The organism is Aliiroseovarius subalbicans, assembly GCF_022678625.1.
In the GTDB taxonomy this organism is placed as follows: Bacteria; Pseudomonadota; Alphaproteobacteria; order Rhodobacterales; family Rhodobacteraceae; genus Aliiroseovarius_A; species Aliiroseovarius_A subalbicans.
In genome coordinates, this window is record NZ_JALBYQ010000001.1 from 678,937 (window position 1) to 905,659 (window position 226,723).

The following is a 226,723-nucleotide window of genomic DNA, read 5'->3' on the forward strand; positions in this document are numbered from 1 at the left end:
CGGCCCCCCTTGGTATGCACATGGGCGCACGATTTCTCGAGGCTGCTGATATCCGGTCGCCTCAGGCCAGTCCGTGCGCTTGCGTCCCTTCCGACAGCGCGCGCGGACCACTTTTATACAGGAGAACCCAATGCTCATCGTTCCAGAACGCGAAATCGCGAACCTTATGACACGTGAGGCAGCGTTTGACGCTGTGGAGGGTGTTTTTGCCGCCATGGCGTCAAAGGACGCGTACAATTTCCCGGTTATTCGTGAGGCAATTGGTCATGAGGATGCACTCTACGGATTCAAAGGTGGGTTTGACAAAGCCGGAATGGCACTTGGCCTGAAGGCGGGTGGCTATTGGCCCAACAATCTTGAAAAGCGCGGGTTAATCAATCACCAGTCCACAGTTTTCCTGTTTGATCCGGACACCGGCATGGTTAAGGCGATGGTTGGCGGCAATCTGCTGACAGCATTGCGCACAGCGGCGGCATCTTCCGTTTCGATCAAGCATCTGGCGCGAAAGGACGCGAAGGTCATGGGCATGGTGGGGGCAGGCCATCAGGCTACTTTCCAGTTGCGCGCCGCACTTGAACAGCGCCAATTCGAAAAAGTCATCGGCTGGAACTACCATCCGGAAATGCTGCCCAATATCGAAAAAATCGCAAACGAAGCCGGTGTGCCGTTCGAGGCCGTCGAGTTGGAGGGCATGACTGAGGCCGACGTCGTCATCTCGATCACCTCCACCTTTGCGCCAACCATCATGGCGAAACATATCGCACCCGGAACACATATTGCCTGCATGGGGACTGATACCAAAGGCAAGCAAGAGGTCGAAGCGGCCCTTCTTGCGCACACAACGGTATTCACGGACGAAGTCGCCCAGTCCATCAGTATCGGCGAGGCGCAGCATGCGGTCGGTTCCGGATTGATTGCCGCGACCGATGTCCATGAGTTGGGCGCGGTCATCAATGGCACGCACGCGGGCCGGACCTCTGACGATGAAATCACATTGTTTGATGGGACCGGCGTTGGCCTTCAGGATCTCGCAGTTGCCGCAAGTGTCGTCGACCTGGCAGTTAAACAAGGGGTTGCCTTGGACGTCGATTTCTAAGGCCATTCCCGGCCTCATATGATCCGATCGACGTTGAGACCCTGGTTGGGCGTCGATATGGTCTTGGAATGTCCCGGGAAAGTCCATTTAACGGCGGTTTTGGGTTAGGGAAACACTCGGGGCCCAAGCCAGCAGGCGCGTGATGGAAGGCGAAGCTGTGCTCCTCAAGACGTTCACCGGACTCGATTGTTTTGTTGGTAAGCGCATTTGCCATGAATAAATGGGACGCCTGATCTTCCACAACGACCAACCCGGAACGGCCATTGTGGTGGCAACCGCGGCGACGATGCGCTGCATCTGGCAGGCAAAAGGCCTGAACCATCCGTGTCGTCGGCGTGGGTGCAGGTGCTGCTGAAATTTCATGTCATACGATGCTTCGGAAAATGGGCATTCCTGCTGCGAATACGGTGCTTTTTGACAAAGACGGTGTATTGCATCCCAGGCGCTCAGATCTCTGCCCCGAGCAAATGGAATTGCCAATGATTTTGCCCGACCCCTTCAAATAGCCCACGCATCCTCCGCCTCTAAGTTGAAGTCCTGCAACAGAACGACCGTTGAATGTGTATGAACACTCGACACATTGCCCTACCGGAAGGTATGACGGAATGGGAACAAGGGACAGCGTATCATTATGACCAAAATGCTCATACTGAATGGGCCGAACCTGAACCTTCTGGGTCAGCGTCAGCCGGAAATCTATGGCACCACCACCCTAGCCGATATCGAAGATATGTGTCGCGCCAAGGCCGAGGCTTTAGGCGTCACGCTCACTTTTCTGCAGTCGAACGCCGAAGGCGCGCTGATCGATGCGATCCACGGCGCGCGTGGTGTTGAAAACGGGATAATCCTGAACGCCGGTGCCTACACGCACACCTCGGTGGCGCTGATGGATGCAATCGCTTCAGCCGAACTGCCTGTGGTCGAGCTGCACCTGTCCAATATTCACGCCCGGGAAGCTTTCCGCCACAAGAGCTTCATCGCGCCGGTCGCTGTAGGGCAGATCTGCGGCTTCGGCCCGGCCGGTTACCCGTTGGCGATCGACGCGCTCATGGCGCACCTGGGTCGTCTCGGGACGCCCTGATGCTGGATTTCCTCAAGTCTGTCTATGAAAGCGAAAACCTGGAAACGCTGTGGAACCTGCATTGTGACCACATGGCGCAATTCGGTTTTGATCGTCTGATCTATGGTTATACCCGTTTCATCACACCACAGCAGATCCATGGGCCGAAAGATGACAGCCTGTTTCTGCACAACGTGGACCCGGAACATTTCCGCGCCTTCATCGAAAGCGAGTTGTATCACAATGCCCCGATGCTACGCTGGGCGCGCCACAACACCGGTGCGCAAAGCTGGTCCTGGGTAAACACGATCCGGCACGATCTGACCCCAGAGGAACAAAGCGTTTTGCGCCTGAACAAGTCGCATGGGGTAAACGCGGGATACACCATCAGTTTCGCCGATGCCTCGTCGCGCGCGCGCGGCCTAATCAGTTTGGTGGCCCGCGAGGGGCTGACCCAAGCCGACGTTGATGCCCTGTGGAACACGCATGGTCGGGCATTCGAGGCGATGAACAACGTGGTTCACCTCAAGATTATCTCCCTGCCCCACCATGAACACATGCCACGCCTATCCGAGCGTCAGCGCGAGGTGTTGGAGTGGGTTGCCGATGGTAAGACGAACCAGGATATCGCCACCATTCTGGGCGTGAAAACCGCGACGATCGAAAAACACCTGCGCCTTGTTCGTGAAAAATTGGGTGTTGAAACGACCGCTCAAGCTGTGCTGAAAGCGTCGTTCCAAAACCAGATCTTTACCATTTAGGCCAAAATTCTGCGCGGGCGATCATGGCGCTCCGGTATGGGAAACCTGACTTTCTAATATAACAAAATTCCGGCACGCTGGGGTTGTTCCGTGAGTGGTGGCATTAGCCTGGGAACATGGGCCGGGTTCCCTGCGATTTCAGGGGTCATCCGGCCTGCCGGGCAACCGGTCGCTGGTGTGAAGGGCGTGTATTGGCCTTAAGCACCAGCAATTCCCTTCCTGTCGGGCAGGCACATTTGTCCCGTGTCTGTCCGGTTCAAGAAACGGCGCCTTGCATCCCCGCCGGCGCCGTTTCACTTTAAAGAAGAGTGCAACCCCCTGTTACAAAAAGAAAAAGGCGCCCGAATGGACGCCTTTCCTTTTGGCCGGGAACGTGGTCCCTGCCCCCTTGTTACAGGCCTTAGCTGCCAGCGACAGCAGCGGCGACTTCAGCTGCGAAGTCTTCTTCTTTCTTCTCGATGCCTTCGCCCACTTCCATCCGAATGAAACCGGTGATGGTGGCGCCAACCTCTTTCGCGGCGGCCTCGACCGTCAAGTCGGGGTTGATCACGAAAGCCTGACCCAGAAGCGTGACTTCGGAAAGGAACTTCTTCATCCGGCCCTTGATCATGTTCTCGATGATGTTCTCAGGCTTGCCGCTTTCACGGGCCTGTTCGGTCAGGATCGAACGCTCTTTCTCAACCACGGCCGGGTCCAGGTCTGCTTCGCCCAGCGATGCGGGGCTCGCAGCAGCGATGTGCATCGCAACCTGCTTACCGAAGGCTTCGTCGCCGCCGGTCATTGCGACCAGAACACCGATTTTGCCCATGCCGTTGGTGGCCGCGTTGTGCACATAGGTCACGACACTGTCACCTTCGATCGACGCCATACGGCGCAGCGACATGTTTTCGCCGATGGTGGCGATTTTGTCGGTCAGAACGGCTTCGACGGTCGAACCGGCCAAAGCGGCGGCCTTGAGGGCTTCAACGTCCGAAACGCTCAGAGCCGCAGTGGCGATTCCGCCAACCATGTCCTGGAAATCGGCATTCTTGGCGACGAAATCGGTTTCCGAGTTCACCTCAACCGCGACGCCCTTGCCACCGTCAACGGCGACGGCAACCAAGCCTTCAGCGGCGATGCGGCCGGATTTCTTGGCGGCTTTCGCCAGACCTTTGGTGCGCAGCCAGTCAACGGCGGCTTCCATGTCGCCGTCGTTTTCGACCAGGGCTTTCTTGGCATCCATCATGCCAACGCCGGTGGATTCGCGCAGTTCTTTCACGAGTGCAGCTGTGATTGCCATATCGGCTCTCCTTGCAAAAATCTGTGTGTCCGGGGGCAGGCGCCCTGCCCGCACCCCGAGATCAGTCTGTGACGCGAGGCTTACGCTTCGGCGGGAGCCTCCGCAGGTGCTTCGGCGGCAGCTTCTTCGGCTGGGGCTTCGACAGCCTCTTCCGTCATCGCTTCGTCCATCTCACCCAGGTCGATGCCAGCAGCACCCATCTGAGCGGTCATGCCGTCCAGCGCCGCGCGGGCAGCCAGGTCGCAGTACAGCGCGATGGCGCGGGCCGCGTCGTCGTTGCCCGGGATGATGTAGTCGATGCCGTCGGGCGAGCAGTTGGTGTCAACCACGGCGACAACCGGGATGCCCAGCTTTTTCGCTTCGGCGATGGCCAGGTCTTCCTTGTTCACGTCGATGACGAACAGAAGGTCCGGCGTGCCGCCCATTTCGGCGATACCGCCCAGCGATGCCTGCAGTTTCGCGTGCTCACGCTCCATGCCCAGACGCTCTTTCTTGGTCAGGCCTTCGGCGCCGGTTTCCAGCGCGTCGTCGTATTGCTTCAGACGGTTGATCGACTGGGAAACGGTTTTCCAGTTGGTCAGCGTGCCACCCAACCAGCGGTGGTTCATGTAATACTGAGCCGACTTCTCAGCCGCATCAGCGATCGGGCCAGCGGCCTGACGCTTGGTGCCGACGAACAGCACGCGGCCGCCCTTGGCAACGGTTTCGCGGATCACGTTCAGCGCGGCGTCCAGCATGGGGACGGTCTGCGTCAGGTCCATGATGTGGATGCCGTTGCGCTGGCCATAGATGAACTCGCCCATACGGGGGTTCCAGCGTTGCGTTTGGTGACCAAAGTGAACGCCAGCTTCCAGCAGCTGACGCAGAGTGAATTCGGGGAGCGCCATGTCCAAGTATCCTTTTCCGGTTTAGGCCTCGGCGGGGTGCTAGGACAAATGTCCAACCGGCGGACCATTACGGGATTTCTCCCCGTAAGGCCCATGCCCCACCTGTGAAGTGCGCGCCGTTTATCCCCCTTTCGCCCCCTTTGCAACCCCCTGCCACGCCTGTAACAAGGCGGGGATGGAAAAGACACATGATATCCTGTGCATCGGCTCGGTCCTGTGGGACGTGATCGGACGCACACCGCATTCAATGCGCGTGGGGTCCGACGAGCCTGGGCGCATCACCCGCCTGCCCGGTGGTGTGGCGATGAACATTGCCATGACCCTGCGCCGGTTCGATCTGACCCCTGCCCTGTTAACGGCCGTCGGCGATGACCATGACGGGATTGACCTGCTGGCGCGTTGCGGGCGGATGGGCATGGTGACCGAGCACGTGCATGTCACCGACCGGCCCACCGACGTTTATATGGCGATCGAAGGCCCTGAAGGGCTGATTGCCGCCGTGGCCGATGCCCATTCGCTGGAGGCAGCGGGCGACGCCATTCTTGAACCGTTGGAAAACGGTATGCTGGGCTCGGCCCAGGTGCCCTATCGCGGTATGATCGCGCTGGATGGCAACCTGACCGTGGATCTGCTGTCGGATATCGCCCAGCGGCCCAGCTTTGCCGCCGCCGATCTGCGTGTGGCCCCGGCCAGCCCCGGCAAGGCGCGCCGCCTGCGCCCGCTCATGAGCCATCCGGGCGCGACGCTTTATGTGAACCGCGAAGAGGCAGGATACCTGACAGGGACCACACCCGACAGCGCCGAGGCGGGCGCAGCCGCCTTGCTTGAGGCCGGCGCGACCCGGGTACTGGTCACGGATGGTGGCGCCAACGGCGCCGACGGCCATGCGGGCCGTGTGATCACCGCGCCCTGCCCCAAGGTCGATGTTGCGCGCATCACCGGCGCGGGTGATACCTTCATGGCGGCGCATATCACCGCGGAAATTCGTGGCAAGACCGCCGAACAAGCACTTGCTTTCGCACTGGAAACTGCCGCACGCTATGTGGCCGGAGAAGACGCATGATCCCATTGACCCTGTCGCCTGAGGTCGCCAAGGCACAGGCCGACGGCACGCCGATTGTGGCGCTGGAAAGCACCATCATCACCCACGGCATGCCCTGGCCGCAGAACGTCGAAACCGCGCGCATGGTTGAAGCCGTGGTGCGTGACGGTGGTGCCGTGCCCGCGACCATCGCGGTGATCGACGGCGCGCTGCATATTGGTCTGACCGACGCCCAGCTGGATGTGTTGGGGCAGGCCAAAGGGGTGGCAAAGCTCAGCCGCGCCGACATGGCGGCCTGCATCGCCACCGGCGGCACCGGGGCGACCACGGTGGCCGCCACCATGATCGCCGCGCATCTGGCCGGGATCGAAGTGTTCGCCACGGGCGGCATCGGCGGCGTGCATCGCGGGGCCGAGACCAGTTTCGACATCTCTGCCGACCTGGCCGAACTGGCGCAGACAGCTGTGACAGTGGTGGCTGCAGGCGCAAAGGCGATCCTGGACATACCCAAGACGCTGGAGGTTCTGGAAACATCAGGCGTGCCGGTTATCACATTCGGCCAAAAGGATTTTCCGGCGTTCTGGTCTCGCTCATCGGGTTTGGACAGCCCGTTGTCGATGGACAACCCGGCCGACATTGCCCGCGCGCATCGGACCCGAAATGCGATGGGGCTTCCGGGTGGTCAATTGGTGGCCAATCCAATCCCGGCCAAGGCGGAAATCCCCCACGCTGACCTGGCCCCGGTGATCGAAACCGCGCTGGCCGCCGCCAAGGCACAGGGTATCGCCGCCAAGCAAGTTACGCCCTTCCTGCTCGATCACATCTTTCACGCCACCGAAGGCGCGTCGCTCACCGCCAACATCGCACTTGTGAAGAACAACGCAGCGCTGGCGGTGCGCATTGCCACGGCGCTGACCGGGCTTCGCGAAGGTTGATTCCGGCCAAGGCCTGTCGATTGCTCTCTTCCCGACCCAAGGATGCACGCGCTGCACGGTCGCGGTCAGAGTTACCGCATCCTGTTGGAATGGGTTACGGACGCAGTCGCTGGATCGACGTTAAACGCCCCGAATGACAGGCGTTTGCACCTTGTGAGCCGGGACGAGAGACCCTACATTCGCGCGGTAGACCAGGGAAAATTTTCGCAACATGGATGACCACGACCACGACCACCATCGCCGACGTTTCCGGCCCTTTTCCGGCCTCAGGAATAATTTCCTGGCCGGGCTCGTTATCGTGGTCCCCGTTGCGATCACCATGTGGATGATCTGGACCTTTGTCGGCTGGATCGACAGTTGGGTTCTGCCCTTTGTCCCCTCGGCCTATCACCCCGACGCCCTGATCAACCGGTATTTCGGCGATTCTGACTGGTTCCTGTGGTTGTTCGGCACGGAAGAGGTGCATGTGAACGTGCGCGGGGTCGGTGTGGTGCTGTTCCTGATGTTCACCGTTCTTGTCGGCTGGATCACAAAAGGCCTGATCGGGCGCAGTTTCCTAGCCTGGGGCGAAGGGCTTGTGGATCGGATGCCAGTGGTGCGCTCGCTCTATAACGGCATTAAGCAGATCGCCGAAACGGTGTTTTCGACCTCAACAGAAGCGAAATTCGACAAGGCCTGCTTGGTGGAATACCCGCGCAAGGGGATTTGGGCGATCGCTTTCATCTCGACCACTGCCAAGGGCGAGATTGACGAAAAGATCCCGGTGGATGAGCCGATCATCTCGGTCTTTCTTCCCACAACGCCGAACCCGACATCGGGGTTTCTTTTGTTCGTGCCGCGCCATTCCGTGATCGAACTGGAGATGAGCGTCGAGGATGCCGCCAAGCTGGTGATCAGCGCCGGACTGGTCTATCCGAACGCGAAAGACCCGTCGGAACCATCTGAAATCACGCCAAAATGATTGGGGCCGGTCTGACCGGTTTTGCCACCGGGTTTTCCCTGATCCTGGCCATCGGGGCCCAGAACGCCTTTGTGCTGCGCCAGGGGCTGCTGCGTCAACACGTGTTCTGGCTGTGCCTGTTTTGCGCGGGCTCCGACGCGCTTTTGATCGCCGCCGGCGTGGCAGGCTTCTCTGCCCTGGTTTCCGCCTGGCCAGCGCTTCCCCAGGTGATGAGCCTGGCGGGTGCGGCGTTCCTGATCGTTTATGGCCTGCTCAGATTTCGCGAGGCTTGGCAGGGAAGCTATGCGATGGAGTTGGATGGGCAATCCCGATCCCTGGGCAAGACGATTGCCATTGCGGCGGCGTTCACATGGCTAAACCCACATGTCTATCTGGACACACTGGGTCTGATCGGTGCAATCTCGACAGGGTTTGAGGGCGCAGCCCTGAAATGGGTCTTCGGCGCCGGGGCGGTGATTGCCTCGTTCACCTTCTTTTTCGGCCTTGGCTATGGCGCGCGACTGTTGGCGCCGGTCATGCAAAGCCCCCGCGCTTGGCGGGTACTGGATGTGATCATCGGTGTCGTGATGTGGGCCATTGCGACAAAACTGCTCACATCCGCGTTTTCCGGGGCGTGAGCGTATTCCCACAGCTCTGAACGTGCTAGGCCAAGCGTATAAAATAAGGGGAATCACACATGAAAAAAGTATCTGCAATCGTTCTGGCATCTCTGATCGCAACACCCGGTTTTGCGGGTGCGCTGGTCGACCCGATCGTCGAGGCTGATGTCATCGTCGAAGAAGCCTCCGGCAGCTCGTCCGCGGGTCTTCTGATCCCGCTGCTTCTGCTCATCATCATCGGTGCGGCGTTCTTGGGTGGTGATGACCCTATTCCCGAGACCATGTGAAAACACTTCAAAGTCTGGTAAAAACTATGGCGCGCGGAAGACATCCCGCGCGCTTGCTGATTCAGTGGCGCGGGAACGCAGGCCATTGCGAAAAAGCTGCTCCGTTCCGCGATTTCCGAGGCGCGAGTGTTTTCCCGTCGATCTGATCCTTCTCGGCCAGGCGCACAGGTTTAAACCTGACTCTGATCCAAGCTTTCAAACGGCGCGCGGAGCAGCTTGCGCGCCGTTTTCCTTTGCCGGAGCCTATAGTGCGGTCCAACCACCATCGACGCTGATCGTCGTACCGGTGATCTGCGCGGCGGCGTCCGAACACAGAAACACCGTGGTGCCGCCCAGTTGTTCAACCGTTGCAAATTCCTTTGAAGGCTGACGCGCCAGAAGCACATCACGCACCACTTCGTCACGCCCCTTGCCGTATTCCTTCATGGTGGCGGGGATCTGCGCCTCGACCAGCGGGGTCAGCACATATCCGGGGCAAATGGCGTTTGCCGTGATCTGCTCTTCCGCCGTTTCCAACGCGGTGGTCTTGGTCAGGCCGACAACCCCGTGCTTTGCAGCAATATAGGCGGATTTGAACGGGCTGGCGGTCAACCCGTGCGCGCTGGCAATGTTCACGACCCTGCCCCAGCCGGCCTGACGCATCATGGGAAGCGCGGCAGCTGTGGTGTGAAAGGCCGACGACATGTTGATGGCGATGATTGCATCCCACTTGTCGATCGGAAATTCGTCAATCGGCGCCACGTGCTGGATGCCCGCGTTGTTCACCAGGATATCACAGCGTCCGGCCTGTTCGATCAAGGCGCGGCATTCGTTACCTTTCGACATGTCGGCCTGAATATAGCGCGCGGTGACGCCGTGATCGGCGCTGATCTGCGCGGCCAGCGCGTGGTCTTCGTCGCGATCGGTGAACGAGTTCAGCACGACATCGGCGCCTGCCTTGGCCAGTTCGATCGCGACCCCCAGCCCAATGCCGGAATTCGACCCGGTTATGACGGCGGTTTTTCCCTTCAGCGACATGGCGCGCTCCTTCCAGATATTCGTTTGGCGCATACCATAGAGGGTTGCGCCCTGGGGGCCACCGGAAACGACACCCTGGCCGGCTTGCTGCAAGCCTAACGACATTGGTGCGGGATAACCGTTTCGTCGGGAATACGAGTTTTGTGCTGAGGCCAAAAAAAACGCCCGCACAAGGCGGGCGCTAAGTCATTGAGGCAGGTTTCATACAGGCAAGAAACCTATCGAGCAGTGAGTTCTTTATAAGCGGTCCCGCGCCTCTCGCCAAGCTAAAAGTTTGAAAACGTTAAACGGCATGTCTAGGCTAACATGCAGACAAACAAGGCATGTGAAGGATTGTTGCCCAAATGCGATCAGTGAATTTCCCGAAACTGCGCCCGTGGGGCGGCGCGTTGGCAATCATTCTGGCGGGGGCGACTGCACAGGCAGAACCCCAGCATGGCATAGCTATGTATGGCGACCCCGCCCTGCCCCCAGATTTCGTGGCTCTGCCGCATGTGAACCCGGATGCGCCCAAGGGCGGCAAGATCGTATTCGCCGAATCCGGCAGCTTCGATTCGCTGCATCCGGTGATCCGCAAAGGCGGCGCGCCCTGGCAATTGCGCTTCATGCTGTTTGAAAGCCTGATGGGCCGCTCCTATGACGAACCCTTCACGCTTTACGGCCTGCTGGCCGAATCGGTCGAGACGGGCCCGAATCGCGAATGGGTCGAGTTCACCCTGCGTGAAGAGGCGAAGTTTTCCGACGGCAGCCCCGTCACGATCGAGGACGTGATGTGGTCTTATGAGACGCTCGGCACCAAGGGCCATGCCCGGTATCAGGGCGCCTGGGGCAAGGTCGAGACGATGGAACAGACCGGGCCGCGCTCCGTGCGCTTCACCTTCAACACGGTGGATTTCGAGCTGCCGCTGATCATGGGCCTGCGCCCGATCCTGAAAAAGGCGCAGTGGGAGGGCAAAGATTTCGAAGCCTCGGGCATCGATGTGCTGCCCATCGGCTCTTCCCCCTACACGATTGGTGACTTTGAGCCCGGCCGGTATCTTGAGCTGACCCGCAACCCCGACTACTGGGGCAAGGACGTGCCGTTCATGCAAGGGCAGGCCAATTTCGACACCATCCGGTTCGATTACTACGGTGACGGCGATGTTGTGTTCGAAGCGTTCAAGGCGGGCGAGGCATCGACCCACCGCGAAGGCAACGCGGCGAAATGGGCGACGCAGTTCAACTTCCCTGCCGTCGAAAAAGGGGATGTGGTTTTGTCCACGATCCCGCACCAGCGCCCGACCGGTATCACCGGTTTCGTAATGAACACGCGGCGCGACGTGTTCAATGACATCCGCGTGCGCGATGCAATGATGCATGCGTTCAATTTTGAGTTCATCAATCAGACGCTGAACGGCGGCACCCAGCCGCGGATCGAAAGCTTTTACGACAATTCGGTTCTGGGCATGGAGGCGGGCGCGCCGGCCACGGGACGGGTCGCAGAATTCCTGCAACCCTTCGCCGCGGATCTGCCCGACGAGGTGATGGCGGGCTATGCCCTGCCCGTCTCGGACGGGTCCGAGCGCAACCGCGCCAACATCGGCCGCGCGATGGAGCTGATGGAGGCCGCCGGCTGGACCATTCAGGACGGTAAGATGAAGAACGCAGCCGGTGAGCTGTTCACCTTCGAGATCGTGCTGTCGCTGTCGGCCACGGAAACCCGCCAGATCGTCGACATCTATACGGCCGCACTGGACCGGATTGGCATCCAGCCCACCATCACCACAGTGGACAGCGCGCAGTACAAGGAACGCACCAAGGCGTTCGATTTCGACATGGCCTATTACCGCCGCGGCCTCAGCCTGTCGCCCGGCAATGAACAGCGGCTCTATTGGGGCAGCGAACAGGCCAACGAGGAAGGCAGCCGCAACTGGATGGGCGTTCAAAGCCCGGCCATCGACGGGATGATCGAACAGATGCTGACCGCCGACAGTCAGGACGATTTCCGAGCCGCGACCAAGGCGCTGGACCGGATCCTGAGCTCCAGCCGTTTCGTCATTCCGATCTGGTATTCCAACATCTCGCGGATCGCGCATTCGAAAGACATTCATTTCCCCGAACGTCTGCCGATGTATGGCGATTGGCTGGGGTTCCAGCCCGAGGTCTGGTGGCACGAAGAATAATCCGGACCTGACAGGCGAAAGACTTGCGCCCCCGGTTGCCAGCGGCTTAGATCGCGCCCAGGCAACCGGGGGTTTTTCATGGGTCTGTTTGAACGCTATCTGTCCGTCTGGGTCGGGTTGTGCATCGTTGCGGGGGTGCTAATGGGCAATGCCTTGCCGGGGCTCTTTGCCACCATCGCGGGGCTGGAATTTGCCCGTGTGAACCTGGTGGTTGCGGTGCTGATCTGGGTCATGATCTATCCGATGATGGTGCAGATCGACTTCACCTCGATCAAGGACATTGGTCGGCGCCCCAAGGGCCTGGTGCTGACACTGGTGATCAACTGGCTAATCAAGCCGTTCACCATGGCCGCCCTGGGCTGGCTGTTCTTTCGGGTGCTTTTCGCGGGCTTTGTCGATCCTGAGACGGCGGGCGAATACATCGCTGGCATGATCCTTTTGGGCGTGGCCCCTTGCACCGCCATGGTCTTCGTCTGGAGCCAGCTGACCAAGGGGGATCCGAATTACACGCTGGTCCAGGTCAGCGTGAATGACGTGATCATGGTCTTCGCCTTCGCGCCGATCGCGGCCTTTCTGCTGGGCGTCTCGGACGTGGTGGTGCCGTGGCAGACACTGCTCTTGTCCGTGGTGCTTTACGTGGCCCTGCCGCTGCTTGCAGGGATCCTGACCCGTCGCGCCCTGGGCGACACGGCCCATGTCGAAGGCTTTTTGGCCCGGGTGAAGCCGTGGTCCGTGGTGGGCCTTCTGGCCACCGTGGTGCTGCTGTTTGGCTTTCAGGCGCAAACCATTCTGGCGCAGCCGCTGGCCATCGTGCTGATCGCGATCCCGCTTCTGATCCAGACCTACGGCATCTTCGCCATTGCCTATACGGCCGCCAAAGCGATGCGCCTGCCGCACAACATCGCGGCCCCGGCCTGCATGATCGGCACGTCAAATTTCTTTGAACTGGCAGTGGCGGTCGCGATTTCGCTGTTTGGTCTCCACTCCGGTGCCGCCCTTGCCACGGTGGTCGGCGTGCTGGTCGAGGTGCCGGTGATGCTGTCGTTGGTCGCCTTCGCCAACCGCACCCGACACTGGTTCCCTTCTGTGTGACCGCTGAGCGACACGGGCAAACATAGTTGACCCAGGGATAGCCATCCAAATCTGATCAACCTAACGTCGCGTCAATTGGAGCAATTTTTCCAGAGGTGGAATATGAAGAAGTTATTTTTGACAACTGCGTTGTGCGTGATCAGCGCAAGTGCCGCACAGGCGCAATCGATGTTTGACGGGTCGATGCAAATCGCCGTCGGTGGCGTCGATTTGGAATTTGATCAGTACAATCTGAATGGCGGCTTTGTTGTTCATTCATCGGACCAATTCATCGTTCAGCTTGATGCCGGGGTGTCCACAGGCAACACCGATGAATACAATCTGGGTGTGCACTTGGGCTATCGCCTGTCCGACCAGACCACACTTGCGCTCTATGCAAACTACAACCGATGGGACGGCGTGGACTACAACATGGTGGGCCTCGAAGCACAGCATCAGGCTGGTGACGTGGAATTGAACGGCTTTATCGGCTACGAAACCGGATTTGGGAGCGAGTACATCTACAGCAAATTCGATGCGACATGGTCCCTCGGAGGTGCCTCAGGCTCCAGTGGGCTGGACCTGACTGCTGGATTTGCGACCTACACCTCTGTCGGAAGTTCGACGGACCCTATGGTGTTTGCTGAACTCGACTACGATTTCGGCAACAACCTCTCAGGCCAAGTCGGGGTCGGGTACGCTGACAACGATCCTTATCTGCGCCTTGGGCTCACCTATGACTTTGGCAATGGTCGCACCTTCCAGGCCCGCGACTATGAAAACCTGTTCATGACCTGGTAAGCGACGTCAGGGGAATTTTGGAAAGGCGCCCCAAGCGGGCGCCTTTTTCTTTGGGGATTGTCGCGCTTGAAAAATGCGTGAAACCGTCACTGCGCGGTCATCATGACAACCCGTTTTTGGCTGATGCCACCGCCAGACCATTGCAGGGCCCCGACCATCTCGGCGCCATTGTCCCCCAACGACCAGGCAATCAGCCGGTAGGTGAAGGTGATCTCGGTGCCCTCCGTAGAGCTTGAGGTGCCAGTTCCGACGATCCGCGGCAGGTTTGCAACCGGGCAATCCACCACATAAGCAAAATCCTCGCTGCTGATGGCCGACAGGCCCTTGTGCGCGTCCCATTGCCAATCCGGTTCGTCCGCCCCGACCAAGGACAACTGCACCGCATTGGGCGGTTCTCCCATGATCAGGTCATCGCCCACGGCATAGATCGTGACCGGCATCGTGTTCTGGACCTCCAACGGAATGACCTTGTCGCCGCCCGTCATGATGGCATTGCCTATGCTCAGCGTATAGGCACCGACCAGATCGTCGTTGGTGATCTGGGCTTTGCACAGATCCGCCTGCGCCATCGCAGGTGACGCGGCCGCGGCCGATGCCAAAACCAGGTTGTGAAATCGCATGGCTTTCCCTTTCAAGGTCGCGTCCCCACACAGGTGACGTGATACAAGCTTAGGGTCAATTCATCCGCCAGGCAAATCCCGTGCCATCGGCACAATCGGTTACACCAGCGACGTGACCCACAGGATCGTCGCGTCCTCGTCGCTGGTCGACACCACGTTGTGTCCCATTGATGCGTCGTAATAGGCGCTGTCTCCGCGCCGCATCTCGACCGGTTCATAGAATTCGGTGATCAGCCGGATCGCGCCCGTCAGCACATACAGGAATTCTTCGCCGTCATGGCGCACCCAGCCGTCGAATTCGTCGAATGACCGCGCGCGCACGCGGGCGCGGTAGGGCAGCATCGCCTTTTTGGTCAGGGCACCTGCCAGCATTTCATGTTCATAGGTCGTGGTCGCATGGGCGGCCCCTTCGCCCGATTTCGTCACTGCCATCCGGCCCGACACCTGCGCGGCTTTGGGCGCGGTAAACAGCTGCGGCACCGAGATTTCCAGCCCCACGGCCAGCTTTTTCAGCGCCTCATAGGTGGGCGACATCTGACCGTTTTCGATCTTCGACAGGGTAGAGCGGGCCAGCCCGGCTTGGTTTGCGGCCTGCTCCAGCGTCCAGCCGCGCGACTTGCGCAGGTCGCGCACTCGTTCACCCAGGTTCAGGGGCTGCGGATCGGGCGCCTCGTCCCCGCTTTCACGGGCCAGGCGGATCAGGCTGGGTTCGGTTGGTTTGGCCATCGGTTTGTCCATGCCGCCCATATAGGTTGGCGCGCCCCCCTATTGCAACAGCGCCCGTGGGGCGGCACAAAGCCCCATGCTGTCCGTTTTCGACCAGGGCGCCTTTGCGCCACCGCCTGACCGCTTCAACATGGCCGCCCATGTGCTGACCCACGCAGATGACATGGGCGACAAGATCGCGCTGTCGATCCTGGGTGGCGGTGGGGAGGATTGGAGCTTTACCCGGTTGGCCTGCGCGGTGCGCGGCATTGCTGGCGGGCTTCTTGCGCGCGGGTTTGTCCCCGGTGACCGCGTGCTCATGCGGCTGGGCAACAACGTGGATTTTCCGCTGGCCTTTCTGGGTTCGATTGCCGCCGGGCTGGTGCCGGTGCCCACCTCGTCGCAACTGACCGAGGCCGAGATCACGCGCATGACGGCCATCATCGCGCCCGCGCTGATCATCGGCGGCGTGGGGATCGCGCTGCCCGCCCCCCTACCCTGCGACGTGCTGACAAGCGGCGCGCTGCACGGCATGGCGGACCACCCGCCCGCGCCTTACGCAATGGGCGATCCCGACCGACCGGCCTATGTGATTTTCACCTCTGGCACCTCGGGCAACCCGCGCGCCGTGACCCATGCGCACCGGGCGATCTGGGCGCGCCAGATGATGCATCAGGGCTGGTACGGCCTGACGCAGAGCGACCGGTTGATGCATGCGGGCGCGTTCAACTGGACCTATACGCTGGGCACCGGGTTGATGGACCCTTGGAGCGTCGGGGCCACCGCGTTGATCCCCGCCCCCGGCACGCCGCCCCCCGCCCTGCCCGGTCTGATCGCCGATCACAAGGCGACGATTTTCGCCGCCGCCCCGGGTGTCTTTCGCCAGATGATGAAAGCCGCCCTGCCCGATTTCCCAACGCTGCGCCACGCGCTTTCGGCGGGGGAAAAGCTGCCCGCCGCCACGCGCGCGCACTGGGAACAGGCCACCGGCACACCGGTTCACGAAGCCTTCGGCATGTCGGAATGCTCGACCTTCGTCTCGGGCGCACCGGATCACCCTGCGCCCGCAGGCACTCTGGGTTACCCCCAACCCGGTCGCCGTGTCGCGGTTCTGGGGGACGACGGACCGGTGGACATCGGCGAACCCGGCACGCTTGCGGTGTCCCAGCGTGACCCGGGCCTGATGCTGGGCTATCACGGTGCCGAGGCAGAGACCCGCGCACGGTTTCGCGGCGAATGGTTCCTGACCGGGGACAGCGTCAGCATGGGCGACGACGGCGCGATCACCTATTTAGGGCGGGGCGATGACATGATGAACGCAGGCGGCTTTCGCGTGTCGCCGATCGAGGTCGAGGCGGCGATGACCCATCATCCCGGTGTGCTTGAGGCCGCCTGTGCCGAGGTGCAGGTGAAGGCCGACGCCAGCGTGATCGCCTGTTTCTATGTGCCCGAACAGGCCCCGGTGGACGCCGCCGCCCTGACCACCCACGCCCATGCCACGCTGGCGCATTACAAATGCCCACGCCTGTTTGTCCCGGTTGACGCCCTGCCGCGGGGCGCCAACAACAAGCTTTTGCGCCGGGCGTTGCGCGACCAATACGAGGCGGCGCTTTCCCCCGCCGCCAATCCCGGCTAGAGCAGGACCAAAGGAGCCGCGCGATGATCCCACTGCATATCTTTTCCGACCCGATCTGCCCCTGGTGCTATATCGGCAAGGCGCGGCTGGACCGCGCGCTTGAAGCACGTCCCGGACATCAGTTCGACATCCAGTGGCATCCGTTCCAATTGAACCCCGACATGCCAGCGGATGGCATGGACCGGCGCGCATACCTGGAAGCCAAGTTCAGCGGTCAGGATGGCGCGGTTCAGGCCTACATGCCTGTGGTGCAGGAGGCCGAGGCGGCCGGGCTGAAGATCGATTTCGAGGCGATCAAACGCACGCCCAACACGCTGAACGCGCACCGGCTGATCCATTGGGCCAGCCTGGAGCATCGCCAGACCTTCGTCGTCGCCAAGCTGTTCAAAGCCTATTTCAACGAAGGGCGCGACATCGGGGATGTCGAGGTTCTGGCCGATATCGCCAGCGAGGCCGAGATGGATCGCGACGTGACCGCCCGGCTGTTGGACAGCGACGCCGACGCGGACGACATCCGTGCGCGCGACGCTGACGCGCGCGAAAAGGGCGTGCGGGCGGTGCCCACGTTTCTGATCGCCGGGCAGCACGTGGTGCCAGGCGCGCAGCCGACCGATCTGTGGCTTCAGGTGATCGACGACATCGCCGCGCAGACCAACGCGACCTGATGCGGCTCACCGCGCCAAGCAAGCCGCTGGGTCTGGTCGAGTTCATCGCGCTGATGGCGGCGATGTTCGCGATACTGGCGTTTTCGATCGACAGCCTGTTGCCCGCCCTGCCCCCGATCGGCGCCGAGATGAGCCCGCAGGACCTGAACCGCGCGCAACTGGTGGTCGGGGTCTTTGTGCTGGGTATGGGGGTCGGACAATTGTTCATGGGCCCGGCGTCGGATCGGTTCGGGCGCCGCCCGGTCGTCCTGTTCGGCATTACGCTTTATATCCTGGCAGCCCTGGCCGCGCTCAGGGCCGACAGCCTGACCACGCTGTTGATCTGGCGTTTCGTGCAGGGGTTCGGCGGCTCGGCCCCGCGCACCGTGGGCGTGGCGATCACGCGCGACCTGTATTCCGGGCGGATGATGGCGCGGGTGTCGTCTTTCACCTTCATGGTCTTCGTCATGGTGCCCGCAATCGCGCCCTATATTGGCCAGCAGGTGATCCGTGCCTGGGACTGGCGCGCGATGTTTGTGGTCTATGTCTTCGTTGGCTTCGCCGTCGGCGCCTGGTTCCTGTCGCGCCAGCCCGAGACGCTGGCCGACGACAAGCGCAAACCCTTTACCTTGGCGCGGTTTCTGCGCGGGGTGCGCGAAGTTTTGGGCCACCGCCGCGTGGTGATCCACATCGGTGTGCTCACGCTCGGCTTTAGCCTTCTGATGGCCTATATCAGCTCGGCCCAACCCATTTTTGTCGATGCTTTGGGCGCGGGTGAACAATTCCCGGTCTATTTCGCCGCCATGACCGTCGTGTCCTCCCCCGCCGCGCTTTTGAATGCGCGGCTGGTGATGCGGTTGGGCATGACGCGGCTGGTCAGCCTGACCTATGCGGTGCAGGCGGTGGTGGCCTCAACTCTGGCCATCGTCTGGTGGGCCGGTCTGGTGCCCGACGCCTGGGGCTTGTGGGTCTTTTTCGCCTGGTCCTGTACCGTGTTCATCATGAATGGCTTCAATTTCGGCAATCTGAACGCGCTTGCGATGGAGCCTTTGGGCCATGTCGCTGGCACCGCCTCGGCCCTGATCGGGGCAATCTCGACGATGCTCTCGGTGGTCATTGCCGTGCCAATTGGGCTGGCGTTCAACGGCACGCCACTGCCGATGATCGGCTCGGCGGCAGTGCTGTCGATCCTGGCCTGGTTGGGGATGAAATGGGCGGGGCCTGACGAAAGTTAAGCCGCTGCCTTCGACCGCTCCAACATGCGCGTGCGCAACATGCCCGCGCTGCCAATCTGGATGAAATAGGCGATCATCACAGGCAGGATGAACGTCGGCCCGTAGGTGTCGATCGAAAACACCGCCAGGATCAGCGCCAGCGTGATGTAACGCGTGGCGATATGCCAATAGACCGCGCGCCCCTCGGCGTCATTGTCCGTTAGATAGCGCGCGGCGGTGAAGGCCACGGCGTAGAAGGCGGTGGTCGCGACGATGGCGCGCAACAGCGCCTCAACCGGGACGGTGAACAGCAGCTGCGAGGTGGTCAGGCTAAACAAGTAGAACACGATTCCGAACATCGTCGCCTTCGAGATCAGCGGTTGGTGCTTTTCAGTAAACGCCATCACGCCGGGCAGGAAAGCGCGTGCCAGACGGCTGAGCAGAAACGGGATCACGATCAGGATCACGAAGGGCGCGAAGGGCTTGATCTCTCGTCCCGTGGACACCGGGCCGTCGCCCAGAACGGGTGCCGGGAACCAGCCGCTAGCCAGGTCGAAATACAGTCCAAAGATCAACGTGATGGGCAACAACAGCGCCAGGTTTAGCATGAAGATGATGAAGCCCAGCTTCGGGTTCGCGCCGGAGGTCTTGATCCACATCATCACCATGCCGCCACCGGGCAACAGCGCCAGCAGCAGCAGCGCGCCGGCAATGCCGATGTCGCCCGAGAGATAGCCGATCAGCAGCGCGGCAGCGGTCACCAGCAGGTAATTGATCCACAGGTTGGCAAAGATCGAGTGTTTTTGCTTTTTCACCAGCGCCATGTCGGACAACTGAAACTTGAACAGCGACGGCGTGACCAGAAATATGCCCGCGACCACGCAGACCAGCGAGGAAAAGGCGAAACCGCCCGTCAGGTAACCGGTGCCAAGGCCCAGCACGATGGCCGCGACGACAAGGAGGATCTGTTGCATGGGGCGTTCCCTTCGGGGTGAGGTTCGCCTTCATATATTCCAATTGCGGAATATATCAAGTTTTCTTTGCCCGTCGCTTTTCATCCCGCACCTTGATCGCCAGATCTTGCGCAATGGAAAAGGCGCCCTTGATCTTGTCCGAGGTCCGGCGCCAGTCGCGCCGCACCACGATCTTGTTGTCGCGCACCTTGGCCAAGCCATTCTGAGCATTGATGAATTCCACAAGCCCGGCGGGCGAGGCGAACTTGTCGCGGTGGAACTGGATCGTGGCACCCTTCGGGCCCCCGTCAAGTTTCGCGATCCCTGCCCGCTTGCACATCGCCTTGATGCGCACGATCAAAAGCAGCGTGTTGACCTCTTTCGGCAGCTTGCCGAAGCGGTCGATCAGCTCGGCGGCAAAGCCTTCCAGCTCGACCTTGGAGGTCAGACCGGACAGGCGGCGATAAAGGCCCAGCCGCACGTCCAGATCGGGCACATAGGTATCGGGGATCAGAACCGGCACGCCCAGATTGATCGTCGGTGCCCAGGTCTCGTCCGCCTCGGTCAGCCCCTCCAGCTCACCGGTGCGGATCTTGGCAATCGCCTCCTCCAGCATCTGCTGATACAGCTCATAGCCCACTTCGCGCATCTGGCCGGACTGCTCTTCGCCCAGAAGATTGCCGGCGCCGCGAATGTCCAGATCCTGGCTGGCCAGGGTGAAGCCCGCGCCCAACGTGTCCAGGGACCCCAGCACGCGCAGGCGCTTTTCGGCGGTCGGCGTCAGTTTTAGGCGTGGTTTCGTGGTCAGATAGGCATAGGCACGGGTTTTCGAACGCCCCACCCGGCCCCGGATCTGGTAAAGCTGCGCCAGCCCGAACATGTCGGCGCGGTGCACGATCATCGTGTTGGCGGTCGGGATATCCAGCCCGCTTTCCACAATCGTTGTGGCCAGCAGAACGTCGTATTTGCCGTCGTAAAACGCGTTCATCCGGGCGTCCAGCTCGCCCGCTGCCATCTGGCCATGCGCAACCACGTGGCTGACTTCGGGCACATGGGTTTCCAGAAAATCCACGATCTCTGGCAGGTCCTTGATGCGCGGCACGACGAAAAAGCTCTGCCCGCCACGGTAATGTTCGCGCAAAAGCGCTTCGCGGATCGTGACGCTGTCAAACTCGGACACGTAGGTGCGGATCGACAGCCGATCCACTGGCGGCGTGCCGATGATCGACAGGTCCCGCACCCCCGACAGTGACATCTGCAGCGTGCGCGGAATGGGCGTCGCGGTCAGCGTCAGAACATGCACGTCCGAGCGCATTTCCTTCAGCCGTTCCTTGTGCCCGACCCCGAAGCGTTGTTCTTCGTCCACGATCATCAGGCCCAGATTGTCAAACCGCACGCCTTTGGCCAGAAGCGCGTGGGTGCCGATAACGATATCCATCGTGCCGCGTGACATGCCTTCGCGGGTCAATTGCGCCTCGCGCTGGCCGACAAAACGCGACAGCTGTCCGACCTGGATCGGGAAGCCGCGGAAGCGTTCGCTGAAACTTTTGTAGTGCTGACGGGCCAGCAGCGTGGTGGGCGCGATCACCGCCACCTGTTGTCCGGCCATCGCAGCGACGAAGGCCGCGCGCATCGCGACCTCGGTCTTGCCAAAGCCCACGTCGCCACAAACCAGGCGGTCCATCGGCTGGCCGCTGGCGATGTCCTCGATCACGTCGGAAATCGCGCCCAGCTGGTCCTCGGTTTCCTGATACGGGAACCGGGCGCTAAACTCCTCCCAGGCGTGGTGTGGCGCCTCCAGCACCGGCGCCTTGCGCAGCGCGCGTTCGGCGGCCAGGCGGATCAGCTTTTCGGCCACCTCGCGGATGCGTTCCTTGAGCTTGGCCTTCTTGGCCTGCCAGGCCCCGCCGCCCAACTTGTCAAGCAGCCCGCTTTCGTGGCCGAACTTCGACAGAAGCTCGATGTTTTCCACCGGCAGGAACAGCCGGTCGCCGCCGGCATATTCCAGCGCGATGCATTCATGCGGCGCGCCCATCGCGGTGATGGTTTCCAGGCCGTTGTATTTGCCCACGCCATGTTCGACATGCACAATCAGGTCACCGGGGCTAAGGCTTTGGGTCTCGGTCAGGAAGTTCTCGGCGCGTTTCTTGCGGCTGGGCGCGCGGATCAGGCGATCGCCCAACACGTCCTGCTCGGAAATCACGGTCAGTGCCTGCGTTTCAAACCCGTGCTCCAGCGGCCAGACGGTCAGATAAACACCGCCCTGCGCCTCGGGCACATCGCGGAAATCGGCAATCGGGGCGGTGGCGGTCAGGCCTTCGTCGGCCAAAAGCCCCTGCAGTCGTTCGCGTGCGCCTTCCGAGTAGCTGGCGACAACCACGGGGCCATCGCCACGCCGGGCCTTAACATGTTCGGAAAGGGCATTGAAAAGGTTTACCTTTTCCATCTGTCGTTCGGGTGCGAAATTGCGCCCGATGCGACCGCCGCCGTCCAGAACGCCCGGCCCGGTGGCTTGCGGCAGGGCGGACAACTGCACCACGCGGCGGCTGGCAACGCAAGCGTTCCACGCATCATCGTTCAGATACAGAAGCTCAGGCGGACAGGGTTTGTAGACGCTGTCCATCCGGTTTTTCGACGACATCGCGGCGCGACGGGTCTCGTATTGGTCCTCGATCCCCTCCCACCGTGCCAAGCGTGTAGGCGTCAGCTGATCGTCCAGCACGATCGGCGCTTCGGGCAGGTAATCGAACAGCGTTTCCAACCTGTCGTGGAAGAACGGTAGCCAATGTTCCACGCCCTGGTGCTTGCGGCCTGCCGAGACCGCTTCATAGAGCGGATCATCGGACCCGGCGGCGCCAAATTCGATGCGGTAATTCTGCCGAAACCGGGTGATCGCGGCCTCGTCCAGGATAACTTCGCTGACTGGGGCCAGTTCGACCACCGACAGGTTTTCGGTGGTGCGTTGAGTGATCGGATCAAACCGACGCGCGCCGTCCAGCACATCGCCAAACAGGTCCAGCCGCACCGGACCGGTGTCGCCGGGGGGAAAGATATCGATGATGCCGCCGCGCACGGCAAAATCGCCCGGCTCCATCACCGTGGGACTTTGGCTAAAGCCCATGCGCACCAGAAACGCCTTTAGCGCGTCGACGTCGATGCGCCGGTCCACCTCGGCCACGAAGGCGCTGTCCTTCAGAACTGCGCGGGCCGGAAGGCGCTGGGTGGCGGCGTTCAGCGTGGTCAGAAGTAGAAATTTGCCAGTAAGCCCCTGCGCCAACCCGGCCAGTGTGGCCATCCGCGTGGCAGACACGTCGGGGTTTGGTGATACGCGATCGAACGGCAGGCAATCCCAGCCCGGCAGCGTGATCACCGGCATGTCAGGGGCAAAGAATGCCAACGCCGCCTGCATTGCCGCCAGCCGCTTGTCATCCCGCGCGACATGGATCACCGGCCCCCCCGCGCGGGCTTGTTCTGCCAGCAAAAGCTGTGCGTCAAAGCCCTCGGGGGCGCCTGACAGGGTAACGTGCAGTGTCATCGTGATTATCCGCCCAGAGCGCCCAGCGACAGGTTCTGATACATGCCCCACATGGAGGTCGTGAAGATTGAGATCATACCGACGATCTGGGTGTGGATACGGTGGCGGTTAAGGCGCTTTTGCAACGCCACGCCTTGCAGATGGGTGTCACGAATGACTCGGGCGGCGTTCAACGACAGAATGCCAACGATGGTCATGGGAAAGGCCAGCAGAAACACCGCCTGGGCGAACTCGACCCAGTACCAGAAGCCTAGAAGCGCCAGGGTGGTCAGGATCGCGCAGACAATCCCTAAAAGCCAAAGTCCGGACACCCCGGCGATATAGAGCAAGCGGTCGGCGTTGATGCGCACCATGTCCTCCATGTCGGTGGCTGCCTGGCCCCCGTGGCGCGCAGCGCGCTGGATCATGTCGAACGGCACGCCCAGCACCCAATGGCTGGTCGTGGACCAGGCAACGGCAAGCGCGATCCAATACCACAGATTGGAAAAAGACCGCATGTCGATCAGTTCAAAGAGGGTTTGGTACCAGTCCACCAGAGTCAGCCCTTGGTTGTGCCGCGCGACATTAACCCCGGGCGTCCGGCTTTGCCAGCCCTTGAGATGCGTCGCGTGACATGGCAAGCACGGGGAAACCGCTTGAAGAGGATCCAGCATGAGACGCACCGTCGCCCCCTTCCCCGCAACGCGCCTGCGCCGGGGGCGTGTCAGCCCCGCCATTCGCGACCTGGTACGCGAAAACGCGCTGTCGGTCGGGGATCTGATCTGGCCGATTTTCGTGATGGATGGCGAGGATGCTGAAACACCCGTGCCGTCCATGCCGGGCGTATCGCGCATGAGCGTGGACCGGGTGGTGGTGGCCGCGCGCAAGGCCGCCGATCTGGGCATCCCGGCGATCTGCATCTTTCCCTATACCGACCCGGCGCTGAAGACCGAGCTGTGCGAGGAAGCCTGGAACCCCGACAACCTGTCCAATCGCACCATTCGCGCGGTCAAGGCGGCGGTGCCCGAGATTGCAGTGATGACCGACGTGGCGCTGGACCCCTACAACGCCAACGGCCATGACGGCATCGTGCGGGATGGCGAGATCGTGAACGACGAAACCGTCCAGGCGCTGGTGCGCATGGCGCTGGCGCAGGCCGACGCAGGGGCGGACATTCTGGGCCCGTCCGACATGATGGATGGCCGCATTGGCGCGATGCGCAAGGCGCTGGAGGACAGCGGCCACGCCAATGTCGCGATCATGTCCTACACGGCGAAATATGCCTCGTCCTTCTATGGCCCGTTTCGCGACGCGGTCGGCGCTTCGGGCGCGTTGAAGGGCGACAAGAAAACATACCAGATGGATCCGGCCAATTCCGACGAGGCGATGCGCCTGGTCGAACGCGACCTGCTTGAAGGCGCGGACATGGTGATGGTGAAACCGGGCATGCCGTATCTGGACATCTGCCGCCGGGTGAAGGACGAGTTTGGCGTGCCCACCTTTGCCTACCAGGTCAGCGGCGAATACGCGATGTTGATGGGGGCGGCGCAGAACGGCTGGGTCGATGGCGACGGGGTGATGATGGAAAGCCTGCTGGCGTTCAAACGCGCCGGGTGTGATGGCATCCTGACCTATTTCGCCCCTCGCGTGGCCGAGCTTCTGGCAAAATAAGCCCTATCGGGTTGCGCCCCCTTCGGGGTCGCGGGAGGCCGCTTCGCGGCGAGTTTGAGCCTCCGGCGGGGGTTTTCACGGAAAGAGGAAAGTTCAGCTACCGCGGATGAAGGCGATCAGCTGGGCGGTGGATTTGTCCTTGTCCGCAGCACTTTCGCGGCCCGAAACCACGGGTTCCAGCGCCACGGCAAGCTCTTTGCCCAGTTCGACGCCCCATTGGTCATAAGAATTGAGGCCGAGCACTACCCCCTCGACGAACACCCGGTGTTCATAAAGCGCGATGATGCGGCCCAGGGTGGCGGGGTCGAGTTTGGGATAGATCAGTGTGGTTGAGGGGCGGTTTCCGGGAAACACCCGGTGGCGCGCCTGGCGCTCCAACTCGTCGCCTGTCAGACCCTTGGTGTGCATCAACGCGCGTGCCGCGTCCAGCGTGCGGCCTTTCATCAAGGCTTCGGATTGCGCCAGGCAATTGGCCAGCAGCAGGGTGTGTTGGTGCGCCAAATCGGGTTCATGACCCTGTGCAGCGACCAGGAAATCGCACGGCACCACGCCGGTTCCCTGATGGATCAGCTGATAGAAGGCATGTTGACCGTTGGTGCCAGGTTCGCCCCAAACCACAGGGCCAGAGGGATGCTCCAGATCGCGCCCGTCCATCGCCACGCCTTTGCCGTTCGATTCCATTTCCAGCTGTTGGAAATAGGCCGGAAGGCGTGACAGGCGTTGATCATAGGGCAGCACCGCGCGGGTCGGATAACCGCAGATCTGGTGGTGCCAGAGCCCGACCAGCGCCAGCATGAGAGGCAGGTTGTCCCGGCCTTCGGCGGTCTGGAAATGGCGGTCCATCTCATGCGCGCCGGCCAGGAAGGCGCGGAAGTTTTCCGGGCCGATGGCCAGCATCAGCGACAGCCCGATCGGCCCCCAGAGCGAATAGCGCCCTCCGACCCAGTCTTCGAAGCCGAACACGCGGTCGGGTGGAATGTTCCACTCGGCAGCCTTTTCGCTGTTCGACGACAGCGCCACGAAATGCCCGCCCGCCATGTCAGCCCCCACGCCCGCGGCCAGCCAGTCACGCGCGGTGGCCGCGTTGGTCATGGTCTCGATGGTGGTGAAGGTCTTGGAGGCAATAATCACCAGGGTCGAGCCGGGGTTGAGCCCCCTCAGCGTGTCATGGATATGCGCGCCGTCGACGTTTGAGACGAAATGGCAGCGCGGCCCGTCGTGGAACGGCGCCAGCGCAAGACAGGCCATCGCCGGGCCAAGGTCCGAGCCACCGATGCCGATGTTCACCACGTCGGTATAGCGCCCGCCACCGGGGGCGTGGATCGCGCCGCTGCGCAGGCCGTCGGCGAAATCCGCCATCCGCTCCAGCGTGGCATGCACCTCGGGCAACACGTCCAGCCCGTCGACCGTGACCGGCCCCGGACCGGGGTGGCGCAGGGCCGTGTGCAGCACCGCGCGGCCCTCGGTTTCGTTGATCTTCGCACCGGCAAACATCGCGTCGCGCTTTTGCGCCACGCCGGTTTCATCAGCCAAATGCAGCAAAAGCCCAACCGCCGTGTTGTCCAGGTTGGTTTTTGACCAATCCAGAAGCATGCCGCAGGCGCGGGTGGAAAAGTCCCCGGCCCGGTTCGCGTCGAACAGTGCTTCGATGCGCCGGGCGGCCACGTCTTCCTGATGGGATTTCAACCGTGCCCAGGTTGCGTTGGTCATGTTTAAACCGCCCAATGTACGGTGAGGTCCCGCAAAAAGGCAGCGATCGGCGCATCGTGCGCGCGCGCGCCTTGGGCTTGCTCCAATGCGGTGCGTTTGTCTGGGCCGAAAATCAGCAAATGCTTCGACAGAGCGCCGTTCAGCACCGGTTCGCTTAACGTCACGCGCGGCTCTGGCGCGCCCGGCGCGCGCATCGCAACCAACGGCGGTGCATTTGGAGACAACGCCGCATCCAGCTTGTCGGCGCCGGGAAAGATCGAGGCTGTGTGTTTGTCCGTGCCCATGCCCAGAAGCACAACGCTGAGCGGCGTGATGGCGCGAATGCCACCTTCCAGCGCGCCCAAACCTTCCTCAGGTGTGTCTGTCGCGGTGTAGAGCGGCACCAAATTGGCCGCCGCCGCCCGGCCCTGAAACAGCCGTTCGCGCAAAAGCCGTGTGTTGGACCGCTCGTGGTCTGCGGGCAGCCAGCGTTCGTCCGTCAACACGACATCGACCCGCGCCCAGTCCAGATCGACAGCGCAGAGCGCATCGAAAACTGGCCCCGGCGTGGTGCCACCAGGCACGGCCAGGGCGGCGCGGTCTTCGTGGTGAAGTGCGCCCACCAGTTCTTCGGCCAACACATCAACGAGATCCAGCACCAAGGCTTCCCGATCCGGGTATTCAACGAAATTCATTTGCGAAGATCCCTCCAACGACGTCCATCACGATGCAGAAGGATAAGCGCGTCTTCCGGCCCCGTCGAGCCTGGATCATAGGGGTGCGGCCGATCTTCGCGCCGGGTCCAGCTGTCGATGATCGGATCGGTCCAGGCCCAGGCGGCCTCGACCTCATCACCGCGCATGAACAGGGTCTGGTTGCCGCGGATCACGTCCATGATCAGGCGTTCATAGGCGTCGGGAACGTCCGCGACCTCTTCGCCCAGAGCCTCGGCAAAGGTCATGTCCAGCGGCACGTCGATCAGGCGCATGCCCCCCGGCCCCGGTTCCTTGATCGTCACCCGCAGGTCCATGCCTTCGTTGGGTTGCAGGCGGATCGAAAGCTCATTGGCGCTTTGTCCGGTGTCGCTTTCGAAGATCGAATGCGGCGGTTCCTTGAAACGTACGACGATCTCGCTCATCCGGGCCTTCATCTTCTTGCCGGTGCGCAGATAGAAATCGGTGCCGTTCCAGCGCCAGTTGGCGATGTGAACGCGCATGGCGATGAAGCTTTCCGTCAGGCTGTCGGGGTTTTCCGCATCCTCAAGATACGAGGCGCTGTCGTCCCCCGCCTTGTATTGCCCGCGCACGATGTCGTCGGGGTGCACCGGGTCAAGCGCCCGGATCACTTTCAGTTTCTCGTCACGCACCGCGTCCGGGTCGAACTTCGACGGCGGCTCCATCGCGGTAAGGCACAAAAGTTGCATCAGGTGGTTCTGCACCATGTCGCGCATCGCGCCGGATTTGTCATAATATGCGCCGCGCCCGTCCACGCCCACGGTTTCGGCCACGGTGATCTGGATGTGATCGACGTATTGCGCGTTCCACAGCGGTTCAAACAGCATGTTGCCAAAGCGCACGGCCATCAGGTTCTGAACCGTTTCTTTGCCCAGGTAATGATCGATGCGATAGATCTGATCTTCATTGAAATGCTTGGCCAGGGTGGCGTTCAGGTCGCGCGCCGTGTCCAGGTTGTGACCAAAGGGTTTTTCCACCACGATGCGCGCATCTGGCCCGGCGATCTTATGCTTGTGAAGACGATTCGCTAAGTCTCCAAACAGGCTGGGCCCGACCGAAAAGTAAAACGCCTGTACCACGTCGGGGCGCACCTTTGCGGCCAGCTCTTTCCACCCGCCTGTCCCCAGGGCATCGACCGGGACATAGCTCAGGCACTCCAAAAAGGCGTCCAGCGCTTTCGCCTCGCATTTTCGTTTCGAGACGAACTCACGCACCGCGTCCTCCACGAAGGTACGAAATTCGGCGTCGTCCATGTTGGATCTGGCCGCCCCAATGATGCGTGCGCTTTCAGGCATCTGACCGTCATAGAAACGTCGGTACAAGCCGGGCAGAATCTTGCGTCGGGCCAGATCGCCAGTGGCGCCGAAAATGACCAGATCAAAGGGATCGACAGGAATGACGCGCGCGACCATGTGGGCCTCCGGATGCATTGTGTTTCGTATTGCGTTAGCGCTAACGTCGCCCTTTTATCGACCACGTCTCGACAAGTCTACCACTCATGTTGGCCATCACAACCACGTCAGGGTCGGGTTCGGGGGTTTTCGCAGGCAACAGGCTGGGTTAGGTCAGAGGGACCAAAGGCGAACAGGTGAAACATGGATCAACGGGTCGAGACGGCAAACGTCGGGAAATTTCTGAACCCTGAGGTGACGGCAGACGGATCAAAACGCGCGCATGTGGCGCTTTCGCAGCCAAGCACGCTGTGGTTCAACACCGGTACCCTGTGCAACATCACTTGTGTGAATTGTTACATCGAAAGCTCTCCGGTGAATGACCGGCTGGCCTATATCACCGCAGCTGAGGTCGAGACCTATTTGGATCAGATCGCGGAAAGGGATTGGCCGATCGAAGAAATCGGATTTACCGGCGGGGAGCCCTTCATGAACCCCGAGATGATCGCGATGACACGGGCCGCCCTGAAGCGGGGCTTCAGGGTTCTGATCCTTACCAACGCTATGCGGCCGATGATGCGCAAAACCGTGCGCGCGGGACTTGAGCGATTGAACCGGGACTATCCCGGCCAGATGATTCTGCGTGTATCACTGGACCATTGGTGCGCGGCGCAGCACGATGACATTCGCGGCAAGGGCTCGTTTTCGAAGACCCTGGAGGGCATGGCCTGGTTGCGTGACACGGGCATCCAGATGGCTGTGGCTGGGCGGGCACTTTGGCATGAAAGCGACGCTGAGGCGCGGGCGGCCTATGCCGGTTTGTTTGCCGAAAATAACTTCAAGATCGACGCACAAGATCCCGGCTCAACGGTTCTTTTCCCCGAAATGGATGAAGGCATTGAGGTTCCCGAGATCACCACAGCTTGCTGGGACATTCTGGGAAAATCACCACGGGACGTGATGTGCGCCAGCTCGCGCATGGTGGTGAAACGCAAGGGCGCCGATCACCCGACAGTGCTGGCCTGCACGCTATTGCCTTATGCGGACGGGTTCGACATGGGGCCCACGTTGCAGGACGCCGAGGCCGACGTGTCCCTTAATCACCCTCATTGCGCCAAGTTCTGTGTGCTGGGCGGTGCCAGCTGCTCGGCGTGACGCTCAGACCATCACACACAGCAGTTCGAACATGATCGACGCGCCAAGATAGGCCGTGGCGCCAGAGGCATCGAAGGGTGGCGAGACCTCAACAAGGTCCGCGCCGATGATGTTGAGCCCTTTCAGCTCCCGCACCACCTGCAGCGCCTGGAAGGAATTCGGGCCACCGACCTCGGGCGTGCCGGTGCCCGGCGCAAAAGCCGGATCGACGAAATCGATGTCATAGGACACATAGGTGTCGCCCTGCCCGGCGATGTCGCGTGCCTCGGCCATCACGTCCTTGACGCCGCGGGCGTGAAATTCCTCGATCGCGATGACCCGGATGCCGACGCTTTCGGCAAAATCCCGGTCCTCGTTGTCGTAGGCCGTGCCGCGAATGCCGATCATGCAGACACGGGTCGGATCCAGCAGCCCCTCCTCCACCGCGCGGCGAAAGGGGGTGCCGTGGGTGAACATCGTGCCGTCGAAATAGCTGTGAAACAGGTCCGTGTGGCTGTCGAAATGCACCATGCCGACAGGGCCATCGGCGGCCAGGCTGCGCAAGATCGGCAGCGTGCACAGATGATCCCCGCCCCCGGTCAGCGGCCGGATCCCTGCCGCACCCACCCGGTCATAGAACGCTTTCATGCGGTCAAGGCTGTCCATCACATCCGCCGGGTTCGGCGCCACGTCGCCCAGATCGGCACAGCGCGCACGCTCGAACGGGCGGATGCCGGTTGCGCCGTTCTGCGCCCGGATCATGGTGGACATGTCGCGCAACTGACGCGGGCCGTGGCGTGGGCCGGGCCGGTTCGTGGTGCCACCGTCCCAAGGCGCGCCAATCAGGCCGATCTGCACCTCGCCAAAGTGGGGATGGTCGAAATCCACATGCGGCAGGCGCATGAACGTGGGCACACCGGCAAAGCGCGGCAGGTCAAAGCCGGAAACGGGGGTAAAGAATGTATCTGTCATGGCCGCATCATGCGTCCAGTTCGGCATCCCAGTAAAGGAAATCCATCCAACTGTCGTGCAAATGTCCCGGCGGGAACTTGCGGCCCATGTTACGCAGCTCCTCGGCGCCCGGTTGGCGCGGCGGTTTGCGCAAGGAAAGCCCCGAGCGATGTAAGGGCCGCGCGGCTTTGCGCAAATTGCACGGCGAACAGGCCGCGACCACGTTTTCCCAGCTGGTCACCCCGCCGGCGGCGCGCGGCACCACGTGATCAAAGGTCAGATCCCCGCGCGATCCGCAGTATTGGCAGCGAAATTCATCCCTCAGAAACAAATTAAAGCGCGTGAAGGCCACGCGCTTTTGAGGTTTGACATAATCTTTCAGGACAACGACCGAGGGGATCCTGATTTCCAGCGACGGGCTTCTGACCACTTCGTCATATTCCGCGATGATGTTCACCCGCTCCAACACCGCCGCCTTGACCGCCTCCTGCCAGGGCCACAGCGACAGCGGGTAATAAGACAAGGGCCGGTAATCCGCGTTCAGAACCAGCGCCGGGTTTTGCCTGCCCCCGCTGGGGGCGCGCACGAATTCCGTTCTGAAATCACCGTCCATACAAACATGCCCCTCACCCTGGCCGCTCACAGCACAGGGCGGGAGCCCGCCCCGTCGTGATGGGGTGAACTATATATGGGATAGGCAATCTGACAAGCCCCATGATCTGGGGCTTGTCTGGTGGGGTTATTCGTCTTCGAGCAGACCCAGTTTTTGCGCCATGAACGACAGGGCCACGGATAGCCCGTCGTTGGCGATCCCATGCCCCGTGCCTTGCATGATATGGCCGTAGGTCTCAAAACCCGCTGCTTCAAGCGCCTCACCGGCTTCGTGGAAATGGCCCGGCGGCACCATGTCGTCCTGATCGCCGTGGATCAGCATGACGGGCAGTTTCGATACCACGGAATCGGCAAACGTGTCGGGCTCCAACAGGCGACCGGAAAAGGCGACAAGACCGGCAATCGGCTCATCCCGACGCGGCAGTACGCGCAACGCCATCATCGTGCCCTGGGAAAAGCCCACCACGATCAACTGGGCGGGTTCGATCCCTTCCTGTTCCAGGATTTGATCGATGAAGGCGTCGATGTCCTGAGCTGCCTGAGCCGCCCCGCGCGCGCTGTCTTCCTCGCTTGAGCCATCGATCCACGGGATCGGGAACCACTGGAACCCCATCGGGTTGCCCGCGCATTTCTCGGGCGCGTCCGGGGCAATGAACACGGTGTCGGGCATGTGCGGCGCCAAGGGGTCGGCCAGACCCAGCAGGTCATTGCCATCAGCCCCATAGCCATGCAGGAAAATCACCACCGAATTTGTGGTGCCCGAGGCGGCCGGGCGGCGTTTGAAATCCAGAATGCGCGTCATTTACCTTATTCCTTCCCTGTTCTTCGCCACCCGGTAATAGGCCCAGAGCAGCCGGGCTGCAACGCCCCTCCAGGGGGACCAGGCTGCGGCCATCTCGCGCAGGGTGCGTTCCGTCGGGCGCTCGGGAAGGTCGAACAGGATGCGCGCAGCCTCTTGCAAGGCCAGATCGCCCGGCGCGAAGACATCGGCGCGGCCCAGGCATTGCATCGCATAGACCTCGGCGGTCCAGGGCCCGATGCCGGTGATTGCGGTGAGGGTTCGGATCACCTGATCGTCAGGGACATGGCGCAAGGCGTCATAATCCACATCTGCCACCGCCAGCGCCCGGGCATAGCGCACCTTGGGCCGCGACAGGCCAACGCCACGCAACTCGTCCTCGCTGGCCGCGCGCACCCGGGCCGGATCGGTCATCCCAGCGTCTACCACCCGCGCCCAGATCGCCGCCGCTGAGGCGGTCGAAACCTGCTGCGCCACGATCGCGTCCAGAAGGGCCGCAAAACCGTCCGGCTTGCGACGCAGCGGCAAAGGACCGGTCTGCGCCAGCGCATCGGCAAAGCGCGTGTCCTGCGCGGCCAGCCACGCGGCGCCTTCGGCCACGCAGGCGTCTGTTTCGATGATCCGTCCCACCATGGCGCGACCATAGGGCGTGCAGGCCGCACTTGCCACCTGTGACCACCTGTGCCTTTCCCCTCCGGCGTAGGCGTGCATAAATGCGGCCATGAGTGACTCGCATCTTCCCACAGGCGCCTGGCCTGACTTGCAACCCGGTTGGGTCTGGCTGTGTGGCGCCGGTCCCGGTGATCCGGGCCTGTTGACCTTGCATGCACTGAACGGGCTGAAACAGGCCGACGTGATCGTTTATGACGCGTTGGTTCAAAAACCCATCCTGGACTGGGCGCGGCCGGATGCCGAGCTGATCTATGCGGGCAAGCGCGGCGGCAAACCCTCGGCGTTGCAAAAGGACATATCCTTGCACTTGGTCGAGCTGGCCAAGGCCGGACGTCGGGTGCTTCGACTGAAGGGCGGGGACCCCTTCGTGTTCGGGCGCGGTGGGGAAGAGGCGCAGACGCTGGTACAACACGGCGTGCCGATCCGCATTATCCCGGGCATATCGGCGGGCATTGGCGGGCTGGCTTACGCGGGCATCCCGGTCACGCATCGCGACGTGAACCAGGCCGTGACCTTCGTCACCGGCCATGACCAAAGCGGGCAGACGCCCGCCTCGCTGGACTGGGGCGCGATTGCGCGTGGCAGCCAGGTGATCGTGATTTACATGGGCATGAAGCATATCGCGCGGATTTCGGAGGCGTTGCTAGAGGCCGGGCGTGACCCATCCGAACCGGTCGCGGTGGTCGCAAACGCCACTACGCCACGCCAACAGGTGCTGGAAACCACGCTGGGACGCTGCGCGGCGGACATCGCGGCCTCGGATTTCACGCCGCCCGCGATCATCTGCGTTGGACGCGCCGCCCTGCTGCGTCAGGCGCTGGACTGGCAGGCACTGGCCGATGGCGCGGCGCCGCGTGACGTAGACCCGCTGGAGCGCGGTAAACCGGCCGAGGAACGCTGAGCGCCGCTGCCGTTTCCTTAACGCGGTAATTTGTCTCTTTCCAATTCACTTGACCCGCGATACCCAAACGCCATGACAGAGAACGCGATTTCCCCCGAGGCCGACGCCAAAGCCAAACGCAACGTGACCATTCTGGTGCTGGCGCAGGCCATTCTGGGCAGCCAGATGCCGATGATCTTCACCATCGGGGGCCTGGCTGGGCAATCGCTGGCCACGAACGCCTGCTGGGCGACGCTGCCGATTTCGTTGATCGTGATGGGCTCGATGATCTGGGCCACGCCGATGAGTGCGGTGATGCAGAAATTCGGCCGCCGCACCGGGTTCTTTCTTGGCACCACCGGCGGCACGATCGGCGCGGTGATCTGCGCCTATGCGCTGACCCAGTCCAGTTTCCCGCTGTTTCTACTGGGGTCGTTCTTTACCGGGATCTACATGTCGGCGCAGGGGTTTTACCGCTTTGCCGCCGCCGATACGGCGTCCGAGTCGTTTCGGCCCAAGGCGATTTCCTATGTGATGGCGGGCGGGCTGGCGTCGGCCGTGATTGGCCCGCAGCTGGTCAATGCCACCAACGAAGCCACCGTGGTGCCCTTCCTGGGTGCCTATGTGACGGTGATCGCGATCAACGTGGTTGGATCGCTGCTGTTTCTGTTTCTGGATATTCCCACCCCTGAAGCCCCGCATGAGGACGCCCCCAAGGGACGTTCGCGCATGGAACTTCTGCGCGATCCCATCATCGCGGTCGCGATCATCTGTGCGATGGTGTCCTATGCGTTGATGAACCTGGTGATGACCTCGACCCCGCTGGCGGTGGTTGGCTGCGGGTTTGAACAGGACATGGCGGGGAATATTGTGACCGCGCACGTGCTGGCGATGTATATTCCCAGCTTTTTCACCGGCCACCTGATTGCCCGGTTCGGCACCCGAAAGGTCATTGCCACGGGTCTGGCCATCCTGGGTCTGGCCGGGCTGGTCGCGCTTCAGGGTGTGGCGCTGGAAAACTTCTTTGTCGCGCTGGTGCTGTTGGGCGTGGGTTGGAACTTTGGTTTCATCGGCGCCACGACCATGCTGGCCGGCGCCCACAGGGTCGAGGAACGTGGTCGGGTTCAGGGGCTCAACGACATGATCGTGTTCGGCTGCGTCACGCTGGCCTCGCTGGCGTCGGGCGGGTTGATGAACTGCTCTGGCGGATCGGCCCAGGAAGGCTGGAGCGCGGTGAACCTGGCGATGGTGCCGTTCCTGGCCTTGGCGGGCGCCGCGCTGATCTGGCTGATCATGCGCCCGTCGGATGAGGCTTATTAAGCCGCAACGCGGCAGCTATCGCGTATGGCAAAGTTTTTCCCGCGCTATGGTCCCGTGCGTGCCTTACGTCCGCCGCGCCGCCCTTTGGGCAGGTTCATTTCCGTAAGCGCGTCGCGCAGGACTTGAGTCATCGGGTGGTCGGGATGTATCCCACCGTAGTGGTCCAGCAGTGCGCGAATGCGGTCGGGTTGCGGCGTGTCGTGGTCGTCAAACAACGCCCAGTCCAGAAAGATCGAGCGGCATTCGCCGATGTGAATGCCGTCGATGTTATAACTCTCGCGGATCAGCCCGCGCGGATCAAAGCCTTTGATGCTCACCCTGTCACTCCTGTTTCGGGGGCCGCGCCAGCACCGCTTCGATCGCTGCCGTCGCCGCGTCCCCGCGCGCTTTCACCATCTCGATCAGGGCGGGTTCACTGTCCGCCCCGGTTTCACGCAGGATTAGCTCAAGACCACCCTGCCCCACTTTTTGTAGGTCCAATGGTCCGTCTGTCAGCAGCTTCGCCGCCGCCTGCATGCGCCACATCAGATCATGGCTGTCTGTCAGGGCTGTCGCCTCTGCGTCAGTAAACCAACCGATTGCGACACCTTGTGCGATCTGATCGGCCGGGCGGCGCGGGGTTTCAGGCGCGATCAGCGCGGCGGCCTGGGCCACCAGTTCGACGTCCTGGATGTGTCCCGGACCCAGCTTGGCCTCAAGTGCGCCCGCACCGGCGCCTTTCGCTTCGGCGATCCGGCTGCGCATGTCGATGACATCGCCTACCACTTGGGCCGGGTCCCGCGGGCTGGCCAGGATGCCTTTACGGACCTCTTCGAAGGTCTCTCCCACCGCCATATTGCCCGCCACGGGCCGCGCGCGGGTCAGGGCCAGGTGTTCCCAGGTCCAGGCCTCGTCACGCTGATAGGCGGTGAAGCTGTCGACCGAGGTCGCGACCGGGCCCGAGCGTCCCGAGGGGCGCAGACGCATGTCGAGCTCGTAAAGCATGCCTTCTGTCATCTGCGCGGTGATCGCGGTGATGAAGGCCTGGGTCAGGCGCGCGTAATAGGTCCGCGTGGCCAGCGGACGGCGCCCTTCTGACATCTCGACCCCATCAGGGTCATAGATCACGATAACGTCCAGATCGGACGTCGCCGACAGCGATCCGGCCCCCAGTGACCCCATGCCGATCACCACCGCACCCTTGCCGGGCTGGTCGCCGTGTTTGGCGGCGAAATTGTCCACCACGCAGGGCCAGAGCGCGGCCAGAACCGCGCCAGCTAGGTCGGAATACTGCGCCGAGGCTTCGCGTGCGTGGGTCAGCCCACGCAGGAAATGCACGCCGATACGGAAATGCCATTCCTTCATCCAGCGCCGCGCGGTCTCCAGCTGCGCCTCATAATCGCCGGCCTGTTTCAGACGCGCGCTCAGGTCCGCCAGCAGCGCCTTGTCCCCCGGCCAATCCGAGAAAAAACCGCCGCCGATCACCGCATCCATCACCTGAGAATTGCGCCCCAGATAGACAGCAAGCGCGGGCGCGGTGGCGGCAATGTCGACGATCAGGTCGACAAGATGCGGGTTGGCCTCGAACAGCGAAAACAGCTGCACCCCGGCGGGCAGACCCTTGAGAAAAGCGTCGAATTGCAACAACGCATCATGGGGTCGCGCGGCCGCGGCCAACCGGGCCAGAAGGTCGGGTTTCAACCGGTTGAATATCTCACGCGCGCGAGGCGAGCGCATCGCCTGATAGCTGACCCAGCGGGCGATGATCTCTTCTGCGTCCGCGCCCAGGTCCGGCGCGTCCTTTTCTTCCGCATCCGGGGCAAAGAAGCCTTCGATCAACTCGTGCACCTCGGCCAGCGCATCGTGGATGCTGGCGTTCAACACGCCCACATCCGCGTCGCCCATCATGCAGGCCAGGCGCTGGAACTCGTCTTCAGAGGTGGGCAGCTTGTGGGTTTGCTGGTCACGCACCATTTGCACCCGGTGCTCAACCTCGCGGTGGAATCGGTAGTGGCGCGTCAGGGTTTCGGCGACCTCGCCGGGAACCCAATCCTTGTCGGCCAAAGCGGCCAGCCCCGGCACGGTCTGACAGGATCGTAGATCGGGATCGCGCCCACCGGCGATGATCTGACGCGTCTGGGTGAAGAACTCGATCTCACGAATGCCGCCGCGCCCCAATTTCATGTCATGCCCCGGCAGGGTAATGTCACCATGCAGACCTTTGTGTTCGCGGATGCGCAGGCGCATGTCGTGGGCGTCCTGGATGGCGGCAAAATCCAGATGCTTGCGCCAGATGAACGGGCTGAGGCGCTTGAGATAGGCCTCACCGGCCGCGATATCGCCGCCGCAAGGCCGCGCCTTGATGTGCGCAGCCCGTTCCCAGGTGCGGCCCAGGCTTTCGTAATACCGCTCCGCGGCGTCCATCGACACACAAACCGGGGTTACTGCGGGGTCCGGGCGCAGGCGCAGGTCGGTGCGGAACACGTAACCATCTGCCGTCAGCTCAGACAACATCGCCGACATGCGGCGGGTCGCGCGGATGTGGCTGGAGCGTGCTTCGTGAAAATCGTCATTGTCGAATTTGCTGTCGTCAAACAGCATGATCAAGTCGATGTCCGAGCTGTAGTTCAGCTCATGCCCGCCCATCTTGCCCATCGCGAGCGCCACCATGCCACCGGCGGTGGCGATGTCGTCCTCGCCCATTCCCGGCAGCTTGCCGCGCCGAATCTCCTGCCCGACCTGGAATTTCATTGCCGTGTCGGTGGCCAGATCGGCGAAATCCGTGAGCGTGCCGGTGACCTGTTCCAGGCACCAGACCCCGGCCAGATCGGCCAGACCCGCGAACAAGGCAATGCGCCGCTTGGCAACGCGCAGCGAGGTGCGCAGGGCGCTGTCGCTGTCACCACCGACTTGCATCGCTGAGGTGACAGCCGCTTCGGGCGTCCCGGTCAGGGCTTCCCGAAGCCACTCCGGGTCCTTCTCCATCAGCCCCTTCAAGTACGGGCTGCATCCTGCGGTGCCGCGCAGAAGCTCCACCAGTTCTGGCGCGAGATCGCCGAATTGACGGGCAATTTCGTCCCCCGGATCGGTGTCGAAGGCAATGGGTGTGCGGGTGATCTGGGCGGCAAATGTCATGGCGCGAAAATGCGCCTGTGACGGCGGGTCGTCAACAGGCGAAAATGCCGCTTAGACCGGCGCCGGGGCGGCGGTGCTGCTGTCTTGGCTGAAGGTATTCAGCCAGGCACCGTCGCGCTGTTCCCAGATTGACGAGACATACATCCCTTCGCCCTGCCCCGCTCCGATACGGACAAACTGCGCGTGATAGGACAAAAGCACGCGCCCCACACCCAGCGGCACAAACCGCGCTTGTGAAAGAGCGAAGCGGGTCACGGTCGGACCGCCGGACAGCTGCCCCGCATGTTCGGCCCGGTCGGAAAACCCGGTGGCGTAAACACCCAGAAACTCCGGCGCCAAAAGCGCGCTGTCGGCCTTGGCATCGCCGTCCACCAGCGCCTGCCAGACGCGGGTTTCCAGGGCCAGGAAGAACGCCAGATCGGTCATGGGGTCAGCTTGCATGTTCGGCTGTCGACCGTAAAGTGCCGACATGAGCAAATCCTTGAAACGCGTGCGCGCAGCACTGGAGGCCGCAGGCGACCCGGTGAATATCCGCGAAATGGCCGAAGGCACCCGCTCGGCGGCGCAGGCTGCGGCGGCGGTCGGCTGCGCGCTGGATCAGATCGCCAAGTCGATCATCTTTCGCAGCCAAGACAAAGGCCACGCCGTTCTGTTCCTGACCGCAGGCGGCAACCAGGTGGATGTGGAAAAAGCTAGCAAACTGGCGGGCACGGCGCTGGGGCGGGCCGATGCCGCACTGATCCGCGCGCAAACGGGGTTTGCCATTGGCGGCGTCGCGCCGATCGGCCACCTCAACCCCATTCGTGCTTTCATGGACCCGCGATTGATGGCGTTCGACGTGGTCTGGGCCGCCGCTGGCACACCCCGGCATGTCTTTGCGATCACGCCGGACGAGGTGCAGCGGCTGTCCGGCGCCACGCTGGCCGAATTCTGCTAGGCTTGCACCAATTGCGTCAACAGGCGCAGAAACTCGACCTGATCCTTTTTAGACAAGGCCGACAGGAACCCTGCGTTTGAGGCTTTCACGATCTCAAACAGACGCGGCATAAGCGCCTGTCCCTCCCCGGTCAGAACCACAAGATGCGCCCGGCGCGAGGTCTTGTCTGCCTGACGTTCCACCAGCCCGCGCGCCTCAAGCGCATCAAGGACCCGCGTCACGGTATAGTTCTTCAACCGCACCCGCTTGCCGATCTCAGTCTGGTTCACGCCGTCCCCTTCTGCCAGTGTCATCATCACGATGAACTGATCCTGGGTCAGGTCCAGATCCGCCAAATGCCCACGCAGCTGTTCGCCCAGGCGATTTGACAGCACCTGGATCATCCATCCAGCAGACCCGGTGCGGGTTTCATTGGCTTGGGCGGAAAGTGTGGTCGTCTTTGTCATGGCTGCCTGATACCATGCTACATTTGCAGTTGCAACTATTGGTATTTGTGTTATTTGCATTTGCAATAGTATGTATTGCACCAAAGGAGTCACTCCCATGACACGTTATCACCCGCTTCTCGTGGCGCTGCACTGGATCGTCGCCGCCCTGATCATCGGCGCCCTCATCATGGGCGGCACGCAATTGGCCGAAATGCCCAACAGCGACCCTGGCAAGATCGCCGGGCTACGCGCACACATGACCGTCGGAATGGTCATCGGCGGGCTTCTGATCCTCCGCCTGATCACCCGCTTCTCCACCGCCAAGCCGCCCCACGCGGATGCGGGCAACGCGGTTTTGAACCTGGGAGGCCGGGTTGCACATTGGGCGCTCTATGGACTTGCGCTGCTGATGGTTGCCAGCGGCATGGGCATTTCGCTCTCCGCCGGTCTGCCAGATATCGTCTTTGGTGGTGCCGACACGCCCCTGCCCGCTGATTTCAGCGCCTATCCGCCCCGTGCGGCGCATGGCATTGTGTCGAAACTGCTGGCGTTGACCATTCTGGCCCACGTGGCCGGTTGGGCTTATCACCAATTCATCCGCCGCGACGGGCTCATCCGCCGCATGTGGTTCGGCAAGCGTGAGGGATGACATGACCCGCAAGTTTGTCGACTTCATCAATGAAATCGCCGGCATCTTGTATGTCGGCGGGATCCTGTCGCACATTGTCATCGGCGCGGTGATTGGCGCGCCGGATGCAGGCACTGCGGCGACAGTGTATCAATACAAGCTGACCAGCGCCTATATCCTGATCCTACCCGGACTGGGGCTGAAGATCCTGTGTGACCTTCTGCTGTATTTCGTCTGGCAGGAACGGGCGATGTGGATGAAGGTCAAGCTGGTGCTGATCGCGTTCCTCAGCATCAACGCCTTCGTCTTCCTGGTGCCGATGATGCCCGAGCTTCTGGCATTGGCCCAAGCAACCCCGGCGGATGGTCCGGTCAGCGATGCGTTCCATGCGCTGGAAGGCAAAGAGGCTCTGGTGGGCATGTCGAATGCCCTGCCACTGGCGCTGGAGATCATCCTGGGCGCGTTCAAACCCCGGCTTTTTGGCGAACGACGCCGAAAAGACGCCGCACAGGCCTGAAGAGCTCAAACGCCGCGCCCCAAAGCGCGGCGTTTTTTATGACGCTATGACAACCACTTAAGTAAATAATGTAAAAACTTTTCACATTATGGCTTGCAGATCTCTCTCCGCCCCCCATCTGTTCAATGTGAAAGACATTCACATCACAACAGAAACCAAACACCGGAGACCAACATGAGCACCGCAGCCCAAGTCGAAATGACCCCCCAGACCCCTACCGGCTGGTTTTCCCGGGCCGAGGCATGGCTGGACGCCCGCGGCAAAGGCGCGTGGATCGCGACCATGGTCGTCGGCTTCATCCTGTTCTGGCCCGTCGGCCTTGCCCTTCTTGCCTATATGATCTGGAGCAAACGCATGTTTTCGAAATCCTGCCGCCATCACGCCCATCACTCTGACGCCAACGCCCGCATGTCGCGGCGCCACGGCTTCCGCAGCTCGGGCAACACCGCGTTCGACGCCTACAAGGCCGAAACGCTGCAACGCCTGATGGACGAACAAGACCAGTTCGAAGCCTTCCTGGAGCGCCTGCGCGCCGCCAAGGACAAGTCGGAGTTTGACGACTTCATGGAAGACCGCGCAAAGGCCGCGAAAGCTGCCCCGGCCAAGGACGGTGACGCCGAAGACATCGTCGAAGCCTGATCCGCAACCCATCCCGCGCGGCCCCCTTCCCCGGGGGCCGTTGCTTTGGAGGACCTGATGACCCATATGAGCGACATGACTGACCAACGCGCCCTCTGGGGCCTGCCCGACCCGGATATGCAGGCCGAATTCTATGCCGATGTGCCAGCAAAGCGCCTGATCGCCTGGCTGCTGGACACGCTTGTCATCGCGCTGATCACAGCAATCATCGTGCCGTTCACGGCCTTCACCGCGCTGTTCTTCCTTCCACTTCTGTTCCTGGTGGTCGGCTTCATCTACCGCGTGGTCAGCCTGGCCAACCGGTCCGCCACGCCGGGCATGCGTATGGCGGCGATCGAATTTCGCACCCATCGCGGCGAACGGTTCGACCTGTCGATGGCGGTGCTGCACACGCTGGGCTATTCGCTGTCGATGTCCTTCGTGTTCCCGCAGATGATTTCGATCATCCTGATGCTGACCAGTGCGCGGCGCCAGGGTCTGAGCGACATGGTTTTGGGCACCGCCGCCGTTAACCGCAACGCGGGCGGCTGAGCGCGCCCATTTACCCTGAGACCAAGCAGGGCTTGGCGGATGGTCAATGGCTTGTTAACGTCAGGGGGACCAGGACGACATCAACGAGTTTCATGCGCCATACGCTTCCTCTTGCCCCGCAATTCTATGTGACGGCCCCGCAACCCTGCCCGTATCTTGAAGGGCGGATGGAGCGTAAGCTGTTCACGGCCCTTCAGGGCGAACATGCCGCGACGCTGAATGACACCCTGTCGAAACAGGGCTTTCGCCGTTCACAAAACGTGCTTTACCGCCCGTCCTGCGCGGAATGCAACGCCTGCTTGTCGGCGCGCATCCGGGTCGCGGATTTCACCCTGTCGAAAAGCCAGCGCCGCGCGCTGAAGCGTAATGCAGACCTGCGCCGCCGCACCCGGTCCCCCTGGGCGACGGAGGAGCAATACGACCTCTTCCGAACCTATCTGGATGACCGCCACGCCGATGGCGGTATGGCCGACATGGATGTGTTCGAATTTGCCGCGATGATCGAGGAAACACCGATCAAGTCGCGGGTGATCGAGTATTCCACCGGCACGGGCGAAGACGGCGACCTGACTGCCGTGTGCCTGACAGACGTGTTGGATGACGGGCTGTCGATGGTCTATTCCTTTTACGACCCAGCGCGCCGCGCCACCTCGCTTGGCACCTATGTGATCCTGGATCATATCCGGCTCGCTCAAGATGCTGGCCTGCCCTATGTCTATCTGGGCTACTGGGTTCAGGGGTCGCCCAAGATGGACTACAAGGCGCGGTTTTCCGCGTTGGAGATCTATCGCGGCGGGGAATGGCACGACATTGGCGATCCGACCGACCACGCGGTCGAGGCACATCCGCTGTCCACCGACCCGATCGCCGAACAGGTTGCGCGCATCACCCTACCGGATGCGGCAAGCTGAGCGGATCTGCCTGCACGTTCTGCTACGGCACCACATCCACACGCACGCGCACAAGGTCACGATCCAGCCCGGACTGACCGGTGTTGAGCCGGGTGAAATACAGGTGCATTGATGCGCCTGTGGTCTCGAAATTGCGCGATGGGCTGTCTGCGTCGATCAGTGTTGGGTACATATAGACCGGAACGTTCGGATCGCTCACCCGCCAGGGCAAACGGACCTCAAGCAACGGTTTGCGGTGTTCCCAGGTCACAAGGTCATCGGAAAACGCATAGTAGAACCCAAACAGGTTCGGTTCCCGCCTTGGGTCGCTGCTGGTGCCGACCAAAACGAATTTTTTCAAGACCGTGTTCCAGGTAATGCTTTCATACATCTGGGCGATTTCAGGAAGGCTGATGGGGTCACATTGCGCCAGAAAGGTCGAGGCCTCCGTGTCCCGAAAGGGATCAATGAACTGCCCATCAAAACCCAGCACGGACCTGAACCGCCATGCGCGTGGGTCGTCAAGCTGGTCAGTGCGGATCAGACAGACATGCTGCGCCCCATCCGGCGGCACTTGCGCTTTGACATACGCATAATATTGGCCGTCGTGCGCGATGATGTTGCTGGGGCTGAACACCCCGAAAATGCCTGCGTCGGGCTGATACCGATGCGGAATCGAGGCCACCAGATGGTCAGGCGGAGTGATGGGACGGGTGAACGTCGCCCCGCCATCCGTCGATCGGGTGTAGGTGACGCTGTTGTACCAACACTTGAAATAGTCTCGGGATGTGCAGGCCGCCTGCCCCACCGCATTGCCCTGAAATTCGTTGTGCACCAGGGCGTGTACAGTTTTGCCATCCTCGCTATAGACCGCGCCGATCCATTCCTTGAAGGCAAAGCGCGCCGGGTCGGGATCTTGGGTTGAGCGCATGATCACGTCGCATGGCACCGAAAGGCGCGACAGGTCAGGTCCGCTCATCCTACGGGTTTCGGTGTGGCTGATAATCAGGTGCACGACGTCATCTGCATCCCTGAAGGCCCGCACGGGAAGATCAGCAAAATGCCCGGGGCCGCAGCTGTCCTTGGACCAGTCGAACACAGTTTCGACCTCACCCACCACCCGCAGGTGCGGACCATCCCCTTCGGGGGAAACAAGGCGGGGCGGATGCTGGTCAGGATGGGATACTTGCACCGTGACAAGAATTGCTGCCATCGCCAAAAGAAGTTTTTTCAAATCTAAGCCTCCGATTGCGACGATGCTGAGCCCATGGCTTGAAATCAAGCATACCACGGGTCCGGGAGATCCTGACACGGCCAGCTAATTTTGCACTAATTACGTCAAACAGGGTTGCGTTGGGAATAAAGTTACAAATTTCGCCACCCTGCGACATTATATTCACGAAAATCCATGCTGCGGCTGCATTTTCGCGTTGACGCCCCCTGCCCCCAACCATAAGGTCGCCCGCATGTATGAAGGAGCCTTCGGGATGCACAGCATTCTAGTAGTCGTGGACGATTGGCGCATGGGCCGGTAACGGTTTCCCAGAGGATACCCCATGCGCCCCCGATGACCTCGGGGGCTTTTTTGTGAATAAGACGCGTGGAACGGAGAATAAGATGACACGTCAGATGACCGGAGCGAAAATGGTGGTTCAGGCCCTGAAGGATCAGGGTGTGGACACGGTATTCGGATATCCGGGGGGCGCAGTCCTTCCGATCTATGACGAGATTTTCCAGCAAAATGACATTCGTCACATCCTGGTGCGTCACGAACAGGGCGCGGTGCACGCGGCCGAGGGCTATGCCCGGTCGACCGGCAAGCCTGGCGTGGCGCTGGTGACCTCGGGGCCTGGCGCCACCAACGCGGTGACCGGGTTGACCGATGCGTTGCTGGATTCGATACCGATCGTGGTGCTGTCGGGCCAGGTTCCGACCTTCATGATCGGCACCGACGGGTTTCAAGAGGCCGACACGGTCGGCATCACCCGCCCCTGCACCAAACACAACTGGCTGGTGCGAGAGACTGACAAGCTGGCCGATACGATCCACCAGGCGTTTCACGTCTCGACCTCGGGCCGTCCGGGGCCGACGCTGGTCGACATCCCGAAGGATGTGCAATTCGCCAACGGCACCTATGTGCCGCCGACCAAAGCCGCCACTGCGCATTACGCGCCACAGATGAAAGGCGACATGGAGGCGATCACCGACCTGGCCGAGCTGATCGAAACCGCGAAAAAGCCCGTGTTCTATACCGGTGGTGGCGTGATCAACTCCGGCCCCGCCGCCAGCCAACTTCTGCGCGAACTGGTCGAGGCCACCGGCTTTCCGATCACCTCGACCTTGATGGGACTGGGCGCCTACCCGGCGTCGGGCGACAAGTGGATCGGCATGCTGGGCATGCACGGGCTCTATGAGGCCAACATGGCAATGCACGATTGCGATCTGATGATCTGCGTCGGCGCCCGCTTTGATGACCGCATCACCGGACGGCTGGACGCATTCAGCCCCGGATCGACCAAGGTGCATATCGACATCGACCCCTCATCGGTGAACAAGGTGGTGCCCGTCGACCTGCCGATCATCGGCGACGTGGGCCATGTGTTGGAGGACCTCTTGCGCATTTGGAAAACGCGTGGACGCAAGACCGACAAGGCATCGGTGTCGGCCTGGTGGGACGAGATCAAGACATGGCAGGCGCGCGATTGTCTGGCCTATCAGGGGGACGACAAGGTGATCCAGCCGCAATATGCGATGGAACGGCTTGAGGCGCTGACCAAGGACAAGGACCGCTATGTCACCACCGAAGTGGGCCAGCACCAGATGTGGGCGGCGCAATTCCTGGGCTTCGAAGACCCCGGCCGTTGGATGACGTCAGGCGGGCTGGGCACGATGGGCTATGGCCTGCCGGCCAGCGTGGGCGTGCAGATGGCGCATCCCGACAGCCTGGTGGTGAATGTTGCGGGCGATGCGTCGTGGCTGATGAACATGCAGGAAATGGGCACCGCGGTGCAATTCCGCCTGCCGGTGAAACAGTTTATCCTGAACAACGAACGCCTGGGCATGGTGCGCCAGTGGCAGGAGCTTCTGCATGGCGAGCGCTATAGCCATTCCTGGTCGGAAAGCCTGCCGGACTTCGTGAAGCTGGCCGAAGCGTTCGGCTGCAAGGGCCGGGTCGTGTCCGACCCTGCCGAACTGGACGACGCCATTCAGGAAATGCTGGAGTATGACGGTCCGTTCATCCTGGACGTGCTGGTTGAGAAACACGCCAACTGCTTCCCGATGATCCCGTCGGGGGAACCGCACAACAACATGCTGATGGGTGAGGCCGACACGCAAGGCGCGATCGGCTCATCCGGCGCGACGTTGGTATAAGGAGGGTCTGCAAATGTCTGCTTTGAACCTAAAAAAGGGCTCTTCCCGCAAGTCGGCCTATGACCTTCGTGATCCCAATTCCGAAGTGATCGAAACCCACACCATCGCCTGCGTGGTGGACAACGAAGCCGGTGTTCTGGCCCGTGTGATCGGGCTGTTCTCGGGTCGTGGCTACAACATCGACAGCCTGACCGTGGCCGAGATTGACCATTTGGGTCACCGCTCGCGCATCACCATCGTCACCACCGGCACGCCCGCCGTGATCGAACAGATCAAGGCGCAGCTGGGGCGGATCGTGCCGGTGCACGAGGTGCACGACCTGACGGTCGAAGGGCGCACGGTGGAACGGGAACTGGCGCTGTTCAAAGTTGCCGGCACCGGCGACAAGCGGGTGGAAGCGCTGCGCCTGGCGGACATTTTCCGCGCCAATGTAGTCGATTCGACACTGGAAAGCTTCGTGTTCGAAATTACCGGCACGCCGGAGAAAATCGAAGCCTTTGCCGAACTGATGCGCCCCTTGGGTTTGGTCGAAGTCGCTCGCACCGGCGTCGCTGCCCTTTCGCGTGGTGAAAGCTGACGCGTGGCGTGCCGGTTAGCCCGGCGCGCGCATTTCCAACCCGGCAGGTTTCGCCAGCCCTGGTATCTGTTGCGAGAGTAAGGCTCAGGCCACCACGCGCAGTTGGCGGGCTTCAACCTCGCCATGATAGGCAGCCAGAACAGCCTTGGGGTCCGCGTGGGTGCGTCCCGGCTGCACCATCTGAATGACTACAACATAACGCACCTTGTCACGCATCTCAGAGGCGAAGGTGATCTGGTCCCCACATCCCAGCCCGGCCCTGTCCGGCGCCGCAATCTCGGGACCAATGAAGGCCAATGGGCCTTGATCTTCACACCACACCAACCCGACTTTCTTGTCAGGGTTGTACCAAAGAACAATTCCGATCACGCCACGTCTCCATTCTGCTCGTGGGTCGATTTTAGATGGGTTACGCTGCGGCAACAAAAGCTTTTTCAGCGCCGATCCGGTGCCAGTTCGCGTCAAAGCAGGACTAAACTGACGCCATTGCGCGTCAATTCGCGATTTCTCAGGGTATACTCGTGAAAAAACCGAACGTTGCATCGCGACGCATTCTCAACACCTCTGATTGATTCGACTCGGTGCCGCCAGCGTCAGCACAGAAAAAGGGGTGCCCGAAGACACCCCAGTTTCGCTGATAAGGCTCATTTTTACGTACCGCCCGGTATTCTGCCTGCGGCCTTATCCGCGTCAGGGGCGAGCGCACCCGCCCCGTGCGAGAGTGGGAGGGCGCAAAGTCCGCCCCACCCTGTTCGTTTAGCTACACCCGGACGTCCCGCCGCAGGTGTTGCATTTCATGCAGGTGCCGTTGCGCACCAGCGTGTAGTTGCCGCATTCGCCGCAGGGGTCACCTTCGTAGCCCTGCATCTTGGCCTTGGTGCGTGCGTCCAGCCCGTTGCTGCTGACGGTTCCCGTGGAGATCTCGGTTTCCGACACCACCGTCGTGGTCGCCATCATCTCGGCCGTTTCAGGCACCAGCGTCTGTAGCGCGCCAACCGGGTCGGACGCGTCCAGCGCCACTGCGCCCACATCCATGCCGCCCTGCAACACCACCAGTTCCTGCGGCAGTCGCTTGCGCAAGTAGCCGGTCGAGCTGATCTGTTTCAGCACTTCCAGCGACTTCGACGCAGCGGTTTCGGTCATTTCCGAGATGTTCGACACGCCTTCGTCCTGCCCGGCACCCAGATCGTCAAAGGCCGCGCCTTCAGGTTTCACATGGGCCAGGTCGGTGCGGTCCAGATAGCTGACCGCAAGTTCACGGAAGATATAGTCAAGGATCGACGTTGCATTTTTGATGCTGTCGTTGCCTTGAACCATGCCGGCCGGTTCGAACTTGGTGAAGGTGAAGGCGTCGACAAACTCCTCAAGCGGCACGCCATACTGAAGCCCGACGGACACGGCGATGGCGAAGTTGTTCATCATCGCCCGGAAACCCGCGCCTTCCTTGTGCATGTCGATGAAGATCTCGCCCAGTTGGCCACCTTCGTATTCGCCAGTGCGCAGATAGACCTTGTGACCGCCGACGATCGCCTTTTGGGTATAACCCTTACGGCGCTCCGGCAGTTTCTCACGACCGCGCGCAACTTCCTTGATGACCACCTTTTCGATGATCTTCTCGGCCAGGGTCACCGCCTTTTCATGCGGCGTTCCGGTGGCCAGGATCTCTTCGGCTTCCTCGTCGTCTTCGACCAGGGCGGCGGCCAGCGGCTGGCTCAGCTTGGAGCCGTCGCGATACAGCGCGTTCGCCTTGATCCCCATCTGCCAGCTGCGCTCATACGCGGCCTGGCAATCTTCGATTGACGCGTCATTCGGCATGTTGATCGTCTTAGAGATCGCACCGGATATGAAGCTCTGTGCGGCCGCCATCATGTCGATATGGCTGTTGACGGACAGGAACCGCGTGCCCTTCTTGCCGCAGGGATTGGCGCAGTCGAAGATGTGGTAATGTTCTTCGCGCAGGAACGGCGCACCCTCCAACGTCATCGAGCCCAGAACGTGGTCGTTCGCCGCGTCGATGTCCTGACGGGTGAAGCCCAGGTGGCGCAGCAGGTTGAACTCGGGATCGTTCAGCTTGTCAGCCGGAATGCCCAGCACGTTGGTGCAGAATTCTTCCCCCAGGGTCCACTGGTTGAACACGAACCGGATGTCGAAGGCCGAAGGCAGCGCCGCTTCGATCTTGTCGATCTCATTCTGGCCAAAGCCATGGCCGATCAGCGTGGTGTGGTTGATGGCGGGCGCGTTGCCCATGGTGCCATGCCCCACCGCATAGGCGATGACCTCTTCGATCTGGGCGGAGTTGTAGCCCAGTTTCTCAAGCGCGGCCGGGACCGAGCGGTTGATGATCTTGAAATACCCACCACCGGCCAGCTTCTTGAACTTCACCAGGGCAAAGTCCGGCTCGATGCCCGTCGTGTCGCAATCCATCACCAGACCGATCGTGCCGGTGGGGGCGATCACGCTGACCTGCGCGTTGCGGTAGCCATTCTTCTCACCAAGCGCCAAGGCCTCGTCCCAGGCGCCCATGGCCAGATCGACCAGCTTGGGGTCGGGGCAATGGGCATGGTCCAAGGCGACCGGCTTGATGTCCAGCGCGTCATAGCCATCCGTCGCGCCATAGGCAGCGGTGCGGTGGTTGCGAATGACGCGCAGCATGTGGTCTTTGTTGCGCTCGTGGCTCGGGAACGCCCCCAGCTCACCGGCCATTTCGGCCGAAGTCGCATAGGACACACCCGTCATGATCGCGGTCAGGGCACCGGCAAGGGCGCGGCCCTCATCGCTGTCATACCCCAGCCCCATGTTCATCAAGAGCCCGCCGATGTTGGCATAGCCAAGACCCAGGGTGCGGAAGTCATACGACAGCTGCGCGATTTCCTTTGACGGGAACTGCGCCATCATCACGCTGATTTCCAGCGTCACGGTCCACAGACGGGTGGCGTGCATGTAATCTTCGGCCTGGAATTCACCATCCTTCAGAAAGGTCAGCAGGTTCAACGAGGCCAGGTTGCAGGCGGTGTCGTCCAGGAACATGTATTCCGAACACGGGTTCGAGCCGCGGATCTCACCATCTTCCGGGCAGGTGTGCCAGGCGTTGACCGTGTCGTGATACTGGATGCCGGGATCGGCACAGGACCAGGCGGCGTGGCCGATCTGTTCCCACAGGTCGCGCGCTTTGATGGTCTTGGCGACGCTGCCATCGGTGCGGCGGATCAGCTCCCAATCCGCGTCGTCCTTAACGGCCTTCAGGTAAGCATCGGTGACGCGGACCGAGTTGTTCGAGTTCTGGCCCGACACGGTGGCATAGGCCTCGCTATCCCAGTCGGTGTCATAGGTCGGGAATTCGATCGAGGCATAGCCCTGCTTGGCATAATCCAGCACGCGCTTCACGTAAGCCTCGGGGATCGCAACCTTTTTCGCGGCACGAATGGCGCCTTTCAGCGTGTCGTTCACCTTGGGGTCAGTGGCATCCGCTTCGGCGCCATCCCAGGCGCGGATCGCGGCGAAAATCTCGTTCAGATGCGCTTCGTGCATCTTCGACCCGGCCACCAGGCTCGCGACCTTCTGCTCTTCCTTGACCTTCCAGTTGATGTATTCTTCCACATCCGGGTGGTCAGCATCGACGATGACCATCTTGGCCGCGCGGCGCGTGGTGCCGCCCGACTTGATCGCGCCGGCTGCCCGGTCCCCGATTTTAAGGAAGCCCATCAAGCCCGACGATTTGCCGCCGCCCGACAGTTTTTCGTCTGCAGCGCGCAGGGACGAAAAGTTCGTGCCGGTCCCAGAGCCGTATTTGAACAGGCGGGCTTCGCGTACCCACAGGTCCATGATGCCGCCGTCTCCGACCAGATCGTCACCCACGGATTGGATGAAACAGGCATGCGGCTGCGGATGCTCATAGGCCGAGGTTGAACGAGTCAGCTCACCAGTGATGTGGTCGACATAATAATGCCCCTGCCCCGGACCATCGATGCCGTACGCCCAGTGCAGACCGGTGTTGAACCACTGCGGGCTGTTGGGCGCGGCGCGTTGGCTGGCCAGCATGTGGCGCATTTCGTCAAAATAGGCGCGTGCGTCGTCCTCGGAGGTGAAATAGCCACCTTTCCAACCCCAGTAGCACCAGGCGCCTGCCAGACGGTCGAACACCTGCTTGGCGGAGGTTTCACCTCCAAAGCGCTCCTCTTCCGGCAGCGCCTCCAGCGCGGCCTCATCAGGCACCGAGCGCCACAGGAAATCCGGAACGCCGTCTTCCTTAACCGTCTTCAGGGCCGCGGGCACGCCGGCCTTGCGGAAATATTTTTGCGCGATGACGTCCGAGGCAACCTGGCTCCAGCCAGACGGGATTTCGCAATTGTCGAGCTTGAAGACGATCGTGCCGTCGGGGTTGCGGATTTCCGACATGGTCGTCGTGAAATCCAGCTCTGCATATGCGTCCTTGCCTGCCTTGGTAAACTTGCGTTCAATCTTCATTGTGCCCCATCAGTCCTTCGTGCGCTACGGCGGCCACGTCGTTGCGCGGTCCCACCTTCTCAAAAATGTCACGCCGATCTTAAACCTGAGAGGTCAAAAAAGCCCCGCCCCGGAGACACGGCAACCCGTTCCACCGGTGAACTGCACGCCCTGGTGCAGACCTTTGTGCTTTTCTATCCCTCCCGATCCCCTGCCACTATATGTTGTGGCTGCCCGACCGGCCCGCACAAACTGGCGTAGATACCCATAACAGGTCAACGCTTAAATTTGAGATATCCACCGGTTTTTTTCGTTGACCGGACGGGCAGTTTCTGTGCCGCGCGGTTAACCAATTGATTCATCCACAGCCAGGATATCTGATTTTCGCAATGTCCCGGCAGGCTTACGTGCAGCGCCTCAGAAATTGCCTGAACCGCCCTGTGGACAAGTGCTAACGCAAGGGAGGGCAATAACCTTTGACGGGATAATCAATCATGTATTCGCCTCATGCGGGCAAACTATCGAGTCATGAAAAGAAAGTGGTCGGGACGGCAAGATTCGAACTTGCGACCTACGGTACCCAAAACCGTCGCGCTACCAGGCTGCGCTACGCCCCGAACTGCGCCTGAATACGCAAGCAATGGCGCGAAGGAAAGCCCTAATCGGTCGTGTCACAGGCCCAAAGCGCCAAACTTTGATCGAAGGCTGGGTGGCGCAGCTCGCTCCCCACTGAAATTCGCATCGCAGCCGCCAAACCGCCCTTGATCTCCAAAACCGCCAGGATTCCGTCGCCGCCATCAATTGGGGTTAGATCGCCCGGGATCGCATTTTCATGCACATGTGCCACCTCCCCTTCGGGGGTGACGAACAACATGTCGAGCGGGATCAGTGTATTTTTCATCCAGAACGCGGGCTTGCCAGGGGTGTCATAGACAAACAGCATGCCCTGGCTGGCCGCCAGGCTGTCGCGGTGCATCAAACCGCGCGCGCGTTCACGTTCACTGTCCGCCAGTTCCACGGAAAAGCGCGCGCTGCCCCACGCGCCGCGCAGGTCCAGACGGTCAGGGGCACAATCAGCGGCGGTGGCAGGTCCGGCGCCAAGCGCCAGCAGCAAGACCGCCGCGCGGATCATGCGTCGTCGCTGTCGATAATGGCATCCCACGACGTGACAAGAACCGCCATCCGGCCGCGTTGACCGTCGCTGGAGCGCAGGCAGATCGCCTCGCCCGGCTGCAAATCGGCCAGTCCTGAGCGGCGCAGCACTTCGACGTGGATGAACACATCTTCCGGGTTGCCAAACACGTTGGCGAATCCAAAACCCTTGGCTTTGTCGAACCATTTCACGCGCGCCGGTTCCATTGGCCCGGCATCGCTCAGATCAACCGGCACCATTTCGGCATCGTCAGCGGCATCAACCGCGCCCTCGGGCGGATCTATCGCCAGCACCTCGGTGGCCTGCATACCGCGTTCGGTTTCTTGAACTTCGATCTCGATCCCGGCACCATCGGCGACCGAGCTCTGCCCGAAATTGCGCAGCACATTTGCATGCAAAAGAATATCCGGCCCGCCGCTTTCTGCGACCACGAATCCGAATCCCTTTGTCGGGTCAAACCATTTGACTTGACCGCGCAGAACCATGCTTGCCTGCGAGCTTTCTTCCTGTGTCATTCAAACACCCCAGTGTTCGCATCCCCAACCGCGTTTGTGTGCCAGAACACTGGTCTGTGCAAGGAGAAAACGCCTATCCTTTTCGGCAGGTTACCACTCACGCAACGTGAAATTCACGGGTTCAGCCGGTCGATGCGCCACTCTCCATCGGTCGAATCGCGGTGCCAGCGAAAGCGATCATGCAGCCGAAAAGCGCCGTCGGCCCAGAACTCGATTTCGACCGGGCGAATGCGATATCCACCCCAAAACGGTGGGCGATTGGGGTTGGGGCCGTGCTCGGCAGTGACCTGCGCCACCTTCGCCATCAACGCACCGCGTGATGACAAGGGCGTGCTTTGATGCGAGGCCCAAGCACCCAAGCGACTTTTCAACGAACGCGAGGCAAAATACTCATCTGCCGCCGCCCCCTCTTCTCGGGAAACAGTGCCGCGAACCCGGATTTGTCGCCGCAGGCTTTTCCAATGCATCACGAAGGCGGCCTTGCCGGCCTGTTCGATCTCCTGCGCTTTGGCCGACCCATAGTTGGTGTAGAACACGAAGGCATCGTCCTCGATGTCCTTCAACAGCACCATGCGCGCGTTTGGAAGCCCATCTGAATCCACCGTCGAAAGCGCCATCGCATTTGCGTCGTTGACCTCGGCCGCCTCGGCCTCGGCCAGCCACACACGGGCCAACTCGAACGGATCGTGCCCCGCGAATTTTCCAGATCTCTCGGACATCGCGCCCTCCTTCCCAACAGGTGCAATCACGCCGCCCAGGCGCCTTGTCAGACTTGAAGGCAGGGCGGCAATCGCCTAAACGGGTCTAACGCACAACCAGGGGACGGGGAACAGCGAATGTCGAACGGATTGATGACAGGCAAGCGAGGTCTGATCATGGGCCTGGCGAATGACAAGTCGATCGCCTGGGGCATTGCCCAGGCTTGCGCCGATGCGGGCGCGGAACTTGCGTTTTCCTATCAGGGTGAAGCGCTGAAAAAGCGGGTCGGTCCGCTGGCCGCGCAGCTGGGCAGCAACATCGTCCTGCCCTGTGACGTCGCCGATGATGCTTCGGTAGACGCGCTGTTTGCTGAGCTTGAGAAAACCTGGGGCAAGCTGGATTTCATCGTCCACGCCATCGGCTTTTCCGACAAGAGCGAGCTGCGCGGGCGATATGTCGACACCAGCGCCGAAAATTTCCGCATGACGATGGATATCTCTGTCTATTCCTTCACCTCGATCGCACGCCGCGCGGCGGCGATGATGCCTGATGGCGGATCGATGCTGACCCTGACTTATTACGGCGCCGAGCAGGTCATGCCGCATTACAACGTGATGGGCGTGGCCAAGGCAGCCCTTGAGGCGTCCGTACGTTATCTGGCCGAGGATCTGGGCAAGGACGGCATTCGCGTGAACTCGATTTCCGCCGGACCGATCAAGACCCTGGCCGCCTCGGGCATTGGTGATTTCCGCTATATCCTGAAGTGGAACGAGCTGAATTCGCCACTGCGCCGCAACGTGACAATCGGCGACGTGGGCAAATCCGCATTGTACCTGCTGTCGGACCTGGGATCCGGCGTGACCGGCGAAACCCACCATGTCGACGCAGGCTATCACGTGGTCGGCATGAAGGCGGTGGACGCCCCCGACATTGATGTTGTGACCGGAAGGAAAGATTGATGAGCGACCACCAGCTTCCCCATGAAAAAGGCTTTCACGTCAGCTGGGATCAGCTGCACCGGGACGCGCGGGCCCTGGCTTGGCGGCTTGATGGCAAAGGCCCGGACAATGGCGCCTGGCGCTCGATTGTGGCGATCACTCGGGGCGGTATGGCCCCTGCGATGATCATTGCGCGGGAGCTGGACATCCGCGTGGTCGATACGGTCAGCATTAAAAGCTATGACCACCAGGCCCAGAGCGAGGCAAACGTGCTGAAAGCACCGGACCCCGAGCTTGTTGGTGACGGCACCGGGGTTCTGATCATCGACGATCTGGTGGACAGCGGTCGCACGCTGGAAAAGGTGCGCGAGCTGATGCCAAAGGCGCATTTCGCCACTGTTTATGCCAAGCCCAAGGGCGAACCGATGACGGACACCTTCGTCACAGGGGTGAGCCAGGACACCTGGATCTTCTTCCCCTGGGACATGGCGTTGCAATATGTCGAGCCATATCGCGGCACAGATTAAGACCCCGCCGCAAGGCACTGAAAAGAAAAGGCCCTGTCAGATCGACAGGGCCTTTTCTTTATTCTGCAGCCTCGGGATTTTCCGGGGCGACGCTGGCGGCGTCATCGGGTTTTGCCTTGGGTTTGCGCGACCGGCTGGCGCGTTTTTTCGGCGCGTTTTCCGGGGTCTCGACCAGGCCGGTGTCGACGGGGCTTTCCACCATGTCCGGTTGCGGCGCAGCCGCCTGATCCGTTTCGCGCCGTTCAGCGTTGCGTGCCTCGCGGGCCTCGCGGGCTTCGCGCTCGCGTTCCTGCCGCTGGCGGTTCTGCTCGTCGGCAGCGGCGCGGCGCGCGTCTGCGTCACGCTGCGCCTCGCCCTGCAGGCGGGTATAATGTTCGGCGTGTTGCTGAAAATTCTCGGCCGCGACGCGGTCATTCGACAATTGCGCATCGCGCGCCAGCTGACTGTATTTGTCGATGATCTGCTGCGGGGTGCCACGCACCTTGCCCTCGGGGCCAGAGCTGTCGAACACCCGGTTGAGGTTGTTTCCGGGGTTGTTGTTGCTGCGGTTGCGGTTGGACTTCCCGCGCGAACGTGATCTCGAAGATTTCATAAGGACTTGCTTTCGGCCTTCGTGGCTCTGACCGGACCCGGCGCATCTGCGCGGAAATGGTCCGACATTTTGGGCATATCGGCGACGGGGGTTTGAGAACACAAGCCCGTTGCCTGTGTCTGAGTAACCATGCCCACGCCGCCAAGACAAGTGGGATTTGCAATTTTTCCCATAAATGGCGCGGTTTCGGCGGATTTCCTGCGGTTTTTCCTGCGTTTCGGCGGGTTTGCACCAGTCTGACGTGAATTTCTTTACGGGGCGTTACCGACCACGACCCGGTCCCGTCCATCCAGATCAGGCAGGATGCGGGTGTTTTCAAAGCCCGCGGCGGTGAACAGCGCGGCGACCGCATCGCCTTGATCCGGGCCGATTTCAACCATCAAGCGCCCGCCCGGCACCAGATGCGCCTGCGCGCCTGCGCTGATGATGCGATAAGCGTCCAGCCCGTCGCCCCCGGGCGTCAGCGCCATCGTGGGTTCCCAGTCGCGCACCTCGGGCGCCAGCCCAGCCATGTCGCCCTCCGCAATATAGGGCGGGTTTGACACGATCAGGTCAAAGGGCCCACCTTCGACCGCGTCGAACCAACTCCCTTCGCGCAGCACAGCGGGGCCGTCCAACCTGAGCGCGGTGCGGTTCTGCTTCGCGACTTCTAACGCCTTGGGTGACAGGTCGGTGCCCAACCCCCAGGCTCCCGGCATTTCCTTCAACAAGGTCAAGAGGATGCAGCCCGACCCGGTGCCCAGATCCAACACAGTGTCAAAAGGTTCGGCCAGCGCGGCCTCGATCAGGATTTCGGTATCCGGGCGGGGATCCAGCACTGCGGGAGTGACGATGAAGCGGCGGCCGTAAAAGTCGCGGTAGCCGACGATCTGTGCCACCGGCTGGCGGGTAAGCCGCGCTTGGATGTGCTCGCGAAAGCGCGCTTCCTCGCCGGGGCCAAGCGCGTCATGCAGATGCAGGGTCAGCCGGCCGGGGTCAATCCCCATTGCCATCGCCAGCAAACGGCGCGCGTCGCGGGCTGGGTCGTCGACCCCTGCCCCGCGCAGATCGCGAACCGCCTGCGCCAGCGCCTCGGATCCGGTCATCCCTCCATGTCCGCCAGCTGCGCCGCCTGATCTTCCGAGGTCAGCGCGTCTATGATCTCGTCAAGATCGCCCTGCATCACCTGATCCAGCTTATAAAGCGTGAGACCAATGCGGTGATCCGTCATGCGGCCCTGGGGAAAATTGTAGGTGCGAATGCGTTCCGAGCGATCGCCCGAGCCCACCTGGCTTTTCCGATCCGCCGCGCGTTCGTCGTCAACCCGCTGGCGTTCCAGGTCGAACAGGCGGGTTTTCAGCACCTGCATTGCAATCTCACGGTTGCGGTGCTGCGATTTCTCGCTGGAAACGACAATGATTCCGGTCGGAATGTGGGTGATGCGCACGGCGGAATCCGTCGTGTTCACGTGCTGGCCACCAGCGCCTGAGGCGCGCATTGTATCGATGCGGATATCCTGCGCGTCGATCTGGATATCGACGTCTTCAGCTTCGGGCAGCACCGCAACGGTCGCCGCCGACGTGTGAATGCGCCCGCCCGATTCCGTTTCCGGCACCCGCTGGACCCGGTGCACGCCGCTTTCGTATTTTAACCGCGCAAAGACTCCGTCGCCCTTCACATGGGCGGTCACATCCTTGATGCCGCCCAGCTCGGTCAGTGTCTGTTCCATGATCTCGAATTTCCAGCCACGCGCTTCGGCGTATCGTTGATACATGCGCAACAGGTCTGCCGCGAACAGCGCGGCCTCATCCCCTCCGGTTCCGGGGCGGATTTCAATCATCGCGGGGCGCGCGTCGGCGGCGTCTTTCGGCAACAGCGCCAGCCGCATCGCCTGTTCGACCACGGGCAGGCGGTCACGCAGGCCCGGCAGTTCTTCCTCCGCCAGCTCCTTCATCTCGGGGTCGGCCAGCAGCGCCTCGGCCTCCTCCAGATCGGACAAAAGCTGACGAAAGCTTGCGATTTCTTCGACCACCGGCTTCAGCTCGGCATATTCGCGCCCTACGGCCGCAATTTCATCGCCAGACAGCCCTTCGGCCATCCGGGCCTCAAGAAATTGAAAACGCTGGGTGATCGCGTCAAGTTTATCCATCGGAACCATGACCCCGTGTCCCCCATCGTCGGGAATTGGTCAAGGGGCGGGTTTGGTGGTATAATGTGCCCATGTGGAGAATAGCATTGATAGCGGCCCTCCTCGCAGGGCCAACATGGGCTGATGTGACCGCGCCGGATGGGCGCGTGATCGACTGTTATTGCACGGATACTCAAGGTGATCGGGTCGAATTGGGAGAGGTCATCTGCCTTTTCGTGAACGATCGCGCGTTTCTGGCGCGCTGTGAGATGAGCCTGACCAACCCGATGTGGCGCGACACCGGCGAAGGCTGCGTGTCATCGTCCTTGGTCGACCGCCTCAAGGCGTTGCAGCCAGTCATCCAACCGGGCTGAATTCACGCCCGTGTCTGAGCTGCCAAAGCGCAGCCGCGCGTAAAGCGCGATCTGCCCCTCCGTTAGCTGCATCGTAGTGTAATCTGGAAAACCCCAGAGTTTCGAGCGCGTGATCAAGGTCAGGTGTCCGGTTGTGGCGCTGCCCGCCAGGATCTGCGTGCGTGGTGTGGCCTGCGCGATCTCAGCCAGATGGCGGAAGGTATCGGCATCGCCCGCGATCACCTCGATTCGCCCTCCCTCAAACCGTGCAGGGGCCAGCGGAACGTCACCATGCCAGCGCGCGGGGTCACTGGGCGCCAGGCGCACCCCGAGCGCGAAGAGAACAACAAGAAGGACGGGCAGCAACAACAGGTAAGTCATTGCCTTTCCATAGGGTCGGGCGCGCGTCGTGACCATCGTTCCGCTGCGTCAGCGTCGGGTCCAGCACCACAGGCACAGGATTTCCATCGCCACATGGGCACCCGCAATCGCGGTGGCCCCGGTGGTGTCAAACGGCGGTGAAACCTCGACAATATCGCCGCCAACCAGGTTGATCCCCGCCAGATCGCGCAAGATGATCGATGCCTGCGCCGAGGTTAGCCCGCCCCAGACCGGGGTGCCAGTGCCGGGCGCAAAGGCCGGGTCCAGCCCGTCGATGTCGAAGGTCAGATAGGTCTTGTTGTCGCCCAGGATCGACTTGATCTTTTTTGCGGTTTCAACCGGACCACGTTCATGCACCTCACGCGCGTCAATGATATTCACGCCCAGCGTGTCGTCATTGTGGGTGCGAATGCCGACCTGAACCGAGGTTGCCGGGTCAATCAGCCCTTCTTTCACCGCCTTGTAGAACATCGTGCCGTGATCGACGCGGGTCATGTCATCATCAGGCCAGGTGTCGGTGTGGGCATCAAACTGAAGCAGGCTGAGCGGCCCGTGCTTCTTCACATACGCGCGCAGGATCGGGAAGGTGATATAGTGATCGCCGCCCAGGGTCAGTGTCGCGGCCCCCTGATCCAGAATGCCCGTGAAATGCGCCTCAAGCGCTGCCGGGAACTGGTCGATATGGGCATAGTCAAAGGCCAGATCGCCGTAGTCTGCGATGGCAAATTCAGACAGCGGATCAAAGCCCCAGCCATAGGGCGCATCGGGCGATTGCAGCGCCGAGGCTTCGCGGATCGCGCGCGGTCCCAGCCGGGTACCGGGGCGGTTGGTCACCGCCTGATCGAACGGAATACCGGTCACAGCCAGGTCGACGCCGGTCAGGTCCTTGGTCAGGGTGCGGCGCAGGAACGAGGTCACGCCACCGAAGGTGTTTTCAAACGACAGACCCTTGAAGCCATCGCGCGTGAACGCCGTGTCCACCTCTTTGCTTGCGTCTTCCAGTCCCATCGCTCGGCCTCTCTGTTATTTGGTCCGTCCTTGATCTCAGAATTTGATCAAATTCGCAAGGGGCGGGTTACAAAGGCTGCGCGGTTTCAACCAGACGGGCAAAGAAACTCGCCCCAATCGGTGCGGCGTCGTCGTTGAAATCGTATTTCGGATTGTGCAGCCCGGCCCCCGGGCCGATGCCCAGGAAGAAATACGCACCGGGGCGTTCTTCCAGCATATAGGCGAAATCCTCGGCGCCCATTTCCGGGTCACGCTCCAGATCAACCTGCCCGGCCACGTCCAGGGCCGCCTTTGCCGCCATGTCGACGCCGGATTGATGGTTCACCGTGGCGGGGTAGCCCCGCTCATACTCGATTTCGGCGGTCACATCGAAAGACGCGGCCTGACCTTCGATGATTGCGCGAATGCGCCGTTCGGCCATGTCGCGCACCTCGGGTTTGAAACTGCGCACGGTGCCCTGAATCCAGGCGCTGTCCGCGATCACGTTCTCGGCCGATCCCCCGTGGATCTGCGTCACCGACACGACCAGTTGATCGACCGCATGCACATTGCGGCTGACCACGGTCTGCAAGGCCATCGCCAGCCCCGCCGCCGCAATCACCGGGTCGCGGGTCTCTTGCGGGTAGGCGCCGTGACCACCCTGCCCTTTCAGCGTGACGGTGAAGGTATCGACTGCGGCCAAAAGCGGCCCGGTGCGGGCGAAGAACTGACCGAACTCCTGATCCGGCACGTTGTGGATGCCGTAAACTTGGTCGACGCCAAAGCGGTCCATCATGCCTTCGTCGCACATCACCTTGGCGCCGCCGCCGTTTTCCTCGGCCGGTTGGAAGATCAGCGCGACCTTGCCGGCAAAGCGCCGCGTTTCCGCCAGGTATTTCGCGGCCCCCAATAGCATCGTGGTATGCCCGTCATGTCCACAAGCATGCATGCGCCCTTCAACCGTGGACGCATAGTCCAGGCCGGTCTCTTCCGGCATTGGCAGCGCGTCCATGTCGGCGCGCAGACCGATCGTGCCGCCGTCGCCCTGCCCGTTGATGATCGCGACCACACCCGAGACACCGATTTGTTCGTGGATCTCATCGACGCCAAACTCTTTCAGCCGGTCGACCACATAGGCGGCGGTTTCATGACACTCCAATCCCAGCTCGGGGTGCATATGCATCCAGCGGCGCCATGTCGTCATGTCCTCGGCGTAGTCGGCGATGCGGTTGATGATCGGCATGGGTTGCTCCTGTCTGAACGCGTGCTATGCCGGGAAGAGTTCACCGAAATGGGGCCAAAGCGCAATGAGCAATTCCGACGACCTGGTTCACGACCCGCATGGCGGCATGGCGCGACTTTTGGAAATCATGCGCCGGTTGCGGGATCCGGATACCGGCTGCCCCTGGGATATCGAACAAACCTTCGCCACCATCGCGCCCTATACAATCGAAGAAGCCTATGAGGTCGCCGACGCCATCGAGCGCGAGGCTTGGGGCGAGCTGAAGGGCGAGCTGGGCGATCTTCTGTTTCAGTCGGTGTTCCACGCCCAGATGGCCGAAGAGGCCGGGATGTTCACCTTTGATGAGGTGGCCGACACGATGTCGGACAAGATGGTGGCGCGTCACCCTCATGTGTTTGGCGATGAAAGCCGGGACAAATCCGCCGATCAGCAGACCGTGGATTGGGAAACCATCAAGGCCGCTGAACGCGCCGCGCGGGCCGAAAAGGGCGTGCTGGAGGGCGTCGCGGTGGGCCTTCCAGCGCTTTTACGGGCGGGCAAGCTGCAAAAACGCGCCGCGCGGGTGGGCTTCGACTGGCCCGACACCGGCCCGGTGCTCGACAAGGTGCATGAAGAGATGACCGAGCTGGTCGAGGCGCGCGACAGCCTGGGGCATGAAGAGATTCGCGAAGAATTCGGCGATCTTTTGTTTGTCATGGCGAACCTGGCGCGGCACCTGGGCATCGAGCCCGAAGAGGCGCTGAGGCACGCAAATGCCAAGTTCGAACGTCGGTTTGCCGGCATCGAGACGCGGTTGGCCGCACAGGGGCGCACACCCGATCAATCGACGTTGGAGGAGATGGACGCGCTGTGGAACGCGGTGAAACGGGATGAAAAAGGTAGCTGACTTTTTTAATCAGGTATTGACCTGAGCGAAAGACTCGGGCTTATACGTTGCAAACGCAACGGAGAGACCGATGAACCGCGCCCTGCCCCTGTCCGCCCTACTCACCCTGTCGATCGCCCTGCCCGCGCTCGCTGACGAAGTAAACGTCTATTCCTATCGACAGCCCGAACTGATCCAGCCGCTGATGGACGCCTTCACCAAAGAAACCGGCATTGATGTGAACGTGGCCTTCCTGTCGAAAGGCGTGATCGAACGCCTGACCGCCGAGGGGCGCCGCACCCCCGCGGATCTGGTTCTAACCACCGACATTTCCCGCCTTGCCGCCGTTGTGGCCGCGGGGCTGACCCAGCCGGTCGAAAGCGACGTGCTGGCTGCAAACGTGCCGGATGCCTACCGCGATCCCGGCAATGAATGGTTCGGACTGACCTCTCGTGCCCGCGTTGTCTATGCGTCGCGCGACCGGGTCGCCGAAGGCGAGGTGACAAGCTACGAAGACTTGGCAGACCCGAAGTGGAAAGGGCGCATCTGCACCCGGTCGGGCACCCATGCCTATACGCTGGCCTTGGTCGCAGCGTTCCTGCACCACAATGGCGAAGAGGCCACCCGCGCCTGGCTGGAGGGTGTAAAAGAAAACCTGGCGCGCAAGCCCCAGGGCAACGACCGCGCGCAGGTCAAGGCGATCTGGGCGGGTGAATGCGACCTGTCGCTGGGCAACACCTACTACATGGGCGCGATGCTGGCGGATGAGGAGCAAAAGGACTGGGCCGAAAGCGTTCGAATCCTGTTCCCCGTTTTCGAAGGCAGCGGCACCCATGTGAACCTGTCGGGCATGGCGCTGACCAAACACGCGCCGCACAAGGAAGACGCCATCAAGCTGATGGAATTCCTGACCTCGGTCGACGCGCAGCAGATCTATGCCGAGAAAGTGTTCGAATACCCGATCGCACCGGGCGCAACGGCTGATCCGCTGGTGGCCAGCTGGGGCAGCTTCACGCCGGACGGGATGAACCTGATGGATGTGGCGGCCCAGAGACCGGCCGCGCTTAAACTGATCGAGGCTGTCGATTTCGACGGCTAGAGCGGCAGTTTCTCTGTGAATTCAACGCCCGAAAAGGCGCGGATCTGATCCAGGTCCGCGTCATAGCGCGCGCGTAACGTCGCGGCTTGCGCCACGGAAAAAGCCGCGAAGGGCTTGTCTGCCTTCGTGTCCGCGAACTCTGCCCGAGCCGCTTCAACCGTGGCACGCGCAGCCTCCTCGCCCGCACGCCACCGCGCCTGCAGCGCGTGCAGCGCGGCGTCTGACAGGCTGGCATTCACCGCCTTAGCTGGGTCTCTCATCGCGCTGGTGTCAAGCTCCGGGACGAACAGCTTGGCCAAAGCAACCTCGGTGCGCGGTCTGCCATAAGGCAACACAATCAGGCGACGCGGGGTCAACACATCGCGGATCAGGCGCACAATCTCGGGCCAACCACCCTGAAACCCAGCCATCCCCGGTGCGATCTCATCGAAATCGCGCACCTTGTTTTCCTCAGCCCGCTTGCGATAGGCCGACACGAACAGGCTGTCATAAGGGCGCAGCAGGAACAGCAGATTGCCCACCGAACGCCCCTCCAGCACATCGCGCAGAAAGCTCAGACGCCCCTCGGCGTGGGGATAGAACTTCCCCGCATAGAACGGCGTCATTCGCCCGATGATGTTTTCCTCGGACAAGATCAGCGGACGATCTCCGGTAGCGTGTTTGGCCAGGTTTCCCTGCGCTTTCATCGCACGCCAATTGCGTTCCTTCGCGGAATGGCGCGGGGCGGGCAACCATAGCTTCAGCGCTCCGCCCTCAGCCCCGTCGCGCCCGGCATAGGCCAAATCAAACCCCTGCGACCGGATTTCTGTCGCGTTCAAGTCAAGAAACATCTGCACCGCGCTGGAGCCGGTGCGGTGTGCGCCCGCGTGAATGTGAACCTCGGCCATGCTCGCCTCTCGTTTTGCGCGCATCCTAGCGCCGGGCGCGCGGCTTGACCATCACGACGTGCCGCCGCAGACCTCCTTGATCAACGCGGCATGGGCAAGGGTGATGCGATAGCCCATCTCGATCGCTTCGGCGCCGCGATGCAGCTCCAAAATGGTGAGATCGGTGAAGGCCATGTTCAACAGCACATGTGGCGGCTCTCCGGCCAGACGTGACCGCCGGATCTGGTCCGTCATCACATCAATTGCAGCCGTCAACACGTCGAAATAATTCGGTTTTCCCGGCGCACCCTTCGCTTCAGGGTTCAGGTTCAGCGCCTTTTGCCACTCCACCGGCAGCTTCGATGCCGCCCAGGCCTCGGCGCTGGTGGCAGGTTTGGGTTGCCAGATGCGCCCATGCGGCTTGGCATCCGGATTCACGGCAATTGTGATCTCCGACCCCAAGGCCCGCGCGGTGGACACCGGCACCGGGTTGGTCAACCCGCCATCCAACAGCCAATGTCCCTGATGACGGATCGGGCTCATCACACCTGGAATACCCGCCGATCCGCGCACGGCGGCATAGGTCGGCCCGTCCTGGAACCACAACTCGCGCCCGGTCTCCATGTCAGTGGCCACGGCGGCGAAGGGCCGGGGCAGATCTTCAATTCGATCAGGAATACCCAAGGTTTTCAGAAGGTTTTCGATTTCACGCGCATCTACAAGCCCGCCCGATCCCAGACGAATATCCATCAGGCCGACGAATTTTGCCGGCGTCAGGGCACGCACCCAATCCTCCAACGCGTCCAGTTTGTCGGCGGCCCAAGCCACGCCCACAAGTGCGCCCATCGAACAGCCCGCGACCAATGCAGGCTTCACGCCCAATTCGTCCAACGCGCGCAGAACGCCGATGTGGCACCAGCCCCGCGCGCCGCCCGATCCCAGCGCCAGGCCGATGCAGGGCGCGCTCATGCCGCTGCCCGACGTGCAAGCGCAAGCGACAACAGCCGCGCGACGCCGTCGCTCATCGGCAGCTTTGCGTCGAACACATCGTCCAGCGGCACCCAACGTGCGTCCGCCGCGTCATCACCCGCCACTGGCTCCCCGGTGCCATAGGCGCAGGCGACCGCGATCAGCGTATAATGATGCGTGACCCGCCCGTCGTCGCGCCGGATCACCTCGGTTTCACCCAGAACCGGGCCAGCGGTGGCGCTGACCCCGGTTTCTTCGGCCAATTCGCGAATGACGGCGCGGGCGATGGTTTCGCCCGGCTCCACCCGGCCGCCGGGAAAACCCCACAGACCCCGATCCGGTGCTTTGCCACGCTGCACCATCAAGACCGCGTCGCCGCGCAGGACCACGGCCAGTGCGGCAAGCTCCGGCCCGCCACTCATTGCGCCGCCACCGAAGTCGCGGGCAGCATGTCCTTGAGGTAATGCCCGGTGTGGCTTTCAGCCACGCCTGCGACCTCCTCAGGCGTTCCCACGGCCACGATGCGCCCGCCGCCATCACCGCCCTCGGGGCCAATGTCGATGATATGGTCGGCGGTTTTCACCACGTCTAGATTGTGTTCAATCACCACGACTGTGTTGCCTTGATCAACCAATTCATGAAGCACTTCCAACAACTTGCGGACGTCTTCGAAGTGAAGACCGGTGGTTGGTTCATCCAGAATATACAGCGTGCGCCCGGTGGACCGCTTGCTGAGCTCTTTTGATAGTTTCACCCGCTGCGCCTCGCCCCCCGACAGGGTCGTGGCCTGCTGACCGACCTTGATATAGCTCAGCCCAACCCGCATCAGCGCGTCCATCTTTTCGCGGATCGACGGCACCGCCTTGAAGAAATCCTGTGCTTCCTCGACGGTCATATCCAGCACGTCGGCGATTGATTTACCCTTGAACTGTATCTCCAACGTCTCACGGTTATAGCGCGCGCCTTTGCAGGTTTCGCATTCGACATAAACATCCGGCAGGAAATGCATTTCGATCTTGATGACACCGTCGCCCTGACACGCTTCGCACCGCCCGCCCTTCACGTTGAAGCTGAAGCGTCCGGGCTTGTAACCACGCGCCTTGCTTTCCGGCAGGCCGGCGAACCAGTCCCGAATCGGCGTGAAGGCCCCGGTGTAAGTCGCTGGATTTGAACGAGGAGTTCGTCCAATTGGGCGTTGGTCAATGTCGATCACCTTGTCCAGATGCTCCAGCCCCTTGATGGTTTCACAGGGCGCAGGTGTCTGGCGTGCACCATTCAGACGCATCGAGGCGGTCTTGAACAGCGTTTCAATCGTCAGCGTTGACTTGCCGCCCCCGCTGACCCCGGTGACACAGACGAATTTCGCCAGCGGAAAATCGGCGGAAACTTCTTTAAGGTTGTTCCCTGTCGCTTTGATAATGCTTACCTTTTTCTTATTTCCCTTACGCCGCTCTGTGGGCACCGCGATCTCACGTGATCCGGTCAGATATTGCCCGGTGATCGAGTGCGGGTTGGCGCAGAGGTCCGCGACCGAGCCCTGCCCAACGATTTCGCCGCCATGCACACCGGCGCCTGGGCCGATGTCGAAGACATAATCCGCCTCGCGGATCGCTTCTTCGTCGTGCTCCACGACAATCACCGTGTTGCCCTGGTCACGCAGGTTCTTCAGCGTTTCCAACAGTCGCCCGTTGTCGCGCTGGTGCAGCCCGATCGAGGGCTCGTCCAGCACGTAAAGCACCCCGGTCAACCCGCTGCCGATCTGGCTGGCCAATCGGATGCGTTGGCTTTCCCCGCCCGACAGCGTGCCGGAATTGCGCGACAGGGACAGGTATTCCAACCCGACGTTGTTCAAGAACCCCAGCCGTTCGCGGATTTCCTTCAGGATCGCGCGGGCGATCTCGTTTTTCTGCGGGCTCAGCTGTTCCGGCACCGTCTTGCACCAATCGAACGCCTCGCGGATCGACATTTCGACCACCTGGCCCGCGTGCAGAAGCTGGTCTTGCCCGCCATCGGCGGGACCGATCTTCACCGCCAGCGCTTCGTCCCGCAGGCGATAGCCGCCGCAGGCGCCGCAAGGGCGGTTGTTCTGATACCGCTCGAATTCCTCGCGGATCCAATTCGAATCCGTCTCGCGGTAGCGCCGTTCCATGTTCGGAATGACCCCTTCAAAGGGGCGTGTGACCTCATAGACCCGCCCGCCTTCGTCAAAGCGGAACTTGATCTCTTCCTTACCCGAACCATAGAGAAACAGCTGCTGCACCGCTTTCGGCAGGTCCTTCCACGGCGTGTTCTTGTCGAAATCGTAATGACGGGCAATCGATTCAATCGTTTGCAGGAAATAGGGCGATTTGCCCTTGCGCCAGGGCGCCAATGCGCCGTCATAGACCTTCAGCGTGGCATCGGGCACAACAAGGCGTTCGTCAAAGAACAGTTCCTTGCCCAGCCCGTCACATTCCGGGCAAGCGCCAAACGGCGCGTTGAAGGAAAACAGCCGCGGTTCGATTTCCGGAATGGTGAAGCCCGACACCGGACAGGCGAAGCGTTCGGAAAATGTGTGCCGTTCCGGCTCGCCATCCTCGGGCTTGGGCGCGGTTTCCAGAATGGCGATGCCGTCGGCCAGATCCAGCGCGGTGCGGAAACTGTCGGCCAGACGGGTCTCCATCCCTTCGCGCACAATGATCCGGTCGACCACAACGTCGATGTCGTGACGCAGTTTCTTGTCCAGCTTCGGCGCGTCCTCAAGGTCGTAAAACCCGCCATCGACCTTCACGCGCTGAAATCCCTTTTTCTGCAAGTCCAGGAATTCCTTTCGGTATTCGCCTTTGCGGTCGCGCACGATCGGGGCCAGAAGGTAGGCGCGCGTGCCCTCCTCCATCGTCATCACGCGGTCAACCATGTCCTGCACCTGCTGCGCCTCGATCGGTTTGCCGGTGGCGGGGGAATAGGGCGTGCCTGCGCGCGCGAACAGAAGCCGCAGATAGTCATAGATCTCGGTCACAGTGCCGACGGTTGAGCGCGGGTTCTTCGATGTCGTCTTTTGCTCGATGGAGATCGCCGGGCTGAGGCCCGAAATGTGATCCACATCGGGTTTTTCCATCATATCAAGGAATTGACGCGCATATGCGGACAAAGATTCCACATAGCGCCGCTGCCCTTCGGCGTAAATGGTATCGAAGGCGAGCGAGGATTTGCCCGAGCCGGACAGGCCGGTGATCACGACCAGCTGATCACGCGGAATGTCCACGTCGATGTTTTTCAGATTATGCTCGCGCGCGCCGCGCACTTCGATGTTCTTCAGCTCGGCCATGGGGCACCCCTTAATCAGCCCTTAACAGATAGGTGATCTTTGTCGTTTCGCCAATCGAAAAATGAGAACAAAGGCGGAACCCTTGCGCGGAACACGCGCAGATTTTGCCGGTTTTCCGCGCAACCGGCCCCGAACTGGACCCGAGGCGTCATGATCCCCTATGGTTCAAGGGCAGCCGCACCGTTTTCTGGCTGCAAAATCATTGAAAAGGGAGATTCTCATGCCAGCATCGCTGACATTTCACGAAACCCAATCATTCAGCTTTCCAGAACCTGACTTTGGCGGCGGCAGTGCCATGAGTGTTTGCCAAACACCCGAAGGTGACCCGTTTTTGGCATTTCTGACGCAAACGCCCGGCGCTGATACCTTGTATCTTCTTGATATGTGCGAAGGGCGCATTCACCTGCAACACCCGACACCGCCTCAGCGTCACTCGATCGGTGGCATGGGCTTCAACCCGCTTGATGGGCTTTTGTATTGCGGCAGCGGTGACGAAGACCGGGAAACGGTCATCGCCATCGACCCCTTGAGTGGCACGGTCCAACGTGAGGTTGACCTGGCAGTAACGACAAATGTCTTCCTGCCCGGCGCGTTTGCAACCAACGGGTTTTTCATGGCACGCGGCGCACACGATACGCTTGAATTGATGGGGATGAACGGGGTCAAACTTGGTGAACGAACCTATCCCGGTCGGGTGATCCGTGGGTTAACGGCCTCTCCGTTCAGCTGGACGTTTCTGGATGCCACGAACAACGAGATCGTGGTGATTGATCCGTTCGGAAACGTGATTGCAACGGCCCCGGCACCGGGCGCGCCTCCGGCCTTTTCATCGGACGTTCAAAACGGGGGCCACGCACTGGCCTTTGACATGGTCAATCATCCTTACACCGGTGCGCAATTGTGCATTCCAAGCGAGGACCTGCCGGAATGGGCGGTGGATGAGAATGGATATTACACCCACACGCCATATCATCAGGACACCCCCTGGAGCCCAACGCCCTGGCAGTTTCGTCATCGGATTTTCGTCGCCAACCAGACCAGTAACACGATTTACGGCGGATATTTGACTGCCTCGCCCCCATGACGTGATTGTTGGGGACTCAGTCAATCGCTGCTAAGGTCGACGAAACCAAAATGACCACGTGCGGGAGAATTTCGATGCTTAAGGTTTTGTTGGCAGCGGTGCTTTGCATAGGGACGACTGTGGCTGCATGGTCTCAGGATCAAAGCCGGGCCATTCTGGTGCTGGATGCGTCCGGGTCGATGTGGGGCCAGATTGACGGGCGCGCAAAGATCACGATCGCGCAGGAGGTGATCGGCGATCTGCTGACCACCCTGCCGCCTGAACAGGAACTGGGCCTCACCGCCTATGGCCATCGACGCAAGGGCGATTGCACGGACATCGAAACATTGTTGGACCCCGGCACCGACCGCGGCGCCATTGCGGCGGCGGTGAACGCGATCAAACCCAAGGGCAAGACGCCCCTGTCTGCCGCCGTGATCCAGGCTGCCGAGGCGCTCAAATACACCGAAGAGGCGGCGACCGTGATCCTGGTCTCGGACGGGATCGAGACCTGCGAACTGGACCCGTGTGAAGTCGGACGCCGTTTGGAAGAGGCCGGGATCGGCTTTACCGCTCATGTGATCGGCTTTGACGTGTCGGACCCAGCGGCCCTTGCGCAGCTGCAATGCCTGGCCGAGGAAACCGGCGGCTCATTCCGCACCGCCAGTAACGCCGACGAACTGTCGGACGCGCTGGAGATCATGGCCGAACCGGAGCGCGAGCCGATGCCGGTCGAGGTCACGTTCATCGCGCGTGATGGCGACGGAGGTGTGGCGATCACGGACGGTATCGTCTGGAATATCGGCACCGATGCGGCGGGCAGCCTGACCGAAAACGACGACACCGCCCAACCTGTTCTGTCGATGATGCCCGGCACCGGGCGCGCGAGCGTGCTGCGTCTGTCGGACGAAGCCAGTGCGGAAGCCATGTTTACCGTCGATACTGCGGCGATGACGGTCACGCTGGTCCTGCCCGTATTTGTCCCCGCCGCCACGGTGATGGCGCCTGACACCGCCCCTGCCGGGTCTCTGGTGTCAGTGCAGTGGACCGGACCGGATGAGGACAACGACTACCTTGCAAGTGCCGACGCGGACATGAGTGGCAGTTATTGGCACCATTACGAATACTCCAGGAACAGCGAAAACGGCGCGGTTCTGGTGCGCATGCCGCCCGAGCCGGGCAGCTATGAAATCCGCTATGTCCGTCGCGCCGGGGGCAACAAGGTGCTGGCGCGACGGGTGATCGAGGTCACGCCGCTGTCGATCAGTTTTGACATTCCCGCTCAGGCCGAGATCGGCACGCATGTGCCAGTCGGGTGGACCGGACCGAATTACAAAAATGATTTCCTGTCTGTCGCAAACCCGGCCAAGGGTGACGACTCCTATGTCAACTACAGCTACACCCGGGACGGCAGCCCCTTGTTGCTGGAAATGCCGCCGGAACCGGGCATTTACGAAATCCGCTATGTGATGAACGCGTCGAACCACGTTGCCGCACGCACCACGATTGAGGTCGTGGATGCCATCACCTCTGTCACCGGTCCGCAAAGCGCGCCGGTGGGGTCCGAGGCACAGATCACCTGGAAAGGACCGGGGCTGAAAAACGACTATGTCGCGGTGGCGCGGGTTGAGGATGGCGATGGAAAATACTTCAACTACTCCTACGTGCGCGATGGCAACCCACTGGACCTGACCATGCCCGCACAACCCGGCCAGTATGAGCTGCGATATGTCATGAGCCAGGATCGCACGGTTCTGGCGCGCAGTCCGATTGAAGTAACAGACACCATTGCCACGCTTGACGCCCCGGCCACAGCCCATGCGGGGGAAGAACTGGTCGTCAACTGGACCGGTCCGGCGTATGCCAACGACTATATTGATGTGGCTGCCACCGGTGAAAAGGCGGGGAAATACGAGGCCTATACCTATACGCGTGAAGGGTCGCCGCTGCGGTTGCAGATGCCGACTGAGCCGGGGGAATATGAGCTGCGCTATGTCATGACGCCATCCGAGCGTCGGATCCTCACGCGCCACAAAGTGCAGGTCACCGCTGTGGACGCAGACCTGAAGGCCCCTGACACGGCCCCTGCGGCCAGTGAGCTATCCGTCACCTGGACCGGCCCCGCCTACAAGAACGACTATATTGCCGTGGCGAAACTTGAAGACGGCGACAACACCTATGAGGCCTACGAATATACCCGTGAAGGCAGCCCGCTGATGCTGCAAATGCCGACTGAGCCGGGGGAATATGAGCTGCGCTATATCACCCAAGGAACCGAGCGAAAGGCATTGGCGCGCCGGGCCATCACCGTGGCGCCGGTCACCGCGACGCTCACAGCCCCTGACAATGCCCAAGCCGGCAGTGATCTTGTGGTGGAATGGATCGGCCCAGGTTACCGCAACGACTACATCGCAATTGCGCAAGCGGGCGCGAAGGTCAGCGAGTATGAGGAATACACCTATACCCGGGACGGCAGTCCGCTGCGCGTCGACGTGCCCGGTAACCCCGGCGCTTATGAGCTGCGCTATATCGTGCAGGGCACCGATCGAGGCGTGATTGCCACGCGGCCACTGCAGGTGGATCCGGTGGGCGCCACGCTTGAAGCGTCCGGCACTGCCGCGCCCGGATCAAACCTTGTGGTCACCTGGAGCGGGCCGGATTACCCGAACGACTACATCGCGATCTCGCTGGTGGGCGACAAGGGCTATGAAACCTATGCCCGCACCTCGGATGGGTCGCCTTTGATCGTCAAGGTGCCGGATCGCGCCGGCGCCTATGAGGTTCGCTATGTCATGAACCAGGACCGTAGCATTGTGGCCCGCCAGCCTCTGATTGTGGAGTAAATCCGACTTGGGGTTGATATATTCGCCTGATTGAATATATCTGCCGCAACCCCGGGTAACCGGAGACCACAATCGGCCTTTGCGGCCCTGCATGACAAGGATCAGAACCATGCTGAATTTCATGATGGGCCGCGCGGCCCGTGTGCAACCCGCCAACCGCCTGACCCCGCAGGACGCGGTGACAAAAGCCGCCGCCGGAGAGATTACCGTGATCGACGTGCGCGACCACAACGAGGTCGCCAATTCAGGTAAAGCCGAAGGCGCCGTGCACATCCCGCTTGCGGTTCTGAATTTCCAGGCCGACCCGAAGGGTCCGGACTTCAACAAGCTGCTCGCAGCGGACAAGCCGATCGCGGTCTATTGCGCGTCGGGGGGGCGCTCGGGAATGGCTGCTCAGGTTTTGTCGAACCTGGGCTACGATGAAGTGCACAACATCGGTGGCCTGGGCCACTGGCAGATGGCAGGCGGCAAGATCACCCGCTGATCCCTGCCCGTACCAACGCAAAAACCCCGCAATCTCTTGCGGGGTTTTTTTGTTGTATAACGGATTCTTGTCGTCACATGTGAATGACCCGATCGAAGGCATCCAGGACGGATTCGTGCATGCTTTCGCTGATCGTCGGATGCGGGAAAACCGTGTGCATCAGGTCTTCCTCGGTGGTCTCCAACTGGCGCCCGATGACGTATCCCTGGATCATCTCGGTCACCTCAGCACCGACCATATGCGCGCCCAAAAGCTCGCCCGTCTTTGCGTCAAAAATGGTTTTCACCATGCCCTCGGCCTCACCCAAGGCGATTGCCTTGCCGTTGCCGATGAACGGGAAGCGGCCGACCTTGATTTCGTATCCCAGCTCCTTCGCCTTGGCTTCGGTGTAGCCGACGCTGGCAACCTGCGGGTGGCAATAAGTGCAGCCCGCGATGCTTTCGGGTTTCACCGGATGGGCGTGTAGCCCGGCGATCAGCTCGGCCACCATCACGCCTTCATGGCTGGCCTTGTGCGCAAGCCAAGGCGCACCCGCGATGTCGCCGATGGCATACAGCCCTTCAACCCCGGTGCGGCAGAATTCATCCGTCACCACATGGGTGCGGTCGATCTTCACGCCCAGGGCTTCCAGGCCCAGATCCTCGACATTGCCGACGATCCCGACCGCGGAAATCACCGTGTCGAAATCGTGTTTCTCGACCTTGCCGCCGGTTTCGATATGCGCGGTCACCTTGCCCTTCGCGCGGTCCAGCTGCTTGACCATGGCCTTTTCCATGATCGTCATGCCCTGTTTCACGAACGCCTTTTTGGCAAAGGCCGAGATCTCGGCGTCTTCCACCGGCAGCACGCGATCCATCACCTCGACCACCGTAACATCGGCGCCCAACGTGTTGAAGAAACTGGCAAATTCGATGCCGATCGCGCCCGACCCGATGACCAGAAGCTTCTTCGGCATGCGCGGCGGGTTCAGCGCGTGCTTGTAGGTCCAGACCAGGTCCCCGTCGGCCTCCAGCCCCGGAAGTTCCCGCGCCCGCGCGCCGGTGGCCAGCACGATGTTCTTGGCAACCAGCTCTTCGGTCCCCTTGTCGGTGGTCACGCTGACTTTGCCCTTGGCAGGGATCGTCGCGGCGCCCATGAACACGGTGACCTTGTTCTTCTTCATCAGGTGGCCGATGCCGCCCGACAGCTGCGCGGCCACCCCGCGCGACCGTTTCACGACCGCAGGCAGGTCATAGCCGATCTTCTCGGCCGACAACCCGAATTCGGCAGCACGGTGCATCAGGTGAAACACTTCGGCCGAGCGCAACAGCGCCTTGGTCGGGATGCAACCCCAGTTCAAACAGATACCGCCCAGGTGCTCACGCTCGACGATGGCCACCTTCTGACCCAGCTGCGCGGCCCGGATTGCCGCGACATAGCCACCGGGGCCAGCCCCGATCACGATGGTATCAAAAGAATTGCCAGACATGCGCGCCTCCGCTTTTTCAAGATAGTTTGGCATTAAACTATTTTTTCGGTCACATCAATGACCCAAGGGAAATCCCGCCATGTGCGCAGCGAATGGCTCCCCCTCCAGGGGCAAACACATGTTCCGAGAGGTATGGAACACCCGTACCGGGCGCCAAATCAAGCATAAAGCATGCGCGACGCGCATTCCGCCGGATCACAAGCGCCCAAGGTCAGGCCGCCGACAATTCCTGCAACACGGCGCCATATCCGCCCCCCGCGACGAAAGCCGCCTCGGGGGCTGTGGTGTCGCGGGCCAGAGCCTCATTGCGATACGGGAAGCGGCCAAAGCGGCGGATCACCTCGCGATGCACTTTCGCATGCAGCAAGTTGGACGCACCGGACGCCGGCATCCGCGTCAGCATCAACCGCACGCAGCGATCCTGATCGCACAGGCTTTCGCTGTGCATCATCGGCAGGTAAAAGAACTGCCGCGCGGGCTCGTCGATCTTCATGTCCCAGCCCTTGTTCACCGCGCATTTCGCGGCCTCAAGGGCGGCCTTGTCCGAGGCAAACGCCCGGCCCTCGCCGCGAAACATGTTGCGCGGAAACTGGTCCATCAGGATGATATAGGCCAACACGCCGCTGGGATGGGTCAGCCACAGGCTGTAGGCGCCATCGCAGGCCTCCTTCCAGCTGTCCAGGAACCGGTCACGGACCATCTGGTCCAGCGTCTCGCCCCCTGCATACCATCCGTCCGGTCCGACCTCGTCCAGCCAGAAATTCAGTACGTCCTCAGGTTTGCACATTGGACCCTCCTCGCCCGCAATGTCCCCGAAAAAACCGTTACAAAAGTTTCACATATTCGCAAGCGTTTTTATGATCATTGCGCAGAGGATGTGGTTTCCGTGTCAATCTCGTCCTGTTGCGTGTCGATATAAACCTCCTGCGCCATGTCCACAGCCACCGGCGAGGCCGAGGGCGACACGGTGACAAAAGCGCCGGTTTCCTCCACTGCAGGGGCGGCACGCTGGGTCGAGCGCCACAGGCCATAGCCCAGAAGACCCAGCAGCAGCAGCCCCATATAGGCAAAGAAGCCCATCGGCCCCATCGCGCCCATCGCCCAGCCTGTCACAACAGGTCCGGCAATCGCGCCCATGCCGTTCAGAAACACCAGCCCCGAAGATGCGGCCGCCATGTCCTCCAGCTCCAGAAAGTCATTCACATAGGCCAGCAAAAGCGCATAAAGCGGGTTGGTCATGCCACCGATCAAGAAGCCCGCCAGAAGCAGGATCGAAAAGGACTGGTTCCACAGGATCGGCAGCAGCGATGCCAGGGCCGCGATGCCGGTCACGGCCAGGATCAACTGGCGCCGGTCTATCCGATCCGATATCCAACCGATCGGATATTGCAACACCAGCCCGCCGATATAGATCATCGACACGAAGACCGAAATCTCGCGCACGCTCAGCCCGATCTCGGTCCCGAACACGGCAGCCATGCCGAACTGTGCCGAGAACACACCGCCCAGCACGATGATGCCGACGCAGCCCAACGGCGACAGGCGGTACAAATCGCCCAGGCTCATCGGTTTGGTGGTGTCGAAGGCGGGCGTGGGGCTGACCGACAGCAAAATTGGCGCAAAGGCGATCGACACCAGGACCGAGGGGATGACGAACAGGACAAAGCCGGATGGGTCACCCAGGTTGAGCAGCGCCTGCGCGATGATGATGCCCGCCATCTGCACGATCAGATACAGCGACAGCGCTTTGCCCCTGTTTTCGTTCGAGGCTGCGTTGTTCAGCCAGCTTTCGGCGGTCACGTAGACGCCCGAGAAACAAAAGCCGATGATCACCCGCAACCCAGTCCAGGCCCAGGGATCCGCCAGTGACGGATAGAGGATCAATACGGCCGAGATGAACGAGCCGAGAGCCGCGAAGACCCGCACATGCCCGACCCGCCGGATCATCAGGGGGGCCAGGCGCGACCCACCCAGGAAACCCGCGAAATAGCCCGACATGACAACGGACATCTCGAAGGTCGAAAACCCCTCAAGCCCGCCGCGAATGCCCAGAAGCGTGCCCTGCACGCCGTTGCCGACCATAAGCAGCATCATGCCCAGAAGAAGGGCCCAGGAATGGGTAAGAACTTGGATCATGAGGGCACTCCGCGCGGTTCAGAGACCCACGCTAGCACATGGCGCGCGCGCGAAACGCTCAATCGCGACCACAAGGGGTCGTGTTTCGTCACCCGACCCGCGGCCGGGTGCCCATCAAGAAACATGCATGCGCGGCACGCGCATTCCGCTGGATCACGCCCCGTTGGGAAGCAAAAGCGAACTGTCTCCATAGGAAAAAAAGCGATAGCCCTGCGCGATCGCATGGTCATAAACGTCGCCCATCCGCTCGACCCCCATCAGGGCAGACACCAGCATCATCAGCGTGGATTTCGGCAGGTGAAAATTGGTCATCAGCCCGTCTGCGATGTCGAAGGTAAACCCCGGCGTGATGAAGATGTCGGTTTCTCCGGTCCAGGCTGCGATCTGACCGGGCCCGCGGGCTGCGCTTTCAATCAGGCGCAGCGCGGTGGTGCCCACCGGAATCACCCGTCCCCCGGCCGCTTTCGTCGCGTTGATCTCCTCGGCGGCGCGCGTGCTTACCCGGCCCCATTCGGCGTGCATCTTGTGCGCGGACACGTCATCGACCTTTACCGGCAGAAAAGTTCCTGCGCCCACATGCAGCGTCACGCGGGTCATCTCGACCCCCTTCGCGGCAAGCGCATCCAGAAGCGCCTGGTCGAAATGCAGCGATGCGGTCGGCGCGGCCACTGCCCCGCTGTGCGCGGCAAAGACGGTCTGGTAGTCCTCGTGGTCCTGCGCATCGGCCGCGCGTTTGGCGGCAATATAGGGTGGCAACGGCATCTGCCCCGCCACGGACAGGGCGTCATCAAATGCCGCCCCCTCAAGGTTGAAGGCCAGAACCGCCTGCCCGTCCGACTTCGCGGTCAGCTTTGCGCTCAGATCAGGCGAGAAGACGATCTCTTCGCCCTCTTTCACCTTGCGCAGTGGTTTCACCAGCGCCTGCCATTGCCCGTCGGTGTCGGGTGACAACAGCGTAACCTCGATCTTCGCCACCCCTTCCCCGACAGCACCTGGCCGGGTGCGCGTGCCAAACAGCCGCGCGGGAATCACTTTTGTGTCGTTCAGCACCAATCGATCACCGGGACGCAACCAATCGGTCAGGTCCGTCACCTGTCCGTCAGTCATGGCCTCTGGTGTTGCCACCAGAAGCCGCGCGGCAGTACGCGGCCGCGCGGGGCGGGTCGCGATCAGCGCATCGGGCAGATCGAAGTCGAAGTCACTCAGTTTCATGGCAGATCAGTCTTGCGGCTTGGGCGGTTGGCGGCGGAAGATATCGCGAAACATGCCCGGTGTCAGGATGGAAAGCGGGTTAACCCCTACTTTCGGGTCCCCGGGCGACCCTTTAAGGGTAAAATTGAACCCAACCAACCCCTCGCCTCGACGGGTAAAAGCTTGGCCAATCGAATTCACGATATAGAACGGCGACAGGACCCCCTGCATGTCCATGTTCGAATTTCGAAGGTCATAGTAGCCGTCCAGCGATATGCCCAGCGAATGACCAATGGCCGAGGATCGATACAGCGTGACAAGGGTTGGGGTCAGACGAAACCGGGCATCGACCGTGCCAAAGGCAAGTCCGTCGCCGTCGAGTTGCTCCAGGAGGCCAACAACCGAAATCGCCGACAGAAGCTCGGCCATCGCGGGTGCGCCGACCACGCGGGTATCGGTGATTTTCAGATCGCCCTCATAGATACCTTCGCCTTCGCGCGGGGTCAGGATCAACTCAAGATTGCCGCCCCGCGCCGTGTCGAAGACGCCCGCACCGCGCAGCACCGCACCCGCGTCTTTGCTCGTAATGCGAAAGGCCGAGCCTGCGGGTTGTGGCGCTAACGCGCCGCGAATGGCCGCGCCACCTTTGACCAAAGCCGTGAACTTGCCGTTCAAGCCACCGCGCCGGTTGAACTCCCCGTCAAAGCTGGTCAACACGATGCCTTCCGAGATGGTCAGGCGATCCAACGTCAGATTGATCGGCGCATCACCCCCCCCGCCGCCATCGCCCGAGCTGAACTCAGCCCGGCGCATGTCGGCGCTGCCACCCGACACGACGATGCCCGCGTTTTGGTCTTTGCCACGTCCAACAAAGGCCACTGGCGCGTCCAGCCAACCTCCCACGCGCACGCGATCGAAACTGGCGCGATCCAGCTGTCCCTCGGGGGTCAGTGCGACTTTGCCCGTTGCGCTCAGTCCCGGGGCGTCGAACGCAATCCTGTCGATGCGTGCGACCTCACCCAGCACGCCTTCGACCTCAAGACTACCGGTGAGATTTGCCGGTTTCGACCAGCCAAGCGCCGAGGCTGACAGCTGCAAGCGGTTCAGATCCGACTGCAACCGAAACGCAGGCGCACCGGATTTGGGAAGGTCCAGCGTAATCCGACCGATGCCTTTCCCCGCAACGGTGCCGTCGGGCAGGCCGATGTTAAATTCGTCCAGAAAAGTCTGGCTTAGCTCGACCCACCCATCCAGCTGTGACCGGTCTTCCGCCTTTGCACCCATTCCCATGCGCCAACTGCCGCCTGCCGCGACACTGCCCACACGCCCGTCGCCGCTGATCTCGATCCCATCGTGGGTGACGTGCACCTTGGCGCTGGGCGCAACAAGCACCCGGTCCGGGATCAGCTTGTCCGAGCGCAGGTCATGCAGCTCGGCCACCACATCGAAACGGATGTCCTTCGGATCCATCTGTTCCTGCATTTCAATGTTCAACCGCCCGGTCGCCACCGCCTGACCCGTCGCCAAGTCGGGGCCAAAATCACCATCCTTGAATATTTCGAACGGTTTGGCGTCCAGCACGGACAACACGCCCCGCACCGGCCCCGACACCGCCAGCCGGGCCACGGCCGGGGTCGGTTTCGCGGGCATGTGCGGTATGGTGAAACTCGTGCCGGCCACCGCCACCCGGTCGCCAGAGGGTGCGGTCAGATATCCGCCCTCGGCCACCGCGGTGAAGGTCTGATCCTCGATCGACAGGTATCCCGACATGTCTTCGATCAGCACCATCGCCTTGACCGGGCGCACGGTCGCCCCCTGCAGTGCTGCGCCGACCGAGATATGCGGCGCCTGATCCGGGACCATGCGAAACGCCACATGGGCGTCATGCGCCGTGCCTGCAATCACGTTTTCGGCCACCCAGGTCCGAGGTTTCGGCGACAATGTGGTGGGCCAAAGCGCCAGCACCTGATCGCGTTGGAGTCGATCTGCGGTGGCGTCCAGAGCCAGCCACCAGCCGTCGCGGTCGGCGCTGATTTCCCCACTGCCACGAAAGGTGGTGTCCCGGTGGCGGGCCACCAATTGACCAATATCAACGGTGAAGGGATCCAGCCTCAGCCGGAAATCCACAGCACCCTGCTTCAGCTCCACCGGCGTTTCGAACCAACCGCGCGGGTTCAGCTGAGCGCGGGTGATGGTGAACTGCCCCAGCAGGCTGCCGGGCCACCCGTTGGCATAGTCGCGCAGATAGGCATGGCCTTCGCCGCGCGCCATGCCCAGCTCGGAGGTCACCGAAATCTCGGTAAAATCGACCCGGTCGGCGATCGGGTCATAGTCAAGATAGACTTTGCCGCCATCGAATTTTACCGGCCTTGCCCCGGGCGCAGGCGACAGGGCGCCGGTGCCGATTTCCAGCGTTCCGACCAGGTCCGACAGATTGCCCTCGGCGTCGATTGCCGTGCGCAATGCGCCGGAAATCGGTGCATCCACCACCGCCAGGAAGGCCAGCACCGGGGATTGCGCGGCGATGTCAGCGGCAGCGGCGTTGCGAAAGGTGGCACCCAGCGACGCTTCGGATGAGCCCTTGGCCGAGCGGAACCCCAACACGGTTTCCGCCAATTCTTCGGTCTGGTTGAACACATCGAAAGACACGGTAATGTCCACCACCTTGTCGGTCTGTTCCAGTTGCAGGCGTCCGTCCGTGACCTGCCACAACCGGCCCGAACGCGCGTCCTCAAGCGTGATGGTCAGCTGATCGGCGTCGATACTGTCGGCCTTGGACAGCGGTCCGTCGGTGAACACACCATCAATCGCGTCCAGCACCGAGGCCAAATCTCCCGAGGCACCGCCGGCCTGACCGAAACTCAGGTCGAACTCCCCGTTCGCGCGCCGCCGCAGAGTGACCTGTGCGCCGGACAGATAAAGCTTCGAGGGCTCCAACCGGCCACGAAGCAGCGGTCCCGGCTTGATCCCGCCCTCGACCCCGTTGAGCTGCGCCACCTCAAGGCCAGTGTTGTCACGGATGCCGACATTGACGAAACGCACGTTTGGACGCCCTTTCGGGGTCACGCCCAGCTCGACCCGCTCCAACGAAATCGACGCATGACCCAGCCGAGCATTCAGCTGGTCTTCCACCCGGTCACGCACCCAATCGGGCGTCGTGATCACCCGACCGGTCAGTGACATCGAGCTGAGCACCAGAAACAACGCCATCAGGGCGATTGACAGCAGCATCCAGAAGCCCAGATGCCAATGCAGCCGACGAATACGGCGCTTCGGTTTTGGTGGGGGCGTGTCGCTCATGGTCGCTTTGGCGAAATCCTTCGTGGCATTCGCTTCCATTGTCGCGCGAACGCTTCTAAAACGAAAGCCTTATGACCAAGTTGGAGGGAAGGAAAGCCATGAGCGCCCAATTGCCCGAACCCGGCAGCATCGCGCCGGATTTCACCCTGCCCCAGGATGGCGGCGACGATGTTACTCTGTCCGCGTTGCGTCCGGACCGGGTTGTTCTGTTTTTCTATCCCAAGGACAACACGCCCGGCTGCACCACCGAGGCACTGGAATTCACGGCAACCGCTCAGACCTTCGCCGACGCCGGTGTTCAGGTGTTCGGGATCTCCAAAGACAGCCTGAAAAAACACGAAAACTTCCGCGCCAAACATGCGCTGGGTGTTCCTTTGTTGTCGGATGCCGACGGGGACGTGTGCGAACGGTATGGCGTCTGGGGCGAAAAGCAGAACTATGGCCGCACATATATGGGCATCAGCCGCACCACCGTGCTGATCGACTCCGACGGCACCGTGCTGCGTGTCTGGCCGAAAGTGCGCGTGAAGGGCCATGTGGACGACGTGCTGGCCGCGGTGCAGGCATTGTGAACCTGTCTCTGGCCCAGATGGCGGTCGAAGTGCTGAGCACTGCCGATGGACGCGCCAAGACCGCCCTGTCACACAAACACGCCGCCGCCTGGTTCGCTGCGCGTGAGGCCGGGACGCCGCTTGAGATCGGCGCGGCCACGCCACCGGATTTCCCCGCGCGCCCGGACCGGCCCGAACTCCTGGACCCGCGCGACGTGCCCAAACGCAAGCCCGGCAGCCCGGACGGACGCCGCGCGCTGTTGCATGCGGTGGCGCATATCGAACTGAACGCGGTCGACTTGCATTGGGACATCATCGCCCGATTTTCGGATGTAAAAATGCCGTTGGGATTCTATGACGACTGGGTCAAAGCCGCGGACGAAGAAAGCAAGCATTTCAACCTAGTATGCGACTGCCTTGAAGCACAAGACAGCCAGTATGGCGCTTTGCCTGCCCATGCGGGCATGTGGCGCGCGGCTTCGGACACGGCCGATGACATCATGGGGCGTCTGGCGGTTGTTCCAATGGTGCTAGAAGCGCGCGGGCTCGACGTGACACCCGGCATGATCGAGGTGTTCCGCAAGGCTGGGGACAGGGGCACGATCGAAGCCCTTGAAGTCATTTACAGCGAAGAGGTCGGCCATGTTGCCTATGGCTCGAAATGGTTCCATTTCCTATGCGGGCGCCACGAGTTGGATCCCAAGGACACGTTCCACGCCCTGGTGCGCAAATACTTCCACGGCCCGCTCAAACCGCCTTTCAACGAAGAAAAACGCGCCGAGGCCGGATTGCCGCCGGATTTCTACTGGCCGTTGGCCGATCGGTTACCCCCTTCGCGCACAAGCTGAGCAATCGGCGGGAAACCGCGTGTCGCAGCCCCCCAAGCTAATGGAATCGCCCGAAAATCGTTGCGTGAACCTCCCTTGCGCGCTAAGGAACCCCGTGCGTACGCGGGGGGATGCGGCTGCGCACGAGAATGGGATGACTGTACGCGCAAGAACGCGGCAACTGGGTGACAGGGCTTGCTGACAAGACTGACTTACAAAATCAATCATGCGTTGGAGCGGGTTTTCCCCGAACAGCGTCTGTTTCTGCGCTCTGAAGATGGCACGCGGTTCATCCGCCTGACGCCTCTTGCGCAATGCCTGGGCTGGACCGGATCGGCGGCTTTCGTGGCCTGGTCGATCATTGCGACCGCCGTATTGCTGATGGATTCAATCGGGTCTGGCAACTTCCGCGATCAGGCGGCGCGCGATCAACGTCTTTACGAAGAACGGCTGCAAATTCTGTCCACCCAACGCGATGCCCGCGCCTCTGAGGCGCTGGCCGCGCAAGCCCGCTTCAACTTGGCGCTGGCGCAGATTTCCGACATGCAGAGCGAACTTTTGTCCTCTGAGGATCGACGCAAGGAGCTGGAGACCGGCATCGGCGTGATCCAGTCCACTCTGCGCCGGACCATGGGCGAACGTGACGAGGCACGCAGAAGCGTCGAAGCGATGTTGGCTGCAGCCAAGGACGAAGCCAATGGCGGACAGGTCATCGCAACAGGCGATGCAACCGCAACACTGGATTTCCTGACCGCCGCGTTGGAAAGCACCGCCGCGGAACGTGACCTGATGGCCGCCAGCGCCGTCCAGGCCGAGACGTTCGCCCAGGACATGATCTATGAGCAGCGCCTGCGGGACGAGCGAAACGATCAGATTTTCCAACAACTTGAGGACGCCGTCACCGTGTCCTTGGAGCCGTTGGACAAAATGTTCCGTGCCTCGGGTGTGCCAGTGAACACGATCCTGGACCAGGTTCGTCGCGGCTATTCCGGCCAAGGTGGTCCGCTGACTCCGCTGGCCCTGTCGACCAAGGGCGGCGAGCCCGACCCCGACAGCCTGCGCGCCAACGCGATCCTGACTGAGCTGGATCGCATGAACCTTTACCGCATCGCGGCGCAGAGGATGCCATTCGCCCAACCGGTGAAATCGGCGTTCCGCTTCACCAGTGGCTTTGGCATGCGCTGGGGGCGGATGCACAATGGCACCGACTTCGCCGCGCCGATCGGCACGCCAGTCTATGCCACGGCCGATGGCGTAGTGATCTCGGCCGACTGGTCTTCGGGCTATGGACGTCTGATCAAGATCCAGCATGAGTTCGGGATCGAGACGCGCTATGCGCATCTTTCAGCCATGAGTGTGCGAAAAGGCGAAAGGGTATCGCGTGGGCAGAGAATTGGTGATATGGGAAACTCTGGTCGCTCAACCGGTCCCCATCTTCACTATGAAGTGCGTGTGGGCGGTAAGGCAGTCAATCCGATGATCTATATCAAGGCAGCGAACGATGTTTTCTAAAAGCAGGATCAACGAGCCGGGCCCGAAGGCCGGTGAGAACGAAGCAAAACCGGCAGCCCCCGAGGCTCCGGCAAAGCCGGCAGTTCCGACTGCCAAGGGGGCCACGCCCCCTCCCCCAGCACCAAAGGCAAAACCGCCCGCCTCCTCCCTGTCCTCGGACCTGGTGATCAAGGGCAACCTCAAGTCCACCGGTGACATCCTGGTCGAAGGCACAGTAGAAGGCGACATTCGCGCCCACACCCTGACCGTTGGCGAAGGCGCCACGGTGAAGGGCGAAGTGACCGCCGATGACGTCGTGATCAACGGTCGCATTATCGGTCGTCTCCGCGGGCTAAAGGTCCGCCTGACCTCGACCGCACGGGTTGAAGGCGATATCATCCACAAAACAATCGCGATCGAAAGCGGTGCGCATTTCGAAGGCTCGGTGCAGCGTCAGGACGATCCGCTGACCCCCGGCGCGAAGCCCGCCGCAAAAGCCAAGGAATAAGATCCCCACAGCGGGACCGCAAAAGGCCGTCCAACTGGGCGGCCTTTTTTTGTCCGGGTCTCTCTGGTCAGTCTTCGAAGCTCATCGACCGGCGATACAAGTGCCAGGTCGCGTGTCCCAGCACCGGCAACACCACGAACAGGCCCAGAAAAAACGGCGCCATGCCCAAAAGCGTCAGGGCTGAGATAAAAAGCCCCCAGGCCACCATTGGCACCAGGTTCTGCAAGACCAGTTGAAAGCTGTGGATCATTGCCGAGATGAAATCCATCTCGCGATCCAGCAACATCGGCAGGCTCATCACAGTCAGTGAAAACAGCACGAACGAGATGATCGCACCAACTGCCGTGCCCACCGCCAGCATAGTCAGGCCCTTCTGCGTCAGGATCGTGTCCTGCCAGTTGCTTAGAATGTTCGTCATCGGCTCCAGCCCCATGAACAGGGCAAAGATCATGTGAGCGAGGAACATCCAGAACAGAAAGATGATGACCATCACCGCCGCCACGCTGGGCGTTTGGCGGTCTTTCTGGCGCACGACCACACCAAGAACGGCGGCCCAATCCAGTGGCGCACCCTCCTCCAGCCGGCGGCTGACCTCATACAGGCCGACGCCGAAAAAGGGAGCCAACAGCGGGAAACCGGCTGCCAAAGGAATGATCCAGTAACTCTGGTCCAACACGTCGAGCTCCAGAAAAATCAGGATCCCGCCCAGCACATAGAAAAAGGAAAAGAATAGCCCGAACATTGGCGCGCGCCTAAAATCGCGAAACCCCGCGCCCAAGGCCGCAGACAAATCCGAAAAGCCCACTCTGGCGATCGCTGGCGGCCCGGATGCCGCAAGTTCTGTTGCGTCGGTCATGTAACCTCCCTGCACGTTTGTTTTTTCACGCGTTAAGAGAGTGTTGCGGCTGAGTGTCGCGGCGTCAAGGCGCGCGCGCAAGATTATTGCCCGCAAGCCGCTGCGGCTGGACGCCCATCAGGATCATGCATGCGCGGCACGCGCATTCCGCTGGATCAGGTGACGGCTCGGATCAGTCTTCGCCCTGGGCATCCGCGCGGCTTTTGCCCGCCACGTTCATCGCCAGCGTCGCCGCCATGAAGCCATCCAAATCGCCATCCAGAACCCCCGACGTATCGGCGGTCTCATGGTTCGTGCGCAGGTCTTTCACCATCTGGTAGGGCTGCAGAACATAAGACCGGATCTGCGTGCCCCAGGCCGCGTCGCCCTTGGCCTCGTGCATCGCGTTGACCTCGGCGTTCCGCCGGTCCAGCTCCATCTGGTACAGACGCGATTTCAGCGCCTTCATGGCGATGTCGCGGTTCTGGTGCTGGGATTTCTCTGAACTTGTGACCACGATCCCCGTCGGGTGGTGGGTGATGCGCACGGCCGAATCTGTCGTGTTCACGTGCTGCCCACCCGCGCCCGACGACCGGTAGGTGTCGATGCGAATATCGGCAGGGTTCACTTCGATCTCGATGTTGTCGTCGATCACCGGATAGGCACCGACTGCGGCAAAGGACGTCTCACGCGTGCCCTTGCCGAAGGGCGAAATGCGCACCAGGCGATGCGTGCCGCTTTCCGACTTCAGCCAGCCATAGGCGTTGTGACCTTTGACCTGATAGGTAACGGATTTGATCCCGGCCTCGGTGCCGGCGGTCTCTTCCTGCAGCTCGACGGAAAATCCGCGCTTTTCGGCCCAACGCACATACATGCGCGCCAGCATCGAGGCCCAGTCGCAGGCTTCCGTGCCGCCCGCGCCGGACTTGATTTCCAGAAAGGCGTCGTTGGCGTCGGTTTCGCCGCTCAACAGCGCCTCAAGCTCGGCGGCGGCGGCTTTCTTGACCAGAACGGCCAGCGTCGCCTCGGCGTCGGAAACGACCTCGTCGTCCTCTTCCATCTCGCCCAATTCGATCAGCTCGACAGAATCCGACAGGTCCTGCGCCATCGCCTTGTAGGCGGTCACGCTGTCCAGCAGCGTCTGGCGTTCGCGCATCAGTTTCTGCGCGCGGGCCGGATCGTTCCACAGATCCGGATCCTCGGTCATGGCGTTGAATTCTTCCATCCGGTGTTCGGCCGTGTCCCAACCGATCCGCTGGCGCAGAAGCGCCAGGGATTTCTCGATTGCCTCGACGTTGTTCTGAGCCTCTGCCCGCATGGGTGTATTCCCTGTTCACAATCCTGATGCGTGCAATAGCAAGCGCCAGCGTCAGGAGCAACACCGGCGACGCGCCGGGGCGGCAGCCCTCAGACCCGCATCGAGCGGCCTTCGTGGAACACCTGCACCTTCGACGGATCCGCCGTCAGACGCACGGTCTGGCCGCGCAAGTCGGCGTGGATGCCGGGCAGCTTGGCGATCAGCGGCTCACGGCCATGTTCGGCCATGAAGTACAACAGCGTCACCTCGCCCAGGGCCTCGACGATGTTCACCGTTCCATCCATCAGCGCCTCGCCGTCGGCCAGGACGAAATCTTCGGGCCGCACACCGACATTCACCCGCTTGCCCAGGTCGGCATCCGTGGACGGCATATCGGCCACTGCGGTGCCTTCGTCATCCAGCTTTATCACCGTCGTCTTACCGGTCTTGACGATCTCACCGGGCAGCAGGTTCATTGACGGGCTGCCGATGAACTGGGCCACGAATTCATTGTCTGGACGTTCATAAAGGTCCAGCGGGCTGCCGACCTGGGCGATGCCCTTGTTGGCCAGAACCACGATCTTATCGGCCAGAGTCATCGCTTCGACCTGGTCGTGGGTGACATAGATCATCGTGCTTTCCGGCATCGCCTCTTTCAGCTGCGCGATCTCAAGCCGGGTGGCAACGCGCAAGGCCGCATCGAGGTTCGAGAGCGGTTCATCGAACAAATACACCTTGGGGTCGCGCACGATAGCGCGGCCGATCGCAACACGCTGACGTTGCCCTCCCGACAGCGCTTTGGGCAGGCGGTCCAGGTAGTCGTCCAGCAGCAGGATCTTCGCCGCCTTGTGCACCGCCGCGTCGATTTCTTCTTTCGACTTCTTGGCGATCTTCAGGGCAAAGGCCATGTTGTCATAGACCGTCATGTGCGGATAAAGCGCGTAGGACTGGAACACCATCGCGATGCCGCGCTGGCTGGGGGGCACGTCGTTCATCACCACACCGTCGATTTCCAGACTGCCCGCGGTGATCTTTTCCAGCCCCGCGATCATGCGCAGAAGCGTGGACTTGCCACAGCCGGAGGGGCCGACGAAGACGATCAGCTCGCCGGTCTTGATGTCCAGGTCGATGCCCTTTAGCACCTCGACACTGCCGCCATAGGTCTTGCCGACATCCGTCAGTTTCAATTCTGCCATCTCTTTCCCTCCCTCAGGCGCGTCGCAGCAGACAGGGCTGCCAATGCGCCAGATGTATCTTGCCGCTCGCGTCGGCATGTGCGCCGTTCAACTCGGCGCCAATTGCTTGCCAGTCCCCTTTCGGGGCGTCGATCACCGCGTTTCCTTCGCCCATGTTGAAGGCACAGAAAATCACGTCGTCGCCATGTGACCGCAGGAAGGACAGAACATCGCCCTCGACCCGCATGTCCGTCATTTCACCGCGTGCCAGCGCCGGTTGGGCGTGGCGAAAAGCGATCGCGCGGCGGTAGTGATGCACCAGCGCCGCCGGGTCTGCCTCGGCGGCCTCAACCGCGCGGCCCAAGTGGTCGCCTGAAACCGGAAGCCAAGGGCGCGCAGCGGTGGAAAAGCCGCCGTTCTGGTTCGACTTTTCCCACACCATTGGGGTGCGGCAACCATCACGTCCCTTGAATTCGGGCCAGAACTCGATGCCATACGGGTCCTGCAGGTCGGCGAAGGCCACTTCGGCCTCGGGCAGGCCCAGCTCTTCGCCCTGATACAGGCAGGCCGAGCCGCGCAGGCACATCATCAGCGTGGTGAACATGCGCGCCGCCGGGTCGGTCAGATTCCAGCGCGAGACATGGCGTTGCACGTCGTGGTTGGAATAGGCCCAGCAGGCCCAGCCGTCCGCCGCCACCTCGGCCACCCGCGCCATCACCTCGGCAACGTATCCCGCGACGGGCTGAGCGCCTGACAGCATCTCGAACGCATAACACATCTGCATCAGATCATTGCCGGCGGTGTATTCGCCCATGATCTCAAGCCCACGTTGGGCCTCGCCCACCTCGCCCACCGCCGCCGCGTTGAAGGGCTGCATCACCGCCCGCAGTTTGCGCAGGAACTCCAGGGTTTCCGGGCGGTTCTTATCGTATTTGTGGTCCTGGTGGTTATAGGGGTTCACCGCAGGTGCGATAGTTGAATTGCGATCCTCGGGCGCCAGGGCCGGGTTGTCGCGCAGCTGGGCGTCGTGGGTGTAGAAGTTGATCGTATCCAGCCGGAAGCCATCGACCCCGCGATTGAGCCAGAACCGCGCGACATCCAACAGCGCCTGTTGCACCTCGGCGTCGTGGAAATTCAGGTCAGGCTGTTCGACAAGGAAATTGTGCATGTAATACTGCTGCCGCCGCGTGTCCCACTGCCAGCCCGAGCCGCCGAAGATCGACAGCCAGTTTGTGGGCGGCGTGCCGTCGGGCTTTGCATCGGCCCAGACATACCAATTCGACTTCGCATTCTCCCGGCTGGCGCGGCTTTCGGCAAACCACGGGTGCTGGTCCGAGGTGTGTGACAGCACCAGGTCGATCATCACCTTCACGCCAAGCGCATGGGCAGTCTCGATCACCGCATCGAAATCAGCCAGTGATCCGAACATCGGATCTACATCGCAATAATCCGACACGTCATAGCCGAAATCTTTCATCGGTGAGGTGAAGAAGGGTGAGATCCAGATCGCATCAACGCCAAGCGAGGCGACGTAAGGCAACCGGCGCACGATGCCCAAAAGGTCACCGATTCCGTCCCCGTTCGCATCCTGGAAGCTGCGCGGATAGATCTGATAGATCACCGCGCCGCGCCACCAGTCGGGGTCTTTGGCCAGATGGGTCATGGACCCTATGCCCGTGCTTGCGTTCATGTGTCTCTCTTACTTGACCGAACCGGCGAGCAGGCCGCGCACCAGGTATTTCTGCATTGCAAAGAAGACTCCCAGCGGCACCGCGATCGACACGAAGGCTGCCGTGGCCAGGATTTCCCAATTGCCACCACGGGTGCCCAGAAGCTCGACAATCTGGTTCGTCATCACCGTGGTTTCCCCGGTGGCGTCGATCAGGAACACCTTGGCGACCAAGAGATCGTTCCAGGTCCACAGGAATTGGAAAATCGCGAAACTGGCCAGAGCCGGAAAGCTGAGCGGCAGGATGATCTTGGTGAACACCTGGAAATCCGTGGCGCCGTCGACGCGGGCGTTTTCGATGATGTCGCGAGGCAAGCCGACCATGTAGTTGCGCAAAAGATAGATCGCGAGCGGTAGCCCGAAGCCGGTATGCGCCATCCACACACCCAGGTATCCTTTGCCGATACCGATGCCGTTGTGAAACTTCAAAAGCGGAATCAACGCCAGTTGCAGCGGCACGACCAAAAGACCCACCACCATGGCAATCAAAAGCGCCCTGCCCCGGAAATCCATCCACGCCAGCGCGTAAGCGGCAAAGGCCGCCACGACGATGGGGATGATCGTGGCCGGGATCGTCACGGTCAGCGTGTTGAAAAACGCCTTGGCCATCTTGTCGTTACCAGACCCGGAAAACAGAACCCGTCCATAGTTCTCGGTTGTGAACTCGGGCGGAGACACGGCGGTCACGAAAACCCGCGTGCCGCGTGATCCCTCGAACGGTTCCGTGTTTTCCATCCGGTAATTTCCCGCCGCGTCCACAGTCACCGTGCCGCCTTTTCGCAGCTCGGCGGTGTCGCCCGGCACGAAGCTGTCGATCTCTTTCGAAGAGATACCCCAAACCGAAATCTCACCGCCCTTGCCTTCGGCAAACAGGTTGCCCTCGATCACATAAAGCGCGCCCTCTTGCACCTGGGTGTCGGGGGCCGCGCTGCGCAGGGTGTAGTTCTGTTCGCTGGGGAACATCGACTTCCACCACCCCGAGGCAGAAATTTGATCCCCGGTGCGGAACGAGGACACGAAAAGGCCCAACGTCGGAAACAGCCACAAAAAGACCAGCGCGACGACCGAAAGGTTCACGGCCCAGGTCAGGGTGGATTTGGTGCCTGCAATGTTATCCATGAGGAGCTCCTGTGCGGTCGCGGGTCATCAGCGCATCTCCTTGCGGGCGTTGTGAACATTCCAGACCAAGATCGGCAGAACCAGCAGCATGATCACCATGGCGGATGCCGAGCCCACACCCCAGTCATTGGCGCGGAACAGCTTGTCGAACATGTAATTTGCCAGAACCTGTGTTTCCCATTGCCCGTTGGTCATCGCGAACACGATGTCGAACACTTTCAAAACGACCAGCGTGATCGTGGTCCAGACCACGACGATGGTGCCTGAAATCTGCGGCAGCTTGATCTTGAAGAAGATTTGGAACGGATTGGCGCCATCCACGATGGCCGCTTCGATGGTTTCTTCGGGAATGCCACGCAGGGCGGCGGACAGGATCACCATCGCAAAGCCGGTTTGGATCCAGACCAGGACGACCATAAGGAAAAAGTTGTTCCAGAACGGGATGGTCAGCCAGGTCATCGGTTCATCCCCCCCCAGCGCGACATAGATCGCGTTCAGAACGCCTATCTGCTCCTGCCCCATGGGGCGGGCGTCATAGACGAGCTTCCAAATCACGGCGGCGCCAACGAACGAAATCGCCATCGGCATGAAGATCAGGGATTTGGCCAGATTACCCCACTTGATCCGGTCGGTAAGCTGGGCGGCCAGAAGGCCAAAAACGGTCGAGGCGGCGGGCACGATCAACAACCAGAACAGGTTGTTACGCACGGCTTCCCAGAACTTCGGCTCAATGGCCAATTGCTTGTAATTATCAAGGCCTACGAAGGTGTAGCCGCCACCAGCCACCCGCTCGGTCAGGCTGAGCCGTAAGGTTTCTACGACCGGATAGGCCAGGTAAAGGCCAAGCGCCAGAAGCGCGGGAAACAGAAACAGCCATGGGCGAACAAGGTTGGCGCGATTGATGTTGCGACCAATATTCGGTCCACGCGCAGGGAACAGGACTTTGTCCAGAAACTGGTTGGAGAAGTAGAAATACCCAATACAGCCACTAACGCCGACAATGATTGTGATCAGGCCTTGCAATGCGGGGTGCATATCCCTCTCCCTGTTCTGTCGTTTTTTGTGAGAAGCCCGGAGCAATTCCGGGCGTCTCATTTTTTTTAACCGATCAGACGGCGCTTATTTAGCGGCGTCCCAGCTGTCCTGGATCTCACCAGCGACGGCAGCGGCGTCTTTCCCACCAGCATAGTCCACCATGCCGGTCCAGAACGAACCCTGACCAACTGCGGCGGGCATCAGGTCGGATGCGTCAAACCGGAAGGTCGTGGCGTTCAGCAAGATCTCGTTCATCTTGCCAAGCGTCGGATCGCTGAACTTCGACGTGTCGACACCCTTGTGCGGCGTCAGGAAGCCCTTCAGCCCCATCCAAGTCTCATGCGCCTCGGTCGTCTGGAGATAGGCAATCAGGTCATGTGCCGCCTGGTTCTCGTTGGTGATGGCCCACACGGTGCCAGCACCCAGAACGGGCTTGCCCAAATCCTTGCCTTCATATGCCGGGAAGTAGAAGAAGTCCGCATCTTCACCCACGACGGTGCCTTCGGGGAAGAAGGCCGGGATGAAGCTGGCCATCCGGTGCATGTAGCATTGCGGCGGCGAGGAGAAGAGGCCCTTGGGGCTGTCGCGGAAGTCGGTCGAGGCCACGGCCCCGGCGCCACCAGCAACATAAGCATCGTTGCGCGCAAACGCACCGAATTCTTCAATTGCGGCAACAACTTTCGGGTCGTCAAACTTCATCTCGTTGGACACCCAGGCGTCATAATCGGCGGGCGTTTGGGTGCGCAGCATAAGGTCCTCGACCCAGTCGGTCGCGGGCCAGCCTGTTGCGCCACCGGACCCCAGGCCGATGCACCATGGCGTGCCGCCATCAGCGACGATCTGATCGCTCAGCGCTTTCAGTTCTTCCATCGTGTTCGGGATGTCATATCCCGCATCTTCGAAGTTTTCCGGCACGTACCAGACCAGTGATTTCAAATCGACCTTGTAGGAGAAGGCGTAGAGGTGATCGGCCCCGTCAGCCCCGGCATAGGTGCCCAGATCAACCCAAGACTGCCCGGCGGCATAGTTTTCACGGATCCAGTCGTCCGTGCCCTCAGCCAGCGGTGTTAGCAGGCCACGACTGGCCAGGCCAGCGGCAAGGCCGGGCTGCGGAAACACGGCGATGTTCGGCGCCGAACCGGCTTCGACATCAACCATGATCTGTTGCTCAAAGCTGTCAGACCCGACATAGCGCACGTCGTGGCCCGACGCAGCGGCAAAGCCCGCCAGAACCTTTTCGGCGTTTTCCTGGTCCGGGCCAAGCCACGGGCCAAACACGGTTACCTGCTCAGCCGAAGCCATCCCAGCGGTCAATGCAAGAGCAGCCGCGCCGGTCAAAAGAACATGTTTCATTGTATCCTCCCAGATGCGCGCCGAAACTGGCGCTTGAAACGATCCCACTTTGCGCAATCCTGTGAAGAAGTGCCCAAAGCGCTTTGGATACCAAAAGAGTTTACCAGAAAAACTTCCCTGTCAATGATTCAACGCAAACACACTGGTTTGTCGCATCGGGACTGTTTTCAAGAGGTATGCGCAAAGTTCCTTTTGACGTTGACGATCCGCTTGGCTACGCTCAATAGGATCCAAACCGCTTTGGGAACCTCCGATGAACCTGAAACAGCTTTCGGAACTCCTGCATCTGTCGCAGACCACCGTCAGCCGGGCGCTGAACGGGTATCCAGAGGTGAGCGAGGCCACCCGCAAACGGGTTCAGGCCGCAGCCCAGGCACATGGATACGCCCCCAACATGCGCGCGCGCAGCCTGGCGACCGGGCGTGCGATGTCGATCGGCCATGTCATCCCAGTCAGTTCGAAACATGAGATGGTGAACCCGGTGTTCGCCGATTTCATCGCCGGCGCGGGCGAGACTTATTCGCGCAACGGCTATGACATGGTGCTGTCTGTGGTGTCTGATGATGGGGAAGAAGCCGCCTATCGCGCCTTCAAGATGAAGGGCAGCGTCGATGGCATCATCGTTCATGCACCCCGGCTGGGCGATCCGCGCATTCACCTTCTGAACGAGATTGGCCTGCCCTTTGTCGTGCATGGCCGCGCCTCGGACGCACAGGAGCCCTATGCCTGGGTTGATGTGAACAACACCCACGCGTTTGAACGCGCCACACGGTTTTTGCTGGACTTGGGGCACCGGCGCATCGCGCTGGTGAACGGGCTTGAGACGATGGATTTCGCAATCCGGCGGCGTCATGGTTTTGAGGCTGCGCTGGCGGAACGCGGGCTCAGCGCCGACCTCGCGCTGATCTCCTCGGACGAAATGACCGAGGCTTACGGTCACGACACCGCCCGCGCGCTGCTGGCGCGTCCCGACCCGCCCACGGCCTTTCTGGTGTCCTCGATGATTACCGCCATCGGCGTGCGCCGCGCGATCGAGGAGTTGGGGCTGGTGATGGGGCGCGACGTCTCGGTCATCACCCATGATGATGAGCTGAGTTACTTTCGAAACGGCGGCGACACGCGGCTTTATACCGCCACCCGGTCCTCAGTGCGTGAGGCGGGCAAGCGGTCGGCGGAAATGCTGCTCGACATGATCCACAACCAGACCGGGCCACAAGAGTTGTTGCTTGAGGCCGAGTTGACTTTGGGCCAATCCACCGGCCCTACATCCAAGGAAACCTGACATGTTACCCACCCGCAAAGATTTCCCGCAGGATTTCCTGTTCGGGGTCGCCACCTCGGCCTATCAGATCGAAGGCCACAGCTTTGGCGGTGCGGGGCCAACCCATTGGGACAGTTTCGCCGCCACGCCCGGGAATGTCGACAAGGCGGACAACGGCGCTGTGGGGTGTGACCATTACCACCGGTTGGTCGAGGATCTGGACCTGATCGCGGGCGGGAATTTCGACGTCTACCGGTTTTCGACAAGCTGGGCGCGGGTGCTGCCCGAGGGGCGTGGCGCGGTTAACCAAGACGGCTTGGATTTCTATGACCGGCTGGTTGACGGATTGCTGGAGCGTGGTGTGAAGCCGGCGGCGACGCTGTATCACTGGGAACTGCCTTCGGCGCTGGCGGATCTGGGCGGCTGGCGCAATCGTGACATCGCCAATTGGTTTGCCGATTACACGCGCGTGATCATGGAGCGGATCGGCGACCGCGTTTGGTCTGCCGCGCCGATCAACGAACCCTGGTGCGTCAGCTGGCTCAGCCATTTCGAAGGCCACCACGCCCCCGGCCTGCGCGACATCCGCGCCACCGCACGCGCGATGCACCATGTGCTTTTGTCCCACGGACGCGCGATCGAGGTGATGCGCGATCTTGGCATGTCCAATCTGGGGGCGGTGTGCAATTTCGAATATGTCGAACCAGCAGATAACAGTGCCGAAACGGCGCGCGCTGTGGCGACGTATGACGCGATCTACAACCGCTTCTTCCTGGGCGGCATTTTCAAAGGCGAATACCCGCAAGAGGTCTTGGAGGGGCTGGCCCCGCATCTGCCCACAGGCTGGCAGGACGATTTCGCCACCATCACCCAGCCGGTCGACTGGTGCGGGTTGAACTACTATACCCGAAAGATCATCGGCCCGGCCGACACGCCCTGGCCGTCGCTTGAGGAACGCCCTGGCCCCCTGCCCAAGACGGAAATGGGCTGGGAGATCTATCCCGACGGGCTGGAGTATTTCCTCAAACGCACCGCACGTGATTTCACCGGTGATCTGCCGCTTTACGTCACTGAAAACGGCATGGCAGCGCCCGATCGGCTGGAGAATGGCGCTGTGCAGGATGACGACCGGATCGACTATATCAACCGCCACCTTGGTGCGGTGCAACGCGCGGTTCAGGCGGGGGTTCCGGTCAAGGGTTATTACAGCTGGTCTTTGATGGACAATTTCGAATGGGCGCTGGGCTATGACAAACGCTTTGGCCTTGTGCATGTCGATTTTGACAGTCTTGAACGCACGCCCAAAGCCTCCTACCACGCCTTCAGAAAGGCCCTGACCCGATGACACGCGCGCCCAATACGCACAGCCTTCTGGCCGATATCGGCGGCACCAACACGCGCGTGGCGCTGGCCCAGGGCACGACGCTGCTGCCCGACACGATCCGCCGCTTCCGAAACAAGGACTTTCCCGGCCTGGAAAGCGTTCTGCGCCGGTATCTGGACGAAGAGGGGAATCCCGATTGCGCCGGGGTTTGCGTGGCCGTGGCGGGGCCGGTGCGCGACGGTGTGGCCGAGATGACCAACCTGAGCTGGATCATCACCAAGGACGCGCTGGCGCGGGCGGCACAGGCGGAAACCGTGGCGATCCTGAACGACCTTCAGGCGCAAGGCCACGCGCTGGGCCACCTGTCTGGCGACAGCCTGCGCCCGGTGGTGCGCGGGGGTGACCCAACCCCGCACGCAGCCATGCTGGTGATCGGCGTGGGCACCGGGTTCAACTGCGCGCCTGTGTATCAGACCGGCGCGGGCCGTCTTGTGCCGCCATCCGAGGCTGGTCATGCCAACATGCCAATCCGCACCGCCGACGAACTGGCACTGCTCCACTTTGTCGAAACCGCGCACGGCTTTCCGGCGGTTGAAGACGTGCTGTCGGGCCGCGGTCTGGAACGCATTCACCTGTGGCTGTCGACCCGCGCAGGTGACCCGGTTGAAAAAGGCGCTGCTGAAATCATGGCTGCGGCCGAGGCCGAAGACCCCCTGGCATTGGAAACCCTGCGCTTTTTCGTGCGAATCCTTGGCACGGTCACTGGCAACCTGTCGCTGATCCACCTGCCCTTCGGCGGCGTGTTCCTTGTCGGCGGTGTGGCCCGTGCCGTTGCCCCCTGGCTTGAGCGGTTCGACTTCGCTCACGGCATGTCCGACAAGGGGCGTTTTGCGGGCTTCATGCAGAATTTCCCGGTCACCGTAATCGAAGACGATTATGCCGCCCTGACCGGTTGTGGCCACCATCTCGCGCATATTCTGCCGGGTTGAGGGGGCGGGGCCGCTTAGGCCGATCTTCACGCCCCCTGCGCAAAACCGGTGTGACCGGTCCTTACGAGCCATTTGTCACGTCATGTGTGGCACGGGGAGAAGAGGAAGCGTCATACAGGGCTGGTCAAAGACTGAACCCCTCTCATACCTCGTGAAACTCGTCGTACCGGGCCGCTTATGAACGACGGCATTCACGCCCTTTCATGCTCGACCGGGAAAGTACCAAAGTTTGTTTCCAAGTCCGGGACTTGGGGTTTCTGGACCTTGGCACACAGGCGCACTAGGGTCGTGCGGGTCACGACGAAGGGGGCAACACATGGGATGGATCGAACTGATCGCGGCTTTCGCCGCGTTTTTCCTGTCGCATTCTGTGCCGGTGCGCCCCGCGGTGAAACGCCGGCTGGTGGCGCAGATCGGCGCGCGGGGTTTCACGCTGGCCTATTCGGCACTGTCTTTGGCGGTGTTGAGCTGGCTGATTGTCGCGGCAAGCCGGGCGCCGTTCGTGGCCCTGTGGGATTGGGCACCTTGGCACAACCACGTGCTTCTGGGGGCTATGGCCCTTGCAGTCTGGATTGCAGCGATGGCCGTCGGGCGACCGAACTCGCTGTCCTTCGGTGGGGCACAGAACGCGCGGTTCGACCCGCTACAGCCCGGCATCATCGGATGGATGCGCCACCCGCTTCTGGCCGCACTTTTCCTGTGGGCGGCGGCGCATATGCTGCCTAATGGAAACCTGGCGCATGTGATCCTGTTTGGCACTTTCGCCGGGTTTTCCCTGTTGGGCATGCGGATCATCGACAGGCGCCAGCGCCGGGTGTTGGGCGCTGAACGCTGGCAACAGCTTTCAGCCACCCACCGCTCTTTTTCGATCACGCAAGGCGGGATGATCCGCAGCCTTGTCGCGGTCACCCTTTACCTGCTCTTGCTGTGGCTGCATGGCCCGGTGATCGGGGTGTCACCGCTGGTTTAACCCAGCAGCGCCTCGATCCGGTCCAGCGTGGCGACGTTAACCGCAACGCCCTCGGTTTGGGCCACGGCCCGTTTCGCCCCGCGTCCGTCGCCGGGCAGATGGGCACCGTCCTGTGCGTGGATTGCCGCCACCAGTGCGGCCATGCGGTCGGCAAAGTCACCGCCCGAGGTCGCAGCTGGGTCAATCGCCAGGAAGAACTGCCCAGTGCGCGGTGGTCCGCCCTTGGTGCCGGAGAACGGCGAGGCATCCTTGCCCAACGTCGCCCCGGTCATCGCAGCGGCCATCATTTCAACCATCAGCGCGACGCCGACGCCCTTATAGCCGCCCGACGGCGCCATCGATCCTTTCAGCCCGACCTCGGGATCCGTGGTCGGGTTGCCCTCGGCATCCAGCGCCCAGCCGACCGGGATCGGGCGTCCCTCACGGGCATGTTTCATCACCTCGCTTTTGGCGATCGTGCTGGCGCTTTGGTCGATCAGCACGGCGGGCTGACCATCGGCCCCGGGGGCGGCGATGGAAAACGGGTTGGTGCCGACAACCGGCGTGGCCCCGCCCGAGGGCGCGATTGAGGCGGGCGCGTTGGTGAACCCGATCCCCATCAGCCCGGCCGCGGCCAAGCGATGGGTGTGATAGCCCAACACACCGCAATTGTACGAATTGCGGATCGACAGCGCGGCCACGCCCTGTTCGCGCGCCAGCGGCACCAGCGCGTCAAAGCCCATATCGATGGCGGGATGGGCAAAACCGCTGTCCGCATCAACACAGATCACGCCGGGCTTGGGCCGGGTCAGAACCGGCTGCGCCTTGCCATCCACTTTGCCGCATTGCACATGCTCGGCATAGATCGGGATATAAGCCAAACCGTGCGAGGCAACCCCGTCCGCTTCTGTCGCGGCGGTGGCCTGCGCCAATGCCCGGGCGTTTTCGGGGGTGGTTCCGGCGGCTTCAAGGGCGCGCTGGGACAGGTCTTCGATCTCGGCCAGAGTCAGGGTGCGAGTTTGCATCAGATTTCCTTAGTCATTGTCGGACAGGTCGGTGCCCGCGCCCAACCGGCGCGAGGCTTCGGTGGCGGGCGCGTAGGTGCGGTGGGCAAAACGGCCAAGCGTGTCCCAATCGCCCGCGTCGATCTCGGCGCGGGTGCCGGAGGTGTCCGGGCAGGTTACGCTGGAGCGTGTGATCACCACATCGACGGTTTCGGCATCGGGGTTGCCTGAGATGTCCAGCCCCTGCCCGTCCGTCGTGGCCATAACCCCGTCGAAGGTCAGGCTGAACGCCGTGTCCCCCTGACGCGCAGCCTGGGCCAGGAAAGGCAAAAGCAGCAGCGGTTGCGCCACCGCGCGCATCGTGAGCGGCGCGTCCGGCAAAAGGGTGACGGCATCACAAAAGCTTGCCCCGGCAAGCAGTGGGCACATGGGCGCATCGCCTGCGCCCCAATCGTCCAGCGACCGGGGCGCGCGAGCGTCCATGTCGACCGGATCAAGCCTAGTCAGGAGCGCGGCCAGCGCTGCCCCCCCAGGCTGCGATTGTGCACACAGCCAGCGCGTGGCGCGCCCGGCTTCTTCTGCCATGCCCCAGCTGTAACCAGCGCCCCGCGCGGCCTTCTTCGCCATTGCCTCAACTTCGTTCAAAGACAGGATCATGCCGGCGCCTCCGTCTGGTCATAGACCCAGAGGTCCGCGTTGTCGTCCGTCAGCCCGTCCGGATAGGGCGCGCCGGCATACATGCAGATGCGCACCCAGCGGTCCGAGCGCGGATCAAACCGGGTGGCGCCAAAGAACGACAGCTTGCAGCGCAGCATGTCGATCGGCAGCACCTCGGCGCTGATCGTGTTGTCACGAATCTCGCCATACGGCGCGTGGGCCGAGATCTGCACCCGCCGCACCATGTGGCGATGCTCGGGGTGTTTCAGCAGAAACGCAGCCACCGGCGTGGTGCCGTCCCAGCCAGCCAATGCCTGCGCCAAGGCGGCAGCATCGCGTCCGGGCGCCAGAGGTTGCTCATATGCGGCAATCGGTTCGTCAAAGCGCTCGCCCAAACGCGGTTCCAGCTTTTCCTCGGACACATACCAGGCGCGGGCCTGCGCCTCGTGGGCCTGCCAGTCAAGCGCCAGGGCCCAGCCATAGGTGCCCTGCAGCAGGTCCAAGAGCGTGGCGACCGGCATCGCACCGTCAATCCGCGCGGCATCCGCATTAGCATCCGCCATGCAGGCCCCCAGCCCGTCGACCAGATCGCCGTATGGTTCCAGCATGAACGAGGCAAGGCATTCCTGCCCCTCGTCGCTGAGCGTCTGTTCCGCCCAGAGAAACAGCCGGTTCCAGGGCTGATCGCCTGCCATGTCGCGCGCCTCCATTTCGGCCAGAAGTGCGCTCAGGTCTGCGGCCAAGGCGGCGTTGCGCTCGATTTGGATCGGGTGCTGCGACGGATCCGTTTGCGCCTGCGCCCGCATCTCGGCCAGCAGCCCGCGCACCTGGGCCACTGCCTTGGCTGTGGCGGTCGGAAGACTGCGCACCCGCGCAATCGCCTCTTCCCGCGCCATGATCCAATTGTTGAACAAAACCGGGTGGTTGACCAGGTAAGGCGCCATGCCCAGCCCGGTGGAATTGCCGATGCCCAACTGGCGGGCCAGGGTCGGATCCAGCCTGACCGCTGCGTCACCGCCGCGCGCGCGCGCCATGTGTTCGACCAGGTCACGCACAAAGGCACGGGTCAGGAACACCGACAGCATTTCCACCTGGAACGGCGCTTGTGTCTCTTCGCGCCCCGCCAGCGCCTCACGGTCCGCAGCACCCAGCTTGCCGGAACCGTAAACGGCGGTGGTGCGCATCAGGTATCCGACCTCATCAATACGTGCGGGATCGGGCTGATGCCCAGCCGCCAGCGCCTCGACAAAATGCGCCCAGAGCCGCACCGAGCGGTTGGCGCGCGACACCGAGATTTCGCGCGCGGTGACGCGCCCGGCCTCTTGCAGCGGGACGTTCGCCCTCAGCCGGGCGATGTCATCGGCATCCGGCACACCGTCAAACAAGGTGAAGGTCGCGTCCCAGGCCTGGGCAATCACCCGGTCCGAGCGTTGATCGGCGGGCAGGTCATGGGCAAAGGCGACCAGCGAATAGGTGCGATCAGGCCCTTTGGCGGAATAGACTGCATGGCCCACGCCGTGCGCGTCGATGTTGAAAACAGGCCGGGAAAAAGTCCAATTTTCGCGCGCCATGCGACGGGTCAGTTGGCGCATGAAGCTCAGCCGGCATTGGTGCAGCGACCCCAGCCGGTGCAGGCGCATGACGCGGGCCGGATCGCGGCGGGGGATCGCGCCCGCGCTCATCCCGTGACCTCGGGCGTGAAGCTGTCGGCATAGAACCGGTGCCAATTGCCCCCGATGATGCCCGCGACCTCATTCGCGCTCATCCCCACCTTGGTCAGACCCTCTTCGAGGTTGCCAAAGTCGCGATTGTCACGAAACCAGTCCGGCATCGGTGGGAAACCAGGTGCCGCCGCCGAGCCTTCGCCATAGTCGATTTTCTTGGTCCACCGTCCCACGCGCATCCACTCCACCACGCTGTCGGGCTGATCCTGACACAGATCGCTGCCGATGCCCAAATGTTCCGCCCCATACAGCGCGGCGGCATCGGCGATCATCTGGCAAAACCCTTCCAGCGTGCAGGCGGATTTGTCCTTCAGGTGGTGCGGATAGAGCGAAAAGCCCAACATGCCGCCCTTGTCGGTCACCGCGCGGATCACTTCATCGCGCTTGTTGCGCAGGGCGGGCGCCCAGGCGTGCGGGTTGGCATGGGTGATCGCGATCGGACGGCGCGACATCTCGGCCGCTTCGATCGTTGAACGGTCGGCGGAATGGCTCATGTCGATGACCATGCCGACGCGGTTCATTTCAGCGATGACCTCGCGCCCCATCCGGGTGATGCCGGGATCCTCGGCCTCGTAACAGCCCGTCGCCAGCAGCGACTGGTTGTTGTAACTCAACTGCATGAAACGCGCGCCCAGATCATGCAGCACTTCGACCAGCCCGATGTCGTCCTCGATCGGGCTGGGGTTTTGAAACCCGAAAAAGATCGCGGTACGGTTTGTTGCGCGGGCAAGCGCCACGTCCGAGGCCCACCGCCCCTTCAGGATCAGGTCGGGGTATTGCTCAAACCAGCGGTTCCATTGCTCGATGTTCAACACCGTTTCGCGAAAGTTTTCGTGATAGGCGATGGTCACATGCACCGCGTCCACCCCGCCCGCACGCATTTCGCGGAAGATCTTTTCCGACCAATTGGCGTATTGCAGATTGTCGATGCGCATCAGACCGGCGTCCCGGCGCTGATATAGGCGGTCTTGACCACGGTATAGAACTCGGCCGCTGTGCGCCCCTGTTCACGCGGGCCATAGGAACTGTCGCCGCGCCCGCCGAACGGCACGTGATAATCCGTGCCCGCGGTGGGCAGGTTCACTGTCACCACTCCGGTGCGCGCATTGCGGCGGAAATCCGTGGCGCGCGCCAGGTTTTGCGTCACGATGCCCGAGGTCAGGCCGAAATTGGTGTCGTTCACAACGCTCAGAGCTTCGTCATAGCTGTCGACCTTGATCACGCTGGTCAGCGGCGCGAACATCTCTTCGCGGTTGATGCGCATGTCGTTGGTTGTGTTCAGAAACACGCCCGGCGACATATAGAAGCCTTCGTGCGGCATGTTCAGGCGCGCGCCGCCGCAGGCAAGCTCGGCGCCTTCTTCGCGACCCAGATCGGCATAGGCCAGGTTCTCGTCCAGCTGCTGCTGGTTGACCACCGGGCCCATCTGCACGCCGTCCTCAAGCGCGTGACCGACCTTCATCGCCTGCGCACCGGCCACCAGTTTTTCGACAAACGCGTCGTGAATGCCCGCATGCACTACAAGACGCGAGGACGCGGTGCATTTCTGCCCGCTGCCCCCGAAGGCGCCGCCAAGCGCCAGTGACACGGCCAGGTCCAGATCGGCGTCATCCATCACCGCCAGGGCGTTTTTCGACCCCATCTCCATCTGCACCCGCGTTAGGTTCTGGATCGCGGCCGAGGCAATGCCCTTGCCCACCGGCACCGAACCGGTGAAGGAAATCGCGTCCACCATCGGGCTTTCGACAAGCTGCTGCCCGATCGTGCCGCCCGAGCCCATCACCAGCGAAAACAGACCCTTGGGAATGTCCTGACGGTCGATGATCTCGGCCAGTGCCACCGCCGAGGCCGGGGTCAGGTTGGCGGGTTTCCACACCACCGCGTTGCCATAACACAGCGCCGGTGCGATCTTCCACGAGGCGGTGGCGGTGGGGAAATTCCACGGGCTGATGATCGCCACGGTGCCGACCGGTTCGCGGCGCACGTCGATTTCCACCCCCGGGCGCACGCTGTCGGCGTTTTCGCCCAGCTGGCGCAGGCATTCGGCGGCGTAATAGGTGAAGAACTGCCCGGCGCGGAACACCTCGCCTCTGCCCTCGGCCAGCGGTTTGCCTTCCTCGCGGCTCAGAAGCGTTCCCAGCTCTTCGGCCCGCGCCATCAGCTCATTGCCGATCGCCATCAGAACCGCCTGCTTGCGCTCCATCCCATAGGCGGCCCATTCCGCCTGCGCCACCCGCGCGCGTTCCAGCGTTTCGGTCAATTGATCCGAACTCGCCTGTGTGAACAACCCGATCACTTCGGTCAGGTCGGACGGGTTACGGTTTTCGATCGCGCTGTCGCCAGCGATCCAGGTGCCAGCAATCAGGTTCAGCTTCGTGTCGGTCATGGGGGCTCCACAGGTTTGGCTTTGTGTTTGGCATTTGCAAACAGCATGGACACGGGACACACAGTCAGTCAAATTGAAACTTGTGAACCCAACTTCAGGATTTCTGAAAGATGAACCTCAAGATCGATATGCTGCGCTGCTTTGCCACCGTGGCCGAGACCGGAACCCTGGCGGACGCCGCCCACAGGCTGGGGCGCACGCCGTCGGCCTTGTCGATGACCCTGAAACAGCTTGAGGCGCATCTGGGCGGGCGGCTGTTTGAAACCGACCGCAAGACAAGGCTGACGCCGCTCGGGCAATATGTCGAAGAACAGGCGCTGAATGCGCTCGGCGCGTTCGACGGCGCGGTATCAGCGATCGAGGCTTTCGCGCGGGCGCCCGGTGGTCTGCTCCGGGTCGCCGCCGTGCCCTCGGTCGCGGGGCTGGTCCTGCCAGGGGCGGTGGCACAGGTGACCCGCGCCCACCCCGGTCTGCGGGTTGATTTGAGCGACATGGACAGCGCCGGCGTGTTGCGCGCGCTGATGCAGGGCCAGGTGGAGCTTGGCATAGCCTCGCCCCCCGGCCCCACACGCGGGGTGCAGAGCGAAACGCTGTTTGCCGATGATTTCGGGCTGGTCTGCGCGCCGGACCATAGGCTGGCGCAGCAGACAGACGACCCCGACCTGGCCCAACTGAGCGCCCACGGACTGATCTCGAATCCGCTCAGCGCCGCCATCGAGGATCCACGCGTTCAGACGGCGTTGTCCCACAGCCGTATAACAGCGCAGAACACGCTGTCGCTGCTGGCGATGGTGAAAACTGGCGACTGGGTGACGATCCTGCCCCGATCCGTCATTCGCATTGACCCCGCAGGCCTGATGTTTCGCCCGATCCGCGACGTAACCGCCAAGCGACAGGTCGACCTTTTGACCCGCAGCGACGCACGCGACAGCACCCACTTGACGGCGTTCACACAGATCCTGAAGGACATGGACTGGCAGGGGTTATAGCATCTTTGGGGCAAGTGGCGGAGAGACAGGGATTCGAACCCTGGAGACAGTTTCCTGCCTACACACTTTCCAGGCGTGCGCCTTCGACCACTCGGCCACCTCTCCGTGCCGCGCTATGTAGACCCGGTCGGGGGGTGGGTGCAAGAGGGCGCGAAAAAAATCCGCGCCCTTTCTTTTGTGGCCCTCATTGCAGGCCGTGATCAATCGACGCCGCAGACCGGGGCCGGCGTGCGTTTCAGCGCGTCCAACCCGTGTTGCGACGGAATGCTGGGGTTGACCGGCTCGCCGCTCCAATGGCCGAAATTGCGCATCGCTTGTGTCGATCCCGGTCCCCATTTGCCGTCAATCGCGCCGTCATAACAGCCAACCCGCGCCAATTCGCGCTGCATTGCGGCGGCGATCGAGGCATCAGCCTTTGGCACCACCGGCACAGGGGCGGGTTTCACGGCCCCGGTGACATAGTCCTGAAGGGCCGCTTTCGACCCGGACCCGAAGGCGCCATCAATCGCGCCTTGGTAATACCCTGCGTCCCTCAGGTGCATTTGCAGCCATTGCGAGGCCGCGCGCGACACATCGTTCAAGCTGTCCACCGCCATGCCCGGATCTGCGCGATAGAGCGTGAGGAACGTATCGACATAGCCCGACCGGTTGGAAAACTGATCCATCAGCATCAACGCGCGATAATAACCCTCAAGATACCCGCCCCGCCCGGCGTCCATATAATGCGACAAGGCAATGTCGGGATCTTTCGGCACGCCGATGCCGTTCTCATACATCTCGCCCAGCGTCGATTTCGACGGGGCATAGCCCTGCGCGGCTGCCTGACGCAGCAGCGCGATCGGGCGCTCGGCGCTTGTATTCCAGGTGGCTACGGGCTGAGAGAAGACCTCGCCCAGAAGTTTCAGCGCCTCGTTGTGCAGTTGCGTGGGTGTCTGTGCCGATTGGGGCGCGGGCGCAACCGGCGCCTGTGCGGGGGCCGATGTGGGATCCGGCGTGGCCGCCTGCCCGTTCAACCCTTTCAACAGCTCCTGCGCGATGATCACGAAGGTGCCGTTCGGAAACTTGTCGACATAGGCCTGAAGCAGCACCGGGTTGCCGCTGTCCCTCACCGCGTCCCAAAAGGCCAGGTCCAGCGCCGGATCAGGGGCGGATGCTGGCGCGGGAGCTTGGGACGTGTCAGGCGCCGTGTCCGCACTGCTGTCATCTGCAAGCGGCACCGGTTCATCCTCTGGCGGTTTGCATTCCATATTCGGGCCGCAGCCGCCCGTGTCCACGCCCATCACCGGGCTACCGTCGTCCTCCAACACCACCGCGTCATCGTCGGCGACGATCAGGCTGTCATCCGGCGGCAGGCATTCCAGCATGCCGTCGCCACAGGTATGCGCATCCGGTGCCAACCCGGCTTCGGTCAAAGCGGCCTCGCAATCGTCCGACAGCTTCTGCAGTTCGGCATCGCTGTAGGTCCGACCGTCCAGCCCCCCGGTCGCCCCCATGAAGGCCTCGCCCCAACTCAGACAAGATTGCGGCTGCGGATCGGGGCCCACATTGGCGCAGATGTCGTCGTAGTAAAGCGCGTAATTCTCATATTCCGCGCCCATGCCGTCGTATTTCGCGGCCAGATCGCAGGGGCTGATCCACTCCTCGGCCAAACCCGGGCTGGCCAGCACCAAGCCAAGGGCACTGCTTGCAAGAATGCGGTGAAAACCTGTTGTCATGTTCCGTGTCCTTCCCGGCGTTCAGTCGTCGCCACCGGCGTCGCCGCCATCATCTGTGCCGCTGAACCAGCCGCCTTCACTGTCGTCATCCTGCCCGTTCCAGGTCTCGCTGTGCGAGGTGCCACCCCGGCCCCCGCGCACCATCCACAGACCGATCGCCGCGCCCATCAAGGCGATGACCCAACCCAAGGCCGGATCCAGCACCGAGCCAATACCCCAGCCGATCAATCCGCCGCCGATGACATAGATCGCTTGCTTCATTTCGTGTCCTTCTTCCAGTCCGCCGTCTGGTCGGGAAACACCCTCCTTAACCTCACCCTCACGTCAGGTGCCAACACCGTTCCTGCGGCACCGTTACTGAGGATAGAGATCCGGACAGGTTGAATCCTGCATCGCAAAACAGAAAGTCACCCTTACCTTTCCCGCTCAGTAGGAAAAGTATACCATCCAGACACACATGCCCCCATGCGACACGTTTACGGCGCGGGGTTCTTGCGGGTGGCGCCCAATGAAAAGCCAAGCGGCAACCAGGCCTTGTCCGGCCATCCATACAGGCCATCTCCGCGCGACGTGAGCATCTGAAACATACGCCAGGGTATCGCGTCATGTTCGTTGAGGAAATCCAACCGCATCCCCGCCCCGATCAGTGCATTCAGGATATCCGCCATCGTATGGTCCCACCAATACTCATGGCTCGCCTCCAACGCCGGGAAATCACCGGTATAGTCGCTGGGCGCGTCATCCACGAACGGGGTGCGCTGGAAATACGGCACGAAATAGTTGGGCAAGGCCCCCTCCCCGGTCGTTTCATCATCGAACACCAATGCGCTGGGATGCCCCTCGGCCAGATAAAGCTTTCCACCGGGGTGCAGCAGCCCGGCCACGACAGCGGCCCAGCTCTTGATGTCAGGCAACCAGCCGATCGCACCCCAGGTCACAAACACGAGGTCGAACGGGCCATATCCTGCCAAGGCGGTGGGCGCGTCAAACAGGTCGGCCTCGACAAAGGACGCACGATCCTCAAGACCCAGTTCGCGCGCCAGTTCCCTTGCCGCCTGGATCGCGTCACCGGAGAAATCCAGCCCCACAACCTCGGCGCCCTGCTGCGCCAGGATCAGACTGTCGCGACCAAAATGACACTGCAAATGCGCGATTTTTAGCCCCCGCACATCGCCAATCTCGCCTTGTTCGATCGGGTGCAACCGCCCCCGCCCCTCGCGCAACGGCGTCATGTCATAGGCATCAGCCTTCAGATGAAGCGCCACCCGCTCGTTCCAACTCGCAAGGTTCGCCGCGCGCCAATCGTCCGGAAGGTTGTCCATCTCTATCCTCTTTCTGCAAATACCCCCGCCGGCGGCTTGGAAATCCGAGCGAAGCGAGGCCACGCCCAACCGGCCACGCCCCGCCAGGGGCACGCGCCGGGCGGGAGCGCTAGGCCTGCAAAAGCACGTTGAACCGTCGGTTCAGACGGCCCTTCTTTTCCACCTTGCCCAGGGTCACCCGGCCGATCTCGCCGGTGCGTTTCACATGGGTGCCACCGCAAGGCTGCAGATCGACTTGGTCGTCGCCCGCGCCGATGCGCACAAGCCGCACCCGGCCTGCGCCCGAGGGCGGCATCACCGACATCGTCTTGACCAGACCGGGGTTCGCGGCCAACTCTGCGTCGGAGATCCAATCCTCGCTCACCTCAAGATCACGCGCGATCAGGGCGTTCAGCGCATCCTCCAGCGCCTGCTTGTCCTCGGGCGGCTCCTCCATCACGAAGTCCAGCCGGCCCTTCACTGCACTGATCTGACCACCGGTAACCGGAAGCGGCACCACGACAGACAGAAGGTGCAGCGCCGTATGCACCCGCATGAAGCGGTTGCGCTGGTCCCAGTCCAGCACCTGTGTGACCTCGGTGCCGACCGGTGGCAGGTTGGACCCCTCGGCGGGGACCAGAACGATCTCATCGCCCGCGCCCTTCACGCTTGTCGCCACGGCCAATTCACCACCATCCCAGCGCAGCGCGCCGGCGTCACCAGGCTGCCCGCCGCCGGTGGGATAAAAGATCGAGGCATCCAGCACCAAGCCGCCCCGATCGGTGTGCGACAGCACCACGCCGCGAGCCTCGCGCAGATAGGCGTCATCTCGAAAAAGCGGCTTAGTCATTGGCATCTCCTGTGTCCGTGTCGGTCTCGGCATGCATGTCACTGACGGACAAGGCCTCGGGCGCGGCTTGCATTGTCGGCGTGATCGGTGCGGTTAACTGCGTTTGGGCTGCGGCGGCCGTGCCCGCCAGCGCTTCGGGGTTGCGCAACCAGATGTCGCGCTGGGCAAACGGCACCTCAATGCCCTCTTCGCCAAAGCGGCGGGCGATCTCGTGGTTCATGTCGCTTTTCACCGACAGGATGAAATTCACGTCGCGCAGGATGGCGCGGATCTCAAAATCCAGACTGTCGGCGCCGAAGCCCTGGAAATAGACGTTGGGCGCCGGGTTCACCGTGACCATCGGATGCGCCTCGGCCACGTCTCTCAAGATTGCCTCGACCTGTTTGGTGTCGCTGCCATAGGCCACGCCCACGGGCACGATCACCCGGCCAATGGAATTGCCGCGGGTGTAGTTCGTCACCACGCCGGAAATCAAATCACTGTTGGGCAGGATCACGTCCGACCGGTCGAAGGTCTCGATCCGGGTCGAGCGCACAGAGATATCGCGCACATATCCCATCTGCCCGCCGACCTCGATCCAGTCGCCCTCGGAAATCGGCCGTTCGATCAGCAGGATGATGCCCGAAACGAAGTTTGACACGATGTTTTGCAGGCCAAAGCCGATACCCACGGACAGCGCACCGGCCACGATCGCCAGCGACGACATGTCGATGCCCGCACTGGTGATCGCCACGATCACCGCCAGGAAAATTCCGACATATCCGATGCCCGAGGACACCGCGTTCTGCGCGCCCTTGTCCATCTTCGTGCGCGGCAGGATCGAGGATTTCAGCATTCCCTGCACCACCCGCGTCGCGACAAGGCCGATGGCAAAGACGATCAGCAACGTCAGCAGCGTGCGCGGCGTGACCTGCGCCTCACCCAAGGCGAACCCCTGCCCCAGCGTGGTCCACAGCTCGGTCAGATCAGTCCAGCGCGCGCCCCAGATCAGCGCCAGGAACGGCAGCGCCGCGATTCCTACCACCAGGCTGGCCAGGGTCGGGATCAGCGCCTGTTCGGCAGCCGCGGTATCCTTGCGGGTGAACAGCGCATAGAGGTTGGTAAACAACAGGTGCAGCACTTCCAGCAGCGCCAGAAGCGCCAGCGTCTGTGCGGTGGGAAACAGGATCGTGCCCGCCAAGGTGGTGTATCCGATGGCGGCGGCCAGCGGGCCGATGTATCCGATCACCACGACCAAGCGGCCCAGCACTTTCATCAAGCCAGTGCGGAAACTGCCCTGCCCGTCCTCGTCCACGTCCAGAAGCGCGCTCAGCCGGATCAGCCGGCCGATGCGGATCAGCAGAAACCCCGCGCCCAGAAGCAGCGGGAAGTTCAGCACCGCCAGCGTGGTATCGTCATATGTCTCGTAACTCGCGATCCGCTCAAGGCCATAAGACAGGCCAAACAGCAGCCCCAGAAGGGCGGCGCCATAGCGCCCCTCGGTCCGGGCGCGCAAACTGCCCAACGGCAGCGCGGCGCCCACGCCGTCGCCCATGCCGAACACTCTTGTGCCCAGCCACAGGGCTGCGAAAAAGAACAGGCCCATGAGCATCAGATTGTCAGCCAGGATCTGGCCGCGCAGGCCAAGCACGCCCGCGTTGTGAAGGCCCTGCACCAACAAATAGACACCCAGAAGCGGCGCCACGATCTGACCCAGCGAGGTCAGAAAACCCCACACGCCCTTGGCCGAGCCCTTGGCGCGGCTGCGCACGTTCAGGCCAAAGCGCATGACCCAGGCCCGCCCACGGGTGATCAGCACCAGCCCGATAACCGCCATGAGCAAAGTCAGCGGCAATTCGCGGCGCAGTTCGGCGCGCTGTGTTTCGCTGCCCCACGATGAGGTCACCTCGCCCCACGCGCGTTGCACCGTGACCTGGTAATCCGCGATTGCGCGCGGCCACAGGGTGGGGTTCACCGGGGTTGGTCCCAGCTTGAACAGCTGGTCAGCCTGGCGCGCGCGCATCAGGCTGTCGATCTCGCTGACCAGAAGGTCGGCGCGTGAATGCGCCTCAATCGCTGTGCGCACAGGCAGCTGCGCCTGGTTCAGAAGCTCGGTCAGCTCATCGCGCCGCTGGGTCAGAACCGCAGGTTCCGTCGCGCCGTCCTCGGGCGCCGGGCCCAGGGTGGCAATTTGCGTTTTCAGCGTGTTGATGCGGATCGCGTTTTCCGACCGGGCGGCGGTGAAGGCATCACGCCAGTCAACCAATTCACCGCGCAAGTCCTGCATCACCACATCCGAGGCGCGGCCAACTTCCAGCGCGTCCTCGACCCGCAGCGCCAGACGCTCCCAGGTGTCGTAATCCGGCGTGCCGTCCGTCAGAACAGTCACTTTGGACGCATCACCCGTTGTGACGTCTTGCGCCTGGCCGGTGGCCGGCAAGGCCAACACCAGGGTCAGGCAAAGGAGGCGCAGAAGCTGTCGCATTACTCTTCGAACACCTCGGGCAACAGCGCGGGGCCCGCGTCCAGCCAGGACGGCACCGGCAGGTTCTTGTCCTTCAGGAAGGTCGGGTTGAACAGTTTCGACTGATACCGCGTGCCGTAATCGCACAGCACCGTGACGATTCTATGCCCCGGCCCCATCTCATGCCCCATGCGAATGGCACCGGCCACGTTGATGCCGGACGATCCGCCCAGGCACAGACCTTCGTGCGCGAGCAGATCAAACACGATCGGCAGCGCCTCCTCGTCGGGCACCTGCCAGGCCATGTCGGGGGTGAAACCCTCAAGGTTCGCGGTGATGCGCACCTGACCGATGCCCTCGGCAATTGACCCGCCCTCCATCGCGATGTTCCCGGTGGTGTAGTAGCTGTAAAGCCCCGCGCCCATCGGGTCAGCGATGCCAATCTTCACGCCCTTGGGTTGCAGCGCCATGCCGACACCTGCCAGCGTCCCGCCCGAGCCCACGGCGCAGACGAAGCCATCCACCTTGCCGCCGGTCTGCTGCCAGATTTCCGGCCCGGTGGTTTCGATATGCGACTGGCGGTTGGCCACGTTGTCGAACTGGTTGGCCCAGATCGCACCGTTGGGTTCGGTCTTGGCCAGCTCGGCCGCCAGACGGCCCGAGTAGCGCACGAAATTGTTCGGGTTGCGGTAAGGGGCTGCGGGCACCTGGACCAGTTCAGCCCCGGCCAGGCGCAGCATATCCTTCTTTTCCTCGGACTGGGTTTCCGGGATCACGATCACCGTCTTGAACCCCATCGAGGCGCCGACCAGCGCCAACCCGATGCCGGTGTTGCCCGCAGTGCCTTCGACGATGGTGCCGCCGGGCTTCAGATCCCCCCGCGCGATGGCATCCTTGATGATGTAAAGCGCCGCGCGGTCCTTCACCGACTGACCCGGGTTCATGAACTCGGCCTTGCCATAGATGTCACAGCCGGTCGCCTCCGAGGCGGCCTTCAGCCGGATCAGCGGCGTGTTGCCCACCGAGGCCGCAAGGTCCTGTTTCACGTCCATCTTTTCACCCTTCCGCGCGTTGTCGATAGGCAAAGGAATAGGCCTCTGGCGGGGCGACTTCAACCACGGCGGCGCAGCCGGTCGCGGTTTTGCCCAAGCCACAGCGCAGAAAGGACCAATGGTCCGCATCCCGCCTCGCCGCTGGTCACAAGTTCCATCAGGCGATCAAAGCTGATGACATGGGACCGGATATCTTCCTGTTCGTGGTCCACACCACCCAGCCCCGCCGCGCTGTCGGGCAGGTCGGCAAGGCCGACATAGGAATACAGAAATTCGCTGACCGCGCCCGGAGACGGGTAATAATCGGCAATATGCTCAAGCGCTTGCATCTCAAGCCCGGCCTCCTCCAACCCTTCGCGTCGGGCGGCGTCCTGCGGGCTCTCGCCGGCGTCGATGCGCCCGGCAATGGGCTCCAAAACCCAAGGGTGCGGGTCGCCGCGCAGATGCGGGCCGACGCGAAACTGTTCGATCACAAGAACCCGGTCGCGCACAGGATCGTAAGGCAGCACCGTCACCGCGTCGCCGCCCAGAAACCCCGCGCGGTTCACACTGGCGCTCATCGCGCCGTTGAAGCGGCGAAACGACAGGTCGTGTTCTTCAAGCGTGAAGAAATTGGAATAAGGCCGGCGCGCGTCTGTCACCGCGACATCCCCGTCCCCTAGTGCGCTGCGCAAGGTGGTGGGGGCGGCACTGGCCTCAGCCCGCGCGCGGCTGGCGGCGCGGGTGCGGATCATGGAAAACCGGCGTGCGACCTCCTCGGCCGGCACCTGGCCGAAATAGGACATGACCTCATCAGCCGCATGCAGCGTCATTGCGCCCCAGTCGCGCACCCAGTCCTCCAGCGACCAAGGCGCGCCCGGCGTCCACAGTCCCGGCGCGGGGAAATAGACCTGCGCCACCACGTCCGTGCCGCCCAACCTGACCGTCACATCCTCCAGCGCATAATCAAAGCCGCCTTCATAGAAGTTCAGCCGCGCCAGCGCCGCGTCGTCCAGTCCCTGGACCAGCACGCCCTGCGCGGTGGCGCCTGTGGTCTTTCGGATCATCGGAAAGCATTCGCCCTCGGCCCACAGGACCTCATGCCCCGGCAGGGTCGCCTGTTGCGCGGCGGGGGCATCCGCCCCCAGCACCAGTGCCAGCAACGGCGCGTGACGCAGCGTGCCGTAAAAGAAAAGATCCGTCATCGGCTTACGACCAACGGCGCGCGGCCCACCCGGTCAGGACACCGCCCAGAACACCGCCCAGGACCAGCGCGCCGGCAACCTCAACCGTGGCAGCCAGAAGCAGGTAGTCGACGCCGATCTGAAACATGCCCTGGATCGCCTCAACCGGGCCATCATAGCTTTTGCGCAGAGCAAGCCGCAGCATTTCATAGCCCGAGAAGCACAAGAGCACCCAAAGGACCATGAGGATCGACGAGGAGAAGCCGATGCCGATCGGCGTGCCCTGCCCCAAGCCCAACCGCTTGCCGGTAAAGACCCAGCCGACCAGAAGGCCGAACCCTGCGGAAATGGGCGAGAACAACCCAATCTGGGTGCCGTCTGGCAAAAGCGGTTTCACCAGATCGGCACAGAACCATCCCAGAGCGGCAAAAAAGACCGCCGCGACAAGTTTCGGGGCTGTGGGCATGGGGCTGCTCCTTATCGGTCCCCGCCCTGAAGCCTCAGGCCGGGTTTTCCATAGTTACCTGTATCACGTCGCAGTTTCCGCTGTGAAAGGCGGCGGCGCAAGAGGTGAGATAGAAATTCCACATGCGACGAAAGCGATCATCAAAGCCCATCCCGGCCACCTGCCCCCATTTCGCGTTGAACGTGTCATGCCAGCGACGCAGCGTGATCGAATAGCTTTCGCCAAATTCGATCTGCTTGCGAAAGGTCAGCCCGGCGCGGTCGATCTCGGCCAAAAGCGCGGTTTTCGAAGGCAGCATGCCCCCCGGGAAAATGTATTTCTGTATGAAATCAACACCTTTTCGGTAGCTTTCAAACCGCGCCTCGGTCAGGGTTATAATCTGAAGCGTCGCCTGCGCGCCGGGTTTGAGGCAGGATTTCACTGTATTGAAATAGGTGGGCCAGTATTTTTCACCCACCGCCTCGAACATCTCGATACTGGCAATGGCATCATATTGGCCGCGTTCATCGCGGTAATCCTGCATCTTGATCTTGACCATATCCGACAGCCCGGCGCGGCGGATGCGGTCGATGGCAAAGTCGTGTTGTTCCTGGCTGATGGTCAGCCCGGTCACCCTTAGCCCACGTTTTCCAGCGGCATATTCGGCGAACCCGCCCCAGCCGCAGCCGATCTCCAACACATGGTCGCCGGGTTGCACGCCCATCTGATCGACCATCGCCTCATACTTCTGTTCCTGAGCCTTTTCAGTGCTTTCTTGCCCAGTCTTAAAGTAAGCAGAGCTGTATGTCATACTGTCATCCAGCCACAGGCCATAGAAATCATTGCCCAGGTCATAGTGATAGCTGATGTTCTTTTTCGCCTGGCGTTTTGAGTTCGACTGAAGCCAGAACCGCATGCGTTCATACATGCGCACCAGCGACATGCCGGGAAATCCGTTGTACAGGTCCTCGTTATCCGATTGCAGCAGGTCCAAGAACGCTTGCAGATCCGGTGTGCTCCACCCGCCTTCGATATAAGCGTCGCAGAAGCCCAGATCGCCTTCGCGCACAAGCCGGGCAAAGACATCATCGGAATGGACTTCCAGTTGGGCCACATAGCCGGGATTGCGACCCTCGGCGCGAAAGATACGCCCATCGTCCAGCACGAAATCAAGCCGCCCATGGTTCATGTTTTTGGCCAGATCAAACACCTGCGCGAAATAGCGCGGCAGGTTTTCCTGGCCTTTTGTCGTGGTCAGGATCATCCACATTTCCCCCCTGTTTTACCCGAAATGCTAGGCGCAAGACGGGGTTTTGGGCAAGGGGGTCGTGTTTTGGCACCCAAATTGGGCGCTTTCGCGGTCATTTAAACGGGATCGGATCAGATCACCACATCCAACGCCTGCATCAGTTTTTCGACCTCATCGGGGTGGGTGTAATGGGTGAAACTCAGGCGCAAAACGCCATCCTTCGGGTTCACTCCCAGGGCCTCAAGAGTGCGCACGGCATAAAAATCACCCCCGCCAGCCATAATTCCGTGATCGGCCAGGTCCGCGGCGACCCGTTCAGCCGACCCGCTCAACGCCAGCGCCACGGTAGGCGCGCGCCCTTCAGCCTGCGCCGGCCCCAGAAGCCGCACAGAGTTCTTTGCCGCGACATGGTCCAGCAAGGGCCGCAACAACCGCACCTCATGCGCGCGCATCAGGTCATGAACGCCAGCCGTGCGGGCGACCGCGTCCCCGCTGATTCCGTGATGCGCCGCTAGATCGTCGACATAATCCGCCATGCCCGCGCTGGCGGCGATCTGTGCGTGATCTGGCCCAGCGGGGGTGAAACGTTTGTAGAGCGACCCGGCGTTGAAGTAATGCCCTTGGTTCGGCAACAGCTCGCCCAATTCACGTCGGATCACCATGATGCCCTGATGTGGGCCATAGGTCTTATAGGCCGAAAACAAGTAGATATCGGGGCCAAGCGCGCCAACATCAACAAAACCATGCGGCGCGTAAGACACGCCGTCGACACAGACGAAGGCGCCCGCCACATGCACGCGCGCGGTGATCGCGGCGACATCGTTGACCTCGCCCACCACGTTGGAGCAATGCGGGAAACAGACCAGACGCACCTTGTCGTCCAGCAGCGTCTCCAACCTGTCCGGGTCCAGATGCCCGGTCTCGGGATCAATCTGCCATTCACGCACCTCGATGCCGTCGTCGGCCAACCGCCGCCAGGGGCCCGTGTTGGCCTCGTGATCCTGATTTGTGACGATGATCGCGTCACCTGGTTTCAGCCACTGGCGAAACGCCTGCGCCAGCACATAGGTGTTCTGCGTCGTCGACGGGCCGAAGCTGAGCTCGTCGCGCTCGACCCCCATCATCGCGGCCAGACGCGTGCGCGCCTCGTCCATCTCCTCGCCCGCCAGCCGGCTGGCCTCATAGGGCGCATAGGGCTGCACCTTGCGTTGGGTGTAGTAGCGCGTCAGCCGGTTGATCACCGGCGCACAGGTATATGACCCGCCCGCGTTTTCGAAAAAGGCCTGACCCTGCAGGGTCGGTTCGGCAAAGGCGGGAAACTGTGCCCGCACCCAGTTGATGTCCAGCTGCATCAAATCCTCCTGATTGGGTCACACAAGACGGAAAGCAGGGCTGACGCGCAAGGTGAAAAACCGATCCGATCGGCCGATTTCAGCCCATTTCGAACAATGGGTTTTGAATGTGTGTCGCTTCCTGCCCCCGCTTGGGTCGGTTTCGGCAGGTTATGGGGGACCGGATCACTATCGACTTGGTTCAACGGGCCGAAAACAAGCGCAACAGCGCGGGCGGGCCGTTTTTGAAACGGAACAGGGACAAGCACATGCAAGTCAAACCTCCATTCACGGAGCTTGAGATCAAGAAACAGCCCTCAGGCTTTTACAAGGACAACAGCCTGCCTATTGCGCTGATCAGCAAAGGCATCATGGTGCTTCTGGTCATCTGGGCGCTGGTCTTCCCCGCGAACGCCAACAGTACTCTGGGCAGCCTGAACGGCTATCTTCTGGGGCTGTTCAACCAGTTCTATATCGTCATCGTCGGCCTGTTCGCCTTCTTCCTGCTGATCGTGGCCATCCTGCCGCAATCGGGGCGCAAGGTCATGGGCGTGCCGGGCGAAAAGCCCGAGTTTTCGAACTTCTCGTGGTTCTCGATGATGTTTGGCGCCGGTCTGGGCGTCGGCCTGATGGTGTTTGCCACCGCCGAACCGCTGAGCCTGTGGGGATCGAACCCCGTGGTCGTCGCCGGTGAGGTCGCTGGCAACACCGAGGCGTCAATCCAGTCCGCCTATCGCTATACCTTCGCGCATTACGGCTTTCATGCCTGGGCGATCTATGTGGTGACCGGTCTGAGCCTGGCCTACTATGCCTATACCCGCAACATGCCGCTGACGATCCGCTCGGCGCTGACGCCGCTGTTCGGGCGCCACGTGAACGGCCCGTTGGGCCATGTCGTGGACGTTCTGGGCGTTGTCGCCACGATTCTGGGCGTGTCCGTCACCATCGGGTTCGGCGTCAGCCAGTTCATCGACGGTGTCTATGCGATCACCGGGGTCGAATGGATCATGAACATGGGTGGCGACGTGCCGGTGCCGTCAAAGGCCGGTCTGATTGCCGGGCTGTTCACGATCATGGCAATGTCGATCGTCTCGGCGGTGTCGGGTGTGGGGCGCGGGGTGAAATACCTGTCGAACCTCAACCTGGTCCTGTCGCTGATCCTGCTGTTCACCTTCGTGTTCTTCGGCTCGTTCTTCTTTGCGATGACGACCTATGGCTCGGCGTTCGTTGATTACATCATCAACTTCTTCTCGATCAGCTTCGGCTCTTACGGCCCGCAATCGGCTGAAACCTTCGCCGCGGCCTTGCCGGAATCCGCCAAGCCCTTCGCAGGTGATCTGTTCGGCGGGGCCACCAACGCCTATGGCGCCTGGGCCGGGTCGGACGGGTTTGAAACCTTCCGCTCGGGCCTGTCGGGTGCGGCCGCCGAACTGGACGACGCCACGTTGAAGGCGGTCTATGCCGCGGGCGACGATGGCCGTCAGTTCGGTTGGCAATCCTCCTGGACCACCTTCTACTGGGCCTGGTGGATCGCGTTCTCGCCCTTCGTTGGCCTGTTCCTGGCCCGCATCTCCAAGGGGCGGACCGTGCGCGAGTTCATCGTCGGCTGTGTCTTCGCGCCGGCGCTGGTCTGCTTTGCCTGGATGACCATCCTGGGCGGCACGGCGATTGATCTGGAGCTGAACGGCGGCGCCGCAGGTGCCATCACCGGCGCGTCCCAGACCAACCAGCTGTTCGCCACGCTGGCGCAGATGATCTCGGGCGGGCTTTTGTCCGCGCTGACCATCATGTGCGTGGTGCTGATCATGACCTTCCTGGTCACCTCGGCGGACAGTGGCATCCTGGTGATGAACACGATCATGTCGGGTGGCGAGCAGGAAACCGGCATCAAGCACCGCATCATCTGGGGACTGATCCTGACCGCGGTGATCGGCACGTTGATCGTGGCGGCGGGGGAAAACAATCCGATGGACGCGTTGAAAAACGCGATGATCATCGGCGCGTTGCCCTTCACGGCTGTGATGGGCCTGATGATGATCGCCCTGACCAAGGCGCTGTATCGCGACGGCAAGCGTGAAAAGCACGGGGTGCTGGGCGAATAAGCCTCGCCCCCTTGCGACAAACAGAAACGGCGCCGGATTTTCCGGCGCCGTTTTCCTGTCACGACCGAAGCATTCATGCTGAGGGCGCAATGCAGGCCTTCGCGGCACATTGAGCCGATGCGGGCTGAGCGGGACGAAGCTGCCATCCGAAGGGATGTTCGCAAGGTTTGCTTTCGGCCCTTTTTCGGCCTTGGCCTTAGATGCAACGCATGACCGACTTTGAACGCCTGCACCCTTTCGCCACACACGCCCTGGTCGTTCACCAATCGGCTTCGTTTGGTGCTCGGTTTTTTGCCACCGTAAAGCAATGGCTCAGGCTTTTTGACCTGCATCAAAAACCCTGTAATCAAAGCCTGGTACAAATCGGGAACACCCTTCAAGCACTCGTTACGGGAGCCGACTCATGTCAAACAAACTGACTATGGCGACAACGAAAGATGCTCAGAACACCATTCGCATCAAAGGGGCCCGCGTCCACAATCTCAAGAACATCACTCTTGATGTCCCCAAGCACAAGGTCGTGGTGTTCACCGGCGTCTCAGGCTCGGGCAAATCTTCGCTGGTGTTCGATACGATCTATACCGAGGCACAGCGCCAGTTGATCGAAACCTTCAGCGCATTCGCGCGCCGGCGCTTGCCGAAACTGTCGCGCCCCGACATCGACGAGATTGAGAACATCGCCACTGCCATCGTGATCGACCAGAAGAAGATGGGCGCAAACATGCGCAGCACTGTCGGCACCGCGACCGAAGTCTCCACCTATCTGCGCTTGCTGTTTTCGCGAGTCGGTCAGCCACAGATCGGGCCGTCGCACTTTTTCGGGTTCAACCACCCCGAGGGCATGTGCCCGGAGTGTCGCGGGCTGGGGCGGCGGATTTCGATCGACCAGGACGCGTTGCTGGATATGAACCTGTCGTTGCGCGACGGGGCGATCGGCCATCCCGACTACAAGGTTGGTGGCTGGAACTGGCGCGAGATGATCGCGTTCGAGCTGTTTGATAATGATCTGCCGCTCAAGGAGTATCCGACAGAGACACTTAACCAGTTGCTGCACAGCAAGGGTATCCCGGTTCAGAAGAAGCATGGCGCAGGCACCTATGCCAAGAATTTCGAAGGCATCATTCACAAGCTGGAGCGGGTCTACCTTGGCAAGTCCGATGCAAACCTGAGCAAGGACAGGCAGGCGGCATATGACAAGTATTTCACCATGTCGGCTTGCTCTGCCTGCGGTGGGTCGCGGATCAACGCGCGGGCACGCAGTGTTCTTGTTGGCGGGAAATCGTTGAACCAGCTTGGCGCGATGGAACTGACCGAGCTCTATGCATTCCTGTCCGGGTTCACATTTGAGCTGGCCCAACCGATCACAGAGAAAATCCGCGAGACGCTGGGACATTTGATCGATATCGGTGTTGGATACCTGACGCTGGATCGCGAGGTCGGGACGCTTTCGGGAGGTGAGAGCCAGCGGGTCAAGATGGCGCGCCAACTGCAATGTGATCTGGTCGACCTGCTCTACATCATGGACGAACCCTCGGTCGGTCTGCACCCGCATGACGTTTCGCGCCTGATCGCACTGCTGTTTGACCTCAAGGATCGGGGCAACTCGGTTCTGGTGGTCGAACACGACCCTGATATCATCCGCGCGGCAGACTGGATCATCGACATCGGCCCAAGGGCCGGCGTGAACGGCGGCCAGTTGGTTTATGCTGGGTCACCAGCAGGCATAACATCCTCCGACAGCGTGACAGGAGCATATCTTTCGCATGTGCCGGCCCTATCAGCGCGGCGCAGGTCTCCCACCGGTTTCTACGAAATCCGGGGCGCCATCGCCAACAACCTCAAGAATGTCAGCGTCGATATCCCCAAGGGCCTGCTGACCTGTGTGACGGGCGTTGCAGGAAGCGGCAAAAGCAGCCTGATCAACGAAGTGTTCATCAAGGCCCATCCCGAGGCCGTGGTGATCGACCAGTCGCCCGTGGCGCGCAGCATCCGGTCGACCCCGGCCACCTATACCGGCATGTTCGATTTCATCCGGCGTGATCTGGCGCGCGCCACAGACAGCGACCCAGCACTCTTCAGTTTCAATTCCAAGGGCGCCTGCCCGAAATGCAAAGGGAACGGGTTCATCAAGGTCGAGATGAGTTTTCTCGATGATGTCTCGATCACCTGCGACGAATGCAGCGGCCAGAAGTATAAAGCAGAGGTTCTGGCTCTGACGGATCGAGGCAAGAACATCTTTGACATCCTTGAGATGAACGTGAGTGCCGCGCGCGAGTATTTCCTCAACGATCAGGTTCTCAAACGTTTGCAACTGCTTGACGATGTCGGGCTTGGTTATCTCAAGATCGGCCAGCCCCTGTCGACCCTTTCAGGTGGCGAGGCGCAGCGGATCAAATTGGCGTCCGAGCTGCACAAGAAGGGCGCGCTCTATGTGCTTGATGAGCCGACAACGGGGCTGCACATGGCCGACATTGATAGGTTTTCGAACATTATCCAGAAACTTGTTGAGAACGGGAATAGCGTCGTGGTGATTGAGCACAACCTCGATATCATCCAGCAGGCGGACTGGATTATCGACATGGGCCCTGAAGGAGGCAGCACGGGCGGCGAAGTTCTGTTCCAGGGGCCGCCCTGCGATCTGTCATCGTCGATCCGTAGTATTACCGGGCGATACTTGGCGGTCGAGTGAAGCGAGATCGCCGCGTCGGGAATGAATTTGATCGAGTAAAACTTGTGGAAACATCAAGCCAGCTTGAACGGTTACTCTTACGGAACAGCAGTCGTCCGCGTAAAAATGAAGTGGACTTCCACTTTCCCCCCATGTGCCAAAACTTGCATGGAGCAACCTAGATCAAAAAGGGCTCAAACAAGCCGGTCGCTGCGGTTTACACAAACGACTACAACGGGGGTTAGCAGGTGTTCGCTATGCAACGCCTGAAAGACCGCGACGCGGGACTTTCCAGACCTTTGCTGCAAGCAAACCAATGGCTGCTTTTTTGGTTTGCACAGCTTGAATTGAGGGGACGCCCCAACTCCAAAGCTCCTGTTAGCCAGTAAATTGTCGCCTTTACAGGGCACAAACTCCGGGTAGGCCGCAACTGTTTTCGGAACACTAGAATTCATCAAACTCCGGAACATTGCCTAGCCTTAAAAGGAAGCTTGGGTCGCCGATCTCTCCACTGGCTGGATCTTCTATCACCATGTAGGCGTCAGCACCTGCGCAATCCTCGGATTGAGCCTCTCGTTCGGCTCTGTTTTGTGCTTCCGACGCTGTGGAATATTCAAATTGCTTGGCAATCTTCAGTCCGGTCTGCCCGTTGCGCCGAGCCTTTGTTTCAACATAAGTCTGGCAGATATAGTGGATTTTTTCCGAGGGAAGCTCTGCGCTTGTCATGGATGGATCCTTGTTGTCGGCAGGGGCGATTGGAATATCTGGGAACAGCTCTGGCAGATTTCAGCCTGAATGACGTGACTGTTGCCCAGCAGAGCACTCAACGCAAAGCAATGCCGCCGAAGCTCCATAATCACTTGGAAACGGCTCTAAGAGGGTCGTGTTTTACGCGCTGTTTTCGCCGTCGTTTCGGATGGCGTGTTCGCTTCTCTTTCAAGGCGGTTATTGCGAAGCCGGGTGACTTTAGCTTGTCGTTGTTCCGTTTCCTCGTCGACCATTTGTCTGACGACACGCGTCGTCTTATCCAACGGGGTTCCTGTCTCGCAAGCCAGCATGCTGCTTGCAGGCTGAATTTCGAGCTTGAACTGACGGCAGTCATGCATGCAGCTGGATTGGAGATTTCCGCTCAACGCTCGAACCTGCTGTTGACCGCTCGGGGCTCGCAGGGCTGCTTTGGGTCGCGTGCGTCGGAAGGGCCGATCGGATGACATCAGAGGGCTTCGCGGCGGATCATCCAAGCCTGCGCGCCCGGCTCTGACCGGTGGCAGGGTGCCCGTCCTGATTTGCTCGCTAGCTTTTCGAGTGTTGCGCCGCGAGGTCGCGCAGGAACGCGTCATCCGGCCAACGTTTGGTGGCGGCTTCCAGAAGGTCTCCGGGGTAATAATCGCCTTCGGCCAGCGGGTTGTCGCGCAGCACGGCCAGGGCGAAGGGTTTCAGCACTTCGGCGCCGATGTCCTGCGCGATCATGATGCGCAGGTCTTCGGGGGTAAATTGCCCCAGCGGCTTTTTGCGCAGCTGCCCGGTCGTGTTCTCGATGTAGGAGGCGCAGCAAACCAGCGGCCATTTCTGGCCGTCGATCTCTTCCAGCGTTTTGTTGGCAAGGGACGCCAGTTGGCGCCCCTCTTCATTCTCAGCCATTCACGTCCACCACGACACGACCCTTGACCTGACCCTTCAGGATATCCGCGCCCAAACCCGGCAGGTCCGACAGCGTGGCAGGGTTCACCATGGCCTCGAGTTTATCCATCGGCAGGTCGGATGCAATACGCGTCCAGGCGCGCAGGCGGTTGTCATAGGGCTGCATCACTGAATCAATGCCCAGAAGGTTCACGCCACGCAGCAGGAACGGGATCACTGTGGCGGGCAGGTTCGCCCCCCCCGCCAGGCCAACCGCCGCGACCGAGCCGCCGTATTTCATCTGGCCCAGCACACGGGCCAGCATCGGCCCACCCACGGCGTCGACACAGCCCGCCCAGGTTTCGGCCTCAAGCGGGCGCTTGGTGGTTTCGTTCAGCTCCTCGCGCGCCACGATCCGGGACGCGCCCAGCGATGTCAGGTAATCGGCCTGATCCGGGCGCCCGGTCACTGCGGCGACCTGATAGCCCAGGTTGGCCAGGATTGCTGTGGCAACCGAACCAACACCGCCGGCGGCCCCGGTGACCAGCACCTCGCCCTTGTCCGGGCTCAGCCCGTGATCCTCCAGCGCCATCACCGACAGCATCGCGGTGAAACCCGCCGTGCCCACTGCCATGGCCTGCCGCGCGTCCAGCCCGCCGGGCAGCGGCACCAGCCAATCGGCCTTCACCCGCGCCTTTTGCGCATAGCCGCCCCAGTGCGCCTCACCCACGCGCCAGCCGGTCAGAACGACCTTGTCGCCGGGTTTATAGCGCGCGTCGTCGGACGCCTCGACGGTGCCGGCAAAGTCGATGCCGGGCACATGCGGGTAATTGCGCACAAGCCCGCCACCCTTGGCCGACAGGCACAGCCCGTCCTTGTAGTTCACAGTGGAATACTCCACCGCCACCGTCACGTCGCCCTCGGGTAGCGCAGTTTCGTCCAGCTCGGTCAGGTTGGCAGCCGCCAGCCCGTCTTCGCCCTGTTCCATCACCAATGCTTTGAACATCGTCATTTCCTCATATCCAGAATGTTTCATGGACCATGACCGCGCGCGGCCCGTCCGGTGTGATCACGTCAAGTTCAGTGCCCGACGACCAATGGGTCATGCGCACCATGCCGATGCCGACGCCGGTGGCAAAATCGGGCGAATTTGCTGCCGAGGTCACCTGCCCGACTTGCAGGTTGCCATCCATCAACGGCCAGGCCCGGTCGCAGGGCGGCACATGGCCATATATCTCGATCGCGCGGATCTGTTGCACAGGGCCTTCCTTGGCCACGCGCAACAGCGCATCGCGCCCGACGCATCCCAGCGCGTCCTCGGTCTGGCAAAACCGCCCCAGCCCGCATTCGTGGGGCGTGTTGTGACGGGTCATGTCGTTGCCATAGGACAGCATCCCGCCCTCGATCCGTTCGATCAGGTTGGGACAGCCCGCATGCACGTCCAGCGATTTGCCCGCCTCGAACAGCGCGTGCCACAGCGGCATGGCGATGTCGGACCCGTCGACATAGATCTCGAACCCGCCCTGTTTCGAGTATCCTGAGCGCGCGACGATCAGGTCACGGCCCTTAAAGGCCAGGCGTTTGTAACGGAAAAAGCGGATGTCGCGCACCGCGTCGCCGAACACCGCTGCCATCAGGTCATCGGCCCGCGGGCCTTGAATGGCCAGCGGCGACACGTCGGGTTCATCCACCAGCACATCCAGCCGAAAGCCATAGGCCAGGCCCTTGACCCAGAACAGCAAATCACTGTCGGCAATGGAAATCCAGTAGCGGTCCTCGTCCAGTTTCAACGCCACGGGGTCGTTCAACATGCCGCCGGTCTCATCGACCATCGGCACATAGAAACACTGGCCGTCCTGCATCTTCGACAGGTTGCGTGGCGTCAGCATCTGCACCAGACGCGCCGCATCCGGACCGCGGATTTCGACCTGCCGTTCGCAGGCAACATCCCAGACCTGCACCGCGCTTTTCAGGTGGTGGTAGTCTTCCTCGAACGACCGGAACACGGTCGGCAGAAGCATGTGGTTGTAAACCGTATACCCCTTGACCCCGGCGGCGGTGACGCCATCCGAGAACGGGGTGCGCCGCACGCGGCGGGACGGGGCGATCGTGGTTGTCATGGGTCGCGCTCCCAATCGGTCAGGCGGGGCTTAGCGCCCCGGCCCTTTCCAGTCGATCTGGCAGATCTCGGCGGATTTGCCGTCGAAATCCCACACCCGGCCAAAGGCGCGCACGCGGCCCTGGTTGGCGGTGGCCACGGTGATGTCGGGGCCCATCCAGTATTCAGTGTTGGTGATCACCTGGTCCTCGCCCCCCTTGCCCGGCACCGGGACAATCTCGCCCTTGATGGCGCGACCGACCATCAGGCGGCGGGTCTTGCCCTCGGTCTCAAACGTGATCGGCGCGCGTTCGGCGCCCAGGAAATCGCTGACCAGCATGGAAAACAGCCCCGTGGTGCCCTTGGCCTTGCCGGTGAAGATGTTGCACAGCCCATCGAACGCCGCATCCGAGGCGCGGTCGTCGATATAGGCCGCGGCCTTCCAGTTGCCACGCGCCATGTTGCCGGGGATTTCCAGCAACAGGCCCACGTTCAGCCCCGACAGGTCATGTTCGCCATACTGGCCTTCGTCGATGCGAATGCCGGCCCAGCCCATGCAGTAACCTTCGGTCGGCGGGTGATTGCCCAGCGAAACGACGCAGGGGCAGAACACCGTGCAGTTGCAGTTAAGGATCAATTCCCCCTTGATGGTCCATTCGACCTGTCCGACTTGGGTGTCGTCCAGCATGTTGCGTCCTCCTCAGATCAGCGCAGTTGCCACGACCGCAAGACCTGCGGCCATTAACCCCCACCCCAGCGGCTTCGTCAGCGGCCGTCCAAGGTCGGGAAGTTTCTCGAAAATCATCACCAGCGTTGCCAGCCCCATGAAGGCCAGGTTCATCACCCCGCCCACGAAGCCCAACAGCATCAAGGCCCAGCAGCAGCCCAGGCACAGCGCGCCCAGGCGCAGGCCCAGCTCAAGCGGGTTGCGCAGGCCGGGGCGCCAGTATTGCATGAAAAAAGTCAGGGGCTCGCGGCACTGGGTCAGGCAGGCGTCCTTGAGGGCCGAGAATTGATAGGCCCCCGCCCCGAACAAAAGCGCGCCCGACAGCCAGGGCGTCAGGCTCTGCCCGATCGGCGACACCAGCCCCGCGCGAAACAGCGCGATCTGCAAGGCGGCGGCGACCAGTGAAAAGCCCATCCAGATCACCAGGTATCCCGCCAGCAGAAGCTGGAACCCGGTGCGCGTGGCCGCCCCCGAATGGATCAGGTCGTCATAGGTCGCGAGCGCGGGCAGGAAGGTTGGCGCCATCATCGCCGCTGCCATCACCGCCCACATCGCCGCAAGGCCCCAATACCCCGCCTGGTCCGGGCTGACGATGCACAGGGACCGCCAGAACTCGGCACCATAGATCTGCGCCGCCCCGCGCAGATCCGCCGGCAACGCCATCGCATAGAGCACCGCCCAGCCTGCCAGGATCAGGCCGAACAGCGTCAACCAATGTGGCGCGGCCATACTTCTTATCCTTGACGCAAGCGGCATCTGTCCCCCATGTGTGAGTCGGGATTATAATGTCTGACAATTGAATGTCTGACAATTAAAAAGGAACGCCATGCGCACGGAACTTGAGACCGACCGCGACCTGTCGATGCAGATCGCCGCCGCAATCCGCGACGCAATCGTTGAGGGCGGGTTGATCGTCGATCAGCGCCTGCCCTCCGAGGCCGAGTTGTGCGAACAGTTTGGCGTGTCCCGCCCCACGGTGCGCGAAGCACTGAAGCGGCTGGCGGCACAGAACCTGATCCGCACGCAGCGTGGGGCCTCCGGGGGCGCCTTCGTGAACCGGATGTCATTCGAGGAAGCCTACGGCCAGCAGATCACCACCTCGACGCTGCTTCTCAGTATGAACGAGGTCGATTTCGAAACCGCCTGCGAGGCGCGTTATGCGCTGGAACGGGCCTGTATCGCGCTGTCTGCCCAGCGACGCAGCGCCGATCACCTGGCCACGATGCGCGCTGAAATCCACCGCCAGGCGCAGCCCGGTTTGACGGACGAGGCCTTTTGCGCCTCGGACGTGGCGTTTCACCGCGCGCTGGTGGACGGCGCGATGAACCCGGTCCTGTCCTATCAGCTGGCCGGTGCGGTCGAGGCGACCCAGCCCCTGATGAACATGATCACCTTCACGGCGCGGTCACGTGAGGAAATCGTCGGGCTGCACACGCGCATCGCCAATGCGATCGAGGCACAGGACGGCGCTGCGGCAGATCAGGCCTTGGCCGACCTCACAGCCTACACTCTGACCCTAGCAGAACAGGTTAGGGCCGCGCGAGCACAACGGGGCTGACACCTACCACGTCCGCGCAATGCAGATTTCTGCCGCCGTCAGGGAAGCGAACGGGCCAATTGCCTGACCAAGGACGGGGCTTCCTCGCCCGTCTGACCTTGTGACCTCAAGGCTTACCGGCCCAAGAAGATGATCCGAAGGCGCGACATAGGCTCTGGAGCCAGCCGGGACGTTCAGCCGAAACGTGTTTTCCGGCCCGCAATGGCGCGGGGGGACATTGCGCAATTCAGGGAACGCAAAAGAATAGATCAGTCTGCCCTGCGTTTGGCGCCCGCAAACACGTTGCCCGCTGCAATCGAGCTCGGTCGCGACGGTTGTGATCGTGAATCCGAGCTGGGCCCCTTCACGATAGTTCCGGTACGCACTGTGGATCCATAGATCGAAATCCGAGGCCGAACGCCTCTGAAACCCGACGATATCCAGGTCCTCAATGGTCAGATACCCAGAACCGGCGGCTGAACCTGTGGTCATGTTGTGCAGAAGCGGCGCGCGTTCCGTGATCGCGTGGCGCTGTCGATCACGGGTGCGACGCGGTTCGCTAAGTTCGATCAGAATGCTGTGCAATTCCCCATCCGAATTCACATCTCCAGTGGGGAACATCTGGAACTGTCCAAGGTTTCGGATTTCGATCCGGTATATATCCCGCCCCGATGCGCGGTTTTGAGTGGCCGAGACCTCCTTGGCCAATACCAGTTGTGAAGTGCCCGTGGAAATCATGGCCACAAGGGCCACAAGGCGCAGAAAGTTCATAACAAGTCCTTTCCAAAACACTCATACCATCCACACAACATACACGATTTGGCCAGGTTTTCACATCCTGGCGTGACATGGCGATTGAACCAGCGCCGATGAGCGCCTATATATTTGGTGTCTCCTCGGAGACTATGGACATAAACGCGCTCGTAATAAGCGGATCGGACCCGGGGGCGGTACCCGGCGGCTCCACCAAACATCCTTATTGGGGGATCATGGGGCCGAAACAGGATCGACGGACGTCTAAAGGGGTTAGCTTTGTTTCGGCGGGGTGCCACCGTATCGGCCCATAAAGTACAATTGCCAATAACAATCGTGCTCCGGCTATGGCTCTGGCTGCGTAAGCAGTTCGAGTTGCCGAAACTTAAGCCCTTTCGCCTAGCCGCGTAAGGCGGGGTTCGCAGGCACCTGGCAACAGAAGCCTGCACTTTCCCCCATCACTCTCTTGACCCTTTGCCAAGCTGTCGGGCACAGAAGGTCAACGATCCGGGGGCCCCATGACCACACCGAACCTTGCCGAGTTGACCCGCGTTTTTGCGCGCATCGGTCTTATGTCCTTTGGTGGGCCTGCGGCGCAGATCGCCGTGATGCACCGCGAACTGGTCGAAGACCGGACCTGGTTGAGTGAACAGCAATTCCTGAATGCGCTGAGCTTTTGCATGCTTTTGCCCGGCCCCGAAGCAATGCAGCTGTGCACCTATGCCGGCTGGCGCCTGCGCGGCGTGACCGGCGGCGTGATTGCGGGCCTTTTGTTCGTGGTGCCCGGCGCGCTGGTGATGTTGGCGCTGGCCTGGGCCTATGCGACCTGGGGCAGCGTGCCACTGGTCGCATCGCTGTTTCTGGGCATCAAAGCGACCGTCATCATCATCGTTCTACAGGCGTTGGCACGGCTGTCGGGCAAGACCCTGAAACAGCCAGACCGATGGGTTCTGGCCGCGCTGTCATTCCTGGGCATCTACGCGCTGGGGGCGCCCTTTCCGCTGATCATCGCACTGGCGGCCGCCTATGGTGCGCTGACCGCGCGCGCGCCGCGGTCCGACGCCCCTGCCCCTGCGCTGGCCGCGCGCACCCCACGCACGATCGCACTTTGGCTAGCCCTGTGGTGGGCACCGATCGCGGCAGCCTGGGCGCTGGGCGCAGATACGCTGGCCGCCATCGGGCTGTTCTTTTCAAAGCTCGCCGTTGTCACCTTCGGCGGCGCCTATGCGGTGCTGGCCTATATGACCCAGGAGGTGGTCGAGACCAACGGATGGCTGTCCACCGCGCAGATGATGGACGGGCTGGGGTTGGCGGAAACCACACCGGGGCCACTGATCCTGGTGACCGAGTTCGTCGGCTATCTGGCTGGACACAACGCAGGCGGGCCGCTGTTGGCGCTGGGCGCCGCCGCGCTGACGCTCTGGGTCACCTTCGTTCCGTGTTTCCTGTGGATTTTCACCGCCGCGCCCTATGTCGAATGGATCGCCAGCCGCCCCCGCCTGACCGGGGCGCTGTCGGCGATCACGGCGGCCGTGGTCGGGGTCATCGCCAACCTGTCACTGTGGTTCGCCCTGCATGTCTTCTTTGACAATGTGGGCCGCGCGCAGCTTGGCCCCTTCACCCTGGCCTGGCCAGACCTGACCAGTTTCAATGCACCGGCACTGGTGTTGGCCGCACTGGCAGCCGTGCTGCTTTTGCGCCTGAACCGCTCGTTGCCGGTCACCCTGGCGCTGATGGCGGGTGCAGGAGCTGGTCTCGGCTTTATTGCTGGCTGATTTTCCACCAGCCGCCTTTTCTTCACGCCCGAATCTCGTATGTTGAGGTGAACACTTACCGAAGGCGCGCACATGTCCGACACGATTGACTATGGCAACCTGATGCATACCGCGATGCGGGGGCTGATCCAGAAGGTGCTTCTGGATGTCGCCAAGGCCGGGCTTCCGGGCCAGCATCATTTTTTCATCACCTTCGACACGACCCACCCGGAGGTCGAGCTGGCCGACTGGCTGGCGGATCGGTTTCCCGAGGACATGACGATTGTCATGCAGCATTGGTTCGACAATCTCGACGTGACCGATGATGGCTTCTCCGTCACTCTGAACTTCGGTGACCAGCCCGAAGCGATGTACATCCCTTATGACGCGATCCGCACCTTCGTGGACCCGTCAGTGGAGTTCGGCCTGCGGTTCGAAACCCAAGACGAAGACGACGAAGAAGAAACCGAGGAGGCGCACGATCTGACCGAGGTCGGCCTTGAAGAGATTGCCCCGATCGCCGAGGACGTGGAACCAGACGAAACCCCTCAGGATGCCGAGGTCGTCAGCCTGGACAGTTTCCGAAAATAACCTCTGCGCTGCGTCAAATCGGTATCCAACGGTATACAGTATTGAACTTTGCGCCAATTGCGCTATGAAAGCAGCGGTTTTCATTCAAAGGCGCTGACACATGACCCAGACCCGCACCGAATCCGACAGCTTTGGCCCGCTCGAAGTTCCGACCGACAAGTATTGGGGCGCGCAGACGCAGCGTTCGCTTATGAATTTCCCGATTGGCTGGGAAAAACAGCCCGTTGCGATCGTACGCGCGCTGGGCGTGATCAAACAGGCCTGCGCCGAAGCCAACAAGGCGTCGGGCGACATGGATGCAAGGATCGCCGATGCGGTGATCGAAGCGGCGGGCGAGGTTGTCGCTGGCAAGCTGGACGACCACTTTCCGCTGGTGGTGTGGCAGACTGGGTCCGGCACCCAATCGAACATGAACTCGAACGAGGTGATCGCCAATCGCGCGATCGAACTCCTGGGCGGCGTGATCGGGTCGAAAGACCCCGTGCACCCGAACGACCATTGCAACATGGGCCAGTCGTCGAACGACACCTTCCCGACTGCGATGCACATCGCCACCGCGATGACCGTGCGTGATGTGCTGCTGCCCGGCCTTGAAAAGCTGGCCGCAGGGCTGGAAGCCAAGTCCGAGGAATTCAAGGACATCATCAAGATCGGCCGCACCCATACGCAGGACGCCACCCCGCTGACGCTGGGCCAGGAGTTTGGCGGCTATGCCCACCAGATCCGCCAGGGCATTGCGCGGGTGAACGCCGCCCTGCCCGGCATTTACGAACTGGCGCAAGGCGGCACCGCCGTCGGCACCGGTCTGAACACCAAGAAAGGCTGGGGCGAAACCGTGGCCGCCAACATGGCGCGCATCACTGGCCTGCCCTTCGTCACCGCCCCCAACAAGTTCGAAGCACTGGCGGCACACGACGCGATGGTCTTCATGTCGGGCGCTTTGGCGACGATCGCGGGCAGCTGCTACAAGATCGCCAACGACATCCGCTTCCTGGGCTCCGGCCCGCGCTCAGGCCTTGGCGAATTGATCCTGCCGGAGAACGAACCGGGCAGCTCGATCATGCCGGGCAAGGTGAACCCGACCCAGGCCGAGGCGCTGACCCAGGTCGCCGCCCACGTGATGGGCAACAACGCCGCGATGACCTTCGCAGGCTCGCAAGGCCACTTTGAGCTCAACGTCTACAACCCGATGATGAGCTACAATCTGCTGCAGTCGATCCAGCTTCTGGGCGACGCTGCCGACAGCTTTACCGAGCGGATGCTGAACGGCATTCAGGCCAACGAGCCGCGCATCGACAAGCTGATGAAAGAAAGCCTGATGCTGGTGACCGCACTGGCCCCCACCATCGGCTATGACAACGCGACCAAGGTGGCCAAGACCGCGCACAAGAACGGCACGACGCTGAAGGAAGAGGCGATCGCGCTGGGCTTTGTCGACGAGGCGACCTTTGACGCGGTGGTGCGCCCCGAACAGATGATCGGCCCCAAGGGCTGATGGCGAAGATCGTCAGCCTGTCCACGGCCCGCAAGTCACGAGATCGCGTGAAGAAGCGGGCCAAAGCCGATGAAAACGCGGTGAAATTCGGGCTGACAAAATCGCAGAAATCGCTGAATAAAGCACGGGGCGAGAAATCGGCCCGTGACCACGACGGGCTTGAACGGGAATGAGACCTGAAAAACACTCCCTGACCCTGCGCGGTCATCGGACCTCGGTGTCGTTGGAGCCCGAATTCTGGAATGCCTTCCGCGATATTGCGACGGTAAAATCGATACCTATCAATGCCCTGGCCGCGGAAATTGATGAAGGACGCGGGGTCTCGATGGGTCTGGCGTCGGCGATCCGCCTGTATGTTTTAGCCTACTACAAGAACTCCGCGACGGGTGGTGATTAGGCTGCGGTCCTGTCGTAAAGTGCGCTGCGCAGGCGGCGGGCGCGCTGAACTTGGCGCTGCTCTTGTGGTGAATAGCCCATTTTGCAGCAATCAGCGGGATTCAGGTCGCATTTAAAAAGACTTCGGATTTCTTCGCGCGATACGTGGTCTTCGTCATGAACCGCCCTGGTCTGACCGCCCTTGGGGGCCGCACGCCAAGCCGGCAACGGAATTCGAAAAATTGCGTGAAAGTGGCGATCTGTGGCAGCAACTTGCATCATCTAACTCTTAACAATGACACGCAGCGATCCCACCCATCCGCGCATCGTGTATGACTGATATGTCAAATTTCAGGCGACCCGCACAGGGGGAAAAAAGGGGCGCGGTCCGCTCCGTCAATGCGAATTCATCGTGCAAAATCTGACAGGTATCTGTTTTAAAATAACTTTTCTTATCCATCAGATCGACAGACGACCTAACGTCAACGTAAAGTAAGTCGCAACCAAATCCCGTCTTTTCCGCGCAGTGTCAGGTGCGCAACCGGCATTGCCGGCCGCTTTTCGACCTGTTCGAAGCGATAGGTTCGAATCAGCAGCGACAACAAAAGCGGCCCCTCAATCATCGCAAACGCCGATCCGGGGCAGACCCTCTGCCCGGCGGAAAATGGGATATAGGCGTCGCGCAGGCATTGCTTGCCCTCAGGCGTCGCGAACCGACCGGGGTCGAAAGCATCGGGCCGGTCCCAGATCCGTTCATGACGGTGCAAATGCCATGGGCTGAGCACGATCTGGCTGCCCGGTCGCACAACGCGGTCACGAAAGGTCTCAGGGCAGGTCGCTTCGCGCACCATCATCGGCACTGGTGGGTAAAGCCGCATCGCTTCGCGAAACACATCGCGTGACTGACGCAGCTTGGACATGGTCGAGAAATAGATTTTCTCAGGATCGATCGCCAAGGCCTCCTCGGCCACCTTGTCCTGCCACTCGGGATGCATCGCCAGCAGATACAGCGCCCAGGCCAGCGCCGAGGCGCTGGTTTCATGCCCTGCCAGAAAGAAAATCGCGACCTGGTCGACCATTTCGTCGGCATCAAAGGTCTCACCCGTCTCAGGGTCCGGCGTCGTCATGATCTTGGTGGCCAGATCATCAGGCGCGAGGCCTGCGCGGATCGCCTGCATCCGCGTTTCGGTCAGTTGGGTGATCAGGGAACGGATGTCGCGCGCGGTCTGTTTCGTCTTACGCGCATGAAACCGCGGGAACCATTTGGGAAGCGGCAGAAGCGCGCCCAGATTCAGCACCGGTTGCGCACGTTGGTGGTCCTTGAAGCGGCTGAACACCGCGCCCGCGACCTCGTGTTCGATGGGGATCGAAAACAGGGTGCGAAAGATCACGTCCGCCGCTGCGTGGCTGGTTTGTGCCTCGATTTCAACCGGTTGACCATCTGCCAGGGGGGCAAGCCGCTCCACCGCCGCCATGCCTGCGCCCCACATCGCGGGGAAAACATCGCGCAGGCGCCCGCCCTCAAAGGCGGGATCGATGATGCGGCGCTGGCGCTTCCAAACCTCGCCATTGGTGACGAAGACCGAGTTGCCCAGAAGCGGTGCCAACCCTTCTCGCACCCGATCGGACTTTGGGAAATCGTCCGGACGTTCTTTCAGAACCAAGTTCACCAGATCGGGATCGTTGCACATATAGCTGCGGAAAAAAGGCGTGCGAAACTCGGCCATCCAGGCGCGGTACAGGCGCGCGGGCTGGGCCGACAGGATATCGCGACGAAACAGCTTCATGTAGCGCCAGAGCGACACTTTGCCAGCGCGCGCCGGGGGTTTCGGGGGCAATTTCATCGGCCAAGCCCCGTGTACTTCGACACCGGGTCCTCGATCCGGCTTTTCGACGGCGCGCGGTCAGCATAACGGCTGGCCAGCGTTCGCGGCCCCGCGGTGATCTGGAAGTAATCATAGTCCCCCGGTCGGTCGAAGGCGCAGAGATACTGGAAATGCAGGCGAAAGAAGCGCCAGCGCAATTCGGCCCAGCGTTCCGGGCTGAGCGTCTGAGTGAAGGCCGCTGACACCACCAGAGGCCAGCGTTTCCCTGTCGCGGGTGCGACGCCCGAGACCGAAACCGGGTCACACAGCGCAAAGGCACAACCGTCGCCGGGGGCGGTCACGTCGATCCAGGTCAGCGCGTCCGTTTGGCAAAGGTCATGCAGATCGGCGCGCAGGCGGTGGGCTTCCGGCAGAAACGACACCATCGGCACCACCTGCCCCAGCGACAGAAAGCCAAGCGCGGGGCCATCTGGGGGCACGCGACCCGCGCGGACCAGATCGGCCAGGATCGACACGCCCAGATGCGCGCCCGAGGAATGGCCGACGATCAGAACTTCGTCCACGTCGCTGGTGAGCGCGTCGGCGATGGCGTCAGCAAAACTGGCCATGCGGGTCTCCAACTCGGGCGGGTTCGCGCCTCGGGACGCCGCCGAATAGCTGTAATCGTGCATCAGGTAGTAAACGTAGAGCCGGTTGTCGATTTTGCGAAACCAGCGCATTAGACCGACGAGCGTCACCAGGAAGACCACGAGGCCCGAAACCGCGCCCAATAGTGGCGCCAGCAACCCGCCGCCCCAGCGCGCCAAGCCACCCAGCAAAGCGCCGACCATGAGCACCAGCACGAGTTGCAGGATCAACATGCCAACCGGATAGAGCGCCGCAATCACCGGACCTTTGCGCAATTGCATGAGGCGGCGTAGCGCGCCAGTCCGAATATAGGTCCAGGCGGTGCGGGCCATTAGAAGATAGGTTGCAGGAATGTTCAGCTCCATTGAACTGCGCACGATGTCAGACCAGACCAGAACGTCAAACTCAGCCTCAGTCTCCGCCCCGTCGATATGCCCGGTGACTTGCCAGCCATAGGTGTCCGTCCCCAATCGGCCGATCAAGTCGACGTGGTAGCCCGAAATCTGACCCTGGGCGCGGCCTTCCTTGCGATAAAGCTCTCGGTAACGGCGCGGGTGAATCGGGTCATAACCGGGAATGTAGAACACCCGGCGCCGTTTCACCTCATGATCGCGTGTGCCTGACATCTGCTCAACTGCCGCCTAGTTTTACACCTTATACAGGAAAAAACCGGGGGATTAAGGCTTTACCCAAGGGCGGACAACACTGGGAAGGTTTCCAGCAGCCAATAGGAAAAGGCCGAGAAGCCGCCGGTCAGCATCAAAAGCCCAATGGTCCAGAGCAAGAGGCCCATGATGCGTTCAATCCGCTCCATATGCCGTTTCATCCAGGCCATGACACCGGTCATGCGCGGGAAGAAGGCGGCAACCAGAATGAAGGGAATGCCCAACCCGGCAGCATAGACCGCCAGAAGCAGCGTACCACGGGCCACGCTGGCCTCGCTGGCGGCAAGGGACAGGATCGCACCCAGTTGCGGGCCGATGCACGGGGTCCAGCCAAAGGCGAAAGCCAGGCCCAGAAGGTAGGCGCCAAACGCGCTGCCGCCCTGGTCACCCGCGTCGATCCTTGCCTCACGCTCAAGGAAAGGAATGCGGATCGCACCAACGAAGTGCGCGCCGAAAATCATCACAAGAACACCTGCGAAGATGTTGAAATAGTTTTGGTTTTGCAAAAAGAACGCGCCAAAAGCCGAGGCTGTGAAGCCCAGGAACAGGAATACCGTGGACAGGCCCATCACGAAAAACAGCGCAGTCAGCACGGCCTTGCGCGACGCGCCCTTGCCTTCGGACAGGTCGCCCATGCTGACCCCGGACATGTAGGCCAGGTAAGGCGGCACGATCGGCAGGACACAGGGGCTGAGAAAAGACAGCAAACCCGCGGCAAGGGCGATGAAAAGCGCGGGCAGAAGGCTCGCGTCGATGATTTCGAATCCGAACATGTTCTTCATGTATCCGCTGACGGCCGCCGCGTCACCTGTCACCCTGTCACATCTGCGCGAAATCTGACTGCGCCCCGGCATGGACAGGCCGCCCGCCCTGCCCTATGTCGCCAACATGGAGTTTGACGACGACCTTGATGCCATTGGCCTGTTGTGTCCGCTGCCCGTGCTGAAAGCGCGCAAGCGGTTGAAAGGTATGGCACCGGGGCAAGTGTTGCGGCTGGTGGCCACGGATCCGGCGGCGGTAATCGACGTGCCGCATTTCTGCGTCGAACAAGGCTATGACTTTCTGGGCCATCGCGCCGAGGGAGAAGTCACGCAGTATTTCATCCGCCGGACATGAAAACGCCGGGTGCGATGACCCGGCGTTTGCTGTTTCTTTAAGGCGTCCAGATCAGTTCCCCGGACTAGCGCCCCAGTGACCACCAGCCCTTTTTCTTGGGCTTGGGCTCCCCTTCGGGTTCTGCCGGGGCGCTTGCCACGACCGGTTCCGGTGTGGGCGTCGGCGACGCCACGGGGGCCGGTTCGGCGGCAACCGGTGCAGCAGTGGCGTCTGCCCCGTCGGTCTTTACCTTGGCCTTTGACGTGGTCGCCTTGCTCGACTTGGCAGTCGACGACTTGGTCGTCTTCTTCGTCGTCGTGCTGCGCGTGCGCGTGGTCTTCTTGGGCTTTTCCGCGTCCTCACCCGGGGTCTCATCGGTCGCTGTCGCGGCCTCTTCAGCCTTCTTCTTCGCCGTGCTGCGTGTGCGCGTGGCTTTCTTCGGCTTTTCCTCGGCGGTCTCTGCCTTGGTCTCTGCCGGGTCGGCCGCGTCTTTGGTCGCAGCCGCTTTCGCCTTGGACGATGTCGACCGCGTTGATCGGGTCGAAGTCGTCTTGCGCGTGCGCGTGGTCTTCTTCGGGGCTTCGTCCGCATCACTTGCCTCGGCGGCCGGAGCGGCCTCCTCCTCGGCGGCCGCCTCGGCGGCCGGCGCGGGGTCGGCAGAAACGTCAGCTGTGGTTTCGCCGCTGGTGCCGTCTTCGGAGGTTGTCGCCTCGGTCTCACCATTGGTGGTCGAGGACGAGGGCCGCCGGCGACGACGACGACGACGACGTTTCTTCGGCTTCGGCGTCTCGTCCCCGTCTTCCGACGGTTCGATCACTTCGGCCTCTACCACCTCGTCATCGATGTCGCTCATCAGCGAGGCATCGACCGACACGACCGGCGCGGATGCTTCCGGCACGGAACGCGTGGCGGTCTTGAACTTCTCGATCGTGTAATCGGGCGAGATCAGGAACGGGTCGGCTTCGATCCGCACCGACAGACCATAACGGGCCTCGATCTGCGCGATGTGCTCACGCTTGTTATTCATCAGGAAGTTGACAATGCCGATCGGGGCCTTGACCAGAACCTCGCGCGACCGACGCCGCACGCCCTCTTCCTCCAGCTGACGCAGGATGTTGAGCGACAGGTTGTCGTCCGAGCGGATCAGACCGGTGCCGTGGCAATGGTTGCAGGGCTGGGTCGTCGCCTCGATCATGCCGGGGCGCAGGCGCTGGCGCGACATTTCCATCAGGCCAAAGCCGGAAATGCGGCCGACCTGGATGCGGGCGCGGTCGGTCTTGAGCTTGTCCTTGAACAGCTTTTCAACCTTGGCGTTGTTGCGCCGTTCTTCCATGTCGATGAAGTCGATCACGATCAACCCTGCCAGGTCGCGCAGACGAAGTTGGCGCGCAACCTCAGCGGCGGCCTCCAGGTTGGTCTTGGTCGCAGTGTCCTCGATCGAACCTTCTTTCGTGGCCCGGCCCGAGTTCACGTCGATCGCCACCAGGGCTTCGGTCACGCCGATCACGATATAGCCACCGGATTTCAGCTGCACGGTCGGATTGAACATGCCCGACAGATAGCTTTCGACCTGGTAGCGGGCGAACAGCGGCTGCGTGTCGGTGTAGTGTTTCACGTTCTTGGCGTGGGACGGCATGATCATTTTCATGAAGTCCTTGGCGGTGCGGTAGCCCACGTCGCCTTCCACGAACACTTCATCGATCTCGCGGTTGTACAGGTCGCGGATCGAGCGTTTGATCAGGTTGCCTTCTTCATAGATCTTCGCCGGCGCGATCGATTTCAGCGTCAGTTCGCGGATCTGTTCCCACAGTCGTTTGAGGTACTCATAGTCACGCTTGATCTCGGTCTTGGTGCGCTTTGCCCCTGCGGTCCGCACGATCAGACCGGCGCCATCGGGCACGTCGATCTCGTTGGCGATTTCCTTGAGCTTCTTGCGGTCGGCGGCATTGGTGATCTTGCGGCTGATGCCACCACCACGCGCGGTGTTGGGCATCAGGACACAGTAGCGACCGGCCAACGACAGGTAGGTGGTCAGGGCGGCACCCTTGTTGCCACGCTCTTCTTTCACGACCTGAACCAGCAGGATCTGGCGGACCTTGATCACTTCCTGAATGCGGTATTTCTTCGGGCGCGGCTTGCGGGGCGTGCGGATTTCCTCAGCCACGTCCTCTTCGGCAACGCTTTCGATCTGGTCGTCCTTTTCGGTCGGATCCAGGGGCGCGTCGTCCTCGTCGTCACCTGCGTCGTCATCCTCGGATGCGTCTTCAGCTGTCGCTTCTGCCTTTTGAACAAGCGCGTCCTCGGCTTTCGCCTGCTCCGCTGCGCCGTTCTCGGGCTCAACAACCGGGGTCTCTTCGACGAGATCCATCGGCGAATGGCCTTCATCCGGGTCGGTGCCAGCGTCGTTCAGCTCGATCACGTCCATGCTTTCGGGCGCGCCCTCAAGCTCTTTCGTCACAACGGCGTCCTGCGATTTGGCCTCTTCAGCCTTGGTCGTGTCAGTGTTGACGCCATCCGTTCTGGGCTTGGAGCGCGAGCGTGACCGGCGGCGGCGCGACTTGGGCTTTTCATCCTCTTCGGCCTGCGCCTTGGCATAGGCGCGTTCTTCTGCCATCAGCGCTTCGCGGTCGGCCACGGGGATTTGGTAGTAATCCGGGTGGATTTCTGAGAACGCCAGGAAACCGTGGCGGTTGCCGCCATAGTCAACGAACGCCGCTTGAAGCGACGGTTCGACCCGCGTGACTTTTGCCAGATAAATGTTACCAGCTAGCTGGCGTTTGTTTTCCGATTCAAAGTCGAATTCCTCAACTTTGTTTCCGTCGACCACCACGACGCGGGTTTCTTCCGCGTGGGTGGCATCGATAAGCATCTTCTTTGCCATGTTGTCCAATCGCACCGGAACCGGGCGCCTCCCTTGGTGGGGAGGTTGCTGAATTCGGGTGACTTGTCAGGGCGAAAGACGCCGCGGCGTTCGGCACGGGTATCGCGGGCCCTTGGACCCCGACCTTGTGCTGCTCGAACCTCTCGCGCGTCATCGCGTTTCTTCTCCGGCATCGTCTTCGATGCCCATTCCGGCCCCTTGTGAGGGCGCGTTCACGACCCGGTCTGTATCAGACGCGGGCAATCTCTCTGGCCTTGCGGCCTTCTCTGTCTGGATCCGATGCGGCGCGGTGCGCCTTCACCCGGGTCCGAAAACAGCGAAACTTTTCGACGGGCACGACAATCACGTGCGATCAACCGTCTGGGTTGAACATAAGGGCTGACCCCCGCCAATGACAATGGCGAAAATGCCCAAATGCACATTCGCCGTGCATCAAAGGCGGCAAAGATGAAGGATCAGTAAAGGCCGCCTGAGGACAGCGAGCCGAAATCGGCCTTGTCGGGGATGGCCACAACCTCTCCGTCCGAGGTCACCACTTCGGTGGTCGCGCCGCCTTCACCCGGCAGGAACAGGGGGAGGTTCGCCCCCATCGCAAAGCCACCGTCGAACATGACGCCGAACAGCGGCTCTTCGCCGTCGCGGAAATACTCGGCCACCACATGGTCGCCGCTGGCGCTGTCAGGCAGGCGTGCACCAGAAAAGCGATCGATCTTGATGAAATGCCCCCCTGGCGGAATGCGGAAATCCCCCGAGCCAAATTCTTCGATCGCGTCTTTCATGAAGGTGTTGAACACCGGGCCGCACATGCCGCCACCAGACGCCCCAGGCATCGTGCGGGGGCGGTCATAGCCGATATAACAACCGGCCACGATGTTCGAGGTGAAGCCGACGAACCAGACGTCCTTGCCATCATTCGTGGTGCCGGTCTTGCCGGCGGTGGGCACGCCCAGGTTCACGGTTCTTGATGCGGTGCCGCGTTGGACAACGCCGCGCATCATCGAGGTCAGCTGATAAGCGGTGATCGCATCCATCACGCGTTCACGGTCCGACACGATGCGCGGCCCCTGCCCGCCCGCGAGCGACGCGGTCTGGCAATCGTCACAAACGCGCTGATCGTGGCGATAAATCGTCTTGCCCCAGCGGTCCTGCACCCGGTCAACAAGGGTGGGCTCCACCCGTTCACCGCCATTGGCAAACATCGCATAGGCTGCGACCATCTTGAACAGAGTGGTCTCCTCGGACCCCAGAGAGTTGGCCAGGAACGGGTTCATCCGTTCATAAACCCCAAAGCGTTCGGCATATTCGGCCACGGTTTCCATGCCGATCTCCTGCGCCAGGCGCACGGTCATCAGGTTCCGCGATTGTTCAATCCCGGTGCGCAAAGGCGTCGGTCCATAGAATTGGTTCGAGGCATTCTTCGGCCGCCAGATCTTTCCGCCGCTCTCCACTTCGATCGGCGCATCGATCACGATCGTGGCCGGGCTGAAGCCGCTATCCAATGCGGCGGCATAGACGAATGGCTTGAAGCTTGACCCGGGCTGGCGCGTTGCCTGCGTGGCACGGTTGAACACCGAATGCTGATAGCTAAAGCCGCCCTGCATCGCAATCACACGGCCGGTATTCACGTCCATCGCCATGAACCCGCCCTGAACCAACGGCACCTGCCGCAGGGTCCAGCGAATGAAGCTGCCGTCGCTGTCCTTGGTCATCGCGCGCACATGCACGACCTCGCCGACCCGCAAAAGGTCACCCGCGACGCGTGCCTTGCGGCCCACGCTGTCGCTTTCCGTGTCGTAGCGGCGCGCCCAGGTCACGTCCTTGGCAGGGATCCAGTGACCGTCGTCGTCATTCTCGACGCCCTCAATACCGATGCGCGCGTCCTGGCTGCCGATCTCAAGCACCACCGCAACATGCCAGCCGGCGATATCGCGCGGCATCTTCACCTCGGCCAGTGCGGCGCGCCAAGTGGCTTCGTCCGCCATCTGCGCCTCGCTCAGCGCCTCGCCGGTCGGGCGCCAGACGCCGCGGCTGCGGTCGTATTTCTCAAGTCCCGCGCGCAGCGACGCGGCGGCCTTCAACTGCAAGTCCTGGTCTACCGTGGCGCGGATCGACAGGCCGCCGTTGAAAAACTCTTCTTCGCCGAAGTTGCGGCTGAGCTGGCGGCGAATTTCATCGGTGAAATAATCGCGCGACGGCATGGTGGAGCGGAACGAGGCCATGTCGCCGGTCTGCACCGTGCGGATCGGCGTCGCCAACGCCGCGTCATAGGCGGCGCGGTCAACATAGCCGTTCTCGAACATCTCTTCGAGCACATAGTTACGCCGTTTCAGCGCCTCGTCGTAATTGTTCGCGGGGTTGTAGCTATAGGGCGCTTTCGGGTGAATCGCGAGAAACGCGGCCTCTTCCGGCGTCAGGTCCTCAAGCAATTTGTTGAAGTAACTCTGCGCCGCCGCCGCCACGCCGAAGCTGCGCACGCCCAAGTCGATCTCATTCAGATACAAGGCCAGGATTTCATCCTTGGACAAAGCGCCTTCCAGACGCACTGACAGGATCAGTTCCTTGATCTTGCGCTCGGCCTTACGATCCGACGACAGCAGGAAATTCTTCACCACCTGTTGCGGGATGGTGGACGCACCGCGCAGTCGCCCGCCGCGCAGTGCCTCAAGCGCTGCCGCCACCATGCCGCGCGGGTCAAACCCTTGGTGTGAATAGAAATTCTTGTCCTCGGCCGAGATGAAGGCGTGTTTCACCAAGTCCGGGATCTGTTCAGGCGGCGTATACAGGCGCCGTTCGCGGGCGAATTCGTCCATCAGGCGGCCTTCGCCTGAATAAATTCGGCTGATCGTCGCCGGAGTATAGCTGGACAACTGTTCGTGGCTCGGCAGGTCCTGGGAATAGGTCCAGAACACGGCGCCGACCATCAAGACACCCATGACTGCCGCCAGGGTGATCCATGTAAAGATCGAGCCAAAAAAGCCTAGGATGAAACGGACCACGCGCGCCCCCGAAAACCAAACCGTTCCCCCTATATCGGGATGAGGGTGGGCGGTCAAAACCCCATATTGTGAATTTCGGCGTTTTCACGCCGTTTTTCGCGCCGGCGTGACCTTCCCGCTTGTGGGTGCTCACCGGGCTGCTAGGCAGGAGCCATGACCCCAGACAGTATCCTGACCACCTATGACCACGTTGCCGACGGTTTCGACCGGCGCCGCGACCGCACCCTGTTCGAACGTAAATGGCTGGACCGGCTGTTGGCCCATGCGCCTGGGCGGCGTGTGCTGGACCTGGGCTGTGGCCCTGGCCGACCGATCGCGGCTTACCTGAGCGACCGACGCTGCGAGGTGACGGGCGTGGATGGCGCCTCGGCGATGGTGGCGCTGTTTCGACATAACCTGCCACGCGCCACGGCTGTCCATGCGGACATGCGCGGGTTGAAGTTGAAGGCGGTTTTCGACGTGATTTTAGCCTGGAACAGCTTTTTCCACCTGTCTGCTGACGATCAGCGGGGCATGTTTGCCACCTTCGCGGCCCATGCGGCGCCGCGCGCGGTGCTGATGTTCACCTCAGGCCCCAGCGAAGGCGAAGCGATTGGTGAGGTCGAAGGCGAAAGCGTCTTTCACGCCAGTCTGTCGCCCGACGAATACCGCAAGCTGATGATCGACGCAGGCTTTGCCCCGATCGCCTTTGTGCCCGAAGACCCGGAATGCCAGGGCCATTCGATCTGGCTGGCACGATACATGGGGTAAAACAGTGTTCGATCAGTCAGAGATGACCTGACTGCGCTGTGACCCTAGCCGTTCGATTGTCAATTCGACCACATCGCCTTCTTTCAGAAACGTCTGCGGCCGCTTGGCCATGCCGACACCCGGAGGGGTGCCGGTGGCAATGATGTCGCCAGGATGCAACGTCATCATCTGGCTGAGATAGCTGATCACGTGACCCACCGGAAAAACCATCCGCGCGGTGTTCCCGGTCTGCATGCGCTTGCCGTTCACGTCCAGCGACATGTCCAGATCCTGCGGATCGCCGACCTCGTCCGGTGTCACCAGCCAGGGGCCGATCGGGCCGTAGGTGTCGCAGCTTTTGCCCTTTGTCCACTGGCCCGCGCGTTCGATCTGATATTCCCGCTCGGACACGTCATTGACCACGGTATAGCCCGCGATGTGATCCATCGCCTCATCCGCATCGACGTATTTCGCCGCCTTGCCGATGACCACACCCAATTCGACCTCCCAATCGGTCTTTACGGACCCGCGCGGCAGGCTGATCGGGTCCGTGGGACCGACAATTGCCGATGTGGCTTTGTGAAACAGGATCGGCTCGGGTGGCGGCTCCATACCAGCCTCGGCGGCATGGTCGGTAAAGTTCAGGCCGATGCACAGAAACTTGCCCACCCCGGCAATCGGCGGACCTAGGCGCGGATTGCCGTCGACCAGCGGCAGCTTTTCGGGCTTCACCTTCGGCAACGCGCCCAGCACGTCGCCCGAAAGTTCATCAATCACACCAGACAGGTCGCGCACGCCCCCTGCCCCGTCCAGAACGCCGGGCTTTTCCGCCCCGGCCTCTCCATACCGCACGAACCGCATGTGACCCTCCTTTGTTGGCCCAACACTAGACCTCGCAGTGGTGATTGCAACCACCTCGCGCCCGCCCTATGTCTTGGCAACATCTTTAAAGGAGTTCCCATGCGCAATCAGCCCCTCTTCGACGCCAATGCCACCCTTGGAGGTGATGCTTTCGGTGACCTGCCGGAATGGGACCTGACGGACCTTTATGCCGCCCCCGACGCGCCGGAACTGGCGCGTGATCTGGCCTGGCTGGAAACCGCCTGTGCCGATTTCGCGGGCGCGTATGAGGGCAATCTGGCCGGGCTGGACGCAGGTGCAATGCTGCGCGTCGTACAGGAATATGAGCAGATTGACCTGATCGCCGGGCGCATCATGTCCTTTGCGGGCCTGCGCTATTATCAGAACACCACGGACGCCGACCGGGCGCAGTTCCTGCAAAACTGCCAGGAACAAATCACCGATTTCACCGCGCCCTTGGTGTTCTATTCGCTGGAAGTGAACCGGATCGAAGACGACAAGCTGGACGCGCTGTTTGGCGCAAATGCCGACCTTGCGCGTTACAAACCGATCTTTGACCGCCTGCGCGCGATGCGGCCGCATCAGCTGTCGGATGAATTGGAGCGTTTTCTGCACGACCAGTCCACCGTCGGCGCCGCCGCCTGGAACAAGCTGTTCGACGAAACCATCGCCGGGCTGATGTTCACGGTGGACGGCGAAGAGATGAACCTTGAGGCTTGCCTGAATTTCCTGACCGACCCTGACCGCGCCAAGCGCGAGGCGGCCAGCCATGAACTGGCGCGGGTGTTTGGCGATAACGTGCGGCTGTTTGCCCGCGTGCACAACACGCTGGCCAAGGAAAAAGAGGTCGAGGACCGCTGGCGCAAGATGCCCGCGCCGCAGACCGGCCGCCACCTGGCCAACCACGTCGAGGCCGAGGTGGTCGAGGCGCTGCGCGACGCGGTGGTGAAGGCCTATCCCAAGCTCAGCCACCGGTATTATGAGCTCAAGCGTAAATGGCTGGGGCTGGACGTGATGCAGACCTGGGACCGCAACGCGCCCTTGCCGATGGAAGACACCAGCGTGGTGGACTGGGACCAGGCCACCAAGACGGTGATGGACGCCTATGGCGCCTTTGACCCGGAAATGGCCAAGCTGGCCGAGCCGTTCTTCACCAAGGGCTGGATCGACGCGGGTGTGAAGCCCGGCAAGGCGCCCGGTGCCTTCGCCCATCCGACGGTGACCAACGTGCACCCTTACGTGATGCTGAACTACCTGGGCAAACCGCGCGACGTGATGACGCTGGCGCATGAATTGGGCCACGGCGTGCACCAGGTGCTGGCCGCCGACCAGGGCGAGCTTTTGTCCTCGACCCCGCTGACGCTGGCCGAAACCGCCTCGGTGTTCGGGGAAATGCTGACCTTCCGCAAGCTTCTGGATGCCACCGACGACCCGGCGCAGAAAAAGGTGCTTCTGGCCGGCAAGGTCGAGGACATGATCAACACCGTCGTGCGCCAGATCGCGTTCTATGACTTCGAATGCAAGCTGCACGCCGCCCGCGCCGAAGGAGAGCTGACGCCCGAGGGCATCAACGCGCTGTGGATGTCGGTGCAGGCCGAAAGCCTGGGCCCGGCGTTCGAGTTCCAGCCCGGGTATGAAACCTTCTGGGCCTATATCCCGCATTTCGTGCATTCGCCCTTCTACGTCTATGCCTATGCCTTCGGTGACGGGCTGGTGAACGCGCTTTACGCGGTTTATCAGGAGGGCGACGCGGATTTCGTGCCGAAATACTTCGACATGCTGCGCGCGGGCGGATCCAAGCACCATTCCGAACTGTTGGCCCCCTTCGGCCTGGACGCCTCGGACCCCAAGTTCTGGGACAAGGGCCTGAGCATGATCTCGGGCTTCATTGATGAGCTGGAAGCGATGGAAGGGTAAGGATTGATCGCACACCGGGTTCATCGCGGCCCGGTGTGCGTTATGTAAGACGAAGCGGCCGTACGGCGTTCAACGAACCGCGGCGGCTCCCTGCTTGAAGTCGTCCTCTACGGGGAAGTTTGTCGGCGGCCCTTCAAGCTGACCCCTCAAAGAGAACAGCAACGCTCTTGATCTCGCGCTGCATGTGTTCCCGAAACAGGGTGACGCGTTTAGTGTTGCGCAGGTCGCGATGGTAGAGAAGCCAGAGCCCAAGGTTGTGTTGGATCTCCGGCTCACGGTACCTCGTCAGTGCAGGATCACTGTCACCTAGAAAGCAGGGGAGGTATCCGACGCCAAGCCCTACTTTCAGAGCAGCCGCGGTCAGCGATGTTTCGTCAACAACGAAAGAATGGTCGCCCTGGGGGCGAGCCTGTTTTGTCCAGGCCCGATGGTAGTCACAGCAATCCACGCCGACCCACGTTTCCTCGGCTTCGCCGGCCTTAACTGCAGCGCAATAGTCCGCTGAACCATAGACGGCTGAGGCAACGGTTGTGAGCCGCGTTCCAACCAGTGTCTTGCCTGGAGAATTTGTCTGCCGCAACGCAACGTCCGCGTCGCGTTCAGCCAACCGCACGGAGTCGTTGGTGACTTCAACTCGAAGGTCGATGTTCGGGTAGGCATTCAAAAAGCGGGAAAAAATTGGCATCAAAACGGTTGAGGCCATGTTCGCGATGGCTGCGACGCGGAGTTCTCCAGCGACGTCTTCCTTCTCTCCACTGCTCTCGGCCTCGAACGCCAACAATTCATTTTCCATCCGGGTGGCTGTCTTGTGAAGATCTTGTCCGGCCTTGGTCAAAACGTAACCCGTGGAGCTTCGTTCTATGAGTGCTGTCGCGAGGTTTTCTTCCAAGGCGTGAATGCGCCGCGACACGGTGGAATGCCGCACCCCTAAGCGTTTCGCGGCATTGCTGAAAGACCCCTCGCGGGCGAATGCGAGAAATATCCGCGCGTCGTCCCACTGCATTCTTGAGCCCCCAGTCTTGTGCAATCGTGCAATTCCCGTGTCGAAAAATCCCGGGTTCACAAAAGCGTGCAGCGGTGAGACCCTTTAAGCAACAAAAATTCAGGCAAGCCTTGCCAACGCAATTAAGGGGGATGGACCACATGCCTAGCGATTTTGAGCCTTGCGAGGGGGGCTGCACCTGTGGGCACATTCGCTATCAGGTCAAGTCAGACCCGATGATAACTCATTGTTGCCATTGTCGGTGGTGTCAGCGTCAAACGGGCACGGCATTCGCGCTCAATGCACTGATCGAAGCCAACCGCGTGACGGTTCTTTCGGGAGATATTGAAGAACTAACCATCCCATCGCCGAGCGGCCAGGGACAAACGATTGCACGCTGCCCGAAATGCCGGGTCGCGGTTTGGAGCAACTACCACATGGGTGGGCTGAGGGAGCGTGTTCGCTTCCTTCGCGTTGGATCACTGGATAACCCCGACCGTTTCCCGCCAGACGTCCATATCTTTACGTCCAGCAAACAGCCTTGGGTCATACTGCCGCCAGATGACCAGGCTGTTGAGGAATTCTACGATGTCGACAACACCTGGTCCGAAGAAAGCCTGTCACGTCTGGAGACCCTGGACCAGGCAGCCGGGATGGAAAAGCCGTGGCGGCAACAGCGGCGGCCTGCCAAATGACCGATACTTCAAACACACCGGGGGGGTATCTTGAAGGCGGCTGCACTTGTGGTCACGTCCGTTACAGGATGGAAGACACACCGCTTATCGTCCATGGATGCCACTGCACATGGTGCCAAAGGCAGACCGGGACGGCGTTCGCCACAAATGCGTTAATTGAGGCGGACCGCGTTACGATCACGAAGGGTCAGATCGAAAACACACTCATTGAAACTCCGGGGGGGAGCGGCCAACGGATCGCGCGATGCCCGAATTGCAAGGTCGCCGTCTGGAGTGAGTACCTCGTGATGACCAGCGGACTCACGGACCTGATCTACTTCATTCGGGTGGGCACACTCGACACGCCGGAAAGCCTGCCCCCGGATGTCCACATATACACGTCAACCAAACTGCAATGGGTTCGACTGCCACCCGGCGCATTGGCGGTCCAAGAGTATTACGAGACCGACGAGACGTGGTCATCGGAAAACCTGAAAAGGCGCGATGCGCTACGCGAGACAATAGAAAGGCTCAAACGCTAGCCCTTGCGATGGCACCCGTTTCTGGGTTTTGCGTGAAAGGCGAAACTGTGCAGGCCCTGGCGAAAGGCCGAATCCATCCGATGTGAACAATGCTGCGATCGCGACATGGGACCGCAATGGCCTCGCAGCGGTCATTCGCCCCTGCACTCCTCTCACTTGGCTTTCCATTGCCCCGTGCCGGGATAAACCCGACGCGGGGCACGCCTTATTCGCCGTACTGCCGGTCTGATCCGTATTCTTTGTAATAATCACGTCGGATCCGCTTGACGTTGCAATAAGGGTGGTCCTCTCGGCGCCATGCGGTGTCGCTGCTGTTGCCCGGTCGTGGCCCGGGGTTGCGTTCGTTCGAGAAGGTGAAAAATCCGTCGTGCAAGCCGTTGAACCGTCCCGTCGCGACATGCCCATCGTCGAAGTATAACGTCACGGATCGCGTTTGCCCGGTCCGAACGCCGTTCATCCACTCACTGGCGGCCTCGACCATTTCCTTTCGGTCTTTACATTCATTGCAGCACGTCATTGTCACCTCCTAAAAAAATGCGTCGCACAGGGCGCGAAGTCTTTAATAAACTACGCTTCGATTTGGCTGGGGCGTTTTTGTGCCTGCCATCTGTCGCCCTGAATTGTGCCCTGCCACCCTACGACAGGCTGCCGGCCCGGCAAAGAAAATCTGTCGCCAGTGCTGCTTGATGTATCCGCCATCCCCCTGAAAGCCGCCGCGACAAAGCGGGGTCTGTGGAACTCCTGTGTACCAACTCCCCAGCTCCAGCCGGGCCATAAGGCTTGGATGGACCAACCGAAGTGACGCGCCGACTCCGGCGCGATTTTTAGCAAGTGGGACTTCATCAAACAAATGCTCGGCGCGGTGAGCAATCACCCCGCCGAGCAAACTCAGCACATCTGCGTAAGCGGAGCCCCCTGCCCGCAGCGACCCTGGTCCGCTTGTCAACGAATGTCAGGCCGCCTGTTGTTTCTTCGCACAGGCGCTCAGGACCGCGTCGCGGCCTACTGCGCGCGTCGCGTGAACGGAAACGGCTTGTCTTCGGTGACGCCAGTCTGGAATTCGGCGACCTTCGCCAGCCAAGCGGCAAGATCCTTGCCGAAATCCGAGATCATTTCGTTCTTCTCTTTGCCGATCAGCATCCAGAAGAATTGAATGACCGCGGCCAGACCCAGAAGGAATTCAGCCACGCCGAACAGAACGATCAGGATCAGCATGAACAGGCCACGCATCCAGATATTATCATTGTTGCCGGTTTTCTCAGCGGTTTTGGGCTCTTCCAACACTTGGGGAGCAACAGTCTCATGTGTCATGGCGTCCTCCTCTCAAAAGACGATGTGTTTGCCGAAATGGTCCACCAATTCGGCCGGAGTCGCGTGGCTCAGATCCTTGTCCAGATCGACCGCCAAGGCCCCTTTCAACGGCGCGCTCAAACCAGCGCGCAGGCTGCCCAGCATCTTGGGCGATGCGGACATCGCGAGCCGGTCAAACCCACCGCGTTTCCATTGCGCCTCGGCCGCGTTCAGCACGTGGCGGGCAAAGGCTTCGCGCATCTGGTCCCGTTCGCTTTGGTTCCGGTCCATCGCATGCCCCGCCATTCCCGGCGCGGCCGACGATTTCCCCGGCGCATCCGCATACCGCGTCTCAGCATCCGCGAATTGCGTCTTGTCGAGGCTTTCCAGCAAGCTCAGACCCTTGCCGACGCCTTCGTTTTCAAACAGGCGGGCATTGGCCTCATTGGCGATAACAACGAGCGTTCTAACTGCTTTCATCGTAACCCCCTTTCATAAGTCACATGGGGTCGATGGGCCTTGTTTTCAAGGGCTGCGGCGTTCATGCCCGGCGTCGAACACCATGTCGATCATGCGCTGGGTGCCGCGGCTAAATTCCAGAGGGCACGGATATGGCACGCCGGTCTGCACACTGCGCCCGAAGGCTTCAACCTGAAGCTTGTATTGGCGCACGTCCGGAAAGCGGTCGATCTGGCGTCGACCGTCCGAGCTGCGCAGTTCAACCGCGCTTTCACCGAAGGTGCCCGCGTTGAACGGGGCGTGGACACGCACGATGGCCTTGGTGCCATGAAAGGTCATTTCCTGCCACAGGCTCATGCGCATCGACGTGGTGAACGCGCCACGAAAGCCCTCGAAATCCGCACTCACTTGGGCATAGGTGTCGACCCCGTTCTCCCGCTCGATCACCGCGCGAACCGTCACCGGCTCCTGCCCCGTCACGAACCTGGTGGCACCATAGGGATAGACGCCGATGTCGCGGATGCCGCCGCCGCCGAACTGCGGGTGATTGCGAATGTTGCCGGGGTCGTCGGAATTGTCATAGCTGAAATGGCCCTGCACATGGACGAGGTCCCCGATCGCCCCCCCCTGAACAAGGTCGCGCGCGCGACGCCATTGCGGATGATGCACGATCATATAGGCCTCGGCGGCCAACAGCCCGGTTTGGTCGCGCAAGGCAATCAGATCGTCGATATCTTCGGCCCGCATGGCGATGGGCTTTTCGCATAGAACATGCTTGCCCGCCTCAAGCGCCTTTCGGCTCCATTCGATGTGGATGTGGTTCGGCAATGGCACATAGACCGCGTCGATATCGTCGCGTGCCAAAAGTGCCTCATAGCTGTCGCAAACTTCAATATCCGGGCAGAAGGCCATGAAAGGGCGCGCTTTTTCCGCGCTGGATGTGGCCAGGGCCACGAGCTTCGCGTCCTGAGCCTCGTGGATGGCGGGGCCCATGTGTTCAAGGGCGAATTTGGCCGCGCCCAGAATGCCCCAACGTGTCACCTGTGTCATCACCGCCCCCTGAATGTGAAAAACCTGCCCGAAGCCTAGGCCCGGACAGGTTTTCGATCAACGCCTTAACCGGAATCAGGCCGGTTCCAGCAGACCTTTTTCCGCGGCCAGCTCCTGCATCCGCTTTTGCAGCTTTTCAAACGCGCGCACCTCGATCTGGCGAATGCGTTCGCGGCTGACGTCATAGACGCCCGACAGGTCCTCAAGCGTGACCGCCTTGTCCTGCAACCGGCGCTGGGTCAGGATGTCCTTTTCACGGTCGTTCAGCACGTCCATCGCCTGCACCAGCATGTCGCGGCGCACGTCCAGCTCGTCCTTCTCGGCATAGTCGCCCGCCTGGTCGGCATCTTCGTCCTCCAACCAGTCCTGCCACTGCATCGCGCCTTCACCATCGGCCGAGATCGTCGCGTTCAGCGACGCGTCCCCACCCGACATGCGGCGGTTCATCGAGATCACTTCCTGCTCGGTCACGTTCAGGTCGGTGGCAATGCGTTTCACGTTTTCCGGGCGCAAATCGCCGTCTTCCAGCGCGCCGATACGGGCCTTGGCCTTGCGCAGGTTGAAAAACAGTTTCTTCTGCGCGGACGTCGTGCCCAGTTTCACCATCGACCACGACCGCAGCACGTATTCCTGGATCGAGGCACGAATCCACCACATGGCATAGGTCGCCAGACGAAAACCCTTTTCGGGGTCGAATTTCTTCACCGCCTGCATCAGACCCACGTTGGCCTCGGAGATCACCTCGGCCTGCGGCAGGCCATAACCGCGATAGCCCATGGCGATCTTGGCCGCCAGGCGCAGGTGCGAATTCACCATCTGGTGTGCCGCATCGCGGTCCTGATGGTCGACCCAGCGCTTGGCCAGCATGTATTCCTGCTCCGGCTCCAACATCGGGAATTTCCGGATGTCCTGAAGATATCGGTTCAGCCCACCTTCGGGCGTCGGGGCGGGCAAGTTTTTGTAATTGCTCATAAAGCTCTCCCTGTTCCTCCTTGAATGTATCAAGGCTTAACATTCAGATAAGAACGCACGGGCCTTTTTCAAGACCGTTAGCGTCTAAAGTTAAACGATGTATGAACCCGTTTCCGTCGGGTTTGAAGCCTTGTGTCGCTGCCTCACGACGATGTGCGCAAAGTTTCAATCAACTGGGCCATATCGGCAGGCATCGGTGCCTCGAACCGCATGTCTTCGCCACTCACCGGGTGAACAAAACCCAGTGTCGCAGCATGCAGCGCCTGACGCGGAAAGCTGCGCGCGGCTTCGATTGCCGCCGCACCGATCGCCTTCGCGTTCAGCTTGCGTCGGCCACCATAGGTCGGATCCCCGATCAGCCCGTGGCCCGCATGGGCCATGTGCACGCGGATCTGGTGGGTGCGGCCGGTTTCCAGCCAGCAATCGACCAGGGTGGCCTGGGTCGGCTGACCAAAGCGTTCGATCACCCGCGCCCGCGTCACCGCGTGGCGGCCGCCGTGAAACAGCACCGCCTGTTTCTGCCGGTCGGTCTTGTGCCGCGCCAGTTGCGTGGTGATCTTGAGAATGTTGCCCTTTTCGAAGCTCACCCCCTTCACCCCGTTCAGACGCGGGTCGGCGTGGTCCGGCACGCCGTGCACCACGGCGCGGTAATGCCGCTCGACGGTATGCTTTTCGAACTGTGCCGCCAAACCCTGATGCGCGATGTCGTTTTTCGCCACCACCAGCAGCCCCGAGGTTTCCTTGTCTATCCTGTGCACGATGCCCGGGCGGGCCACCCCGCCGACGCCGGACAAGTCATCACCACAATGGTGCAACAGCGCATTTACCAGCGTTCCGCCTGGCGTGCCAGGAGCCGGGTGCACCACCATGCCCGCAGGCTTGTTGACCACGATCAGGTCCGTGTCCTCATAGACGATGTCCAGCGGGATGTCCTCCGGACCAATATGACTTTCTTGCGCCACAGGCACGGTGATCTGGAACACATCGCCCTGCGCCACCTTGGCGCGCGGATCTGTAACCACCTCGCCACCGCGCGACACCGCCCCGTCCGCGATCAACCGCGACAAGCGCGAGCGCGACAGCCCGGCCCCCTCTGGAACATCGCGTGCGATGGCCTTATCAAGACGCGCAGGCGGGTTTTCCGCGATGATGACCTGAAGCTCGGCGAAAGGCACCGAAATGGACGCGGACATGGACGATACTCCGATTGAGGACAGCGGTCTGGATGGAACCGTCCGGTTTCTGAAAATCCTGGTCACCACGTTGACCGCAACAACCATCCTGGGTCTCATAATCCTGATTTCGGTGATTGTCATGCGGGTTCAGGAAATGCCGACCACGCCCTTGCCCGATCAGATCGCCCTGCCCGAGGGTGCCAGCGCGTTGAGTTTTACCCAGGCAGGCGATTGGTATGCAGTGGTGACGGATGCCGAAGAGATCCTGATCTTCGACCGCGCCAGCGGTGATTTGCGCCAAAGCGTGCAGATCGCGCCGGCCCGCGACTGAGCCAACGGATTAACCATTCGTTAGGAAAGACGTCGAAAACTCAACGGGGTTCGTTTAGACCTCGTTAGGTAAACCTGCGGGCCTGGGGGCTGGACCGCGTTGATCAAAACAGAAAGCCGGTGGTGCGACCGCACACGCGATTTGCGTGACCAATAGCGCTGTGACCAGCCCTGACCCAAGCGAGGTCCCGATGCGTTTCGTGTTTCTCACCAGCCTTCTGCTTCTAACTGGCTGCTTTTCCTATGTCGGCTCCGACAAGGATATGCACTATGCCGCTGGCGCGCTGACGCAGCATTACGTCACCAAACACACGGGAAGCCCGGTCACTGGCTGTCTGGCGGCTGTCGGGCTGGGTATGGCGAAAGAGGCAGTTGATTCCCGCTTCGGCGGGGTGGTCGACCGTTACGACGCCGTCGCTACCGCAGGAGGGTGCAGTTTCGCGGTTGAATGGTGAGATGGGAAAGGTGGTACCGACACCCCGGCTCGAACGGGGGACCTCTTGATCCACAATCAAGCGCTCTAACCTACTGAGCTATGTCGGCACTGGCGTTGCATTTACCCGCCCCTACCGGGCATTGCAAGAGGCGCGGACTTGAAAAACGCACCGAAGCGGCGTAACCGGAAGCTTCATGCATCAAGGAGGCCGAGATGGGCATCAACAGCGAAAGCGACATCGCCGCAAACCTGCAAATCGGCCCGACCGATCACGGCATGGTGCGCCTGTACATCGAAGGCGCCGGAATCGATCTTCCGCTAGATTTTGACCCGGACGAAGCCGACGACATCGCCGAGGAAATTCGCGCCGCAGCCGAACAGGCCCGCGCGGTGGCCGGCAAAACGCGCTGACCCTTCGTTAGTGCCCGCGTGACAGGTATTGCAGTCGGCCGGTCTGGTCCGGCTCAAACTGATGCACGTCCCAGCGCACGGATTTCGAACGGTCGCGTTCCAGTCGCTGTGCCATCACCACGTTGCGCCCATCCGTGCGCAAGTTGATCATGCCATAATTCGCCACACTACGTTCGATCACGCGCAGGCTCTTCTGGATCGCCTCTTCGGCCTTGTCCTTTTGCGCCTGGGTGGCGGTCGGATCGGCCAGCACCGTCTCATTCTTCGCCAACTCGGCGCGCAGCTCGCGCCGCACCAGATTGGGATGCTTGATCGTCTCACGGGCCGATCGCGCCAGCTCGGTCGAAAAGATCAGCGGTCGATCGCCCCGGCCATAACGCCCGATCATGCCCAGCGTATCAGGGCGCGGGTGGGCGTGCGGTTCGTTGTCGCCGCTGGACACGACAGTCACCAATGGGTTCACCGCACGCATGAAGGCGGGTGCGACGTCCGGGCTGCCGTGGTGACAAGCTTTGGTTATGTCGGCTTCGAACACATCGCGCGCGGCGGTGACGATCCGATCCTCCTCGCCCGCGCTGTGCGGCGGGTGGCTTAGCCCGGTGTAGCGTTCCAACAGGTAATCCTGCGCGGGCGCATTCAGATCGCCCCCCAGCTGGATGCGCACGTCACCAATCTCGATCTGCAGCACGACGGAATGGCCGTTCTTGGTCTTGCCGGTGCTGCCAAAGCCAGGCAAGCCGGTCAGCCCACCGGCAAAGTGCGTCGGCAGCGGCCCCAGCACCTTCACGACCATTCCGCGCCCGTCCTGCGGCGCGAATCCCGGCAAGTAAGCCGGGCTGGTGGTGTCATCGCTGGCCAGTAGACCCAGGATATCACCGACCCGGCCGCTCTCCACCGCACTGCGCATCAGATTGGGATAGAGCCGCCTGCCCCGGCGCGCCGCGTCATCGGTGATCAGGCGCAGCTCCGCCAGGCTACGCACCAGCCCGGTCACGTGCTTTTTCGTGGCCCCTGGGGGTTTTTCATACATCCCCAAGGTCGAGCTTCCGTTCTGCACCTGTTCGACAATGCAATTGTGAAACAGCGTGCCGATGCCAACGTTTTCATGCTCGAACAAGTCACTGAAGCCCTGATAATGGTCCTTGTCCGGGTGGGAGATCACCATCGCCTCAAAATCAAACCGGTTCTGAAAGCGGCCGAAACGCCAGCGCAGGAAGCGATACATGTTGTCCGCCTCGCCCGCATCAACGACCAGGGCGCGATCATCCGGGGTCTGGATATGGGCGCCATCGCCCTGCCCGACATCGACAAAGTTGACCTCAAGAATGCGGTTGGTTTGCAGATCGTTCCCGCGCACCCAGCCATCACGGCCCCGCGTGCGGATCTTGATCCAGCTGCCATCAAGATCCAAAACCCGCGCCCAGTCGCCCCAAAGCAACTGGTTGATCGCGGTTTTTCCCTTTTTGGCGCCCTGCGCACCGGGGGATTTCCAGTGCACGCAATGGGGATAGCCGATGAACACCGTGTCGCCGATCTGCATGGGAATGCCCTCCAAAGCCCGTAAAGGAATGCCTCTACCATAGCGAGTTTTGGCGATTTCTCAAAACAGCGGGCTGACACCGGGGTCGCGCAGGGCGTGCAGGCGGCGCGCGGCGTGTTGGGCGAATTTCTGCACCATCACCTTGCGCCGGGCCGGGGCCAGCTTGTCCTCGGGCCCCATTCGGATGATCTCGGCATCAAACGCGTCGGCGATGATCAACCCGGTGCCCTCGGGCAGCAGATCGGTGGGGAAATCCGCATCCACCGCCCAGAAATAGCGGTCGCACCAGTCAAGATAGCCCTGCCATTTCTGATCCGACGCGAAATCCGCGCGACTGGATTTGCATTCGATCACCCAGACCTCGCCCTTCGGACCCAGTGCCATCACATCAACCCGCAGCCCTCGCGTGGGCACGAATTCCTCAATCGTCACAAAGCCATAGGCGGGCATGTGGCGGCAAACGCCACGGGCCAAAAGCTGTCCGGGTTGCATGGGAGAGGGTGAAGAGATTTGGGTCATGTCCGCAAACATGAACAATTCGTGAACAAATGGCAAGATCGGGTCGCATCACACCTTGTAGGGGGACAGATTGTTGACATGATACCTTTTGGTAGCCTATTAATGTGATACCTTTTGGTATCCTATGAGGCCACAATGCCAGACCTGCAACCCACGTTCCGCGCGCTCGCCGATCCAACCCGGCGTGACATTCTGCACCTTCTGGGCGGGGGCGACATGACCATCGCACAGGTGACCGATCATTTCGACATGACCCGCGCGGCGGTCAAGAAGCACTTGACGGTACTGGAACAAGGCAACCTGATCCGCGTACGCCCGCAGGGGCGTGAGGTTCTGAACTCCTTGAATGCGGCGGCCCTGTCCCCGATCCGCGACTGGATAGGCTTCTTCGACCAGTTCTGGGATACCCATCTGGACGCTCTTAAAAATGCAATTGAAAACAAGGACCTGACACATGAATAATACGATCTCCAAAACCATCTTCCTGCAAGCCGACAAAGCCGAGGTTTGGGATTTCCTGACCCAACCCGACAAGCTGGCGATCTGGTTCCACGCCCCCAAACAGCCGCTGAGCGCCGGGGAATACGCAATGTATGGCGCGGACAGTGGCGACAAACTGATGTGGGGTGACGTGTCGGTGTTTGAGCCGCATGACCGGTTGGAATACACATTTTCGATCACGCCGATGAACGGCGCGACCAGCCAGGTGAAATGGAAACTGGACGCGGTTGCGGGCGGCACACGCTTGTCGTTGGAACACTCCGGTCTGCCCGACAGCGTCGAGGCTTTCGGTCTGTCGATGGCGCTGGACAAGGGCTGGGATGAACATTTTGCCCGGATGCGCAGCGCGATCCACGGCTAACCCCGTCTGCCCCTTGCCGAAACCGCCGCTGCAACCTATCTAGGACAGTGGCGGTTCTGCCCTTCTCGTCAATGGGGTCAAATTCCGGTGGCCTTAAGCAAATCCGAGGGAGCTGGCTCTGTTTGGACCGTGGTCCACTTACCTGGCGCCCACCTGTACATACAGGTCCTCGGGAATTAGCTGCCCCGACGGTTGCGCGCGGTTCCGCCACTTCACCTTTTCGCGTGATATGAACTCAGCCGCGTTTCGGCGCCGTCGCTTTGACGGGCACCGGGATGTTGGTGGCGACAGGCGCGCGTTTGCCGCCCGAAGGTTTACCACCCTCTTCGCCCATGCGCATGATGACGATAGCGAACTGCACTCCGGCAAAGACGATGCCGTGGAACATGAACAGCATGATCACCGCGATCAGCCCCATGTCCGAGGTTGAGACCAGGTGCCACAGGTTGCCCACGTTGGTATAAAGCAGCCCCGCGACGAAAATCCCCGACAGGCCGAAGCCGATCAGAACCTGTTTGATGTAAAGGCGGACGAGTTTGGGCATGTCTGTCTCCGGGATGAATCATATCCGGCCAGTTTAGAGCCCTTTCGCGCGAGTGAAAGCGGCAGGCGGTCGCAGGGGCGGGTTTCAGCCGGTACGGGCGCGCCGTCCCTTCAAATTGACGTTTTTTTGGCAAAACTTCGGAACATGTTTTCAACAGGTTTGACCGGACCAGTTTTGATATCAGGTGTCCAATGCTTAAATCTCACTCCCGGCTCAAAAGCGTCCTGAAAGAGGTGACACCACAAGACCCCTCCCCAGGCAACTGGGCGCCGCAGGCCGCCCCGCGTCCTATCATCGTGCCGCAATCGGCCGTTGACGCCCTGAAGGCCGCCGAGGCCGTTGGCCTGTTGCTGTGCAAACTGACCACGCCCGCAAAAACCAACCGCATCACGATCCGCAGCGTCGGCAAGGACGCGAAGGGCATCATGGGTCCTTGATGCTGGTCCTGAACAACGCAACCCTGGCGATGGCCGATACGGTCACGCCTGACGGTGCTACCCTGCTTGCGGAACCGTCACACGACTGGCTTGCACAGGTCACGCGGTCGGAAATTGACAGCCACGCCGCCCGGTTTGCGATCGAGACCCTGCTGGGCCAAGCGCTCAGAACGCGTCCGGCTTGGCCTCACGCGCCATGTGGTCCATCACGGCGTTGGCGAACTTGGCCTCATCCCCTTGCGGGAAGAACGCCTTGGCGATGTCGACGAATTCGCTGATCACGACCTTGGGCGGGGTCTTGCTTTGGGTCAGCTCGGCACCGGCGGCACGAAACAGCGCGCGCAGGGTCGGGTCGATGCGGGCAATCGGCCATTTCGCCACCAGTGCCCGGTCGGTCATCTGGTCGATCTTCGCCTGATGGGTCACCGCATCTTCGATCAGGGCACGAAACAGGGTCACGTCGCCCTCGGCCATGTCGTAATCGTCGAAATGCTCACCGAAGCGGTGATCCTCGAACTCCACCCGGATCTTATCAATGGTCAGGCCGGAATGCTCCATCTGGAACAGCGCCTGCACCGCGAACAGCCGAGCGGCGGATTTCATCTGACGTTTCTGGTTGCCGGAAAGGGTCATGCGGTGGGGGTATCCTTCGTATCGCCTGCCAGTTTGATCTGGTCCGAGATCGTCTTGAACCCGACACCTTTGCTGGCGCGCGACCATTTGCGCGAAAGTGCCACCAGATGCAAGGCCGCAGCGGCCGCGCCGCCACCTTTGTTCTGGTCTGCGGTATCGGCGCGCACCTCGGCCTGGCGGCGGTTTTCCACCGTCAGGATGCCATTGCCGATACACAGACCATTCAGGCCCATCATCTGGATCGCTCGCGAACTGTCATTACAGACCGTGTCGTAATGGGTGGTTTCACCGCGAATGACGCAGCCAAGCGCCACGTAGCCGTCAAAATTCGACGTCCGATCTGCAATCGCGATCGCGGTGGGCACTTCCAGCGCCCCGGGCACCTCGACGATGTCCCAGCTGCCGCCTGCCGCCTCGATCTCGGCTTTCGCCCCTGCCACCAGATTGTCGGCAATATCCTTGTAATAAGGCGCTACGACGATCAAAAGCTTCACCGGCTTGTCAAAGCTGGGGCGCTCCAGGATGTGGTGCTGTTCATGTCCAGCCATCTGTCACTCTCCGTAAATCGGTTTCGTCGCCACGATGTTCAGCCCATAGGCATCCAGACCGACATATTGCGTTTCCGGACTGTCGGTCAGCAGGATCATATCATGCAAGCCCAGTGCCGACAGAATCTGGCTGCCCAGCCCGATCTGACGCACCGTGCGCGGGCCTTCTTCCTCGCTTGTGTGCAAGGTCTTGCGCGGCTCGCGGAACAGGCAAACAACGCCCCTGCCCTCATCCGCGATGATCTCCATCGCGCGGTGCAGCTCGCCCGCCGGTTTCGGGCCCAGACCCAGCAGGTCCGAGGCCGCGGTCAGCGCATGGGTGCGCACCAGAACCGGATCCGGCGTGGTGATATCGCCCTTGACCATCACCACATGTTCAACCCCGTTCACCTGATCGGTGAACAGCCGCATGCCCCAGTCGCCTCCAAACTCCGAACTCACATCCTCACGCGCCGTTTCGCGCACCAAATTGTCGTGGCGGCGGCGATAGGCGATCAGGTCGCTGATCGTGCCGATTTTCAGCCCGTGTTTCTTTGAGAATTCCACCAGGTCCGGCAGTCGCGCCATGGTGCCGTCGTCGTTCATGATCTCACAAATCACACCGGCGGGTGTCTTGCCCGCCAAGCGGCTGATGTCCACGGCGGCTTCGGTGTGACCGGCGCGCACCAACACGCCGCCCTCACGGGCGCGCAGGGGGAAGACGTGGCCAGGGGTGGCAATCTCGGCCGGGCCATTGTCGGGGTTGATCGCCACGGACACGGTCAAGGCGCGGTCGGCAGCGGAAATCCCGGTGGACACGCCTTCGCGCGCCTCGATCGAGGTGGTGAAGGCGGTTTCGTGGCGCGACGAATTGAACGTCGCCATCATCGACAAGCCCAGCTCATCAATCCGCGCGGCGGGCATCGGCAGGCAGATCAGCCCGCGGCCATAGGTGGCCATGAAATTGATCGCGGCGGCGTCCGCATCCTCGGCAGGGATCACCAGATCGCCTTCATTCTCGCGGTCCTCATGGTCCACAAGAATATACATCCGCCCCTGGCGGGCGTCCTCGATGATTTCCTCGGCCGAGGAAATCGCGTCGGCCAGGCCAGCCTCGACCGGTCCGGGGTTGTCGTAAGTGGTGCTGTCAGGCATGCGGGCTCTCCGTTGACACCCCTGCGAGATAGCGCAGCCACGCGCCAAGCGCCAGTGCGCAAAGCGACAGGGTTACCGTCGAAAACGCAGCGTTTCGGCCGGGCGCCAATCAAAAAAACTGTGTGGCGCAGCCACGCCGCTTGGAAACGCTCAGAACTGCCACAACGCGGGCACGAATTCGAACGCGTCGCCGCGCCGTGCCACATGGCCCACGCCCGGGAATGGGAAATGGTATCCCAGCACCGCGATCCGGTCCGTCGCCACCATGTCCATCAGGCGCAGGCGCGTTTGCACTGTCATGTCACCATCATGGTCAAAGCCGTTGAACCATTCGGGATGGGCAAAGTTCAGCCAGGTCGAGCTCATCGCGTCCCCCAGCGCGATCAGGCTCTGCCCGTCGCTTTCCACCATCACCGACATATGCCCCGGCGTGTGACCCGGCGTGGCAACCAGGCGCACACCCGGCACGACCTCCTGCCCGTCCGCGGCCATGGTCCATTCCAGCCCGTCGGCGGTCAGCGAGTTCACCGCCCCCACGACCATCTGCTGCATTGCCGGTTCCACCCGGTCGACCAGTCCGTCCTGCATCCACCAGGCATATTCGTCCGCGCCGATGATGTATTCGGCATCCGGGAAGATCGGTTCGTCGAAATCGTCGCGAATGCCCCAGATGTGATCGGGGTGCGCATGGGTCAGCACCACGTGTGTGATCGCATAAGGATCAATTCCGGCGGCCTCCAGGTTCTCCATCAACCGCCCGGCGGTTTCGGCAAAGCGGCTGCCCGACCCCACATCGACCAGCACCTTCGCTTCACCGATTTCCACATAAAGGTGGTTGGTGTGGGAATAGCCGACCTCGCTGTCCTGATAATGCGCCGCCAGAAAGGCGAGCTTTTCCTCTTCCGAGGCATTCATCGCCTGGCCTGACATGGGAATGGTGAAATACCCGTCCGACACGATGGTGACTTTCGCGGCCCCCAGGTCAAACCGGAAATGCGCCGGGTTTCCCGCGCCCGAGGGCGTCAGAACGGCGGCACGGGCGGCGGAGGGCATGGCGAAGGCCGGTGCAACGGCGGCCAGGCGCAACAGGTCACGGCGTGTGGGTTTGATCAGGCTCATCGGTATTCTCCTCAGGTTTCGCCCAACATATGCCGAAACCGGAATGTGGGGGAAGGTGTTTTCTCCCTTATCCGTCGAACTCCGCCAACCGCGCCACATAACGCGCCAAAGTGTCGATCTCCAGGTTCACCCGGTCGCCCACCTGCGCATCGCCCCAGTTCGTCACCTCTTTCGTGTGCGAAATCAGGTTCACGCCGAACGTGTCGCCCTCAACCTCGTTCACCGTCAGCGACGTGCCGTTCAGCGCGACCGAGCCCTTGGGCGCGAGGAACCGGGCCAGCGCAGCGGGGGCGCGAAACGACACGCGCGTGGACTCGCCTTCGTCCGTCATCGCGACGATTTCTGCCACCCCGTCGACATGGCCCGACACGATGTGTCCGCCCAATTCGTCGCCCACCTTCAGGGCGCGCTCCAAGTTCACACGCGCGCCAATCGCCCAGTCCCCCAGATTGGTCTTGGAGACGGTTTCCGCCGAAATATCAACGTCATACCAGCCCTTACCTAAGGCAACGACGGTCAAGCAGACGCCATCCGATGCAATCGAGGCACCGACGTCGATCGCCCCAGTGTCATAGGCGGTTTCGATCCGCGCATGCAGGTCGCCGGTCTTTTCCAGCCTGGCAATGCGCCCCACGTCGGTGATGATCCCGGTGAACATTCTCGTCTCCTTCTTGGTCGCGCCGAAAATGCCCGCGCGCAGGTGGCGGCGCAACCTTTCCTTTCCCAAACTGCCGCCAGACCGGCCTGAAACGGTCATATTCTGGCCAGATGCGTCGGCAACATACGGGTTTCACGTGACAATCCGCTGTTTAGCGGCCAAACAGGACGAAACCGCGCAGGTTGCGTGGGGAGAGTGGTTGAAGATGCACGGCGTAACCGGCGAAAACAGGCGTTTTCTGTTCCTACAGGGACCGCATGGGCCGTTTTTCTGGCGTTTGGGCAAGATGCTGCGCGCCGCCGGCGCCCAGGTCTGGCGTGTTGGCTTCAACCAGGGCGACCGGGCCTTCTGGCACGATGCCGCCAGCTACCTGCCCTACACCGACCTGCCAGAGGCCTGGCCCGAAACCTTCGCAGGCCACCTGTCCACCCATGACATCACCGATATCGTGCTCTATGGCGACACAAGGCCCATCCACGCGCAAGCTGTTGAAATCGCTCGTGATCATGGGGTGCAAGTGCACGTGTTTGAGGAAGGATACCTGCGCCCCTACTGGGTGAGCTACGAGCGTGGCGGCTCGAACGGAAACTCCCGGCTGATGGACCTGTCGGTCAGCGACATGCAGACCGCCCTGGCCGAGGCTGAAATGGACATTCCCGAAGCGCCGGCGCATTGGGGCGACATGCGCCACCACATTTTCTATGGCGCGCTGTATCATTGGTTCGTGATGTTCCAGAACCGACAATATCGCAATTTCCGGCCGCACCGGTCATTGAGCGTGACGAAAGAGTTCCAACTCTATCTGCGTCGGCTGCTTTTGATGCCCGCACAGGCTGCGGACCGGATCGCGGCGACCTTGCGGGTGAAATACGGTGGGTTCCCCTATCACCTGGCGCTATTGCAACTTGAACACGACAGCTCATTCCAGATGCACAGCCCGTTTTCCTCGATGACCGAGTTCCTGGAGCTTGTGATCACAGGGTTTCGCGATGGCGCCCCGCCGCATCACCACCTGGTTTTCAAGGCCCACCCCCTGGAAGACGGTCGCGTTCCGTTGAGAAAGGTAATCAAGCGCTTAGCGCATGAACATGATGTGTCTGACCGGGTGCATTACGTACGCGGCGGCAAGCTTGCCAAGCTGCTGGATCACGCGCGCAGCTCGGTCACCGTGAACTCGACCGCCGCGCAACAGGTGCTGTGGCGCGGCCAGCCGTTGAAGGTGTTTGGCCGCGCGGTCTTTGACAAGCCCGAGTTCGTTTCGACCCAGCCGCTTGAGGCGTTTTTCGCCCAGCCGACTCGGCCCGAAAGCCGGGCCTATCGTGATTATCGCCACTACCTGCTGGAAACTTCGCAGATCGCCGGAGGGTTTTATTCGGCGCGCGGACGCAGGCAGTTACTGCGGCAAGTGGTCGACATGATGCTGGCGCCCGATGATCCCTATGAGGCGCTGGCGCGGGGCACCGCGGCCCCACGGCAACAGTTGCACGTGGTGAAATAACAAGGCCCGAATCGGGGGCTGGATTTTTATTCGCCCTACGCGTAGGTTGGCAAAAAACAAAGATAAAAATTCCGAGGCAGAACTCCACAAAAGGAGCCCGAGCAGTGAACATCATGGGAAAAACCTGGGCGCGTCGCGCGACCCTTGTGGCACTTGTTGCAGGCCTTGCTGCGTGCGGCTTGCCCCGTGTCGGCCCGAACAAGGCCGAGATTTTCCGCGGCAGCGTGCAGAAAGACGGCGATGCTTTCATCGTGTCCGTGAACGACCACGTCACCCGCGCCACCGCCATCGTGCCCGCCCTTGGCTTCGACGCCAAGTTGACCGGCGCCGGCGTCATCGGATCCGACACGATCCGCCCGGGTGATACGCTGGGCGTGTCGATCTGGGAAAACGTCGAAGACGGCATTCTGGCCACCGCGGGCGCCCCCGCGTCGTTGGAAGAGGTGCAGGTCGACGGATCGGGCAATATCTTCATTCCCTATGCAGGCCGCATTCGCGCCTCGGGCAACAGCCCCGAAGCGATCCGCCGCATCATCACCGAAAAGCTGGAAAGCCAGACGCCCGACCCGCAAGTCATGGTGCGCCGCCTGGCTGGCGACGGCTCGACCGTCACGATCACCGGCTCGGTCGGCGGTCAGGGTGTATATCCGATTGAACGCCCCACGCGCACGCTGAACGCCATGCTGGCGCGGGCTGGCGGTGTGACCATCGAACCCGAGATTGCCCGGGTTAAGATCATTCGCGGCAGCCAGACCGGAGAGATTTGGTTCGAGGACCTGTTCCGCAACCCCGATTTCGACATCGCCCTGCGTGGCGGTGACCGCATCCTGGTCGAGGAGGACACCCGCGCCTTCACCGCGCTGGGGGCGACCGGCGCGCAAAGCCGCGTTGGGTTCGAAAGCCAGACGCTATCTGCCATCGAAGCAATCGCACAAGTGGGCGGGCTGCAAAGCCAGACCGCCGACCCGACCGGCGTCTTCATCTTCCGCAACGAGGCCGCCGAGATCTCCAACGCTGTCCTGGGCCGCACCGATTTGGTTGGCGCGCAGCGCATGGTCTATGTGCTGAACCTGACCGAGCCTAACGGCATGTTCATGGCGCGTGATTTCGTGATCCGCGATGGCGACACCGTTTATGTGACGGAAGCACCCTATGTGCAGTGGACCAAGGTTCTGACAGCAGTCACCTCGACGATCAGCGCAGCGGGCACAGTGAACACACTGGCCGATCTGGCCAACTGACGCGGTGTCATCGTATCCTGAAAACCCGGCCGCCGGGGGGGAAACCCCTCGGCGGCTTTGCGTTTACAACGGCGGATTTCTGACCCAGCCGCGCATCCGACGCATCCTGGCGCTGGCCGGCTGGAATGTCTCGCTGGGCAAGCCCGGCCCTGACGACTGGGTTGGCACTTGGGGCAAAAGCCCCACCTCCGGGCGCGGTGAAGCGGTGGCGGCGCGACGCGATGCGCCCTTGGTACGGGTCGAGGACGCTTTTCTGCGCTCGCTGCACCCTGGTCGATCAGGTGACAAGCCGCTGGGCCTTTTGCTGGACGACATGGGGGTGCATTTCGACAGCTCCACACCCTCGCGGCTGGAACACATCCTGACCACACACCCGCTGGATGACGGCGCACTTTTGAACCGCGCGCGGGACGCGATCGACCGATTGCAGCGCGCGCATCTGTCGAAATACAACGCCTTCGATCCCGACCTGCCAATCCCGCATGCCGACGAACGTTATGTCGTGGTAATCGACCAGACACGGGGCGATGCTTCGATCGAACATGCGGGCGCGCGCGCCAGCACCTTTCGAGAAATGCTGGTGTTTGCACAGGAGGAACACCCCGGCGCGCAAATCCTGATCAAGACCCACCCGGAAACCGCCCAGGGCCATCGCGACGGGCATTATAGCCCCGAGGATGAGACCGACCGCGTGACGCTGGTGACCGATCCGGTCAGCCCCTGGCGCCTGATGGAGGGCGCGCAAGGCGTCTATACCGTCAGCTCCGGCCTGGGGTTCGAGGCGATCCTGGCCGGCCACAGCCCGCGCGTGTTCGGCCAACCATTCTATTCAGGCTGGGGGCTTAGCCGCGATGAAAACCCGGTGCCCCGGCGCGAGCGCAAGCTGACGCGGGCGCAGCTGTTTGCCGCCGCGATGATCCTGTATCCGACCTGGTACGACCCGTTCACCGACCAATTGTGCGAGGTCGAGCGCGTGATCGACACGTTGGAGGCGCGTGCACGCGCCTGGCGTGCGGATCGGCACGGATACACCGCAGCCGGCATGCGTGCCTGGAAGCGTAAACCTCTGAACGCCATCTTCGGACAGGTCACACCGATCCGGTTTCAGGACACGCCTACCCCTGGGCGCACGCATATGGTCTGGGGCGCAGATGGCGACGGACTGCATGTCGAAGACGGGTTTTTGCGATCACGCGGCCTGGGTGCCGAGCTGACCCCGCCGATGAGCCTGGTGGTTGATGACCTGGGCATCTATTACGACCCGTCACGCGAAAGCCGGTTGGAGCGGCTGATCGCCGACGCCCCCGCCCTGCCCGCCCATGCCAGCCTGCGCGCCGAGCGGCTGGTGGCACGGATCACCCGCGGCGGATTGTCGAAATACAACCTTGAGCGCGCCGTGCCGGACCTGCCCGAGGGGCGGCGCATTCTGGTGCCCGGCCAGGTGGAAGACGACGCCTCGATTCGGCTGGGATGTGGCGCGATCTGCACCAACCTGGGCCTGCTTGAGGCCGCCCGCGCCGCCAACCCCGACGCGGTGATCGTGTTCAAACCGCACCCGGATGTCGAGGCGGGACTGCGGCAGGGCGCGGTGGATGCCGACGCCGCCGCGCAATTGGCGGACGTTGTCGCCGATCAGGCCGACCCGATTGCGCTGATCGAGGCGTGCGATGCTGTCTGGACGCTGACTTCTCTGATGGGGTTCGAGGCGCTGGTGCGCGGCAAAGAGGTGACCACGCTGGGCGCGCCCTTCTATGCAGGCTGGGGCCTGACCCGCGATCAGGGCGAGGTGCCCGCGCGGCGCAAAGCGCGTCCCACGGTGGTGCAGCTGGCCCATGCGGTTCTGATCGACTATCCGCGGTACTACGACCCGGTCACGCGCCAGACCTGCCCACCCGAAGTGGTGGCCGAGCGGCTGGCAGGCGGTGATCTGCCCAGTCCCGGAGCAGCCAATCGGTCGCTGGCGAAACTGCAGGGGTGGTTTTCCGGCCTGTCACACCTGTGGCGTTGAGGCGCGCCAATGGTGCAACACATCGCCGCCCAGATCACGAAGCTCAACCAGGGTGAAACGCGGTGCTGTGGCCAAACGTTCAATGCCCATCGCCGCCAGGGAGGGCCGGCCTTCGGCGCCCAGCACCAGACCGGCGGTGATTCCCACCAGATCGTCCACCAGACCCGCGGTCAGAAGCGATGCGGCCACCGCGCCGCCTCCTTCGCTGAACACCCGTGTCAGCCCCCGTGCGCCAAGCGCCTGAAGCAGCTTTGTCATGTCGATACGCCCCTGTGACAGAGGTATTTCAAGGGTTTCCGCCCCCAGCCCCTGCCAGGCAGACACCAGCGCCGGGTCCGCCTTGGGGCCGTGGCACAGCCACACCGGCACTTCACGCGCGCTGCGCGCCAATTGGCAGTCCAGCGGCAGATCAAGATGACGTGACAGCACCACGCGCACCGGTTGCCGGGTCACGCCCAGCCCCCGCACGGTCAGCGACGGATCATCCGCCCGCGCAGTGCCTCCGCCAACCATCACCGCATCGTGACGCGCGCGCAGCGCATGCACATAGCGGCGTGCGGCGGGGCCAGTGATCCACTGGCTTTCGCCGGTTGCGGTGGCAATGCGGCCGTCAAAGGAATTGGCCAGCTTTAGCGTAACCATCGGCCTGCCCCGCGTCACGCGCGATAGAAAACCCGCATGGTCACGAGCGGCAGTCTGCTTCAACACACCAGTGGCAACCTCGATCCCAGCGGCGCGCAGCATGGCAATGCCGCCACCGTTCACGCGCGGGTCCGGGTCCTCATGGGCCACCACGACCCGCGCCACGCCCGCGTCGATCAACGCCTGGGCGCAAGGCGGCGTCTGGCCGTGATGGGCGCAGGGTTCAAGTGTGACATAAGCAGTCGCGCCGGTCGCGTTCCCGGCCTGGGCCAGCGCCATGACCTCGCCATGCGGCCGCCCACCGGGCTGGGTCCAGCCGCGGCCGATCACGCGGGTGCCGCGCACCAGGACGCAGCCCACCGCCGGGTTGGGCCAGCACGCGCCTTGACCCCGCCGCCCAAGCGACAGGGCCAGTTTCATGAACCGGGTGTCGGTGTCACTCACTCGTCTTCCGGGGCCACGTCCGGGCGCAGTTCGCTGACGAACTTGTCAAAGTCATCTGCGGCCTGGAAGTTCTTGTAAACGCTGGCAAATCGCACATAGGCCACGGTATCGATCCGGGCCAGGCTTTCCATCACGATCTCACCGATCGTTTTCGACGGAATGTCGGTTTCGCCCATGCTTTCCAACCGGCGCACGATGCCCGAGATCATCTGGTCGATGCGCTCCGGCTCAACGGGACGTTTCTGCATCGAAATGCGGATCGAGCGTTCCAGCTTCTCGCGGTCGAAATCCTCGCGTCGGCCGTTTGATTTGATGACCACCAGGTCGCGCAGCTGCACGCGTTCATAGGTGGTGAAGCGGCCGCCGCAGGCCGGGCAGAAACGCCGGCGCCGGATGGCCACATGGTCTTCGGCAGGACGGCTGTCCTTTACCTGGGTGTCGATATTACCGCAAAACGGGCAGCGCATGGCCGTCCCCCTCTATCTCTGTGCCTCTGGTTCATGGGTCTGATGCCCAAGTTATCCACAGGCACTATAGGCGAGCGCCTAGGTCTTGTGTAGGGGGAAATCTGCCCCGCTAGATCAAGATTTCGCCCAGTCTAGGGGGAAAAATGGCAATTGCTTCCCCTAGGTCAACAGATGCGCCGCGACCTGCCGGACATGCGGCGCATTTCGATGCTCGAACAGATAGATGCCCTGCCAAGTGCCCAACACCGGGCGACCGTTTGCAACTGGAATCGACAGGCTGACCGGCAGCATCGCCGCCTTGATATGCGCCGGCATGTCGTCGGGGCCTTCATAAGTGTGCGTGAGGTAGGACATCGACGGGTCGGTTGTCGGTGGCACCAAGCGGTGAAAAAAGTTTCGCAGGTCCGTCTGCACCTCGGGGTCGGCGTTTTCCTGGATCACCAGGCTGCAGGAGGTGTGGCGCACGAAGAGGGTTAGAAGCCCATCGCCCGCAACCCAATCCCCCACATCACGGGTGAATTCATACAGGCCGGGGCCGTGGGTCGAGAGGGTGAACGTCGTCTGCATGGCGCATGAATGGGGCACCGGTCGACCGGCGCCCGATGTCTCAGCTTTTCGCGGTATCGGGTGATTTGACCAGCGTCATTCCCTGTTTGCCAAGCGCTTTGAGCGTCTTGCGCCCGACCTGGGTCTGCGCCTTGCGGGCAGCCTGCCAGGCGGCCTTGCGCTCGTCCTTGGTGGCCTTGGGGTTGGCCGCGCGATAGCCGTCCATCCAGACCGTATAGCCGATCACGCGGCTGGCCTTGCGGCGTAACTTCTGTTCCGGGGTCGCGGGCGTTTTCACCGCTGCTGCGTCTTTTTTCTCAGCCATGTTGTATTCCCTCAATGACTGTTGATCGCATCGCCTGTGATGCGGGGCGGCACCGTGCCGTCCAAAGGGAATCCTTACAGCAGAAGCCTTCTTAGGCCAGCAAAAAAGTCAGGAGGGGGCCGGTCATCACCGGAACAGCGCATCACCCATCTGGTCAATCACCTGTTTGGCTTTGTCCAGCGAGGCCTGCACCGCCGTATCGGGGGCAGAATAGGTGTCGGCGCGGATCATCAGGTGGGATTTGACCTCGCCGTCGAAATCCTTCTCGACCCGCGCAGCGATGCGATAGCTGCCGTTTTCCTTCACCGGTTCGGGGAAGATTCGGAAATCGTTGTAGATTTCCGGCTCGGGGGCCTTTTGCCCCCCGCCACCAAACAATTTTGACAACAGCGACATGGGCTTACTGGTCCAGGAAGCTGCGCAGCTTGCGGCTTCGGCTTGGATGCTTGAGCTTGCGCAGCGCTTTCGCTTCGATCTGACGGATACGTTCGCGGGTCACGCTAAACTGTTGGCCGACTTCTTCCAGCGTGTGGTCGGTGTTCATGCCAATGCCGAAGCGCATGCGCAGCACACGTTCTTCGCGCGGTGTGAGCGAGGCGAGCACACGAGTGGTGGTTTCTTTCAGGTTCTCCTGAATGGCCGAGTCCAGCGGCAGCACCGCGTTCTTGTCCTCGATGAAATCGCCCAGCTGGCTGTCTTCCTCGTCGCCGATGGGTGTTTCCAGCGAAATCGGCTCTTTGGCGATTTTCATCACCTTGCGGACCTTTTCAAGCGGCATCTGCAGCTTTTCGGCCAATTCTTCCGGTGTCGGTTCGCGACCGATTTCGTGCAGCATCTGACGGCCCGTGCGCACCAGCTTGTTGATCGTTTCGATCATGTGTACCGGGATACGGATCGTGCGGGCCTGGTCGGCAATCGATCGGGTGATCGCCTGGCGGATCCACCAGGTCGCATAGGTCGAGAATTTATAGCCGCGGCGGTATTCGAACTTGTCCACGGCCTTCATCAGGCCGATGTTGCCTTCCTGAATAAGATCAAGGAATTGCAGGCCACGGTTGGTGTATTTCTTAGCGATGGAGATCACCAGGCGCAGGTTGGCTTCGACCATTTCCTTTTTCGCCTGACGGGCCTCTTTTTCGCCCTTCTGAACCTGCTGCACGATGCGGCGGAATTCGGGGATGTCGACGCCGACATAGGTGCCGACCTGGGCCATATCGCCGCGCAGTTCTTCGATCTTGTCAGTCGAGCGTTCGATCAGCGCCTGCCAGCCGCGCCCGGTCTTGTCGCGCATCCGGTCCAGCCAGGTCGGGTCAAGCTCATAGCCGCGATAGGCTTCGATGAATTCGCGGCGGTTGATGCGGGCCTGGTCGGCCAGCTTCACCATCGCGCTGTCGATCGACATGATACGGCGGTTGATGCCGTAAAGCTGGTCGATCAGCGCCTCGATCCGGTTGTTGTGCAGGTGAAGCTCGTTCACCAATTCGACGATTTCGCTGCGCAGCTTCTGGTAAGACGCCTCTTCCTTCTTCGAGAATGAATCGTCCTCGTTCAGGGTGGCGGACATGCGCAGGTCCTGCATTTCGGACAGCAACACATAGTCACGCGCGATCAGCTCCAGCTTGTCCAGAACACCGGGTTTCAAGGCCGCTTCCATCGCCGCAAGCGACATGTTGGCCTGTTCATCCTCATCGTCGTCGTCGTCGTCCTTGGCAATCGGGTTGCCGTCGGCGTCCAGCTCGGGTTTGTCGTCCTTCTTGTCACCCTCGGAGGCCTTGGCGGCGGTGCCGTCCACGACGGGTTCTTCTTCCTCGTCGTCCTCCTCCAGCGTGGTGCCGAAGGTGGCGTCCAGATCGATCACGTCACGCAACAGAATGTCTTCGGACAGAAGTTCGTCGCGCCAGATGGTGATGGCCTGAAAGGTCAGCGGGCTTTCGCACAGCCCGGCGATCATCGTGTTGCGTCCGGCCTCGATCCGTTTCGCAATCGCGATTTCGCCTTCGCGCGACAGAAGCTCGACCGAGCCCATTTCACGCAGATACATGCGCACCGGGTCGTCGGTACGATCCAGCTTTTCGGTTTCCGAGGCGGCGACAGTCACGTCGCGGGCGCCCGCGGTGGTGGCCACGGCGGTCGAGCCCTTGTCGTCTTCTTCGGCCTCTTCGTCCTCGATGATGTTGATGCCCATTTCGGACAGCATCGACATGACGTCTTCGATCTGTTCCGAGCTGACCTGATCCGGCGGCAGAACCTGGTTCAGCTGGTCATAGGTGATGTAGCCCTTCTCACGCGCCTCGGCGATCATCTTCTTGACCGCTTCCTGGCTGACATCGACCATAGGTTCGTTTGCCTGGTCGTCGTCCTTGCGGTCGTTGGTGTCCTTGGCGGCCATGGGCGCTCCTTCACACGTGGCGGGTGATTCGTTAGGTCCGAATCATTCACGCGAATCGTTGATTCGCCAACCCGTCTAACCTGATTTCTTTATGACTTCTTCACCAAAAGGCGAATCAGTGGCCTTTCTGCCCCTTCCGGGTCGTCTCGATCTGCTCCAAAAGAGCGTCCAGCGCGCTGCGCTCTTCGCGGTCAACCAACGCGCCATTGTCGGCAATGTCGAACACAGCCTTGTCTTCCCCTTCGCTGCGCACCGCCCGGTTGCGGGCCTCGGCAGCCTGGCTCAGGCGCCAGGTCAGCCCCTCGTCGGCCATCGCCTCGATGTCATGTTCCGCCTCATGTGTTTCACGACGCGCACCCCGGGTCGCTTCCAGCTTGGCCAATTCCTCGGCCAGACACATCGCGGCAATCTCGGCGTCATCCTGAATGCGGATCGCGGGGGTGATCTGCACATGTGACAGCGAGAACAGCTTTTCAAGGGTCTGTGACCCCGCCCCGGCCTCGATTTTCGCGCGCAGCACCTCGGCCCCGTCATGGGCATAGCGCAGGATGAAACCTTGCAGCGTGCGGTGGTCGGGTGTGGACATGTCCAGCCGTTCAAAACTGGCCTCGAACAGATCCAGCTTGTCGGGATGGGTGATCAGCGTGGCCAGGATCACCGCCTCGCGCAAAACGTCCTGCACATCCGCCCCGGCAGCCACCAGCATCGAAGCCTTGGTGGCCTGCTGCGGCGGAAGCGGCGCGTTCTTGTTCCATTTGCCGGGTTGGAATCGGGTCTGACGCGCCCCGCCGCCCTGCCCGCGATTGGCGCGAAACAGGTCCCAGCGCAGATCCTTGATCGCCTGGCCGTAGTGGCCCCGGATCGACGGGTCGGCAATTCTGGCGATCACCTGGCGCAGGTCGCGGTCCAATGCTGCCTTGCGCTCGGGGCTGTCGAACACTTTTCCTTCAGTTTCGCGGCGCCACAGAAGCTGCACCATCGGCATCGCCTGATCCAGCAGCGCCTGCATCGCGTCCGGCCCTTGCGCTTTGAGCAGGTCGTCGGGGTCCAGCCCCTCGGGCATGATGGCAAAGCGCAGGGACTGCCCGGCCTCCAGCAGCGGCAGCGCGGTATCAATCACCCGCATCGCGGCGCGCAGCCCGGCGGTGTCGCCGTCCAGCGCAATAATCGGCTCGGACGCAATGCGCCACATCAGGCGCAGTTGATCCTCGGTGATCGCGGTGCCCAGGGGCGCCACGGCGGCGGTGAACCCGGCCTCGGCCAGGGCGATCACGTCCATATAACCCTCGGCCACCACCAGGGACTTGCCCTTGCCCGCCGCCTCACGCGCCGGGCCGTGGTTGAACAGGCTGCGGCCCTTGTCGAACAGCTCGGTTTCCGGTGAGTTCAGGTATTTCGCGTTGTCATTCGGGTCCATCGCCCGCCCGCCAAAGGCAATGCAGCGCCCGCGCGCATCGCGAATCGGGAACATGATGCGGCCCCGGAAGGTGTCATAGGGCTTGCCGCCCTTCTGGCTGGGCTTGGCCAGCCCGGCACCCAGGATCAGATCGTCCTCAACCCCCTTGGCCTTCAGCGCGTCCCACAGCCCTTGCCAGGCATCGGGTGCAAAGCCGATTTCCCACCGCTCCTGCGCCGGGTCGCCCAGACCGCGCCCGGCCAGATAGTCCCGCGCCGCCGCACCTGCACCGGTCTTGAGTTGCAAGCGGAAATGCTGCACCGCCTGTTCCATCACCTCGGCCAGCTGGGTGCGCCGGTCGGCCTTCTCCTGCGCCTTGGGGTCGCGGGCGGGCATCTGCATCCCGGCTTCCTGCGCCAGAATCTCGATCGCCTCCATGAAGCCGACATTCTCGGTCTCACGCACAAAGGAAATCGCATCCCCCTTGGCGTGGCAACCAAAGCAGTAATAATAGCCCTTGCGGTCATCGACGTGGAACGAGGCGGTCTTTTCCTGATGGAACGGGCACGGAGACCACATGTCACCCTTGCCCTGGTTCGATTTACGCTGATCCCACATGACCTTGCGCCCCACGACCTGAGACAGGCTGGTGCGCGTGCGCAATTCGTCAAGGAAACCGGGTGGCAGGGACATGCTCCATATATGGGGCAGCGGGGAAAGGAGTCGAGTCCTAGCCCCGCGCCGCCACGCTTTTCATTGCCTCTTCGATCTCATGCACTGCCGTCTGCGCCATCGAGCGAAACACCATCAGGTCAAAACTGTCCGCGCCCACCCTCGTCACCGATCCCGTCATATGTCCGATCAACGTACGGGCCGTGTGGCCGCGTTTGAACCGGTCCGGGCGCAGGTCCAGCGGACACAGCCGCGCCAGCACTTCGCGCGCCGCCGTGCCCTCAAGGCCCAGCACGGCCCATCCATCGGATTGATCCGTCATTGCGAAATGCGCTTTCAAGGCGGCATCGGGTGCAGGGCCGATCAAGAACGCCTGCCCGCGCCCGCTCCAAACCGCGCGCGCGCCCGCCTTGCCGCTGGCACGCCCCGGCGCTGGAAACGCCATGCCATGCGCGGCTTTCAGCGCGCCCACATCGCCCCCCGCCAGGGGGGAAAGGGACGTTATCACGCCTGGGTCGACTTCACGCAAAGCCGCATCGCCGACGGAGATCGGCGCCATGCCCGCACAGGGGCTTTTCGCTATCAGGCTAGCCACGCACACGCCCTCCTTCTGGGTCAAAGAACACCGGATCGCAGACCTCGCAGATCGCCTCGACCCCACGCAGGTGGTCCACCATGCGCACCCGTTCGCCGTGCCGCGCGCGGCCGTTTTTCAGGAACCCAAGGCCCAGGAAGGTGTCCATCGTGGGCGAGAACCCGACCGACGTCACATAGCCCTGATCGTTCACCCGGACCGCCTCGGCCGTCTCATTGAACAGATGCGCGCCCGACAGCAGCTGTTTCACCGCGCCCACGGGGCGCAGGCCCACCAGCTGTTCGCGCCCAGAGGCGCTCAGCCCTTCGCGCGATGCGGCGGCCTTGCCGATGCAATCCTTCTTAACCGAAATCATCCGCCCCATGCCGACATCATCCGCCGTCACCCGGCCATGAATTTCCGCATGCGTAATGAAGCCCTTTTCAATGCGCAGCACGTTCAGCGCCTCCATACCATAGGCGCCGCCGCCCAGGGCCTCGGCCTGGCTGATCAAAAGCCGCCACAGCCCTTCGCCGTAGCGCGCTGGCACCGCGACTTCATAGGCGTGTTCCCCCGAGAACGAGATGCGGAAGAGCCGCCCTTCGACCCCGGCAACCGACGCCGTGCCACAGGCCATGAAGGGCCAGGCCTCGGGGTCCAGACCATCATCCAGCACCGCGTTCAGCAGCTCCCGCGATTTCGGACCGGCCACAGCAAACTGCGCCCATTGTTCGGTGGTTGAGATCAGGTGCACGTCCAGGTCGGGCACCAGCGCCTGCGCCACGAATTCAAGATGTGCCATCACCTGACCCGCGGCCACCGTGGTGGTGGTCATGACGAAGTGATCATCCGCCAGCCGCGCGGTGGTTCCGTCGTCCATGACAATGCCATCCTCGCGCAGCATCAGGCCATAGCGCACGCGCCCGACCTTCAGGCTTGAAAACATGTTTGTATAAACAAAATCAAGGAACTGCGCGGCGTCCTTGCCTTGGATGTCGATCTTACCCAGGGTGCTGACATCGCAAATACCAACCGCGTTTCGCACCATCGCAACCTCGCGATCACAGCTTGCGCGCCAGGTCTTTTCGCCCTCTCGCGGGAAGAAGCTGGGGCGATACCACAGCCCGGCTTCGATCATCGGCGCATGGGCGGCGACACTGGCGGCGTGCGAGGTTGTGAACCGTTCCGGCGCAAACCCCTTGCCGCGCGCGCCGGCCCCGATTGCGGCCAGTGAGACCGGCACGAAGGGCGGGCGGAAGGTGGTGGTGCCGGTTTCGGGTATGCCCCGCCCGGTCGCATCCGCAAGCACAGCGAGCGCGTTCACGTTGGAGTTCTTGCCCTGGTCCGGCGCCATGCCCTGCGTTGTATAGCGTTTCATGTGCTCGACGCTGGCATAGTTTTCCGCCGCTGCCAGCTTGACGTCCTTTACCGTGACGTCGTTCTGAAAATCCAGCCAGGCGCGGGATTTGCCGTCAACCACCCAAAGGGGGCTAAGCGCATAGGTGCCGTCCTCGGCCTTAGGGATGTCAACACTTACAGGTTTCTTTCCAATGGCTTGCAGGGCATTTTTCGCGCCATCAACGCCCGCCGCCAGTGCCCCGGCGGTGGAGAAGACGCCGTTCGCAGCCCCTACGGCCTCAAGCCCCGGCACCATGTCGGGCACGGGCAGGAAGGCCTGTAGCGCCTCGTTCCAGACCGGGCGGCCATTCATGTGGCAAGTCAGGTTCAAAGTCGGATTCCAACCACCTGATATTGCGAGACAATCAGACTCTACCTGCTGAACGCCGGTGGCGGTGGTCACGCTGATCCCGGTCAGACCCTTACGGCCTTTCGTCCCGGTCACCTGAGCGCCGGTATAGACTGGGTAGTCGCCACAGACCTTCGCGTCGGCGCGGCTGTCGATCAGGGCGGCGATCTCAACCCCCGCCGCCGCCAGATCCTGTGCGGTGCGATGGGCGCTGTCGTTGTTGCCGAACACTGCGACCCGCTGCCCGGCGGCAACGCCGAAGCGGTTCAGGTAACCGCGCACCGCCCCCGCCATCATCACGCCGGGGCGATCATTGTCCGGGAAAGCGATCGGGCGCTCCAGCGCACCGGCGGCCAACACCGCACGCTTGGTGTGAATGCGCCAGAAGGTCTCAAGCGGCCGTGCGCCGGGATCGGCCATATGCAGGCCGACACGCTCCAACGCGCCGTAGGTGCCATCATCGTGGGCGCCGGTCACACTGGTGCGTGTCATCAGCCGCACGTTGCCCATCGCTTCAAGCTCGTCCAGCACCTCATCCACCCAGACCGGGCCAGGTTTGCCGTCGATCTCATGGCTTTCCGCCAAAAGCCGCCCGCCCATGCGCGCATCTTCGTCGGCCAGGATCACATCGGCCCCGGCCCGCCCAGCGGTGAGCGCGGCCATCAGACCGGCCGGCCCCGCGCCGATCACCAGGATGTCGCAAAAGGCAAAGGCTTTTTCGTAAAGCCCCGTGTCCGGCTCTCCCGACAAAGCGCCCAGTCCGGCGGCGCGGCGGATCATCGGTTCATAGAGTTTTTCCCAGAATTTCGCAGGCCACATGAAGGTCTTGTAATAAAACCCTGCGCTAAAGAACGGCGACAGCAGGTCATTGGCGGCCAGCAGGTCGAAATCGAGCGATGGCCAGGCATTCTGCGCGCGCACCTCAAGCCCCTCGAAGGCCTCTTGCATCGTGGCACGCACGTTGGGGGTCTGGCCTGCGCCGCGCCCGGTTGTGACCAGCGCGTTGGGCTCTTCGCTGCCCATCGTCATCACGCCGCGCGGGCGGTGGTATTTGAACGAGCGGCCCATCAGCTTTGTGCCCTGGGCCAAGAGCGCCGAGGCCACCGTGTCGCCTTCGAACCCGGTCACGCCTGCGCCGTCGAAGGTGAACCTGAGCGGGGCCGCGCGGTTGATCAGGCCCTTGCCGTCGATCCTCATGCCCCTGCCCCTTTCACATCGGCCGCCATCCGGGCCGCTTTCACCTCATGGGTCACGGTGTTGCGGGTGACGACCAGCCAGCCGCCGCAGCCCGCGCCGTGCCACCACATCTCATCGGTGTCGCCGGCCGGGTTGTCGCGAAGGTGAATATAGCTGTCCCAGTCATCGGACCAGTCGCTGTTGCCGGGCCGATCCAAGGCCACGGCCGCGCCCTTATAGGTGAATTCGCGGTGATCCCGATCACCACACAGGGGGCAAGGAATGCGCATATTCTCTGGTCCTCAGTTCGTTTCGCAGGCCGCATCGTCGGCGCGATACAGGCGATAGGTGACGTCGGTCCAGGCCTGTTCGGCCAGATTGACAACCGGGCCGGTGTTGTCTTCGAAATTGCCCATCAGCAGATGGCGGGTGCGAAATTCCAGAACCTTGGCATCCATCCGGGTGATTTCGAAGCCGCCGCCATCGCCGTCGATGGCGCAGGACCAGGCATCGGCGCCACGTGCGGTGTTGGGCCAGCACAGAAGGCCCTGATCCACAAACATGTTCGCGTTGGCCGTGCCCCGGACATGGCCCTGATTGGTGGTCACCACCGAAAGCATCGCGAACAGCTGATCATGGTCCTGGTCGAAGTGAAAGCTGAGCCAGGCCGCCGCGACAACCTGGGCCGGTTGGCGCGCCAGGTGCGCGTCGCTGTATTGGCGTGACCAGCAGCCTTCGGGTGCGGCAAGGGTCGGCGCTGCAAGGGCGACAACCAGTCCGGCGCCGAAAAGCCCCCGGGCAAGTGTTTTAGTGAAGGTTGTGTTGCGCACCGCGCCCCTCCTCATCCATGATGCCGTGTCCGGTGTTGAACCGGTCCAGGCGGAAGGCTTCGGCGGTCTCGTGCGGCACGTCGTTCGCCATCAGATGCGCCAGCGCATAGCCCGAAGCCGGCACCGCCTTGAACCCGCCGTAGTTCCAGCCGCAATTCACGAACAGCCCGTCGATATGCGTCTTGTCGATGATGGGCGATCCGTCCGCCGACATGTCCATGATCCCGCCCCAACTGCGCAGCAGCTTGGCCTTGCCGAGCATCGGCATCAGGGTCATGCCCGCCTCCATCACATGTTCGGCCGTGGGCAGGTTGCCGCGCGCCGCATAAGACGCATACATGTCCAGATCGCCGCCAAAGACCAAGCCGCCCTTGTCCGATTGGCTGATATAGAAATGCCCCATGCCGAAGGTCACGACATTGTCGATCACCGGTTTCAGCCCCTCGGTGACAAAGGCCTGCAACACGTGGCTTTCGATCGGCAGGCGCATGCCCGCCATCGCCGCCACCTGGCTTGAGCGTCCCGCCGCCACCATCGCCACCTTCTTGGCCCGGATCGGACCGCGCGTGGTCTGCACGCCGGTGACCTTGCCGTTCTCGCTGTCGATCCCGGTGACTTCGCATTGCTGGATCAGGTCGACGCCGCGGCTGTCGGCGCCGCGGGCATATCCCCAGGCCACCGCGTCGTGGCGCGCGGTGCCACCGCGCGGATGATACAGCCCGCCAAAGATCGGAAAGCGCCCGTTGTCATGGTCAAGATAGGGCAGCATTTTACGGACCTCGTCGCGCCCCAGCAGGATCGCGTCATCGCCCTGATTGATCATCGCATTGCCACGCCGTGCGGCTGCGTCGCGTTGCCCGTCCGAGTGGAACAGGTTGATGATCCCGCGCTGGGAATGCATCACGTTGTAGTTCAGTTCGGCCTCAAGCCCTTCCCACAGCTTCAGGGAATGGGAATAGAACTCGGAATTGCCCGGCAGGAAGTAGTTGGCGCGCACGATGGTGGTGTTGCGACCGATGTTGCCGCCACCCAGGTATCCCTTTTCGACCACGGCGACATTTGTCAGCCCGTGCTTGGCGGCCAGGTAGTAGGCGGTTGCCAGACCATGCCCACCACCACCGATGATGATGATGTCGTATTCCGGCTTCGGCTCCGGGCTACGCCAGGCCTTGGACCAGCCCTTGTTGCCGGTCAGCCCCTGTTTGAACACCTGCCACCCTGAATATCGCATGCCGCTCTCCGTTTGGCGTCTTTTGCGACTATCGGGCGGATCAGACGCCCCGCCAAGACCCTTCGCGACGTTTTCGGTCGCTTTACGACGGGATAGGGCCAGCGCCGACCGCGCCGCGCACCATGTTCCAGTAGATCTCCTCGACCCGGTCCGCCGACAGGCGCCCGCCTTCGCGATACCAGGTGTTAACCCCGGTCAGCATCGCGATGACCGCCAGAGTGGCCAGTTTTGTGTCGGGCAGCGTGAACGCCCCGGCCTGCGCCCCGTCGCGCAAGATGCCCTCCAGCTTGTCTTCATAGCGGCGGCGCAGGGCTTCGATCACCGCGAAATTGTCGGGTGTCAGGTTGCGCAGCTCCATATATGCGATGAACACCGCGTCGGGGCGGTCCAGGTGAAACCGGATGTGAAACCGGGTGAAAGCTTCCAATTGCGCCAGATGATCACCCATGGGCGCCACCGCATCCCAGGCGGCCAAAAGCTCATCCATATGGGTTTTCATCAGGTCAAACAGCAGGCTTTGCTTGTCCTTGGTGTAAAGATACAGCGCACCCGCCTGCACCCCGACCTCGCCCGCGATCTGGCGCATCGACACGGCGGCGAAGCCGTGGCGCGCGAACAGGCTGAGCGCTGCGTCGCGCACTTTCGGGCCTGTGATTTCGCTGTGTGATCCGGTTTTGCGTGCCATGCGCCCTGAATAACTGAACAAGCGTTCAGATCAAAGCGAAATGCGGGCATCAATGCGCGGGAACCGCTTGCCCCGGCTGGGTGGGGGGCGTTATGGTCGCGCCAGGTAAACAGGACCGGTATCGTGCATCGTCTCGCCCTTTTCGTCACCCTTGCGGCTGTCACCGCCTGCGCCGATGCGCCGGTTCTGGACGCACGGATCAGTGACCGGGCGCGCGCGGCGGAGTATCCGGTGATTGTGCCGTTGGGCCCGCTGCTGGCCTCGGTGCCCCCGACGCAGGAAGATTATGGCATCGGCACACTGGCCGACCGCGCAGCAGCCTTGCGCGCGCGCGCTGCTCGGCTGCGGGGCGCCATCGTCGACCCGACCACCCGTGCCCGAATGCAAGCCGCATTGGCACGCCACGGCGGTTAACCCTGCGGTTTACTCCCACGCCCCATTGCCCCGCCTGCCCGCATTGGGTAACAAACCTTTCGAACACATCGACGACGGAGACCGACATGACACACCCCCTTCGCCTTGGCATCGCCGGATTGGGCACCGTCGGCATTGGCGTCGTCAAGATCGTGACGCAACACGGCAAGCTTCTGGAGGCCCGCACCGGTCGCCCGATCGAAATCAGCGCGGTCAGCGCACGCTCGCGCAGCCAGGACCGCGGCGTGGACCTGTCCGGTTTCGCCTGGGAGGACGACCCGGTGGCCCTGGCCACCCGCGATGACGTGGATGTCTATGTCGAGCTGATGGGTGGATCTGACGGCCCCGCGAAAGCCTCGGTCGAGGCGGCGGTTGCCGCGGGCAAGCACGTGGTCACCGCCAACAAGGCGCTGCTGGCCCACCACGGTCAGGAACTGGGCGAAGCCGCCGAGGCCGCCGGGGTCATGCTGCGGTTCGAAGCCGCCGTGGCCGGGGGCATCCCGATCATCAAATCGCTGACCGAAGGTCTGGCGGGCAATGAAATCACCCGCGTGATGGGCGTGATGAACGGCACCTGCAACTACATCCTGACCCGGATGTACGACGCCGACCTGCCCTATGACGTGGTGTTCGAAGAGGCCAACCAGCTGGGATACCTCGAAGCCGATCCGACGCTGGACGTGGGCGGGATCGACGCAGGCCACAAGCTGGCGCTGCTGGCCTCGATCGCCTTCGGCACACAGGTGAATTTCGACGCGATGGAGCTGGAAGGCATCGAGCGCATCCAGATTGAAGACATCGAACAGGCCGCCGAAATGGGATACCGCATCAAGCTTCTGGGCGTGGCGCAGATGACCGGCCGAGGGCTGGAACAGCGCATGTCGCCCTGCCTGGTGCCTGCAACCTCACCTCTGGGGCAGTTGGAAGGCGGCACCAACATGGTGGTGGTCGAAGGCGACAGCATCGGCCAGGTGGTTCTGCGCGGCCCCGGCGCGGGTGAAGGTCCGACGGCAAGTGCTGTGATGGGCGACGTGATCGACCTGGGTCGTGGCCTGTCGATCCCGACCTATGGCCAGCCCGCCAACACCCTGCGCCCGGTGCGCGGCGTGAAGGCCACGAAACCCGCGCCCTATTATTTGCGCCTATCGCTTCAAGACAAACCCGGTGCACTGGCCAAGGTCGCCGCGGTGCTGGGCGAGGCGGGCGTGTCGATCAACCGGATGCGCCAACATGGCCATGACGACAAGACCGCGCCGGTCACCATCGTCAGCCACAAAACAACCCGCGACAACCTGGACGTGGCGATCGCCGGGCTGGAGGCCACTGGCGTCATGGCCGGTCACCCGGTCGCGATCCGCATCGAAGAAGTCTAAACCAGCCCCGGCGGGCGCGCTCCGCCAGACACCTGGTAGCCCAATCAGGCTTGCCCCGCCCCCGTGCGGCGACTAAACCCTGATGCAACAGGATTTTACCTCAAAGGACCCTCTCTCATGGCCGACAAAGTCGTTTTCGCTGACCGCATGCTCTCGTTGGGTCTTGCCCGTGTTTCCGAAGCCGCCGCGATGGCCTCGGCCACGCTGGTGGGTCACGGGGACGAAAAGGCCGCCGACCAGGCCGCCGTGACCGCAATGCGCGAACAGCTCAACATCCTGGACATTCAGGGCGTCGTGGTGATCGGCGAAGGGGAACGCGACGAGGCGCCGATGCTGTATATCGGCGAAGAGGTCGGCACCGGCGAAGGCCCCGCTGTCGACATCGCGCTGGACCCGCTGGAGGGCACGACCCTGACCGCGAAAGACATGCCCAACGCGCTGACCGTGATCGCGATGGCGCCGCGCGGCACACTGCTGCATGCGCCCGACGTCTATATGGAAAAGCTGGCGATCGGGCCGGGCTATGAAAAGGACGTCGTGTCGCTTGAAATGTCGCCCTCCGAGCGGGTGAAGGCGCTGGCCGCCGCCAAGGGCTGCAAGACCACCGACATCACCGTCTGCGTCCTGGAACGCCCGCGTCACGAACAGATGATCGCCGACATCCGCTCCACCGGTGCTGCGATCCGGCTGATCACCGATGGCGACGTCGCCGGTGTGATCCATTGTGCCGAGCATGAGATCACCGGCATCGACATGTACATGGGCCTGGGTGGCGCACCCGAGGGCGTGCTGGCCGCGTCCGCGCTGAAATGCATGGGCGGGCAGATGTGGGGGCAGCTGACCTTCCGCAACGACGACGAACGCGGTCGTGCGGCCAAGGCGGGCATCACCGATCTGGATCGGATCTATTCGCGCGACGAAATGGTCACTGCTGATGTGATCTTTGCCGCCACCGGCGTCACCGACGGGTCTGTCGTCGCGGGCATCAAGCGTGAGCCCGGTTACCTCACCACCGAAACCATCCTGATGCGGTCAAAAACCGGATCGGTCCGGCGCATGATCTACCGCAACCCGGTGTCGGCGATCTGATGACGGAACCGCGCGCGCTGATCCTGGTTGATATCCAACAGGGGTTCGATGACCCTTACTGGGGTGCGCGCAACAATCCGGGGGCCGAGACGAACGCAGCAAAGCTTCTGAACGAATGGCGGGCCCGGTCGTGGCCCGTCTTTTTCATTCAGCACCTGTCGACCAATCCCGACAGCCCCTTGCACCCCGACCAGGGCAAAACCGCGATCCATCCGCTGGTGGCGCCGCTGCCCGGGGAACCGGTGCTGACGAAATCCGTAAACTCGGCCTTCATCGGCACGACGCTGGAGCAGGACCTGCGGGCCGCGGGGATCACCGCGCTGACGATCTGTGGCCTGACCACGCCCCATTGTGTGTCGACCACCGCGCGCATGGCCGCCAACATGGGGTTTCAGGTCGATCTGGTCCATGACGCCTGCGCCGCCGTGACCGCCAATGTCGACCCCAGCTGGCGTAACAGCGCCGCGCGCCCCGACCCCAAATTCATTCACCAGGCCGCGCTGGACCAGCTGAACGGCGAATTTGCCCGGGTGATCGCGACCCACGAGGCACTGGGATGAGCGATTTCCTGAATGTCGCCACCTCGCTGACCGGTCGACGCTGGGTTGGACCGGGGATCGAGCTGGAGCGCGCCGCCGAAGCGATGGCGCAGACAACCGCCCTGCCCGCCCCGGTCTGCACCGTGCTGGCGCGGCGCGGCGTCGATCCAAGTGAAGCGCAGAGCTTTCTGGAGCCCACCTTGCGCGATCTACTGCCCGACCCGCGCGGGCTGAAGGACATGGAACGCGCCGCCGCGCGGGTGCTGGCGGCACTGGACAAAGGCCAACGCGTGGCGATCTTTGCCGATTACGACGTGGACGGTGCCACCTCGGCGACCCAGCTGATCGACTGGTTTCGCTTTTTCCAGCGCGACGTCACGCTCTATATCCCGGACCGGATCGACGAAGGCTATGGCCCCAACATCCCGGCGATGGAAGGGCTGGCCGCGGATCACGACCTGATCATCTGCGTCGATTGCGGCACGCTCAGCCATGAGCCGATCGCGACCGCCAATGCCAAGGGCGCCGAGGTGATCGTGCTGGACCACCACCTGGGCGGCGAGACGCTGCCGCCCGCGCTGGCGGTGGTGAACCCGAACCGCCAGGACGAGGCCGACGCGCCGGGCTATCTGTGTGCCGCCGGGGTTGTGTTCCTGTTGCTGGTCGAACTTGGGCGGCGTCTGCGCGAGGCTGGACGTCCCGGCCCCGACCTCATTGCCATGCTGGACCTCGTGGCGCTTGGCACCGTCGCCGATGTGGCCCCCCTGATCGAGGCCAACCGTGCCTTCGTGCGTCAGGGGTTGAAGATCATGGCGCGGCGCACCCGCCCCGGGCTTGTGGCGCTGGGGGATGTCAGCCGTATGAACGAAGCACCGAAACCCTACCACCTGGGCTTTCTGCTTGGCCCGCGCGTGAACGCCGGTGGGCGGATCGGCAAGGCCGACCTGGGCGCGCGACTTCTGGCCAGCACCGACGCGCATGAGGCGCGCGCGATCGCCGACCGGCTGGATGAGCTGAACACGGAACGGCGCGAGATCGAAAGCCAGGTGCGCGACGCGGCGCTGGCACAAGCTGAGAACCGCGGGCTGGACGCCCCGCTGGTCTGGGCGGCAGGCGAAGGTTGGCACCCCGGCGTGGTCGGCATCGTCGCCTCGCGCCTGAAAGAGGCCACCAACCGTCCCGCCGTGGTGATCGGCTTTGACGGCGACGACGGCAAGGGCTCGGGCCGCTCGGTGTCCGGCGTGGACCTGGGCGCCTCGATCCAGCGGCTGGCCGCTGACGGGCTGATCGAAAAGGGTGGCGGGCACAAGATGGCCGCAGGCCTGTCGCTGTCACGCGACCAGCTGGAGCCTGCGATGGCGCGGCTGAGTGAGCTGCTGGCGAAACAGGGCGCGGGGCTTGGCGGGCCTGTCGATCTGAAACTTGACGCGCTGTTGATGCCCGGCGCGGTGACGCCCGAACTGATCGACCAGATCGAGGCCGCCGGCCCCTTCGGCGCCGGCGCCCCCGGGCCGCGTTTCGCGTTTCCCGACATGGTCATCCATTTCACAAAACGGGTTGGCACCGGACACCTGAAGGTCAGCTTCGGCGACGGGTTGTCGGCGCGCATGGACGCCATCGCTTTTGGCGCGTTCGACAGCGACCTTGGCCCGGCGCTGGAGGGTCACAACGGCGCGCGCTTTCACCTTGCCGGGCGGCTTGAGCTCAACTCCTGGCAAGGCCGCGTTACCCCACAACTGCGCCTGGAAGACGCCGCACAGGAGGGCGCCTGACACGCGACGAAAAAAGTTGATCAAAGGCGTAAAAACCCTCTTGCGCCCCAACGCCGCAATCACTAGAACCCGCTTCACCGACCAAGTGGCCCGTTCGTCTATCGGTTAGGACGCCAGGTTTTCAACCTGGAAAGAGGGGTTCGATTCCCCTACGGGCTGCCACTTCTTCCCAAAAACATCAGTATTACATCCGGCCGCTGGCGGCGGTTTTGTGTTGTGATGTCGCCGGCCATCGGGCGGTTTTACCACGACAGGTTCAGCCCCACACTGGCCTCAAGCCCGAATTTCCCCGAACCGCCGTCGGTCAGCGGGGTGCGATAGCGGCCAGTTGCGAAAAGCGCGGCGCCGGAGGGCAGTGTGGCCTGGCTGGACAGGCCGAATTCCGCCCAGGTGTCAGGGCCCGAGGCGCTGAGTGAAGTTCCGGCGACCTCGACCTCGGTCGCGCCCGCGAAGTCATGCAGCAGATTGCCGGTCAGGCGTAGATCGACCCCGTTCAGAACCGGCAGGGAGGCGGCAAGTTGCCAGTCCACCCCCAACCGTCCGGTCAAGGCTTGGCTTTGCCCCAGCGTGACCGAATTGCCCATCGCATCGGCCTCGATCGCCCCGGCATTCGTGCGCGACCAGTTCAACGCCGCTTGAGGGATCAGCGCGCCACCCCCGGCAAGAATGAAGCGGTGACCCAGTTCAGCGCTCAGGGCCACTGCAGTGGATTTGTGCGCCTCGACCAGTTGACCGCCGGTGCTGGAGGTGATGTCGGTGGACAGCCAGGAGATCTGCCCCTGCAGGTCCAGAAAGATGCCACCAAAGCTCTGCCAGCTGGCGCGCGTGCCAAGCCCATACCCCGTCGTGTCGATCTGTCCCTGGCCGGTCGCGCCGCCGATCCGGGCCGTGGACATTCCCCAATGCGCCATCGCCCCCAGCTCCCAATGCCCCGCTGATCCGCCTTGCGCGATCAGGTCATATCCAGCGTGCAGACCGAAAGAGCGACGCCTGATCATTTCCGCCCCTGATCGCGTGGCCAAAGTCGTCGCTTGCCACCCGCTGCTCATCTGCAGCCACGCGCCCCGCGCCCCATCAACCGAGCTCCATATCTGGCTGGCCTGCCGTGTCGCGCGGTCAGGCAGGTTGGTAAAGCTCAGCAGCATAGCCGGGGTGGCCTCATAGCTTGACGCAGTCACTGAAAACCTGTTGGCCAAAAGCCATTTTGCCCCTTCGCGCTCAAGGTCATAGCTGAAAACACCGGACTGGATCGGCCCGCCCAACAGGGTAAAATCATCCTCATCGGTGGCACCCGCAACCTCGATTACCACGATGTCGCCCCCAGTGGCGGGCAGCTGCGCGGTATCGGCCACGCCGAGCAAAAACCGCCCCTGCACATCGCCGCCAATACGGATCTGGTCGGCCTGATCGCTGGCAAAATCCGCATCGATGAATAACGTGCCTGTGCCGCTCAGGTCTCCATTTATCTCGATCTGATCGCCCGTCACGCCGTTTTGCGCGGTAACCGCGCCATCGCTGTGAAGGTCACCGCGCAAGGTTACGTCGCCAAAACCCAAGTCCAGGATCGCGGCGCTGCTAAGCTCAACCCTGCCAGCCTCAAGCGCGCCGGGGCCGATGCCCAGCCGGGTGGCGCCCCCCAGCGCGATGCGGTCCCAGCCAATCAGGTCCAACGCCGCAACCGTGTCTGCCGTGTTGTCAAAGTGCAGAAAGTCGTTGCCATCGCCGCCGTCAAAAAGGGTCACGCCGCTGATATCCGACCCGGCGAAGTGCAGGCTGTCGTTGCCACCACCCAGCCGGATCGCGCCGTCGACATACGCCCCGGCAGCCACGGTGACCTGACTGGCACCGTCACCCGTAGACAGAGCCGTGGTACTGCCGTGCAGATGCGCGCCATCGCGCAGATCCAGCTGGGAAAGGCCGCCTGTCTGCGCTTGCAGATCGATCCCGACCTGCCCCGTGATCCCGCCCTCAAGTGTAACCGCCGTTCTGCCGCTGCCGGTATTCACCGCCTTCAGGCCGATGTCGCGCGCGCTGATCGTGCCGCGGCCAAGCGTGATTGCGATGTCGCCCGCGCCGCCCTGCGCCAACGCCAGAACGCCGCTGCCGGTGTCAGCGCGTATGTCGCCCGAACCCTGAAGTGCGATATCCGCGCCCGCCGGTGCGCGGACCACCACCCCGTCCTCTCCCCCGATCACGTCACCGCCAAAACTTACCCTGGCCGTGCCGCTGCCAAGGTGGCTTAACGCAATGCCGTCTATGCCTCCGGTGACCGTGCTCAGGGCCGTTACGCTCACCTCGCCGCCCGACAGATGGGTTAGTGAGATGCCCGTCCCAGCGGTGCCCCACACCGTGCCGGTCGTGGTGACGTGCGCTGCGCCACTGCCGCTTTGGATCAAGGCTACGCCGTCCTGCCCAGCCAAAACATCAGAGGCCTGTATCGTGGCCGTAGTTGCGCCCGCCCCGTTGGTCAGGGTGATGCCCTGCCCGGTGCTGCCCGTCACGCTCCCGTTTGCCATGATCTGCGCCGCGCCGCCCACGTTCAGTGCTGTAATACCGTGGATCTGCCCCGGAACCGGTTGGCCTGTGGTGGTGGTGATGCTCACCCCGCCGGGACCATTGTTGTCGGCATGGATGGCCGTGCCACTTGCCGCCGTGACCGCACCGCCGGTGGTAAGGCTCAGACCGCCCGCGCCCCGGTTGGACAAGTTCATGCCAAAGCTCTGTCCGGAGATGGCACCTGTGCCGGTGCTGACCGTAAGGTCACCCTGCGCGTAGGCCCCGGTGTGTGCATTGATGCCGATGCGACCACCACCAACCACAGGACCCGCGCCGGTGGCGATGGCAAGGCCGCCATACCCCATCTGGGCGCCATAGATCCCGTCCCCAAGGTCCGATCCGGTTCGCCCCAGCGCGGTGAGGGTGATATCGCCGCCGTGGCCATAGGCATAAATCCCCTGACCGCGCCCATAGCCCCAGGCCGATGCATGGCTGGTGATGGCGACTGACCCCGCCAAGGGCGGACCGGGCCAACCTTTCTGAACCACGATGCCAGACCCGGTACCGGCAACATTGCCGTAGGTGTCCACCTCGACCGGGCCGTCATAAATCGATTGCACCGTGACACCCGTACCAGAGGTGAACAGGCCCGCCGTGCCCCCAAAAATGTCACCGCTGGTGCGCAGGGTGACGGCACTGTTCCAGCCATAAGAGGTGACCACAAGGCCATCACGTGCGCCACGGATCGGCGCGGCGTGTTCGTCGTTGATTGTCACCGCACTGACGCCGTCCGCACCGTCGATTTGCAATGCGACCGGGTCTGTGGTCATCAGGCCAAAACCCGGCGCGGTCGTGACGCTCATCGCCCCGGTGTGGGCGTACAGATTTGCGCCTAAATCCGCTCCCGGCAGCCCCGCACACAGCCAATCACCGGAACCCGCCGGTGCACAGGTTCCTGCGATCCCCGGCCCAACACCACTGAACGGGGTTGCAATGGCAAAACCCAACGCCAAAGCGCGTGCGGTGTTCTGAAAACTCCCTGTCAGTTGGCAGCCAAGGCTGGGAGCATAGCTTACTGCGCGTCCCGCCACCTTGGCCATGCGCCCGCCGCGCAGGGCGACGTGGCCCAGTACCCGGGGGGCGTGGCCCGGATTGGCGATTGGCGTGATCGCCCCCGTTTTCATGCTTCTTGCCCAGACAACATCCCTGACCCCGGCCCCTGGTGTCGTGGCGTATCCGGCCCTCGGCCGCGCGAGCACTAGACCCATGGTTGCGCGGATGCGCCTGGCGGACACTCGACAGCGCCAGATATCCGACAGGCCCGCCCGTACGCGTGCCGGACACCCCTGCGGGCAAGGTAACACAGGTTGAAATAAATACAACCCTACCGTGTTATCATCACTTTATGCTCTTCTTTCGCTTGCGTCCGAGCAGGCAGATCAACGCCTAGACAGGCCCGTCGCGCTTGTGTCGCACCCTGGGCAGGTCACCGGCCGGGCAGGCCTGCAACCGATGCTTCTTTGTCGCCGTCGACCAAGGCTGCACTGAACATCGTGGCCTGGGCCCGGCCCCGATCTTTTGACGCATAAAGCGCGATATCGGCATCTTCCAGCATGCGTTCGGCGGACGGAACCGGGTAGCAGTTCGACCGCACCATGCCGATAGAGGCCGAGATACGGCAGAACTCGTCGCGGTACGGCACCGGTTCTTCAAGCCGGCGGATAATACGACGCGAGATGGCCATCAACCGCACCTCATCCGTCATGCCGGGAAACAGCAGCACAAACTCGTCGCCCCCAACCCGTGCCACCAAGTCGTCGTCGCGGGTTTCTTCAACAAGGATGCGCGCCACTTGCTTCAGAACCAGATCGCCCGCCGCATGGCCAAGCGTATCGTTCACCGCCTTGAAGAAATCGAGGTCGAGATTCATCAGCGTGAACGGAATGTCGCGACTGATCAGACGGTCCAACGCCTGATCCAGCGCGCGCCTGTTGTGCAGACCGGTCAGCGTATCCGATGACGCCTCGGCCTCAGCTTCGCTTTTCTGACCGTGCAGCTTGTGCGCCAGCTTGTTGCTGGCCTCCATCGCGGCGGATTTCGCTTCGACCAGATACAGCATTTCCAGCGTCAAGTCGGTCGGCGCGAAATCGGAGCCGGCCAGGTCATAGCGTTTCACCGCATCGAGGATCGTGATGCCGAAGCTGAAGTTCAAAAGCACGCCTTCCTGCCCCGGAAGGCAGGCGGCAACACCGATCAGCTGGGTCTTATGTTCATCGCGCAGCCGAACATAGACTTTGGCGCCTTGGTGGGCGAAAACCGCCTCCATACTGTCGATATAGCGCGGCCGACGCAGTTCGAAGGTTCGAAAAAAGGACTGCCCGGTCAAAGGCTTGCCCGGTCGTATCTTGGCCAGAGTGGGACCGGCGTGCAAGATCACACCCGTGCTGTCGACCAGCACATGCATCGGCATCATGTGGTCCAGCGCGGCATGGCCCAGCTGGATTGTTGGCAGGGTTGTCATCACGTTCATGCGCCCGCCCCCGCCGCCAGATCGAAATTCTTTCCTTCGTGAAATGCGGCGTCCAGAAGCCGGATAGACAGGGTCGCGTTGATCCCATCGCGCCCTTCATACTCCAGCAAGGCCAATGCGCCGTAATCGTCCGCCAACGCCCGCAGCGCCCCCAGAAGCACATGACCAAAGCCGCCTTCGGAATGCGAAACCCGCAGGGCAAATTCCCCAGCGCCCCGGTCGACAAGCTCCAGATCCGGCAGGTCCAGATCGGGCACCGCCAGATGCGCCCGGCCAGGCAGGTCGTCCAGCGAATGCAGGAAATCCAGATAATCCACCCCGCCAAAGCGCAACAGCCGCCGCACACGTTCCGACCGCGCATCCGCCACCAGGTAGGTGCCGAAATCCTCCAGCAGATCCTCGCAGGTTCGGTCCAGCCGGGCCGCCACGGCCAGCGTCACCGCCCGCGTGACGGCATTGTCATAGCGAAACATCGGCTCGAAACTCTCGTATCCGAGATCCAGTTCCTGCATCACACTGTCCCAAAGCTCGATGCCATAGGTGTCGCGAACAAAGTTCTCCAACGACCTGTTGATCAGACCGTGCATATCTCTCACCCTCAGTCACTCACAGCCTGAACCCTAGGGAACAGGTGTTAAGAAACGGTGTGGGCCTCTCCGTTCGGATAGGTGCAAGGGTCAGAAATCCGTGGGCGCGCCGCCTTCTTCTTTTCGTTTTGCAACAAATGCCGCCAATTCCTCGCGGATCGCCGGGTCCATCGGTGGGGCTTCGAACTCCTCCAGGATGGCCTTGAATTTCTGATGCGCCCGTTCCGGGGTCCAGACGCTGCCGTTCGCCTCCCAGCCTTCGTAATTGGTCCAGTCGGACAGGAACGGCTGGTAAAACGCGGTGGTATAGCGGTCCTGGGTGTGCTGGATGCCGAAAAAGTGCCCGTCATTGCCTACATCCCGGATTGCCTCCAGCGCGATGTCGTCGGGGCTGGTGGCCCAGGTGACCGGCTCCAGGTAGCGCTGGATCTGCTGGATCACCTCGCAATCCATGATGAATTTCTCGGGGCTCGCGATCAGGCCGCCTTCCAGCCAACCCGCCGCGTGATAGACCATGTTGGTGCCCGATTGCACCGCGGCCCACAGGCTGTTCGAGGTTTCCCACATCGCCTGCCCGTCCGGCACATTGGCCGCACAGACGCCCGAAGACCGCAGCGGAAGGTCATAAAACCGCGCCATCTGCCCCGTCATCTGCGTCGCGCGCATGTATTCCGGCGTGCCGAACGCAGGGGCACCGGTTTTCATGTCAACGTTCGAGGTAAAGGTGCCGATCGCACAAGGCACCCCGGGATTCACGTATTGCGCCAGCGCAATCGCGCACAGGCCCTCGGCCAGCGACTGCGCCACCGCGCCTGCCATCGTTACCGGCGCCATCGCGCCCGCAAGCGTGAAGGGCGTCACCACCAGCGCCTGTCCGCGCCGCGCCAGCCGCAGCCAGCCGTCCATCATCGGGAAATCGTGCTTGAGCGGGCTGGTCGAGTTGATGTTGGTATACATCTTCGGGCTGGCGTCGAACTCCGCGTGGCTGTGCCCGCCGGCGATACGCACCATCTCCATCACGTCCTCGACACGTTCTCGCCCCAAGGAATAGGCATGGGCGACCTTGTCGGTCAGGGTCAGCTTGTCGAAAAGCACGTCCAGATGGCGCACGCTTGCGTGAATATCCACAGGCTCGACCGGATAGCCGCCGACGAAATGGATGCAGTTGAAATACTGGCTGAGTTTCAAGAGGTTGGCGCATTGTTCACGGGTGCCGGGCACTTTTGATCCGAGCTCCAGATCCCAGTAATTTGGCGGCGAACTGACGTTGCCGAACAGGATATGACCGCCGCCGATGGTGATCTTGCGCTCCGGGTTGCGCGGGGTGATGTCGAACTGGCTGGGGGCCTTGGCGACCATTTCCATCACCCAGTCGCGGCCCATGCGCACGTTGTCGCCGTCGATGATACAGCCTGCGTCCTTCAGGATCGCCAGCGCCTCGGGGTTCAGAAACTCGATGCCGATCTCTTCCAGGATGCGCATCGCGCCGTCGTGGATCGCCAGCACGCCCTCCTCGCTCAAGGGCTCGGTCGGCTTGTCGTGGTTGACCGGCAAGCGCCAGGGCATCTGCTGGATCGCGCCAGTCGGGCGGGCATGGCCTGCACGGCCTCCGGCGCGGCGGCGTTTCGGTCTGTCTGCGCACATGGGTGGGCCTCCTGCTGGTTGCCCTCAGGATCAGCCCCGACCGCGCCCCGCGCCAATGTATTTGCGACCGAATGCGTCGTTTTTGGCGTTCAGCCCGCCAACCAACCGGGCAAATGGCCGATATCAGGCAGGACCACGTCGGCGAATGGGGTCAAAACCTCGGCCGGGGCCAGGCCGGTCAGCACGCCGACCACCTGCATCCCCGCCGCACGACCTGCGTGCAGGTCGTGCAGGCTGTCGCCCACCATAACCACGCGCGAAGGGTCCAATGCCAGGGCATCCACAAAGCCCAGGCACATGCCAGGCCCCGGCTTGGCCCCGTGGCCGCTGTCATAGCCCGCGATGAAGTCGAACCTGTCGGTCACCCCCGCCGCCGCCAGATGTGCCCGTGCGGGCGCCTCGGCGTCGTTGGTGGCCACGCCCAGCTTCAGCCCCAGCGCGCGCAGACCGTCCAGAAACGGGGCCAGCGCCACCGCCTCGGCCTGGGGCGCGTTCGCGGCCTCGTCATTGATGAGGGTTTCAAGCGCGACCGGGTCGAGGTCGACATGCGGCGTCAGCGCCTCGACCACTTCGCCCGGCGTGCCCGCGATGACGATTGAGCCCGGATCGAACGCATTCGCCGCATAATCATAGCCGATTGCGGCCCCGATTGCCGTGGCGCGCGCGACGTCCCGGTCACACAGCCGGTCCAAAAACGCCCGCGCCCAGGCCTCCCAGGTGGCACCGAACTGAAACAGCGTGCCGTCCTTGTCGAAAAGTATCCCGTCTGCGCGCATCCTGGCCCCTCCTGTCTGTGTCCGGCCCAGCCATAGCGCAAAATGGGCTGGTTGACAGGGGCGGAAATTTGATTGACATTGTCAACCATGTCACCCCGCCCACCCTATCGCCTGCATGATGCCATCGGCTACCAGCTGACGGTCACTGCGCGGATGCAGGAACGCCGGTTCGAGGCGCAGCTGAAAACGCTCGACCTGACACGGATCACCTGGTGCGTGCTTCTGGCGGCCCAGGACGAAGGCCTGTGCCACCCGTCCGACATCGCCGCCTTCATCGGCATCGACCGCACCGCCACGTCGCGCGCTTTGCGCCAAATGGAGGGCGCCGGACTGATCACGCGGGGGCTTGGTGACAACGACCGGCGCACCACCCGTGTCACCCTGACCGATCTGGGCCGCGCCCGACTGGACCAGGCCGTACCAATGGCGCTGGCCAGTCGCAATGCCACTGAAACTCAGCTGACCCCACAGGAATTGGCAGACCTACGCCGCCTGCTGACCAAACTGCGCGCGGGCGACGACGCCCCGTTGACCAAGCTTTGAAAAGGCTCTGACGATGACCAAGCTCTTCTCCTACCGCAATCGCGCGCCGCATCTGGGCCCCTACCCGCTTGAGGCTTTGCCGCGTGTGGATCACCCGACCGGGTTGGAACAGCTGGCGCCGATGCCCAGCCTCGATTTTCACCGCGCGGATGAGCCCCTGTCGATCGTGAACGCGATGCAGGAGTATCAGGCGATGCTGGACGCCACCCGCGAAGGCTTGGTGAAACGTGAACGGGGCGTGATCCCGTCCGACCCGATGGAGCGCGCCAATCATCTGAAATCATTCGGTTATTATTGTGACGCGGCACAGGTTGGCATTTGCGAAATCCCGACCTCGGCGTGGTTGGAAACCCCCATGAAAAACCCCGACGTGGACCGGTTGGCGCAAAAGATCGAAACGATGCAGGTCAAGACCTATGCCGCCGGGGTCGACATGATCATGGCGGGGCTGCGCGAAAGCCTGCGCAAGCCGCCCGAAGATTGCCGCCACCACACGCACGCCCTGGTGTTCCTCTATGACTTCCCCCGCGATCCGGGCGCAGATGAGGTTGGCGCCGAGTGGATTGGCGACGCGCAGCAGCACCGCGCCTGCCTGCGCGGCATGGAGACCTCGGTCACCCTGGCCAATTACATCCGCTCGCTGGGCTGGGACGCGCGCGCACATTCCGCCGTCGCCTCGGACATCCACCTGGATCAGATGGCAGTGGCCGCGGGTCTGGCCATTATCGACGGCGACGCCGCCGTGAACCCGTTCCACGGTCGCCGCTTTGGCCTGTCCGTCGTCACCACCACACTGGAGCTTTCACCGGACAAGCCCCTGGCCCAAAACGCAAAACCGCCCGCGTCCTGGCGCAACAGCTTGGGACGTCATGCGCGGACCATGCGCAACGCGGACCCGTTCGACAAACGACGCTTCACCGACGGTCCGCACCCGTTTGAACGCCTGAAACGGGTCGCGGACACCACGACCTATATCGACAAGCCCAACGTCGCCCGCGTGCCCAAACGCGCCAACATGTTCGCGCGGTCCTTGTTCGGCGATCTTGGCAAACAGGCGCAGGAGGGGTCGAAGAACGGCAATTACGTGCGCAAATCCGCCGCCGCCTTCGCCTTCCGACCCTCGCTGGGCGCCTTCATCCTGTTGCAGGACGGGGATGCGGCAAAGGTGCATCCCTCCACGCATGATCCAGCGCGCAATGCCGCCAACATCAAGGCTGCGCTGTATTTCCTGGGCGTCGATGCGGTGGGCCTGTCGGCCTGCCCGGACTGGGCCTATTATTCCCACGACGCGATCGGCGACCCGATCACGCCTTACCACAAGAACGCGATTTCGATGATCGTCGATCAGGGCCATGAAACGATGGAGGGTGCCTCGGGCGACGACTGGATCGCCTGCGCCCAATCGATGCGCGCCTATCTGCGGTTTTCGCTGCTGGGCGGTGTGCTGGCGCAACATCTGCGCGGGCTGGGCTATACCGCGCGGGTGCATTCGGTGATGGATGACGAGGTGCTTCATCCACCGCTTCTGCTGTTGTCCGGGTTGGGCGAGGTCAGCCGGATCGGCGAGGTGATCCTCAACCCCTACCTTGGCCCACGCCTGAAATCCGGTGTTGTCACCACCAACATGGAAATGACCCACGACAGGCCGATAGACTTTGGCCTGCAGGCATTTTGTGAGGCGTGCAACAAATGCGCGCGCGAATGCCCCTCGGGCGCCATCACCGCCGGGCCGAAGCTCATGTTCAACGGCTACGAGACCTGGAAATCCGACAGCCAGAAATGCACCACCTACCGCGTCAGTCAAAAGAACGGCGCGATGTGCGGGCGCTGCATGAAAACCTGCCCGTGGAATCTGGAAGGCCTGTTTGCCGAGGCGCCGTTTCGCTGGGCCGCGATGAAGGCACCGGCGCTGGCCAAGCCATTGGCAAAACTGGATGATATGCTGGGCAACGGTGGCATCAACCCGGTGAAGACCTGGTGGTGGGATCTGGAGATGGTGGACGACGGGCCCTATGCGCCCCCGGACCATCCGGTGAACCGGCGCGGGCTGTCGAAAGACCTGGATTTGCGGTTCGAGGACCAGACGCTTGCCGTCTATCCCGCCCCCTTGGCCCCGCCGCCCTACAACTGGCCGTTTCCGGCGGATCGCGAGGCCGGGATCGCGGCCTATGAGGCGATGATCGACGCGGAGGAGCACAAGCGCCGCCGCGCCGCCGGGCAGCCGCCTGAACACGTCTACACCGCCGACCAGGGCGACGCGCCGGTGATCCAGACGGTGATTTCCAAGGTCGAGCGGATGACGCCAGATGTGACCAAATACACCTTCGCCCGCCCCGATGGCACCCCCCTGCCCGAAGCGACCGCAGGCGCGCATATCGACGTGGTCGTGGCGCCCGAGTTTTTCCGGCAGTATTCCCTGTGCGGCGATCCAGCGGACCGGTCCAGCTATCAGATCGCGGTGCTGCGCGAGGACGCGGGGCGTGGTGGCTCAAAACTGATGCACCGGATATTTGAAGAGGGCCGGCGCGTGTTTGTCTCCCACCCGATCAACCACTTTCCCTTGGCGGAAGAGGCCGCAGTCACCATGCTGATGGGCGGCGGCATCGGTGTGACGCCGATGATCGCGATGGCACACCGGCTCCACGCACTGGGGCGCGATTTCGCGCTCCACTATTCCTGCTCGTCCCGCGCGGCGGCGGGGTTTCTGGACGACCTGGCAGCGGTGCCCTGGGCGGACAAGGTGCACCTGCATGTCTCGGACGAAGGCAGCCGCGCCGACCTCGCTGGGCTGTTGGCCTATGAGACCGGGCGGCATGTCTATACCTGCGGGCCTGAGGTCTACATGGCGGCTGTCATGGACGCAGCCGAGGCGGGCGGATACCCCGAAGAGGCGCGGCATCTGGAGTATTTCAGCGTGCCGGAACAGCCCGAGTATGAAAACCACGATTTCACCCTGCGGCTGGCCAAATCCGGACGCGAGGTGAAGGTGAAGGCGGGCGAAGCACCCACCGACGCGCTGCTGGCAGCGGGCGTGCATGTGGACGTGAAATGTTCGGATGGGCTGTGTGGCGTGTGCAAATGCGGTGTGCTGTCCGGCGCGGTCGAACACCGGGATTTCGTGCTGTCGAAAAAGGACCGGGAACACCACATGATCCTGTGCCAAAGCCGCGCGGCTGACCCGGACGGGGTGGTGGAGATCGATCTGTAAGACCCCGCCGTTAACCCGCCTTACCCGGTTCTACACCCAACTGGCATGTTCTCGCGCAGGGGTTTTTCCAGGCAGTTCATCATGCAAACCGACAGGAAACCTGACTTTATTCACAGCGACTTTGGTAACGGGTTTCGGGCTTGTGATCACAAGCCCGCCGCAGTTGTCCTGAGGAAGAATCGTTACGTTTCCTTTGTGCGCACGCAGAGCCCCTATTGCATCCCGTCGAAACGCGGACCGGGTGGCCTTGGACTTGCACACCTCACATTGCTGGATGCTGTGTCCATCCCATGCCCTCATTTATGTGCCAAATCAATAGATTGCAGTCGTAACTTCAAGTCCAGTTTACCTGCGCCCCACCCGGCAAAGCCTGGCGCGCGCGCATGGGGTCTCCATAGGCCAGTTCGACCTGGTCGCAGAACGCCATGACCCAGGCGTCATCCATGGTCAGGAAGTCCAGCACCGAGGCCAGGAACACGGGGTCTGCTGCCCGCGTCCGCAGATCCTCCTGCGCCACTCCAGTGGCCCCCATGAACACGGGCATCAATTCCTCGTTCCCGATCAGCCATCCCAACGCCTGCAGCGCGACGGTCTCGGCAATTTCCTGCTTCATGGTCCGTTCCCTTAACACTTGGAAACCTTTTCTTAACTAATGTGAGCGAGAAATTACCAGACGGAACGCAAACCCAGTTGCTCGCTGCAGCACAATTGTCGAAAGGGCACGCAGGTCATATGGCCGGACGCATTCTCATCGCTGATGACGTCGCCACCAACCGCATCATCCTGAAGGTGAAGCTGTCGGCGGCACGTTACAACGTGCTTCAGGCCCGCGATGGAGCCGAAGCGCAGGCAATGGCGCGCGCCGAACGTCCTGACTTGATCATGCTGGGTCAAAACATTCCCGACGGGGGGGGCGCCAAGGTTTGCGCCGCGCTGAAGGCCGATCCTGCAATTGCGGCGATTCCGATCGTGGTCGTGGCGTCCAGTGACAACCGCGCCGCGCGCCTGAATGCGCTTGAGGCCGGGGCCGAAGACGTGCTGGTCAAACCATTGGACGAGGCCGCCTTCCTGGCGCTCGTGCGCAACCTGATACGCACCCGCGCCACGCATGACGAATTGGACCGCCGCGACGGCACCGCGCGCGAGCTTGGCTTTGCCGAGCCGCGCCAGAGCTTTCAGCGGCAGGCCCGCCTGGCCCTTGTCGGCCCGGATCCGCAGGAGGCGATCAGCTGGCGTGCGGGCCTGGGACGCATGTTGAGCGAACGGGTCCACCTGCTGAGCGTCGACGAGGTCCTGAGCCACATGGAACCGGATGAGGCGCCCGACGCTTTCGTCATCGCCGCCTCGATCGAGACGCGCGGCGACGGACTTCGCCTGGTCAGCGAGCTGCGCTCACGCACCGCGACGCGCCATGCGGTCATCATCGTGCAGGCCCGGCCCGAGGATGCCGATCTGGTGTCGATGGCGCTGGACCTTGGGGCACAATCCGTTGTCACCGGTGAGTTCGACGCCTGCGAAATGGCCGTCCGCCTGCGTCGTCAGGTGGCGCGCAAGATGGACGCCGACGCGCTGCGCAAGAGCCTGGACAAGCATCTGAGCCTGGCGTTGCAGGATCCGCTGACCGGTGTCTACAATCGGCGCTATGCCCAGACCTACTTGTCGCGGATTGCCGCGCAATCTGCCGCGGCCGAACTGCCCTTCGCCCTGATGGTGCTGGATCTGGATCGGTTCAAGGCAGTGAACGACACCCACGGCCACATGGTCGGGGACGAGGTGTTGGTCGAGGTTGCAAGGCGTCTGGGGGCCAATGTGCGCGAGATTGACCTTTTGGCGCGAATCGGCGGCGAGGAATTCGTCATCGCCATGCCCGAGACCAACGCAGCTCAGGCGGCCCGCGTGGCCGAACGCCTGCGCCGCGTTGTCGGCGACGCCCCCGTGCGCTCCCCTTCGAAGGGCATCGACATTTCGGTGACGATGTCCATTGGCGTGGCCGTGGGGGGCGCCGCTGGAACCTCGGTCGAGGATCTGATGGAAAGCGCGGACAACGCGCTTTATGCCTCTAAATCCGAGGGGCGCAATCAGGTCACCTTCGTGCGCAATGCAAACGCCGCCTAGCGCTGGGCGCGGTTGAGCGCGTCGCGCAATCCCCGTTCCAGATGATCGGCAAAGCGCGCACGCGCGCGGGTGTCCATCTTGCCGACCTGGTCGACCAGAACCGCGCGCCCGTCTGCGGCCCGGGTCAGAATGCGGTGGCTTTGCGCCTCAAGAACTGCATTCAGGGCCTCAGGGTCGAACGGATCAGCGCGCAGCGCAGAAATCACCGCCTTCATCTCATCCGCAAGCGCTTCACGGTTCACGGCCAGCGATCCGCCGCGTTCACGCAAAGCTTTGCCAATCTCGCGCCGGTCCTCGCGTGACAGCGCGCCGACGAAGGGGCCAAACCCCATGTCGCGCATCGCCGAACGTTCGGGCGGGGCAAAGCGGCGGTCGTCCGCCCCGTCGCGCAAATGCGCCCCCGCCACCAGGCCCAGAACCAAGAGGTTCGCGGTCAGCGACACGGCCAGGATCACCTTGGTCAGGCGCCCTGTGCCCTTGGGCTTGGCTGTTGTCTTGTCGCTCATCTCATCCCTCCTCGACCACGGCGCCGAAATTGCTGAAGCTTGGCACAAGGTCTTCCAACTCATACCCGGTCTCGGTTGCGCCGGGCAACAACGTGCCGCCGGCCAAAGCGTTCAGCGTATCGGGTTGGGCAAAGCCAAGCCAGACACCGGCGACCGTCGCGGTGGCCATGCCGGCCAGCGCGGGCCAGCCGCCAATCGCGGCAATCAGCCCTGCCAGAAGCGAGCGGCGCTGCGCCGGGCGCGCGATCGGGCGTGGTTTGGACTGATGCGCCTCGGCATCCGCCAGCACGCGGGCCATCAGGTCCGAGGATGGGACGGGCGTGTCCGCGCGGCCTGCGGTAAAGAAGGCCTCAAGTGCCGCATCATCCAGAATGTCATGTTCAGTCTTCGCCATAACCCAACTCCTCGCGCCGACCAGCCAGAAGGGCCGCCAGTGCTCTCTTGCCCCGGGCGGTCAGACTTTCAACCGCCTCGACGCTGATGTCCAAAACCGCGGCAATCTCGGGGTTCGTGGCCCCGTCGAGATGCCGGAGTGTGACCGCAACGCGCTGCCGTTCGGGCAGCTGGTTCAGCGCGGCCTGAAGCGCCTGCGCCCGATCCGTGTCGATCAGGCCCTGCACCGCCCCCGGCGCATCGTCTGCCGGTTCCGCGATACTGTCGATGTCCACGCCGCGCCGCTTGCGCAGCCGGTCGGTGCACAGGTTGCGCACCACGTGGAACAGCCAGGTCGTGACCTTGGCTTCGCCCTGACGCCACTCCGGTGCGATTTTCCACAGCCGGAGCATCGCCTCTTGCGTCACGTCCTCGGCCTCGGCCCGGTCGCCGCCCAGCATCCGGGCGGAAAAGCCCAGAACGCGCGGGGTTAGACGTGTGGTCAACAGCATGGCCGCCTCCCGGTCGCCATTTCCATAGGCCACCAAGAGCGCGTCGTCCGTCACATCTGAGTTTGCGTCGAATGCCATGTCCATCGCGTTCCGAGGTAACCGTTCAAGGGCGGTGTCGCAAGCGGTGGGCAGGCCGGGACCCCGGCCTGCCCGTGCCGGATCAGTTGTTCCGGTCGCCTTTGCGGCCGTCTTTGCGCCCATCTTTGCCCGCGTGACGCTCGAACATCTCTTTCTGCGCCGCGTCGAATTCATCGGCCGAGATGGCGTTGTCGTCGTCGGTGTCGAACCGGTCGATCATACGGTCAAGCTTGGTGGTGTCGGGCGAAATCTCGTCGAAGCTCAGGGTGCCGGATTTGTCGGCATCGCGGCGTTCGATGATGTTCTCGATCATCCAGCCCATGCGCTTTTCGGCCTTGGCACCCTGGCGGTCGCCTTTGCGATCCCCCTTGCCGTCGCCTCGGGCCTCTGCGCGGCCCTGACGGTCTTCCATCCGAGCCTTGGCCTGGGCGGCCATTTCGTCAGCGTCCAGCGCGCCGTCACTGTTGGTATCGGCCGCGTCGAACCGGGCCTGACCGTGGGCGATCAGGTCTTCCACCGTGATCTGGCCGTTGCCGTCGATGTCTACATCGGCGAATTCCAGCTGCATAACGCCGGCCCCGCCCATTGGGCCACCGTGGCCACGCATACCGCGGTCCCCGCCGCCAAAGGCGGAAGCGGACAGCGAGGTCGCCAGAACGGCGGATCCTGCCAGAAGGGCGATCAGTGCGGTTTTTGTCGTGCGTTTCATTCTTGTAACTCCTCAGGTTTGTTTGGCGTTTCTGCCCCAAGCGCCGGTATGTCCTTCCGGCGTCATGACAGGTAAACGCGCCGCGCTGCGGTTTCCGTCGAATTTTTTTTCGGGGCAGAGGCAAACCTTGCGACATCCCGACGCAAGGACATTCGGCGACATGGTTTTCATAAGGGGAGGCCTTAGGGTAAGACACTGGCGCGAACAGACAGGATCCGAAAACATGAACGGCACGCACGTCGAGACAGTAGACCAGCAGATCGGCGACGGTGGCGAACGCCCGCTGAAGCCCGCGATCTGGCGTGGCTGGCGTCGACGCTGCCCGCAATGCGGCACCGGGCCGATGCTGAAAAGCTACCTGAAGGTGCGCGACACCTGCACGGTGTGTGGCGAAGAGCTGCACCATCACCGCGCCGACGACGGCCCGGCCTATCTGACCATTATCGTGGTTGGCCACCTGATGGCGCCGCTGATCCACATCGCCTTTGTGCAGTTCCGGCCGGACCCGATGACGCTTGCGTCGATATTCACGGTTGGAACCGTGGCGCTTGCGCTGTACCTTCTGCCTCGGTTCAAAGGCTTCATGGTGGCCTTTCAATGGGCCAAACGCATGCATGGCTTTGCCCCCGACAAAAACGGGGACGCGGCCACCGACTGAAAGGGGCCAAATGGACCAGGTCGACAAATCAAAGATCATCCGTGACGCAGCAACCGTGATCCTGATCCGGGACGCGGGCGCGCGGCCCCATGTGTTGATGGGTCAACGCGGGGCCAAGGCTGCGTTCATGCCGGGCAAGTTCGTGTTTCCCGGTGGCGCGGTGGATGCCGAGGATGGCAAGGTGCCGCTGGCGCAGGCCGGGGCCGAACCCTGCCTGACCCGATTGGGCGAGGATGCGACTGCGTCGAAAGCCCCTGCCTACCTGGCCGCCGCCATTCGTGAACTTTGGGAAGAGACCGGGCAGATCCTGGGCGAACCGGGCGACTGGCCCGGCGTGGTGCCCGCAAATTGGCAAGGGTTCGCCGATGCCGGTTTCATTCCATCCGCCGACGGTCTGGCCTTCGTGTTTCGCGCCATCACCCCGCCGGGCCGCCCGCGCCGGTTTGATGCGCGCTTCTTCGCGGCGGATGCGGACCGGCTGAAGACCGACCCGGATGACTTTTCCGGCGCCGAGGATGAACTGAGCCACCTGCAATGGATTCCGTTGGACGACGTGCGGCGGTTCGACCTGCCGTTCATCACCGAGGTGGTGCTGGCCGAGATTACCGGCAACCTGCCCAACCTGGGCGCGCCCGCAGCCGTTCCGTTTTTCAACAACAACGACGAACAAAGCTTGTTTGAACGGCTGGGTGGTGCCTCGCCCCTGACCTGATCAACTCTGGCAATAGCCCTGCGCCCGTGTCCAGGCACGCATGTCTTCGCGTTTGCGCGCGGAATGGAACGGGCCCCAGTCTGCGGCCACCCCGCGCATGCCCTGGCTGACCACACCGTCGCGCGGCACGGTGCGCGCCAAGATGCGGACGGCGCAGGACAGGTTCGCCGGACCGGATTTCAACGCCTCGCCCGAGCCCGCCGCACAGCCATAGCCGCGCGCGGTGGCCGGTGCGATCTGCACAAGGCCAAACCACTTGCCGCCGCCACCCACGGCGCGCGGGTTCCAGGTGCTTTCGTGTTTCGCCAGCGTCGACAGCAGCCCGGCCCAGAACGCCTGCCGCCCCTCAAGGCTGGCCGTGCGATAGCCCGGGCACCACGCGTCGATGTCCGCGGGCATTGTTGCGGGAAGGGCCGCCCCGTGGCTGGCCAACGCCGCCATGGTCGCCTGGGTCCAGGCACCTGAGCCTCCCAGGTGATCCCAGCGCATGGTCAGGGCCACCGCTGGGTCGTTTTTTGTGGCAATGACAGCGGCGCCACCCGCCCCAGGATCCGAAGCCCACGGCATCTGCACGCAGCCCGCAAGCACCAGAGTGGCGCCCAGAGCCAAGATCCCATTCAGTCGCATGACGATCCCCCAATCGTAACAGAACGGCCGCACCCTGCCCCGCCGCGACCGAATTGGCAATTGCACGCCGCGCGACCGGCCCCGATCGGCAAGGCCCCGCCGCCGGTTTTGCCCGCCCCGGCCCTTGCCCCGCCCCGGCCCCTGCCCTAATACCCACATGAAACGCCAAGACGGGACATGCATCATGCTGGATCACATCGCATACGAAGCCCCCGCCCCCAAAGTCATTGCGGGCGCCAAGGAAGACTGGGAACTGGTCATCGGCATGGAGGTCCATGCCCAGGTCAGCTCCAACGCCAAATTGTTCTCGGGCGCCTCGACGCAATTCGGCGCCGAGCCCAATTCCAACGTGGCCTTCGTGGACGCCGCCATGCCCGGCATGTTGCCCGTGATCAACGAGTATTGCGTCGAGCAGGCGGTGCGCACCGGTCTGGGCCTGAAGGCCGAAATCAACCTGGTGTCCGCTTTTGATCGCAAGAACTACTTCTACCCGGACCTGCCGCAGGGCTACCAGATTTCGCAGCTGTATCATCCGATCGTGGGCGAAGGCGAAGTGATCGTGGACATGTCGCCCGGCGTCGCGCGTCTGGTGCGGGTCGAACGCATTCACCTGGAACAGGACGCGGGCAAATCGATCCACGACATGGACCCGAACATGTCCTTCGTCGACCTGAACCGCACCGGCGTGGCGCTGATGGAGATCGTCAGCCGCCCTGACATCCGCGGGCCCGAGGAGGCCGCCGCCTACCTGACCAAGCTGCGCCAGATCCTGCGCTATCTTGGCACCTGTGATGGCAACATGCAGGAAGGCTCGATGCGGGCGGACGTGAACATCTCGATCTGTCGTCCAGGACAGTATGAGAAATACATGGAAACGCAGGACTTTTCCCATCTCGGCACGCGTTGCGAGATCAAGAACATGAACTCCATGCGGTTCATTCAGCAGGCGATTGATGTCGAAGCCCGGCGCCAGATTGCCATCGTCGAAGACGGCGGCACGGTCACCCAGGAAACGCGCCTGTATGACCCCGACAAGAACGAAACGCGCTCGATGCGGTCAAAGGAAGAGGCGCACGATTACCGCTACTTCCCCTGTCCCGACTTGCTGCCGCTGGAAATCGAACAAGGCTGGGTTGATGACATCGCTGCAGGCCTGCCCGAGCTGCCGGACGCGAAAAAAGCCCGCTTCATGGGTGATTTCAACCTGTCGGAATATGACGCCAGCGTGCTGACCGCAGACACCGCCTCGGCCAGCTATTTCGAAGCCGTGGCCGAAGGGCGCGACGGCAAACTGGCCGCGAACTGGGTTATCAACGAGCTGTTTGGCCGGCTGAAGAAGGAAGACCACGACATCACCGAAAGCCCGGTCAGCCCGGCGCAACTGGGCGGGATCATCGCGCTGATTTCGTCCGACGCCATTTCCGGCAAGATCGCGAAAGAGCTGTTCGAGATCGTCTATACCGAAGGCGGCGACCCCGCCGAGATCGTCGAAGCACGTGGCATGAAGCAAGTGACAGACACCGGCGCGATCGAGGCCGCGGTGGATCAGATCATCGCCGACAACCCGGCCCAGGTCGAAAAAGCCCGCGAAAATCCGAAGCTTGCGGGTTGGTTCGTGGGTCAGGTGATGAAGGCGACCGGCGGCAAGGCGAACCCCAAGGCGGTGAACGAATTGGTGGCCAAGAAGCTGGCGCAGTGAGTTCTCCGCACCTGTCATCCACGATGCAGGTCGTGCCGGACTGGCTCGACTACAACGGTCATATGAACATGGCCTATTACAACGTGCTGATCGACCGCGCGGGGGATGAAATGTATTCCCTGATGGGGCTGGGCGAAGCCTATGCCAAAACCCGCGCCCACACGAGCTATACGGCCGAGTTTCACATCTGTTATGTGCGCGAACTGCATCTGGGCGACCGGGTGCAGGTGCAGTCGCAGCTGTTGGAGTTCGATGCCAAGCGCTTCATCACCTGGCACGAGGTCTGGCACGTTGACGGCTGGCTTGCCGCGACCGGAGAGGCGCTGGGGCTGCATATCGACATGTCAGGCCCGCGTGTGGTGCCCTTCCCCGACGATGTCCGGGCCAAGATGCTGGCGCTGAAGGCGACTCAAGCCGACCTGCCGCGGCCCGATCGGGCCGGACGGGCGATCGCGCTTCCGGGCTGACCCCAGATGTCGGGGCGCGTGAGCCTCTTCCCCCAAGCCCTTGTGGCGCATTGTTTTTTCGCCACAGGCGGTGATCCGCTTCACGCAACTTGGACACATTCCCTGCGAATCGGGTAAATTGCCGGTCACTGTTTGAAGAGGGACAAGTGTGATGAAATTCGAGTACAAGGTGGTTCCGGCCCCGAAAAAGGGCAAGCGCGTCAAAGGCGTGAAGGGCGCGGAAGCCCGTTTTGCCAACACGCTGTCGGATGTGATGAACGAATACGGCGCGGAAGGCTGGGAATACCAGCGCACCGACACCCTGCCCTGTGAAACCCGCTCGGGCCTGACTGGCAAGACCACCGTGTTTCAGAACATGCTTGTATTTCGCCGCGCGCTTGACGTCGCCGAAGACACCGCCCCCGAGGCGCCGCAGGTCGATGTGGAAGAGATCGCGACGGTGCACGCCCCGGCCCTGCCCTCGGCCGGCGCGGCGCAAGAACTGCCCGACTATGTGGCCCCGGTCAACGACGACGAAAAGCGCGACGTCGCCGCCGAGTGACATTGCAGGCGTGACCGCCCAGTCAGCCCGAGATTTCCAACGCCAGCGCGTGGATCTGAGCCATCAGGTCCGCGCCCAATGCCGCGTGCACCGCCCGGTGACGGGCGACGCGTGACATGTCGGCAAATACCGGATCCTCAAGGCGGACACGAAAATGGCTTTCGCCCGATCCGTCATCGCCCGCATGTCCCTGATGCTGATGGCTTTCGTTGAGCACTTCCAGCGCGCGCGGGTTGAATGCGCCCGCAAGCTTTGCGCGAATTTCGTCCGTCTTGTTCATTTTTCGCCCCATCCCTCTTCTATCTGGTGGAAAAACATCTAGTATCTTGGGTCCGAGTCGAAAAGGGTATTCCAATGTCCAAAAGTGATCCGTTCGGATTCGATATGTCCGTGAAAACGGCCAAGAAAAACAATCCACGCGGCAAGCGCGGCATGTCCGGGGCGTTCGAAACGTCGACCCGTAGATGCGAAATGGACGGCTGCACCGAAAGCGGCCAGTACCGTGCGCCGCGCTCGCCGGACCACCTGGATGAGTTCAAGTGGTTCTGCAAAGATCACGTGCGGGAATACAATCTGAAGTGGAATTTCTTCAACGGCGCGACCGAGGAAGAGATGAACGAACAGATGGACAAGGACCGGGTGTGGGAACGCGAGACCAAGCCGTTCTCCAAACCGACCGAGGAACAGCGTGCCTGGGGCCGGTTGGGGGTGGATGACCCGCATCAGGTGCTGGGCGGCAACGCGACCCAGAACCCCGGTAAATCGATCACCGGCACCCGCAAGCTTCCGTCCAAGGAACGCCGCGCGGTCGATATTCTTGAGGCCAAGGATCACTGGACAAAGCCCGAGATTCGCAAGGCCTACAAGAAACTGATCAAAGTGCTGCACCCGGATATGAACGGCGGCGATCGCAGCCAGGAAGAGCAGCTGCAAGAGGTCGTCTGGGCCTGGGAGCAGATCAAGGTCAGCCGCAATTTCCGCAACTGACCCGGTTTCGTTTCATCCTGAACCGGGGTAGCGTCGCGCATTCCGGGAGCCAGCATGCCTTTTCTGATCGCCCTTTTGTTGTTTTGTCTCGCGCCTGTGCTGGCCGCGGCGCAGGACCGGATTGCCCCCCCTGACATCACCTGGGAAATCACCAATCGTTTTGCCCCGTTCGAGGCGCAGGACGATCCCGATTTCCTGTTTGCCCGCTGGGGATTGCGCGCGGATGATGGCAACTGGCAGGGCTGGCATGAAAGGCTGTGGCGCGCGTTGGGGGACAGGTTTGCCTCGCCCTATGCCGATGCGCTGAAGCGTGATCGCGCCACACATTGGGACCAGGCGCGCCAGGGCCACAGCGCCCAAACGCTTGATTTCATCCAGCGCGAACACGCCCCAACTACCATGATCCGCATCCGCCTGTGGGTCGAAGACGCCGCGCCCTGCACCTGGACGATCGGCGACGAGGTGGTCCGCGTGACCCATTGCAGCGAGAGGCTGAAACGCGCGATTCCGCTCGCGGGCACCCATGTGACCGTGCGCTTGGACAGCGGATTGGGCCAAAGCCGGTTCCTCAAGCCCCGCCACCATGTCGCGGTGGCGCTGGGGGACAGCTATGGCTCGGGCGAAGGCAACCCGGACCTGCCCGCGCGGTGGAACAACCGGATCGTGGTGGGCGCGGACAAGGTCGGTTGGATGACCTCCACCGAACATTTGCGCGGCGGTGAACGAGGCTATGCCCGGTGGTTGGACGACCGTTGTGACCGAAGCTTCTTTTCGCACCAAAGCCTGACGGCGCTGGGGATCGCGTCACGCGATCCGCATGTGTTCGTGTCCTTCCTGCACTACGCCTGTTCCGGCGCCGAGGTGTTCGACGGTGTGCTGACGCCACAGAACCAGCCCGGCGGCAATGCCGGCTTCAACAACCTGTCGCAGTTGAACGCAGCACTGGGGGAGCTGTGCCTGGACCCGGTCACCGCCCCCGCCGCGGTGGCACCCGAGGCACTGGCCGGTCAGAACCTGCGCGCCTTTGCCCGGCGCAATGGCACGATGCTGCGCCCGAACGACCGGCTGGACGTCAACATGCGCCCGCAAAGGACCGAAACCGGGCAGCGTGATTTTCCACGCTCGGGCATCGTGCAATGTGCGTCCGGGCGGCTGCGGGTGCCTGATACAGTGCTTCTGTCGGTGGGCGGCAATGACATCGGTTTTGCCCAGATCGTGCATTACTTCGTCGTGCCGGTCAGCCATTCGTCGCACACGATGACCGCGCTGGCGCTGCCCGACCTGTGCCCGGCGCCGGAGTTTCGCGCCGACCCTGTCTCGTTTCCGCTGGCTGCGGAACGCTGCGCGGCACTGGATCGGCGGTTGGGCCATCACGTCGGTGATCTGATCGGCAGTCAGGCAAGTGCGGCGGGGATCGGCGCGCGCTATCGTCTGCTGTTCTCGATCCTGCGCCATTCGCTGAAGGTCACGCCCGAACAGATCGTGATGGCGCAATACCCCGACCCTTTGCGCCTGACCGAAGGCTCAGACGACCGCTGCGGCCCGGTCGCCCAACCGGTCCTGGTGCATGGATCACCCCCCGGGTTCGATCCGGGCGGGCCGTGGAACGGGCTCCGCACCTCCCTGCCCGAACCTGCGACAAACCGTTGGCCGTTCAACCTGTTGGAGGACGAGGCGCGCAAGGTTCTGTTGCAGTTCGATGCCTTCCGCCAGCAATTATCACTGACCGCGCGGGCCGAAGGGATCATCTTCGCCTGCGCCACGCGCGACGCCTTCCTGGGCCACGGCTGGTGGCAGGGCAAACACCTGCGCCTGCCCAACGCGCCGCCGAACACCTGGGCGCCCGCGCTGTGGCAACCTTACCGGTATGAACCCTTCGGCCGCGCCGTGCGCACGGGCAATGACAGCGCCCTGACCCAGGCCGACGGCGCCCCGGCCATTTCCGGCGCGGTGCATCCGAACCTTCTGGGCCACGTGTTGATCGCCGATGGCGTGATGCAGCGGTTGGAGGAAGACCGCTAGCCCTGTCGCACGGTCGGCGCGACAACGCCACGTTTTTGCGCCCCTCCCCTTGCACCACGCGCCCATTTCGGGCACCACAATCAGGTGACCAAACGGACGGAAATCCCGCCCGGGCGGCGGGCATCAGAAACATGGCGGACGGCAGAATGGACAAGGCAGTAAAACCCACCGAAGATATCTCGGTTCGTGAGGTTTTTGGCATCGACACGGATATGGTCGTAAAGGGGTTTGAACCGGGCATGGACCGCGTGCCCACCATCGACCCGACCTATAAATTCGATCCCGACACCACGCTGGCAATCCTGGCCGGTTTTGGCCACAACCGTCGCGTGATGATCCAGGGCTATCACGGCACGGGCAAGTCGACCCATATCGAACAGGTCGCCGCGCGCCTGAACTGGCCCACCGTGCGGGTGAACCTGGACAGCCATATTTCCCGGATCGACCTGATCGGCAAGGACGCGATCAAGCTGAAAGACGGCATGCAGGTGACCGAGTTCCAGGAAGGTATCCTTCCCTGGGCGCTGCGCAACCCGACCGCGATCGTCTTCGACGAATACGACGCCGGCCGCGCCGACGTGATGTTCGTGATCCAGCGCGTGTTGGAACATGACGGCAAGCTGACGCTTCTGGACCAGAACGAAGTGATCACCCCTCACCCGTCCTTCCGCCTGTTTGCCACCGCCAACACCGTTGGCCTGGGCGACACGACCGGGCTTTATCACGGCGTGCAACAGATCAACCAGGCGCAGATGGACCGCTGGTCGCTGGTCGCAACGCTGAACTACCTCAGCCACGACGCGGAAACCAACATCGTTCTGGCGAAGAACCCGATCTACAACACCGAAAAAGGACGCAACCAGATCGCCCAGATGGTGACCGTTGCCGACCTGACGCGCACGGCCTTCATGAATGGGGATCTCTCCACCGTGATGAGCCCGCGCACGGTGATCAACTGGGCCGAAAACGCCACCATCTTCCGCAACATCGGCTATGCCTTCCGCCTGTCGTTCCTGAACAAATGCGACGAGTTGGAGCGCCAGATCGTCGCCGAGTTCTATCAGCGCTGCTTTGACGAGGAACTGCCGGAATCGGCGGCCTCGATGAGCATGGGGTGATGATTCCGGCGGTCCTGCAACCTCGGGAACCGGACGCTGCGACATTGGCGCGAGCGGCGACGTTGATCGCGGAAGTCGAAGCGGGACTCGACAATGGGGAGTCAGCCGTCATGGCGTTGAGAGAGTTGCGCAGCTTGACGGAACAGAGTGAACTGGCTGCCGAAAACTACTACGAAATCTCCGGTGCCATGTCTTACGAAGACGCGGCCACCTTGGCGTTCTGCCCGCAACCCGAGGTTATCGCGGACCTGACGTTCCAGCAGTTTCGCTGGATCTGCGAAAAGATGCAGGCAACGCTTTGCTCGGGGCAGTTTGAATTCTGGTTCCAGCTGTTTCGACTTAACGCCCGGAATTCGCGTGCGGGGGATTTGTTTTTTAATCCCCCCGAGGCTTGGGTGTCCCGCTTGATCGAAGCCGGTGAGATCCCGGCGGACACAAAACCGAACAGCTTTTCCCCTTCGGCGCAGCAATTGGCCGAGGAGGCATGGAAAAGCGATGCGATCCTCCTTTAGGATGATGACATGAACAAACCCAGCGACAACCCCGCCGATCCGTTCAAGAAGGCCCTGGCCGAAGCGACCAAGGTCATGGCGGATGATGCCGAGCTTTCGGTCACCTATTCGGTGGACCCACCGGGTCTGTCCGGCGACGCCGTACGCCTGCCGCAGGTGACGCGGCGGATGACGCGGGATGAGGTTCTGCTGGCCCGCGGCACGGCGGATGCGCTGGCGCTCAAGCACAAGTTCCACGACGACGCGACCCATGTGAAATACGCCCCGCCCGGCCAGATGGCGCGCGACCTCTATGAGGCGATGGAAACCGCCCGCTGCGAAGCGATGGGCGCACGCGAAATGCCCGGCACGGCCTCGAATATCGACCACAAGATTGCCGAGGACGCAGGCAAGCGCGGCTTTGACCAGATCACCGCCGCTGCCGACGCGCCGCTGGCCGATGCGGCGGGCTTCCTTGTGCGCCACCTGGCCACCGGACGCGACCTGCCCAAGGGCGCCGACAACGTGATGAACCTGTGGCGCGACTTCATCGAAGGTCAGGCCGGGGAAACGCTTGAAGACCTGAACGCAACCCTTTCCGATCAAAGGGAATTTGCCAAGTTTGCACGGCAGGTGATCGACGATCTGGGCTATGGTGACCAGTTGGGGGAAGACCCTGATCAGGACGACCAATCGGACGACGAAGCCGAACCGGATGAGGACGAGGACCAGGACAGCCAGTCCGAGGAGCAATCCGACAGCGAGGAGGAGGCCGAGGCCAGCCCCGAGCAGTCGCAGGAGGAACAGCAGGACCAGACCGAGGCACAGGTGTCGCTGGACGATCTGGCTGATGAGGAAATGGGCGACGAGGCGGAAATGCCCGACGGCGACGCCCCGTTGGAGCCGCCCCCGCCCGCACCGGCCTCGGAGGCCGACCCGAACTACACGGTTTTCCTGCCGGATCACGATGAGGAAATTCGCGCCGAGGATCTGGCGGAACCGGCCGAGCTGGAACGCCTGCGCGCCTATCTCGATCAGCAGCTGGAGCCCTTGAAAGGCGCCGTATCGCGGTTGGCCAACAAGTTGCAGCGCCGCCTGCAGGCGCAGCAGAACCGCAGCTGGTTGTTCGACCTTGAGGAAGGCATTCTGGACGCTGGCCGTCTGGCCCGTGTGGTTGCCAACCCGACCACGCCCTTGTCATTCAAACAGGAAAAAGACACCGAGTTTCGCGACACGGTTGTGACGTTGCTTTTGGACAATTCCGGGTCCATGCGCGGCCGTCCGATTTCGATCGCAGCGATCTGCGCCGACGTTCTGGCGCGCACGCTGGAACGCTGCCAGGTGAAGGTCGAGATCCTGGGCTTCACCACCCGCGCCTGGAAGGGCGGTCAAGCGCGTGAAAAATGGCTGGCTGATGGTCGTCCGCAGCAGCCCGGTCGCCTGAACGACCTGCGCCACATCATCTATAAACAGGCCGACGCACCGATGCGCCGGACCCGGCCCAATCTGGGCCTGATGATGAAGGAAGGGCTGCTCAAGGAAAACATCGACGGCGAGGCGCTGGAATGGGCGCACAAGCGCATCGTGGCCCGCCCCGAGGCGCGCAAGATCCTGATGGTGATCAGCGACGGCGCACCGGTGGATGACAGCACCCTGTCCGTCAACCCCGCGAATTACCTGGAAAAGCACCTGCGCGACGTGATCGCGATGGTCGAGAAACGCAAACAGGTTGAGCTGCTTGCCATCGGCATCGGCCATGACGTAACCCGGTATTACGACCGCGCTGTGACGATCACCGACGTGGAGCAGCTGGCGGGCGCAATGACCGAACAGCTGGCATCGCTGTTCGACACCGACCCCCGTGCGCGGGCGCGCATGATCGGCATCAAGAAGGCCAGCTGATGTTTCAAAGCTTTGAGACCACCGCAAACCCGGCCCAGGGCCCTGCCCGGCTTGCTGCTTTACGGAACGTGATGGCGCGCGACGGGCTGGACGGGTTCTTTGTCCCCCGCGCCGACGCGCACCAGGGCGAATATGTCGCCGAATGCGACGCGCGGCTGGCGTGGTTGACCGGGTTCACCGGCTCGGCCGGGTTCTGTCTTGCGCTGGTGGACACTGCTGGTGTGTTCATCGACGGACGCTACCGCAATCAGGTCCGCAGCCAAGTCGATCTGGGCCATTTCACCCCGGTACACTGGCCCGAGGTGCAGCCCGGCCCGTGGTTGGTCGACCAGTTGCCCGACGGCGGCAAAATCGGCTTTGACCCCTGGTTGCACACGGCGGGTGAGATCGAAAAGCTGGAACACGCGCTTGGCGACAGCTTTACCCTGGTGGCCAGCGAAAACCTGGTGGACCAGATCTGGGAGGATCGCCCGGACGCACCGCAAGGCCACATATCGCCTCAACCGATCGAAATGGCAGGCAAAAGCCACGGAGACAAGCGGGACGCGCTGGCCCAAACCTTGCGCGACGCCGGGCACTCGGCCGCCGTACTGACCCTGTCCGACAGCATCGCGTGGCTTTTGAACATCCGCGGCGACGACATCCCGCACATTCCGATCGTGCAGGGCTTTGCCATTCTTCACGACACGGGTCGGGTTGATTTCTTCACCCACCCGGCGCGCAACCGCTCGATCGGCGACCATCTGGGGCCCGAGGTGCGGATCTATCCCGACAGCGCATTTGAGGAAGGTCTGGCCGCGCTTACCGGCCCGGTGCGGGTCGACCGCGCCACCGCCCCGGTCGCCGTCAGCCGCATTCTGGAGCGTGATGGGGTCGAGATCGCTTGGGGTGATGATCCGTGCATCCTGCCCAAGGCGCGCAAGAACCCGACCGAGGTCGAAGGCGCGCGCAAGGCGCATCTGCGCGACGGTGTAGCGCTGGTTGAGTTCCTGACTTGGTTCGACGCCACCGCCCCCCGCGCGACGCTGACCGAGATCGACGTGGTGACACAGCTAGAAAACCAGCGCCGGGCGGGCAATGCACTTCTGGACATCAGCTTTGAAACCATCGCGGGATCGGGGCCCAACGGCGCGATCATGCACTACCGCGTGACCGAGGACACGAACCGGACGCTGCAAAGTGGCGACATCATGGTGGTGGACAGCGGCGGGCAGTATCGCGACGGCACCACCGACATCACCCGCACGCTGCCCATTGGCAACGTGGGGGACGAAGAAAAAGCCTGCTTCACCCGCGTGGTGCAGGGCATGATCGCGATTTCCCGCGCGCGCTGGCCCAAGGGGCTGGCGGGGCGCGATCTGGACGCGCTGGCGCGCTTTCCACTGTGGGTCGCGCATCAGGATTTCAACCATGGCACCGGGCATGGCGTCGGGTCGTTCCTGTCCGTACACGAAGGGCCGCAACGGATATCCAGGGTCTCGGACGTGCCGTTGGAGCCGGGCATGATCCTGTCGAACGAGCCTGGCTATTACCGCGATGGCGCCTTCGGCATTCGGATCGAAAACCTGATCGTGGTGCAAGCCGCCGAGGCGCTGCCGGGTGGCGATGCAGATCGCGAGATGCTGTGCTTCGAAACGCTCACCTTCACGCCGATCGACCGCCGCCTGATCATGGCCGACATGCTCAGCACAGATGAACGCGACTGGCTTGACGCCTATCACGCCCAGACCTTCGCAGCACTTGAGGGGAAGGTGTCGCCTTCCGCGCGTGCCTGGCTGGAACAGGCCTGCGCCCCTCTCTGAAACACGCAGGTTACAAAGCGATGCCAGAAGTCGCGACATATTGCCGGTTCTCCGGTGTACCAAAACAGTTTAAGGTCCGCGGACCGTGACGGAGGACAAGCATGGCTGACCATATCAAGATCCGCAAAGCCCAGGGCACCTGGGTCGTGCGCGCCGGCGGCGCGGTTTTGGGCGAAAGCACCAATGCGCTGGAGCTGAGCGAGGGCGATCTGGCCCCGGTGATCTATTTCCCGCGCAGCGACATCGCGATGGCGCTGCTGGATGCCAGCGACACGACCAGCCACTGCCCGCACAAGGGCGACGCCAGCTATTTCTCGATCCAGACAAAATCGACCGTCATCGAAGATGCGGCCTGGAGCTACGACGACCCGAAAGAGGACGTCGCGCGGATAAAGGGCCTTCTGGCCTTCTTCCCCGGCAAGGTGACGGTCGAACAGGTCTGAACGGCCGACCCGGGCGCCAATCCATTGAACATGCCTGCGCGGCACGCGCAGACCGCTGGATCACGCCCTCGGAACACGCCCGGCCGGGGTCGATACCGTGCCGCCGCCCACCGCCGCGCCCCCCCCTGTGGTGGACGGGCAGGACGTCGGCAGACCCCGCGCCACCCGCACCGCCAGGAAGGCAAACGCCTGCGCTTCCAGCATATCACCGTTCAGCCCGACCGCCTCGACCGGCTCAACGACGCAAGGCAATGCCGCGCCAAGCCCGGCCATCAGCGCCGCATTGTGCCGCCCGCCACCGCAAACCAACAGGCGCGCGGGCGGGATCGGGCAATGCTCCATCCCCCGCGCAACAGCGGCCACCGCGCAAGCGGTGAGCGTGGCGGCAGCGTCCGCATCTGACAGCGCGTCCACAGCCGCTGACAGCCCGGTAAAACTGTCACGATCCAAGGACTTGGGCGGCATACGATAGAAATAGGCATCGTCCAGGAAACCCGCGACCACAGCCGCATCTGCCTGCCCGGACAGGGCCAGCGCGCCCCCTTTATCAAACCCCTGCCCCAACCGCTTGGTCATCAGGTCGTTCACCGGCGCGTTCGCGGGGCCGGTGTCGAAGGCCAGCAGCGCGCCGTCATCCTCGGGGTTGGTTTTCGACGGGTCCACCCAAGTCAGGTTTCCCACCCCACCCAGGTTCAAAAACGCAACAGGCGCTTCGGCCCCAATCCATTTGGCACAGGCAAAGTGAAAGAACGGCGCCAACGGCGCGCCTTCGCCCCCCAAAGCCACGTCAGAACTGCGAAAGTCCGACACCACTGGCACGCCCAAGACCTCAGCCAACACCTGCCCGTCGCCGATCTGATGCGTACCTCGCCCGCGCGGATCATGCGCCAGGGTTTGACCGTGGAAGCCGATGATCTCGGCGCCTTCAAACCCCGCCAGCACAGCGGCATGGGCGGTCTCGACCACCTCGGCCGCTGCCTCCAGCCCAGCGTCCCCCGGCCAGGCGCCCAGCACGGCGCGGATCGTCGTGCGTTCATCCGCCTCGTAGGGACGATAGGCGCTGTCCCCGAAGGTGAAAATCACCTCACCATCGGTCCGCAGCATCGCCGCATCGACCCCGTCCAGCGACGTGCCCGACATGGTTCCCAGTGCCCAGACGGCCCTCGGTTTCAACATGCTCTTCCCCTTTGCCCGCCCCCCGTCTATACGGGGGTTTCAACGTCAAAGATGGACCGAGATGCGATGACTTACCACCCGAAATCAGACTTCATGCGCGTGATGATCGAGCGCGGCTTTCTGGCCGATTGCACCGATTATCAGGGGCTGGACGAAGCTTTGCTCAAGGGTCCGGTCCCGGCCTATATCGGCTTTGACGCCACCGCGAAATCGCTGCACGTGGGGTCGCTGATCCAGATCATGATGCTGCGCTGGCTGCAGAAAACCGGGCACCAGCCGATCACCCTGATGGGCGGCGGCACCACCAAGGTGGGCGACCCCAGCTTCCGCGCCGATGAACGCCCGCTGCTGACGCCCGACCAGATCGACGATAATATCGCCGGGATCAAGAAGGTCTTTGCCAATTACATCGACTATGACGGCGACGGCCAGGCCCCTGCCCTGATGCTGAACAATGCCGAGTGGCTGGACGGGCTGAACTACCTCGATTTCCTGCGTGACATCGGGCGGCATTTCTCCGTCAACCGGATGCTGTCGTTCGAAAGCGTGAAATCGCGACTGGATCGCGAACAGAGCCTGAGCTTCCTCGAATTCAACTACATGATCCTGCAAGCCTACGATTTCCTTGAGCTGAACCGCCGCTATGGCTGCCTGCTGCAGATGGGCGGCTCGGACCAATGGGGCAATATCGTCAACGGCATCGACCTGACCCGCCGGGTGTTGGAGGCCGAGATCTACGGCCTTACCTCGCCGCTTCTGACCACGTCGGACGGCAAGAAGATGGGCAAATCCCTGGACGGCGCGATCTGGCTGAACGCAGAAATGCTGTCATCCTATGAATTCTGGCAGTTTTGGCGCAACACCACCGACGCGGACGTGGGCCGGTTCCTGAAGCTTTACACCGAGCTCCCGATCGAAGACTGCGATCGCCTGGGCGCGCTGGAAGGTCAGGCGATCAACGACGCCAAGATCGTGCTGGCCAACGAAGTCACCGCGCTGGCGCATGGTCGCGCCGCCGCTGAGACCGCCGAAGCCACCGCGCGCGAAGTGTTCGAAAAAGGCGGCACGGGCGACGACCTGCCGACCATCACGCTGACCCGCGACGACATCGGCGACGGCATTTCGATCGTGCAACTGATCGTGAAATCCGGCCTGGTGAAATCAGGCAAGGAAGCCAAGCGCCTGATCGCCGAAAACGGCGCCAAAGTGAATGACGACGCCCTGAGCAATCCGGGCCTGATGGTCAGCGCGGCGGACCTCGTGCAACCGATGAAGCTGTCGGCTGGCAAGAAGCGCCACGCCCTGGTCACTTTGACGGACTAACCCCTTTTTCTTGCTGGAAATATCCCGGGGGGTGCGGGGGGCTGGCCCCCCGCTGCCCGGCCTGCTAACGTCGCTGAAACAGCAGCCAGGGACCCCCCATGACCCCGCCATTCAACCCGAACATGACCGCCACCACCCCACCCCCGGTGATGGAGGCGCGGCGCTGGCTTGAGGGTGTGCGTTTCAGCGAGGCGATGCCGCTGATCAACGTTTCTCAGGCCGCGCCGGTCGACCCGCCGCCGCCCGCCTTGCGCCAGGCGATTGCCGAGGCCGCCCTGTCCGACGACGCGGCACATTTATATGGCCCGGTGCTGGGCCTGCCAGACCTCCGCGAAGAACTGGCCACACAATGGAGCGCGGCCTACGGCGGCAGTATCACACCCGACCAGGTCGCCATCACTTCGGGCTGCAACCAGGCCTTTGCCGCCACATTGGCCACCCTGGCCGCGCAAGGGGATGAGGTCATCGTGCCAACCCCGTGGTATTTCAATCACAAAATGTGGCTCGATATGGGTGGGATCAAAACCGTGCCGCTGCCCACGGGCGATGAACTTCTGCCCAGCCCTGCCCAAGCCGAGGCGCTGATCACCACACGCACCCGCGCCATCGCGCTGGTCACACCGAACAATCCGGGTGGCGTGGAGTATCCCGCCGATCTGGTGCATGCCTTCTTCACACTCGCCCGTGATCACGGCATCGCGCTGATCGTCGATGAGACCTACCGCGATTTCGACAGCCGGTCCGGCGCCCCGCATGACCTGTTCCAGCACCCCGGCTGGGATGACACGCTGATCCAATTGTACAGCTTTTCCAAGGCCTATCGCCTGACCGGACACCGGGTGGGCGCGATGGTCGCCAGCCCCGCCCGGCTGGCCGAGGTCGAGAAATTCCTCGACACTGTCGCAATCTGTCCCAACCAACTGGGCCAGCGCGCGGCATTGTGGGGTATGCGCAACCTGTCCGATTGGCTGTCAGGGGAACGCGCCGAAATCCTCGACCGCCGCGCGGCGATCGAACAGGGCTTTGCCCGCCTGCCAGGCTGGCGCGTTCTGGGTTGCGGCGCCTATTTCGCCTATGTCGAACACCCGTTCGGCATGCCCTCGGACGCATTGTGCAAGCAATTGGTGCGCGACGTCGCGGTGCTGGCCCTGCCCGGCACCATGTTCATGCCCGAGGGCAGCGCGGACGGCGCGCGCCAATTGCGCATCGCTTTTGCCAATATCGACCGCGCGGGCATTGCCACGCTGATCGACCGCTTGGCCGCATTTCAGCCCTGAGGGCTCGCTATCGCGCTTGGCATTCCCCCGCACGTCGCCTAAAACCGCATAAGCCCGCAACTGGGCAGACAGGGAAAGGAACGGGGCATGGCCGCCAAACAAGTTTCGCGCACGCTGGGATGGATCCTTATGGGTCTTGTCATGGTGGGGCTGGTGGGCTTCGGCGCCACGAATTTCGGCGGCACTTTGCGCTCGGTCGGCACAGTCGGAGACACCGAGATCGACGCAGGCCGTTATCTGCGCGATTTGGATTCCGAATTGGGTGCCTTCGAGGCCTCAACCGGGCAATCCCTGACCCTGGCGCAAGCACAACAAATCGGGCTGGACCAACAAGTTCTGGGCCGCCTGATCGCCACCGTCGCCTTGGAAAACGAAACCGCCCGGCTAGGAATTTCCGTGGGTGACGCGGAAATCCGCAACCAGGTGGTTGAAATCGCAGCGTTTCAGGGCGTGAACGGGAAGTTTGACCGCCAAGCCTATGATTTCGCCCTGCAACAATCTGGCCTGACCGCACGCGAATTCGAAGCCTCCCTGCGCTCGGAAGTCGCTCGCACGATCCTGCAATCGGCCGTGGCCGGGGGCGTTGCGAACGCGCCCGCCTATACCGACACCTTGTTTGGCTATGCCCGTGAAAGCCGGGATTTCACCTGGGCCGCGCTGTATACCGATCAGCTGGAAACCCAGCCCGGGCAGCCCGACGACGCCGCCCTCAGCGCCTATTACGACGCCAACGCACAGGCCTTCACCCTGCCGCAGACGAAACAGATCACCTATGCTTGGCTGGACCCGGAAAGCGTGATCCCCACAATCGCCGTGGACGAGGCCGAGTTGCGCGCGCTGTATGACGAACGGATCGACGAATACATGGTGCCGGAGCGGCGCATTGTGGAACGGCTGGTCTTCGGCACGGATGCTGAGGCGCAGAACGCGGTGGACCGGATCGCCGCCGGGGATGTTACTTTTGAGGCGCTGGTGGCTGAACGTGATCTCGCCCTGACCGATGTCGACATGGGTGACGTGACCCGCACGGACCTGGGCGACGCCGGGGATATGGTCTTTGACCTGACCGAACCGGGCATTGTCGGCCCCGCGCCCAGCCCCTTCGGCCCGGCGCTGTTTCGCATGAACGCCATTCTGACAGCGCAGGAAACCCCATTTGAGACAGTGAAAGCCGAACTTCAGGGCGAATATGCTGCCGACCGCGCCCGCCGCCAGATCGGCGACCGTGTGCCGGAACTTGACGACCTGATGGCTGGGGGCGCGACGCTTGAAGAGCTCGCCGCTGACCACGGGTTGACCCTGGGCAAGATCGGCTGGAGCACCGACACCTCGGACGGCATCGCCGCCTATGACGCCTTCCGCAGCGCCGCTGCGGCCACGACGGCGGACGATTTTCCGGAAATCACGCTTCTGTCCGACGGCGGGCTGTTTGCCCTGCGCGTCGACGCGGTCGAAGCACCGCGCCTGCAAACGCTGGACGAAGTGCGCGATGCCGCGATCAAAGCCTGGCAGGATCAAGAGGCCCTGCGCCTTTTGACGCTTCAGGCCGAGGCCCTTCTGCCGCGCTTTGGCGATGGCGAAACGCCTTCGACCCTGGGGTTGACCGAAGTGGTCGAACAGGGTCAGACTCGCGACGCTTTCATCGAAGGCACACCGCCTGCCCTGCTGAGCGAAGTCTTCGACATGGCCCCGGGCGACTGGCGCGTGGTGCCCGATGCGACGGGCGTGGTTCTGGTCGGACTGGACGCGGTGAACGCCGCCAATCACGACAGCGACGAAGCACAGCAGATCAAGACCGCCTTCGGTGACCGCATGTCACAGGAAATCGGGCTGGATATCGAAGCGGCCTTCTCGGCCACGGTGCAGGCCCAGGCCGGCATCACCCTGAACCGCCCGGTGATCGAGGCGGTGAACAGCCAGTTCCCGTAAGGAGAATGCCCTGTGGCCCTGACCCCATCGTTTGAGAGCTTCGAGGCCGGCTGGAACGCGGGCCGCAACCAGGTCGTCTATACCCGCCTGGCCGCCGATCTGGACACGCCTGTGTCCTTGATGCTGAAGCTGACCGAGGCACGGCGCGACAGTTTCATGCTGGAAAGCGTGACGGGTGGCGAAGTGCGCGGGCGATACTCGATCGTCGGCATGAAGCCCGACCTGATCTGGCAGTGCCGGGGCACCGAAAGCCGCGTCAACCGCCAGGCGCGCTTCGACAGCGACGCGTTTGAGGACATGCCGGGCGACCCGCTCGACACCTTGCGCGCGGTGCTGGCGGAAAGCCGCATCGACTTGCCCGAGGATCTTCCGGCCTCGGCTGCGGGGCTTTTTGGATACCTGGGCTATGACATGATCCGGCTGGTCGAACACTTGCCTGACGTGAACCCTGACCCGTTGGGTCTGCCCGACGCGCTGATGCTGCGCCCATCCGTCGTGGCGGTTCTGGACGGCGTGAAAGGCGAAGTAACGCTGGTTGCGCCCGCCTTTGTGGGATCCGGGATGAGCGCGAAGGCCGCCTATGCCCAGGCCGCCGAACGGGTGATGGACGCGCTGCGCGATCTCGAACGCGCCGCCACCGGCGAAAGCCGCGACCTGGGCGAGGCCGCGCCGGTGGGCGAACTCACCTCGAATTTCGCAAAAGACGACTACCTTGCCGCCGTCGAACGCGCCAAGGATTACATCCGTGCAGGCGACATCTTCCAGGTGGTGCCGTCGCAACGCTGGACGCAGGATTTTCCCCTGCCGCCCTTCTCACTTTATCGTTCGCTCCGGCGCACAAACCCGTCGCCCTTCATGTTCTATTTCAACTTCGGCGGCTTCCAGATCGTCGGCGCCAGCCCAGAAATCCTGGTCCGCGTCTTCGGGCGCGAGGTCACAATCCGCCCGATCGCAGGCACCCGCCCGCGGGGCGCCACACCCGAGGAAGATCGCGCCCATGAGGCCGACCTGCTGGCCGATGAAAAGGAACTGGCCGAACACCTGATGTTGCTCGACCTGGGCCGCAACGACACCGGCCGCGTCTCCAAAATCGGCACCGTGCGCCCGACCGAAGAGTTCATCATCGAACGCTACTCCCACGTGATGCACATCGTGTCGAACGTGGTGGGGGAGCTTTCCGACGATCACGACGCGCTGTCGGCGCTGCTGGCGGGTCTGCCCGCGGGCACCGTGTCCGGCGCGCCGAAAGTGCGCGCGATGGAAATCATCGACGAGCTGGAGCCTGAGAAACGTGGCATCTATGGCGGTGGGGTCGGCTATTTCGCGGCCAATGGCGACATGGACATGTGCATCGCCCTGCGCACCGCTGTGGTGAAGGATCAGAAACTCTATATCCAAGCCGGTGGTGGCGTGGTCTACGATTCAGATCCCGAGGCCGAGTTCGAGGAAACCGTGAACAAGTCAAAAGCCATCCGCATGGCCGCCGAAACCGCGTCGATGTTCACCCGTGAGGGAAATCGCTAACCCCTTTTTCTTGCTGGAAATATCCCGGGGGTCTGGGGGCTGGCCCCCAGCCCGGTCTTGCCAATCACGACCCGCCCAGCATCCATTCCCCGTCAGGGAAAAACGCGTGGAAGGCGAAGGCGAACATCACGTCATGGGGCAGATCGCGCCCCTGCCCGTCACGTACCCGGATCGCGCCCACGTCACGGCTGTCGGCAATGCGGCGTGCGTCCAGGGCGCTGGCCTGACCGGCCTGCCAGGTGATCACCACCCCGGCCTCGGCAATCTCGCCTTCCTCGGCCAGCCGCGTCATGCGCCAGGCCTGATCCCCCACCCGCACGACACGCTCCAACGGCGGGATTTTGTGCGGCGGCATTTCACCGGAATACAGAAACGGGCGGCGCGAACTGTCATAGGACACATAAGGGTTCTGACCATAGCGTCGGTTCCAGTTGGGCTCCCCCATCACCAGCCCTTCCGGGTTGCGTGTGGTGAAACTCTCCCAACTTTCCATCCAGGCGGGCAACTGGATCAGCTCCTTGCCGGTCAAAACGCCGACAATACCGGTGCCAAGCGCCTGCTGCCACCAGCTTTCGGTTTCACGGTCATACATGATCATGTCAGAATTTCTGAGCTTGCCCGAGACACCGAAGCTCAACACCTGACCCTCAAGTCGCCGGTCGAACACAAGCGCGGAATTGCACAGCGGGCAGAAGGTGACGGCAAACGGCACGCCGCCCACCGCGTCATTCACGATCTCATGCCAGGTGAGGTAGCGGATCGGATAGGCCCGCGCCACTTGCCCGGGCAGCTCCAGCGTGATGACCGGTTCCCGCGCGCCGATCCGGGCCTCGCCCGAGGCGGCAATCATGGTTGGGGCATCAAGGGCAGGAATACCGTCCTTGGGTGGACCGCCGGACAGGATCTCGACCCAGTTGGTCACGCTGGTGGTGTCGAAATCCGTGTTGGGCCATTCGTGGCGCCAGAAGCTGGGATCGGCCGAAACTGGCGTTGTGAGCAGGCTCAGAAGGACGGCAGCGATCAGCCGGGCACGCATCTCAGATGTCCCAGACGCGCGGGCAGTCGGACGGTGCACCAAGCGACAGGAACGCCGGGATGATCCGCGCCTCATAAGGTGCGGGTGCGGCGGCGGCGCCCTGTTCTGGCCGGGTTTCGGCCAGGAACCCCAGAGCGATCAGAAGAATGGTCAGGATGATGCGCATGGCTTTGCCTCCCACAAACGACATTTGCCCCAGCCTGACAAGAAAGGGGGCGGTAATGCCACCCCCCCTCACGTGTGTTTGATCAAACGTGTGCGTTACGGCAGCACGCGCACCGCTGTCATCACGTCCGGGTCACCCACGACCGCGCCGTTCGGCCCGGTGCCAAGCTTTATCGCCTGCACCACGTCGAAACCCGACGCCACCTGCCCGATGACGGTGTATTGCCCGTTCAGGAAATCGCCCTTGTCGAACATGATGAAGAACTGGCTGTTGGCCGAATTCGGATCGGACGAGCGTGCCATGCCCACGGTGCCCGCAACATAGGCATAATCCGAGAACTCGGCTGGCAGGTCGGGCCGGTCAGACCCGCCGGTGCCCGCCATGCGCACGTCCCCGCCGACCTTGCCGAACTGCACATCGCCAGTTTGGGCCATGAAGCCGTCGATCACCCGGTGAAACACCACGTTGTCATAGGCCCCGGCCTGCGCCAGCGCGGTGATCTGTGCCACGTGTTTGGGCGCGATCTCGGGCATCAGGTTGATCACGATCACCCCGTTCGCCTCTCCGGCCACGGTAATCTCCAGCTGCGGCTGACCGTCTTGCGCGGGCATCTCAACCACTTCGGGCTCACCCGGCATCAGCGTCTTGAACGCATAGGCGACGATGATGATCACCCCGATCGCAAAGACCGTCAGCGCAATCAGCTTGTCCTTAGACATCGGCAGCCACCTTCACCGAGATCATCGTGTCGGGGTTCGCAGGCGGCTCGCCCTTGGCGATCGCGTCCACGTGCTCCATGCCAGACGTGACCCGGCCATAAACGGTGTATTGCCCGTTCAGGAAATCGTTGTCCTTGAAGTTGATGAAGAACTGGCTGTTGGCGGAATTCGGATTGGCCGAACGGGCCGCGCCAAGCGAGCCGCGGCAATGCGGCAGTTTCGAAAACTCGGCCGGAAGGTCGGGCATGTCCGAGCCGCCGGTGCCGGCGCGACGCATGTTGCCCGCGTCCTTGCCATGTTCCACGTCGCCAGTCTGCGCCATGAAGCCGTCGATCACGCGGTGAAACACCACGCCGTCATACTGGCCCGAACGCGCCAGCTCTTTCATCCGCGCGGTATGCTCTGGCGCCACGTCGGGCAGCAGCTCGATGACGACGGTGCCGCCTTTGACTTCCATCAGGATGGTGTTTTCGGGATCTTTGTAATCGGCCATCTGGGCCTCCTTTGTCAGACGTTTGCCAGAACTTATGCGCCCCTGCGCCAAGATGAAAGGGGCGACGCGCCATGACGCATTGACCCGAGGCCGGTTTTCGTGTGTCTGTCTTGCAAAAGACAGTTGGGAGAGTGTGAAATGGCCTGGAAAACCCTTGATGACATGGATCTGGACGGCAAGGTCGTTTTGACGCGTGTGGATATCAACGTGCCGGTGGAAAACGGCCAGGTCACGGACGACACCCGCATCCGGCGCATCCTGCCGACCATTCACGACATTCTGGCCAAAGGCGGCAAGCCCGTCCTGCTGGCGCATTTCGGGCGGCCCAAGGGCGACCGCGTGCCCGAGATGTCGCTGGCGATCGTGCGCCCCGCGCTTGAGGCGGCCCTGGGCCTGCCTGTGGGCTTTGCCAAGGATTGCATCGGCGCCCCGGCCAAGGTTGCGGTGGCGGGAATGGAGGCCGGTCAGGTTCTGCTGCTCGAAAACACCCGCTATCACGCCGAGGAACCCAAGAACGACCCGGCCTTTGCCGCCTCGCTGGCCGCTTTGGGCGATGTTTACTGCAACGACGCCTTTTCCGCCGCGCACCGTGCGCATGGCTCAACCGAAGGCATCGCGCGGCTGCTGCCGTCCTGTGCCGGGCGGCTGATGCAGGCCGAATTGTCCGCGCTGGAGGCCGCCCTTGGTCAGCCCCAGCGCCCCGTGGTGGCTGTGGTCGGCGGCGCCAAGGTGTCGACCAAGCTGGACCTGCTGGGCAATCTGGTGGCGCGCGTCAATCACCTGGTGATCGGCGGCGGCATGGCCAACACTTTCCTGGCTGCGCAAGGTCTGGATGTGGGCAAGTCCCTGGCCGAACATGACATGGCCGACACTGCGCGTGAGATTCTGGCCAAGGCCAAGGACGTGGGCTGTGAAATCGTGCTGCCGCGCGACATCGTGGTGGCGCGGGAATTCAAGGCCAATGCCGACAACATGACGGTTCCCGCCGATGCCTGCCCGGTTGAGGCGATGATTCTGGACGCAGGACCCGAAACGCTGGCCCATATCCAGACTGTCATCGAAGGCGCCCGCACGCTGATCATGAACGGCCCGCTGGGTGTGTTCGAAATGGAGCCGTTTCAGACCGGCACCTTCGCCATGCTGGACGTGATTGCGGCACAGACCGCGGCGGGCACCTTGACTTCGGTCGCGGGCGGCGGCGACACGGTGGCCGCGATCAACGCGGCGGGACACGGTGACGATTTCACCTATATCTCGACCGCTGGCGGCGCCTTCCTGGAATGGATGGAAGGTAAAACCCTGCCCGGTGTCGCCGCGTTGGAAGGCTGAGCCCCGTTAGCGTAAGCAGAATTGAAACATGTGCCCTGCTCGCATAGAAGCGGGGCAAACGTCATTCACCGATGGGACATCCGATGCCAAACCAGGACCAATTGACCAAAATTCGTGCCGGCAAAGGCTTCATCGCCGCCCTTGATCAGTCCGGCGGATCAACCCCCAAAGCGCTGGGACTTTATGGTGTCTCGGAAAGCGCATACGGCTCGGACGCCGAAATGTATGACCTGATCCACGCCATGCGCGCGCGCATCGCTCAAGCCCCTGCTTTTACAGGGGATCAGGTGATCGGCGCGATCCTGTTCGAAATGACGATGGACCGCGAAATTGCCGGTAAACCGACCGCGACCTTCCTGTGGGAAGAGCGCGGCGTGGTGCCGTTCCTGAAGGTCGACAAGGGGCTGGCGGATGAAGAGAACGGCGCGCAGGTGATGAAACCAATGCCCGATCTGGACGCGCTGTGCGCCCGCGCCGTGGACGCCGGAATCTTCGGCACCAAGATGCGATCCGTGATCAACGCCGCCAACCGCGACGGCATCAAAGCCGTGGTCGATCAGCAATTTGCCGTTGGCGCGCAGATCCTGGGCCACGGGCTGATCCCGATCATCGAGCCCGAGGTGACGATCTCGATTTCCGACAAGGCCGAGGCCGAAGCGATCCTGCTGGAAGAGCTGACCCGCGCGCTGGACGCTCTGGAGGACGATCAGGAGGTCATGCTGAAGCTGACCCTGCCTGAAACCGCTAACCATTACAAAACGCTGGTGGATCACCCGCGCGTGGCCCGTGTCGTCGCCCTGTCCGGCGGCTATTCGCGCAACGAGGCGAACGCGCGTCTGGCGCAGAACACCGGCGTGATCGCCAGCTTCTCGCGCGCCCTGACCGAAGGCCTGTCAGCACAGCAGTCGGACGAGGCATTCAATGCGACCATCGCGGCGACCATCGACGAAATCTACCAAGCCTCGATCGCGGGCTGAGACCCGGTCGCGCATCGGCAAAAGGCGGCTCATCCGGGTCGCCTTTTTCAATCGCTTGATTCAATTAGGGATTCACAAGGCGAATCACCTGTGGCATACTGCCTGAAACCGCCCGTTAGTGGCGGATGTGTGAGGCAGTGATGAGCGGACCCCGTAAACAGACCGGCTTTGGCGGCGTGATCTTCTTCGTGGTGATCGTCGGACTTGGGCTCTATTTCACCTTTGCGTCGGTGCAGGGCGACTATGGCCTGTTCCGTCGGGTGCAGATCAATGCTGAGGCCGATCTGCTTGAGGTCGAGCGCGACAAGCTGGCAGCCCAGATCGCCGCGCTGTCGAACAAGACCCTGCGCCTGTCAGACGATTACCTGGACCTGGACCTGCTGGACCAGCAAGCCCGCGAAGTTTTGGGTCTGGTACGCAGCGACGAAGTCGTGCTGCGCTAAGCTTTCCCCCATCAATTAACCACGATTGCGCAGGCTGCATAGCAGCCCGTCATGACGTTTGGTAAATTTCCGTCGAAATTCGCGGCGATCTCCTGTATATACTAGTTTAATACTAAACTATCCCCCGGCAAAGGCCGGACCGGAACAGGAGGACGCTTCATGGCCGCCCGCAAAAGCGCCAAGAAAACAAACACTTCCAAGGAAGAGCTACTCACGTTCTATCGTGAAATGCTGTTGATCCGTCGATTCGAAGAAAAGGCCGGCCAGCTGTATGGCATGGGCCTGATCGGCGGCTTCTGCCACCTCTATATCGGTCAGGAGGCCGTCGTCGTCGGCCTGGAGGCTGCCACGAAGGAAGGCGACAAGCGTCTGACCTCGTATCGCGACCACGGCCACATGTTGGCCTGTGGCATGGACCCCAAGGGCGTGATGGCCGAACTGACGGGGCGCGAGGGCGGTTATTCGCGCGGCAAGGGCGGCTCGATGCACATGTTCAGCTCGGACAAGCATTTCTATGGCGGCCACGGCATCGTCGGGGCACAGGTGCCGATCGGCGCGGGCCTTGCGTTTTCCGACAAATACAAGGGCAACGACAACGTGACCTTTGCCTATTTCGGCGACGGGGCTGCGAACCAGGGTCAGGTCTATGAGACCTTCAACATGGCGTCGCTGTGGGACCTTCCAGTCATTTTTGTCATCGAAAACAACCACTACGCCATGGGCACCGCGATGACGCGCTCCAGCTCGACCCCCGACATGTACACGCGCGGCGCCGCGTTCAACATTCCCGGAGAAGCGGTCGACGGCATGGATGTGCTGGCGGTGAAAGACGCCAGCGAACGCGCGCTGGCCCACTGCCGCGCCGGCAAGGGGCCGTATATCCTTGAGATGAAGACCTATCGCTACCGCGGCCATTCGATGTCGGACCCGGCCAAGTACCGGACCCGCGAAGAGGTGCAGAAGATGCGCGAAGAGCGTGATGCGATCGAACATGTGCGCGTGATGCTGCTGGACGGCAAACATGCGAGCGAGGACGAGCTGAAGGCGATTGACAAAGAGATCAAGGCGGTCGTGAACGAAGCTGC

Annotated in this window: 215 protein-coding genes, 4 tRNA genes and 1 other RNA gene (1 of these 220 cut by a window edge); 97 read left to right on the forward strand and 123 right to left on the reverse strand. The window is 62.2% G+C overall.

Going from position 1 to position 226,723, the window contains the following annotated elements; all coding sequences use genetic code 11:
- The first annotated feature begins 130 nt into the window (after positions 1-130).
- The 3 genes from bhcD (at position 131) to MN188_RS03365 (ending at position 2,917) form a co-directional block, all read left to right on the forward strand.
- Positions 131-1,096, forward strand: coding sequence for an iminosuccinate reductase BhcD (gene bhcD / locus MN188_RS03355; protein WP_242106159.1), 966 nt, complete (start codon positions 131-133; stop codon positions 1,094-1,096).
- 631 nt (positions 1,097-1,727) lie between these two features.
- The gene (aroQ, locus tag MN188_RS03360; RefSeq protein ID WP_242106161.1) at positions 1,728-2,177 is read left to right on the forward strand and encodes a type II 3-dehydroquinate dehydratase; all 450 of its coding nucleotides are present in this window, start codon (positions 1,728-1,730) and stop codon (positions 2,175-2,177) included.
- Positions 2,177-2,917: a LuxR family transcriptional regulator gene (locus MN188_RS03365; RefSeq protein WP_242106163.1), complete on the forward strand. Its 741-nt coding sequence runs from the start codon at positions 2,177-2,179 to the stop codon at positions 2,915-2,917. Before aroQ ends, MN188_RS03365 begins: the two co-directional genes overlap by 1 nt.
- Positions 2,918-3,317: 400 nt before the next feature.
- On the opposite strand, the gene tsf is transcribed toward MN188_RS03365, so the two are convergent.
- Entirely contained in the window at positions 3,318-4,196 is an 879-nt protein-coding gene (tsf, locus tag MN188_RS03370) for a translation elongation factor Ts (RefSeq protein ID WP_242106165.1), read from the reverse strand.
- Positions 4,197-4,276: 80 nt separating this feature from the next.
- Positions 4,277-5,083, reverse strand: coding sequence for a 30S ribosomal protein S2 (gene rpsB, locus MN188_RS03375; RefSeq protein WP_242106167.1), 807 nt, complete (start codon positions 5,081-5,083; stop codon positions 4,277-4,279).
- Between the two features lie 175 nt (positions 5,084-5,258).
- Here rpsB and MN188_RS03380 point away from each other — a divergent pair, with 175 nt between their 5' ends.
- The 5 genes from MN188_RS03380 to MN188_RS03400 all read left to right on the forward strand — a co-directional run bounded on the left by MN188_RS03380 (position 5,259) and on the right by MN188_RS03400 (position 8,907).
- Positions 5,259-6,146, forward strand: coding sequence for a PfkB family carbohydrate kinase (locus tag MN188_RS03380; RefSeq protein ID WP_242106169.1), 888 nt, complete (start codon positions 5,259-5,261; stop codon positions 6,144-6,146).
- A complete protein-coding gene (locus MN188_RS03385) occupies positions 6,143-7,060 on the forward strand; it encodes a pseudouridine-5'-phosphate glycosidase (RefSeq protein ID WP_242106172.1) in 918 nt (305 codons plus the stop codon). Before MN188_RS03380 ends, MN188_RS03385 begins: the two co-directional genes overlap by 4 nt.
- Before the next feature lie 211 nt (positions 7,061-7,271).
- On the forward strand, positions 7,272-8,021 hold the full coding sequence (locus tag MN188_RS03390; protein ID WP_242106174.1) for a DUF502 domain-containing protein: 750 nt from the start codon (positions 7,272-7,274) through the stop codon (positions 8,019-8,021).
- Positions 8,018-8,638 carry a LysE/ArgO family amino acid transporter gene (locus tag MN188_RS03395; protein WP_242106176.1) on the forward strand — a complete coding sequence of 207 codons (621 nt, stop codon included), beginning with the start codon at positions 8,018-8,020 and terminating at the stop codon, positions 8,636-8,638. Before MN188_RS03390 ends, MN188_RS03395 begins: the two co-directional genes overlap by 4 nt.
- Positions 8,639-8,697: 59 nt before the next feature.
- Complete coding sequence (locus tag MN188_RS03400) at positions 8,698-8,907, forward strand: hypothetical protein (protein ID WP_242106177.1); 210 nt, start codon at positions 8,698-8,700, stop codon at positions 8,905-8,907.
- A 243-nt stretch (positions 8,908-9,150) separates the two neighbouring features.
- Here the strand turns inward: MN188_RS03400 and MN188_RS03405 are convergent, their stop codons facing one another.
- Positions 9,151-9,924, reverse strand: coding sequence for a 3-hydroxybutyrate dehydrogenase (locus MN188_RS03405; protein WP_242106179.1), 774 nt, complete (start codon positions 9,922-9,924; stop codon positions 9,151-9,153).
- A gap of 344 nt (positions 9,925-10,268) precedes the next feature.
- Here MN188_RS03405 and MN188_RS03410 point away from each other — a divergent pair, with 344 nt between their 5' ends.
- The 3 genes from MN188_RS03410 (at position 10,269) to MN188_RS03420 (ending at position 13,958) form a co-directional block, all read left to right on the forward strand.
- Positions 10,269-12,086, forward strand: coding sequence for an extracellular solute-binding protein (locus tag MN188_RS03410; RefSeq protein WP_242106181.1), 1,818 nt, complete (start codon positions 10,269-10,271; stop codon positions 12,084-12,086).
- Positions 12,087-12,164: 78 nt separating this feature from the next.
- Complete coding sequence (arsB, locus tag MN188_RS03415) at positions 12,165-13,178, forward strand: ACR3 family arsenite efflux transporter (protein ID WP_242106183.1); 1,014 nt, start codon at positions 12,165-12,167, stop codon at positions 13,176-13,178.
- 102 nt (positions 13,179-13,280) lie between these two features.
- Entirely contained in the window at positions 13,281-13,958 is a 678-nt protein-coding gene (locus tag MN188_RS03420) for a hypothetical protein (RefSeq protein ID WP_242106185.1), read from the forward strand.
- A gap of 86 nt (positions 13,959-14,044) precedes the next feature.
- Here the strand turns inward: MN188_RS03420 and MN188_RS03425 are convergent, their stop codons facing one another.
- Entirely contained in the window at positions 14,045-14,578 is a 534-nt protein-coding gene (locus tag MN188_RS03425) for a hypothetical protein (RefSeq protein ID WP_242106187.1), read from the reverse strand.
- 99 nt (positions 14,579-14,677) lie between these two features.
- On the reverse strand, positions 14,678-15,316 hold the full coding sequence (locus MN188_RS03430; protein ID WP_420838961.1) for a helix-turn-helix domain-containing protein: 639 nt from the start codon (positions 15,314-15,316) through the stop codon (positions 14,678-14,680).
- Between the two features lie 64 nt (positions 15,317-15,380).
- Between MN188_RS03430 and MN188_RS03435 the strand changes: the two genes are divergently transcribed.
- The 3 genes from MN188_RS03435 to MN188_RS03445 are packed head-to-tail and all read left to right on the forward strand — an operon-like array spanning position 15,381 to position 18,798.
- Complete coding sequence (locus MN188_RS03435) at positions 15,381-16,919, forward strand: class I adenylate-forming enzyme family protein (protein ID WP_242106189.1); 1,539 nt, start codon at positions 15,381-15,383, stop codon at positions 16,917-16,919.
- Positions 16,920-16,942: 23 nt separating this feature from the next.
- Positions 16,943-17,584 (forward strand): DsbA family oxidoreductase, encoded by a 642-nt coding sequence (locus tag MN188_RS03440; protein WP_242106191.1) that lies wholly within the window; start codon positions 16,943-16,945, stop codon positions 17,582-17,584.
- A complete protein-coding gene (locus MN188_RS03445) occupies positions 17,584-18,798 on the forward strand; it encodes a multidrug effflux MFS transporter (protein WP_242106193.1) in 1,215 nt (404 codons plus the stop codon). The genes MN188_RS03440 and MN188_RS03445 overlap by 1 nt, the downstream gene beginning before the upstream one ends.
- On the opposite strand, the gene MN188_RS03450 is transcribed toward MN188_RS03445, so the two are convergent.
- Genes MN188_RS03450 through MN188_RS03460 form a run of 3 tightly spaced genes read right to left on the reverse strand, consistent with a single transcriptional unit; the run spans position 18,795 to position 23,798 of the window.
- Positions 18,795-19,751, reverse strand: coding sequence for a hypothetical protein (locus MN188_RS03450; RefSeq protein ID WP_242106199.1), 957 nt, complete (start codon positions 19,749-19,751; stop codon positions 18,795-18,797). The genes MN188_RS03445 and MN188_RS03450 overlap by 4 nt on opposite strands.
- Before the next feature lie 55 nt (positions 19,752-19,806).
- Positions 19,807-23,265, reverse strand: a complete 3,459-nt coding sequence (gene mfd, locus MN188_RS03455; protein WP_242106201.1) for a transcription-repair coupling factor — start codon at positions 23,263-23,265, stop codon at positions 19,807-19,809.
- Positions 23,266-23,270: 5 nt separating this feature from the next.
- Positions 23,271-23,798 carry a component of SufBCD complex gene (locus tag MN188_RS03460; RefSeq protein WP_242106203.1) on the reverse strand — a complete coding sequence of 176 codons (528 nt, stop codon included), beginning with the start codon at positions 23,796-23,798 and terminating at the stop codon, positions 23,271-23,273.
- 118 nt (positions 23,799-23,916) lie between these two features.
- Between MN188_RS03460 and hemB the strand changes: the two genes are divergently transcribed.
- Positions 23,917-24,915, forward strand: coding sequence for a porphobilinogen synthase (hemB, locus tag MN188_RS03465; RefSeq protein ID WP_242106208.1), 999 nt, complete (start codon positions 23,917-23,919; stop codon positions 24,913-24,915).
- Positions 24,916-25,008: 93 nt separating this feature from the next.
- Here the strand turns inward: hemB and pgi are convergent, their stop codons facing one another.
- From pgi to zwf, 3 genes are read right to left on the reverse strand one after another with little or no spacing between them, the layout of a single operon-like run.
- Entirely contained in the window at positions 25,009-26,625 is a 1,617-nt protein-coding gene (gene pgi, locus MN188_RS03470) for a glucose-6-phosphate isomerase (RefSeq protein WP_242106209.1), read from the reverse strand.
- Positions 26,626-26,627: 2 nt separating this feature from the next.
- Positions 26,628-27,299 carry a 6-phosphogluconolactonase gene (gene pgl, locus MN188_RS03475; RefSeq protein ID WP_242106210.1) on the reverse strand — a complete coding sequence of 224 codons (672 nt, stop codon included), beginning with the start codon at positions 27,297-27,299 and terminating at the stop codon, positions 26,628-26,630.
- A complete protein-coding gene (gene zwf / locus MN188_RS03480; protein ID WP_242106211.1) occupies positions 27,296-28,750 on the reverse strand; it encodes a glucose-6-phosphate dehydrogenase in 1,455 nt (484 codons plus the stop codon). Before zwf ends, pgl begins: the two co-directional genes overlap by 4 nt.
- 183 nt (positions 28,751-28,933) lie before the next feature.
- Here zwf and MN188_RS03485 point away from each other — a divergent pair, with 183 nt between their 5' ends.
- Positions 28,934-29,884: a radical SAM protein gene (locus MN188_RS03485; RefSeq protein ID WP_242106212.1), complete on the forward strand. Its 951-nt coding sequence runs from the start codon at positions 28,934-28,936 to the stop codon at positions 29,882-29,884.
- A 3-nt stretch (positions 29,885-29,887) separates the two neighbouring features.
- Here the strand turns inward: MN188_RS03485 and MN188_RS03490 are convergent, their stop codons facing one another.
- The 4 genes from MN188_RS03490 to MN188_RS03505 all read right to left on the reverse strand — a co-directional run bounded on the left by MN188_RS03490 (position 29,888) and on the right by MN188_RS03505 (position 32,858).
- Complete coding sequence (locus tag MN188_RS03490) at positions 29,888-30,835, reverse strand: agmatinase (protein WP_242106213.1); 948 nt, start codon at positions 30,833-30,835, stop codon at positions 29,888-29,890.
- Positions 30,836-30,842: 7 nt separating this feature from the next.
- Positions 30,843-31,427: an HNH endonuclease gene (locus MN188_RS03495; protein WP_242106214.1), complete on the reverse strand. Its 585-nt coding sequence runs from the start codon at positions 31,425-31,427 to the stop codon at positions 30,843-30,845.
- A gap of 126 nt (positions 31,428-31,553) precedes the next feature.
- Entirely contained in the window at positions 31,554-32,228 is a 675-nt protein-coding gene (locus tag MN188_RS03500) for an alpha/beta hydrolase (protein WP_242106215.1), read from the reverse strand.
- Positions 32,229-32,858, reverse strand: coding sequence for a DNA-3-methyladenine glycosylase family protein (locus MN188_RS03505; RefSeq protein ID WP_242106216.1), 630 nt, complete (start codon positions 32,856-32,858; stop codon positions 32,229-32,231). It abuts the gene before it with no gap.
- An 88-nt stretch (positions 32,859-32,946) separates the two neighbouring features.
- Between MN188_RS03505 and cobA the strand changes: the two genes are divergently transcribed.
- A complete protein-coding gene (gene cobA / locus MN188_RS03510; protein WP_242106217.1) occupies positions 32,947-33,798 on the forward strand; it encodes a uroporphyrinogen-III C-methyltransferase in 852 nt (283 codons plus the stop codon).
- Between the two features lie 72 nt (positions 33,799-33,870).
- Positions 33,871-35,097, forward strand: coding sequence for an MFS transporter (locus MN188_RS03515; RefSeq protein ID WP_242106218.1), 1,227 nt, complete (start codon positions 33,871-33,873; stop codon positions 35,095-35,097).
- Positions 35,098-35,141: 44 nt separating this feature from the next.
- Here the strand turns inward: MN188_RS03515 and MN188_RS03520 are convergent, their stop codons facing one another.
- Genes MN188_RS03520 through MN188_RS03530 form a run of 3 tightly spaced genes read right to left on the reverse strand, consistent with a single transcriptional unit; the run spans position 35,142 to position 38,682 of the window.
- Positions 35,142-35,414, reverse strand: a complete 273-nt coding sequence (locus MN188_RS03520; protein WP_242106219.1) for a hypothetical protein — start codon at positions 35,412-35,414, stop codon at positions 35,142-35,144.
- Between the two features lie 4 nt (positions 35,415-35,418).
- Positions 35,419-38,211 (reverse strand): [protein-PII] uridylyltransferase family protein, encoded by a 2,793-nt coding sequence (locus MN188_RS03525; RefSeq protein WP_242106220.1) that lies wholly within the window; start codon positions 38,209-38,211, stop codon positions 35,419-35,421.
- A gap of 51 nt (positions 38,212-38,262) precedes the next feature.
- Complete coding sequence (locus MN188_RS03530) at positions 38,263-38,682, reverse strand: nuclear transport factor 2 family protein (protein WP_242106221.1); 420 nt, start codon at positions 38,680-38,682, stop codon at positions 38,263-38,265.
- On the opposite strand from MN188_RS03530, the gene MN188_RS03535 reads away from it, so the two are divergent.
- Positions 38,681-39,148 (forward strand): YbaK/EbsC family protein, encoded by a 468-nt coding sequence (locus MN188_RS03535; protein ID WP_242106222.1) that lies wholly within the window; start codon positions 38,681-38,683, stop codon positions 39,146-39,148. The two genes, MN188_RS03530 and MN188_RS03535, sit on opposite strands and share 2 nt — an antisense overlap.
- Here MN188_RS03535 and MN188_RS03540 read toward each other — a convergent pair.
- Positions 39,145-39,594, reverse strand: a complete 450-nt coding sequence (locus MN188_RS03540; protein WP_242106223.1) for a MarR family winged helix-turn-helix transcriptional regulator — start codon at positions 39,592-39,594, stop codon at positions 39,145-39,147. The two genes, MN188_RS03535 and MN188_RS03540, sit on opposite strands and share 4 nt — an antisense overlap.
- A gap of 97 nt (positions 39,595-39,691) precedes the next feature.
- On the opposite strand from MN188_RS03540, the gene MN188_RS03545 reads away from it, so the two are divergent.
- From MN188_RS03545 to MN188_RS03565, 5 genes are all read left to right on the forward strand, one after another.
- Positions 39,692-40,225: a cytochrome b gene (locus tag MN188_RS03545; RefSeq protein WP_242106224.1), complete on the forward strand. Its 534-nt coding sequence runs from the start codon at positions 39,692-39,694 to the stop codon at positions 40,223-40,225.
- A 1-nt stretch (position 40,226) separates the two neighbouring features.
- Positions 40,227-40,721, forward strand: coding sequence for an enoyl-CoA hydratase (locus MN188_RS03550; protein ID WP_242106225.1), 495 nt, complete (start codon positions 40,227-40,229; stop codon positions 40,719-40,721).
- Between the two features lie 174 nt (positions 40,722-40,895).
- Positions 40,896-41,360 (forward strand): DUF2852 domain-containing protein, encoded by a 465-nt coding sequence (locus MN188_RS03555; protein ID WP_242106226.1) that lies wholly within the window; start codon positions 40,896-40,898, stop codon positions 41,358-41,360.
- A gap of 66 nt (positions 41,361-41,426) precedes the next feature.
- Positions 41,427-41,891 (forward strand): RDD family protein, encoded by a 465-nt coding sequence (locus MN188_RS03560; RefSeq protein WP_420838968.1) that lies wholly within the window; start codon positions 41,427-41,429, stop codon positions 41,889-41,891.
- Between the two features lie 92 nt (positions 41,892-41,983).
- The gene (locus MN188_RS03565; RefSeq protein WP_242106228.1) at positions 41,984-42,802 is read left to right on the forward strand and encodes an arginyltransferase; all 819 of its coding nucleotides are present in this window, start codon (positions 41,984-41,986) and stop codon (positions 42,800-42,802) included.
- A gap of 22 nt (positions 42,803-42,824) precedes the next feature.
- On the opposite strand, the gene MN188_RS03570 is transcribed toward MN188_RS03565, so the two are convergent.
- On the reverse strand, positions 42,825-43,994 hold the full coding sequence (locus MN188_RS03570; RefSeq protein ID WP_242106229.1) for a hypothetical protein: 1,170 nt from the start codon (positions 43,992-43,994) through the stop codon (positions 42,825-42,827).
- A gap of 404 nt (positions 43,995-44,398) precedes the next feature.
- Between MN188_RS03570 and MN188_RS03575 the strand changes: the two genes are divergently transcribed.
- Positions 44,399-46,153, forward strand: coding sequence for an acetolactate synthase 3 large subunit (locus MN188_RS03575; protein ID WP_242106230.1), 1,755 nt, complete (start codon positions 44,399-44,401; stop codon positions 46,151-46,153).
- Positions 46,154-46,166: 13 nt separating this feature from the next.
- Positions 46,167-46,730: an acetolactate synthase small subunit gene (gene ilvN, locus MN188_RS03580; RefSeq protein WP_242106231.1), complete on the forward strand. Its 564-nt coding sequence runs from the start codon at positions 46,167-46,169 to the stop codon at positions 46,728-46,730.
- An 84-nt stretch (positions 46,731-46,814) separates the two neighbouring features.
- On the opposite strand, the gene MN188_RS03585 is transcribed toward ilvN, so the two are convergent.
- The 6 genes from MN188_RS03585 to pdxH form a co-directional block, all read right to left on the reverse strand.
- Positions 46,815-47,099 carry a hypothetical protein gene (locus tag MN188_RS03585; RefSeq protein ID WP_242106232.1) on the reverse strand — a complete coding sequence of 95 codons (285 nt, stop codon included), beginning with the start codon at positions 47,097-47,099 and terminating at the stop codon, positions 46,815-46,817.
- Positions 47,100-47,486: 387 nt separating this feature from the next.
- The gene (locus tag MN188_RS03590; RefSeq protein WP_242106233.1) at positions 47,487-51,194 is read right to left on the reverse strand and encodes a vitamin B12-dependent ribonucleotide reductase; all 3,708 of its coding nucleotides are present in this window, start codon (positions 51,192-51,194) and stop codon (positions 47,487-47,489) included.
- A gap of 519 nt (positions 51,195-51,713) precedes the next feature.
- A tRNA-Pro gene (locus MN188_RS03595) sits at positions 51,714-51,790 on the reverse strand.
- Between the two features lie 41 nt (positions 51,791-51,831).
- Entirely contained in the window at positions 51,832-52,305 is a 474-nt protein-coding gene (locus MN188_RS03600; protein ID WP_242106234.1) for a DUF192 domain-containing protein, read from the reverse strand.
- Positions 52,302-52,841 (reverse strand): cold-shock protein, encoded by a 540-nt coding sequence (locus MN188_RS03605; protein ID WP_242106235.1) that lies wholly within the window; start codon positions 52,839-52,841, stop codon positions 52,302-52,304. The genes MN188_RS03600 and MN188_RS03605 overlap by 4 nt, the downstream gene beginning before the upstream one ends.
- A gap of 113 nt (positions 52,842-52,954) precedes the next feature.
- The gene (gene pdxH / locus MN188_RS03610; protein ID WP_242106236.1) at positions 52,955-53,560 is read right to left on the reverse strand and encodes a pyridoxamine 5'-phosphate oxidase; all 606 of its coding nucleotides are present in this window, start codon (positions 53,558-53,560) and stop codon (positions 52,955-52,957) included.
- 117 nt (positions 53,561-53,677) lie between these two features.
- Here pdxH and fabI point away from each other — a divergent pair, with 117 nt between their 5' ends.
- Both fabI and gpt read left to right on the forward strand, forming a co-directional pair.
- Positions 53,678-54,499: an enoyl-ACP reductase FabI gene (fabI, locus tag MN188_RS03615; protein WP_242106237.1), complete on the forward strand. Its 822-nt coding sequence runs from the start codon at positions 53,678-53,680 to the stop codon at positions 54,497-54,499.
- A complete protein-coding gene (gene gpt / locus MN188_RS03620; RefSeq protein WP_242106238.1) occupies positions 54,499-55,005 on the forward strand; it encodes a xanthine phosphoribosyltransferase in 507 nt (168 codons plus the stop codon). The genes fabI and gpt overlap by 1 nt, the downstream gene beginning before the upstream one ends.
- Positions 55,006-55,063: 58 nt before the next feature.
- Here gpt and MN188_RS03625 read toward each other — a convergent pair whose 3' ends face one another.
- The 3 genes from MN188_RS03625 to prfA all read right to left on the reverse strand — a co-directional run bounded on the left by MN188_RS03625 (position 55,064) and on the right by prfA (position 57,734).
- On the reverse strand, positions 55,064-55,597 hold the full coding sequence (locus MN188_RS03625; protein WP_242106239.1) for a DUF4167 domain-containing protein: 534 nt from the start codon (positions 55,595-55,597) through the stop codon (positions 55,064-55,066).
- A 251-nt stretch (positions 55,598-55,848) separates the two neighbouring features.
- Positions 55,849-56,682: a peptide chain release factor N(5)-glutamine methyltransferase gene (gene prmC / locus MN188_RS03630; protein ID WP_242106240.1), complete on the reverse strand. Its 834-nt coding sequence runs from the start codon at positions 56,680-56,682 to the stop codon at positions 55,849-55,851.
- Positions 56,679-57,734, reverse strand: coding sequence for a peptide chain release factor 1 (gene prfA / locus MN188_RS03635; protein ID WP_242106241.1), 1,056 nt, complete (start codon positions 57,732-57,734; stop codon positions 56,679-56,681). The genes prmC and prfA overlap by 4 nt, the downstream gene beginning before the upstream one ends.
- A 116-nt stretch (positions 57,735-57,850) precedes the next feature.
- Here prfA and MN188_RS03640 point away from each other — a divergent pair, with 116 nt between their 5' ends.
- Positions 57,851-58,078 carry a hypothetical protein gene (locus MN188_RS03640; protein ID WP_338023231.1) on the forward strand — a complete coding sequence of 76 codons (228 nt, stop codon included), beginning with the start codon at positions 57,851-57,853 and terminating at the stop codon, positions 58,076-58,078.
- Here MN188_RS03640 and MN188_RS03645 read toward each other — a convergent pair.
- The 3 genes from MN188_RS03645 to MN188_RS03655 all read right to left on the reverse strand — a co-directional run bounded on the left by MN188_RS03645 (position 58,022) and on the right by MN188_RS03655 (position 60,668).
- Positions 58,022-58,438: a DUF1499 domain-containing protein gene (locus tag MN188_RS03645; RefSeq protein ID WP_242106242.1), complete on the reverse strand. Its 417-nt coding sequence runs from the start codon at positions 58,436-58,438 to the stop codon at positions 58,022-58,024. The genes MN188_RS03640 and MN188_RS03645 overlap by 57 nt on opposite strands.
- Before the next feature lie 48 nt (positions 58,439-58,486).
- A complete protein-coding gene (gene speB, locus MN188_RS03650) occupies positions 58,487-59,446 on the reverse strand; it encodes an agmatinase (protein ID WP_242106243.1) in 960 nt (319 codons plus the stop codon).
- A gap of 67 nt (positions 59,447-59,513) precedes the next feature.
- On the reverse strand, positions 59,514-60,668 hold the full coding sequence (locus MN188_RS03655) for a M20 aminoacylase family protein (RefSeq protein ID WP_242106244.1): 1,155 nt from the start codon (positions 60,666-60,668) through the stop codon (positions 59,514-59,516).
- A 64-nt stretch (positions 60,669-60,732) separates the two neighbouring features.
- On the opposite strand from MN188_RS03655, the gene mazG reads away from it, so the two are divergent.
- Positions 60,733-61,554: a nucleoside triphosphate pyrophosphohydrolase gene (gene mazG / locus MN188_RS03660; protein ID WP_242106245.1), complete on the forward strand. Its 822-nt coding sequence runs from the start codon at positions 60,733-60,735 to the stop codon at positions 61,552-61,554.
- 70 nt (positions 61,555-61,624) lie between these two features.
- On the forward strand, positions 61,625-62,632 hold the full coding sequence (locus MN188_RS03665) for a Fe(3+) ABC transporter substrate-binding protein (RefSeq protein WP_242106246.1): 1,008 nt from the start codon (positions 61,625-61,627) through the stop codon (positions 62,630-62,632).
- On the opposite strand, the gene MN188_RS03670 is transcribed toward MN188_RS03665, so the two are convergent.
- From MN188_RS03670 to uvrA, 4 genes are read right to left on the reverse strand one after another with little or no spacing between them, the layout of a single operon-like run.
- Positions 62,629-63,519 carry a hypothetical protein gene (locus tag MN188_RS03670; RefSeq protein ID WP_242106247.1) on the reverse strand — a complete coding sequence of 297 codons (891 nt, stop codon included), beginning with the start codon at positions 63,517-63,519 and terminating at the stop codon, positions 62,629-62,631. The two genes, MN188_RS03665 and MN188_RS03670, sit on opposite strands and share 4 nt — an antisense overlap.
- 51 nt (positions 63,520-63,570) lie before the next feature.
- Positions 63,571-64,467: a patatin-like phospholipase family protein gene (locus tag MN188_RS03675; protein WP_242106248.1), complete on the reverse strand. Its 897-nt coding sequence runs from the start codon at positions 64,465-64,467 to the stop codon at positions 63,571-63,573.
- Positions 64,464-64,889: an NUDIX hydrolase gene (locus MN188_RS03680; protein ID WP_242106249.1), complete on the reverse strand. Its 426-nt coding sequence runs from the start codon at positions 64,887-64,889 to the stop codon at positions 64,464-64,466. The genes MN188_RS03675 and MN188_RS03680 overlap by 4 nt, the downstream gene beginning before the upstream one ends.
- The gene (uvrA, locus tag MN188_RS03685) at positions 64,886-67,774 is read right to left on the reverse strand and encodes an excinuclease ABC subunit UvrA (protein ID WP_242106250.1); all 2,889 of its coding nucleotides are present in this window, start codon (positions 67,772-67,774) and stop codon (positions 64,886-64,888) included. Before uvrA ends, MN188_RS03680 begins: the two co-directional genes overlap by 4 nt.
- 367 nt (positions 67,775-68,141) lie before the next feature.
- Between uvrA and MN188_RS03690 the strand changes: the two genes are divergently transcribed.
- From MN188_RS03690 to MN188_RS03700, 3 genes are all read left to right on the forward strand, one after another.
- Positions 68,142-68,858: a hypothetical protein gene (locus MN188_RS03690; RefSeq protein ID WP_242106251.1), complete on the forward strand. Its 717-nt coding sequence runs from the start codon at positions 68,142-68,144 to the stop codon at positions 68,856-68,858.
- 119 nt (positions 68,859-68,977) lie between these two features.
- On the forward strand, positions 68,978-71,680 hold the full coding sequence (locus MN188_RS03695) for a vWA domain-containing protein (protein ID WP_242106252.1): 2,703 nt from the start codon (positions 68,978-68,980) through the stop codon (positions 71,678-71,680).
- A gap of 109 nt (positions 71,681-71,789) precedes the next feature.
- Entirely contained in the window at positions 71,790-72,164 is a 375-nt protein-coding gene (locus tag MN188_RS03700) for a rhodanese-like domain-containing protein (RefSeq protein ID WP_242106253.1), read from the forward strand.
- Positions 72,165-72,237: 73 nt separating this feature from the next.
- Here the strand turns inward: MN188_RS03700 and lpdA are convergent, their stop codons facing one another.
- The 5 genes from lpdA to MN188_RS03725 all read right to left on the reverse strand — a co-directional run bounded on the left by lpdA (position 72,238) and on the right by MN188_RS03725 (position 80,259).
- Entirely contained in the window at positions 72,238-73,632 is a 1,395-nt protein-coding gene (gene lpdA, locus MN188_RS03705; protein WP_242106254.1) for a dihydrolipoyl dehydrogenase, read from the reverse strand.
- 211 nt (positions 73,633-73,843) lie between these two features.
- Positions 73,844-74,419: a DUF924 family protein gene (locus MN188_RS03710; RefSeq protein WP_242106255.1), complete on the reverse strand. Its 576-nt coding sequence runs from the start codon at positions 74,417-74,419 to the stop codon at positions 73,844-73,846.
- A 74-nt stretch (positions 74,420-74,493) separates the two neighbouring features.
- Positions 74,494-75,768, reverse strand: a complete 1,275-nt coding sequence (locus MN188_RS03715; protein ID WP_242106256.1) for an MFS transporter — start codon at positions 75,766-75,768, stop codon at positions 74,494-74,496.
- A gap of 153 nt (positions 75,769-75,921) precedes the next feature.
- A complete protein-coding gene (gene queA, locus MN188_RS03720; RefSeq protein WP_242106257.1) occupies positions 75,922-76,980 on the reverse strand; it encodes a tRNA preQ1(34) S-adenosylmethionine ribosyltransferase-isomerase QueA in 1,059 nt (352 codons plus the stop codon).
- Between the two features lie 6 nt (positions 76,981-76,986).
- Positions 76,987-80,259, reverse strand: a complete 3,273-nt coding sequence (locus MN188_RS03725) for a YhdP family protein (protein ID WP_242106258.1) — start codon at positions 80,257-80,259, stop codon at positions 76,987-76,989.
- Positions 80,260-80,357: 98 nt separating this feature from the next.
- On the opposite strand from MN188_RS03725, the gene bcp reads away from it, so the two are divergent.
- The 4 genes from bcp (at position 80,358) to MN188_RS03745 (ending at position 83,636) form a co-directional block, all read left to right on the forward strand.
- Complete coding sequence (gene bcp / locus MN188_RS03730) at positions 80,358-80,831, forward strand: thioredoxin-dependent thiol peroxidase (protein WP_242106259.1); 474 nt, start codon at positions 80,358-80,360, stop codon at positions 80,829-80,831.
- Positions 80,832-80,848: 17 nt separating this feature from the next.
- Positions 80,849-81,658 carry a ferritin-like domain-containing protein gene (locus tag MN188_RS03735; RefSeq protein WP_242107367.1) on the forward strand — a complete coding sequence of 270 codons (810 nt, stop codon included), beginning with the start codon at positions 80,849-80,851 and terminating at the stop codon, positions 81,656-81,658.
- Between the two features lie 174 nt (positions 81,659-81,832).
- A complete protein-coding gene (locus tag MN188_RS03740; RefSeq protein WP_242106260.1) occupies positions 81,833-83,149 on the forward strand; it encodes a M23 family metallopeptidase in 1,317 nt (438 codons plus the stop codon).
- Positions 83,139-83,636: a bactofilin family protein gene (locus tag MN188_RS03745; protein WP_242106261.1), complete on the forward strand. Its 498-nt coding sequence runs from the start codon at positions 83,139-83,141 to the stop codon at positions 83,634-83,636. The genes MN188_RS03740 and MN188_RS03745 overlap by 11 nt, the downstream gene beginning before the upstream one ends.
- Before the next feature lie 67 nt (positions 83,637-83,703).
- Here MN188_RS03745 and MN188_RS03750 read toward each other — a convergent pair whose 3' ends face one another.
- From MN188_RS03750 to MN188_RS03780, 7 genes are all read right to left on the reverse strand, one after another.
- Complete coding sequence (locus tag MN188_RS03750; RefSeq protein WP_242106262.1) at positions 83,704-84,492, reverse strand: DUF2189 domain-containing protein; 789 nt, start codon at positions 84,490-84,492, stop codon at positions 83,704-83,706.
- A gap of 172 nt (positions 84,493-84,664) precedes the next feature.
- Positions 84,665-85,789, reverse strand: a complete 1,125-nt coding sequence (prfB, locus tag MN188_RS03755; RefSeq protein WP_242106263.1) for a peptide chain release factor 2 — start codon at positions 85,787-85,789, stop codon at positions 84,665-84,667.
- An 89-nt stretch (positions 85,790-85,878) separates the two neighbouring features.
- Positions 85,879-86,964, reverse strand: a complete 1,086-nt coding sequence (locus MN188_RS03760; RefSeq protein ID WP_242106264.1) for an ABC transporter ATP-binding protein — start codon at positions 86,962-86,964, stop codon at positions 85,879-85,881.
- 13 nt (positions 86,965-86,977) lie between these two features.
- Complete coding sequence (locus MN188_RS03765; RefSeq protein WP_242106265.1) at positions 86,978-88,633, reverse strand: alpha-amylase family glycosyl hydrolase; 1,656 nt, start codon at positions 88,631-88,633, stop codon at positions 86,978-86,980.
- Between the two features lie 9 nt (positions 88,634-88,642).
- Entirely contained in the window at positions 88,643-89,791 is a 1,149-nt protein-coding gene (locus MN188_RS03770) for a carbohydrate ABC transporter permease (protein WP_242106266.1), read from the reverse strand.
- A gap of 27 nt (positions 89,792-89,818) precedes the next feature.
- Positions 89,819-90,826 carry a carbohydrate ABC transporter permease gene (locus MN188_RS03775; protein WP_242106267.1) on the reverse strand — a complete coding sequence of 336 codons (1,008 nt, stop codon included), beginning with the start codon at positions 90,824-90,826 and terminating at the stop codon, positions 89,819-89,821.
- Positions 90,827-90,910: 84 nt separating this feature from the next.
- Positions 90,911-92,179, reverse strand: coding sequence for an ABC transporter substrate-binding protein (locus tag MN188_RS03780; protein ID WP_242106268.1), 1,269 nt, complete (start codon positions 92,177-92,179; stop codon positions 90,911-90,913).
- A gap of 253 nt (positions 92,180-92,432) precedes the next feature.
- On the opposite strand from MN188_RS03780, the gene MN188_RS03785 reads away from it, so the two are divergent.
- From MN188_RS03785 to MN188_RS03800, 4 genes are all read left to right on the forward strand, one after another.
- On the forward strand, positions 92,433-93,461 hold the full coding sequence (locus tag MN188_RS03785; RefSeq protein ID WP_242106269.1) for a substrate-binding domain-containing protein: 1,029 nt from the start codon (positions 92,433-92,435) through the stop codon (positions 93,459-93,461).
- A 1-nt stretch (position 93,462) separates the two neighbouring features.
- Positions 93,463-94,785, forward strand: coding sequence for a GH1 family beta-glucosidase (locus MN188_RS03790; protein WP_242106270.1), 1,323 nt, complete (start codon positions 93,463-93,465; stop codon positions 94,783-94,785).
- Entirely contained in the window at positions 94,782-95,753 is a 972-nt protein-coding gene (locus tag MN188_RS03795; protein WP_242106271.1) for a glucokinase, read from the forward strand. Before MN188_RS03790 ends, MN188_RS03795 begins: the two co-directional genes overlap by 4 nt.
- A 316-nt stretch (positions 95,754-96,069) precedes the next feature.
- Positions 96,070-96,723, forward strand: a complete 654-nt coding sequence (locus MN188_RS03800; RefSeq protein ID WP_242106272.1) for an NnrU family protein — start codon at positions 96,070-96,072, stop codon at positions 96,721-96,723.
- On the opposite strand, the gene MN188_RS03805 is transcribed toward MN188_RS03800, so the two are convergent.
- From MN188_RS03805 to MN188_RS03825, 5 genes are read right to left on the reverse strand one after another with little or no spacing between them, the layout of a single operon-like run.
- Positions 96,720-97,730, reverse strand: coding sequence for an Ldh family oxidoreductase (locus MN188_RS03805; RefSeq protein ID WP_242107369.1), 1,011 nt, complete (start codon positions 97,728-97,730; stop codon positions 96,720-96,722). The genes MN188_RS03800 and MN188_RS03805 overlap by 4 nt on opposite strands.
- Positions 97,731-97,736: 6 nt before the next feature.
- On the reverse strand, positions 97,737-98,363 hold the full coding sequence (locus MN188_RS03810) for a DUF3726 domain-containing protein (RefSeq protein WP_242106273.1): 627 nt from the start codon (positions 98,361-98,363) through the stop codon (positions 97,737-97,739).
- A complete protein-coding gene (locus MN188_RS03815; RefSeq protein ID WP_242106274.1) occupies positions 98,360-100,045 on the reverse strand; it encodes a hypothetical protein in 1,686 nt (561 codons plus the stop codon). The genes MN188_RS03810 and MN188_RS03815 overlap by 4 nt, the downstream gene beginning before the upstream one ends.
- A complete protein-coding gene (locus MN188_RS03820; protein ID WP_242106275.1) occupies positions 100,042-101,022 on the reverse strand; it encodes a membrane dipeptidase in 981 nt (326 codons plus the stop codon). The genes MN188_RS03815 and MN188_RS03820 overlap by 4 nt, the downstream gene beginning before the upstream one ends.
- Positions 101,022-102,473, reverse strand: a complete 1,452-nt coding sequence (locus MN188_RS03825) for an aldehyde dehydrogenase family protein (protein ID WP_242106276.1) — start codon at positions 102,471-102,473, stop codon at positions 101,022-101,024. Before MN188_RS03825 ends, MN188_RS03820 begins: the two co-directional genes overlap by 1 nt.
- A gap of 110 nt (positions 102,474-102,583) precedes the next feature.
- Here MN188_RS03825 and MN188_RS03830 point away from each other — a divergent pair, with 110 nt between their 5' ends.
- Positions 102,584-103,462, forward strand: coding sequence for a LysR family transcriptional regulator (locus MN188_RS03830; protein ID WP_242106277.1), 879 nt, complete (start codon positions 102,584-102,586; stop codon positions 103,460-103,462).
- Between the two features lie 15 nt (positions 103,463-103,477).
- On the opposite strand, the gene MN188_RS03835 is transcribed toward MN188_RS03830, so the two are convergent.
- The 11 genes from MN188_RS03835 to MN188_RS03885 all read right to left on the reverse strand — a co-directional run bounded on the left by MN188_RS03835 (position 103,478) and on the right by MN188_RS03885 (position 115,032).
- Positions 103,478-103,567 (reverse strand) — tRNA-Ser (locus MN188_RS03835).
- A 95-nt stretch (positions 103,568-103,662) separates the two neighbouring features.
- Positions 103,663-105,177 (reverse strand): peptidoglycan-binding domain-containing protein, encoded by a 1,515-nt coding sequence (locus MN188_RS03840; protein ID WP_242106278.1) that lies wholly within the window; start codon positions 105,175-105,177, stop codon positions 103,663-103,665.
- Positions 105,178-105,198: 21 nt separating this feature from the next.
- Entirely contained in the window at positions 105,199-105,438 is a 240-nt protein-coding gene (locus MN188_RS03845; protein WP_242106279.1) for a hypothetical protein, read from the reverse strand.
- Positions 105,439-105,653: 215 nt separating this feature from the next.
- On the reverse strand, positions 105,654-106,499 hold the full coding sequence (locus MN188_RS03850; RefSeq protein ID WP_242106280.1) for a class I SAM-dependent methyltransferase: 846 nt from the start codon (positions 106,497-106,499) through the stop codon (positions 105,654-105,656).
- A 109-nt stretch (positions 106,500-106,608) separates the two neighbouring features.
- Positions 106,609-107,328, reverse strand: a complete 720-nt coding sequence (locus tag MN188_RS03855) for an alanyl-tRNA editing protein (RefSeq protein WP_242106281.1) — start codon at positions 107,326-107,328, stop codon at positions 106,609-106,611.
- A complete protein-coding gene (locus MN188_RS03860; protein WP_242106282.1) occupies positions 107,321-109,792 on the reverse strand; it encodes a DUF3772 domain-containing protein in 2,472 nt (823 codons plus the stop codon). Before MN188_RS03860 ends, MN188_RS03855 begins: the two co-directional genes overlap by 8 nt.
- Positions 109,792-110,823 (reverse strand): cysteine synthase A, encoded by a 1,032-nt coding sequence (locus tag MN188_RS03865; protein WP_242106283.1) that lies wholly within the window; start codon positions 110,821-110,823, stop codon positions 109,792-109,794. Before MN188_RS03865 ends, MN188_RS03860 begins: the two co-directional genes overlap by 1 nt.
- A 59-nt stretch (positions 110,824-110,882) precedes the next feature.
- Positions 110,883-112,007, reverse strand: a complete 1,125-nt coding sequence (locus MN188_RS03870; RefSeq protein WP_242106284.1) for a gamma-glutamylcyclotransferase — start codon at positions 112,005-112,007, stop codon at positions 110,883-110,885.
- Positions 112,008-112,011: 4 nt separating this feature from the next.
- On the reverse strand, positions 112,012-112,452 hold the full coding sequence (locus tag MN188_RS03875; RefSeq protein WP_242106285.1) for a TrgA family protein: 441 nt from the start codon (positions 112,450-112,452) through the stop codon (positions 112,012-112,014).
- 34 nt (positions 112,453-112,486) lie between these two features.
- The gene (locus MN188_RS03880) at positions 112,487-113,695 is read right to left on the reverse strand and encodes an SAM-dependent methyltransferase (RefSeq protein ID WP_242106286.1); all 1,209 of its coding nucleotides are present in this window, start codon (positions 113,693-113,695) and stop codon (positions 112,487-112,489) included.
- A gap of 116 nt (positions 113,696-113,811) precedes the next feature.
- Positions 113,812-115,032, reverse strand: a complete 1,221-nt coding sequence (locus tag MN188_RS03885; protein WP_242106287.1) for an aminotransferase class V-fold PLP-dependent enzyme — start codon at positions 115,030-115,032, stop codon at positions 113,812-113,814.
- 248 nt (positions 115,033-115,280) lie between these two features.
- Here MN188_RS03885 and MN188_RS03890 point away from each other — a divergent pair, with 248 nt between their 5' ends.
- From MN188_RS03890 to MN188_RS03900, 3 genes are all read left to right on the forward strand, one after another.
- Positions 115,281-117,113 (forward strand): BCCT family transporter, encoded by a 1,833-nt coding sequence (locus MN188_RS03890; RefSeq protein ID WP_242106288.1) that lies wholly within the window; start codon positions 115,281-115,283, stop codon positions 117,111-117,113.
- Between the two features lie 209 nt (positions 117,114-117,322).
- Positions 117,323-117,532: a hypothetical protein gene (locus MN188_RS03895; protein ID WP_242106289.1), complete on the forward strand. Its 210-nt coding sequence runs from the start codon at positions 117,323-117,325 to the stop codon at positions 117,530-117,532.
- Complete coding sequence (locus MN188_RS03900) at positions 117,517-119,802, forward strand: ATP-binding cassette domain-containing protein (protein WP_242106290.1); 2,286 nt, start codon at positions 117,517-117,519, stop codon at positions 119,800-119,802. The genes MN188_RS03895 and MN188_RS03900 overlap by 16 nt, the downstream gene beginning before the upstream one ends.
- Before the next feature lie 423 nt (positions 119,803-120,225).
- On the opposite strand, the gene MN188_RS03905 is transcribed toward MN188_RS03900, so the two are convergent.
- A complete protein-coding gene (locus MN188_RS03905) occupies positions 120,226-120,507 on the reverse strand; it encodes a hypothetical protein (protein ID WP_242106291.1) in 282 nt (93 codons plus the stop codon).
- Positions 120,508-120,536: 29 nt separating this feature from the next.
- On the opposite strand from MN188_RS03905, the gene MN188_RS03910 reads away from it, so the two are divergent.
- Complete coding sequence (locus tag MN188_RS03910) at positions 120,537-120,992, forward strand: hypothetical protein (RefSeq protein WP_242106292.1); 456 nt, start codon at positions 120,537-120,539, stop codon at positions 120,990-120,992.
- Positions 120,993-121,074: 82 nt separating this feature from the next.
- Here the strand turns inward: MN188_RS03910 and MN188_RS03915 are convergent, their stop codons facing one another.
- From MN188_RS03915 to MN188_RS03935, 5 genes are read right to left on the reverse strand one after another with little or no spacing between them, the layout of a single operon-like run.
- Complete coding sequence (locus MN188_RS03915) at positions 121,075-121,422, reverse strand: contact-dependent growth inhibition system immunity protein (RefSeq protein WP_242106293.1); 348 nt, start codon at positions 121,420-121,422, stop codon at positions 121,075-121,077.
- Entirely contained in the window at positions 121,415-122,407 is a 993-nt protein-coding gene (acuI, locus tag MN188_RS03920) for an acrylyl-CoA reductase (NADPH) (protein WP_242107371.1), read from the reverse strand. The genes MN188_RS03915 and acuI overlap by 8 nt, the downstream gene beginning before the upstream one ends.
- 10 nt (positions 122,408-122,417) lie before the next feature.
- Entirely contained in the window at positions 122,418-123,521 is a 1,104-nt protein-coding gene (locus tag MN188_RS03925; protein WP_242106294.1) for a dimethylsulfoniopropionate demethylase, read from the reverse strand.
- A 30-nt stretch (positions 123,522-123,551) separates the two neighbouring features.
- On the reverse strand, positions 123,552-124,187 hold the full coding sequence (locus MN188_RS03930; protein ID WP_242106295.1) for a DUF1326 domain-containing protein: 636 nt from the start codon (positions 124,185-124,187) through the stop codon (positions 123,552-123,554).
- A gap of 12 nt (positions 124,188-124,199) precedes the next feature.
- The gene (locus tag MN188_RS03935; RefSeq protein ID WP_242106296.1) at positions 124,200-124,955 is read right to left on the reverse strand and encodes a DUF2182 domain-containing protein; all 756 of its coding nucleotides are present in this window, start codon (positions 124,953-124,955) and stop codon (positions 124,200-124,202) included.
- A gap of 97 nt (positions 124,956-125,052) precedes the next feature.
- Between MN188_RS03935 and MN188_RS03940 the strand changes: the two genes are divergently transcribed.
- Positions 125,053-125,784 (forward strand): FadR/GntR family transcriptional regulator, encoded by a 732-nt coding sequence (locus MN188_RS03940; protein WP_242106297.1) that lies wholly within the window; start codon positions 125,053-125,055, stop codon positions 125,782-125,784.
- 3 nt (positions 125,785-125,787) lie between these two features.
- On the opposite strand, the gene MN188_RS03945 is transcribed toward MN188_RS03940, so the two are convergent.
- Positions 125,788-126,534 (reverse strand): hypothetical protein, encoded by a 747-nt coding sequence (locus MN188_RS03945; protein ID WP_242106298.1) that lies wholly within the window; start codon positions 126,532-126,534, stop codon positions 125,788-125,790.
- Between the two features lie 80 nt (positions 126,535-126,614).
- On the opposite strand from MN188_RS03945, the gene ssrA reads away from it, so the two are divergent.
- From ssrA to MN188_RS03975, 6 genes are all read left to right on the forward strand, one after another.
- Positions 126,615-126,966, forward strand: a transfer-messenger RNA (tmRNA) gene (gene ssrA, locus MN188_RS03950).
- 68 nt (positions 126,967-127,034) lie between these two features.
- The gene (gene chrA / locus MN188_RS03955) at positions 127,035-128,291 is read left to right on the forward strand and encodes a chromate efflux transporter (protein WP_242106299.1); all 1,257 of its coding nucleotides are present in this window, start codon (positions 127,035-127,037) and stop codon (positions 128,289-128,291) included.
- A 72-nt stretch (positions 128,292-128,363) separates the two neighbouring features.
- Positions 128,364-128,861 (forward strand): SspB family protein, encoded by a 498-nt coding sequence (locus MN188_RS03960; protein ID WP_242106300.1) that lies wholly within the window; start codon positions 128,364-128,366, stop codon positions 128,859-128,861.
- Positions 128,862-128,961: 100 nt separating this feature from the next.
- On the forward strand, positions 128,962-130,356 hold the full coding sequence (gene fumC / locus MN188_RS03965; RefSeq protein WP_242106301.1) for a class II fumarate hydratase: 1,395 nt from the start codon (positions 128,962-128,964) through the stop codon (positions 130,354-130,356).
- The gene (locus MN188_RS03970; protein WP_242106302.1) at positions 130,356-130,529 is read left to right on the forward strand and encodes a DUF4169 family protein; all 174 of its coding nucleotides are present in this window, start codon (positions 130,356-130,358) and stop codon (positions 130,527-130,529) included. Before fumC ends, MN188_RS03970 begins: the two co-directional genes overlap by 1 nt.
- Complete coding sequence (locus MN188_RS03975) at positions 130,526-130,753, forward strand: ribbon-helix-helix domain-containing protein (RefSeq protein ID WP_242106303.1); 228 nt, start codon at positions 130,526-130,528, stop codon at positions 130,751-130,753. The genes MN188_RS03970 and MN188_RS03975 overlap by 4 nt, the downstream gene beginning before the upstream one ends.
- Before the next feature lie 460 nt (positions 130,754-131,213).
- Here the strand turns inward: MN188_RS03975 and MN188_RS03980 are convergent, their stop codons facing one another.
- Genes MN188_RS03980 through MN188_RS03990 form a run of 3 tightly spaced genes read right to left on the reverse strand, consistent with a single transcriptional unit; the run spans position 131,214 to position 134,622 of the window.
- Complete coding sequence (locus MN188_RS03980; protein ID WP_242106304.1) at positions 131,214-132,575, reverse strand: cytochrome P450; 1,362 nt, start codon at positions 132,573-132,575, stop codon at positions 131,214-131,216.
- Positions 132,572-133,810, reverse strand: coding sequence for a hypothetical protein (locus MN188_RS03985; RefSeq protein WP_242106305.1), 1,239 nt, complete (start codon positions 133,808-133,810; stop codon positions 132,572-132,574). The genes MN188_RS03980 and MN188_RS03985 overlap by 4 nt, the downstream gene beginning before the upstream one ends.
- Positions 133,811-133,869: 59 nt before the next feature.
- Entirely contained in the window at positions 133,870-134,622 is a 753-nt protein-coding gene (locus tag MN188_RS03990) for a cytochrome c biogenesis CcdA family protein (protein ID WP_242107373.1), read from the reverse strand.
- A 115-nt stretch (positions 134,623-134,737) separates the two neighbouring features.
- On the opposite strand from MN188_RS03990, the gene MN188_RS03995 reads away from it, so the two are divergent.
- A complete protein-coding gene (locus tag MN188_RS03995; RefSeq protein ID WP_242107375.1) occupies positions 134,738-134,965 on the forward strand; it encodes a sulfurtransferase TusA family protein in 228 nt (75 codons plus the stop codon).
- A gap of 64 nt (positions 134,966-135,029) precedes the next feature.
- Here MN188_RS03995 and MN188_RS04000 read toward each other — a convergent pair whose 3' ends face one another.
- Positions 135,030-137,825, reverse strand: a complete 2,796-nt coding sequence (locus tag MN188_RS04000; RefSeq protein ID WP_242106306.1) for an Rne/Rng family ribonuclease — start codon at positions 137,823-137,825, stop codon at positions 135,030-135,032.
- A gap of 455 nt (positions 137,826-138,280) precedes the next feature.
- A complete protein-coding gene (locus tag MN188_RS04005; RefSeq protein ID WP_242106307.1) occupies positions 138,281-140,821 on the reverse strand; it encodes a penicillin-binding protein 1A in 2,541 nt (846 codons plus the stop codon).
- A 153-nt stretch (positions 140,822-140,974) separates the two neighbouring features.
- On the opposite strand from MN188_RS04005, the gene MN188_RS04010 reads away from it, so the two are divergent.
- Positions 140,975-141,571: a class I SAM-dependent methyltransferase gene (locus MN188_RS04010; RefSeq protein ID WP_242106308.1), complete on the forward strand. Its 597-nt coding sequence runs from the start codon at positions 140,975-140,977 to the stop codon at positions 141,569-141,571.
- Between the two features lie 12 nt (positions 141,572-141,583).
- On the opposite strand, the gene MN188_RS04015 is transcribed toward MN188_RS04010, so the two are convergent.
- A complete protein-coding gene (locus tag MN188_RS04015; RefSeq protein ID WP_242106309.1) occupies positions 141,584-142,411 on the reverse strand; it encodes a fumarylacetoacetate hydrolase family protein in 828 nt (275 codons plus the stop codon).
- Positions 142,412-142,510: 99 nt separating this feature from the next.
- On the opposite strand from MN188_RS04015, the gene MN188_RS04020 reads away from it, so the two are divergent.
- Positions 142,511-144,328, forward strand: a complete 1,818-nt coding sequence (locus MN188_RS04020) for a M3 family oligoendopeptidase (RefSeq protein ID WP_242106310.1) — start codon at positions 142,511-142,513, stop codon at positions 144,326-144,328.
- A gap of 133 nt (positions 144,329-144,461) precedes the next feature.
- On the opposite strand, the gene MN188_RS04025 is transcribed toward MN188_RS04020, so the two are convergent.
- On the reverse strand, positions 144,462-145,331 hold the full coding sequence (locus MN188_RS04025) for a LysR family transcriptional regulator (protein WP_242106311.1): 870 nt from the start codon (positions 145,329-145,331) through the stop codon (positions 144,462-144,464).
- Positions 145,332-145,462: 131 nt separating this feature from the next.
- Here MN188_RS04025 and MN188_RS04030 point away from each other — a divergent pair, with 131 nt between their 5' ends.
- On the forward strand, positions 145,463-146,005 hold the full coding sequence (locus MN188_RS04030) for a GFA family protein (protein WP_242106312.1): 543 nt from the start codon (positions 145,463-145,465) through the stop codon (positions 146,003-146,005).
- Positions 146,002-146,526 (forward strand): GFA family protein, encoded by a 525-nt coding sequence (locus tag MN188_RS04035; RefSeq protein WP_476726576.1) that lies wholly within the window; start codon positions 146,002-146,004, stop codon positions 146,524-146,526. The genes MN188_RS04030 and MN188_RS04035 overlap by 4 nt, the downstream gene beginning before the upstream one ends.
- A 205-nt stretch (positions 146,527-146,731) precedes the next feature.
- On the opposite strand, the gene MN188_RS04040 is transcribed toward MN188_RS04035, so the two are convergent.
- The 6 genes from MN188_RS04040 to MN188_RS04065 form a co-directional block, all read right to left on the reverse strand.
- On the reverse strand, positions 146,732-147,043 hold the full coding sequence (locus MN188_RS04040) for a hypothetical protein (RefSeq protein ID WP_242106313.1): 312 nt from the start codon (positions 147,041-147,043) through the stop codon (positions 146,732-146,734).
- Positions 147,044-147,528: 485 nt separating this feature from the next.
- Complete coding sequence (locus tag MN188_RS04045) at positions 147,529-147,837, reverse strand: DUF4389 domain-containing protein (protein WP_242106314.1); 309 nt, start codon at positions 147,835-147,837, stop codon at positions 147,529-147,531.
- Positions 147,838-147,849: 12 nt separating this feature from the next.
- On the reverse strand, positions 147,850-148,296 hold the full coding sequence (locus tag MN188_RS04050; protein WP_242106315.1) for a baeRF12 domain-containing protein: 447 nt from the start codon (positions 148,294-148,296) through the stop codon (positions 147,850-147,852).
- 45 nt (positions 148,297-148,341) lie between these two features.
- Positions 148,342-149,325, reverse strand: coding sequence for a Gfo/Idh/MocA family protein (locus MN188_RS04055; RefSeq protein ID WP_242106316.1), 984 nt, complete (start codon positions 149,323-149,325; stop codon positions 148,342-148,344).
- A 75-nt stretch (positions 149,326-149,400) separates the two neighbouring features.
- On the reverse strand, positions 149,401-150,297 hold the full coding sequence (gene rpoH / locus MN188_RS04060) for an RNA polymerase sigma factor RpoH (protein WP_242106317.1): 897 nt from the start codon (positions 150,295-150,297) through the stop codon (positions 149,401-149,403).
- Between the two features lie 143 nt (positions 150,298-150,440).
- Complete coding sequence (locus MN188_RS04065) at positions 150,441-151,490, reverse strand: RluA family pseudouridine synthase (protein WP_242106318.1); 1,050 nt, start codon at positions 151,488-151,490, stop codon at positions 150,441-150,443.
- Here MN188_RS04065 and MN188_RS04070 point away from each other — a divergent pair.
- A complete protein-coding gene (locus tag MN188_RS04070; protein WP_242106319.1) occupies positions 151,489-151,803 on the forward strand; it encodes a DUF6476 family protein in 315 nt (104 codons plus the stop codon). The genes MN188_RS04065 and MN188_RS04070 overlap by 2 nt on opposite strands.
- 190 nt (positions 151,804-151,993) lie before the next feature.
- Entirely contained in the window at positions 151,994-152,257 is a 264-nt protein-coding gene (locus MN188_RS04075; protein ID WP_242106320.1) for a YfiM family lipoprotein, read from the forward strand.
- A gap of 11 nt (positions 152,258-152,268) precedes the next feature.
- Here MN188_RS04075 and MN188_RS04080 read toward each other — a convergent pair.
- A tRNA-His gene (locus MN188_RS04080) sits at positions 152,269-152,345 on the reverse strand.
- A gap of 106 nt (positions 152,346-152,451) precedes the next feature.
- Here MN188_RS04080 and MN188_RS04085 point away from each other — a divergent pair.
- Entirely contained in the window at positions 152,452-152,649 is a 198-nt protein-coding gene (locus MN188_RS04085; RefSeq protein ID WP_242106321.1) for a DUF6324 family protein, read from the forward strand.
- Positions 152,650-152,656: 7 nt separating this feature from the next.
- On the opposite strand, the gene MN188_RS04090 is transcribed toward MN188_RS04085, so the two are convergent.
- Positions 152,657-154,189 carry an MBL fold metallo-hydrolase gene (locus MN188_RS04090; RefSeq protein WP_242106322.1) on the reverse strand — a complete coding sequence of 511 codons (1,533 nt, stop codon included), beginning with the start codon at positions 154,187-154,189 and terminating at the stop codon, positions 152,657-152,659.
- Between the two features lie 60 nt (positions 154,190-154,249).
- Positions 154,250-154,681: an MmcB family DNA repair protein gene (locus tag MN188_RS04095; RefSeq protein WP_242106323.1), complete on the reverse strand. Its 432-nt coding sequence runs from the start codon at positions 154,679-154,681 to the stop codon at positions 154,250-154,252.
- A gap of 162 nt (positions 154,682-154,843) precedes the next feature.
- Between MN188_RS04095 and MN188_RS04100 the strand changes: the two genes are divergently transcribed.
- Positions 154,844-155,170, forward strand: a complete 327-nt coding sequence (locus MN188_RS04100; protein WP_242106324.1) for an ArsR/SmtB family transcription factor — start codon at positions 154,844-154,846, stop codon at positions 155,168-155,170.
- Positions 155,163-155,570 (forward strand): SRPBCC family protein, encoded by a 408-nt coding sequence (locus tag MN188_RS04105; RefSeq protein WP_242106325.1) that lies wholly within the window; start codon positions 155,163-155,165, stop codon positions 155,568-155,570. The genes MN188_RS04100 and MN188_RS04105 overlap by 8 nt, the downstream gene beginning before the upstream one ends.
- Positions 155,571-155,805: 235 nt before the next feature.
- On the opposite strand, the gene MN188_RS04110 is transcribed toward MN188_RS04105, so the two are convergent.
- Complete coding sequence (locus MN188_RS04110) at positions 155,806-156,114, reverse strand: hypothetical protein (RefSeq protein WP_242106326.1); 309 nt, start codon at positions 156,112-156,114, stop codon at positions 155,806-155,808.
- A 191-nt stretch (positions 156,115-156,305) separates the two neighbouring features.
- Here MN188_RS04110 and MN188_RS04115 point away from each other — a divergent pair, with 191 nt between their 5' ends.
- A complete protein-coding gene (locus MN188_RS04115) occupies positions 156,306-156,551 on the forward strand; it encodes a hypothetical protein (protein ID WP_242106327.1) in 246 nt (81 codons plus the stop codon).
- A gap of 165 nt (positions 156,552-156,716) precedes the next feature.
- Here the strand turns inward: MN188_RS04115 and nusB are convergent, their stop codons facing one another.
- The 5 genes from nusB to MN188_RS04140 all read right to left on the reverse strand — a co-directional run bounded on the left by nusB (position 156,717) and on the right by MN188_RS04140 (position 160,643).
- Entirely contained in the window at positions 156,717-157,184 is a 468-nt protein-coding gene (gene nusB / locus MN188_RS04120) for a transcription antitermination factor NusB (protein WP_242106328.1), read from the reverse strand.
- Positions 157,181-157,732 (reverse strand): 6,7-dimethyl-8-ribityllumazine synthase, encoded by a 552-nt coding sequence (locus MN188_RS04125; protein ID WP_242106329.1) that lies wholly within the window; start codon positions 157,730-157,732, stop codon positions 157,181-157,183. Before MN188_RS04125 ends, nusB begins: the two co-directional genes overlap by 4 nt.
- A gap of 3 nt (positions 157,733-157,735) precedes the next feature.
- Complete coding sequence (ribB, locus tag MN188_RS04130; RefSeq protein WP_242106330.1) at positions 157,736-158,866, reverse strand: 3,4-dihydroxy-2-butanone-4-phosphate synthase; 1,131 nt, start codon at positions 158,864-158,866, stop codon at positions 157,736-157,738.
- 150 nt (positions 158,867-159,016) lie between these two features.
- A complete protein-coding gene (locus tag MN188_RS04135; protein WP_242106331.1) occupies positions 159,017-159,985 on the reverse strand; it encodes an MBL fold metallo-hydrolase in 969 nt (322 codons plus the stop codon).
- Positions 159,986-160,052: 67 nt separating this feature from the next.
- Positions 160,053-160,643, reverse strand: coding sequence for a riboflavin synthase (locus tag MN188_RS04140; protein WP_242106332.1), 591 nt, complete (start codon positions 160,641-160,643; stop codon positions 160,053-160,055).
- 205 nt (positions 160,644-160,848) lie between these two features.
- Between MN188_RS04140 and MN188_RS04145 the strand changes: the two genes are divergently transcribed.
- The 3 genes from MN188_RS04145 (at position 160,849) to MN188_RS04155 (ending at position 165,390) form a co-directional block, all read left to right on the forward strand.
- Positions 160,849-162,141, forward strand: a complete 1,293-nt coding sequence (locus MN188_RS04145) for a capsule biosynthesis protein (RefSeq protein WP_242106333.1) — start codon at positions 160,849-160,851, stop codon at positions 162,139-162,141.
- Positions 162,142-162,254: 113 nt separating this feature from the next.
- Positions 162,255-163,382 (forward strand): polysaccharide biosynthesis/export family protein, encoded by a 1,128-nt coding sequence (locus MN188_RS04150; RefSeq protein ID WP_242107378.1) that lies wholly within the window; start codon positions 162,255-162,257, stop codon positions 163,380-163,382.
- Between the two features lie 4 nt (positions 163,383-163,386).
- Complete coding sequence (locus tag MN188_RS04155; RefSeq protein ID WP_242106334.1) at positions 163,387-165,390, forward strand: capsular polysaccharide biosynthesis protein; 2,004 nt, start codon at positions 163,387-163,389, stop codon at positions 165,388-165,390.
- Here MN188_RS04155 and ribD read toward each other — a convergent pair.
- The 13 genes from ribD to MN188_RS04220 all read right to left on the reverse strand — a co-directional run bounded on the left by ribD (position 165,373) and on the right by MN188_RS04220 (position 178,514).
- A complete protein-coding gene (gene ribD, locus MN188_RS04160; RefSeq protein WP_242106335.1) occupies positions 165,373-166,476 on the reverse strand; it encodes a bifunctional diaminohydroxyphosphoribosylaminopyrimidine deaminase/5-amino-6-(5-phosphoribosylamino)uracil reductase RibD in 1,104 nt (367 codons plus the stop codon). The genes MN188_RS04155 and ribD overlap by 18 nt on opposite strands.
- Positions 166,473-166,943 carry a transcriptional regulator NrdR gene (gene nrdR / locus MN188_RS04165; RefSeq protein ID WP_242106336.1) on the reverse strand — a complete coding sequence of 157 codons (471 nt, stop codon included), beginning with the start codon at positions 166,941-166,943 and terminating at the stop codon, positions 166,473-166,475. Before nrdR ends, ribD begins: the two co-directional genes overlap by 4 nt.
- 159 nt (positions 166,944-167,102) lie before the next feature.
- Positions 167,103-167,510, reverse strand: coding sequence for a secondary thiamine-phosphate synthase enzyme YjbQ (locus MN188_RS04170; protein ID WP_242106337.1), 408 nt, complete (start codon positions 167,508-167,510; stop codon positions 167,103-167,105).
- 40 nt (positions 167,511-167,550) lie between these two features.
- Positions 167,551-167,814 carry a hypothetical protein gene (locus tag MN188_RS04175; RefSeq protein WP_242106338.1) on the reverse strand — a complete coding sequence of 88 codons (264 nt, stop codon included), beginning with the start codon at positions 167,812-167,814 and terminating at the stop codon, positions 167,551-167,553.
- A 126-nt stretch (positions 167,815-167,940) separates the two neighbouring features.
- Positions 167,941-168,210, reverse strand: coding sequence for an HlyU family transcriptional regulator (locus MN188_RS04180; RefSeq protein ID WP_242106339.1), 270 nt, complete (start codon positions 168,208-168,210; stop codon positions 167,941-167,943).
- 4 nt (positions 168,211-168,214) lie between these two features.
- Entirely contained in the window at positions 168,215-170,203 is a 1,989-nt protein-coding gene (rpoD, locus tag MN188_RS04185) for an RNA polymerase sigma factor RpoD (RefSeq protein WP_242106340.1), read from the reverse strand.
- Between the two features lie 115 nt (positions 170,204-170,318).
- A complete protein-coding gene (gene dnaG, locus MN188_RS04190; RefSeq protein ID WP_242106341.1) occupies positions 170,319-172,292 on the reverse strand; it encodes a DNA primase in 1,974 nt (657 codons plus the stop codon).
- Between the two features lie 37 nt (positions 172,293-172,329).
- A complete protein-coding gene (locus tag MN188_RS04195) occupies positions 172,330-172,866 on the reverse strand; it encodes a sarcosine oxidase subunit gamma (protein ID WP_242106342.1) in 537 nt (178 codons plus the stop codon).
- Complete coding sequence (locus MN188_RS04200) at positions 172,859-175,789, reverse strand: sarcosine oxidase subunit alpha family protein (RefSeq protein WP_242106343.1); 2,931 nt, start codon at positions 175,787-175,789, stop codon at positions 172,859-172,861. The genes MN188_RS04195 and MN188_RS04200 overlap by 8 nt, the downstream gene beginning before the upstream one ends.
- The gene (locus tag MN188_RS04205; protein WP_242106344.1) at positions 175,786-176,058 is read right to left on the reverse strand and encodes a sarcosine oxidase subunit delta; all 273 of its coding nucleotides are present in this window, start codon (positions 176,056-176,058) and stop codon (positions 175,786-175,788) included. The genes MN188_RS04200 and MN188_RS04205 overlap by 4 nt, the downstream gene beginning before the upstream one ends.
- Before the next feature lie 12 nt (positions 176,059-176,070).
- A complete protein-coding gene (locus MN188_RS04210; RefSeq protein ID WP_242106345.1) occupies positions 176,071-176,598 on the reverse strand; it encodes a hypothetical protein in 528 nt (175 codons plus the stop codon).
- Positions 176,576-177,829: a sarcosine oxidase subunit beta family protein gene (locus tag MN188_RS04215; RefSeq protein WP_242106346.1), complete on the reverse strand. Its 1,254-nt coding sequence runs from the start codon at positions 177,827-177,829 to the stop codon at positions 176,576-176,578. The genes MN188_RS04210 and MN188_RS04215 overlap by 23 nt, the downstream gene beginning before the upstream one ends.
- Positions 177,830-177,911: 82 nt before the next feature.
- Complete coding sequence (locus MN188_RS04220; RefSeq protein ID WP_242106347.1) at positions 177,912-178,514, reverse strand: TetR/AcrR family transcriptional regulator; 603 nt, start codon at positions 178,512-178,514, stop codon at positions 177,912-177,914.
- Positions 178,515-178,637: 123 nt separating this feature from the next.
- On the opposite strand from MN188_RS04220, the gene MN188_RS04225 reads away from it, so the two are divergent.
- The 6 genes from MN188_RS04225 (at position 178,638) to MN188_RS04250 (ending at position 183,863) form a co-directional block, all read left to right on the forward strand.
- Entirely contained in the window at positions 178,638-178,928 is a 291-nt protein-coding gene (locus MN188_RS04225) for a hypothetical protein (protein WP_242106348.1), read from the forward strand.
- A gap of 86 nt (positions 178,929-179,014) precedes the next feature.
- Positions 179,015-180,301: a homoserine dehydrogenase gene (locus tag MN188_RS04230; protein ID WP_242106349.1), complete on the forward strand. Its 1,287-nt coding sequence runs from the start codon at positions 179,015-179,017 to the stop codon at positions 180,299-180,301.
- A gap of 117 nt (positions 180,302-180,418) precedes the next feature.
- Positions 180,419-181,390 (forward strand): class II fructose-bisphosphatase, encoded by a 972-nt coding sequence (glpX, locus tag MN188_RS04235; RefSeq protein WP_242106350.1) that lies wholly within the window; start codon positions 180,419-180,421, stop codon positions 181,388-181,390.
- Positions 181,390-181,950, forward strand: coding sequence for a cysteine hydrolase family protein (locus MN188_RS04240; RefSeq protein ID WP_242106351.1), 561 nt, complete (start codon positions 181,390-181,392; stop codon positions 181,948-181,950). The genes glpX and MN188_RS04240 overlap by 1 nt, the downstream gene beginning before the upstream one ends.
- Complete coding sequence (recJ, locus tag MN188_RS04245; RefSeq protein WP_242106352.1) at positions 181,947-183,701, forward strand: single-stranded-DNA-specific exonuclease RecJ; 1,755 nt, start codon at positions 181,947-181,949, stop codon at positions 183,699-183,701. The genes MN188_RS04240 and recJ overlap by 4 nt, the downstream gene beginning before the upstream one ends.
- Positions 183,702-183,788: 87 nt before the next feature.
- Positions 183,789-183,863, forward strand: a tRNA-Glu gene (locus MN188_RS04250).
- A gap of 80 nt (positions 183,864-183,943) precedes the next feature.
- On the opposite strand, the gene MN188_RS04255 is transcribed toward MN188_RS04250, so the two are convergent.
- From MN188_RS04255 to MN188_RS04275, 5 genes are all read right to left on the reverse strand, one after another.
- Positions 183,944-187,381 carry an autotransporter outer membrane beta-barrel domain-containing protein gene (locus MN188_RS04255; protein ID WP_242106353.1) on the reverse strand — a complete coding sequence of 1,146 codons (3,438 nt, stop codon included), beginning with the start codon at positions 187,379-187,381 and terminating at the stop codon, positions 183,944-183,946.
- A gap of 302 nt (positions 187,382-187,683) precedes the next feature.
- Entirely contained in the window at positions 187,684-188,727 is a 1,044-nt protein-coding gene (locus tag MN188_RS04260) for a diguanylate cyclase domain-containing protein (protein ID WP_242106354.1), read from the reverse strand.
- On the reverse strand, positions 188,724-189,314 hold the full coding sequence (locus MN188_RS04265) for a heme NO-binding domain-containing protein (protein WP_242106355.1): 591 nt from the start codon (positions 189,312-189,314) through the stop codon (positions 188,724-188,726). Before MN188_RS04265 ends, MN188_RS04260 begins: the two co-directional genes overlap by 4 nt.
- 90 nt (positions 189,315-189,404) lie before the next feature.
- Positions 189,405-190,958 carry a trimethylamine methyltransferase family protein gene (locus tag MN188_RS04270; RefSeq protein WP_242106356.1) on the reverse strand — a complete coding sequence of 518 codons (1,554 nt, stop codon included), beginning with the start codon at positions 190,956-190,958 and terminating at the stop codon, positions 189,405-189,407.
- Positions 190,959-191,047: 89 nt separating this feature from the next.
- Positions 191,048-191,734: an HAD family hydrolase gene (locus tag MN188_RS04275; RefSeq protein WP_242106357.1), complete on the reverse strand. Its 687-nt coding sequence runs from the start codon at positions 191,732-191,734 to the stop codon at positions 191,048-191,050.
- A gap of 87 nt (positions 191,735-191,821) precedes the next feature.
- On the opposite strand from MN188_RS04275, the gene MN188_RS04280 reads away from it, so the two are divergent.
- Both MN188_RS04280 and MN188_RS04285 read left to right on the forward strand, forming a co-directional pair.
- The gene (locus MN188_RS04280; RefSeq protein WP_242106358.1) at positions 191,822-192,277 is read left to right on the forward strand and encodes a MarR family winged helix-turn-helix transcriptional regulator; all 456 of its coding nucleotides are present in this window, start codon (positions 191,822-191,824) and stop codon (positions 192,275-192,277) included.
- A gap of 13 nt (positions 192,278-192,290) precedes the next feature.
- Positions 192,291-195,485: a 2Fe-2S iron-sulfur cluster-binding protein gene (locus tag MN188_RS04285; RefSeq protein WP_242106359.1), complete on the forward strand. Its 3,195-nt coding sequence runs from the start codon at positions 192,291-192,293 to the stop codon at positions 195,483-195,485.
- Positions 195,486-195,819: 334 nt separating this feature from the next.
- Here MN188_RS04285 and MN188_RS04290 read toward each other — a convergent pair whose 3' ends face one another.
- Positions 195,820-196,098, reverse strand: coding sequence for a DUF3572 domain-containing protein (locus MN188_RS04290; protein ID WP_242106360.1), 279 nt, complete (start codon positions 196,096-196,098; stop codon positions 195,820-195,822).
- A 119-nt stretch (positions 196,099-196,217) separates the two neighbouring features.
- Here MN188_RS04290 and MN188_RS04295 point away from each other — a divergent pair, with 119 nt between their 5' ends.
- Positions 196,218-197,600, forward strand: coding sequence for a diguanylate cyclase (locus MN188_RS04295; RefSeq protein ID WP_242106361.1), 1,383 nt, complete (start codon positions 196,218-196,220; stop codon positions 197,598-197,600).
- Here the strand turns inward: MN188_RS04295 and MN188_RS04300 are convergent.
- The 4 genes from MN188_RS04300 to MN188_RS04315 form a co-directional block, all read right to left on the reverse strand.
- Positions 197,597-198,106, reverse strand: a complete 510-nt coding sequence (locus MN188_RS04300) for a periplasmic heavy metal sensor (RefSeq protein WP_242106362.1) — start codon at positions 198,104-198,106, stop codon at positions 197,597-197,599. The two genes, MN188_RS04295 and MN188_RS04300, sit on opposite strands and share 4 nt — an antisense overlap.
- A gap of 1 nt (position 198,107) precedes the next feature.
- Positions 198,108-198,500 carry a dihydroorotate dehydrogenase gene (locus MN188_RS04305; RefSeq protein WP_242106363.1) on the reverse strand — a complete coding sequence of 131 codons (393 nt, stop codon included), beginning with the start codon at positions 198,498-198,500 and terminating at the stop codon, positions 198,108-198,110.
- Entirely contained in the window at positions 198,487-199,074 is a 588-nt protein-coding gene (locus tag MN188_RS04310; RefSeq protein WP_242106364.1) for an RNA polymerase sigma factor, read from the reverse strand. Before MN188_RS04310 ends, MN188_RS04305 begins: the two co-directional genes overlap by 14 nt.
- 76 nt (positions 199,075-199,150) lie before the next feature.
- A complete protein-coding gene (locus MN188_RS04315; RefSeq protein WP_242106365.1) occupies positions 199,151-199,777 on the reverse strand; it encodes an EF-hand domain-containing protein in 627 nt (208 codons plus the stop codon).
- Positions 199,778-200,000: 223 nt separating this feature from the next.
- Between MN188_RS04315 and MN188_RS04320 the strand changes: the two genes are divergently transcribed.
- Positions 200,001-200,435 (forward strand): DUF983 domain-containing protein, encoded by a 435-nt coding sequence (locus MN188_RS04320; protein ID WP_242106366.1) that lies wholly within the window; start codon positions 200,001-200,003, stop codon positions 200,433-200,435.
- Positions 200,436-200,445: 10 nt separating this feature from the next.
- On the forward strand, positions 200,446-201,147 hold the full coding sequence (locus tag MN188_RS04325; RefSeq protein WP_242106367.1) for an NUDIX hydrolase: 702 nt from the start codon (positions 200,446-200,448) through the stop codon (positions 201,145-201,147).
- On the opposite strand, the gene MN188_RS04330 is transcribed toward MN188_RS04325, so the two are convergent.
- Entirely contained in the window at positions 201,148-201,774 is a 627-nt protein-coding gene (locus MN188_RS04330; RefSeq protein WP_242106368.1) for a transglycosylase SLT domain-containing protein, read from the reverse strand. It lies immediately after the preceding gene.
- 184 nt (positions 201,775-201,958) lie between these two features.
- Between MN188_RS04330 and gatB the strand changes: the two genes are divergently transcribed.
- From gatB to MN188_RS04345, 3 genes are all read left to right on the forward strand, one after another.
- Positions 201,959-203,473: an Asp-tRNA(Asn)/Glu-tRNA(Gln) amidotransferase subunit GatB gene (gene gatB, locus MN188_RS04335; RefSeq protein WP_242107380.1), complete on the forward strand. Its 1,515-nt coding sequence runs from the start codon at positions 201,959-201,961 to the stop codon at positions 203,471-203,473.
- The gene (locus tag MN188_RS04340) at positions 203,470-203,940 is read left to right on the forward strand and encodes a thioesterase family protein (RefSeq protein ID WP_242106369.1); all 471 of its coding nucleotides are present in this window, start codon (positions 203,470-203,472) and stop codon (positions 203,938-203,940) included. The genes gatB and MN188_RS04340 overlap by 4 nt, the downstream gene beginning before the upstream one ends.
- A 151-nt stretch (positions 203,941-204,091) precedes the next feature.
- A complete protein-coding gene (locus MN188_RS04345) occupies positions 204,092-204,481 on the forward strand; it encodes a DUF4177 domain-containing protein (RefSeq protein ID WP_242106370.1) in 390 nt (129 codons plus the stop codon).
- Between the two features lie 22 nt (positions 204,482-204,503).
- On the opposite strand, the gene MN188_RS04350 is transcribed toward MN188_RS04345, so the two are convergent.
- Complete coding sequence (locus MN188_RS04350) at positions 204,504-204,761, reverse strand: BolA family protein (protein ID WP_242106371.1); 258 nt, start codon at positions 204,759-204,761, stop codon at positions 204,504-204,506.
- Positions 204,762-204,835: 74 nt separating this feature from the next.
- On the opposite strand from MN188_RS04350, the gene MN188_RS04355 reads away from it, so the two are divergent.
- The 7 genes from MN188_RS04355 (at position 204,836) to MN188_RS04385 (ending at position 213,246) form a co-directional block, all read left to right on the forward strand.
- On the forward strand, positions 204,836-205,468 hold the full coding sequence (locus tag MN188_RS04355; RefSeq protein WP_242106372.1) for a J domain-containing protein: 633 nt from the start codon (positions 204,836-204,838) through the stop codon (positions 205,466-205,468).
- A 54-nt stretch (positions 205,469-205,522) separates the two neighbouring features.
- Positions 205,523-207,490, forward strand: coding sequence for an SGNH/GDSL hydrolase family protein (locus MN188_RS04360; protein ID WP_242106373.1), 1,968 nt, complete (start codon positions 205,523-205,525; stop codon positions 207,488-207,490).
- Positions 207,491-207,621: 131 nt separating this feature from the next.
- Entirely contained in the window at positions 207,622-208,608 is a 987-nt protein-coding gene (cobS, locus tag MN188_RS04365; protein ID WP_242106374.1) for a cobaltochelatase subunit CobS, read from the forward strand.
- Entirely contained in the window at positions 208,605-209,120 is a 516-nt protein-coding gene (locus MN188_RS04370) for a hypothetical protein (protein ID WP_242106375.1), read from the forward strand. Before cobS ends, MN188_RS04370 begins: the two co-directional genes overlap by 4 nt.
- A 9-nt stretch (positions 209,121-209,129) precedes the next feature.
- A complete protein-coding gene (gene cobT / locus MN188_RS04375) occupies positions 209,130-211,001 on the forward strand; it encodes a cobaltochelatase subunit CobT (protein ID WP_242106376.1) in 1,872 nt (623 codons plus the stop codon).
- The gene (locus MN188_RS04380) at positions 211,001-212,803 is read left to right on the forward strand and encodes an aminopeptidase P family protein (protein WP_242106377.1); all 1,803 of its coding nucleotides are present in this window, start codon (positions 211,001-211,003) and stop codon (positions 212,801-212,803) included. The genes cobT and MN188_RS04380 overlap by 1 nt, the downstream gene beginning before the upstream one ends.
- A 101-nt stretch (positions 212,804-212,904) precedes the next feature.
- Positions 212,905-213,246 (forward strand): DUF427 domain-containing protein, encoded by a 342-nt coding sequence (locus MN188_RS04385; protein WP_242106378.1) that lies wholly within the window; start codon positions 212,905-212,907, stop codon positions 213,244-213,246.
- Positions 213,247-213,306: 60 nt separating this feature from the next.
- Here MN188_RS04385 and MN188_RS04390 read toward each other — a convergent pair whose 3' ends face one another.
- Positions 213,307-214,422 (reverse strand): anhydro-N-acetylmuramic acid kinase, encoded by a 1,116-nt coding sequence (locus MN188_RS04390; RefSeq protein WP_242106379.1) that lies wholly within the window; start codon positions 214,420-214,422, stop codon positions 213,307-213,309.
- A 66-nt stretch (positions 214,423-214,488) separates the two neighbouring features.
- Here MN188_RS04390 and tyrS point away from each other — a divergent pair, with 66 nt between their 5' ends.
- The 4 genes from tyrS (at position 214,489) to trpE (ending at position 220,475) form a co-directional block, all read left to right on the forward strand.
- Positions 214,489-215,745: a tyrosine--tRNA ligase gene (gene tyrS, locus MN188_RS04395; RefSeq protein WP_242107388.1), complete on the forward strand. Its 1,257-nt coding sequence runs from the start codon at positions 214,489-214,491 to the stop codon at positions 215,743-215,745.
- A 98-nt stretch (positions 215,746-215,843) separates the two neighbouring features.
- Positions 215,844-217,022: an aminotransferase gene (locus MN188_RS04400; RefSeq protein ID WP_242106380.1), complete on the forward strand. Its 1,179-nt coding sequence runs from the start codon at positions 215,844-215,846 to the stop codon at positions 217,020-217,022.
- An 87-nt stretch (positions 217,023-217,109) separates the two neighbouring features.
- Complete coding sequence (locus MN188_RS04405; protein ID WP_242106381.1) at positions 217,110-218,951, forward strand: peptidyl-prolyl cis-trans isomerase; 1,842 nt, start codon at positions 217,110-217,112, stop codon at positions 218,949-218,951.
- Positions 218,952-218,963: 12 nt separating this feature from the next.
- Positions 218,964-220,475: an anthranilate synthase component I gene (gene trpE, locus MN188_RS04410; RefSeq protein ID WP_242106382.1), complete on the forward strand. Its 1,512-nt coding sequence runs from the start codon at positions 218,964-218,966 to the stop codon at positions 220,473-220,475.
- 64 nt (positions 220,476-220,539) lie between these two features.
- Here trpE and MN188_RS04415 read toward each other — a convergent pair whose 3' ends face one another.
- The 4 genes from MN188_RS04415 to MN188_RS04430 all read right to left on the reverse strand — a co-directional run bounded on the left by MN188_RS04415 (position 220,540) and on the right by MN188_RS04430 (position 222,889).
- Positions 220,540-221,511 (reverse strand): DUF3179 domain-containing protein, encoded by a 972-nt coding sequence (locus tag MN188_RS04415; RefSeq protein ID WP_242106383.1) that lies wholly within the window; start codon positions 221,509-221,511, stop codon positions 220,540-220,542.
- A gap of 1 nt (position 221,512) precedes the next feature.
- Positions 221,513-221,677: a hypothetical protein gene (locus MN188_RS04420; RefSeq protein WP_242106384.1), complete on the reverse strand. Its 165-nt coding sequence runs from the start codon at positions 221,675-221,677 to the stop codon at positions 221,513-221,515.
- Positions 221,678-221,772: 95 nt separating this feature from the next.
- Positions 221,773-222,315, reverse strand: coding sequence for a peptidylprolyl isomerase (locus MN188_RS04425; RefSeq protein WP_242107399.1), 543 nt, complete (start codon positions 222,313-222,315; stop codon positions 221,773-221,775).
- Between the two features lie 73 nt (positions 222,316-222,388).
- The gene (locus MN188_RS04430; RefSeq protein WP_242106385.1) at positions 222,389-222,889 is read right to left on the reverse strand and encodes a peptidylprolyl isomerase; all 501 of its coding nucleotides are present in this window, start codon (positions 222,887-222,889) and stop codon (positions 222,389-222,391) included.
- A 138-nt stretch (positions 222,890-223,027) separates the two neighbouring features.
- Here MN188_RS04430 and MN188_RS04435 point away from each other — a divergent pair, with 138 nt between their 5' ends.
- The 4 genes from MN188_RS04435 to pdhA form a co-directional block, all read left to right on the forward strand.
- Positions 223,028-224,218, forward strand: coding sequence for a phosphoglycerate kinase (locus tag MN188_RS04435; RefSeq protein WP_242106386.1), 1,191 nt, complete (start codon positions 223,028-223,030; stop codon positions 224,216-224,218).
- 83 nt (positions 224,219-224,301) lie between these two features.
- Positions 224,302-225,195: a fructose bisphosphate aldolase gene (locus tag MN188_RS04440; protein WP_242106387.1), complete on the forward strand. Its 894-nt coding sequence runs from the start codon at positions 224,302-224,304 to the stop codon at positions 225,193-225,195.
- Between the two features lie 140 nt (positions 225,196-225,335).
- Positions 225,336-225,638: an FtsB family cell division protein gene (locus MN188_RS04445; protein WP_242106388.1), complete on the forward strand. Its 303-nt coding sequence runs from the start codon at positions 225,336-225,338 to the stop codon at positions 225,636-225,638.
- A 159-nt stretch (positions 225,639-225,797) separates the two neighbouring features.
- On the forward strand, positions 225,798-226,723 hold the 5' portion of the coding sequence (gene pdhA, locus MN188_RS04450) for a pyruvate dehydrogenase (acetyl-transferring) E1 component subunit alpha (RefSeq protein WP_242106389.1). Its footprint extends 64 nt past the window's final position; the window shows 926 of its 990 coding nt (coding positions 1-926); it begins with the start codon at positions 225,798-225,800; the stop codon falls past the right edge of the window.

Excerpts from the sequence above, each read along its gene's own strand:
- MN188_RS03980 (WP_242106304.1), bottom strand. The coding sequence starts at position 132,575 with ATGAAATTGCCCCCGAAACCCCCGGCGCGCGCTGGCAAAGTGTCGCTC.
- arsB (WP_242106183.1), top strand. The coding sequence starts at position 12,165 with ATGGGTCTGTTTGAACGCTATCTGTCCGTCTGGGTCGGGTTGTGCATC.
- nrdR (WP_242106336.1), bottom strand. The coding sequence starts at position 166,943 with ATGCGCTGCCCGTTTTGCGGTAATATCGACACCCAGGTAAAGGACAGC.
- MN188_RS04030 (WP_242106312.1), top strand. The coding sequence starts at position 145,463 with ATGGACCACATGCCTAGCGATTTTGAGCCTTGCGAGGGGGGCTGCACC.
- MN188_RS04280 (WP_242106358.1), top strand. The coding sequence starts at position 191,822 with ATGTCACCCCGCCCACCCTATCGCCTGCATGATGCCATCGGCTACCAG.
- MN188_RS03670 (WP_242106247.1), bottom strand. The coding sequence starts at position 63,519 with ATGGCCGAGGTTCACATTCACGCGGGCGCACACCGCACCGGCTCCAGC.
- MN188_RS03420 (WP_242106185.1), top strand. The coding sequence starts at position 13,281 with ATGAAGAAGTTATTTTTGACAACTGCGTTGTGCGTGATCAGCGCAAGT.
- MN188_RS04325 (WP_242106367.1), top strand. The coding sequence starts at position 200,446 with ATGGACCAGGTCGACAAATCAAAGATCATCCGTGACGCAGCAACCGTG.
- MN188_RS04275 (WP_242106357.1), bottom strand. The coding sequence starts at position 191,734 with ATGCGCGCAGACGGGATACTTTTCGACAAGGACGGCACGCTGTTTCAG.
- mfd (WP_242106201.1), bottom strand. The coding sequence starts at position 23,265 with ATGACACTGCACGTTACCCTGTCAGGCGCCCCCGAGGGCTTTGACGCA.
- MN188_RS03855 (WP_242106281.1), bottom strand. The coding sequence starts at position 107,328 with ATGACTAAGCCGCTTTTTCGAGATGACGCCTATCTGCGCGAGGCTCGC.
- MN188_RS04140 (WP_242106332.1), bottom strand. The coding sequence starts at position 160,643 with ATGTTCACCGGGATCATCACCGACGTGGGGCGCATTGCCAGGCTGGAA.
- MN188_RS04110 (WP_242106326.1), bottom strand. The coding sequence starts at position 156,114 with ATGCCCAAACTCGTCCGCCTTTACATCAAACAGGTTCTGATCGGCTTC.
- MN188_RS03795 (WP_242106271.1), top strand. The coding sequence starts at position 94,782 with ATGACACGCGCGCCCAATACGCACAGCCTTCTGGCCGATATCGGCGGC.
- mazG (WP_242106245.1), top strand. The coding sequence starts at position 60,733 with ATGAGCAATTCCGACGACCTGGTTCACGACCCGCATGGCGGCATGGCG.
- MN188_RS04020 (WP_242106310.1), top strand. The coding sequence starts at position 142,511 with ATGCGCAATCAGCCCCTCTTCGACGCCAATGCCACCCTTGGAGGTGAT.
- MN188_RS03515 (WP_242106218.1), top strand. The coding sequence starts at position 33,871 with ATGACAGAGAACGCGATTTCCCCCGAGGCCGACGCCAAAGCCAAACGC.
- MN188_RS03860 (WP_242106282.1), bottom strand. The coding sequence starts at position 109,792 with ATGCGACAGCTTCTGCGCCTCCTTTGCCTGACCCTGGTGTTGGCCTTG.
- chrA (WP_242106299.1), top strand. The coding sequence starts at position 127,035 with ATGACCACACCGAACCTTGCCGAGTTGACCCGCGTTTTTGCGCGCATC.
- MN188_RS03830 (WP_242106277.1), top strand. The coding sequence starts at position 102,584 with ATGAACCTCAAGATCGATATGCTGCGCTGCTTTGCCACCGTGGCCGAG.
- MN188_RS04440 (WP_242106387.1), top strand. The coding sequence starts at position 224,302 with ATGCCAAACCAGGACCAATTGACCAAAATTCGTGCCGGCAAAGGCTTC.
- MN188_RS04310 (WP_242106364.1), bottom strand. The coding sequence starts at position 199,074 with ATGGACATGGCATTCGACGCAAACTCAGATGTGACGGACGACGCGCTC.
- MN188_RS04025 (WP_242106311.1), bottom strand. The coding sequence starts at position 145,331 with ATGCAGTGGGACGACGCGCGGATATTTCTCGCATTCGCCCGCGAGGGG.
- MN188_RS03970 (WP_242106302.1), top strand. The coding sequence starts at position 130,356 with ATGGCGAAGATCGTCAGCCTGTCCACGGCCCGCAAGTCACGAGATCGC.
- zwf (WP_242106211.1), bottom strand. The coding sequence starts at position 28,750 with ATGGTCGCGCGCGTCATTCCTGTCGATCCCTTTGATCTGGTCATTTTC.
- MN188_RS04350 (WP_242106371.1), bottom strand. The coding sequence starts at position 204,761 with ATGAACAAGACGGACGAAATTCGCGCAAAGCTTGCGGGCGCATTCAAC.
- MN188_RS03505 (WP_242106216.1), bottom strand. The coding sequence starts at position 32,858 with ATGGTGGGACGGATCATCGAAACAGACGCCTGCGTGGCCGAAGGCGCC.
- MN188_RS03365 (WP_242106163.1), top strand. The coding sequence starts at position 2,177 with ATGCTGGATTTCCTCAAGTCTGTCTATGAAAGCGAAAACCTGGAAACG.
- MN188_RS04095 (WP_242106323.1), bottom strand. The coding sequence starts at position 154,681 with ATGCAACCCGGACAGCTTTTGGCCCGTGGCGTTTGCCGCCACATGCCC.
- MN188_RS03560 (WP_420838968.1), top strand. The coding sequence starts at position 41,427 with ATGAGCGACATGACTGACCAACGCGCCCTCTGGGGCCTGCCCGACCCG.
- MN188_RS04200 (WP_242106343.1), bottom strand. The coding sequence starts at position 175,789 with ATGAGGATCGACGGCAAGGGCCTGATCAACCGCGCGGCCCCGCTCAGG.
- MN188_RS04175 (WP_242106338.1), bottom strand. The coding sequence starts at position 167,814 with ATGGCTGAGAAAAAAGACGCAGCAGCGGTGAAAACGCCCGCGACCCCG.
- pgi (WP_242106209.1), bottom strand. The coding sequence starts at position 26,625 with ATGACCAACGCAACCTGGGCACGGTTGAAATCCCATCAGGAAGACGTG.
- MN188_RS04380 (WP_242106377.1), top strand. The coding sequence starts at position 211,001 with ATGTTTCAAAGCTTTGAGACCACCGCAAACCCGGCCCAGGGCCCTGCC.
- MN188_RS03790 (WP_242106270.1), top strand. The coding sequence starts at position 93,463 with ATGTTACCCACCCGCAAAGATTTCCCGCAGGATTTCCTGTTCGGGGTC.
- aroQ (WP_242106161.1), top strand. The coding sequence starts at position 1,728 with ATGACCAAAATGCTCATACTGAATGGGCCGAACCTGAACCTTCTGGGT.
- MN188_RS04405 (WP_242106381.1), top strand. The coding sequence starts at position 217,110 with ATGGCCGCCAAACAAGTTTCGCGCACGCTGGGATGGATCCTTATGGGT.
- MN188_RS04055 (WP_242106316.1), bottom strand. The coding sequence starts at position 149,325 with ATGACACAGGTGACACGTTGGGGCATTCTGGGCGCGGCCAAATTCGCC.
- MN188_RS04035 (WP_476726576.1), top strand. The coding sequence starts at position 146,002 with ATGACCGATACTTCAAACACACCGGGGGGGTATCTTGAAGGCGGCTGC.
- acuI (WP_242107371.1), bottom strand. The coding sequence starts at position 122,407 with ATGTTCAAAGCATTGGTGATGGAACAGGGCGAAGACGGGCTGGCGGCT.
- MN188_RS03850 (WP_242106280.1), bottom strand. The coding sequence starts at position 106,499 with ATGGACAACCTTCCGGACGATTGGCGCGCGGCGAACCTTGCGAGTTGG.
- MN188_RS04205 (WP_242106344.1), bottom strand. The coding sequence starts at position 176,058 with ATGCGCATTCCTTGCCCCCTGTGTGGTGATCGGGATCACCGCGAATTC.
- MN188_RS03930 (WP_242106295.1), bottom strand. The coding sequence starts at position 124,187 with ATGCTGGACGACACCCAAGTCGGACAGGTCGAATGGACCATCAAGGGG.
- MN188_RS03485 (WP_242106212.1), top strand. The coding sequence starts at position 28,934 with ATGGATCAACGGGTCGAGACGGCAAACGTCGGGAAATTTCTGAACCCT.
- MN188_RS04445 (WP_242106388.1), top strand. The coding sequence starts at position 225,336 with ATGAGCGGACCCCGTAAACAGACCGGCTTTGGCGGCGTGATCTTCTTC.
- MN188_RS03435 (WP_242106189.1), top strand. The coding sequence starts at position 15,381 with ATGCTGTCCGTTTTCGACCAGGGCGCCTTTGCGCCACCGCCTGACCGC.
- MN188_RS03495 (WP_242106214.1), bottom strand. The coding sequence starts at position 31,427 with ATGGACGGTGATTTCAGAACGGAATTCGTGCGCGCCCCCAGCGGGGGC.
- MN188_RS04040 (WP_242106313.1), bottom strand. The coding sequence starts at position 147,043 with ATGACGTGCTGCAATGAATGTAAAGACCGAAAGGAAATGGTCGAGGCC.
- MN188_RS04180 (WP_242106339.1), bottom strand. The coding sequence starts at position 168,210 with ATGTCGCTGTTGTCAAAATTGTTTGGTGGCGGGGGGCAAAAGGCCCCC.
- MN188_RS03990 (WP_242107373.1), bottom strand. The coding sequence starts at position 134,622 with ATGTTCGGATTCGAAATCATCGACGCGAGCCTTCTGCCCGCGCTTTTC.
- MN188_RS04090 (WP_242106322.1), bottom strand. The coding sequence starts at position 154,189 with ATGCAGATCGGCGACACGGTGTTCATCGGCTATCCCCATTGCGTGCAC.
- MN188_RS04285 (WP_242106359.1), top strand. The coding sequence starts at position 192,291 with ATGACCAAGCTCTTCTCCTACCGCAATCGCGCGCCGCATCTGGGCCCC.
- MN188_RS04085 (WP_242106321.1), top strand. The coding sequence starts at position 152,452 with ATGGGCATCAACAGCGAAAGCGACATCGCCGCAAACCTGCAAATCGGC.
- MN188_RS03750 (WP_242106262.1), bottom strand. The coding sequence starts at position 84,492 with ATGACCGACGCAACAGAACTTGCGGCATCCGGGCCGCCAGCGATCGCC.
- MN188_RS03905 (WP_242106291.1), bottom strand. The coding sequence starts at position 120,507 with ATGACAAGCGCAGAGCTTCCCTCGGAAAAAATCCACTATATCTGCCAG.
- prmC (WP_242106240.1), bottom strand. The coding sequence starts at position 56,682 with ATGACCGGATCCGAGGCGCTGGCGCAGGCGGTTCGCGATCTGCGCGGG.
- MN188_RS03815 (WP_242106274.1), bottom strand. The coding sequence starts at position 100,045 with ATGAGCGCGGGCGCGATCCCCCGCCGCGATCCGGCCCGCGTCATGCGC.
- MN188_RS04000 (WP_242106306.1), bottom strand. The coding sequence starts at position 137,825 with ATGGCAAAGAAGATGCTTATCGATGCCACCCACGCGGAAGAAACCCGC.
- MN188_RS03625 (WP_242106239.1), bottom strand. The coding sequence starts at position 55,597 with ATGAAATCTTCGAGATCACGTTCGCGCGGGAAGTCCAACCGCAACCGC.
- glpX (WP_242106350.1), top strand. The coding sequence starts at position 180,419 with ATGGCCGACAAAGTCGTTTTCGCTGACCGCATGCTCTCGTTGGGTCTT.
- MN188_RS03680 (WP_242106249.1), bottom strand. The coding sequence starts at position 64,889 with ATGAGTGGCGGGCCGGAGCTTGCCGCACTGGCCGTGGTCCTGCGCGGC.
- MN188_RS03710 (WP_242106255.1), bottom strand. The coding sequence starts at position 74,419 with ATGTGCAAACCTGAGGACGTACTGAATTTCTGGCTGGACGAGGTCGGA.
- MN188_RS03600 (WP_242106234.1), bottom strand. The coding sequence starts at position 52,305 with ATGATCCGCGCGGCGGTCTTGCTGCTGGCGCTTGGCGCCGGACCTGCC.
- MN188_RS03500 (WP_242106215.1), bottom strand. The coding sequence starts at position 32,228 with ATGACGCGCATTCTGGATTTCAAACGCCGCCCGGCCGCCTCGGGCACC.
- cobS (WP_242106374.1), top strand. The coding sequence starts at position 207,622 with ATGGCGGACGGCAGAATGGACAAGGCAGTAAAACCCACCGAAGATATC.
- MN188_RS04215 (WP_242106346.1), bottom strand. The coding sequence starts at position 177,829 with ATGCGATATTCAGGGTGGCAGGTGTTCAAACAGGGGCTGACCGGCAAC.
- rpoH (WP_242106317.1), bottom strand. The coding sequence starts at position 150,297 with ATGAGCAATTACAAAAACTTGCCCGCCCCGACGCCCGAAGGTGGGCTG.
- MN188_RS04260 (WP_242106354.1), bottom strand. The coding sequence starts at position 188,727 with ATGAACGTGATGACAACCCTGCCAACAATCCAGCTGGGCCATGCCGCG.
- ilvN (WP_242106231.1), top strand. The coding sequence starts at position 46,167 with ATGTCTGCTTTGAACCTAAAAAAGGGCTCTTCCCGCAAGTCGGCCTAT.
- MN188_RS04065 (WP_242106318.1), bottom strand. The coding sequence starts at position 151,490 with ATGTCCGCGTCCATTTCGGTGCCTTTCGCCGAGCTTCAGGTCATCATC.
- bcp (WP_242106259.1), top strand. The coding sequence starts at position 80,358 with ATGAGCGCCCAATTGCCCGAACCCGGCAGCATCGCGCCGGATTTCACC.
- MN188_RS03550 (WP_242106225.1), top strand. The coding sequence starts at position 40,227 with ATGACCCGCAAGTTTGTCGACTTCATCAATGAAATCGCCGGCATCTTG.
- MN188_RS03780 (WP_242106268.1), bottom strand. The coding sequence starts at position 92,179 with ATGAAACATGTTCTTTTGACCGGCGCGGCTGCTCTTGCATTGACCGCT.
- MN188_RS04115 (WP_242106327.1), top strand. The coding sequence starts at position 156,306 with ATGCTTAAATCTCACTCCCGGCTCAAAAGCGTCCTGAAAGAGGTGACA.
- MN188_RS03570 (WP_242106229.1), bottom strand. The coding sequence starts at position 43,994 with ATGGCAGCAATTCTTGTCACGGTGCAAGTATCCCATCCTGACCAGCAT.
- rpoD (WP_242106340.1), bottom strand. The coding sequence starts at position 170,203 with ATGGCCGCCAAGGACACCAACGACCGCAAGGACGACGACCAGGCAAAC.
- MN188_RS04360 (WP_242106373.1), top strand. The coding sequence starts at position 205,523 with ATGCCTTTTCTGATCGCCCTTTTGTTGTTTTGTCTCGCGCCTGTGCTG.
- cobT (WP_242106376.1), top strand. The coding sequence starts at position 209,130 with ATGAACAAACCCAGCGACAACCCCGCCGATCCGTTCAAGAAGGCCCTG.
- MN188_RS03985 (WP_242106305.1), bottom strand. The coding sequence starts at position 133,810 with ATGTCAGGCACACGCGATCATGAGGTGAAACGGCGCCGGGTGTTCTAC.
- bhcD (WP_242106159.1), top strand. The coding sequence starts at position 131 with ATGCTCATCGTTCCAGAACGCGAAATCGCGAACCTTATGACACGTGAG.
- MN188_RS03915 (WP_242106293.1), bottom strand. The coding sequence starts at position 121,422 with ATGGCTGAGAATGAAGAGGGGCGCCAACTGGCGTCCCTTGCCAACAAA.
- MN188_RS03875 (WP_242106285.1), bottom strand. The coding sequence starts at position 112,452 with ATGCCCACAGCCCCGAAACTTGTCGCGGCGGTCTTTTTTGCCGCTCTG.
- MN188_RS04270 (WP_242106356.1), bottom strand. The coding sequence starts at position 190,958 with ATGTGCGCAGACAGACCGAAACGCCGCCGCGCCGGAGGCCGTGCAGGC.
- MN188_RS04150 (WP_242107378.1), top strand. The coding sequence starts at position 162,255 with ATGGGAAAAACCTGGGCGCGTCGCGCGACCCTTGTGGCACTTGTTGCA.
- MN188_RS03525 (WP_242106220.1), bottom strand. The coding sequence starts at position 38,211 with ATGACATTTGCCGCCCAGATCACCCGCACACCCATTGCCTTCGACACC.
- MN188_RS03380 (WP_242106169.1), top strand. The coding sequence starts at position 5,259 with ATGGAAAAGACACATGATATCCTGTGCATCGGCTCGGTCCTGTGGGAC.
- MN188_RS04425 (WP_242107399.1), bottom strand. The coding sequence starts at position 222,315 with ATGCCGGGTGAGCCCGAAGTGGTTGAGATGCCCGCGCAAGACGGTCAG.
- MN188_RS03535 (WP_242106222.1), top strand. The coding sequence starts at position 38,681 with ATGAGCAAATCCTTGAAACGCGTGCGCGCAGCACTGGAGGCCGCAGGC.
- MN188_RS03665 (WP_242106246.1), top strand. The coding sequence starts at position 61,625 with ATGAACCGCGCCCTGCCCCTGTCCGCCCTACTCACCCTGTCGATCGCC.
- gpt (WP_242106238.1), top strand. The coding sequence starts at position 54,499 with ATGAGCGACCACCAGCTTCCCCATGAAAAAGGCTTTCACGTCAGCTGG.
- MN188_RS03800 (WP_242106272.1), top strand. The coding sequence starts at position 96,070 with ATGGGATGGATCGAACTGATCGCGGCTTTCGCCGCGTTTTTCCTGTCG.
- MN188_RS04300 (WP_242106362.1), bottom strand. The coding sequence starts at position 198,106 with ATGAGCGACAAGACAACAGCCAAGCCCAAGGGCACAGGGCGCCTGACC.
- MN188_RS04015 (WP_242106309.1), bottom strand. The coding sequence starts at position 142,411 with ATGCGGTTCGTGCGGTATGGAGAGGCCGGGGCGGAAAAGCCCGGCGTT.
- MN188_RS03565 (WP_242106228.1), top strand. The coding sequence starts at position 41,984 with ATGCGCCATACGCTTCCTCTTGCCCCGCAATTCTATGTGACGGCCCCG.
- queA (WP_242106257.1), bottom strand. The coding sequence starts at position 76,980 with ATGAAACTGAGTGACTTCGACTTCGATCTGCCCGATGCGCTGATCGCG.
- MN188_RS03975 (WP_242106303.1), top strand. The coding sequence starts at position 130,526 with ATGAGACCTGAAAAACACTCCCTGACCCTGCGCGGTCATCGGACCTCG.
- MN188_RS04295 (WP_242106361.1), top strand. The coding sequence starts at position 196,218 with ATGGCCGGACGCATTCTCATCGCTGATGACGTCGCCACCAACCGCATC.
- pgl (WP_242106210.1), bottom strand. The coding sequence starts at position 27,299 with ATGAATTTCGTTGAATACCCGGATCGGGAAGCCTTGGTGCTGGATCTC.
- dnaG (WP_242106341.1), bottom strand. The coding sequence starts at position 172,292 with ATGTCCCTGCCACCCGGTTTCCTTGACGAATTGCGCACGCGCACCAGC.
- MN188_RS03490 (WP_242106213.1), bottom strand. The coding sequence starts at position 30,835 with ATGACAGATACATTCTTTACCCCCGTTTCCGGCTTTGACCTGCCGCGC.
- MN188_RS03760 (WP_242106264.1), bottom strand. The coding sequence starts at position 86,964 with ATGGCAGAATTGAAACTGACGGATGTCGGCAAGACCTATGGCGGCAGT.
- nusB (WP_242106328.1), bottom strand. The coding sequence starts at position 157,184 with ATGACCCTTTCCGGCAACCAGAAACGTCAGATGAAATCCGCCGCTCGG.
- MN188_RS03825 (WP_242106276.1), bottom strand. The coding sequence starts at position 102,473 with ATGACCGACACGAAGCTGAACCTGATTGCTGGCACCTGGATCGCTGGC.
- MN188_RS03655 (WP_242106244.1), bottom strand. The coding sequence starts at position 60,668 with ATGCCGATCATCAACCGCATCGCCGACTACGCCGAGGACATGACGACA.
- MN188_RS03675 (WP_242106248.1), bottom strand. The coding sequence starts at position 64,467 with ATGAGCGCGCCCTGCATCGGCCTGGCGCTGGGATCGGGCGGCGCGCGG.
- MN188_RS04145 (WP_242106333.1), top strand. The coding sequence starts at position 160,849 with ATGCACGGCGTAACCGGCGAAAACAGGCGTTTTCTGTTCCTACAGGGA.
- fumC (WP_242106301.1), top strand. The coding sequence starts at position 128,962 with ATGACCCAGACCCGCACCGAATCCGACAGCTTTGGCCCGCTCGAAGTT.
- recJ (WP_242106352.1), top strand. The coding sequence starts at position 181,947 with ATGAGCGATTTCCTGAATGTCGCCACCTCGCTGACCGGTCGACGCTGG.
- MN188_RS03775 (WP_242106267.1), bottom strand. The coding sequence starts at position 90,826 with ATGCACCCCGCATTGCAAGGCCTGATCACAATCATTGTCGGCGTTAGT.
- MN188_RS04135 (WP_242106331.1), bottom strand. The coding sequence starts at position 159,985 with ATGAGCCTGATCAAACCCACACGCCGTGACCTGTTGCGCCTGGCCGCC.
- MN188_RS03450 (WP_242106199.1), bottom strand. The coding sequence starts at position 19,751 with ATGCAACAGATCCTCCTTGTCGTCGCGGCCATCGTGCTGGGCCTTGGC.
- MN188_RS04390 (WP_242106379.1), bottom strand. The coding sequence starts at position 214,422 with ATGTTGAAACCGAGGGCCGTCTGGGCACTGGGAACCATGTCGGGCACG.
- gatB (WP_242107380.1), top strand. The coding sequence starts at position 201,959 with ATGCTGGATCACATCGCATACGAAGCCCCCGCCCCCAAAGTCATTGCG.
- prfA (WP_242106241.1), bottom strand. The coding sequence starts at position 57,734 with ATGGTTCCGATGGATAAACTTGACGCGATCACCCAGCGTTTTCAATTT.
- MN188_RS03700 (WP_242106253.1), top strand. The coding sequence starts at position 71,790 with ATGCTGAATTTCATGATGGGCCGCGCGGCCCGTGTGCAACCCGCCAAC.
- MN188_RS04100 (WP_242106324.1), top strand. The coding sequence starts at position 154,844 with ATGCCAGACCTGCAACCCACGTTCCGCGCGCTCGCCGATCCAACCCGG.
- MN188_RS04050 (WP_242106315.1), bottom strand. The coding sequence starts at position 148,296 with ATGAAAGCAGTTAGAACGCTCGTTGTTATCGCCAATGAGGCCAATGCC.
- rpsB (WP_242106167.1), bottom strand. The coding sequence starts at position 5,083 with ATGGCGCTCCCCGAATTCACTCTGCGTCAGCTGCTGGAAGCTGGCGTT.
- MN188_RS03445 (WP_242106193.1), top strand. The coding sequence starts at position 17,584 with ATGCGGCTCACCGCGCCAAGCAAGCCGCTGGGTCTGGTCGAGTTCATC.
- MN188_RS03960 (WP_242106300.1), top strand. The coding sequence starts at position 128,364 with ATGTCCGACACGATTGACTATGGCAACCTGATGCATACCGCGATGCGG.
- MN188_RS04075 (WP_242106320.1), top strand. The coding sequence starts at position 151,994 with ATGCGTTTCGTGTTTCTCACCAGCCTTCTGCTTCTAACTGGCTGCTTT.
- cobA (WP_242106217.1), top strand. The coding sequence starts at position 32,947 with ATGAGTGACTCGCATCTTCCCACAGGCGCCTGGCCTGACTTGCAACCC.
- MN188_RS03940 (WP_242106297.1), top strand. The coding sequence starts at position 125,053 with ATGCGCACGGAACTTGAGACCGACCGCGACCTGTCGATGCAGATCGCC.
- MN188_RS03530 (WP_242106221.1), bottom strand. The coding sequence starts at position 38,682 with ATGTCGGCACTTTACGGTCGACAGCCGAACATGCAAGCTGACCCCATG.
- MN188_RS03575 (WP_242106230.1), top strand. The coding sequence starts at position 44,399 with ATGACACGTCAGATGACCGGAGCGAAAATGGTGGTTCAGGCCCTGAAG.
- MN188_RS04290 (WP_242106360.1), bottom strand. The coding sequence starts at position 196,098 with ATGAAGCAGGAAATTGCCGAGACCGTCGCGCTGCAGGCGTTGGGATGG.
- MN188_RS04385 (WP_242106378.1), top strand. The coding sequence starts at position 212,905 with ATGGCTGACCATATCAAGATCCGCAAAGCCCAGGGCACCTGGGTCGTG.
- MN188_RS03880 (WP_242106286.1), bottom strand. The coding sequence starts at position 113,695 with ATGATCCTGACCACGACAAAAGGCCAGGAAAACCTGCCGCGCTATTTC.
- MN188_RS03725 (WP_242106258.1), bottom strand. The coding sequence starts at position 80,259 with ATGAGCGACACGCCCCCACCAAAACCGAAGCGCCGTATTCGTCGGCTG.
- MN188_RS03900 (WP_242106290.1), top strand. The coding sequence starts at position 117,517 with ATGTCAAACAAACTGACTATGGCGACAACGAAAGATGCTCAGAACACC.
- fabI (WP_242106237.1), top strand. The coding sequence starts at position 53,678 with ATGTCGAACGGATTGATGACAGGCAAGCGAGGTCTGATCATGGGCCTG.
- MN188_RS04305 (WP_242106363.1), bottom strand. The coding sequence starts at position 198,500 with ATGGCGAAGACTGAACATGACATTCTGGATGATGCGGCACTTGAGGCC.
- MN188_RS04430 (WP_242106385.1), bottom strand. The coding sequence starts at position 222,889 with ATGGCCGATTACAAAGATCCCGAAAACACCATCCTGATGGAAGTCAAA.
- MN188_RS03995 (WP_242107375.1), top strand. The coding sequence starts at position 134,738 with ATGGAGTTTGACGACGACCTTGATGCCATTGGCCTGTTGTGTCCGCTG.
- MN188_RS03810 (WP_242106273.1), bottom strand. The coding sequence starts at position 98,363 with ATGATCCTGTCTTTGAACGAAGTTGAGGCAATGGCGAAGAAGGCCGCG.
- MN188_RS03410 (WP_242106181.1), top strand. The coding sequence starts at position 10,269 with ATGCGATCAGTGAATTTCCCGAAACTGCGCCCGTGGGGCGGCGCGTTG.
- MN188_RS03395 (WP_242106176.1), top strand. The coding sequence starts at position 8,018 with ATGATTGGGGCCGGTCTGACCGGTTTTGCCACCGGGTTTTCCCTGATC.
- MN188_RS03945 (WP_242106298.1), bottom strand. The coding sequence starts at position 126,534 with ATGAACTTTCTGCGCCTTGTGGCCCTTGTGGCCATGATTTCCACGGGC.
- MN188_RS03400 (WP_242106177.1), top strand. The coding sequence starts at position 8,698 with ATGAAAAAAGTATCTGCAATCGTTCTGGCATCTCTGATCGCAACACCC.
- MN188_RS04230 (WP_242106349.1), top strand. The coding sequence starts at position 179,015 with ATGACACACCCCCTTCGCCTTGGCATCGCCGGATTGGGCACCGTCGGC.
- MN188_RS04265 (WP_242106355.1), bottom strand. The coding sequence starts at position 189,314 with ATGCACGGTCTGATCAACAGGTCGTTGGAGAACTTTGTTCGCGACACC.
- MN188_RS04220 (WP_242106347.1), bottom strand. The coding sequence starts at position 178,514 with ATGGCACGCAAAACCGGATCACACAGCGAAATCACAGGCCCGAAAGTG.
- MN188_RS03870 (WP_242106284.1), bottom strand. The coding sequence starts at position 112,007 with ATGACGGATCTTTTCTTTTACGGCACGCTGCGTCACGCGCCGTTGCTG.
- MN188_RS04070 (WP_242106319.1), top strand. The coding sequence starts at position 151,489 with ATGGACGATACTCCGATTGAGGACAGCGGTCTGGATGGAACCGTCCGG.
- MN188_RS03715 (WP_242106256.1), bottom strand. The coding sequence starts at position 75,768 with ATGATCCAAGTTCTTACCCATTCCTGGGCCCTTCTTCTGGGCATGATG.
- MN188_RS03895 (WP_242106289.1), top strand. The coding sequence starts at position 117,323 with ATGACCGACTTTGAACGCCTGCACCCTTTCGCCACACACGCCCTGGTC.
- MN188_RS04415 (WP_242106383.1), bottom strand. The coding sequence starts at position 221,511 with ATGCGTGCCCGGCTGATCGCTGCCGTCCTTCTGAGCCTGCTCACAACG.
- MN188_RS03545 (WP_242106224.1), top strand. The coding sequence starts at position 39,692 with ATGACACGTTATCACCCGCTTCTCGTGGCGCTGCACTGGATCGTCGCC.
- MN188_RS03430 (WP_420838961.1), bottom strand. The coding sequence starts at position 15,316 with ATGGACAAACCGATGGCCAAACCAACCGAACCCAGCCTGATCCGCCTG.
- MN188_RS03785 (WP_242106269.1), top strand. The coding sequence starts at position 92,433 with ATGAACCTGAAACAGCTTTCGGAACTCCTGCATCTGTCGCAGACCACC.
- MN188_RS03555 (WP_242106226.1), top strand. The coding sequence starts at position 40,896 with ATGAGCACCGCAGCCCAAGTCGAAATGACCCCCCAGACCCCTACCGGC.
- uvrA (WP_242106250.1), bottom strand. The coding sequence starts at position 67,774 with ATGGCCGAGCTGAAGAACATCGAAGTGCGCGGCGCGCGCGAGCATAAT.
- MN188_RS03865 (WP_242106283.1), bottom strand. The coding sequence starts at position 110,823 with ATGGACGTGAAACAGGACCTTGCGGCCTCGGTGGGCAACACGCCGCTG.
- pdxH (WP_242106236.1), bottom strand. The coding sequence starts at position 53,560 with ATGTCCGAGAGATCTGGAAAATTCGCGGGGCACGATCCGTTCGAGTTG.
- MN188_RS03845 (WP_242106279.1), bottom strand. The coding sequence starts at position 105,438 with ATGAAGCAAGCGATCTATGTCATCGGCGGCGGATTGATCGGCTGGGGT.
- MN188_RS04320 (WP_242106366.1), top strand. The coding sequence starts at position 200,001 with ATGAACGGCACGCACGTCGAGACAGTAGACCAGCAGATCGGCGACGGT.
- MN188_RS03890 (WP_242106288.1), top strand. The coding sequence starts at position 115,281 with ATGCAAGTCAAACCTCCATTCACGGAGCTTGAGATCAAGAAACAGCCC.
- tsf (WP_242106165.1), bottom strand. The coding sequence starts at position 4,196 with ATGGCAATCACAGCTGCACTCGTGAAAGAACTGCGCGAATCCACCGGC.
- MN188_RS03390 (WP_242106174.1), top strand. The coding sequence starts at position 7,272 with ATGGATGACCACGACCACGACCACCATCGCCGACGTTTCCGGCCCTTT.
- MN188_RS04170 (WP_242106337.1), bottom strand. The coding sequence starts at position 167,510 with ATGCAGACGACGTTCACCCTCTCGACCCACGGCCCCGGCCTGTATGAA.
- MN188_RS03440 (WP_242106191.1), top strand. The coding sequence starts at position 16,943 with ATGATCCCACTGCATATCTTTTCCGACCCGATCTGCCCCTGGTGCTAT.
- hemB (WP_242106208.1), top strand. The coding sequence starts at position 23,917 with ATGAGACGCACCGTCGCCCCCTTCCCCGCAACGCGCCTGCGCCGGGGG.
- MN188_RS03935 (WP_242106296.1), bottom strand. The coding sequence starts at position 124,955 with ATGGCCGCGCCACATTGGTTGACGCTGTTCGGCCTGATCCTGGCAGGC.
- MN188_RS03840 (WP_242106278.1), bottom strand. The coding sequence starts at position 105,177 with ATGACAACAGGTTTTCACCGCATTCTTGCAAGCAGTGCCCTTGGCTTG.
- speB (WP_242106243.1), bottom strand. The coding sequence starts at position 59,446 with ATGGGACTGGAAGACGCAAGCAAAGAGGTGGACACGGCGTTCACGCGC.
- tyrS (WP_242107388.1), top strand. The coding sequence starts at position 214,489 with ATGACTTACCACCCGAAATCAGACTTCATGCGCGTGATGATCGAGCGC.
- ribB (WP_242106330.1), bottom strand. The coding sequence starts at position 158,866 with ATGCCTGACAGCACCACTTACGACAACCCCGGACCGGTCGAGGCTGGC.
- MN188_RS03820 (WP_242106275.1), bottom strand. The coding sequence starts at position 101,022 with ATGCGCATCGACAATCTGCAATACGCCAATTGGTCGGAAAAGATCTTC.
- MN188_RS04125 (WP_242106329.1), bottom strand. The coding sequence starts at position 157,732 with ATGGCTGGACATGAACAGCACCACATCCTGGAGCGCCCCAGCTTTGAC.
- MN188_RS04400 (WP_242106380.1), top strand. The coding sequence starts at position 215,844 with ATGACCCCGCCATTCAACCCGAACATGACCGCCACCACCCCACCCCCG.
- MN188_RS03540 (WP_242106223.1), bottom strand. The coding sequence starts at position 39,594 with ATGACAAAGACGACCACACTTTCCGCCCAAGCCAATGAAACCCGCACC.
- MN188_RS04045 (WP_242106314.1), bottom strand. The coding sequence starts at position 147,837 with ATGACACATGAGACTGTTGCTCCCCAAGTGTTGGAAGAGCCCAAAACC.
- MN188_RS03885 (WP_242106287.1), bottom strand. The coding sequence starts at position 115,032 with ATGCAGCTGGACATCAACTGGGTGCGGGCACAGTTTCCCGCCTTTGCC.
- MN188_RS04345 (WP_242106370.1), top strand. The coding sequence starts at position 204,092 with ATGAAATTCGAGTACAAGGTGGTTCCGGCCCCGAAAAAGGGCAAGCGC.
- MN188_RS04315 (WP_242106365.1), bottom strand. The coding sequence starts at position 199,777 with ATGAAACGCACGACAAAAACCGCACTGATCGCCCTTCTGGCAGGATCC.
- MN188_RS03645 (WP_242106242.1), bottom strand. The coding sequence starts at position 58,438 with ATGACTTACCTGTTGTTGCTGCCCGTCCTTCTTGTTGTTCTCTTCGCG.
- MN188_RS04355 (WP_242106372.1), top strand. The coding sequence starts at position 204,836 with ATGTCCAAAAGTGATCCGTTCGGATTCGATATGTCCGTGAAAACGGCC.
- prfB (WP_242106263.1), bottom strand. The coding sequence starts at position 85,789 with ATGCGGGCAGAGGCTCAGAACAACGTCGAGGCAATCGAGAAATCCCTG.
- MN188_RS04255 (WP_242106353.1), bottom strand. The coding sequence starts at position 187,381 with ATGAAAACGGGGGCGATCACGCCAATCGCCAATCCGGGCCACGCCCCC.
- MN188_RS03425 (WP_242106187.1), bottom strand. The coding sequence starts at position 14,578 with ATGCGATTTCACAACCTGGTTTTGGCATCGGCCGCGGCCGCGTCACCT.
- MN188_RS04435 (WP_242106386.1), top strand. The coding sequence starts at position 223,028 with ATGGCCTGGAAAACCCTTGATGACATGGATCTGGACGGCAAGGTCGTT.
- MN188_RS03925 (WP_242106294.1), bottom strand. The coding sequence starts at position 123,521 with ATGACAACCACGATCGCCCCGTCCCGCCGCGTGCGGCGCACCCCGTTC.
- MN188_RS03385 (WP_242106172.1), top strand. The coding sequence starts at position 6,143 with ATGATCCCATTGACCCTGTCGCCTGAGGTCGCCAAGGCACAGGCCGAC.
- MN188_RS03605 (WP_242106235.1), bottom strand. The coding sequence starts at position 52,841 with ATGACACAGGAAGAAAGCTCGCAGGCAAGCATGGTTCTGCGCGGTCAA.
- MN188_RS04240 (WP_242106351.1), top strand. The coding sequence starts at position 181,390 with ATGACGGAACCGCGCGCGCTGATCCTGGTTGATATCCAACAGGGGTTC.
- MN188_RS03735 (WP_242107367.1), top strand. The coding sequence starts at position 80,849 with ATGGCGGTCGAAGTGCTGAGCACTGCCGATGGACGCGCCAAGACCGCC.
- MN188_RS03765 (WP_242106265.1), bottom strand. The coding sequence starts at position 88,633 with ATGAACGCAAGCACGGGCATAGGGTCCATGACCCATCTGGCCAAAGAC.
- MN188_RS03405 (WP_242106179.1), bottom strand. The coding sequence starts at position 9,924 with ATGTCGCTGAAGGGAAAAACCGCCGTCATAACCGGGTCGAATTCCGGC.
- MN188_RS03770 (WP_242106266.1), bottom strand. The coding sequence starts at position 89,791 with ATGGATAACATTGCAGGCACCAAATCCACCCTGACCTGGGCCGTGAAC.
- lpdA (WP_242106254.1), bottom strand. The coding sequence starts at position 73,632 with ATGTCTGGCAATTCTTTTGATACCATCGTGATCGGGGCTGGCCCCGGT.
- MN188_RS04010 (WP_242106308.1), top strand. The coding sequence starts at position 140,975 with ATGACCCCAGACAGTATCCTGACCACCTATGACCACGTTGCCGACGGT.
- MN188_RS03590 (WP_242106233.1), bottom strand. The coding sequence starts at position 51,194 with ATGAAGATTGAACGCAAGTTTACCAAGGCAGGCAAGGACGCATATGCA.
- MN188_RS04420 (WP_242106384.1), bottom strand. The coding sequence starts at position 221,677 with ATGCGCATCATCCTGACCATTCTTCTGATCGCTCTGGGGTTCCTGGCC.
- MN188_RS03745 (WP_242106261.1), top strand. The coding sequence starts at position 83,139 with ATGTTTTCTAAAAGCAGGATCAACGAGCCGGGCCCGAAGGCCGGTGAG.
- MN188_RS04330 (WP_242106368.1), bottom strand. The coding sequence starts at position 201,774 with ATGCGACTGAATGGGATCTTGGCTCTGGGCGCCACTCTGGTGCTTGCG.
- MN188_RS04105 (WP_242106325.1), top strand. The coding sequence starts at position 155,163 with ATGAATAATACGATCTCCAAAACCATCTTCCTGCAAGCCGACAAAGCC.